Source organism: Cardiobacteriaceae bacterium TAE3-ERU3 (assembly GCA_019218315.1).
In the GTDB taxonomy this organism is placed as follows: Bacteria; Pseudomonadota; Gammaproteobacteria; order Cardiobacteriales; family Cardiobacteriaceae; genus JAHUUI01.
In genome coordinates, this window is record JAHUUI010000001.1 from 403,699 (window position 1) to 634,384 (window position 230,686).

Genomic DNA, 230,686 nt, shown 5'->3' on the forward strand with positions numbered 1-230,686 from the left:
CCACAGGGTGATTGAGTAGCGCTGTATACAGGCGAGTCAATGCACGCTTGGCCTCATTCAGCCCTGCATCGCTGTAATTGAGTGGCCCGCGGTAATGACTACCTAGCATGAAGTAGCGAATAACCTCCCCATCAAATTGCTCAAGTACGTCACGTACGGTAAAGAAGTTACCCAACGACTTGGACATTTTCTCATTATCAATCTGCACAAATCCGTTATGAATCCAATAGTTAACGGTTTCATGGCCGCAGTCGGCTTCGCTTTGTGCAATTTCGCATTCATGATGCGGAAATTTGAGATCCATGCCGCCACCGTGAATATCAAAACGCTCGCCCAAAGCATCAGAACTCATCACCGAACATTCGATATGCCAGCCTGGGCGTCCATTGCCCCAAGGTGATGGCCAACTTGGTTCATCAGGCTTAGCACTTTTCCACAGGACGAAGTCCAGCGGATCGCGCTTGTCGCTATTCACTTCGATGCGTTCGCCGGCGCGTAAATCATCGAGATTGCGATTGGACAGTTTGCCGTAGCCGTCGAAACTGCGCACGCTGTAATAGACGTCTCCATTGTCAGCTGCATAGGCATGGCCTTTTGCGATCAAGCGCTCAATCAGCGCGACCATGCCGTCAACGTATTGCGTCGCACGCGGCTCAGCGTCAGGGGATTGGCAGCCCAGTGCAGCTTCATCTTCGTGCATCGCAACGATAAAGCGCTCAGTGAGTTCGCCGATGGTTTCATTGTTTTCCAATGCGCGCTTGATGATCTTGTCGTCAATATCGGTAATATTGCGGATAAAAGTCAGTTCGTAGCCCTCACTACGCAAATGACGCGCAATGGTATCGAAAACGACCATCACCCGTGCATGACCAATATGGCAGTAGTCATATACGGTCATTCCGCAAACATACATCCCGATTTTGCCGTCTTGTAGCGGGGTGAAGGTTTCTTTTGTTCGGGTCAGACTGTTATAAAACTGCAATGCGCTCATGGTGGCTCTCTGTAATCAAGATAGATTCTGCTAGTATAGCAAGCGTCAAAGCAGCCGGCACGGCTGTATCTATCACGTTAAAGGATTAGGATATAACCATATGCGCAAAATATTGCTCACTGCCTTACTCTTCGCAGGTCAAGCAGCCATTGCTTCGCCATGGGTCACCCTGCACACCAATCAAGGCGACATCGTACTCGAGCTCGACGAGGACAACGCACCGGCAACGGTTAATAACTTCGTCACTTACGTCAAAGACGGCTTTTACGATGGCACCGTCTTTCACCGTGTGATCCCCAATTTCATGATCCAGGGCGGTGGATTTGACGCTGCATTAGAGAAAAAGCCAACTCGCGCACCAATTGCCAATGAAGCGCATAATGGCCTCGCTAATGACCGTGGTACGATTGCCATGGCGCGCACCAGCAATCCTCACTCAGCCACCGCGCAATTCTTTATCAACGTCAAGGACAACAGCTTCCTTAATAAAGGCGCGAGTGATCCGTATGGCTATGCGGTATTTGGCAAAGTCATCAAAGGGATGGACGTCGCCGATGCGATCAGCACAACGCCAACCGGTGCAAAAGGCCCATTCCGGCAAGACGTGCCACAGCAAACCGTCACCATTGAGTCAGCGGAGCTGAGCGAGACTGACCCACTCAATCCAGAACAAGATACATCCGAACAACCCACAACTTAAACTTAAAGGAAAAACCATGATCCGTTTCCACACCAATAAAGGCATCATCGACATCGAGCTGGATTTCGACAATGCACCTGTCACAGCCAAAAACTTCCAGCAGTACGCTGAAGACGGCTTTTACAACGGCACCATTTTCCACCGCGTTATTCCGGGCTTCGTCCTGCAAGGTGGCGGCATGGAACCAGGCATGAAAGAAAAGCAAACTCGCGCGCCAATTGAAAATGAAGCTGACAACGGGCTTAAAAATGATCGCGGTACATTGTCCATGGCACGCACTCAGGACCCACATTCAGCCAGCTCACAGTTCTTCATCAACCTCGTGGATAATGCTTTCTTGAACCACAGTGGCAAGAATATCCAAGGCTGGGGCTACGCCGTTTTTGGTAAAGTCGTTGACGGTATGGACGTTGTCGACAGCATCGCCAAAGTCAAAACTGGCCGTTTTGGTATGCACAGCGACGTCCCAACTGAAGACATCGTTATCGAGCGTACTGAGATCATCTAATTTCTCATCAGTGAAGAGCTGTAACGGCTCTTCCTCTTTAGAGATAGTAAAAAGGCGGCCGTGATGGTGATCATCACGGCCGCCTTTTTCATTATAGTGAGTAAACTGGCTTTTATTGATAAACGATCTCACCCTTCGGTGCATACTGATTCACGTCCAGTGGCGAGTGGCTTTCGATGTAGTCTTTCAGTACTTCAGCATCAACAAACCCGCTATTGACGTAGCCCGCATGCTGGCTGAGGTCAGGATAGCCATCACCGCCGACAGCATTAAAGCTCGGCACGCTGAAGCGATAAGTTTCGCCGTCCTGTAATGGCTTGCCGCCAATGCGTACGTTGCTTACACCATTTTTACCAACGGTCATCGCGATATTGGCAAACTGGGCATACGCTCCGGTATCAGTAGGCATCAAGGCAACCTCATTGAGGTAATCGCGTACTTCATCACCACGCATATCCACATAACCAACTGTGTTACCGAACGGCTGTACCTTGAGGACGTCTTTATAAGTCACGTCACCGGCTTCAATTGAGTCACGTACGCCGCCAGAATTCATTACCCCAAAATCGGCTTTGACGCGCTCCATTTGCGCTTTAGCAATCAAGTGAGCAAGGTTAGTCTGCTTAAAGCGTACCTGATCACGATCACCTTCGAGCTTGCCGTTGGTCTTGCCAATGACGGTGTTCAGTTCCGCCTGTCCCTTTTCCTGATACGGAGTGAGGAAAGCAAGCATTTCTTCATCAGCAGGAATTTCTTCTTCAATAAAGACGCGCTGCTTTTCACCATTTACCTCAACTTTCTTCTTGAGATTGACCGGAATCAGGCGATATTCAACCAGCGTCAGCTCACCGTCTTTAAAGGTGTAGTCCGCACGCCCAACGTATTTGCCCCATTCATGCGCTTGCACAATCCACGTCCCATTTTGCTGGTCTGGCTTGCAGTCAGCACCTGGCTTGAAGTTTGCATCGTAGCGGTGATTGTCACCCGGCTCCATACAGACCGGCTCTTGAGAGTGCCCACCAACAATCATATCGAGTTTGCCCGGCGGCAATGCGCGTGCCAACGTCACGTCACCCGGTGCATTCACACCATGCTGCCCATCTTGATAATGCCCCATGTGGGTGACGGCGAAAATCAAATCTGGCTTGACCTTGTCATCGAGCTCAACCAGCACTTTTTTCATTTCTTCGACAGGATTGCGAAACTCAACGCCGCTGATGTATTCAGGGTTACCAATTTTCTGCGTATCTTCAGTGGTCAAGCCAACCACCGCAATCTTGATGCCGTGCTTGTTGAACACATGATACGGCTCAAACATGCGCTTACCGGTCTCGCGGTCATAAATGTTGGCTGAAAGTACAGGGAAACCGGCCCAATCAATTTGCTTGGCCAGCACCGATAAAGCATTATCAAATTCATGGTTCCCAATCGCCATCGCATCGTAACCAATGCGATTCATGCCTTTGAAATCAGGCTCAGCATCTTGTAAATCAGACTCTGGTACGCCGGTATTGATGTCACCACCAGAGAACAGCAAAACTTCCCCGCCTTGCGCGGCAACTTCCTTACGGATACGGTCAATCAGTGTCTTACGCGCAGCCATCCCATATTCACCATGCTCATTGTGCCAAAAGCGGCCGTGGTGATCGTTTGTATGTAACACCGTCAGTTTATACGTCTCATCAGCTTGCCACTGCGGCGATGTCGCACAGCCTGTGCCGAGCAAAAAAGCCAATAATGCGCCACTTTGTAAAACCATAGTCTTCTTTATCGTCATACCAACCTCTGTAACTATCAATATAGTGCTGTCTCACAGCGCAGCCAGCATACGCAAAAAACATCACAAAACCCAGTCAGAAGAAGTAATTTTGCATAAAAAGTTTTGTATGAAATTACCTGCGCCTTTTCATAGTTGATGTACGAGTAATGAACGGTCTGAGATATATAGTATGAGTACACCCAAAATATACCAACCTATAACATAGATAGTATCTATATTTTTATTAAGCAACGAATAATGTTATTCTTGATAACTGGAATTATTTTCAAAATTAGAGGAGCCATCATGAAATTAAAAGCATTAGCCACCGTGGCGACAACAACCATCACCAGCATTGCCTTTGCCCACCCTGGCCACGACCACAGTGACATCTCAGCTGTGCCAATTCATCTGGCCTATTATGGCAGCATCGCTGGTATCGTTGCCTTGGCAGCCTACGGCGTTTATTACATGCGCAAGAAAAGTGCCCAAAAAACCACTCGCAAAGACAGCGAATAAGGAGACCCCATGTTATTCAACCTACTAAATAAGATCGACCAGCGCATCGGCATCACAGAAGCCAGCGCACACTGCGATGTACCTTGCGGCATTTATGACCCAATGCCGGCACAAATTGCCGCCCTTTCTGTACTGCGCTTCCTGCATCAGGCCACCGAGCTCAAAGGCGACAGCCTTGATGACCGCGCCAAGCTGGTTCGTGTCGTACAGATGAAGGAAGAACATGCCGAGAAGGTCAAGCACGAAATCCGCATCATTTGGGGTGACTATATCAAAGGCGACATCCTTGAAAACAACCCTGAATTTACCGACCTTACCCACAATATCATGCTCGCAGGCTCTGCTTGCAAGCAGAATATGGCCGTAGAAAATGGTGAAAAGCTGGTTGATTTGGTCAACAAATTCGCCGAAAAATTCTGGGCAACCAAGAAAGTCGGCACTTATCGCGCCATTTGCCCTTACGAGCCAAAAGTAGAAACTGTTTATCCAAAGCTTGACTGAACTTCGAGATGAATATGTGGCGTTTACGCTGCTATAAAATCAGGGGGCATAGTATGTCCCCTGATTTTTTGCCCGGAGACTTCGTTATTGCATATCGACATCCGTGGCAACACTTGAACATTGGCGACGATGTCGTCATTAACCATGCCATATACGGCATCACCATCAAGCGCATCTGCGCCATTCAAGAACAAGGCTACAGCCTCACCGGCCTGCACCCCGATAGCGTCACGCCGCGCGAAATCGGCATCCAACCCAAAGAAGCCATTCTTGGCAAAGTGCTTTATCACGTCCGCCAGCCACGACAAAGCTGATAAAATGCCAGCGACAATTTCATTATTCATATAGCCATGACCAAAGCCGAAAAAGTCCAGTTCATCATCGATAAGCTGGAAGAAATCTACCCGGATATGCCTATTCCGCTTGATCACAAAGATCCATATACTTTGTTAATTGCTGTGCTGCTCTCGGCGCAAAGTACTGATGTCCGCGTTAATCAGATTACCCCACTGCTGTTCGCCAAAGCCGATAATCCGTATGACATGATCAAGCTTTCTGTCGAAGAAATTCGCGAAATCATCAAGCCCGTAGGCCTATCACCGATGAAAGCCAAAGGCATTCACGGGCTTTCACATATTTTGATAGACGAACATGATGGTGAAGTCCCAGCTGATTTTGCCGCACTCGAAGCACTACCCGCGGTTGGGCATAAAACTGCCAGCGTGGTCATGAGCCAAGCATTTGGTATTCCGGCTTTCCCAGTCGATACCCATATTCACCGCTTGCTGTATCGCTGGGGATTGTCATCAGGTAAAAGCGTGGTGCAGACCGAACGCGATGCAAAGCGCCTGTTCCCGAAAGACAAATGGAACAAGCTACACCTGCAGCTGATCTGGTACGGCCGTGAATACTGCCCGGCACGTGGCTGGAAGATCGAAAAGGACGTCATCTCGCAACAAGTCGCACGCAAAAGTGTACTTAAAGAGCTGGAAAGCAGCAAAACCAAAAGTCGCAAAGTATAAAAAAAGCCCACCATTTGGTGGGCTTTTTTCAGTTCGCGTACGCTTTAGAGTGTGCGATTCTGATTTTTCAATTGATCGCGAATTTCACGCAGCAACAAAATTTCTTCTGATGGCTGTGCTGGTGCCTTATCTTCTTCTTTCTTCATGCGCTCACTGAGCTTGTTCATCGGGATCACGACAAACAGATAAATCGCAATAGAAACGAGGAGGAACTTGACCAATGCAGTGATGATCTGTCCAACTGGGAACAGTACACCGTTCAGCGTAAAGCCAATATCGTCGAAGTTTGGCTCACCGACAGATGCCGCAATCAGTGGATTGATGAAGCTATCAACCAGTCCAGTAACAACAGCGCCAAAAGCAGCACCCATGACCACACCAACCGCGAGGTCAATCGCGTTGCCACGTGCAATGAATTTTTTAAACCCTTGAAGCATAGTATTTCTTGTCCATTATTAAAAAAAAGAAATATAGCAGTATTCCATGATACTGGCAATAAGTATTACCTAATGATCTGTATCGCATATTTTTTATAGATTATTTTCCTAAAATGCTGTTATTACCCCCCAATAATGCACAGATAGATTGACTACAATATTCTGAGTATAAAATTCTTATATAATATCTATTTTTATAAATTTTATGATATGATCGAACAGAGATAGAACATTACTGATGCTTCATTCTCGATGTGTTTCAACAACACATAACCACCTTTGTTTGATAATTATTAAGGATCGCTAGATGTCACAAAAAACCCATATTGGTTTCCTTGGTCCGCAGCCCTATATGAAGGCTGCTATTGATACCATGAATGAACACTTGGTCGTACATGAACTGAATCCAAAAACTTGGTCTGATGAAGAAATGGACGCCATGGCACAAACCTGCTGCGATGAAGGTATCAGTGCTGTTGCCGGCTTCGCACAGAAAGATGCATTCCACCATATTCTGATCAATGAACGTTTGGGCAATACTGTGCCATCACGCCTTGCCTTCCTTTATTGCATGAACAAATACCTAATGCGGACGCTGGAAGCCAACCCATTCTGGTTTGACTACGTTGATCCGATGAACGAAAGCGATGAAGAAATTATTGCCAAAATTACCGAATGGCCTTTCATGCTGAAAAACACTTCGTTGTCCCTTGGTCGTGGTATTTTCAAAATCAAAAATGAAGACGACCTGCGTTCAGTACTGAAGAGCTATCGTGAGGACAAAGAACTTCAAGACCTGATTGCCTATCAAAATGCGGAATACATGAAAGGCATTCCTGAAGACAAACTACCTCCAGTGATCCCGCCTTTCATTGCCGAGCATATGGTCGATATGAATACGGCAGTTGAATACTGCTATGAAGGCTACATTACCGCTGATGGCGAAATCGTACATTATGCGCTCACTGAAGAAGTCTATTTCTCGAACCACCAAGCGCTGGGGTATGTCACTCCACCAATCAGCATTGATGCAGATACTGCGGCCAAGATTGAAGCATGGGTTGATGACTATATGGGCCGCTTTGCTGAGCTGGGCTACGTCGGGCAGTTCTTCAATCTTGAATTCTGGATCATGCCGGATGGCACTATTGCCTTGACTGAGATTAATCCTCGTGCAGCACATAGCTATCACTACAACTACCTATATTCCTTCGGCAATTCACTGTATGAAGACAACCTCAAGCTCGCAGCAACCGGCAAGCGACTTGAAGAAAAAACGCCGTGGCAAAAATGGCGTGATGGTGATGATTTCATCTATACCCTGATTATTCTGCTCACTGCGAACAAGACTGGTAAAGTCAGTGATATTCTCGACTATGACTACGTCCGTCAGCTTGAGGAAGATGAAGGCGTCCTGATTCGCCACACTCGCCAAGCCGATGATGTGCTGACTGAAAACGACATGACAGCCGCAGGCGTGATGTTGCAGCAAATGTGGGTAACCGGCAAAACCAAGCGCGATGTCATTGCCCGCGAGCATGAAGTCCGTGAAAAAATCTTCCGCGATGCCAACGTAGAAGGCCGCGATTACCCGCCGTACTGGTCACTCTAAAGAACAACGGGCCAATAGAAATATTGCCCTGCACATGACCAACCCCACCTTTGCCCGGCAAAGGTGGGGTTTTTAACTGCCCATTTTCATAGCTTATTGTTAATTGCCCATTAACGAACTATTGAGTTGCGCCGCAATATGCTGCAATGCCTCACCACAGCGCTGCAACTCGTCCTTGCTTGCTTCATGCTCCAGCATACTCACCGCAATGCCATAGTTACTTCCAGCACCTGCTGTAGACACTGCAACGCCAACACAAAACATACCGGCACGAACTTGCCCATTATCAAGTGAGTAGCCAGCTGTGCGTACCATATCGAGTTCTTTGTGCAGCGCGGCTTGATCAGCAACAGCGTGTATTGTCAGCGGTGCAGGCCATGGATGCTGCTGTAAAAATACTTCGAGAGTGGCACTATCGAAAGTGGCAAGCATTGCCTTACCGGTTGCCGTATAGATGGCTGGTAAGCTCATACCTAGGCGAAATGTAAACCCCAATGGCGCAAAGCTCTCCCGGCAAGCAAGATAGACGACTTCATCACCTTTGAGCATGGTCAGCGTTAACGTGTATTGTTCCAGCGCCTGCACGTTTTCCATGACTTCATTGAAGCAAACGACAATATCGCGTTGTAGCGGCACAGCTTGCGCCCATGCAAGTAATTTATGACCCAAACGATAGCGATTTGCCGAGTTCCGCGTCAGCCAGCCAAGCTCGGTAAGCGTCTGCAGCAATGCATGCAAGCTGCTTTTTGCCATGCCCAATGCAGCACCAATTTCACCTGCATTTGGAGGCTCCACACAGCCCGCAACATAGTCAATCACACGTTCAGCACGTTGAATTGCAGGTACTTTTATGGCATTCATGCAATTTTATATCCTTATATTTTCTTGACCATACTATCAGTCTAGCTTACTATTAGTTCTTTATAAAGAACTAAGTTCATTATTTGGAACTGGAGTGCATATGGTTGACCTTAAAGACAAGAAACTGTTTCGCGAAGCTTGCTACATCAACGGCAAATGGGTAGAGAGTAAAGAAACCATCGATGTGTTCAATCCCTTTGATGGCAAGCGTATTGGCCATATCCCAGCAATGAGCAAGCAAGATATTACACAAGCCATCGACGCTGCCGAAAAAGCACAAAAAGACTGGGCAGCGAAAACGGCTGCTGAGCGTAGCAAAGTGCTGCGTCGCTGGTTTGAGTTAGTCATGGAACATCAGGACGACCTCGCCAAGTTAATGACCATAGAGCAAGGCAAACCACTCAAGGAAGCTCAAGGCGAAATCGCCTATGCTGCAAGCTTTATGGAATGGTTTGCCGAAGAAGCCAAGCGTATTTACGGCGATACTATCCCCAACAAAGCGCCGAATACTCGCATCACGGTAATCAAACAACCCGTCGGCGTATGCGCTGCAATTACTCCATGGAACTTCCCTTCCGCGATGATTACCCGTAAAGCTGCCCCAGCACTCGCAGCAGGCTGTGCCATGATCGTCAAACCTGCAACCCAGACTCCGTTCAGCGCTTTGGCACTTGCCGAGCTTGCAGAACGCGCTGGCGTTCCAGCTGGTATTTTCAGCGTCATCACTGGTGAATCTGCACCACTGGGCGAAGCGCTGTGTGAGAGTCAAAAAGTACGCAAGCTGTCCTTCACTGGCTCGACTAAAGTCGGCAGCATTTTAATGAAGCAATGCGCGGATACGGTCAAGCGACTGTCGATGGAACTCGGCGGCAACGCCCCGTTTATCGTCTTTGACGATGCAGATCTTGACCTCGCAGTTGACGGCCTGATTGCGAGCAAATACCGCAACGCAGGGCAAACCTGTATTTGCGCCAACCGTATTTATGTTCAAGATAGCGTGTACGACGAGTTTGTTAGTAAATTTAAAGACGCTGTCGCTAAACTCAACGTTGGTAACGGCCTGGATGACGGCACAGACATCGGTCCACTGATTGACGACAATGCAGTAGAGAAAGTCTCCAGCCTGATCAAAGACGCACTTGATAAAGGCGCAAACTGCATCGCGGGCGGCAAGGCTGATGAACAAAGCAAACTCACCTTGCAAGCAACTATCTTGACGGACATCAAAGACAATATGGATATTGCCCATGAAGAAATCTTTGGTCCGGTTACCGCGATCCAGCGCTTTAGCAGCGAAGAAGAAGTCATCAAGCGCGCCAACGATACTCCATTCGGCCTTGCTTCATATTTTTATAGCGAAGGCGCGCGCCGCTCAATTCGCGTCATGGAAGGATTGGAATACGGCATGGTTGGGCACAATACCGGCTTAATTTCCAATGAAGTCGCACCGTTTGGTGGCGTCAAGCAATCCGGCTTTGGTCGCGAAGGATCAAAATACGGCATTGATGAATACATCAGCATTAAATACTGCTGTAGTGCGGTGTAATTCCCCCACATTATCCATGTATCCATTCAGTAAAAGATGCCCAAGGCAAAGCCAACAGATTATGGATGAAGAACTCGAACATTTGAAAGCCGAGCAGCGCCAAGACGCCACTCAGCCAGACTAACTCAAACTGGAGACAAACATGACAACCAATCAGGCACTACAGCAGCGCAAAGAAGCCGCCGTTCCACGCGGCCTTGGCATTGCTTTTCCGTTTTACGCCGAAAAAGCTAAAAATGCCGAGTTGTGGGATGTAGAAGGCAATCGCTACATTGATTTCATCGGTGGTATTTCCGTACTCAATACGGGTCATTCCCACCCAAAGATCACAGCCGCCGTGCATGCGCAAATCGACAAGTTTTCTCATACTGCGGCGCAAATTGCCTGCTATGAAATTTATGTCGAGCTTGCGGAGCGACTCAATGCCGCAGCCCCCGGTAGTACGCCGAAAAAAACCGTGTTTTTCAACTCCGGTGCTGAAGCCGTCGAAAACGCAGTGAAAATTGCCCGCGCATATACCGGTCGCCATGGTGTAATAGCCTTTGATGGCGGCTACCACGGTCGTACCGTGTTCACGCTCGCACTGACTGGCAAAATGACCCCGTACAAGCAAAAATTTGGGCCAATGCCGGGCGGTATTTTCCGCATTCCTTACCCTGCTGAAGTGCTGGGCGTCAGTGAAGAAGAGTCGCTCAAAGCGCTGAAAATGCGCTTCAAGACAGATATTGATCCGTCACAAGTGGCCGCAATTATTTTTGAACCAGTGCAAGGTGAAGGTGGCTTCCATGCCATGAGCCCTGAGTTTGCACAAAAACTGCGCAAAATCTGCGACGAACACGGCATTATGTTGATTTGTGACGAAGTACAATCCGGCTTCGGGCGTACCGGCACGCTGTACGCCACTGAGCAACTTGGTATCGAGCCAGACCTGCTCACCACAGCAAAAAGCCTTGCTGGTGGCTATCCACTTTCCGGTGTAATCGGCAAAGCCGAAGTCATGGATGCACCAGATCCGGGCGGCTTGGGCGGTACGTACACTGGTAGCCCGATTGCGGTTGCGGCTGCATTGGCGGTCATGGACGTATTTGAAGAAGAAAACCTGCTCGAGCGCAGCAAGCAAATCGGTGAACGGATTGCTGCATTCCTGCAAGAACAGAAAGAAAGCGGCATCAGTATTATTGGTGATATTCGCTATAAAGGTGCGATGCTCGCATTCGACATCATCAATGCTGACGGAGAAGCCGATGCAGACAAGACCAAAGCACTGATCGCACATGCTAAAGACAATGGCTTGATGCTTGCCAGCTGCGGTATGTACGGAAACACCATCCGTATCATGGTGCCCCTGACGGTCGAAAATGAAATCCTTGAAGAAGGGCTGGAAATCATCGCCAAGGCTTTGAATGCTTAAGTCTTGACGGCTTAAATACCCTTTATACCTAAAAAAAGCACCGATCTAGCCGGTGCTTTCTTTGCAAAGTAATCAAGGTGCATACGTTGGGACAACACCAAACTGTACGAGGAAATGTGCTGCAATATTGAGTAATCCGAAGAGCATAATAATGGCGACAGTGACATTGCCGCCCGGCACTCGAAAACCACCATTTCCAAAGCGCTTACGCGCAACATAAACCATCATGGCTGGAATAATTGCCACCCAAATTGTCGCCGCTAATCCGGCATAGCCAATGGCGCTGACAAATCCATATGGCTTCCATAAGCAGAATAAAAATGGTGGCAAAAATGTCACTGCAGCTGTCTTCGCCTTATCTTTTGCACCGTTATGCCAACCAAACACATCCGCAATAAAGTCAAATAGCCCCAGTGTGACGCCGAGGAAAGAAGTTGCAATAGCCAAATAACTGAATAACGACAGAAACGCCAAAGCATCTGCTGCACGCTCATCACTGGCAACGGTATGGATTAATAAAGAAAGCTGGCCATCAGCAGCGATCACTGGTGCAAATGCCGCACGTGAAACGTTACCTTGCACCGCAATCTGCCACAAAATATAGATCACCAATGCAATCAAGCTACCGGCAAGCACTGATATGGCAACCGGCTTGGCACGCCCGGCAAAGTATTTACGCAAGCTTGGGACATTGCCATGAAAGCCAAAAGAAGCCAATGCCACTGGCAATGCAGGCCAAACATACACCCAGCTACCGCCCAGATCACCAGTAGCAAACAAATTAGCACTTGAGGTCGTACCAAGCATACCGCCACACGCCATAAAGAACGTCAAAACCATACCGCCAATCAATACAGCATTAAAGCGCGTCACCCATTGCGTCGAAAACCAAACCAATCCGGCAAGAACGAGAAAGAATAACGTCTGCCCGGCCCAAAATGGCACACTATCTGTACCAAGTAGTGAGTTAAGGTTACTGCGCGTTAAATCACCGCCGCCAGCAATATAGGCGTAGGTCAAAATATAGAGCACAAAAGCTAAGGCAAAGCCATTGAGTGCATGCCAAAACGGCCCCAGCAGATCGCGCACCATCGTGGCAAAGCTTGCCTCTTGCGCATAGTGCATATTCGTCTCAAGAATCAGCAAGCCAGAGGTCATCATGCACAGCCAAGTCAGGCTTAACACAATAACTGATGGCAAAAACCATATCCCAGCCATTGCTGTAGGGATAGCAAGCATACCGGCGCCCATAATCGTACCGGTAATAATCAAAGTACCACCACCAACACGTAGTACAGATGCATTCGGAACTGCCATATAAACTCCAAACTATTAATAAAAAGATATTGTAACGTTTATATTCCTGATTGGCATGCTAATCCTCATACAATTGAGGCATAATGCCAAACACCTTAAAATTACAGCAGTAAACGTCATGCTCGAACGACACCACCTTGCCATTATCCGTGCTGTAGTCGAACACGGCACTTTAACCAAAGCCGCAGAATCGCTATTCCTTACTCAGTCAGCACTCAGCCATACAATCAAGAAAATTGAAGAGCAGTTGGGTATTGCCTTATGGCACAAAGAAGGCCGACGCTTGCGCTTAACTCAAGCTGGCTGGCGTTTACACGATGTTGCCTGTCGTTTATTGCCACAATTTGAATTTGCTGAAGATGAATTACGCGGGTTTGCAGAAGGACGCAGAGGCAGTTTACGCATCGGTATGGAGTGCCATCCTTGCTATCGCTGGCTGCTCACAGTAGTCAATCCATTTTTGCACGACTGGCCCGAGGTTGATGTTGATGTGAAGCAACAATTCCAATTCCAGGGTATTGCCGCATTGATTAACCATGAAGTCGATATTCTGATCACCCCCGATCCTGTCCAGAAAGAAGGCTTAATATTTAGCCCTGTATTCGCTTTTGAGCAAAAACTGGTCGTCAGCAAAGATCACCCACTCGCGGCGAAAAAAATGATTGAGCCTGACGACCTAACTGACGAAACGCTTTTTTCCTATCCTGTACCGACAGAGCGGCTGGATATCTTTAATCAGTTTCTGAGGCCTGCAAATGCTTCTGTCGCCAAACACAAAACCATTGAAACCAGCGAAATCATGCTGGAACTGGTTGCTGCTGGACGGGGTGTTGCCGCATTACCGGGTTGGCTCGTTGAGCAACAGGCCGCACATATAGAAGTAACCTGCTTACAGTTGGGTAAAAATGGCATTCATAAACACATCCACGTCGGCATCCGTGAGCAAGATAGCGAGATAGATTATCTATGTGGCTTCATTGAGCTTGCAGGGAAAAGCCAACGGTAAAGCGTGCTTGTGGGCAAAAATAAATTGGGGATTACTTCGATACCATAGCTGCACTACTGATAATATCTACTCGATAGAAATTCATTAATAAAAAGCCCGCAGGATAGCGGGCTTTTTGGTAGTACTAATCTGATATTTATCAGTTAGTAGTCGTAGAGCTAGGCTCAGGAGTAGTTGCAGTTACTGGTTTATCAGCACTTTTATCAACTGCACCTACCTGATCAACTGGGACAACAGGCTTCGCTGAGTTTTGTGTTCCACGCAATTTTTGGTCAGCTGCTTTGGTTACTTCGTCTAACTTATCACCTGCTGCTGCCGCAGCTGCTGCAACTTCATCCTTGGCATCTTTTGCAACTTCTTCAGCTTTATTCAAAGCAGCTTGTACTTTATCGCCTGCTGTTTCTTTGGTTTCAACAGCGCTATCAGCAGCCTCTTGCGCCTTTACTTCGGCCTCTTTCTTAGCCTCAGCTGCCGCTTCTTTAGCTTTATCTGTAGCAGCCTCAGCATCACGCTTTGCTTCTACTGCGGCTTCAGTACTTTCGGTCTTAACTTCAGCTGCTATCTCATTTGCATTGGCTTTTGCTTCCGCAGCTGCCTGAGATGCTTTTTCTGCTGCTTCGTTAGCTTCGGCTTTTACTTCGCTGGCTGCTTTTTTAGTCTCATGAGCAGCATGATCAGTAGCGTTATCGATCTTTTCTCCAGCAGCATTCAAGCCTTCTTTGATGTCTTGACCAAGTTCAGCTGTGCTTTCTTTCAGGTCTTCTGCTGCATGAGATGCTTTCTCTGCGACAACGTCAGCAGCTTCACTGATTTTCTGACCAGCTTTATCAGCGGCTTCTTTAGCATCTTGAGCCAATTCAGAAGCTTTGTCTTTAGTAGCCTGAGCAGCTTCTTTAGTTTCTGCTGCTGCTTTGTTAGTTGCAGCTTTAACGTCTTCACCCGCAGATTCTGCTGCCGCTTTACTCTTCTGCTCAGTTTCCTCTGAACATGCAGTTAACAAGCCAGCTGCGACCAATACTGCATACATTAATCCTTTCTTCATCGTGTATCTCCTTAATGGAACATGAGTTATGAAAACGAATTAATACTAGCACAGATATTGTGCAATCCAATGATGCTTAAGTTAATTTTTTGTTGGGAATGGTTTTATTTTGGCTACTTCTGAAGGCTGATTGTCAATACGAGATTCCCCAGCTCTGCTAACTTGGTCAATTCTCTGAATCTGGTGATAAGGAATAAAAGCCGTTTCTACATTGGAAAACTCATTGCGTAATTTTTCACTACGTGGATCAATTAATAATTGACTTTCCTCATTAAACACGAAATCTTCAAGGCAGATGAAGCCAGCCATATCAGCTGGGTAGACATGGCGAACATAAAGATCGTAATGACTATCCTTAGCTTGAAACTGTACCCGATAAATGACATTTTTATGACGTTCGTTGCTCATGACCTATCCATTGCTCAACGCAGCCCATGCCTGTAGGAAATATTGCAAATGCTCAGCTTCGCTGCGAGAAAGCAATTCTTGCACTTCTCCAATTGCACGCTGACATTCATGTTCAGAAATCTGGCCGCGCAGTAACTCAAAGCGCAAATAGACCAAATAGGTATTTAGTACATCTGTTTCGCAATAATGGCGAATATCACTAATATTACCCTCATCCCACATCGTTTGAACGGCGGAGCCATCTATATCCAGCTTCCCAGGAAATCCACATAATTTGGCAATATCACTCAAGCTTGCGCTTGCTCGTGCCTGAAAGCCAGATAGAACGTCCATCATGTCAATATGTCGCCAGTGGAAGCGGGAGAGATAATTGTTATAGCGGAAATCACGATCATCATCGCCAATTTCAAAATAACGCTGTGCATTAATACCGTGGAATAAGGCCCTGTATTGCAATACAGGAAGATCGAAGCCATTACCGTTCCAACTAACCAATGTTGGGCTGAATTTATCAATCCCTTGGAAAAAGCGGCTGATTAGCTCATATTCGCTGCTCTCTTCATCCCCTAACGACCAAAGCCGCACGCCATTGGCTGTTTTCATGACCAAAGAAATAGCCACTACTTTTTGCAAGTGATGGCGCATAAAGGTATTACCAGTATCAGCCAAGCGCTCACTACACATCAGTTGATAAGTATCTTGATCATCTAGCTCGGGCAAGCCACCCTTTAAGAGACGATAAGCATCGATATCCGCGACAGTTTCAATATCAAAAACGAGAATATTATTAAGCAATGGAGCACCTATTTCTGAGTCCAGCGACCACCAGATTGGTACCACCAGCCATTTTGTGCTTGAGAGATCCAGCGGCTAGCAAAAGTGTTTTGGATTTGCTTGAACCAGCCGGGCTGATTATTTGCATCCGCAATAGCCTGATACAGCGCTTTACGGTCTGCATTTTCAGCATCAACTAACTGGCTGATTTGTGCGCGTAGTGCCATCGGAGCAGCAGAGGCATCGCGTATAGCGAGATAACCATTATCTGTCAGTCCAACAGCACCGCTTTCAAATAGGGGCTTTAATTTGGCAAAGCGCCCAGCCATTCGGTCTTTAATTTGCTCGACTTGTGGCGAGCTAGCACTAAAATTAACATTTTGAGCGTGAGCGGTATTACTCAGACCATCTAACAATGCCAAGACCAAAATACGTGGGCTAAATACTGTATAGGATAGCGTTGGCTCACCCTTTACTGGTGAAGACACCGCATTATTACTTTGCTGCTCATGCCAGACATCTTGAATAATGCTGTCAGCCGCTTTTTCAGCCGCTGCAGCAGGAAAGTAAATATTCACTGTCACGCATGACATCAATACCAACAGCGTCATAAGCCATGTGCTGCGCATAAAGACTCTTTGCATACTCTTCTCCTTAAAAGCCAAATGGCTTAGATCACTGTTATACAATGCGATACGCTAAAAGTGCATATCGTATACCACCACTATTCTTTTGCACGTCCGAGATATTCACCGCTGCGCGTATCAACGCGGATTACATCATCAATGGACAAAAATAACGGCACACGCACAACTGCGCCTGTCTCCAAAGTCGCTGGCTTACCGCCACCACCTGATGTATCACCACGCAGACCCGGATCAGTCTCAACAATACGCAGGTCAACGAAATTCGGTGCTGTTACACTGATGATATTTCCATTCCACAGAATAACAGTACACATATCCTGTTCACGCATCCATTTTTCGGCATCTACGACCGCACTTGCAGGCGCTGGTAATTGCTCGAAGCTTTCTGGGTCCATGAAATACCAGTTGTCATCATCCTTATACAGATACTGCATATCTGTTTCATGAACGTCTGCTGCTTCAACGCTATCACCAGATTTAAATGTCTTTTCCAATACACGACCGGATTTCAAGTTACGCACTTTAGTACGGTTAAATGCTTGGCCTTTACCTGGCTTGACGAACTCATTCTCAACAATAGTATATGGATCGCCATCAAGCATGATCTTCAAACCACCACGAAATTCATTAGTTGAATAATTAGCCATAAATTTTCCTCAAGTTAATCAGTATCTAATTTTGTTTATACATTGAAGCGGAAGTGGATAACATCCCCTTCTTTGACGTGATAGTCTTTGCCTTCAAGACGCCATTTTCCTGCTTCCTTAGCGCCTTGCTCTCCGCGACAGGAAATAAAGTCTTCGTAAGCGATAACTTCTGCGCGAATAAAGCCCCGCTCAAAGTCAGTGTGAATGACTCCGGCAGCTTGTGGTGCAGTTGCATTCTTGGGCATCGTCCATGCACGAACTTCTTTGACTCCAGCCGTAAAATACGTACCTAAATCCAACAGCTCGTAGCCCGCACGAATAACTCTATTCAGCCCCGGCTCTTCAAGCCCGTATTCAGCGAGAAGCTCAAGCTGTTCGTCTTTCTCCAACTGGGCAAGTTCGGCCTCAATCGCAGCACATACAGTAACCACAGCAGCATTTGTTTGCGCTGCTTTTTCACGAACTGCACGGACGTGGTCAGTATCATCTGCACCATCTTCATCGACATTAGCGACATACATCATCGGCTTCATGGTCAACAAGAAAAATTCACGAGTCGCTTTGCGCTCTTCTTCATTGAGATCGCAAGTACGCGCTAACTCACCATCTTCAAGGTGGGGCAGCAATTTGGCGATGACATCCAATTTCAGCTTGGCATCTTTGTCACCACCTTTAGCCACACGGGTAAGGCGCTGCTGTGCTTTCTCGAGTGATGCCATATCGGCAAGAATCAGTTCGGATTCGATCACCTGAATATCAGATAGAGGATCAACTTTGCCGGCGACATGAATCACATCATCATTTTCAAAGCAGCGCACGACTTGTGCAATAGCATCTGTCTCGCGAATATTGGCGAGGAACTGATTACCAAGGCCTTCACCTTGAGCAGCACCAGCCACCAGACCGGCAATGTCAACAAACTCCATTGTCGCTGGTAACACGCGCTCAGGCTTGACGATTTCTGACAGCTTATCTAAGCGTGGATCAGGGACATGAACAATGCCCGTATTTGGATCAATCGTGCAGAAAGGATAATTTTGTGCATCAATACCTGCATTGGTCAATGCATTAAATAACGTAGACTTACCCACATTCGGCAAGCCGACAATGCCACAGTTAAAACCCATGGACGCTCCTGTTAAAACGGCAAATACTAGGCATTATATATCAGCGCTTTATAGAACCAAACCATAGTTGACTGAGCCAGAGATATTTATCCGTAAAGATTGAAATAAAAAGACCAAATGGTGGAGTACCTTAGTAGACAAAGTATTCCTTTGATCTCGTTGTTAATGAGGATAAAACCAGATTTTTTAAAAACGGCAAGCTTGTATGCGCCTCTACTCAAGAATGGCATGTGTGAAGCTGATTCATGGCTTTTTCGGGACCATCTTTTAGTAAAACAGGCAGGATACGCTCGGCATCAATCAAGGCATTATCGATTTGCGCCAGGCCAGCCTTCCCCGGTGCTTTAAGCACGTAGTCGACCACTTCATTACGGTCTCCTGGGTGGTCAATACCAATACGTAAACGGTAAAAGTCTTTACTTCCCAAAGCCTTGATGATATCTCGCAAGCCATTATGGCCACCATGCCCACCGCCCAATTTGAGCTTGGCGGTTCCTTCAGGCAAATCAAGCTCATCGTGTACGACCAGTATTTGCTCAGGCTCAATATCGTAGAAGTTCGCAATTGCAGATACAGATTGCCCACTGCGATTCATAAACGTTTGCGGCTTGAGCAAATGCAAAGGTTGGTTGGCAAGAAAAATTTTGCTGTATTCAGCAAAAAACTTTTTTTCTTGCCTCCACAAGCTCTGTTCATGACTATTTAGGTTATCTAATAGCCAAAAACCCGCATTATGGCGGGTTTTGGCATAGCGATCCCCGGGATTGCCGAGGCCAACTATAAGCTTAATCATTGAATCAGGCTTATTCTTTATCGCCTTCTTCAGCGTCACCTTCTTCGGCATCGCTTTCTTCACCAGCAACAGGAACGTCACCAGCATCAACAGTGTCTTCATCTTCTTCCTCTTCTTCTTTCTGAGGATAGACGACTTGTGCAACAGCTGTTTCTTCCAGTTCTTCCTCTTGAGCCAAACGTACACCTTCCGGCATGACGAGGTCACTCAAGTGAATAACAGTACCCATTTCAGCAGCACCCATATCTACCTCAATGTATTCTGGCAGATTGCGTGGGCGGCAGATAATGTCAACAGAAGTGATATAGTGCGAAATAATACCGCCTTCTTCTTTAACACCTGGGCAAGTTTCTTCATTGATGAAGTGCAATGATGCAGTCGCATTCATGTCTTGACCGCGAACGATACGCTGGAAGTCAAAGTGCATGAAAAGTGGCTTGTACAAGTGGTGCTGAACGTCGCGGATAATAACTTCCAGATCTTCCTGACCTTCGATTTTCAGGTTAATGATCTGTGAATAAAAGCTATCAAAGCGAGCATTTTTAACCAGCTCATCTTGCTTGATGGCGATAGACAAAGGCTCACCTTCGCCTCCATAAACGATAGCGGGTACCCAACCTTCACGACGCAGGCGGCGGCTCGCACCTTTCCCATTGTCCTGACGGAGTTCACCGCGCAGTTCATAACGATAGTCTTGAGACATATTTTTCTCCAGTTAATAAAAAAGAGCGCTTGCGACCAGCGCTCTATGGTTTGCCCTGCTTGTGTTAATCCACAAACAGTGACGAAATTGATTCTTCTACGTGAATACGACGGATACTTTCTGCAACCAGACCGGCGATAGAAAGTACACGGATTTTTTCACATTGCTTGGCCTCTTCGCGCAGTGGGATAGAATCAGCAACGACCAACTGATCCAGTCCGCCATTTTCAATATTTTGAACAGCTTTGCCTGACAATACAGCATGCGTGCAGTATGCAGTAACGCTACTTGCGCCGCGCTCTTTAAGCGCTAGTGCAGCATTACCCAGTGTGCCTGCTGTATCAACGATGTCGTCGACAATGATGCAATCGCAACCGCTGACGTCATCACCAATAATATTCATGATTTCAGATTCATTTGGGCGAGGGCGACGCTTATCAATAATCGCCAGCTTCGCCTCGACGCGCTTCGCTGTAGCACGGGCACGAACAACGCCACCGATATCTGGTGAAACAACAATAGGGTTCGCAAAGTTGCGCGTGAGAATGTCGTTCAGGAAGATCGGTGTTGCGTAGATATTATCTACCGGGAAGTCAAAGAAGCCTTGGATTTGGTCGGCGTGTAAGTCCAGCGTCATAACGCGGTCAATACCAACGCTTGCAATCATATTGGCAACGACTTTTGCCGAGATAGGTACGCGAGCCGAGCGTGGTCGACGATCCTGACGTGAGTATCCGTAGTAAGGCATGACCGCAGTAATGCGGTTAGCTGACGAACGACGGAGTGCATCACTAAGCACCAAAAGCTCCATGATACTGTCGTTGGTTGGATAGCAAGTCGGCTGGATGATGAAGACATCTTTGCCGCGTACATTCTCATGCAATTCGACTTGGATTTCCCCATCAGAGAATTTATTGACTGAAGCGTTACCCAAAGGTAAGCCCAGATGTTGAACGATTTGACGGGCTAATTGCGGGTTGGCGTTACCCGTAAACACGGTCATACTGCCTCGAGACACGGCATTCACCTTTAATAATCTTCCGGAAAGAATAAAGAATGGCTGGGGTGGAAGGATTCGAACCTACGCATGCCGGGATCAAAACCCGGTGCCTTAACCACTTGGCTACACCCCAATTTGATGTTTCGCTGTGCGCTAGCGCACCCTGATGTATCTCAGGAAGCGCGTATTATACAAAATCGAACTTGGAGCGCAAGCTTCAATAAAAAAATTATTCCAACAAACTGAAATTAAAATAAAAACAGAAATAAAATATACAGAAGCATTCTAGATGGAGCACAACATACAATCAGGAAACCACTCACATTGGCTATCTAACACTGGTAACGCATCAAATTGGCTTGACGTTATAAGTCACCAATCTTATGCGGTAATCACCTTGAGTCAGCGTCATTCTGCGATAAAAATGTCCTTGCCAATCGCTAACTCGAACGTGCCAGCCATGGCTATCCCACTCCTTTTCCGTGCGTTCCGTAGTTAACCATTCATCGAGTTGATCAATTGGCAATGCTACGCCTAATCTATCCGCAAGCTGATCAATTCCTATCTCTTCAACTTGACCACCTTCATGAACTTGCACTCGATCTCCAGCATAGTGCAGCGCAAGCTGCTCCTGTCCGGTAGGATCGAATAATTGCAGTTGATCTGTTGCAGGGTTATGCATCCAAACGTAGCTTGCGTTAACAGCTTGCTCGGTACAACCCCGATATTCATTGCAGCGTGGGTATTTAATTCCCAGCTTTCCGTCAGCTTGCCAATTGTTATTTGGGTCAAATGATTCATACTGTACAGCTTTCCCGGCACAACCAGCCAGAATAAGTACTGAGAGCCCAATAAAAATTAGTCGCTTAGTCATCATCACTTTCTCCTACATATTCGGCTAGCGCCTGAAGTGCTGGGTTATCCGGCTGAGCCCGGGATTCGTGTTTAAAAACCTCATTTGCCAATGCTTTTTGGCCATTAGCCAATAAAATCTCGATATAGTGTGGCACGATATCCCCACGTCGATAAGCTGCATATGCCCGGCGCGACCACAATAGTGCTTCTTCGATGTTCCCTTGCAAATAGTTTAGCCATGCGTAGCTATCTTGAATTGCGGGAGCATCAGGGTAGGCTGCCAATGCCGCACGGATCATCTCTGCACCTTCATCATGGCGCTCAGTTTCAGTGAGAAGTAGATAGCCGTAAGCATTAAGCGCGTCAATATTAGCTGGATCAAAAGCCAGTAATTCAGCAAAAGCATCGATAGCTGCCGCATTTTCGCCCTGTGCGACCAAATGCTCTGCTTTTGCATAAAGCAAGTCAACCTGTTGCGGATATAACTCAAAGGCCTGATCAAGCAGTTTATCGCCAGCTAGCCAATATTGATGTTCATCGAGCTGAGCAAGCTCAATTAAGTACATATCAAGCGCATAGTCCGGAAAAATATCCCGCAGCTCCGCAAATCTTTCCTGCCCCAGCTGGATGTCTCCATTACTAAATGCATTCAAGGCGATTTGCTGCCGCGACAGCATATACAAAACGGACTCTGAGCCAATCTGAACCAGCATCGCCAGAGCCAAGTTGTCCTCTTTGGCATTGCTGAATATACCAGCTATATTGAACAGGTATTGGTCAAAATCAATATTACCGCTATCGAGTAGTTCCTGATAGCAGGCCAGCGCCATACCAACTTGCCCCGCATTACTGGCCAACCATGCTTGTAACTGCTTAAGTTGCAAGTCATCGGGATTTATTGCCTGCCATTTTTGGACGATCGCCAACGCAGCTTCCCATTGATACTGATCAACCAATATATCGACGTACGCCGAAAGTAGATACTCATTATCAGGGTCTTCTAAGACTAGCGCATCCATCAGCTGAGAGGCATCTTGCAAACGTCCAGTACTGGCCAGTGCTTGAGCCTGCATTAAGCGCAGCTCCTGCCAACGGCCATCCAGTGCAATAGCACGATCAAATGCCTCAATTGCCAAGGAGATTCTGCCCTGCTCTTTTGCCATCAAGCCAACGTAATAATATAAAAAAGGATTATCTGAAAATTTGTCAGCGAGTCGTTTCAGTAGGATTAGACGCTTGTTACTATCTGACAAGTTGGTGAGATAGCGCGATAGCTGCGCGATTTGATGAGGTGAGGCATTGCGCTTAAGCATAATATTGAGCACGTCGTACGCAGCATTGACGCGATCAGTTGCCAGAAGAACCCGTACCAAAGCCCAGTTGGCATCTTGATCACGAGGGAATGTCGCGACCCACTCTCGGGCGATTTTCTCGGCTTGTGCATAGTTTAAGGCATCGATAGCTAAATTATAGGCAAACCGATACGCGTCATACTCACGGCTATCTCGTGCAACATTGGCCATTGTATCCATGGCGCCAACATAGTCACCGCTATGATCAAGAAACTGCGCCGTTAACGCATCGTAAAGATGGTTGGCAGTAGGCGACCACGGCGCTTCCGCATATGCCGCAGAAGAGATGCCCAAGGAAGCAAAAAAGGATATTATTGTGGTTAAGCGCAAAAACGCCCCCATAAAGCTGAAAGCCAGTACGAAATGGCTTAGAATATCACGAAGACAAAAACATGACGAACCATCTTGAGCACTGAGGCCCCCAATTCAACTATTTATGCATTCAGCGTTAGCCACCAGACGGCAGATAGCGCTGTGCGCGAACGGCTGGCGTTCTCTCCACAGGAGTGTGAAGCCATTATGCAGGACTGTTGTGATGCACTTGGTGCGGCTGAAATAAGTATATTATCAACTTGTAACCGAACAGAGTTTTATATTTTCTCCGAGCATCGCCCGGCATTGGCTGCATGGCTTGCCGAATATAAGAAAGTCGATATCAAGCAAATCAGCAAACACTTGCATTGCCACGAAGGTCGTGAGGCCATTCGCCATATATTTCGCGTTGCTTGCGGGTTGGACTCACTGATCCTTGGCGAACCTCAAATCCTCGGCCAACTTAAAGATGCGCATCGCTTGGCCAAACGTGCCGGTAGTGTAGGTTCAACTCTTGACCGCCTTTACCAACAGGCATTTGCCATTGCTAAGCAAGTGCGTAATGCTACCGCGATTGGAGAAAATCCGGTATCGGTTGCCTATGCCGGGGTTAAGCTCACGCACCAGTTTTTTGATGATCACCATCGTCGTACGGCACTCATTATTGGTGCGGGCGAAACAGGCCAACTCACAGCACGCTACCTCAAAGACACCAATATTGGCCGCCTCATTATTGCTAATAGAACCCTGATTAACGCGCAAGCACTTGCAGAGGAAACGGGGGCTTATGCGATTTCGCTCGATCAGCTGCACGATCACCTACATGAAGCAGATATGGTCTTTGGTACTGCCAGAGCTGACCATATCCTTATTACCCGCGATCAAGCCAAGCACGCGATGAAGAAACGCCGCAACAGCTTGCAAGTTTATGTCGACCTTGCCATGCCGCGTAACTTTGATCAAGACATCGAAAAACTTGGTCAGGCGTTCCGCTACGGCATTGATGACCTTGAACAAATCATTGATGACAACGTTCAAGCGCGCAAAGATGCCGCCAAAGAAGCAGAAGTTATGGTTCATTTATACAGCGATGATTTTATTGGCTGGTTGCTATCCAAACCTCAGCAGCAATTGGTACGACGAATCCGCGAAAATGCTAACCAAATCCGCATACAACTGCTCAACGAAGCTTATCGCCGCCTGTCACACGGTGAAGATCCAGCCGTTGTACTTGAGCAAATGAGCTACAAGCTTACCAACAAACTTTTGCACAATCCCAGCGAGCTAGTCCATGCTATTCCGCCTGATCACAAAGATTGGCTGGCTATTGTTGCGGACACTTTTAACATCGAACAAGACTCGAACGAGCGATAACCTATGCACCCGAATATCCTAACCAAGCTTGCTGAACTACGCGAGCGCCATGAAGAACTTAACGCTCTGTTGTCTGATCCTGAAACGGCTGCCGACCCTGATAAACTACGTCGCTACGGTCAGGAGCTGTCCCAACTTGAGCCGATTGTTGCCAACCTTGCCGAGCACGAGCGCATCACAGGTGAACTCGCAGATCTCGATGCTTTTGCCGACGATCCTGACATGGCTGAACTCGCTAAAAGCGAACGTGAAACACTAAATAAAGCACTTGAGCGCTGTGAAGCAGACCTGCAGCGGCAAATGCTCCCTAAAGATCCACTGGATGAAGCCAACGTCTATTTGGAAATTCGCGCCGGTACTGGTGGTGATGAAGCCGCTATCTTTGCTGGTGATTTATGGCGCATGTACGGTAAATACGCTGAAGGCAAGCGCTGGCAAGTTGAAGTTTTGTCTGAAAATGCTGGCGAGCACGGTGGTTATAAAGAAATTATCGCACGCATCAGTGGCAACCGAGTCTATTCCACACTCAAATTTGAATCCGGCGCACACCGCGTGCAGCGTGTCCCTGAAACAGAATCCGGCGGCCGCATCCATACCTCTGCGGCCACCGTCGCCATCCTGCCAGAAAGTGACGAAATACAAGCGATTGAAATTAACCCGGCAGATTTGCGTATCGATACCTACCGCGCATCTGGTGCAGGCGGACAGCATATTAACAAAACCGACTCGGCCATTCGCATCACGCACATCCCAACCGGCACCGTCGTCGAATGTCAGGAAGAGCGCTCGCAGCACAAAAACCGCGCCAAAGCAATGAGTTGGCTGCAAGCAAAGCTGCTCGACGCCGAACGCCAAACCGCAGAAGCAGAGCAAGCTGCTGAGCGTAAAAGCCTCGTCGGCAGTGGTGACCGCAGCGAACGTATCCGTACTTATAACTACCCACAAGGGCGCGTCACAGATCACCGTATCAACCTTACTCTTTATCAGCTCAGCGAAATCCTTGAAGGTGCGCTAGACGTCGTCATAGAACCCTTGCAGCAGGAACAGGAAACCAACGCCCTGCTCGACCTGCAAAACGGCTGATATGTATCTCAGTGAGTGGATTGCCGCACGCCAACACGACCTCGGAGGCGAGAGTCCCGAGTATGATGCGCGGCTTCTTGCTGAGTCTGTCACTGGGCTTAGCCCCACTCGTCAGCGTATCCATAACCCCAAACTTACCAGCGAGACAATAAGTACGCTTAATCAACTCGCTGCTCGCCGCTGTGGTGGTGAGCCGATTGCCTACATTCTTGGCCACCAACCTTTTTACACCCTAGACCTACTCGTCAATCAACATACACTTATCCCACGTGGTGATAGCGAATGTCTCGTTGAAGCGGCTCTTGCACGTCTGCCAGTAGAAAAACCTGCCATAGTTGCAGACCTTGGTACAGGCAGTGGCGCACTCGCCCTTGCCATTGCCAGTGAACGCCCGCAAGCACAAGTGATTGCCACTGACCGCAGTCGCAATGCCTTGACTATTGCCACCGCCAACCGTGACCGTTGTGCTATAAACAACCTCACTTTGCTTTGTGCCGACTGGCTGCAATCCTTTGCGCCAGACAGCCTTGACCTCATCATTAGTAATCCGCCGTATATCGCACCTGATGATCCGCACCTAGATGCACTCGCGTATGAGCCAACTACAGCACTGATCGCCGATGATGATGGCTTTGCTGACCTCTACCACCTCATCGCTCATGCCGCCACTTATCTCAAACCCGGCGGCTGGCTACTACTTGAACACGGCTACCAACAAGCCCTTTCCCTACGCCAATATGCAGCGACCTTTCCCCATTGGCACAATATCAGCACCCTGCAAGACTACGGCAACAACGACCGAGTCACTCTAATGCAGCGGTAATGAAAAAGTGCAATAGAAAAATTCAATACACCACCGCGAAGCCGAAACTTTCCCTGGATTTCATTAGAAGTATTTCCGGTTTTACTCGCTGATAATGAAAGATTATCTCTGGCATGAATCTCACCATTTGGAAAAATGATGGTTACCATCAAGCGGAATTTGTAGCCGAGGGTGACGCAACCATTAATATCCATGTGTCGATCAAATTGCACTATAGCTCGAACATACAATCAATTTCCTTGATGGGTCATTATCATGAGTAACCAGATAAAGCAGATGAATATAAATAAAGCCAAGCACCTTCAAAATTTATAGCGCTTTGCATTGTCGTATCGGTACTTTCTGTACCAATAAGCTTTGTGTGAAATTTAAAGTCTTCAACTATAGCTTTTGTAGCGATAACTTTATCTTTTATTATCCCCTAAGAAGATGGCAGCCATTTAAAGCATATGGATACATTTAAGTTCTAATGAGTACAGCATGCGCTACCTGTAATTTAAAATTATTTGCCTATATCGGCCATTTTTGCTTGCCAATTTGTACCTTTCTCTATTAACCACTCATCATCGATAATCTCAAAAACTCTGCCGCGAAGATATTGTCCTTCTTCTGCTTTCTTTTTCATCAAGTCCTTCCGCTCTGGATTATATAAGCTATCCTTCAGATAGTTATATCTTGCCTCGGCTAGGGTAATTCCGTTATTCGGTCCCGTTATCCAATCCGAATCTTCATTATCAGCCCCTTTATCCTCCCTCCAGCATATTCTTCGATATCTCATAGTTTTCTCTTTCAGGAATGGTTTTAACCAAGCAAGGACGGGCTTCCGCTGGCACTATGTTTAATAGTCCCTCGTGAAGTTAAGAATAAATATAGTATTTTCTTTGTTTGTGATAACAGACAAATTATTGCCTTAATAAACTTTTTAGTGGCGCTATTTATCTATTTTAGATGAATGCTACTGTATGATTTCACTAAACTTTGTTTCTAGAGTATGGGGTTATATCTGCTATATTTACTTTATCCCGTATATATATCTAAGCACAAATTCCTGAACGCGGATAGAAACCATGACCACAAGCACGCATTCTTCACTATTGTATTTATGCAACCGTACTGTACTGAGCATTACCTTGCTTGCCTGTGTATCAGCACATGCTACGCAAATTTGCCGCGTCAGTGGTGTGGCAGCCGATGACACCTTGAATATCCGCAATGGTATCGGCATGAGCAGTTCGGTCATCGGTACTTTTGCCGCAAATGAGGATGGGCTTGAACAATTCAACTGCCAATACAACGGTAATACCGAATGGTGTCTGGTTTCCGATCAGGCACGCCAGCGCACCGGATGGGTTGCCTCGCATTACCTAGACTGCCGTGAAGCTGGTGACGCACAACCAGTTGCAACATCCACACCACCAGCCTTAGCCGCACCCCGGGCGCCCCCCAATCCAACAGCCATTGGCAGCTGGTGTCAGGCGACACCTTATTGCAGCGTTAGCTTCGAAGGTCAAACCTATTACTTCCCGACAGGTTGGAAAGTCACTGCACCATATCACGATACTTACTCTGTCGGTCGCTATCGCACCAAAGCCGCAACCGTGGTCAGTACACGGCAAAGCGATGGCACCAAGGCTTATCTCAACGTCGTTCAGCTCAAGCGCCGCGATTGTAATGACCAACGCTATCCGCTTGGCTCACTGTGCTTTGAGCCGAGTCTGCAACCGGTGACGGCACGAGAGCGCCATATTTTTGGCGGGCTGCCAAATGCCGATATTGCAGACGAGCACAGCCACCCTGCTCCGCTGAGCAACGCAGTCACCGTCATTATCAAAGCCGTTGGCAATCAGGAACCCGTGCGCGAGTGGCAACTGCTCTCCGATGCAGCACTGGATGAATTTTTCAAAGACTTTGGCGAAGATTTACCGGAAGCACCGCCAGAATACCCCTACGTCGTGATGCGCCCCGATACTGACGGCACAATCCGTTTCGATACGCGCTTTAGTGGCCCGGTGTATGTACAAGGTCTCGACGGTGCCGATGAGCCGCACACCACTCAAAAAAGCGATATTGTTATCGAGGCACAACCGGCGACACAATGCTTCCTTATCCCACCACAAGAAGAGGGTAGCGACGAACAGGCACGGCAAGCCATGCTACTGCGCTACAAGCTGCCATATCACTATTCCAGTGAAGGCCACAACTACGGCTTCAATAATGGCACCCAGCCTCCGGTCGGCAGCAACGATGACGGGTACGGACACGGCCCCGACCTGACCTTTAGACTCGCCTCGATTCCTTGCGAACGCCTTACAAGCGGCACCGGCAAAATACCGCCTATGCCGGCACGTCAATAGCAAATACTGATAAACCCCATAACGGAACGACATTATGAAACGTAAAATCTCCCTGCTTATGGCGATATTTACCGCTACCACATCCATCGCTGGCACAGAATTGACCAAAGCACCGGTTATCACCAAACCATTACCCGAGCCTCCACCGCCATGTGAAGAGCCTACAGATGGAGAAGCACTTTACTGCCCGGACAATGAGTACATTCATGTCGAATACCTCAACAGTACCAACAAAACCGCAAACCGCATCGTCAATACTGCCATCAATGAATACATCAGCCCCGAACTTGCAGCGCGTACTGACAGTGCTGACGGTATTCCGAATGACAGCGACTATTATCCTGCTATCGATCAATACATCCGCGACAACAGCACTTCTTATTCCGCAGCCAATATTAATCTTGCCATTGGGCAGCAGCCCACATATTGCGGACTGGAGCAATACGACGTCAGTATCAATTTTTACTCCGGTGGCGCATCGACAGGCTCTCAAAGTTGGCTGTTTGTCTTTAATGGCGATCAACAAATCACTACGGACATGTTAATCATCCCGGAAAAGCGCAGCGAGATTGAGCGTCTGATTGAAGACGCCCTGTTTCGCTACCTGCTCGCAGAACAACCTGACAGTGATGACCCCGATTTTGGCTACCCACGTCTGGGGTGGGAAGATCTTAGCCCGTATTTCAATCTCGCATCCGATGGACTACATTTGCAATATCAGGCTTACGATATCCTGCCGGGTATCTATGGCGATCCTGAACTCGTCTTACCGTGGCAATGGCTTGACAGCATCGTCGAACCACACTTTTTACCGGAAAAATGCCAGTAAGCTAGATAGTGGGAGATGATACTTGTCAGCATAGGCGAATGGCAAAGCCATTCGCCTATGCTGATCATGCCCAAGTTCAGTGCTAAATTAATGACGTCAGCTTATCTTCTTGCCAGCCGAGTAATGCCGGTTCACCTGCAATCTCTATCACCGGCCGCTTAATCAGCGTCGGGTATTCACGCAGCACTGCAATAACAGCTTCATTACCCTGCGCCAGTGCTTCGAGTATTACCGCTTTATGCTCGCGGTAAGTTGTTGAACGCTTGTTAACCAACGCCTCACCAAATTTTGCCAACCATGAGGATAGCCGAGCTTCACTAGGCATCTCCTCACGTACATCAACAAAATCGTAAGTCACTTCATTTTGCTCTAAAAATCGGCGCACTTTACGTACAGTATCGCAATTACTGATGCCGTATAAAGTAATCATTCGCATACTTAGATTATGTAGTTTATTGTTTACACTCTTGTTGGGTCATCAAAATCCTGATTTGGGAAATAGTCCTCACAAGTGCCTTCACGGTAGACATCTGCTGTAGCGCAGTGGATACCGCCGCCGAAGGCGTACGCATCGCGGAATGGGACAGGGATAACGTTCATGCCGAGCTTATCCATTTGCTCCATTTGATGTACTTCACTCGCTTCAACAACGACTGTTTTGTGATCGAGAACAAGGCAATTCATCGACAGCCATACTGAGCTATAGCAAAGTGGTGGTGGTGTGTCATGCGCAGGCTGAGCTGCATCGACGATTTGCCAGTCATTGCGCTCGAAGATAGCGCGTTGTTCTTTAGGCAGCGGACGTACCGGATTGTTGATAATCAAGCCAGGGCGCAATGGGACAAAGGTCGCGTCGATATGAATTGGGTACGGATCGCCAGGGAAGTTGACCGCGTGGACACGCATGTTTGGATATTTACGCTTGAACCATTCCATCGCTTTGCGGTTGGTGGTCAGGCCATGCTGGATGAACAGGTCTTTACCCATGCGCATGACGTCAGCCGCATCAAAGAGGATTTCTTCTTCAGTGGTGACGAAATCCTTGTTTGCGGTGCGCACGAGGCGGTCTTCGAGCGAGATGCGCTCATCGTAGTAGTTGTGCTTGTACGAAGCGTTGGTCAAGCGAGGGCGTGGTGCTTGCGACCAGATAAACTCAGGATCTTCGTCAAAATAGCGCGACAGCAACGGACGAAACGCAAGGTATTCCCAATAACGGCAACGGAACGACATTGCCGCTTCGATGATTTCACTACCGATGGTCAGCAATGTATCGCGTGGCGGCATGCAGGTCATCATTGAATCAGTGCGGAAGTCAGGGGTAATAACCGGCTGATTCCATTGCAGTGGCTCGGGGCGATCAACTGTGATCCCGCGCTCGGTAAGGATTTTGACCAAATTGTCTAATTGGGCGTTGGCTTTTTCGACTGTTTCCAGCGGGCGTGGTCCCCACATACCGCGCATCGGGCTATCGAGCGGGACTTTTTCCGATGTTGCAGGCTCTTCTGGAGGAATACAGCTGTGGTCAGCACGACCGACGATGACGTGCTTGAGCGGGTCAAAGTCGTTCCATGAATTGACGATTTTGGTCATGATTGTTCCTTCGTATTTAGGTGTTTTAGTGGTCTTGCTTTAAAGGGCAAGCCACCATTTTTAGTTATGGAAGCCCAGCAATTCATTTGTAGATTAAAACAATGACTGAACATTCATCTCCATAGACAGGATGCTAACCCATTTTTTGACTGTACCCAAATAGAAATAACATTTAAATAACCTACTGCGTTTGTATTGTGCATAAAATGTGCTTTACCACTGATTGCCCGATCAAAATCAGATGCCATAATCATGCTTATCTACAACCTTGATTAATTCACCGGAAAAACAATGAAAGCACATAGAATCATGCTCACTGCACTCGCTCTGACATCTCTTACCGCCTGTATGAGCAATGGCTCACTGCAAAGCGATACAACTGAGTCGCTAAAGAATTATCAATGGATATTAAACAGCGCCAGCATAAACGGGCAGCGTATTAACGGATTTTTTGTGCAGTTGGATAAACCGCTGACACTATCTTTCCACGACAACAGCGTCAACATAGAAAATACCTGTAATGACATTGGTGGCCAATATAATCTGGATAAAGGCGAGCTGCTCATTGGGCAACTACACACCACAATGGTGGCATGTGCTGATCCAGTAGTGGCGCAACTCGACAAGCTGGTCACTGATTATATTCAAGGTGCACACGAAATGACTGTAGTGACTGGAGTTCAACCACTACTGACCTTGAAAAATGACAAAGCAGTGCTGGTTTTACGCGGTCAAGCAACGCCCGAATCACTGTACGGCAAAGGCGAAACACTATTTTTTGCCGTTGCCCCACAAACAGTACCCTGTACCATCGGCACAATGCAGCACGATTGCTTGCAGGTGCGTGAAGTACATTACAACGAACAAGGCGTGAAAATTAGGGAAGATGCAGATTGGACGGTATTGCACACACCAATCGAAGGCTATGAACACCACGACGGCGTGGCAGACGTGATCCGCGTCCAGCGCTATCAGCGCAATAACCCGCCAGCGGATGCCGGAAGCGTGGTTTATGTCTATGACACGACGGTAGAAAGTACGTTACCGTAGTTTATAGCCAAACGCCTTCAAAATTCATACTCGGAATATAAAATACGTTCTAATTTAGCTGATGACCATAGTAATAATAACCAAGTAACTGGCAAAATAACGATTTTCACCGAACGCAAGGTATATTTAAGTTGTCTTGGTGTGATCAAACAGTTTCAAAATACCTATCCTAATATTGAAATATGCGTGATACACAACAATGGTGGTGTTTTAAAACCAAATACAGGAGCAAATGATGTGCGAAAGAATCAAATACCAGGATATAAAAATATGGTATCTGCATAGTGCTTATGAAAATATTTTAGATCATAAGTTTGCTTATAGAGACAATCTTTCAGACCCGAAATTTAGTAGTAGAGATAATTTTATTCAAGAGTGGAAAGAAAATGAAGATGAGTGGGGTTATGCCTACTATGATTGGGAAACAAATTTTGATTGCCCAATAGAATACTTTATGTTTTATGTAATATCATTAATTACGAATTGTGCAAAAGGACAGGTCGCACATGATTTTTTCATGAAAAAGATTAAATCTTTCTTGGATGAAAATGACTTGCAGAAAATGATTTCAGATTTTACAAGTGAAGAGAGAGAAGAATTTTTATCAGATTTAAAATTGGTTTTAAACAATCAAGAAATAGAATAATTATTTAAAACTGGAAAGTAAAAATGAACCAAAGAAAGAATTTTTTATACATAAGAGATGCTTTTTTACTGGAAGGGTTTGCTTGTAGTACAAAAAGATTTCATGACGGAAAGATCCATAGATGGGTAAAAGATGGAGAAGAATGGCATGGAGCATATCAGGCATGTAAAAAAGAGTTTTCGTTACCTATTGAGCAATTAATGCTTTTACTGATTTATACAGTGTCACTAGCAGGGCGTGATCAGGAACAACATATCATTAATAAAAATAAGATTGATGAAATTATTGAACAATACGGCTTGGAAAATCTAATTAAAGACTTGAGTACAGAATTAGATGAGGATGGCCGTAATGAAAAGACAGAGTTTACGATTGCTTTGAATGCCATACTTAAATTTGAACTCCCCAAATAATAAATCATAAATTTTAATATTAAATTATACTTTCGTATATCCGCACTTATATAGCCAAACACCTTCAAACTTCATACAGTACAATAGTAAAAAGGTTCACGAAAAATACACCTCAAAAAGAAAAGCCTACAGAAATCTGCCGGCTTTTCCAAATAATGAACATGATCGCTATCGTTAATCGGCTGCATTTAACGCATGTGCGTGAAAGGCAATGTGCTGGCCGATAAAGCTGGCAATAAAGTAGTAGCTGTGATCGTAGCCTTTGCGGCGGTTCAGGGTCAACGGATGATCGTATTCGCGGCAGGTGGCTTCAAGCACTTCCGGCTTGAGCTGGCCATCGTGCAGGAAATTATCCGCTTCGCCCTGCTCGATCAGCAGTGGCAGGCGTTCTTCAGCATTGGCAATCAGCGCGTTGCTGTCGTAAGCCAACCACGCATCGCGGTCATCGCCTAAATAGGCGGTGAACGCTTTTTCACCCCATGGCACTTGTGACGGCGCAACGATCGGCGCAAATGCCGACACGCTGGCAAAGGTGTGCGGATTGTTTAGCGCAATCATCAATGCACCGTGGCCGCCCATTGAATGCCCACTGATGCTTTGCTTGCCGTTGACCGGAAAATGCTGGTCGATCAGCGCGGGCAGTTCTTCGGTGATGTAATCGTACATGCGGTAGTGTGCCGCCCACGGCGCTTGCGTGGCGTTGACGTAAAAGCCTGCGCCTTGCCCAAGGTCGTAAGCGTCATCATCGGGGACATTCTCACCGCGCGGGCTGGTATCGGGTGCAACGAGGATGATGCCGTGTTCGGCTGCATAGTGCTGCGCACCGGCTTTTTCGATGAAGTTGCGCTCGGTGCAGGTCAGGCCGGATAGCCAATAAAGCACCGGACAATCTTCACCATCAAGCGCTTGCGGCGGCAGGTAAACGGCAAAGTTCATGTCGCAATCGAGTACGTCGCTGCGGTGCTGGTAAATACGCTGTTCACCACCGAAGCAGCGCCAGTTTTCGGTTTGTTTCATGTGCTATTCCTCAATAATTCATCACGGTGCGGATAGACTCACCCTTCTCCAGCAACTCGAATGCGGTATTGATGTCCTCGAATGGCATGGTGTGGGTGATGAAATGGTCGAGTGGCAATTCACCGCGCATCACTTCTTCGACCATGCCCGGCAGTTCACTGCGCCCTTTCACACCGCCAAATGCGGTACCGCGCCACACACGACCGGTAACGAGCTGGAACGGACGGGTGCTGATTTCCTGCCCCGCACCGGCGACGCCGATAATCACACTCTCGCCCCAGCCTTTGTGGCAGCATTCCAGCGCAGCGCGCATCACGTTGACGTTACCAATACACTCAAAGCTGTAATCCACGCCGCCGTCAGTCATCTCGACAATCACTTCCTGAATCGGGCGCTCGTAGTCGTTAGGGTTAACACAATCGGTAGCACCAAGTTCTTTGGCAAGAGCAAATTTTTCCGGATTCAAATCGATGGCGATGATGCGTTTCGCACCGGCTTTCACCGCACCTTGCACCACGGCCAGCCCGATCGCACCCAAGCCAAATACCGCAACCGTATCGCCTTCGCTAACCTTAGCCGCGTTTTTCACCGCACCGAGGCCAGTAGTGACGCCGCAGCCGAGCAAGCAGACTTTTTCCGGATTGGCAGCCTCGTCGATCTTCGCCAGCGAGTATTCCGAGACTACGGTGTATTCGCTGAATGTGGATGTGCCCATATAGTGATAAAGCGGCTTGCCCTGATAGGAAAAGCGCGATGTACCATCGGGCATCACACCTTTGCCCTGCGTTTCGCGCACGGATGAGCAGAGGTTGGTTTTGCCCGAAGTACAGAATTTGCACTTGCCGCATTCGGCGGTGTAAAGCGGGATAACGTGGTCGCCGGGCTTGACGCTGGTCACGCCCTCGCCAACTTTTTCGACCACGCCTGCGCCCTCGTGCCCGAGTACGGCCGGAAATAATCCCTCAGGATCTTGCCCGGACAAGGTGTAGGCATCAGTGTGGCACAATGCAGTGTGGGTCATGCGCACCATCACCTCACCTGCTTTTGGATCTTCGACGTCGATTTCGACAACTTCCAATGGTTTTCCGGCTTCAAAAGCCACTGCAGCGCGTGATTTCATCATGTGATCCCTTATTGAAATGATACGGAAACTGTAACACAAGACCCGATATGTGTCGCCACGCCTTTCTGTCCGGCAATACAGTCTAATTCCAGAAAAACGGTCACAGAGTGACCAAAAAATAAAACAAGAACAATGCCTTGTTTTTATGTTCTGTAACCGTTTTTCTGGAGTTCTACTATAAAAAGCCGCCCATAGCCTAAGAGGCTATGGGCGGCATCATTTCAGATCTTAAAGATTGGTTTTAATCAACTCTTTGATTTCATCACCACGCCCGTTCATGATCGCTTTGAGCATGAACAGGCTGAAGCCCTTGACCTGCTCCATTTTGATTTTTGGCGGCATAATCAGCTCTTGGGTGGCGGTATGCACGTCGAGGATGACCGGCCCGTCATGAGCAAAGGCATCGTGCAATGCGCCGTCGAGTTTGTCCGAGTCGGTGACGCGAATGCCCTTGATACCGGCGGCCTCGGCGATGGCGGCGAAGTCGGGGTTTTCAAGGTCGGTGGCGCTGTCGAGCAGTCCTGCCGCTTTCATTTCCAGTGCGACAAAGCCGAGTACGCTGTTGTTGAAGATAACTACTTTAACCGGCAAGTTCATCTGGCGCAGGGTGAGTAAATCGCCCATCAGCATGGCAAAGCCGCCGTCACCAGATAACGACACGACCTGGCGCTTGCGGTCTACACTCTGTGCGCCCATTGCCTGCACCATCGCGTTGGCCATCGAGCCGTGGTTGAACGAGCCAAGCAGGCGACGCTTGCCGTTCATTTTCAGGTAACGCGCCGCCCATACCGTTGGCGTACCGACATCAGCAGTAAAAATGGCATCGTCGGCAGCCAGTTCACTGATGCGCGAGGCGACGTATTGCGGGTGCAGCGGTTCTCCGGCTTTGGTCGGCTTGGCGAGGTGATCGAGGTCTTTGCGCGCTTCCTGATAATGACGCACGGCAGACTTGAGGAAATGTTCGCGTCGGATGTCGTCAATCAAAGGCAATACCGCTTTGCAGGTCTCTTTGACGTCGCCAACGATGCCCAAGTCCAGCGCCGTACGCTTACCCAATGCACCGGGATTAATGTCGACCTGAATAGTGGTCGCTTTTTTGGGGTAGAACGCGCGATACGGGAAATCCGTGCCGAGCATCAGCAGCGTGTCGCTGTTTTCCATCGCATGGTAACCGGATGAAAAGCCAATCAAGCCAGTCATGCCAACGTCGTAAGGGTTATCCCATTCAATAAATTCTTTGCCGCGCAGGGCGTGCACAATCGGTGCTTTGAGCCTTTCCGCCAGCGCAATGACTTCATCGTGCGCACCGGCGCAGCCGCTACCGGCAAAGATGGTAACTTTAGTGCTTTTGTTGAGCAATTCTGCAAGGCTTTTGATGTCGTCCTGGTGCGCAATCAGATTGGGCTTGCGCGGCGGCGTCCAGTGGGTTGATGCGCCTTCTGGCGCTTCGAGCATCGACACGTCACCGGGGATGACCAGCACCGCGACGCCACGCTTGCCGACCGCAGTATTCAGGGCGCGGAACAGGATTTCCGGCATCTGCGCAGGATTCGAGACCAGCTCGCAGAAATCACTGCATTCGCGGAACAGTTCCTCGGGATGGGTTTCCTGAAAATAACCAAGCCCGATTTCCGACGACGGAATGTGCGAGGCAATCGCCAGTACCGGTACATTGTTGCGCTGACAATCGAACAGGCCGTTAATCAGGTGCAGGTTGCCGGGGCCGCAACTGCCCGCACATACCGCCAGTTCGCCGGTAATCGCGGCTTCCGCACCCGCAGCAAACGCACCGCCTTCTTCGTGGCGGACGTGCATAAAATCAATTTTGCCGTTACGGCGCAGGCTGTCGTTGATGCCGTTCAGGCTATCGCCAGTGATGCCCCACACGCGCTTGACACCCGCATCTGCCAGTACTTCGACCAATAAATCTGCGATGGTTTTTGCCATGTTATCTCTCCTGTTTATCGTTGAATATACATATATTCCGATACTGTGTAACAGGATACGCCTGATATTACTGACCTTGCAATATCAGGAAAAATCTTCGCGCACGATACGCGCCATATTGCGCTCGGCAAGGCCAGTGATGAACACATATGGATTAACACCCGCACTACCGGGAATCAGCGCACCGTCCTGCACATAAATATTTTCGTGACCATGCACTCGCCCTACTTCATCTGTCGCTTTGCCGAGCACGCAGCCACCGAGTGGGTGGTAGCAAAAATCATCGCCGAAACCGTTGTTGAACAGCAACCGCGCGCGCGTACCGCCGTTGCTTTCCTTGAGGCGGGCAAGCAATTCTTTCGCACCTCGCACTGAGTAATCATTCTGCTCGCGCTTCCAGCTCAGCTTGACGCTATCCGAAACTTTATCGTAGTAATAGTGCGCACGCTCGGGGTTGTCGGTAATGGCTAGGAACAGCGTTGTCCACGTTTCAATGCCGAGCGGTAACGGGGCAATTTCAGCAAAGATTTTCTGCTCGAAATCGCCATCCCACATGTTGATGCCCTTAACCGGAATCGTCGATTGGTTAGCACCGGCAGCGTGGACAAAATTGCGCCCGGTCATGATGTTGCCGTTTGGCCCCCAGTGTTGGCCGATCTCATCATTGAGCTGAGGTAAATGCCCTTTGGCCTTGCTCTTGAGCAGCAGCTCTGAAGTACCGGTACTGCCCGCGTTGAGGAACAACTTGTCGCAAGTGTAGCGTTCGCGGGTGACGACGTCTCCGTCGGTATTGAGTTCGTGCACTTCCAGCCCGATTTTGCCGTCTTCAAGCTGATGCACAGACGCAACCTGGCGCAAGGTTTTCAATTGCAAATTGCCGGTTTGTTCGGCTTTTTTCAGGTAGGTTTGATCGAGGGAAAACTTGCCCGCATTGTTGCCATAAATCACTTCCCCGCCCAATGCCGAGGCGTACACTTCGCCCTTGGCTTCGCGCTGCATGTAGTCGAAATCGTAGCTGTTGCCAAAAAACTCGGTTTTCAGCCCCGCTTTATGCGCCTGACGCTCGGCGGCACGGGTGAATTCGTAGTATTTACTGTCGTTGAAAAACGCTTCGGGAATCTGGCTAACGCGCAATTCGCGCAGCGCGAGCGGAAAGTAGGTGTCGTACATTTCTGCGGCATCAATCCACGGGAAAACCGTTTCAAAATGAGAGCGGCGCGGGGTAATGGCAATCGCGCCATTGACGATCGAGCCGCCACCGTAAGCGCGACCGGCAAAGACTTTCATCTCATCGTATTCAATCAGGTCGAGCACGCCGGGATAGCGAGAAATCGGCTTGGGAATGGTAATTGGCGCATTGGGAAAATTGCGGAACCAACTAGAGCGCTTGTCCGCGCCAATCATGCTGCAAAAGGTATCGTGATCGGGGCTGCGATCCCAGCGCATGCCCATTTCCAGCATCAGCACTTTGTGCCCCTGCTCAGTGAGGCGCAATGCGGAAACTGCCCCACCGTAGCCACTGCCGACGATGATATTCGGTACATGGCCAATATTGCTGATGTGCTCGGGTAATCTGCGCATCGTGCTGCACCCTGTAAGGCCGGTGCCAAGCCCACTACTTAGAGCGGCGGCGCCAATGCCAGCCTGCCTGATAAATGTGCGTCGTTGCATGGGTATCCCCTGTCAACCAAACGGATGTTTTACCATAATTACATCCGTTTGACATTCATTCACAGGCGGAAAATCTTCAATTTTTCTGATTTGTAAGCATCCTGAGGATATGATTAAATTTAGGTCATGGATAAATAAAGTATGCATGGCATACACGTGGGCTCACTACCCACGTCTAAGTAATAAAGCACGGCTATCACTGGTTAAATAAAATACAAGGATGCGTTGATGTCACCAAAAAAAGTTCTCACTGATCACCACATCAGTTCATTACAGCAAAATTTAAAGGTTGAAACGCTGACCGAACGCTTCGTCAACTATTGTGCTCCCCCGCAAGGGAAAGAGCGCAGTAAGTTGGCTCGCGGCGTCATTACGATGTTCGTATCACTACCTTTCTTATTCTATATTTTTGCATTATTTGATATGCCGTATATGTCGCATATTATGGCGGTATATTCTGCGCTGATCCTTTATATCTATGTGCGCTTGATCACCGAGTTCAAACGCTACATGAACTATCATGATAATTTATTCAATTTCGTTAAAATCGAGTTGATCATTTTTATAAACTTGATCATTTATTTTGGCTTTGTTTATTATTTTCTAGGGGTTACCGATAGCAGCAGCTTTAATGAGCCACTGGAGTTGTTTGACGCCATGTACTTTAGCCTGATCACCATTTCAACGGTTGGCTACGGACATTATTATCCGATGTCGATGCTCGCTAAATTACTGGTGATGTCTGAGATACTGATCGGCATGTGGATGGTCATGACGGTTTTGCCTGTCGTGATTAACGAACAGAGCAACCGGCAAGATAATAGTAACAACGCCAATTAACTACAGCTTGTGCGTCTGTGGCTCATGGCCGCGCTGGCGGTAAGCCGCAAAGCGCTTGCGTGTGGCGTTCAGGATATCGCTGTGTTGGGTCACGATTTCAAAAATGCGATTACAGCTGCGCGGGATGTCGGGGGTCGGATCAAGGCTGAGATTGATGATCACATCTGCTTCATTGACGCGCGCAGGCGGTACGGCGAGCCAGATATTGGCGTATTTTGCCATCTCATCATCAAGTAAGCTGTGTGGAATAAAGCTTTCCGGCTTAAACGACCACAGTAGCTCATCAAGGGCAGCCGCCATATCATCATCTGCGCAAAGAATCAGGGTACGCAGATTTTCCTGTGCGGCTTTTTCAACCAAGGTACAAGTCAGTTGCAGGCGCTGCTTTACGTCCGCCCCTTCGGGCAGGACGTAAAAGCGCACTGTTTTGCCTGCGCCAGCATTAATGCCAGCACTATCACTACTATTAGCGACCGCGGACACGTTCGAGATAGGCTTCGCGCAGTGCGAGGCTTTTCCGGCCAGGTTTACCACTGCCAATAGCATGACCATCAATAGCGACGACCGGCATAATCAACGCACCAGCAGAAGTCGCAAAGGCCTCATCCGCGCACAGTGCTTCTTTCGGCGTAAATGCGCGTTCAACCAAGGTCAGGCCATGGTCACCCAGAACCTCAATGAGTGTACGGCGGGTGATGCCATGCAGGATGTCGTAATCCAACGGGCGAGTGAATACACGATCACCCTTGATGATCCAGACGTTATTTGAGCTACCCTCAGTAATATAGCCTTGGTCATCAACCATCCACGCATCATCATGGCCGGCATCAAGCGCAATCATTTTTGCCAGAGATTGCGCGAGCAGTTGTGTGGTCTTGATGTCGCGGCGTTGCCAGCGGATGTCGTGCATGGTCATTACGCGTAAGCCTTTTTGTACCTTAGGATCAGCCAGTAATGTCTTCTGCTGGGTGAACATAACGACGTTCTGGCGCATATCCGGATCAAAGACAAAATCGCGATCAGCCGCACTGCCACGCGTAACTTGCAGATAAATAACACCTTCATCCAGCTTGTTATCAATGATTAGTGCTTCTTGAATGCTGACGATCTCTTCTGCTGACATCGGCATAGGCATGTTCAGCTGGCCGAGCGAACGCGCAAGGCGCTGCAAGTGCGCTTCGTTGTCGAGCATTTTTCCGCCGATCACTGCACTCACTTCGTAGACCGCGTCCCCCATCAGGAAGCCACGGTCAAAAATAGAAATTTTTGCTTCGCTTTCGGGAACAAATTCCCCATTGACGAAAACAGTACGTTCTTTGCTGTTAGCCATTATCTCGCCCCTTCGCGGCACCAATTCTCAGGCGCAATGCGTTGAGTTTGATAAAGCCTGCTGCGTCTTTATGGTCATACGCTGCTTCATCATCGAAGCTGGCGATAGCATTATCAAACAAGGTATCTTTTGAGCTGCGACCAAGCACAGTGACGTTGCCTTTATACAATGACAGGCGCACTTCACCATTGACGCTTTCCTGACTTTGGTCAATCAGGCCTTGCAGCAGCTTGCGCTCAGGCGCCCACCAATAGCCGTTATAGATCATTTCAGCGTATTTCGGCATCAATTCATCTTTAAGGTGCGCAACTTCGCGGTCAAGCGTGATTGATTCAATCGCGCGGTGTGCTTTGAGCATGATCGTGCCGCCGGGCGTTTCATAGCAGCCGCGGCTCTTCATACCCACGTAGCGGTTCTCAACGATATCGATGCGACCAATACCGTTCTCACCACCAAGGCGGTTCAGCTCGGCGAGCATCTCATGAGGTGCGAGGCGCTTGCCGTTGAGCGCGACCGGATCACCTTTTTCGTAGGTCAGGGTAATTTCAGTTACTTCATCCGGTGCTTGCTGAGGAGAAACGCTGCGCAGCCACATATCTTCACCCGGTGCGGTGTCGGTGTCTTCCAGTTCATTGCCTTCATAGGAAATGTGCAGCAAGTTAGCATCCATCGAATAAGGTGCTTTACCTTTTTTCGCGGTAATATCGATACCATGTTCAGCTGCATATTTGAGCAGCTTCTCGCGGCTGAGCAGATCCCACTCACGCCATGGTGCAATCACTTTAACTTCTGGCAGCAGCGCATAAGCACCAAGCTCAAAGCGCACTTGGTCGTTGCCTTTACCAGTCGCACCGTGAGCAATCGCGTCCGCACCGGTCTCTTTGGCGATTTCAACCAAACGCTTGGTGATCAGCGGACGGGCAATAGACGTGCCGAGTAAGTATTCACCTTCATAGATGGTATTGGCGCGGAACATTGGGAAAATATAGTCGCGAGCAAATTCTTCTGTCAGGTCTTCAATATAGATTTCCTTGACGCCAAGCGCTTGCGCTTTAGTACGCGCTTGCTCGACTTCTTCACCTTGGCCGATATCTGCGGTAAAGGTGACGACTTCGCACTGATATTTATCTTGCAACCACTTGAGGATAACCGAGGTATCCAGGCCACCAGAATAGGCGAGTACGACTTTTTTAACTGACATGTTTGCTCCTTGAACCCGAGTAAAAGGACTATTCTAACGCAGCGCTTGAAGCGGTGAAATAAAAACGCAATACCTTAAATTGATGTTTAAGGTACTCGTGGCTTTATAGCAAGCCACTACGGAAATAGCGGCTTGGAGACAATTTGAAGAACAAAGAGACTATACCAACGTTTGTTATACTGATTTTATGTTAATGTACATAATTAATTTGTTTAGGTGTACTGTCCATATTATGGATAATCTTTGGATAGAAATACAATGAAAGACTGGATTGTCGCTGCTGATTCAACAAGCTGCCTGGATTTCGTTCAGGTTGAGCACAATATCGAAACGCTACCTCTATATTTGCATATGCATGGCAAACGACTTCGTGATGTTATTGACATCAGCTCTGAAGATTTTATCCGCTGGATGATCAAATATCCTGAGGAATTACCTTATTCATCACCACCTGAAACCAAAGATATTGTTCTGCTTTATGAAGGATGGGTAAAACGTGGCATCAAAAAAGCCATCTTAATTACCTTGTCTTCCAGAATCAGTGAGACATACCAGCGTGCATTACGCATTGCACAGCAATACCGCGACCGTATTCACATTGAGGTATTTGACTCACGTACAACACTCTACGGTCAGGCGATGCTCGCACTTGAAGCAGAAAAGCAAATGAGCAAGGGTATTCCACTTGCAGCTGTTATTGCGCAGCTTGAATATCTGCGTTCGCATAGCAGAGTCTATTTCACTGTCGGCAAGCTGGACTACCTGATAAAAAACGGCCGCCTGTCGCCTACAAAAGGAATGATTGGCCGGTTATTTAATATCAAGCCAATCATGTACTTCGACAGCAGCGGCACAATCACTCCCGTAGATAAAGTCCGTAAACTGACGAGTGCACAATCACGTATTATTAATCAGGTGAAGCAATTTATTGGTCCGCGTAAAGCACAAATCTACGTCATGCGCTCTCTTGATAAAGCAGGTGAAGATTTTGAACAAACAGTAAGTGACACTTTTCCGGATCATGAGGTAATCAGCTTACCTCCTTCACCAGTAATCGCTTGCCATACAGGCCCTGCGCTTTACGGCTTTGGTACATATATACCCTATTAATTCAACATTGATATGCACATCGAACTAATCGCCATAGGGCAAAAAATGCCAAGCTGGGTTAACGAAGGCTTTGAAGAATATCGCCAGCGACTACAAGCTGACGTCACGCTCTCACTCACTGAAATTCCGTTGCAAAAACGCGGCAAAGCCAGTCAGCTTGCCAGCGCACGGGCTAAAGAAAGTGAGCAGGTGATGAAGGCGATTGATGACGATGCTTATGTCGTCACCCTCGATATTCCGGGCAAAATCCACACCAGCGAATCACTTGCTGACCGACTGCGGTTCTGGCAGGAAAATACACGCAAGATGGTGCTGATTATCGGCGGGCCGGAAGGGCTAAGCCCGGAAATGAAGGCACGCGCCAATGAAAGCTGGTCTCTCGGCAAGCTGACGTTGCCGCACCCACTGGTGCGTATCGTCGTCGCGGAAGCCCTTTACCGCGCATGGTCAATCAACAACAACTTACCTTACCATCGCGCTTAAGCACTTCTCAAAACAAGTTTTATTTTTTAAATCAAAATCTTGATGTGATTTTTGCTTTCTCATCTCGATGGCTTTTTTGATCTAGCCGTGATCAATTACGTTATTGTAAACACGTACCAATATGATAACGCTTTGCATTAAGATGTTCGCCTTAATCAATTCAATTGGAGAAGTTTATGAAAAAAACGATCCTTGCAGCCCTTTGTGCTTTAACCCTACCTGTTTCTGCATTTGCGGTTGATATTGAATCCGCACGCGGCACCATCGATGCACCGGAGAACCCACAAAAAGTGGTAACTTACGACATTGGTGTACTTGATACGCTAGACGCACTTGGCGTAGAAGTTGCCGGTGTGCCTAACAAATTGTTTGTCGATTACCTTGAGAAAGGTGATGCGGAAGAAGTCGGTACATTGTTTGAGCCAAATATTGAAGCACTTGCAGCTTTACAGCCAGACTGGGTTGTTGTTGCTGGTCGCTCAGCCAAACAATACGATGCTGTCGGACAAGTTGCGCCCACAGCTGATCTTACCATCGCCAGCGAAGACCTCTACAATCAGGCATTGACCCGCCTTGATGACCTCGGCAAAGTCTTCGGTAAGGAAGACGAAGCAGCGGCGATCAAAGAGCGCCTCAACGGCCTGCGCGATGCAGTTAAAGCCAAGACCGAAGGTACTGGTAAAGCGCTGATGCTGCTGGTGAGTGGCCCTAAAATCTCACTTTACGGCCCCGATTCTCGCGGCGGCTGGTTAGAGAAAGATCTTGGCTTTGATCTCGTTGAAGCCGAGCGCGCGCCAAATGTCCACGGTGGCTCTGAAGGTATCTCATTCGAATACATTGCCGAAGAAAATCCTGATTGGCTGATCGTGATCGACCGCGCTGCGGCAATCGGTAAGGATGACCTCGAAAACGCCAAATCGGTGCTCGACAATGAGGTCGTTGCGCAAACCAACGCATGGAAAAATGGCAATGTGATCTATCTAAACCCAGCTGATATTTATATCGCGGTAGGTGGTGTTCAAGCGATGGAAAACATCATGAAGCAGCTTGATGAAGAGCTTCCGGCCAAATAAACCATCGTTTACAAACAGGCCAAGAGACTCATACGACACATAAAGATGCGTGATCTTATTTGGATACCAGCTTTGCCCGTATGAGTTTTTTGGATCAAGCTATAGCGATCAAGGCGTAGCTATTGCTGCGCCTTTTCTTTGATCAACAAAATTATGCCCAATCGAGTTCATCCCATTGCCGCCATTGCACTACTGCTGGTGCTATTCATTATTAGCCTCTTTATTGGCGTGAGCAGTCTGACTTTGAGCAACTTACTCGAGCCCGATAAGCTGGAAATTTTCCTCGTCAGCCGTGTACCGCGTAGCTTCGCCGTTTTATTAACCGGTGTTTCAATGGCAGTTGCCGGGCTGGTGATGCAAATGGTGGTGCACAACCGCTTCGTCGAGCCGACCACAGCCGGTACTGCACAAGGTGCAGCACTGGGCTTGCTCGCAGCCATTTTACTGTTCCCGTCCGCACCGGTGATGGGCAAAATGCTGATCGGTAGTGCTGGTGCAATCATCAGTATGTTGGTCTTTTTGCGCATGGCACGCCATATTCCACCATCTGACCCATTGCTACTACCATTAGTCGGGCTGATTTATGGCGGCGTCCTCGGTGCATTGGTCACTTTTATCGCTTACGAAAAAGACTTACTGCAAGTGGTGGAAATTTGGTTTAACGGTGATTTTTCCGGCATTTTGCGCGGCCGTTACGAGCTTTTATGGGCTGGTGGCGTGGCTGCAATCATGCTTTATCTACTTGCCGACCGCCTGACTATCGTCGGCATGGGTGAGCAGATGAGTCACGCACTCGGCATTCCGTACCGGCAGCTGGTGTTGCTCTCTATGACCATGGTTGCCGTGATGACAGCACTGGTCGTCATCACCGTTGGTATGGTGCCCTTTATCGGGCTGGTTGTGCCCAATATTGTGCGCCGCTTTGTTGGTGACAATATCCGCCATGCTCTGCCGTGGGTCGCTTGGACGGGTATGGTTATGTTGCTTATTTGTGACATCCTCGCGCGCACCATTCGCTTTCCCTATGAAATACCGGTCAGCGTCATTTTTGGCGTCATTGGTGCAGTGATCTTTCTGTATTTATTGATTCGCCCCATTCGCCAAAAAAATTAATCGTTTAATATGGCGACTTACCATAATTACCCAAATACCCCACCCAGGAATCAAAAATGGCCAAACGACTACAGACTTTCTCAATAGCTATACTCAGCCTCATGGCTATTACCGCCGTTGCAGCCGACTGCGATAGCGGCAATGACTGCTTCCAAAAAGCCGATGAAGCCCTGATCACAGGCAACTATGAGCAAGGATTCGAGCTCGCCAACCAAGGCTGTGACAAAGGCAATGCCGATTCATGCGCTGCAGTTGGTACCATGTACCAGCTTGGGCGCGGTGTGGCACAAGACATCGAGCAGGCCAACCGCCATCTCGAGCAAGCCTGCGAACTCGGCAGTGGTGATGGCTGTGCAGTACTTGCCAGCGTTTACTTGAGTGGCCAAGGTGTAGCGCAAGATCTTGATAAAGCCTACAGCATGGCAGCCAATGGTTGTAATGTAGACAACGCCATTGCCTGTATGTTGCTCGGATCGATGCAACTTTCTGGTCAAGGCAGCACTCAAGACATTGAAGCAGGGCAAGCCAATCTCGATAAAGCCTGCTCCATGGAACCACTGGTATGCCCATCAATCGAGCAAATCCGTGATGCGGCCAAGCAAGCTGGCGTAATTCAATAATGTCATTCGCGCAGCATCAGGGCCATACGCCCTATACAGCCAGTCAGGACACTGAATAACCCTTTACTATAATCATGCCAACCACACGCTACACCCACCGCCTCCTCATTCTCCTTATGCTACTCGCGATCAGTACTGCTGTTTTTCTTTTTTGGCAAAGCCGTGGCAGTTGGGATTTAATCTTGCCGTTTCGTGGGCAAAAAATTATCGCTCTACTGCTTACAGGTAGCGCGATAGCCGTTGCCACCATCGTCTTCCAGACGCTCACCACCAACCGCATCCTCACTCCTTCGATTATGGGGCTGGATGCGCTGTATTTACTGCTGCAAATTGTTGCCGTCGCGGTGCTTGGTGGAAGTGGCTATGCCCAGCTCGATGCACGCTGGCAATTCCTGATCGATGTTGTCTTAATGATGGGCGTCGCCGGGCTGCTGTTCGGCGTCCTGATGCGTTATTTCAACCGTGAACTCTATCGCCTGCTGCTGATCGGCGTGATTTTTGGCGTACTGTGCCGCAGCCTGACCAGCTTTGTTTCACGCGTACTCAGCCCTGAGGACTATGCAGTATTCCAAGGTGCGGCGTTTGCCCAATTTAATCGCATCGACAGCACCCTGCTCGGCGTTGCTGCGATTTGCATGATCATTTGCTTAGCCATTATTTGGCACAATCGCCACGTTCTCGACATCATCGCGCTTGGGCGCAACCCCGCTATTGGGCTCGGCATAAACCACAAGCGCGTCATGACCGGGCTGATGATGACCGTTGCCGCACTTGTCGCCATCTCTACTGCACTTGTTGGCCCGGTATTGTTCTTCGGGTTACTGGTCAGTGCTCTCACTTATCGCTTATTCCCCGTTCCTTACCACCGTATTTTGTTGCCCGCTGCTGCGCTGCTTGCCGGCCTCGTACTCGTTGCCGGACAACTCATCTTTGAGCGCCTTCTCGGCTTTGCGGCTACCCTTAGTGTGGCAGTCGAGCTGCTTGGCGGCGTCGTATTCATCATTCTGTTACTCAAAGCAAAACGCCTATGATTACCGTCCAACACCTCAATCACGCCTACGGCAAGGCACCTATTCTTCAAGATATCAATCTCACCTTACCCAGCAAACAACTCAGCGCTATCATTGGCCCAAACGGTGCAGGTAAATCGACCCTGCTCAGCCTCATCGCACGCCTTGAGACCTTACAAAGTGGCGAAATACATATCGACGACATGAGCATCCGCGACACACCGACCGCAAAGCTCGCGCAGAAAATGGCAATCTTGCAGCAGCATACCCAGTTTCTCAGCCGCCTGACCATTAACGACCTACTGCTGTTTGCACGCTATCCGTACCACAAAGGCCGCCCGAAAAAGCATGACCACGACACCGTCGCGCAAATGCTCGATTACTTCCAGCTCAGCGACTACCGCCAGCGCTTTATCGATGAACTCTCTGGTGGTCAACGCCAGCGTGCCTTGGTCGCGATGGTCTTTGCACAAGACACCGACCTCATTCTGCTCGACGAACCACTTAACAACCTCGACATGTACCACGCGCGCCAGCTGATGCAAACCCTGCGTACCGCCGTTGATGATTGGGGAAAAACCATTGTCATCGTCCTACACGACATTAATTATGCCAGCCACTACGCTGACCACATCACCGCCATGCAAGACGGCAAAATATTTGCCAATGGAAACACCCGCGACGTCCTTACCCAAAGCACAATCAGCAATTTGTACAACATCGAAGTCGATATCATTGAGCATCACGGCAAGCCGCTGTGTGTACACTTCTAGGTAATGCCATCACGAAATACACAATCTTCGGAGCAATACGCTTTGCGGATCTCACAGTAAAGATCGCTGTATTAGAAAATTACTTCATACAATATAGCGACACAGCTTAATAGCGAATTTAAACGATTAAACCAATTGATCGAGCGTCCGTTATAATCGCGTTTCTATCTACCAATAGAAACAGACCATGAAATTACACCACCTGCTTTTGACGCTCGCCGCACTCGTCTTTTATGGCTGCGCAAGTACGCCTTTTGAGCCCGCTGCAACCATCAGCGATGTCGCGCAGAACGAAGGTTATCGCGCCAACAACCTGATCAGCGAAAAATACCGCCACGATCCATTGTTCGTCACCGTGATGTTTTCTGGTGGAGGCTCGCGCGCAGCAACCTTTGGTTACAAAGTGCTTGAAGCACTGCGTGAGCAAGATGACGGCAAAGGCGGGCATTTACTCGACCATGTCGGGCTGACATTTGGCGTCTCTGGTGGGTCTGTCATATCTATGTACTATGCCTTGCATGGCGAAGATACCTTCCCTCGCTTTGAGCAAGTATTTCTACGCCAGGACTTTCAGGGCAACGTACTGGATAAGCTGTTTTCATCAGACTATCTATTTTGGCTGTCCTCCCCAGAATATGGCCGTGGCGACCTGCTCGCACGCCAATTTGACGAACACCTTTTCCACGGTGCAACTTTTGGCGACATCCTCAAGCAGCGCAAAGGCCCCATGTCGATCATTACAGCCAGTGATTTCACCGCCGGACATCGCTTCAATTTCATTCAAGATTATTTCGACATCATCTGCCTTGATCTCGGCAAATACTCCATCGCACGCGCAGTTGCTGCATCGAGTGCTGTACCGGTTATCTTTACCCCAATCACCATCAACAACAACGCTGGCAACTGCAATTACCGGCCATCCAAGCTGATCGCAGGTGCTGAAAAAAGTGCTGAATCGGTCAGTGAACCGACTGACCTTGCCGCTGTTCGCGACGCTTTCTCCGATCGCAACAAGCGCCCGTATCTGCACCTGGTTGATGGTGGGCTGAGTGACAACCTCGGCTTGCGTACCCTGCTCGATTTATCACATCTAAGCGATCAAAGCGAAGCGCTACCCATTGCGGTTGATCACCATGAAAAGCTGGTTTTTATCAGCGTTGATGCAGCGCGAGACATCGATTACAGCGCCGATAAAACTGCGAAAATACCCTCTATTACTACAGTAATAGAAAAGGCGATCGACAATACCATCGACCGCTACTCACATGAAACCGTGCGTCAGTTCGAGCGCTATCTCGCCAGCGAAAGCAACAATCTTCCGGTCGATGTGTATTTCATTCGCTTGAACCTTGCTGACCTCAAGCCATCGCCACTGCGTGACAAAGTTCAAAGTATGTCTACCAGCTTCCGAATTGAGGCAGATGAAATAGAAGCGCTACAGGAAGCCGTGGCTGAGCTACTCGATCAATCCGAAGCCTACCAGCGCTTACTGAATAGCTTGTAAATGGGCACGCTAGATATTGCTCATGTTAATATTAAGGTGACGCATTGATAATGACACCTATTCACAATCAATACTATGCCACCAACCCCGATTACGCTGAATCATGAAGACTGGCAGCAAACCGTATCATCTGCGGTTTGCTCGATTCACACCTGCACCCGCCCCGAAGTGCAAAGCGCTATCGAGCAGCACCATTTTCGCGATGGCTTTAGCCTTATGCGCCAATCTTTCACCAGCCACGCTCCGGTATGGCATCCGCCATTTGCCGATACGGGCTACATTGGCTTGTGCTTTGCGTTCAGTAATGCCGACAGCGACAGCCTTGCCCTCAAGCACCTTTATCACCGGCAAATGAATATCACCAGTGGTTATGCCTTTGACGGCGCAATCAATTACGCCACCGGCCAGCCACAGCACTACATCGCTTTGCAATTCTCACCTGACTACCTCGACAGCCTTGCCGAACAGGCCACCTTACCTAACTGGCTACAACGCCTGCGCCGCGAACGCGGTATCATCGAGCGTATCACCGTACCGCAGCGCCTGCGCGAACGTGCATGGCACATGCTCAAGCAACCACCAGCCGTACAGCTCACCAGCCGCCTGCGCATGGAATCTGCCGCGCTGGACTGGCTTGCCGACTGTCTTGAACTACGCCTCTCAAGCAGCAAGCACGACCCGCGCATCGACGACGTCATCGACATCATCCACAATGAATACGATCAGCACCTGACCATTGCCAAGCTTGCACAACGCTGCGGCATCAACACCTGCGACCTCAAAGCTGGCTTCAAACGCCGCACCGGTCACACCATCAATACCTACCTCACCCGCACCCGCCTGCAAGCCGCTGAATTACTGCTCGGCGAGCGACCGGATTTGAGCATCAATATTGTTGCCGCCTTGTGCGGCTACCAACCCGGCCACTTCAGCGCCACCTTCAAAAAGCATCACGGCGTCACGCCACAACAGTGGCGACAAAACGCCCGATAATTGCAGCAAAAAATGCCCGATAGTCGCATGAGCGAACAATAAAAAACGCTAATCTTTCGCATTCAATTTTTATACGAAAAACGAATGTGAATATCGGGTTCAGCTTATCCCCAACATGGCTCACGCCACAGCACGATCCATACCTGCACTACGACATTGCGCTGTATATCGATGTTGCGCAACGCGCCGAAGCCGCGGGCATTGATTTTATATTCAAGCCGGACAGCCTTTATCTCAGCCCCGATTCGCACAGTCACGCCCCCAAACACGGCAGCCTCGACCCAACCTTGCTGCTCGCCGCCATCGCGACGCACACCAAACGCATCACGCTGATCACAACCATCTCGACTACGTTTGTGCCGCCTTACCTGATTGCGCGGCAAGTACAAACCCTGCAATGGCTAAGTGACGGTCGTGCCGGCTGGAACATCGTCACCTCGCTTGACGGTGCCGCTCTGTTCGGACTCGATGCCATGCCCGATAGCCAAAGCCGTTACGCGCGTGCCCACGAAGTCACCGCATTGGTCAAAGCACTGTGGGCAAGCCATGATGAAGATGGCTTGCACACCGTTGAGCATCCTGATTGCTGTGGCGTGCTCAATGTACCAATGCACCCGCACGGTCAGGCCAAGCTGTTTCAGGCGGGTGCATCAGACGACGGGCGCGATTTTGCCGCCGCCACTGCTGATGCCATCTTTGCCGCCACACCAAATCTCGACAGCGCACTCAATCTCAAGCACGACCTGCAACAACGTGCCACAGCACAAGGGCGTGATGCAGATGCCGTGCGCGTCTTACCCGGCATTTATCTGTTTCTCGGTGAAACCCGCGATGCCGCACAAGCACTTTACGAACAGGCGAACAGCCACATCAGCCGCGAGCAGCGCCTCTGCGCACTCAACACTTTACTTGGTGCTGATTTCAGCCACTGCACTGATGACACCCGCCTCACCGAGAAAGACTTGCCACCAGCGACAACTACAACGCGCAGCCGCACCCACACTAACCTACTACGCCGCCTTATTTGCCGTGAATCACCAACGCTTGGCGAGCTGCTCATCCACCCCGAAGTCATTCATTCCGCGCATTGGGTCATCGTCGGCACGGCGGCCGATGCCTGCGCCGAAATTCGCCGCTGGCAAGATGCAGGCGCAATAGACGGCTTTATTGCTCTGCCCGGCGGTGGTGATGATTCCCTACAACGCTTTTTTGACCAACTTATGCCGCTCTTGCGCGACACCAACCGGAGACAATCATGAAACAAAAGACCCTCTACTGCACCATCGCACTCTTGCTCGCCAACGCCGCACAAGCGCAAAGCATCCAACCGGTTGCACTTGACGCCATCACCGTCACCGGTGAGCGCATCGAGCGCAACCTATTCAATACTGCCAGCTCGGTCGCCATCATCAGCGACGAGAAAATTGCCAACAACCCGCACCAGCAAACGATCAAAGAAACCATTGCCAACCTGCCCAATATCGCCCAACCCATGACGGTTGGCGCACCCATCATTCGTGGCCAGGCAACACAAGGGCCAAACGAACGCGCCACCGCCTTTTTTAGTGGCACCGTACCACGTGCGACCATCAACATTGACGGTCAACCACTGAGCTTTAACGATCTCAGCTTTGGCGTCAATAACCTGTGGGATGTCGAACGCGTCGAAGCCTTCCGCGGTCCGCAAACCACCAGCCAGGGCGCAAACAGCATCGCCGGTGCCATTGTGGTCAACAGCAAAGACCCGACCTTCACCCCCGAAGCCAGCGGGCAGCTGATCTACGGCAGCCGTGACAAAAAGCGTGCCTCACTCGCCGCATCTGGTGCACTAATTGACGACAACCTTGCTGCGCGCATCGCACTCGACTACTACGACCGTGATACCTTCCGCCACTTCATCAACCCCGACTTCAACCCCGGCGACGCCAGCACTGATCTTCAGGCAAAAAATGCACGGGTCAAGTTTCTCTACCTGCCAAGCGCCATCCCAGAACTCGAAGCCAAGCTGACCTTGAACCACCGCGACTCGACCGGTCCACAGGCCGAAGTCGTCAGCGAACCCTTCAGCGCGCTGCAAGACGACCGGAATACCGAGGTCAGCTGGAAAATCAACAGCAATGCCGCGATTGCCGATCTGAGCTACGATTTCAGCCCAAACGTCACCTTGCACAACCAGCTACAGGCCAGCAAACTTAACGTTCGACGCATCACCAACCCCATGGATAACGGCGGTGCAAATATCGACCAGCATGACATTAGCAACGAAACTCGCCTGACTTTCTCAAGTGACGACAAAAGCCTCAGTGGCGTTGGTGGACTGTACCTGCGCCGCACTGATGCAGAAGAATCCCTGTCAACCTTCGGGCGGCAACCCGGCACCATCCTCAAGCATATCTTTGATGACGAAAAACGCAGCAGTGGCGTGTATGGAGAACTCACCTATCAGGTCACTGACCAACTCGCCCTGACCGGCGGTTTGCGTTGGCAACAAGACAGCTTCCAGCGTAGCGGCAGCAGCGGACTGGCTCCCGGTATGCACCTAAACTACGATGGCAGCTTCCACGCACTGCTGCCTAAATTCGTCGCCAACTACCAATTCAATGACCAATTCAACGCCGGCGTCATGGTCAACAAAGGCTACAACCCTGGCGGCGTCAGCTTCAGCTTTACCCAGCGTAAATTCATTCCGTTCAAGCCCGAGCAAGTGTGGAACTACGAGCTGTTCAGCCGTGCCAGCCTACTCGACAACCGCTTGCACCTCAATGCCAACCTGTTTTACAGCGACTACAAAGACGCACAGCGCTTTGTGCGCATCCCACTACCCAACCCTGGAAACAGCGGTTTAAACGCCGACACCTTCACCGTCAATGCCGAACGCGCCACTGCATGGGGCAGTGAATTGGCCGCTGATTATGCGGTCAACGAGCGCCTCAACCTCAATGCCAACCTCGGCGTACTCAAGACCAAAATCAACCGCTTCAGCAATACCGTTGCCGATTATCAGGGCAAATCATTCGAGCTTGCACCGAGCTACACCTTCGGCCTCGGCGCACAGTGGAAAATTAACGACCAATGGCAACTCTCAGGTAACCTGAAACGCACTGGCAGCTACTACAGCGACGACCTCAATACAGAAGGTTACAAAATCGCCCCATACACCGTGGTCAACGCCAAACTCGACTGGCAACCGCACGACAACATCAAGGTATTCACCTACGTCAATAATCTGTTCAATGACCAGTCGCCAACAGCCATTTTCGCCCCCGGCCGTGGCCAGAGCTTAAAAACAGCCGATATTGTCGCACCGCGCGAATTTGGTGTTGGCATCCGTGCGGATTTCTGAGGTGGATTTCTGAACATGAATTATTTTCGTAAACTGGCATTATTATCATCAATTGGCCTGTGCATACTCACTGCACAGGCGATGGAGATCGATACCGCACGTGGAACGGTCGATCTACCCGATGCACCACATCCATTGGTTGTCTATAATCTTGGTGCGCTGGATACATTGCTCGCGCTCGGCGTACCCATCGACGGTGTGCCGCAAAATACTTACCGCGAGCAAGATATACCCGGCAATCCTGCCCCTGTCGGCAGCATCTTTGAAGCAGATCTCGAAGCCGTCGCCACACTGCAACCGAAGCTGGTCATCGTCGGAGAACGCTCGCGTAAACAATACGACACCTTGCGCGAACTCGCACCCACCATTGATCTATCACTTGGCGCTAACGGCGGTGAACATATTTACCAAAACGGCATCACCCGCGCCCGCCAACTCGCCGCCCTATACGGCAAGCAAACCGAAGCTGAAAATCTTATCGCCAGCCTCGAAGCCAGCCGCGATGCAGCCAAAGCTGCCGCACAAAACAGCGGAAGCGGGCTAATCATACTGACCAGTGGCCGCATTATTTCGCTGCTTGGCAAAGACTCACTGATCGGCTGGCTGGTGCAGGAACTCGATCTTGACCTGATCGACGACAAACCACAAAGCCGCATCACCGACATCGAACCGATCAGTTTTGAATATCTCGCTGCCAAACAGCCCGACTGGCTGATTGTCATCGACCGAGACCAAGCCATCGGGCAGGCATCAGGCAGCAATGCCGAGACACTGTTTGATAACGAGCTGGTCGCGCAAACACCGGCGGCCAAAAATAAACGCATCATTTTCCTTGACGGCAAAGACGCCTCACTCGCCATAGGCGGCCTCAGCACAATGCAACGCACATTGGACACACTAGGTAATGCTTTGAAGCCATAAAAAAACCGCGCCAATAGTGGCGCGGTCCTTTAATTTCTGGTCAGGATAGATTAGAAATCATAGCGTAAATTAATAGCGAAATTACGTCCTGGCTGGGTGTAATTGTCAAGATTAATTGGCTTACCACTACGAGAAACACTGGGCAAGCCATTAACATCTGAACTGAGCCAGTACTTCTTGTTAGTAATATTATATACACCGGCAGTAATGGTCAGGTTATCAATAGGCTGCCACCAACCAGTTGCATCAATTACACCGAAGCCAGGCGTGCGGAATTGTGTTTCCTTGCTTGGTTTTTGTCCCTTGCCAGCCAGCGTCCAGTCAATGTTTCCACCCCATTTATTATCCTGATTGTAGCTCAGGCCAAAAATGGCTTTACTCGGGTAGGCCTGACTCAGGGTTACACCATGTGAAGCTTCGTTGCCAATGCGACCGCGCATCCATGCAACAGCGGCATGTGCATAAAGCTGCTGATTAATGGCGTAACCTGCTTCAAGTTCTGCCCCATAGGTTTTAGCTTCATTAACGTTGAATGGGCGTAATACGCTTTTTGGTACACCTTTGCTGGTCACACCAAAAGTACCATCGCGTTCAAAATCGATAAAATCACGGAATTGGCTGTAGAATCCGGTCACTTTGAATTCAAGCTGATCTGGCACTGCATAGCTGAAGCCGATTTCATAGTTGTTGGATTTTTCAGTTTTGAGATCTGGGTTAGGCAGAATAAAGCCAAAACCATGGTCAAAGCTACCGATATTACTCGCATCAGCAAGACGCGCACCACGCGAGTATGAAGCGAAAATATTACTGTTGTCATTGATCGGCATAACGACATTAATGCTAGGCGTCACAACAGTTGTGTTGCCATTTGGAATATAGCCATCTTGTGCGACTAAAGCTGGGTTAACTCGATAAGCCTGATCAACATCTGAGCTTAGGCGCTGATGTGCGATACGAATACCAGGAGAAACGCTCAAACCATTGGCAAAGGTCATCTGATCTTTAGCGTAAAGAGTGAAGGTGTCACGCTGAGTAACTGGCATATAGCGAATGCTGCCATACTTACTGTCAAGCCTATAATCAAATTCATCATTGTCATAAGCAGCACCGAATAAAAATTTATGCTGCATGCTGCCAAAATCAAGCTGCTTTACACCATCAAATTGTACGTTGAGATTATTTTGTTTGAAATGGCTGGTGCCATAAGTTTCTGTTGTTTGGCTGTAGTTATTAACAGAGGCTTGTACACTAGCTTTATCCAATCCCCAAACGTTGGTGAAATTACCTTCAGCCTTAAAACGTTTACGTTTCGTTGGATCCGTATGCGCTTTTGCTTGTGGATTATATCGTGGGATAACTTGCTGCTTGTGATCGAAATACTCACCAGTAAGGATGATGCTGCCATTTTCTACGGCTAGTTCACCTTTGGCAAGAATATTCTGCTGATCAATATCCTGCTTGTCGTGTAGTGTCTTATCTACGTCATTACCCATATTTTTAGTTTCATGGCTATGACGACGAGTATATGCAACCAGTCCACTAAGATTACCTTGAGCTGCAGCAACCATTGCTGTTGCACTTGCTCCTTTATCTTTGCTTGTGTAGCCAGTTTTTAGTGAAGCAAAAAAAGGAGCATCTGCATCAACAAGATCACTAGGATCATAGGTTTGCATATTCACTGATCCAGCAAGAGCACCACTATTTTGCTTAGGTGAATGTAGGCCTTTAACAATATCAATCTGTTTGAGAGTATCAGTCTCAACAAAATTACGACCTCCGGAGGTATAGGGTCCAAACGCAAAATATTCTGGCATTTTTTGACCATCAAGTGTCAGCTCCGTATAGTTCTCGCCAAATCCACGAATACGTAGTTGATCTGCACTACCATTACCAGAGGAATTAATTTCTACCGCTGGATTCTTCTTAACTGCGTCGCGCAAATTGTTCACACTAGGATTACGCAAAACATTCAAGTTAACCACATCTACATTTGGTAGAGTATCGTCAATATCATTAATCGTATTACCGATGATAGTAATTGGCTGAAGCTCTGCGGGTTGTTGTGCCAATCCAAAAACTGGTTGAGATTGCTCCTGTGCTTGTGCCGTAACGACCGATCCCGTCACAGCCAATATCACGCAGCGGCATAAAATATTTTTGTTCAATGTCTTTCTCCAAAATCTAAAAGAAAATCAAATATTAACGATAATACAAAGTATTAACCCGTAATTTCTTTACCAAACCAAATACCGCCTCACCTGATGCCGAGTAGTTATTTCAGTGTAAACATCAAAGATAATAAGTATCATTTATGACAAAAATTGTATCATTAATGACAATTAATATCAATTTTTATTAAAAGATAGATGACTTTCCAAACAGTAATAAAATTAGATTGCCTTACTAAATGTTACGTTATAACATTTAGTCTTCATTTTTAGGGAGATTCTTATGCTAAATCACAAACTTTTTGCAGCTGCTTTGCTTGCTATCGCCACACCACTGGCTTTTGGTCACGGCGCATGGGTTGCCGAACGCGTTGATGCACCAACTATCGTTTACGGCCATGGCGCAAGTGATGAATCCTATGACCCAGAAAAGATTACTTTCGTACAAACATTCGACGAACATGGTCAGCCGGTAGATATTAAGTTGGATAAACGGGAAAAAAATGCCGGCTTCAATGCAGATGATGCGTTTACTAGCGTAGCTGTCATTATGGACAATGGCTTTTGGACGAAAGACAGCAACGGCAAATGGCACAATCAGCCAAAAAATGAAGTAGAAGGTGCTCAGTCTGCAAGCCACTCCGTCAAGATTGCTTTTGGTATCACTGACCACGGAGACTTACCTACTATTGAAGCATTGCAAGAACTGCCGCTAGTCATCCTGCCACAAAGTGACGTGATGCACAGTAAGCTTGGCGACAATATTGATGTGATTGTTTATCATCATGGCAAACCCGTTGCTGATGCAAAAATTATTGCCGATTATGTCGGCGACAGCGAAACCGTGGTCGCAACCACTGATGCTCAAGGCAAAGCAAATCTAGCGGTACGCAATCAAGGGTTAAACGTCATTGCCGCCAGCTATAAAGTCGATCCGCCAGCTGATGAACAAGAAAAAGCGGATAAAGTCAGCTATACCACAACATTGTCATTCGTCAACGAACACCACGAGCACTGATCTTATCTCGTGACTATACTTAGGCCACCGCTTTCCTGCGGTGGCCTTTTAATAAGACACAAAATTTCCCAATATTGACTGGAAATATTTTCCCATTCTGTCATCCAATCATTGATTTAACATCAAGCTTTTCATAGCATAATATTTGAAATTAGTTCTCATTTAATATGTTTATCCCATTGGGAAATCTATGACTCAGTACACACCAATCACAGATCAGGATCAGAAGCTCGATATTATCGAACACGTCAATCAGGATCATCCCGAAGAACTGCTCACACTCACCCAATCATTTAGTGACTATCCAAATGCCACTAGCGCCACCATTGTCGATATGTACAATGAAGGCATACTTATCCGTGTACAGCCCGATAACATAGAAACCTTCATTCCCTTTCAGATTAAAGGTGAGCTCGAAGAGCAAATTCTCTACCTCGCCTATCTCGCAATGAGTAAACAGGGCAAAAGCTTCGACAATCGAAAGCAGTTCTTTACCGTTATCAGCAGCGAACACATCACCCCAAACATGCTGCGCATCCATATCGAAAGCCCCGCCCCCTTACCCGAGAACAGCCCCGGCTACGCTTACTGGTTCGCATTGAAAACCCTCGCAAAGCAGCCCGACCAACCCGTGCAGGAAACCGCAAACAACTGGACTGCTCGACTCTTTAACCGAGGCCTGCTGTGGCTGATGAAGCACCTTTCCAGCCAGCGGCGTAATCAAATCCTGCGCAGTATGAACAAAGGCGCACGCTATTACACCCTACGCAACGCATGGCGTAGCGATGACGGTGCGACTTTTGCCGACCGTGGCAGCATCGACGTTTTCCTGCACGGTGATACGCCCGGTAGTAATTGGGCACGCGGCCTTAAAGCTGGCGACATTATCCATAGCCAAGCAGAAACTGCCGATAAACATGCTCATTTACACCAAGGAAAAGCCCTGCTGATTGCTGATGAAACCGCTTATCCGGCACTTGCAGGCATCCTTGACCACTGGCAAAACGCTTCGCCACCACACATCATCATCCTGAGCACAGCCGATAGTGAGCAAGGTTACTTTACTGACGAAAGCTTCCCGGCCGGTAGTAACGCCATCCGTATCACCTGCTCGCCTGAACAACAAGGCGAGCGTACTATTGCTGCAATCAAAAGTTTGACGACTATTGATTGTGCATGGGGCGCACTGGAAAGCGAATCCGCCAAAGCTATTCGCCATCACCTGCGTAATCAACGGCTATTAAGCGGCAAGAATAATCACGTCAAAGCCTACTGGCGACTTAGATCCGACGAAGCCTGATCACTCACCCACCCAATTCGTAAAGTCATATTCTCCGTATCGTCCTACAATAAAAATCCGTCCGCAAACAGCAGGAATAATCATGAACAGCCAAGAGAAAAAGCGTTTTATAGTTGGTATTGTCATTGGTATTGTGATTAGCACAGCCATCTTCACTGTACTGCAATATTTTTTCTCTACCGGCAATAGCTCACCGCTAAAAAACATCGTCGGTAGCATTATATTTGCGCTGGTATATACAGCCAGTATGTACTGGCTATTCACCCGCAAAAAGAAAAAACAACAAACCCAGAACCATCAGGACAGTGCGCTGCATTGAGTCCTGCCATCACATCCCCATCACATGACGAAATATAAAACAGGAAATGACATGGCTAACCTTATCGACAACCTCAACTGGCGGCATGCGGTCAAAGCCTATCTGCCGAACAAGAAAGTCGCACAAGCCGACATCGACAAAATCGTTGAAGCCGCACGTCTTGCGCCCACTTCTTCGGGCCTGCAGCCGTTCAAAGTTATCGTGCTGGAAAATCAGGACATCAAGGAACAGCTCAGCAAAATCGCGCTTAACCCCGAATGTATGCGCGATTGCTCGCATGTATTAGTTTTTGCGGCATGGGACGATTACACCGCAGAGCGCATTGACACGATGTTCGACTACACCACCGACGAACGCAACCTGCCGCGTGGCCGCTTCAGCAGCTATACCGACATGATCAAAGGCATTTACCTCAACCGAACGGCAGAAGAAAACTTTGAACATGCCGCCCGGCAAACCTACATTGCGCTAGGGTTAGCATTGGCACAAGCCGCCGAACTCAAAGTCGACACCACACCCGCTGAAGGCTTTGACAACGCCAAACTCGACGACATCCTCAAGCTCGGCGAACACGGCTTAAAAAGCGTCTCGTTGCTTTACGTCGGCTACGCTGATGAGGAAAAAGACTGGATGAAGCCGATGAAAAAAGTCCGCCGCCCGACCGATGACTTTGTCATCAATATCAAATAAGAGTTAAGTAATAAAAAGGCTGCCATGTGCAGCCTTTATCGTATGGATTGCCGCTGCATCTCTACTGGCTCGCACCACGTCAAATAATCAAAGCGGTTCAGTCCGGCGCACGCTTTGTCTTTCGGCGTATAGAGATAGGTGTCAGCAGCTTGTTCGGAAAAATAATAGTAGTTGCGGTGATCCTCGCCGTAACGCCAATACCCGCCAGAACCGCTATCAATCTGAGTCGGCTCGAAAGTGAAAATACTACTGTTGCCGGGAATATAGTTTGTCGAATCGGTGAGCAGCAGCCACATATTGGAAAACACACGACTGCCAACTGCCCCTGATAACAGCAGCAAGATGCCTGTCACAGCAAGCATTTTCAAGGGCGATATTTGTTCATAGGTTCAATGATCTTGGCATCAGGATTTGGCGTAGTCTAATTTCATGCGTCATATAAATGCACCTTCAGCTCTGTGAAAAATACTTACTAATGGTCAGGCCGCCAATCCGTACAACCCTCATTGATCATACCGCCTCCGGCAAGGATTTTGGTGCATCACCAATGCAGCAAACAACCTTGGCATATCGGGCGAACTATAAGATAACAAAACAGCTTCCACGCAATGGGAGCCGTTTTGCTATGCTGTGCGCATTCATTTTCATCAGGTATAACCATGAACAACGATTCAGACAACACCAAAGCCCGCCTTGAGCAAGCCTCGCAGTTTTACCAGAAAGACGACTACGCAGCAGCATACGACCTATGGCAACCACTGGCTGAACAAGGCAATGCACAGGCGCAGTGCAATCTTGGTTCACTGTACGCACAAGGTGCGGGCGTGAAGCAAGACTTTGCTTTGGCAAAGCAGTATTGGATGCAGGCTGCCGAGCAAAACATCGCACACGCACAATACTGCCTCGCACTATTGCACGAACACGGCTGGGGCACTGCCCCCGATGCAGCCAATGCACGGCAATACTACGAACAGGCGGCACAAAATGGCCATCCTGATGCGCAATACAATCTTGCTGTTATTTACGATGAAACCGGTGACCTAAGTGAAGCACGCAAGTGGTACGAACTTGCCGCTGAACAAGGTCATCCTGATGCACAATTCAACCTTGCACTACTTTATGACAACGGTGAAAGCGTCGAGCGCGACAGCAGTAAAGCACGAGATTATTACGAACAAGCTGCGCAGCAAGGGCATGCGGACGCACAAAATAGCCTTGGCTGGCTTTATTACCACGGCGACGGTATTGAGCAGGATTACGGCAAAGCCTACGAATGGTACGGCAAAGCCGCGGCACAAAATGATGCCGATGCACTGTGTAACCTCGGCAATCTTTATCTGCACGGCGAGGGCGTTGACAAGGATGAAGCCAAGGCTTGCGAGTATTTTGAAAAAGCTGCTGAACAAGGCCATGCCGGTGCGCAATACAATCTTGGCTGCTGCTATTTGCAGGGTGTGGGCGTATCGCGCAACGATAACCGTGCGAAAAAATGGTTCAAACTCGCTGCCGCACAAGGCGATGAGGACGCGAAACATAATCTGGCCTTGATGAAAAAAGCCAAGCGCTAGAATCCGGGCTTTTAACCAAATACATTTATGTAGCCAGCCTAACCAACTTCAATAGGTTGTCGGGGTATGGGCGCTGATGATGCGGCAAATGCCATCGTGGTCGTTGATAAAGGTGTGCGGAATAGAGGTATCGATAACGTAGCTGTCGCCAGCTTCAAGGTGATAGGTGTCTGTGCCGAGGCGAATGGTGATTTTCCCACTGATGACCGTGCCTGCTTCTTCGCCTTCGTGGCTAATTTGCTCTTCTGTCTGCGTATGTGGTTGGTATTCCTCAAGCATGAAGCCGAGGCGACGGTTAGGCTGGTGGTTATGCACAAGGCGGAAGGCGACTTGTTCATCACCGATGTTAACCAGCTCATGTGGCTTGACCACAACTTGCGTTTTTTTTGGCGGATGCAGGTTTGTAAAAAAATCAGCGAGATCAGTATCCAGCTCGTTCAGGATGGCTGCAAGGGTATTGATTGACGGGCTGACTTTGCCGTGCTCAATCGAGCTGATCGCGGTATTGGTCAGTCCGGCAAGTTGTGCAAGCCTACGCTGAGAGAAGCCTTTTGCAAGGCGCAACTCGCTGATCTTGTTTCCAATAATGATATTTGATGGTTCACTCATATGCTTGCCGGGCGTGCTGAATTAATTTACGGAACAAGAATACCGATAGCGGGTTGTGAATGCTGCGGTATTCCGGGTGCCATTGCACACCGAGGATGAACGGGTGTTCGCGATGGCTAATGGCTTCAATCAACCCATCATCGGCAATTGCCTCAATGCGCAAGGGCGGGGCAAGATCACGAACAGCCTGATTATGCAGTGAATTAACGCGGAAACTGCTTTGCCCAAAATCGGCAAGGTGCCCATCGGGATTGATGTCGATGCTGTGAATGTCGTCGTAGGGATGGCCTTGCCCAATACGATCAGACTCGCTGTGTGAGGCGGTAAAAGCGGGATTGGTGCGAAAGTCAGGATACAACGTGCCGCCAAAAAAGACGTTGATTTCCTGCATGCCGCGGCAAACGCCAAACAAAGGCTTGCCATGCGTCATGCAGTGTTCGAGAAGGGCGAAGCTCAGATTGTCGCGTGATAAATCGGTCTTGGGTTCATGGTGGGTCGCGCCATAGCGGTGCGGCGCAACGTTGCTATAGCTGCCGGTGAGTAATACGCCATCAAGCAGGCCAAAAACATGCTGACAGTCCTGCGTGTCATTCAATGCCGATGGCAATAAGATCGGCAGGCCGCCTTGTGCTGTGATGCTATCGATGTACTTATTGTGTACGGCTTGCCCAGGCTGACCTTCGATATCCTTGGCACAGCAAATAATGCCGATGACGGGTTGGTGATTCATGGTTATTCAGCTTAGTTAGTTTGTGTAAAAAAAGTAACATATTGCCCTGTGCGTGTCATTTATTTTTCACCTCTGCGCAATAAGACAATCATTAAATTCCTCGCTATATCTATATGATGACCTATTAAAACAGAAATAATGTTAATGATTACTGACATATTGACATAAATAAGTGACAAATGTTAACGTGCGTCAACTATTTTAAACTGGATCAATCATGACGAGAGAGCGTAAACCTGCGGCGTTATACGTCGCGGCATGCGATTTAAACGGAGTGTGGCGCGGCAAGCGGTTAGCAATGTCGCAGTTGGAAAAGGCGCAGGGCGGTGAAGTGCGTTTGCCATTGTCAATATTGAGCGTCGATATTTGGGGCGGCGACGTAGTTGCCAATGCATTGGCAGATGGCGATGCGGATGGCCTCACCCAACCAACTGGCCGCGGCCTACTGCCAATCCTTGCGACCCAGCATCCGTCACGCTTGCTGCCGGTATGGTTGTATCGTGAGGAAGGCGGCGCGTATAGCGCAGATCCGCGCCAGGCATTGGCACGAATCGTCGAGGACTTTCACGCCGAGGGGCTTACCCCTGTGATCGCAACTGAGCTGGAATTTTATCTGGTCGAAAGCCACCCTAATCAATTACCTATTCCTCCGGTTAATCCGCACAATGGCCAACGCTTAATCAAGACGGATGTATTGTCGATTAGCGAATTATGCGCATTTGACGGCTTTCTTGATGAAGTCTATGCGCAATGCGAAGCGATGGATATTCCCGCTGATTCAGCCATTGCCGAGAATGGCTGCGGGCAATTTGAAATCAACTTGCTGCATTGCGATGATCCACTCAAAGCAGCTGATGATGCGCTGCTGTTCAAATACATCGTCAAAGCAGCGGCAAAGCGCCACGGCTTTACGGCGACCTTTATGGCCAAACCATTTGCCGAGCAGTCGGGCAGTGGCTTCCATATTCATTGCAGCGTGCTTGATAAAGACGGCAATAATATCTTTGATGATGGCAGCGATGAAGGCACTGATGCTTTGCGCCACGCAGTCGCAGGGCTGATCGACAGCATGGACGATTGCATGCTGGTGTTTGCGCCACATTTCAATTCCTATCGCCGCCTGATGCCGGGCACACATGCACCAATTGCCGCAACTTGGGGCTATGAAAACCGCACTACGGCTGTGCGCATCCCCGGTGGCAGCCCGAAAGCACGGCGTATTGAGCACCGCGTAGCTGGCGCAGATGCCAACCCGTATCTGGTCTGTGCCGCCGTGCTTGGCGGCATGCTACGTGGCTTGCGTCACAAATCTGAGCCACCACTCGCAGTTGACGGCTGCGCTTATGATGACGATGAAGTCGCCTATTTACCGACGACGTGGCAGGCCGCCGCGGATGCGTTCGAATACAGCGATGTCGCGCGCGATATTTTCTCACCGCTACTGGTAGATCTGTACGCTGCGGTCAAGCGTCAGGAAATGACCCATTTCAGCCACCAGATCAGCCAATTTGAATACGATACTTATTTGGAGGACGCCTGATGAGCGAGCCAAAGCACAACATTGAACACTATTGCCCAACTGGCCAATACCCAGGTAGTTATTATGCAGCGAGCCGCAATGCAGCGCCTGAGCGACCAAAACTACAAAGCGCGGTCGAGAGCGAAATATGCATCATTGGCGGCGGCTTTAGTGGCTTATCCGCCGGCCTGCATTTAGCCGAGCGCGGCCATCAAGTGACCTTGCTGGAAGGCGCGCGCATTGGCTGGGGCGCATCAGGGCGCAATGGCGGGCAAATCGTCAATGGACTGAATGCCAGCCTCGATGTGATCAAGAAGCGCTATGGTCAGGATACCGCCAATTTCGTCGGCGGGTTGGTCACGCGCGGCAACAAGATCATTCGCCGCTTGATTGCTGACCACAGTATCGACTGTGATCTCAAGGAAAAGAACATTTTTGCCGCGTTTAATCAGGGGCAAATGAAGGCGCTACAAGAGAAAAAAGCACTGTGGGAAAGCCACGGCATGCATGATCATGAGATGCTCGATAAGGATGCCATCCGTGAGTATGTCAAGACCGACGCATACGCAGGCGGCATGATCGACCATTCCGGCGGCCACATTCATCCGCTGAACCTTGCCCTTGGCGAAGCAGCAGCAATCGAAAAGCTTGGCGGCAAGATTTACGAAGAAACGCTGGTAGTGAAGGTTGAGCCATTTGCTGACCATGTGCTGGTGCACACCGAAGAAGGTAGCGTTAAATGTGAGCGTGTACTGATTTGCGGTAACGCTTATCTCAATAAAGTTGTTCCTGAGCTGACTGACCGCGTCATGCCGGTATCAACGCAGATTATCGCCACTGAACCACTGGGCGAACTTGGTGAAGCATTGTTGCCAAGCGATGTTTGCGTAGAGGACGTGCGCTATATTCTCGATTATTACCGCCTGTCTGCTGACAAGCGCATGCTGTTCGGTGGCGGCACGGTATACGGTGGGCAAGATCCATCCGACATCGTCGCCAAAATCCGCCCTAATATGCTCAAAATTTTCCCCGAACTGGCTGATGCCAAAATTGACTACGCGTGGAGTGGCAACTTTGCCCTGTCGTTCTCGCGTGTGCCGCAAATGGGCGCATTGCACGAACGTATGCTCTATGCCCACGGCTACAGTGGCCACGGCGTGACTGGATCACATTTATTTGGACAAATTCTAGCCGATGCCATCGACGGCAAACGCGATGAGTTTGACCGCTTTGCGGCAATACCGTGGATACCGTTCCCCGGAGGACGGGCGTTCCGTGTACCGTACTCAGTGGTCGGCTCATGGTGGTACGGCTTGCGTGACCGGCTTGGCTGGTAAGCCTGTGCCCGCACATCTTGTCGTCATTTGTATTAACCACAACAACAGCTCAATCAATACAACAGATTGAGCACTCTTTTTGATGATCTTGAGGCTAACAATACCGCCGCTTTTTGCGGCATAACACCCCCAAAGCAATACAGCTTACAGAGGAGACTACCTTATGACGACCACCATCAGCGATGCCGTAGGCGCTAAATATCAGCGGCGGCGTATGTTTGCCGGTTTACTGCTGTGTATCGGCGTATATGTCGGCTTTTCCTGGCTATCAACGCACCACGAACCGGGCAGCGACTGGGGCTGGTATTCCCTGCTGCCAACCCTGCTCGTCATCATTACCGCAATTATTTCAAGGCGGCCATTTGAATCTATGATTGCCGGTGGCGTAGCCGGATTGGTCATGCTCGATCCGGGCAACCTGATTTCACCCTTTGCAGAAAATATTTCCAGCATTGTCGGCAATGAGACCATCGTGTGGGTGGTGCTGGTATGCGGCTTGATGGGTGGCTTTATCCGCCTACTTGAAATCAGCGGCTGCCTCGATGGATTCAGCGGCTGGATGCAGAATTTGATCAAAAGCCGCCGTCAGTCAATGATTGCAACGTTCTTTATCGGCGTTGCGGTATTCATCGACGACTACCTCAACTGCCTTGCAGTATCGTCTTCCGTGAAAAAGCTCACTGACCATTACCACGTCTCGCGCGAGAAGCTTGCTTACATCGTCGATTCTACCGCTGCGCCGATGTGTATCATCGTGCCAATCTCAACATGGGCGGTGTACTTCTCTGGTCTGCTCGAAGAAAACGGCATGGCTGAAAAAGATCACGGCATGCTGCTCTACATCCAGTCGATCCCGTTTATGGCGTATGCGTGGGTGTGTTTGCTGCTGGTATTTCTGGTCATCATAGGTGTAGTCGGTGATTACGGCCCCATGAAAAAAGCCGAAGCACGTGCAAAAGCCGGTCAGCCAGTACCACCGGAAAGCATTGGTGAAGGCTTGAGTGCTGATACGCGTGCACGCCGCAAGGTCAGCTTCCGCGTCAATATGTTCAACTTCGTTTTCCCAATGGTGCTACTGGTCGCATCAACGGTGTACTACGATATTGATTTGCTGCAAGGCGTTATCCTTACTTGTGCGGTTACCGTTGTATTGTTCTACGTGCAAGGCTTGCTCGGCTTTGAAGAGCAGGTTGAGGCGATATTTGATGGTTTCAAGATCATGCTCTATCCACTCGCTGCGGTCATTGCCGGCTTCTTCATCAAGAACATCAATGACCAGCTCGGCATGACTGAGTACGTCGTCAACAGCTTGATTCCGTATATGAACAACGTCACCTTCCCTGCGATCATTTTCGCATCAATGGCGTTGATCGTATTCTCAACCGGCTCAAGCTGGGGCGTATTCGTGATTTCGATCCCGTTGGTCGTACCAATCGCGCACGAACTCGGCACGCATTTACCATTGGTTGCGGGTGCTCTACTCTCAGCCTCAGCATTCGGTAGCCATGCCTGCTTCTTCAGTGACTCATCGCTGCTCGCAGCCAAAGGCTCTGGGTGCTCGCCAATGGCGCACGCCTTCAGCCAATTTCCGTACGCGGTGATTGGTGCAGTCGTGACGATTTTGGTCTTCCTTGGCTTGGGCTATATGTACGCCTAATCCATCAATCAAAAAGCCCCACCAAGCAAACAACTTGGTGGGGCTTTTTATTTGTCAGCGTGGATGTTAGAAGTAACGCAACCACAAATAAACATGCGCAAGCGCAACGGTGATGATCATTAATGGGAATGCCCATTTGGCAAACTGCACCATGCCGATTGGCTGCTTGGCTTTTTCAGCAAAAGCAGCAACGGTCAAGTTGGCGCTGGCACCGATCAGGGTACCGTTACCACCAAGACACGCACCGAGTGCAAGCGCCCACCAGACCGGATCAAACTGGTCAGGGCCGACATGGGTTGAGGCTGTTTCAAGCAATGGGATCATGGTCGCAACAAACGGAATGTTGTCGAGGAATGACGATAGGATTGCCGATACCCACAATACGGAAAAGGCCATTTTTTGTGGATCACCATCAGTCGCAGCAATCAGCTTTTGTCCCATAACGCTGAGCAAACCAGAGTGCTCAACAGCGCCAACGATCATGAACAAACCGAGGAAAAAGAAAATGGTGATCCACTCAACCTCTGCAAAGGTGTGGTGGACGTCTTCACTTTGTTTCTCAGCTGGCTTATGACCATAGGCAATCAGCATCAGTAATGCTGCTCCCGAAAGGGCGACCGTGCCCGGCTCAATATGCAGGCTATGACCAACAAAGAAGCCAAGCAGAACGAGCGAGAAAACCACCGCACATTTTTTCAGCAGCTTAACGTCAGTTATCGCATCATTTTCATCAAAGCGCATGATACGTGCACGCGCCTTCAGGCAAGCACTCAAGCTCTTGCGGAACGACAACCAAAAAATGGCGAGTACAACGAGCATGATGATGATCGCAATCGGCGCCATATGTATGAGGAAGTCCATAAAAGTCAGGTGTGTGGCAGAGCCAATAATGATATTTGGTGGGTCACCAATCATGGTTGCCGTGCCACCAACATTCGAGGCGATGATGCTGGCAAACAGATACGGAAATGCTTTGACGCCAAGCTGCTCCGTAATCAGTAGGGTAACCGGCGTGATCAGCAAAACGGTGGTGACGTTATCGAGCAGTGCCGAAAAAATAGCCGTAATCGCGCAAAGCATGACCAATATCCCAACTGGATTAGCACGAACCGTCTTGGCTGATTTGATCGCCACATATTGGAATACACCGGTCTTGGCTGTGATATTGACCAGCATCATCATACCGATCAGGAGGAATATGGTGTTGAAGTCGATACTGTCTACAGCTTGCGTCTGGTTGAGTAGGCCGCAGTAAATCATCAAGAATGCGCCGAGCAGCGCAATGACAGCACGGTTTATCTTTTCTGTGATGAGGACAATATAAACGACAATAAGTATTGCGGCTGAGAGCCACATGGGGTTAAGGCCAAAAATGGCGCTATGAGAAAGTTCGCTGTGCATGGGGAATCTCAGGCAGTTGGTTGTGGTTGGAGGCGATCGAGTAGGGCGTTAATTGTAATAACGCCAATAAAGCGATCACTATTTTCTTCGGTAACAATGACGTGCGCATGGTGCTGATGCAGAATGTAAATAGCCTCCATGATTGAATCATCCGGTGAGCAAGTTGGAATGTCACTGGTGATCATGTGCTGACTTACCGGCTCGTGCCCAAGCGTATCAAACTTCTCTTGCAGCTCTTCAACGCTGGTTTTCATGAAGTTCAGATCCGCCATTTTACTCCCCATATTGATACTGATCGATTTGGGCAATAGGCGCTCAAGCAACTTAATTGAGGAAAAAATACCGACAAAATTACCATTGCTATCAACAACGGGCAGGTAACGCATACCGCTGTTATGAATAGCGCTTAACGCTTCATGCAAGGTTTGCTCGGGTGCCAATGTTTTGGGATTGGCGATCATGATGTCGCGGCATGTATTTTCCATTGTTGTTCCTCATAAGTCAGTAGAACTCACGAACGTGAACGTTTTGTGAGCATAACGCAACATCATACCCCAAGGGTGCCAATCACCCAAGACGTAGCGTACGCCTTGCGTGTGATGATGGGTATTACAGCGGTGTGTGTGACCATGAATTAGCACGCTAGATTGTTGCGATTGCAACGAATTATTAACCGCATCAGGATTAACATCAGTAATCTTCTGATCTTTACGTGCGCCGCGCTGCTTGCTTTCCTTGCGTAGCCGAGTGGCAATCCGGCGCTTGAGTGTAACGGGCAGGCATCGCCACAGGCTTTGCGTCAACGGATGGCGTAAAACCCGGCGCAGACGCTGATACCCAACATCATCCGTACAGAGTAGATCACCATGTTCGAGTAAAACGTGCTGATCACCCAAAAGAATCACTTGCCTTTCAGGCAGCAAAGCCATGCCAGACAACGCAGCATAATCCTCACCAATCAGAAAATCGCGATTGCCATGCTGGTAATAAACGGGGCAAACATCGGCCAGTGTATGAATGGTCTTGGCGATCTGTTCGTGAAATGCGGTAGTTAAATCATCGCCCAACCAATAATCAAATAAGTCACCAAGGATATACACAGCAGCGGGGCGTTGCGCAGCCAAATCCGCAATTGCCGCCTCAAACTCCGCGGTAATATCCGGGGTCTGTTCACTTAAATGAATATCTGCGAGAAACCAAACGGTTGCATCAGCATGATAAGCATATGGACCTTGCAGTGGTTTCATCGGCAAGCACAGATACGCCAAAATACATCAGTACAAGCATAAGTATCAAAGCAACAGATCACAGCATTTTCCTGATCAGGGTAGATCAAGGCAGTGTAAGTAATTCATGCTATAGCGGCAAGCTTTGCCGCTAGTGACACGAACTTTTAGAACATATAACTCACACCAAGCCCTGCACCTTTGCCCGTACTGTTGGCATTCACAGAACCTTTAATGATCCATTTACCATTATCACTGATACTGGAAACGCCGATGGCAATAGCTTGTTCTCCTTCATAAGTCCCCAGACCAACACCTATCGCACTTTTGCCTGGCAAATAAATTTGTGGAATATTTGCTGATGCAACAGCAGATGCTGTACCTGCTTTGGATTTTTGATCAATATTGTCGATTTTGCCGTTTACGATACTCAATGCATCGTGAAGTTGCCCACCATTGACTGCATCACTACTGTTTGGTGCTATACGCCCATCAGCCACTCCAGTGATTTTTTTATCACCGGCATAAATGCCTTGCTGGTTAATCACCGTGTCACCGACATTAACCTGCTCATAGGTGACAACTGGCTTGGTTTTAATTTCAAACTCAGTCACATTGCCGCTAGGAGTTTTAATAACTTCGATGTTATCTCCTGCTGTTATGTTGACAGGGTTTTGGTAAATGATCGTCGTATTACCACCTGATGGGCTACCAATTGCCCCAACTGCAGAGCGTAACTGCGCGACATTGACCGCATCCGTATCTTCCGAGCCGGCGGCAAGATTAGTAATTTGTCTCGTTTTACGTGTTTTAGTTGCTTCATCGTAAGAGCCCACGGAGACTGCAGCCAAATCACCTTTAACCGTATCAATGACACTCTGGATATCCGTTTTCGTCGCATTTGGTAAGACAAATACAGTATCAGGAGAGTTATTGAGCTCTATTTCCCCTGATGACGTTTTAACGCTTCTATCATTAAGTGCCTTGCGATCAGCATGAGAATATGCGCCAAGAGCAACACCCGTATTAACACTCGCCTGGCTAGAAGTACCTATACTGGTGGAGTGGTTAATTACTCCACTACTGGTGCCACTATTACTGCCAATCGAAACATTATCATTCCCTTCTATCTCTTGACCAGCTCTGAAGCCTGTAGCTATGTTTCGGTGTCCCTTAACAGTTGTTCCGGCCTGGACACCGTCAGCGATATTAGCGCTACCCAAGACTGACTGACCAGCATATAAGCCTTGAGCAATATTGTAGTTTCCATCTACGTCCTTACCACTTGCATAGCCATATGCAAGATTGTACTCTCCGTTGGTTCTTTGCCCTGCATAAAAGCCTGTTGCAATATTGTTATAACCTTGGGTAGATACACCAGCTTCACGGCCTACGGCAATATTATTACTACCCTGAGCAGACTCTCCAGAACGATACCCGATAGAAATATTATGATCCCCATGCAACTGTTGCCCACTTTGCTGGCCTAAAGAAATATTGGCTGTACCTTTTGTTGACTCACCTGCTAAATGCCCTATAAGAACATTATCGCTACCATTAGCGCCTTGCCCAGCCTGGAAGCCAACAAAGGTACCAAAATTAGTTACTCCATTACTGTGTATTCCCGCATATGCCCCTACTGCAGTGATATGAGGTCCATTTGCTTGCGCACCATGACCCAGAGCAATACTATCAGTGCCTAAACTCTGAGTAGCACTACCAATTGCTATTGAATTCTGACTATTCTTTGTAATTTCTGCACCATTACCTATAGCAATCGAATTTTTAGCCTCAATATCAATGCTGGCTTTGCCACAAATGAGACGCTGATCATACTTATCTAAAAAGCAGACCTTATCTAAAGGCACTCTTACACCAGATGCTGCGCCAGTACCATCACCGGCAAGCCCTAGCGCAGTCAAAGGTAAAAAAAATATTAATCCACCAATGGAAGCAGACTTCATCGCAAAAGAAAGGTAATTTAGTAAGTAGGGGTTGTTGGTTAAATTCATAATTTTAAGTACTTCATATGTTCAGGAATTTCCGCTACAAATTATATGTAGTTTTATGAGAAGAAACAGTTTTTAAAAACAATTGTTTGTTTTAAATTCTAGCAAAAATACTGCTTCATAGCGAAGAAATACGAAAAGGAATTTGGGCAAAAAAAAGCAGCGAGGGGACGCTGCTGAAAAATGGAGGGATTTTATTTAGTCGGCTATTACCGATTCTGTCACTTGCCAATGCGCACAGTATAAATACTCCTTTTTTACAATGCAAGCTTTATCTTTTGAAAAACTCATTAAAAACAATATAGTACGGAAAAGGTTCTGATTAAAGTCTTTTTAGGCTATGCGCTCAGGCTGATTTTTCTCAAAAAATACTTGCCCGTAAAGATTAGAAGCATTATCATTAGCGTCGATGGAGCGCGAAAGCAATCTGTCACATTGCCTCATGATGATTTACCCCGAGCATTTGCTTGGGGTTTTTTTTGCTCTATGACAAGATCATTGGATTACACCTGTTCGTGATACACTTTCAGCAAACCCGAACCGGAATTATCCTATGATGAAAAAAAATCCTTTTGCATTTATTGCCAGCCAAATTGAGGCAAATCTGCCTGAGTCTATTCGCCCAATGACCGACGAGGCCAAGCAGATGGTGCGCGGCGTGATCAGTGAAAAATTGGCGCAATTTGATTTGGTACCACGCGAAGAATTTGCCCAGCAAGAGCGCTTGTTGGCACGCGCCGAAAAGCGCGTTGCCGAACTCGAAGCTCGCGTCACTGAGCTGGAAAATCAACGCTCTGGTACGACACCTTCCAGTGCATCAATTGCTGCCATAGAGGATGATAATACGTTACCTCCTTCAAGCTCAGACAAGACGCACGGGAAATAATCCGCGCAGAGCATTACCAAGTAACACCGTATCCGCTTGCGTTAACATATCGCGGCTGATGCGGTGTTCTTGTATCTGGGGGCAGCCAAGCCAGCGTCGCGGGTTATTGAGCACTTGCTGGCGCATGATTCCGGGTAATATATCGAGCTCAAGTGCCGGGGTGTACCATTGCCCATCGACACAAATAAAAACGCTACTGCGTCCACCTTCGAGCAAATATCCTTGTTGGTTGAACACCAACGCATCAAACGCACCTTGCATTGCTGCCTGTTGCCACGCCTGATCGTAAGCAGCACGATGGCTGATTTTGTAGCGACGTAACGGGTCGTGATCGGGCAATGTTTCAGGATGAATGATGGCGGTTTGTCCGTCAGGCAACGGGGGGCAGTCATGGCTTTCGAGTTCGAATTTCCCATTTTGCCAAAGGCTGATTTTCATGCGCCGGGAATGATCCTGATATTCACTGAGATGGTGCTCTACAGCGGAACGTATTGCCGCTATATCACAAGTAAAGCCAAGGTCTTGCGCGCTGCACTCCAGGCGCTTGAGGTGCGCTTCAAGAAGGGGCGCATTACCTTTAGTGACGGCGAGCGTTTCAAATAACTGAAATGGCTGATCAATGTGCTGTAAAAAAGCTTTCTTCCAATGGCACTCTTCGTATTCACCATCAGCTGTGCTATCGATGGTGATACCACCGCCGACGCCAAGCCGCCCGTGTTGACCGTGTAAGGTCATGGTGCGGATGGTGATATTGAAGCAGCCTTTTCCGTCACGCTCGAGATAACCAATACTGCCGGTATAAAGCCCGCGTGGCTCTGTTTCCAATTGATCAATCAGCTGCATGGTGCGATATTTCGGCGCACCAGTAATCGAGCCGCAAGGGAAAGTGGCGCGAATCAAATCTGCATAAGTCGCATCTGGCCGCAATTCGGCGTGTACTTCTGTGGTCATCTGCCACACCTTGCCATGCGCTTTTACCGCAAAAGGGTTATGAACGGTAACACTGCCCAATTGCGCCATTTTACCGAGATCATTGCGCAATAAATCGACAATCATGGCATTTTCTGCGCGGTTTTTGACGTCCACTGCGAGCGCTGCCGCACGCGCTTCATCGTGACCATCACCGAGTATGGGCGCAGTGCCTTTCATCGGTTCACTGATGATTTTACGCCCATCAATGCTGTAGAAACGCTCAGGAGAGAGCGATAGCGTCCAATGATCGTCGCCATGATAAATCAACGCAGCATATGGCGCAGGTTGTACACGGCGCAATTGAGCATAGAGATACAATGGATGACCGTAAATAGTGAAATCACAATGAGTAGTGAAATTGACTTGGTAGGTCTCGCCAGCACGAATGTATTCATGAATATCGGCAATACGCTGGTCAAAATCGGTTTTGCTGATCGCGAGTTCAGGGGCAATAATACCTGCGGGTTGATCATCATCTAGCTGCTTGGAGAGCCAGTTCGCACAATCCTCAAGGTACGTCAGTTGCTTGTACCACGCGACTTCCATCGTACACCCACTATCAGCAATACCCATCAAGTCACGGCCAAAATCGTAAGGCAAAATCAAGCAGGCATGTAAGCCCTGCGACCACCCTCGCTCCAAGCAAGTATCGAGCTGATCAAGCTCAGCGGCAGTCAGCGCTGTGGTGTATTGAAAGTCCGTATAAAGCCGAGCGCGGTTTTGATCCGCGCTATCGAGTAAAGCAAAAGGTTTGATCATGAAGCGGTTTTAGGTAAGCTCAATAAAGCGATCAATCCCAGCCCTGCTGTGCCCATGAGAAACAGCAAAAAGGCGGTAAGACCGTAGTGTTGATAGACGATGCCGGGGACGAATGAACCATATACGCCACCGGAGTAATAAAAAGCAGTATAAAACGCATTGGTTAGTGCCTTAGGGTAACGACTCTGCTTGTTCACTTCGGCGATGGCAACGCTGTGCAGCAAGAACATTGATGCACAAAAAATAAACAACACCACAAAAGTCAGGATGATGCTGTTGCCAAATAAAACCGTCATCGCGCTAATAAAGAGTACTGCAGCAAAGACAAGGCTACGCCGCAAGCCAAAGCGCCGCACGATTCGCTCTGCCATGACGGCAATCCCTGCACCAGTGATATAGCCGCTGTACATCAGCCCGGCTGTAAAGGTGCTGGAGTCGGGAAATGCCTGCTTGAGGATAAATGGCAAATAGTTGAGCAAGCCGACAAAGCACGAAAAAAACGCAAATATAATTAGGTAATAAGTCAGTACGGTACGCTGGCGCAGCATATTGACCAGATCTTGTAATTGTGGGCGCTGATAGGCATCTTTTGCTTGGTTGAGCGGTGATGCAGGTAGCATGACTGCCACAGCGAATAAAATACTCGCAATTAGCCAGGGATAGAGCTGCCACGCCAGCCATGTATCAAAAATGCCGGAGAGGAATCGGCCGAGAAAGCCACCAATAATGGTAAAGGCGATATAAAGAGACAGCGTTTTTTGGACACGATCATTTTGATAAAGCAGCAGGCTGATGATCGCCGTGATCAATATCGGAATCAACGCACCTTGTATGAAGCGAATGACCAACAGCCATTCAAAGCCATGAATGGTCGCAAAAGCGACATTAGATAAGGCGAGGGCGATTAAAGCGTACCTAAGCAATGATGCAGGGTGAATATTGCCGAGTAAATAGCCATAAAAAATCGGGGCAATTGCCAGTGGCAATAATGCGACTGTGGTCAGCGTCCCACCTTCAGCAGTACTACGGCCGTATAGCTCTGCCAATTGCGGCTGTAACGGCTGCGGAATATACAGCGTAATGAACGTACAAATGGTCGCCGTTAAGAGTAAAAATAAGCGTTTATTCATGGTTTCATCAAGAGCAGAAGGAGGGATATGGTAAAAAACGACAGGGTTGTGGCAATCATCAAAACCGCTGCGCAGCGTCTCTGATGACCAAAATACTGCCCGAGTAATGGCAGCATACTGCCAACAGGGACGGCTGCCAAGAGCACACCGGCAAAACGCATTTCCTCAGGTGCACCACATATCACTAGCATCAAATACACCAGTAATGGATGGACAAAAAGCGTACCAATACTGATTTGAATAATATCAGGGATAGAGCCACGAATTCGCAGCCCGTACAAAATACCGCCGATATAAAACAAAGCAAGTGGCGCAGCAGTATCCGATAACATGCCGCTAATCGTACCAATGATTTTAGGGGGCGAAGAACCACTGATCACAAAGGCTACTCCAGCCAACATGCCAAGAATAATTGGCTTTTTAAACAACTCTACGCCAATTCTTGCCAGCTTTTCCATGAGGTTACCTTTCTGCGTGGCAGATTCGGCCATAATCAAAAATAAAGGCACCATGATCATATTCTCAATCATGACATTGTAAGCAAGATAAACCCCGGCTGTAGGGCCGATAATCATCGCGAGAATGGGGTAGCCGATAAATCCGGTATTGGAAAATGAAGAGCCAAAGCCATTTAATGCAGACGCAACGTATGTCTGCCCACGCATATAGTACGCAATCACAAAGCTGACGCCATAGGCCAACAGAGACCCAATAGCGTAAGCAAATACGTACGTCATACTATTTAATTCATCAATGGAACGGCTCGAGATCGCGTGGAAAACCAACCCCGGCAAGGCAAACTTAACGACATATACACCTAAACTCTGTATATTTTCCGGGGTTACCCAGCCCAAACGAACGGAAATATAGCCCAGCGCAATCAAAAGATATACTGGAGCGGTGACGCCAATAACGTCAAGCATAATAATTTGGCCTCGTGATGATCAAAAGCTACGCCAGCTAAGCGAGAGATGAAACATGTGTTTGTAGTAGCATAGCGCAGGCAGATATCCGATTGCAGCAATTTTGGAGAATATAATGGACAAAACGTTGTTTGAACAAAAGACCATCGTCCCAGTTGTCGTGATTCATGATGTGGCTCAAGCTGTTCCTTTAGCCGAAGCAATTGCCCGCGCCGGGGGGGAAGGCTATAGAAATAACTCTGCGTACACCCGCTGGCTTAGGTGCCATCGAAGCCATTGCCAAGAGTGATATCAATATTATCGTTGGTGCAGGCACGGTGCTGACCAAAGAAGCACTCGATGACGCAGTCGACGCAGGATCACAGTTTTTAATCTCTCCAGGGCTAAATAGCGATTTAGTCAAATACGCACAAGAAAAGAACGTCGTCATGATCCCCGGCATCATGACGCCCAGCGAAGTTCAAGCAGCAATGGCATTGGGCTTGGATACCGTTAAATTTTTCCCAGCTGAGCTGGGAGGCGGGGCAAAAATGCTCAAGACATTCGCCAGTGTTTATCCTAATATGCGCTTTATGCCCACCGGCGGTATTAGCCCCAAAAATCTTGCTGAGTACGCAGCACTGGATAATTTGGCTGCAATTGGTGGCAGTTGGATGTGCCCACAAGATGCATTAAACGCAGGGGATATGGGTAAAGTCGAAAAACTTATGCGAGAAGCATTGCAACTAATTAATGGATAAATTAATACATTAAACGGTCATCTATTTTAATAAAACAATAGCCCCATTTGGGGCTATTGTTTTATTACTCAAAAGAATTACTTATTTTCGGCGACCAAAAATAAAAGATAACACAGCAAGAATCAGAAAAACGATAAATAATATTTTACCAATACCTGCCGCACCTGCCGCAATCCCTGTAAAGCCAAAAACTGCCGCGACAAGTGCAATAATGAAAAAGATAACTGCATACTGAAGCATATTTAAATCCCCACATTTTGATGGAATGAAAAGGCTATATCCCAGCTTGACAAAACCCAAGCACAGAACACAAATCCCAGCTTGATCTTACCACTTGATGAATCTTGCGTTATAAATAAAAATTAATAATAAAGATTATTTGCATTAATAATAGAATTTAAATGAATATTAAATAATCTTAATTGAATATTTAAATAAACAAAATGTCATACCTGGTACGTATTTATTTTTTCCCTTTTTGCTATATTAACTGTGAACCATCAACCAGGAGTTAATGATGACTAAACCAAATCATATCAGCGATATTATCGAAGTTTTAAATAGTGGTATTAAATTCTATGAAAAAGGCATTGAGAAAGTATCTAATTCTGAGCTCAAAAGCGTTTTTCAGGAAATGATCAGCGAAAAGCAGAAAGCAATCTCAGCATTGCAGCCATTTGCACGTGAAGAGCAAGGTGAAGAAGAGCATGATGGCTCTGCGGCTGTTGCGATCCGTGAGAAGTTCACCCAGCTACTTAGCGTCTTTCAAGATGATGACAAAGCGTACGTGAGTCAGCTTGAAGAAGTTGAAGATAAAGTCTTGGAAGAGTTCCGCAAAGCACTTAAAGATGAGCAACCTGCAGATTGCCAATCCGCGCTACGCTCCACTATGACAGATATGCGTGCCTGCCACGACAAAATGCGTTCACTCAAATTAGGCTTGGATGCTTAATTTGTAAGTACGCTTCCTTTAGCCAGGAAACTGAAAACCCCACGCCTAGCCACGTGGGGTTTTATTTATGCCTGTATGAAAGCCAAATTTGGCCGCAACCACCTACCCAACAAGCTTTAGCGCAGATCGCATAAAAAGATTACTTTTTTGTGGGTAAAAAGTAACGAAAGTATCCAGAAAACGCTATAATTGCCATAAGCAATCATCATAAAATAATCAGGAGAAAGGCATGGCCAAGCCCCCGGTAAATAAAGCAAAGACAACTCAAGCAACCCGTCAGCGCAGTAAGAGTAATTTAGAAAAACGTGTCATAGAAGATCCTATCGAAACAATTGACCGCGTGGCTGACAGTGACGTAGAAACTCATGAGGTTGTCACTAAATCTGAGCGTGCACTCGATCGCAAAGAGGTGGCATTGCGTGATTTACTGGAGCGCGACATGAAAGCCGGGAAGCTCGATGAAGTGGTCGAGCATCTTGATGCTTTTTTTGAAGGTGCATCGCCAGATGATCTGGAAATATTGCATAAGCTATTCGTTAAGCACTCTTTGGCCAATATGGCACAAACGGGCGTCAAGTCTGATGATGAACTGGTCGATAATTGGCGCGAGGGTGTCTACCCATATAAAAACCGCATGCGCCGCAAGACCTATGAAAAGCAGAAATATCACTTGCAAGTCGAGCTACTCAAGCTACAAAAATGGGTTAAGGAGACTGGGCAACGTTTGGTCATCGTCTTTGAAGGGCGCGATGCAGCCGGTAAGGGTGGGACTATTAAGCGTTTTATGGAGCACCTGAACCCACGTGGTGCGCGGGTGGTGGCACTTGAAAAACCAACCGAACAAGAACAAGGGCAGTGGTATTTCCAACGCTACGTACAGCATTTACCGACCAAAGGCGAAATCGTATTATTTGACCGTTCTTGGTACAACCGTGCAGGTGTCGAGCGCGTCATGGGCTTTTGCAACGACAATGAATATACCGAGTTCATGCGCCAAGTGCCTGATTTCGAGCGCAATCTCATTCGCAGCGGTATTTTTGTGATCAAACTGTGGTTCTCGGTCAGCCGCGACGAACAGCGCCGCCGCTTTAAAGAACGTGAGCAGCACCCACTCAAGCAATGGAAGCTAAGCCCGATTGATAAGGCCTCACTTGATAAGTGGGACGACTACACCGAAGCCAAAGAAGCGATGTTTTTCCATACTGACACCGCTGAATCACCGTGGATCGTGGTCAAATCTGACTGCAAAAAGCGCGCCCGCCTGAACGCACTGCGCTACTTGCTACATAAATTGCCGTATGAGAGCAAAGATGAAGCGCAAATTGGCGCGATTGATCCTCTGCTGGTCGGCCGTGCCGGTGCGCTGTATGAAATCAACGAAGGCAAAATCAAAGCCGCAGTTGATCTCGACATCAAAGCAAACGGAAAGAGCAAGAAATAGGTTAATCCAAAGTAACTGACAGTACTTTGTACAGTACTGTCTTATCCAGCCACTACCATGAGTACAAAACCGCTAAGACATTAAGTTCTGTATTCATTGGTAGGGGTTACTTTGTTTGGGCTTTTTTATCATAGCTTTCCATAACCTCCGCAATAAAACATACAATACTCATCTCTACACACAGTAAGTGAGGGCTTATGGATCATTTAGAGAAGCAGGAAAGTGCTCTTTTGCAAGAAAATTGGCCAGCAGAGTTCCCTAAGCCGGAAGTCATTAAAGCCATTGTCTGCTGCGATGTTGACGAGACGTATATTCCTCGGACAAGGGACAAATCTCGCGGCGGTATCGCTGCTTTGGAAGCCTATATCAATACACACGCAGAAGATAAAGGCATTCTTTTGGGCTGGGTGACGGGCACAAATCTGAGCTCAGCTTGGCGCAAGTCCACAGATTATATTTCACGTAGCCCACACTTTATCTGTTGTAGCCTTGGCACTGAGTTTTACTGGGTAAAAGATGGCTCGCTTCACTCATCTGAAGCTTGGGCCGAGCGCATCAGGCAATCGGGGTACAACCAAGAAAAAGTAAGGGAAATTGTGGATACCCTATTAGAGAACGGTATGCCACTGGAAAAACAGCCTGAAGACTATCAAGGGCCGTATAAAGCCAGTTTCTATTATCCTGAAAATCCCAACATGGCTGAGGATTTTGCATTTATAGAAGAGCTCGCCAAAGACAAAAATATACGGGCTGTCTTCACGCGCTGTAATCCTGCTGCAGGTGATCCTGCAGATACTTATGATGTTGAATTTATCCCGATCTGCTGTGGCAAAGACCAAGCCGTTTCTTTTCTTATCGATGAAACAGCGCTCACAAGGGAAGCTGTGATTGCATTTGGTGACAGTGCCAATGATTTCGCTATGTTTGCGCAAGCCGGACAAGGGTACTTAGTCGCCAACGCCGATAAATATGCGATTGAGCAATACGGCAGTTGCCTTGAAGAGGCTTATTGTCATGGGATATTAAGTAAGCTGAAAGCGCTCATTTAATAGAAAAAGGCGCTGAATCCAGCGCCTTCTTTTTGATGATTAACGATCGTGATTACAGCCGCATCCGCAACCTTGCACGTCGTCGTCCTCTTCGCCTTCAACGTAGTGCTCAACCAGTGGCGCGGGCTTGTCGTCAGCCCAGTTTTTGACTTTGCTGGTCTTGCCGATGCCGGGGTTGAGTGAGTTGGTCGGGTCATTCTTTTTGTAGAATGCTTTGAGGTCGGCTTTGGCGAGGTAAAGGTGGCCAACGTTGTGTTCGGCCGGGTATTCCGCGCCGCGATCGTCAAAGAACTTGAGCAGGCGCTTTTTGAGATCATCAGCGTCGACGCCTTGTTTCAAGATGTAGTCCTGGTGCATGACGTGGCAGAAAAAGTGCCCGCAGTAGAGCTTGTCTTCCACGACGGCTTCGATGTCTGGCGGCAGGGTTTCAAACCATTCTTCTTCGTTGCGGCGCAGGGCAATATCGAGCGCGAGAATGGCGCCGACTTTTTTGTGCTTCATGGCATGATAACGCTTGGCCGCACCGGCAGCGGCAAAACGGTGCAGGATCGCCATATCGCCTTCTTTTTCCGTGCAGGCGTGATAGCCGCCTTCGTGGGTGGTGAAGTATTCGTCGAGATAGGCCTTGGCCTGATCGATACCATCGTCTGCCATTTTCAGGATCAGGTGATGCTCGTATTTGTCGCGATATTCCTGCATGATTTTGGGCAGGTGCGACGGCAACAGATTCATGAAAAACTGGGTGACGCGATCCGAGAGATATTTGGGCAGGAAACCAAATTTACCGGCAATGCGGTCGACGTTGTTTTTCAGGGCAAAGAATTTGGGGATGTATTTCGAGCCGAATTTGCTGATCACGAGTACGGTGTCGCGGCCATATTTCTCACTGACATTGAAGTATTCACGGTGCATGTACTCACCGGAAATGGGCAGTTCGTCGAAGTGAGTGAGGATGTGGCGGCGAATGTCGCTGAGGTGTTTGGTATTGTTGGTGCCGATGTAGAGCACTTGCTCGCGCGGTGGTTTGGTGAAGGTATCGATACGCACCGCAAAGACGATCAGGCGACCAGCCGAGCCGGATGCTTCATAGAGGCGGCGGCCATCGTTGTTAAAGCGTGCCGGGGTATCGGCATCGACTTCACGCACGCGGTCGTGGTATTCATGATCAGAGGCGAGCTTTTGCAACTGCTCGACATCGTCTTGCGTATAGTCGTTATTTTGCAGGCGGGTAAGTACGGTTTCGGGATCGTCACCGAGGTTGATGCCGAGATTGTTGTGGAAACGCAGTTGTCCGTCGGCATCGAGTTGGGCGTAGGCGGCCATTTCAGTGTAGGCAGGGCCACGACGAATCAGTGCGCCGCCGGAATTGTTACAAATCCCGCCGATGATCGATGCGCCGATACACGATGAGCCGATTACCGAATGTGGCTCACGGTCATGCGCTTCGAGGATGTCTTCAAGTTCAAACAGCGATGCACCGGGCAGGGCAACGGCCTGGGTCGCGTCGTTAATCAGGCGGATGCCTTTCAGGCGTACGGTAGAAAGTACGACGACGTCGCGGTCATAGTCGCCAAATGGCGTCGAGCCGCCGGTGAGACCGGTGTTGGCGGCCTGGGTAATGATGATGATGTCGTGCTTGACGCAAGCTTGCGCGATTTGCCACATTTCAACCAGTGTACCGGGCTTGATCACCGCAAGTGCTGTACCAATGCCGAAGCGAAACCCTTTGCAGTATTTCGCCATTTTGGCTGGTTCGGTGATGACGTGTGCATCGCCAACGATGCGTTGCGCGTCCTGAATAATCGCGTGGCTCATGACATTACCCCGGTTGTGGATCAAAGCGTTTTATTTTATACCAATCGCTTGCATGATTGAAATCAATGCGGGGCGTTGTGACGGAAGATAATGAGGTAGCGTACGGCGTAAAGAATGAATGCGGCGCTGATCGCGAGGGTTGGGTAGAGATAGAGCGTGTTCATGCCGGGTTGGATATAGGCAAGAACAGCGCGCGAGATAGCAGCGGCGATAAGCAGCGCCATGGCGAGGCGGGTATCGGGATAGAAATGTAATTTTTTACCGCTGTGGCGCAATCCGGCAATTGACATGATGGTGATAATCATCAGTAGATACACGGCAATAGCGAGGTAATGACGCACAAAGCTGAACCATTGTGGCGCGGCAAGCAGTGCATAGCCAAGTGCGCTATAGCCGAGCGCCATGCTCAAGCTCACCGCATAATGGGCGCGGACATAGGCAAAGCGCAGCAGGCGGCGGTGATGCCAGTCGTTGAGGCGTGCAGCGAAACTCATGCCGGCAGCGAGGTACAGCCAGCCCTGAATATGCTGACTGGCAAACAGGCTGCACAGCGCGGCAATGCTCAAGACAATACACGAGATGTTTTTGTAATAAGGATTGGGCATAAACTGTTCGTCGTCGCGCTGGCCGTCTTCCAACGCCTGATTGCCGATGACGCGCCCGACACGGAAATTGGCCATGGCGACCGCAACAATCATGATGTCTACACTGCTGTGTAGCCAGCGGGCCTGATGGGTGAGGGCGTAGCCGATGGCGGTAGCGAGAATCAGGGCGAGGATATAGAGGAAGGCGGATTGTCGCCATGTGTGGGTACGGATAATAAGGCGGGCAGCGAGCAGTAGCAGATAGAGCCAGAACAGACAGATAATCACCCCGCTGATATTTGCCCACGGCAAGGTGACGAGCGCGGCTGTCCACAGTCCGAACAGAGCGAGGGTGTGCGGCATAAAGTTCGGTCGCCAGCTGCACCACGAAGGCAGGGCGGTGAGCAGGAATCCGGCAAAAGCCGCACCGCCGGTAAGCTGGATAAAGGTAAAGGCGTGCCAGTGCAGGGGGAAATGTCCGGCGTATTGCGGCGCAAAGTTAAGGCTGAACCACGGCAGCAAGGCGACAAGCACCGCGAGGCAGGTCAGCGGGAAAAAGAGGCGAAACGGGTGTTGCAGGGTTTGACTCATGATGTTTTATTTTGGCGGTTCGATATGGGTGAACAGCGGGCTTTGGGTTTGCTCGCGTATCCACTCGCTGTCGCGTTCACTATAGGGGCAGTCGAGCTGGATGTGGTGCGCGGTGGTTGCGGGTTTGCCGTCAAGGCGCAGGATTTCCTTGGCCATGATCACCGCTTCGTCGCGGTCATGCGTGACCATGCACACCGCCATGCCTTGTTGCTCGATGCGGTCACAGATGAGTTGCTGTAACTGCTGGCGCAGCTGGTGGTCGAGGGCGGAAAAGGGTTCGTCCATCAGTAGTAAATCGGGCTCGGTAATCAGGGCGCGGGCGAGGGCGACGCGCTGGCGCATGCCGCCGGAAAGTTCGTGCGGGTATTTGTCGTGGTCTTCTTCGTCCAGCCCCAAGAGGGTAAACAGATTGTGTGCCGTAGCTTTGTCTGCATGCGGATTGACCAGCAGTACGTTTTCCAGCGCGGTACGCCACGGCAACAAGCGCGGTTCTTGAAACAGATAAGCGGTGCGCGTGAAGCGATTGTCGATATTGCCACTGTCTATGTCGAGTAATCCGGCGATGGAGCGCAGGATAGTGGTTTTGCCGCAGCCCGATGGGCCTATCAGGCACAGGCAGCCGCCCGCATCAAGGGTAAACGATACGTCGCAGATGATGGTGGTCATCATGATGTCGATATTGATGTGTTCGACTTTCAGCATGATCGCTCGGTGTTTCACGTGGAACGTTGCGGGATGAGTAGGCGCTTGAGTGGCTCAAGAACGCCGTATTCTATCAGCATGATGATGGCAATAATGATGACGACATACGCCATCACGTCGGTGGTGTCGAGCATCGAACGCGCATTGGCCAGTGCCGAACCAATGCCTTCGTTGCTGCCGAGTAATTCTGCCATAACGGTGATTTTCAGGCCGGTACCGGTGGCGACGATAATTGCGGGGAGCAATTGCTGAGTCAGGTGCGGTAAATAAAGATGACGGATTCGCGCGCCAAGTGGCAAGCGGTATACGTCGAGCATTTCGCGCAATGGCGTACTGACGCTCATCATACCCATCATGGCGGCAGCAAAAACCATCGGCAAGACGGTGATCGTCACCGTAAACACGGTACTCGCTGAGCCGATACCGAACCAGAACAGAGCGAGAACGATCCAGATAATCGGCGGTGTGCCGAGCAGCATGGTGATTAGCGGGCGCAGCATCAGGCTTAAAGTACGACTGCTACCAGCAATCAGTCCGCCACTGATGCCGCAGCCAAGCGCGAGCAGGATGCCTGTGCCGCCGCGCAGCATGGTGGTGGCGATGGTTTGCTGCCCGCTGTGTGCACTGATGATGCTTTGCACGCGCTCAAGTACGTTAACCGGCGACGGCATCAGCATCGCGCCGAGGCGCTCGTGGGCAAATTGCCACAGTGCGAGAAACAGGCACAAGGTTGCCAAAGCAGGAAAAATGCCCCAACAGTAATCGAGCATACGCCGTGGTAGTGGGGCATGCTGGATTTTGCCACGTTCAAATATCATGGTTATTAATTATGGTTTGCCTCAATTGCCTTTTATAGAACATGCTTTATGCGTCATTAAAAGGGACTACTCTGATCAATAAAAGGGACTACTCTGATCAATGCTAAAAGCATACGGAGCACAGTGTAAGTGTAGCGGCGTATGCTTGTTCGGGTGATTAACGACCTTTTAGCCAAAGATCTTTAATCTTCATACTGTGTTGTGCTGTCTTGCTGTACTAAAGTACTGTCTTCGCCAGCACGCCTTGTATGAAATTTAAAATCGTTCAGCTATAGTAGGACTCTAGAAAAACGGTTACAGCACATAAAAACAAGGCATTGTTCTTGTTTTTATTTTTTGGTTACCCTGTGACCGTTTTTCTGGAATTAGGCCGTATATCAGCTTGGCATGGTCCAGAACAGTTTCTCATCGGCCATTTTGCCGCCGGTAATCTTCGGGTTGAGTTGATACAGCACTTCAAAGAACGACAGAATTTCATCGCTGATATCAATCGCAGCTGTATTGCTCAGGTTCGAGTGCGGGATCGCAGCGGTGAGTACCGGTGCAGGAACTTCCAGTGCTTTGGTCGCTACTTCGGCGGCTTGTTTTGGATCAGCAGCACAAGTGCTGACGGCTTCGTCAAGCGCGCTGTTCAGCGTACTCAACAGTGCTTGCTGTTCATCATAGAATGCGCTGGTCGCGAGCAGACCAGCTTGCGGGATACGTGCCTCACCGCCCATGTAGCCTCCCCACAACTCTTGCAGACTCAGGTTACGCACCACATCGACATTCATCGACTTGCCTTTGATTTGTGCCATGCTTACCGCAGGTTCAGGTAGCAGGGCGAGGTCGGCTTTGCCACTCATGAATAGCAGCAATGCTTCCGGAGGGGTAGCGGTGTACTGAATGTCGATTTTGCTGATGTCGATATTGGCTTTTTTCAGTAGCGCTTGCAGGACGAGATCGGGCATATCCTGCTTGAATGGCATAACCAACTTTTTACCGACAAGGTCTTCGAGTGAGGTAACACTGTCGTTTTTACCGACGATATAGAGCAAGCCAAACGTCATGATATTGAGCAAACCAACGTCTTGCCCCTGATTGCGGAAGTTGGCCGCAACGTAACTCGGTACCATCGTCAGCGGCATCGACTTATTGGCAAGACCGGCGCGAAGCTGATCCGGGCTGCGCCAGGTTTGCGCGTGGATGCCGGGATAGGCTTTTTGCAATGCGGCATTTTGTGCAGCGAGCGCGAGTAACACGGTTGGCGCAACCGGTGGTCCCCACAAAACCGGTGCATTGTCAGCCGCAGCGAGCGACCATTGTGGCAAGGTGGCAAGTGCTGCACCAGCAGCCCCGAATTTGGCAAATTGACGGCGATTAAGCATGGCTTTTCTCCCTTTATGTAAACCTTCTGGCGTATCTATATGGCTAATTATCTTCGTATTCATACAAGATGTGCTCTCTTTACCAGACTTTACCGTAGTAGCGATCTACGTCAGCGCATTTCGTATGGAATGTAAAATCAATCAGCGATAGTCACGCCAACCCTCAGTTAGGAATCATTATCATAAACGAAAATCAATCTTAAAGGCTTGATTAATGTCAATCGTTGCTAACCAAAAGGCCCTAGACTCTCGGGATACCCCTAAAGCCTAGAGCCTACAAATAGCCAATATCTATAAAATTATGTGACGCACAGGAATATCATAAAATCATCTGGGATCTCGAACCATTATATAGAAAATGCCTTTATCTGGCTGTTTTACCAGGAGTAACGCAGGCCAATCTGACCACTACCACCACGACGGCTCTTGCCACCAAGTGTGTGGTAATACTGAGCACTTCCATAGAGAGTAGTATTGTCACTTAATGATACCTGCCCACCAACTCCAGCTTCTAACCAGGTGTCTTTTCCGATTTCTTCGCGAATATCTGTACCACCAATTGTTACGGTAGCGGGAGAAAGTAACTCATGCACAACACTGGCTGTCATATACAAGTCTTTACCACTCGCTTTATCTATCAAACCAGCACGTACACCCAATCGTGGTCGTAAACTATTACTGCCATATCCATCTATAGAAGATATTTCATCATTAAACGCACCGTACTTAGTCACTTGTGCAGTAAGTTGGGCTTGTGGCTCAACAAAGTAACCATCACCAAGGTCCTTATGCCAGCCTGCTTCAGCAGAAGCAGCAATACCCCAACCTTTATTTTTGGACTTGCCGCTATAAATATCTTTATATTGGTTATCCAGATAGTGCACACCACCAATCAAGTCAATATAGCTGCCCTGCTCATCAAAATGAGTGTAATACGCACCAGCAGACAAGATATTTGTATCCACATTGCCAGTGAGAATAGGGGTATCAACCTCGGCCCGTTTGCGATCGAAGAAATCTGCATCACTATTGGCATAGCCCAAGTAAATACCAGTATGACTGCGATTATTTTGATCGTCACGATTTATACCAAGATCCCAGCCAAATTGGATAAGCTGTGTATCTTGATCAAGATTAAACTGTTTTTTGCCTTCAAGTGAAAGTGATTCTGCGCGAATACGTCCCCATGCCTGATAATTATGCTCATCTAGCTTATTGATCTGCTGCTCCCCCATACGCTGATGCAAGTGATTACCAAGCATGCTGGATGTGGCCGCAATATTGGCATACTGTGCCATAACATATCCCGGAACAGCAGGGCGATAAACTTCCGGTACATACGGCTTAGGATCAGGCTTCAGGTTTGGTTTATGGTCAGGTTTAGGAGTTGGCTTAGGATCAGGCTTCTTGATATCAACAGGCGCACTTGTATCACTCCCTTTTCCACCACTGCTCTTACGTCGACTTTGCAGATAAAACCCTTCACCTTTGAGGTGTGCAAGCGTGTTGTACTCATAACTTCCTGCTTGAACAGAGCCATCTAATATAAACGCATCATCAGATATATTATTACCGCTTGTTGCATTAGCAGTTGAAACCAACTCAATCCCTTTATTAGTCAGATCACCGACACCACCCTTATTAGCAACTTTTACCTTAGTGATGCCATCAACGTTGCCTTTAAGAACCAGTTTATCTGTCGGGCTAGAATAATCACCAAGTCTAGTGTTAAACAAAACTGTACCACCACCATGATAGTCGCCATCAATAGTCAGTTCGGTAAATTCATCTTTGCCATCACGACGCAAATTGAGCACGCCATCAGCCTGATCATTGTGCAAATCGCCATTGATGGTAAATGATGATTTATCATCAGCATCAATGCTTAGTGTTGCGCCACTACCAATAAATAGACCACCAGCATTACTAGCAACACCTCCTTTGCCTACCTCAAGTTCTCTTCCTGAGAGGTTGAAGTCACTGTTAAGATTGATACGTTCCCAGTTCTTCAGATTATCACCAGAGAAGGTTGGTGCTGCACTGTAATCGGCAAAGGTAAGAATATCGAATTCATCATTAACATCAGTATTAATGCCACCGTTAATTTTGCCAATATTGCTTAAATCTGTATCTTTAAATGTTAGATTATCATTGCCGTCATTGAGGTCAAACATAGTTTCTTGTACCGAAGAAGCTATTTTTGCTCGACCAATGATGGTATCTGAATGCCCTCCATCATTATATACAGCGGTCTTTGCGGTAATCTTTGCACCATCATTAATAAGAACTCTAGACATGCCTGTATCGTTTCGATTGGCATCCACTTGAGTAAGAGTATTAATAGCACGGTCATGGGCACTAAGTGTACCTGCTATCTCAACGTTCACATCACCATGAGTCGATATAGCTGTAAGTGCATGGCTGTTACTCCCCTCCGCAACAACGCTACCTCCTGTCTGAATAATACTTGCCATTCCACCAGCTTCTGCAAATAGACCATTACTATAATCATCAGGATTTGGATTGCTACTGATGACCTTTACTGAACCAGCAGCCATATTGATACTTGCTTTACCATTCTCACCAAGATGGCTAGCATAGGCACCACTATTTTTATTTCCTATTATAGTAATCGAGAGTGCTGATGCAGTTGCTTCTGGCTCATTTAAGTTGATAATAGCAGTGCCTTTTGCAGTCGGTTTTACATTTCCAATATTACCCGTTTCATCTCCAAATGCAGCTGCTATGCCATATGATTGATCAGCGTTTATAGAAATTGACCCACCAGACATATTAGTTATTGCTTGTTGGTTCACATTCGTCTGAGTACCAGTAAGAAGAGCCAAAGCACCTGATGATTTAATTGATTCAATAGAAGAATTATCACGCTCAATAGTTATATTACCTTCTTTGATATTAATGGAAGCATCTCCAACACCATTGTTCATGGCAAACAATGGGATAGACGTATTAGCATTGTGCAATAATATCTTTCCACCACTCATTAATACCCTAGCATTCCCTTCTTTTCCTGCTCCTCTTAGCAGACTAAATGCGCCAGAAGTACTACTAACATCACTAAAGGTAACCGTACCATTGCGTATCTCAATACTAGTGTCTCCGCTACCTCGTTGTTGATCTGCAAATAGACCTACTGCTTCCTTTGAAGGTCCTGTGATCGTAACATTTGGGCTATCAAATATAATTTTGGCATTACCATCTAGATTTATAGAGGCATAAATAGGTGCAACAAAACTGCCAGATTGGCTGCCTCCTTCAATAGTTGCCGTATCATCAGTGATGATATTGATAATAGATTCGCTATTAGGGCGGCTATTTCGAACCTCCGCCCAAACTGTACCATATCCATTTTTGGTTGTTTTTATGCGCTTAAACCGATTAAGATTCAAAGTCAGACTTCTATCTTGAATATCATTGGAAGATAAGTCGGGATGCAAGATAAAACCAGATGTATCAATATCAATGCTGCTATCATCAAGATTAAAAACAACAGAAGGGGCACCTAGCGTCTTGCTAAAACCGCTCGAAGCACTTGCGGATGATATACAGGAATAAGTCTCAACACCATTGGTTGAAGTCGGTGTACACTCTATACCCGCATGAGCAGAGGGAGACAATACCGCCGCTATTGCAGCCAAGGACACTACACTAAATACTTTGATACTGGAACTACGTGTACTGTGGCTTTTACTTAGCTCACTCACTGCAACCCAAGAACCAAGAGCTTCATTCCATACAGTTTTATAAATGTGATTCATTAATTTCCCCAAAAGTTATCTAATGGAAGAAATTTTATTAAAAAAACTTAACATCCGCAAGACTGCCATATAATATTTTTATAAAAATCAATATTTTATTTTAAATACTTAGGCCTTTATTGATTTTAGACCTTAACCCAAACCTCATAGCTCATTGATTTTTATAATGATTAAAAAGCATTCAGTTGAGGAGGTAATTATATATTGTATTTCTTTATTACTAATTCATATGAAAATATAAGCCATTTACAATGAGCAACATTACTCAATTATCTCATATTGCAATATCCACCTACTATCTGTGATAGTAGAATGTTATTTTTTGAAGGTAAAGTGAAGTGAAAAAATTCTGGTTTGCTGATGCCCATGCCTGCTTGCCGCTACGCGGTGAAACCGACATCAACCAACTGCGCCGCCATTACGACAGCGGCGTGCGCTATGTGTCTATCAACGTCGGGATGGATATGAATCCGCTCGATCAGGTGATGACGACCATTGCTGGATTCCGACGTCAGATTCGCAATACAGATTGGCTCGCGCTGGCCGGGACGCATCAGGACATTCTCGACGCCGCAGCAAACAATCAACTCGCGGTCAGCTTCGATCTTGAAGGCTCACTGCCATTACTCGATACACCGGATATGGTCGAGCTTTATCACCAGCTCGGTGTACGCCAGATTCACCTTGCCTATAACCGCAATAACAGCGTTGCTGGTGGTGCGCACGACGCAGAATACGGCTTAACCAAGCTCGGTGAGCAGATGGTCGATGCCATTCATACCAACGGTATTCTGATGGACTTGAGCCATTCGCAAGAACGTACCGCACTCGATATTTGTGCTTATAGCGGTGATCGTCCTGTGCTGTTCAGCCACGCCAATCCGCGCGCGCTGGTCAGTCACGGGCGCAACATCACCGATGCAGCGATCAAGGCTTGTGCCGCAACCGGTGGCATCATCGCGCTCAACGGGGTAGGGCGCTTTATTGCAGATGAATCACTGCAACCGGAATCACTGTTGCCGCATATTGATTATGTTGTGCAGCTGGTCGGCGTTAAGCACACCGCGATTGGGCTGGACTATTGCTACGACGATGGCGTCAGTGATCGTCCTGAAGGACTTGATCCCGGCTATTGGTGGCCGAAAGATGCCGGTTATGATCCTGTACATGGTTTGACTGGTAAATACGTTGCACCGGAAGGATTGCCGCGCATTGCCGAAGGCTTGAGCAAAATGGGCTACAGTGACGCGGATATACAAGCAATCATGCGCGATAATTTGCTCGATCTCATTAAGCGAGTTTGGCATTAATGTTACATTAAATAGGAAGTGCTCGGAATGGTGGTTATAGCCAAGAAAATATCGCCAGAATGAAGCCGCTCCTCTCGGCTTGCGTCAGCAAAATGAAATTTTCAGTAATTCATAAAGTGCTTACACGACATAAATCCATTTAATCAGTTGCGTAACTATGAAAAAACCACTCATTCTCGCCATGATATTGGCATTGACCACGACATTTGCCTTTGCCGATGCTACTGCCGACCAACTGGCACAAGCACAGACTCTCTATGAGGACGGCGATTACGCTACTGCACTGGAGATTTGGTCACCGCTTGCCGAGCAAGGCAATGCTGAGGCACAAGGAAAGCTCGGCCTGCTCTATCAATATGGAGATGCTGTACCACAGGACTATAACAAAGCGATTCAGTGGTATGAAAAGGCCACCGCACAGAATAATGCCGCTGCACAATTCTATCTCGGCTTTTTGTATGACGAGGGTTTGGGTGTGACGCAGGATTACGCCAAAGCACGCGAGTGGTACGAAAAATCCGCTGCACAAGGCAACGCGCAAGCGCAAAGCAATCTCGGCTTATTTTACGATCAGGGTTGGGGCGTGGTGCAGGATTACAGCAAAGCGCATGATTGGTATGAAAAAGCCGCTATACAGGGTAATACCTATGCACAATATAATCTTGGTTTGTTGTATCAATACGGCGATGGCGTGCTGCAGGACTACGACAAAGCGCGTGAATGGTTTGAAAAAGCCGCTACACAGGGCGATGCCGATGCACAATATAATCTCGGTTTGTTGTATCAATACGGCGATGGCGTGCCGCAGGACTATGGCAAAGCGTATGAATGGTTTGAAAAAGCCGCAGCGCAGGGTGATGCCGATGCACAATACAGCCTCGCTTTGCTTTATCAATACGGAGATGGCGTACTGCAGGACTACGGCAAGGCACGGGAATGGTACGAAAAATCTGCGGCACAAGGTAATAGCGACGCACAGGAAGCCTTGCAACGGCTACCGTAATGCTACACCTACGCCTTTTGCAAACCCGTACTAATCGGCCACCAATCCTGCTTTGTGCACTGCCAGGAAGATTCTGACCCCATTCTAAAATACTGGCTATCATCGCTTTAAAATGAGGCTATGCTAACAAGCTGAAGTATCAGTGCATGTGGTGTGTTTAACTTAATGAATCAAAACTTAATTACGTAACAATAATTCAGTATGATAAGGCCATCTCTCTTTACAGGAATGGCCTTATGTATTTTGTCCTATCCCCCGCGAAAAGCCTCAACGAAAAAGACCATGCGCCCGTCAGCAAGTACACGCAACCGGCGTTACTTGAACAAGCAGAAAAGCTGATGGATGTATTACGCGAGCAAAGCCCGAACGACTTGCAGCAGTTGATGAACATTTCCGAAGACCTCGCCATGCTCAACAAACAGCGCAATGATGAATGGCATACGCCGTTTACGCCTGATAATGCCAAGCAAGCGGTGTTTCTGTTTGACGGTGACGTGTACACCGGCATTGATGCTTATAATCTTACTGAAGGTTCGCTGGAATATTTACAAGAACACGTCGGTTTGCTGTCCGGCTTATACGGTATTTTGCGTCCGCTGGATTTGATTCAGCCGTACCGTCTTGAAATGGGTACCAAACTCGCCAACCCGTCAGGTAAGGATTTATACGCTTATTGGGGTAAGCAAATCAGCAAGGAAATTAACCAGCGCATGCAGGGCGACGACGAGCCGGTATTGATTAACCTCGCATCAAACGAGTACTTCAAATCCGTGGATAAAAAGGCCTTGGTCGCCAAAGTCATTACCCCGCGCTTTGAGGATGAAAAGGGCGGCAAGTACAAAGTCATCAGTTTTTACGCGAAAAGAGCACGAGGTATGATGGTGCGCTACGCCGCAAATAACCGCATCAAACATCCGGAAAAGTTGCAAAATTTTGATATGGGTGGCTACGCATTCCATCCAGCCAGCTCGGATGACAGCACTTGGGTCTTCCGTCGCCCGGCATCCGCACAGTAATATAAGGCGCTCGTAAAACGGATACAGCAGATAAGAACAATATATTGTTCTTGTTTTTAGGTTACCCATAACCATCTTTGAAATGGAGTTGTAGTCGATGTTCCACGTGGAACACAGCTGATAATCAGAAAAGGAATTTTGATGAGCATTTTGCATTTGCATCCCAAGCTGAAAGCCGAACTCGATAAAGGCCATAAAAGTATTTTGGCTATTCTTGATGACCGCGATAGCAGCATCAAAAGAAACAGCGACTCGACTGTATTCGAGCGCAATAACCTGATTGCACAAAACGCTTACCAACGCGCGTTGGTTGCCGAGTACTTTGGCGATATTACTGCTGCTTACGCCGCTGCCGAACGGGCTTACCGCCATAACTCGAATAACTTTTACCAGCATCCTGATTTGGTGCGTATCGCACTGGCACAAGACACCGAAGAAAGTCGTGCTTTGGCATTTGAAGTTGCCGAATATTTTGCCGGTCTGGTCGAGAGCATCCCGCCGTTTTGGGCAGATTGGGACGAAGATGCGCAGCATGCTGCCGTTGTTGCACTTCCCGACAATCATTATGACCCGACTGATGCCGCCGCGGCTGCAATGGATGCGCTGATGACCGCCGCAGCTGAGAAATATCCGGACATGCGCGTGTATTTCTACCGCAAAAATGCAGTGAGGCTGATTACCCATGAACAGGATTATGACGCTGCGCAAAAAATGCTCGATGAATGGCGCGCCAGCGGCATCAAACCCGATTATTACGACCGCGACCAAAGCATGCTCTATTACGAAAGCGGACAAAATGAAGCATTGATTGCCCATTGGCAGGGGCGCGATGATGAACTGGCACGGCAGGTCTATCCCACCGCGTATTGGATGACGTGGGTAACGCGGATTCTCGCAGGGCAAACCTTACCCGATAACCTAACCCCGCCAACCTGCAACAGAGCCGATACGCTCTATACCGCTGCCACATGGGTACTCAATATCCATGATGATTTGGACGAAAATCCCGTCATCGACAAACAGCTCTTACGCCTCGGCATTACAATTGGCGAACACACCCTTAAACTCTATGAAGCCATTGAACAAGGCGCATTAAACGGCTACGCCTGTGATGCCCACGTTTATGCCATGCTGTGCCGTAACCTCGGCTGCCTGCATAACGACAATGACAACATCGAACGCTGCATCGAGCTTGCCGAACGCGGTTTTGCCTTGTCACCATTTATCGAAAACGGCTACGTTACCGTTGCTTATCCTTACGAGCTTGGGCAATACGAACGCGCTTTTGCCAATATTGGTAAAGTACGCAAAGCACTTGGTTCTTATATTGAGCCGCATGAACGCCGTAATATCGGACGCCATGAACTGTACTGCTGTGCCAAACTGAACCGTCCTAACGATGCTGTTACTGCTTACCAACAGTACCTTACCCGTGAGGCCAAGCACCTTGAATTGGTTGCGCTGTACAGCACCCATGTCATTGAAAGTATCGATGAATACCTGCCAGCTGATTTCAGCGAAGAACTCGAATCACACAACTATTTTCTTGGCTGCGTTAACGCAGCGATTGATGAATTGCGCGAAAAGCATCCCGAACATCCGGCATTGCTCACCATCAGGCTGGAAAATTGCGCCCGTGTTGGTGATGCAGATGACGTTAAATATGTTGAAGAACAGACAAAATCCATCAAAAGCGTCCTTGCCCGCCGTGATCTCGACCCGTACAACCGCTTTATGATCGCGTTCAATCAGGGGTACCTCACTGTGTGCAAAAGCCAACAACAATCTCGCCTCAACCCACTACGCAAACGCACCTTGCAACAGGGCATTACTCAAATGCAAGACGCGCTCGCTAGCGCACCAAGTGATAAAAACCCCGTTTGGCTGCAACGCTTGGGCTTCGCGCATTTCCTGTTCGCGCATGTGCTTTACCATCTGAACCAGAATCAGCAAACGGCAATTGAACAGTACGGTAAAGCCCTTGCTTTGCTGCCGGATGGTGGCATACCGCTGCTTGACCTGTTTGCCGCGTGGCAGCTCAATACTGATAGCGATGACCTCAAAACCATCCGCTACCGCTACATCAAAGGGCAAAACGACAATGCACAACTGCAAGTATCGAGTGCTACCCATCCGGATTGGGAAACCCTGAATGTCGGTAAATACCAGGAATCTGTATCCGAACTAAATGAAGACCTGCATCCCAACTACCTGCGTATGGTTGCATACTTCCATCGCGGCGTACTGCTACAAGATAGCGGCAATAGCAGTGAGGCAATAGACGACTTACGCCACGCATGGCGCATCAATCCATTTAGCGATGAAACTTCTTTTGTTATTGCCGCCACATTGAGCGCAATCGGCAGCGATGCCATACAAGCAGAATTGGATTATCACACCCGAATTCAGCATTAATGCCGCGTATCCGTAACTTTAGATATAAATTAAGTATGGAGTAATAAATGGCTGTTCTTGAAGAATTTGATATGAAAGCAATATGCAGTACATTGACTAAACTAGAAGATACAGACTCATTCTGCGCTATGGCTCTTTTGTTTACATGTGAAGCACGAAAAAGTGAGAAAAATGGGGAAATTTCACGAACAGAAGCTTATCGGGTTTTATCTAGGGCGTGTGGATATGAAGTTCGGCCAACATCTGAATCTGAATTTTCACAATGGGATTACTGTAAAAAAATTGAATTAACAACCGAGGATATTCATTATCTTGAACAACTTATTCCTGTGGTTGCAACATATTCGTTAAAAGGACGATTAGCTGATTTATTATGGTTGAGCAAAAAACCTAGGAATAAAGAAGATGCTTTAACTGCTATCGAAGCATATACATCCATAGAAATCAGTGATGAGACATGGTGCCAATACGCCGAGCAATGTTACCACCGGGCTATCACCCTTGCTAAAAGTTTTAAAGGATTAAGTGATGATCATTTAGAAACAATCCAAAATAATTTACTTATAGAGTTACAGAATGCCACAAGTGAACAGCGTTTTTATGGATATTTTTTAGCCAAGATATTATTGATTTATAAACTTGCCCAACCTAATACCGAGTGTGTGGCTGGATATTTAATTGAGCTTGGAGAAAAATTTATAAAAGAAAATGATTGGACTATAGCCGAAGATTATTTTAGGTTGGCAGCAAAATGGTATGAAAAAGATGGTCAGAAAGAAAGATGTTTTGAACTAATTACTCGTGCCGCAGATGTTTTTGTAGAGCATGGAACAAAAAGATTATCTAGTGGAGATAAACTGGCTGCTCTTATAATTTATAATCAGTCTATTGAAAAATACCGTCTAATACCTAAAGAGTTCCGTAAGCAACTGCATGTAGAAAGTAAAATTGATAGCGTTGAAAAATTGAGGAAAAACCTTCAAAATAATTTATCTATGGCAGACTTCAGTTTAATGGAAGTTGGTGACAATATTCCTAATCAATATCAAAAATATATAGAATCCATAAAAAATTTTAGTCAAGAGGAAGCTTGGGAGTTTATTATTAACCATCCAATTCCAGAAAAAGATAAGATCTACCAACAGGCTGCTAATAAACAATATAATAATCTTATCTGTCATATTGCTACTAATATGACTCTTAGTGATGATAAGAGAATAATTGGCATGTCCAACACCTCTGATATGGGTGATCTAATACATAAAGCAAGTATTGAGTATTTTTCTTTATGGAGTGATATTTTTGTAAGTTCAGAATTGTTACCTGCGTTATCAATACTAAATTCAAAACCATTTCTAACAGAATCAGATTTTATTGATATGGCCAAACAATCAAAATATTTTCCATCTGATCGTGCAAATTTAGTTGGCAAAGGAATTTATGCCGGTTATCAAGTTGATTTTGTTACAGCAATACACTTTTTAATACCTCAGATTGAACACATGGTTCGTATAAAATTACAAGAAATAGGCGTAACAACAAGCAATACAGACTCACTTGGCTTAGAGCAAGAAAATGGATTAAGCACTTTGATGAAAAATCCTGAAGTTGAGGAGATCTTTGGTAAAGATGAAACATTTTATATTCAGGCTTTATTTTGTGATGGATATGGCCCAAATCTACGCAATAACCTTGCACATGGCTTACTAGATGAAAACTCATGCCAGTCCGCAAGTGCCAAACTTGCTTGGCTATTTGCTTTGCGTTGGGCAAATACATCAGAATCTTAATGTATAGACTATTAATATTGTATGCGGTAATGGCTGGCCATTAGCCTGCTTACCTACTTGTGGTCTAAAGCGAAAGGAATTGAAATGCGCCTGAATGATCCGGCATTCAATAAAGAATGTTTAAAGGAAAATCCTGTTCAGCCAATGAGCAGAACAGAAAAAATACTGCTAAACATTAGCGGTTATGTCTTATTGACGTGGTTTGTAGTCATATTGCTTTTGCCGACAGTAATAGAATATTTTGTCAACGTGGATGAATACATTGCGCAGTCTGATGACGTGACTATAAGTCCATACCAGTTGGTTAGCACAGAGCATTTTGTCGAAACTGGTTACGGCAAAAAGAGTGTTTATCTTATCAAAGCTGGCAATACTTTTTATGCTTTGTCTTATTATCAGAAATCGAAGAAAGATGTGGGTATATGGTGGAGAAGCGATCTGCAAAAGCATCACCGCGTCATCATCAAACTCAATCCGGTTGCTTTAAATAAACATCGCGGCACGCAGCAAGACCCGATTCCGGTACTCAATTTTGCCTTTGCACCGAACGAAGATATATGGGATGAAGAAAGCTACCGCTACAACGTGTTGGCGTATCGTGTACGCGAAGATATGCTGCATATTAAATCCTATTATTGGATATTAAATGGCTTGGCGGTTATCAGCATGCTGATATTTTTTGTATTGATATTGAAAGAAAGGCATAGAGAGCATAAAGCGTTAAAGGGTAAATAATGACCCAAATGCTGTTCCACATGGAACACACTATATGCCCGTATATTGCAATGGCTGTGTACTGGCAAAATTGTGCAGGTTGCCTATATTTATGTTTCTGTTTCTGCGCTACAATCCAATTCCATAAATACGGTCACGGTGTAACTAAAAAATAAAAACAAGAATAATCCCTTGTTTTTAAATGCTGTAACCGTTTTTCTGGGGTCCTCCTATACAACCCATCGCTCTTGTTTCACGTGAAACATCACTCAAGGTACAACCATGCATTATTCTTTGGCGCTTAGCAGCGAGTTACCGGACAAATCGTTACTCGATGAGTTTAAAAATATCGCGCTGGTACGTGGTGAATACATTTGTCGCAAGCATGGTGTGTACGTGACTACCGCTACATGGCGCTTGCACGCCAAAGCCTATTTATCGACTTTGCTCGACAGGGCAGATGGCAAGGCCGTGTGGTATCGCTTTACAGAATTGGAAACCTTTGAAGCCAACGTATTGGCAGGGTGCGACAAGGAAATCGACAGTGAAGCCAATCCGGTGATTGGTTTGCGCGGGGTTCGTCGTGCGCGGGCATTACCGGCTGCGTTTCAGCAAGAAATTGAGCTGATTGTCGCACTTCGCGAAAAGTATCCCAATCTGCATGTAATTATTCCGTTCGTCACCAATCCTGATGATATCCACTTTGTGCGTGACGCGTTACTCACTGCGGGCTATGACGGTAAAATTGCCGCAATGATTGAAACGCCAGCGGCACTGTTTCAGGTCGAGGCATGTATCGCGGCCGGTTTGTCACGTGTGGTTGTTGGCCTGAATGATTTGTGTAGCACTTTACTCGCGAGTAACCGTTCCGGTCACAAAGATGATTACCTGCATCCAGTCGTTATTACGGCGCTAGAGCAAATTTGTCATGCCGCCGAACAGGCGAATATTGAAGTGGCGGTTGCCGGTTATTTGCCCGATGGGCTCATCACAAAGTTGCAAGCATTGGCGGTTGACGACGTGATTCTGCATTATGCCCTGTTGCCTAAATACAACGTGGCGTACGAGGGTAGGGTAGATAGTGATCTGCTACTCAATATCAAGCGGCAAACACGGCGCCAGATTGCTGGGCGTTTGCAGCGAGTCGCGCCGTATGCACGAAGCAGGATGCAAGGATGGGCGATACCGATGGATGATGCCACACCGGCTATTGCCTTACTGCATCAAATCGCGAGTGGTTTTTCGGTGTATGGACGCAATCCATTGTCAAAACAGGAAAAAGCAGCATTAGAGTGGACAAAGTGGCAAGCGCAAATGGCATTTATCAGGCAAAGCATGATTTGTCATGGCGAAGCAATCAGTAGTCAGGAATGCCTCGACTATGAACAGCATCGTCAGCAAATAGAGCGTGAATTTGCCGCTCGTTTTGCGGCACAGGATGCGCTGTTGTTCCATTCAGCTGCAGAGGCAATGTCAGCAACCTGTACTGCGTTGAGCAGCCAAGGCAAAAAGATAGTGATCGTTAAGGATGGTTTGCATACGACATGGGCAAACAACATTGCAGCAGATTACTGCGATAAAGCTGAATTGCTTGCCGCACTCGAACGCGATCAGCCGCACGTCGTGCTATTGCAAGATAAAGTGGAAAATATCAGCGAGCTGTGTGCGGCATTTCCCGCTACGTTGTTTATCGTGAATGGCGACGTACTACATGAAAATGTCATCGGTATAAGCGGGTTTGAAGGGTTCTTGCCTGAACAACAGGCCGGGGTGATTTATGGCAATGCAATACTACTGCAATCAATCAGGGATCATGCACGGGAAAGCGGGCAATTGATCAGTGACGCAGTATTGCCGTATTTCAGCGAACCACTCATCCGTACCGCCAAGCTGCAAGAAGAGATACAGGAAGGCAATGCTGCTGCTTTGCATGACGCCTTACAGCAGCATTTACCCAAAGTATTTCATGTTACACGCAACGGCACAATATTGACCATTTCCCATCAGAATAATGATGCGCAGGCTTTGCATGCTCTACAACTGACATGGCAATCAGCTTATCAACAAAGCAGCAGAGATTGCTCGTCGACAACCCATTATCCGTATACGTATTTATCTATTGAAAAGAACGACAACCCTGATCCAATGCTATCCCTGCATATTTTAGTTGGGCTTGAGCCAAAAAATATTTTACTTGATTTAAGTAAATCCATATCAGAGTGACATGCATCTTTAGGATTGCCTTGAAATAGACAAGTCCTTGATAATAAGGCGTAGAAGGATTGGGCAGACTGGCACCAGTTTATGGCTGAATAATTTCAAATTGATACTGAGTCGTGCTGTCTTCTGTACTAAAGTACCTTCTTCGTCCGCAACCCTCTTATTAAAATATAAATGGTTCGGCGATATGACAAAAGATATTGCTGAGGCCGCAGTAGTCTAGTGCACCCTTTATTTTATCGCCACTGTTCAGGGTTGCGTAGGGCAGCGGTAAATGTGCCGTAGGTTTCGCTGTCGAGTAGTTCGTGCAACCGTTCCTGGGTTAAAGGAGGTTGCTTGCCGAGCAGCAAAGGCCATTGCAGGATATCCAATACGATTTGTGCGGCAGTCATGCTGCTTTCATCATTGAGCCATTCAAGATAGCTTTGTTGGTATGCCTGTTCGCGCAATCGGCCCAGGATGGTTTCGACTTGTGCTTGTTCAGCAGGGCCGGCTAGAGCCAAAGCGGTAAAGTTCGGGTCTTCACTCCAGTATTCATATTCATGAATGACGAGATAATTCGAGCACACATACTGCATAACTTCGATGGGCTGATGTGCCAGAAATTCGTAGCCATTGTCAATGTTAACGGGCTGTGTCCATGCATGCGGCAATAGCGCCAGCCGTTCGGCAGGGGCAGAGTGAGAAATTCGAGTGCGGTATAGAGTGTGGGATTGTTGTCATTCATATACTTTTATTGCACGTTTCACGTGGAACGTTGCTGTCGGGTTTGGAGACTATTGATAGTCCAAATATGTGAAGTGTCTAAAATATAGACAGCACCTGCTAAATGCGTCCCCATTCTGACCAAGAACCGTCATAGAGGCTAACTTTATTGATGCCTGCTTCAAGTGCAGCAAGTAAAACGATGCAGGCGGTTACGCCAGAGCCGCAATAAAAATACACATTGTCATTTGTATTAATAGCTTGTGCTGTAAAGAGTTCGTGTAATTCAGATTTTGTTTTGTAATGACCATGCTCCAATACGCTGATAAAAGGAATGTTTATAGCCGTAGGAATATGCCCACTTTGTAGCCCTTGCCTTGGTTCAGGAATAATACCGAGAAAACGTTCATGGCTTCTGGCATCGACAATTTTGCTGCCTATCTGCTGTGATGATGCAGACAGATCACTTTTCTTGCAAACCAGCTCTGGCTGGTAAGTGGCTGTCCAGCTGGAAAGAGCTTTTGCAGATGAGGCTTGTGTTGATAATGGATATTTCTTAGCCAGCCATTCAGGCAATCCACCATCCAGAACAAACACACGTTTATGGCCAAATAGTTTACATAGAAACTACGCACGAGGTGATGAGTAAATGCCTTTGCTATCATAGATGACAATAGTTGAGTTCTGTTTGATGCCGAGCTTTCGCATACCGGCTGTAAATTGCGCTGTATTTGGTATGGTATGTGGCAAGTCAGAATCTGAATCAGAAAAGTCGTGTTCAATATCAAAGATCTGAGCTTTGGGAATGTAATACTCTGTCGCGCTATTATCGCCTTGAATACTGTCCATACTTGCGTCAAGCACAATCAGGTTGGGGTTATCCAGGTTTGCGACGAGCCAGTCACTGTTGACAAGATTACTGCTCATGAGGGATTCCTTTATCAATGTTTCACGTGGAACATTAAAAGCAGATATTATTGCTGCTATTCATGACGATGCGATAGGGTTGCTCAAGGGCGGGCAGATCGATGATGTGTCTAAGGGTGAGGCGTTGCAAGTCGTAAACGAATAGAGCATTTTGCCCACTACGTGTGAATAGGACATATTTGCTACTCCCGCTGATCCAAATATTCATAATGGGTTGATCAGTGGAAAAGTACTGCTCAGCAATAACGTCGAGCGTAGTGAAATCTCGGATTTGTAGACAACCATCACCAGCGATAACCAGATATTTATCAAGCCAACCACTGCGCAAGTAGCGTGGGATGAAGTCAAGCTGTGTACTGATGATTTGTTCAGGACTATGCGGATCAAGATAGACGCGCAGTATACCGCCAAGAGTGGCAAAAGCAGCATGACCACTGTCGCTGATGTACGGGTCAATGAACAGAGTGTCGTCATCAGACGGAAATTGATCGAGCAGAATTTCACGTTCGGTATCGTAGAGATAGGCAGTATCACGATGGTAATCGGTAAAAGCAAGGATGGTGTTGGCTGGGTTAGTCATACCATGCGCGAAGCCATGTTCGCCGCCAACGGGAAGGGTTTGCCATTGCGGTTCGCGTTGAGGAATATGGATGGTTTTGATACCGTTGCTGCGTTGTTGTAAAACGCTGATATGACCGCTAATACTATTGATGACCGTAGAAAAATGAGCAAATTTCGCTTGAAAATGGTCAGGCAATATATCGAGGTTGCCGCTTTTATAATCAAGAAGGGCAATTTGGCTTTCTAGGGCGACAATCAGCAAGCTGGTTTTGGGCAGGAAAAAGAGCCTATAGGCCGGGGTGGGTAAGTCGAAGTGGTGTAGCCGTTGGGTGGCAAGGTCATAAAGATATACGCCACTGATGATGCGATCGGTAAAAGCAAGGTAGGGTGCGTCTTTGCTGCTGGCAATCAGCTTGGGTAGGATAGGCAGGTCTAATATGCCAGTTTGTGTGCCACGCGTAATGTCGGCAATGGCAATAGTGTGGCGGATGATATCAGTAATGAAGGCGAGATTGGCGGGGCTATATTGTGCGCTATCAGCAAGGCTATATGGTGTCGCGAGTAGTGCACCGCTACCGATGGCAAACTGGAGCAGTTGGCGGCGCTGCATAGTTTATTCCACTTCGTGCAAGGCAACGAGGCAAGTGCCAAGTTGCTCACCATCGTGGATGGCTTGATTACGCGTACCGATGAGTTGGTTACCGTAGAAGACAGCATTATATGGCAACCCTTGTGCATTGACGGTTTGCAGAATGTTTTCCGGTGCCGGCGTACCGATCAATTCGTATGGTGCGTCAATTTGTTCGGCAAATTTGCTGATGATGTCGGGGCTATCCCCAAGGTTGAGCATGTCAATTGAGGCGGGGATGGTTTCGCCAAGCTCTACGAGGATGGGCAATTCTGCGCGGCACGGCGCACACCAAGTCGCCCAGACGTTGACAAAGTGCACCGGCGACATATTGCTTAGATGGCTAAGCCCGAAGTCATCAAGGGTAATGGAACTGTCTGTAAGAGGGGTGAAAGTGGCTTTGCAAGCCGGGGCGTTTGCGATGGTGTGCTGTGCTTGTACGAGTTGTTCGGCTGTGGGCTGCTCTGGCAGCTGTGAAGATTCATAAGTAGCCGGATAAAAGGCAAACAGCAAGCCGCTCAGTAATGCTGGTGCCATATTGTTGGCAGGGTTAAAGAGCGTCAATAAGGACAGTAACATAATCAATTCTCGTCAGTAATATCGAGTACGAGTTTGCCATAAGTACGGCCGCTTTCCTGTGCTTTGTGTGCTTCGCTAGCGTCGCACAAAGGATATTTTTGTGCGATGTGCAAGGTCAGGCTGCCATCAGCAAGGTGCGCGAGCAATTTATCGAGAGTGGCTGCATCGGGCTTGACGATGAAGCCGACAACATCAATGCCTTTGCTTTCGCCAGCGGCTTTGAGGGTCGGGACATGAATGCTCGGCAAGCAAATAGCACGACCACCATCACGTAAAGTAGCAAGTGCAGCAACACCAGCATCACCACCAACCAGATCAAGCAGTAAATCTGCTTCAAGTGATGGAAAGCCGTCACAATCGCGGTAGTTAATCCAATTTTCGATTGATACATACTCTTTAATCAAGTTGTATTTATCCTCTGATGCAATGACGCTGATGGTTGCGCCCGTTTTAGCGAGTAACTGCAAGGCAATATGCCCAACGCCTCCAGCCGGAGCACTGATGACTACGTGATCACCAGCCTGAATATTGGCTTTCTCGATCAGCTGCCATGCGGTCTCACCAGCACACGGCAATGCACCTGCATGCTCTAATGAGACATTCTGTGGAACATGCGCAAGTAAATCAGCTTGGACGCTCACATAACGAGCATAAGCACCACCATCAAAACTTAATGCACAAACACGATCTCCGACATTAAAACGCGGATCTTTACTCTCCACTACAATACCGGCGAGATCAAAGCCTAGAATAGCGGGCAAATCATCAGCAATTTTTTCTGCAGCCCAGCCAAGCCCAGCACGGGTTTTGCAATCAATCGGATTAACACCTGCGAAGTGATTTTCAACCAGCACTTCACCTTCAGCACAGGTTGGGCATAGATAATCTCGATGAAAATTTAACTTTTCAGCGCTGCCAAAGGCATCAATAGTGATAGTGGGGTTGACCATAGAACACTCCATTGAGGGATATCTCCTTATTATAGCGAGCTGAAAATTATTTAGTACCGATTGCCATTTGGTACTTGATACAAGATCATATACTCAGGTCAAAGATCATGACATACGGAAACACATTGGTTGATACACTATACTGCTCAAAAGCCAACCAAATTCATATTCCTTGGTTTATGTATTTCCATACTCTATACACATACATCATCACTATCCAAACTCAAAATAAGTCACTCCATGTGAATTTCTTATCTACGATATGGAAATAGGCACAAGAAATGCTATTGCTGGAATCTTGATTGTTCTCTATTATCGATCACCTTACTGATTAATCGGAGTAATACCATTGGATATACAGAAATATATAGAACGTATTGGCTTAGATCATACTCCTGACATCAGTATTCAGAGTTTAAGGCTACTACAAACTCAGCATCTCTTTTTCATTCCATTCGAGAATTTGGATATACATAGCAACACGCCGATCAATCTTGATGAATCGGTGCTGTTCGAGAAAATCGTCACGCGCAAGCGTGGCGGTTATTGCTACGAACTCAATGGATTGTTTTATAGCTTACTCGATGCATTAGGCTACGAGGTATGCCGTGTATCGGCACAAGTGCACCAACAAGGTGAGACTTTTGGTGAACCTTGTGACCACATGGCGCTACTGGTCTCACTCGACGGCTGCGACTGGCTGGTTGATGTCGGCTTTGGTTCTTTTGCGCGCTACCCATTGCAGCTTGAGAGCGAAGAAATACAAGCTGATCCACACGGCAACTACCAAATCACGCCACATCGAGGACTTTATTTAGTCAGCGAAGATGGTAATCCCACTTATTTACTCGACCCGACTCCACGAAAGCTGGCTGAGTTTGCCGCTATGAACCGATATCACCAAACCAGTCCTAAATCCTTTTTCACCAGTCAGCGCATGATCAGTCGCCCAACCGAACACGGCCGTATTACCCTGACTGACCAAGTGCTGAGGATCAGGGAAAACGGTAAGATAGAAGAAACGTCACTAAGTGATCCCATTCAGTTTGAACGAATGTACACCAAGTATTTCAATACATTGTAATGAGCAGAAAATATAGCTGACTTATCCACCACATCACACATAAGATCATTGATGTCAAAATTTTGAGATATCATATTAAGATGACGCGGCAAATTAATCTTGTGTGCAATATGTACCTTTACTTAGATACACCAGACATGAAAATCAGCTACCTATTGCTTGCTCACGCCACTCACTCATAGTCATACCATAAGTTTTGCGGAAAATCTTCCCGACCTGACTTAAATCATCAAAGCCGCAGCGAGAGATCATATGCGAAAAAGACTCCATAGGGCTTGCCTTAATCAAACGAAGTAAGTATTCGAGTCGTAGCTTGGTCGCATACTTCGCCGGGCTGGTATCATAATATGCAAATATTTTATATAGTTGGCTGGTTGAGCAGCCAACTGCTTTTGCCAGTTTATGAATCCGTAGTGGCTGAGATATATGATTCAGCATATATTGCTCAGCTGCACTAAATTGTGCGGCGTACGATTTCTCTGAGTCTGAGGTACTTTTGTGTCCACTCAAGGCTTGGTTAGCCTCAAGGAGAATATGGTGGAGCATGGTTTCAACTTGCATCAACAATGCTTTTTTACAAGTTTCATCGAGAGTTTGCCGTTGCTCAGCCAAAAACCTAATTCTTCCTTGGATAAATGGATAAAGGCTTGATTGCTTGATGAAGTTGGTCATTCTGTATGGATCAGCAAAGCATTCTGGAGTTGAGTGGGGAAAATCATGGCGACATATTGGGATACGCAGTACTGCACCGGATCCAGCCTGATTTTTTAATGCGGAAATATAGCGGCTATCGTAGAGCATGAAGTCATAATGATTTACTTTGATCGCCACTTCATCTTTAGCGCGATGGCTGCGCATAAGCTTAGCTTCCGCTTTGCTATTCAGGCTGAAATAAAAAGATAGCCAAAATAAATCCGCATCTGCATCATCAGTTTGCGTGAATGTACAATTTGCCGCATCATTAATACCCACACCAAGAATAATGCGCTTGGTAAAAGCAATTTCTACATCGACATATCCACTTTGGTTTTGCACTAAAGGCTCGACTTGTAACCCTTGGTAGACACTTGACAGATTACTTCGCCAATAATCAAAGCGTTCTTTTTTGGGTAAAGCAGATGTAGAGAGGTGATGCGTACTGAAACCATCATGCAGCAGTGCTAGCCGCTGCTGCTCACTTAATCTTTGCTGATTTTGTTCGAGGATAAGACTCAACATAATATTGCTTCTTTCAATGGAGGGCTTGCTATATTCTTCCGTACTCATAACTTTACAAAATCGCAGTCTACGTATTCATGTTGCATGATCTAATTCCCTCACACCAGAGTAGGTTCAGATAGCGCAAATAAGTGAACGCTTATATTGGCATCCGAGCTTATGGAGCAAAGGGTTGGTATCAATAATGAATAAAATCTATAAATACAAAAGTGTATGAGTATTAAAACACTTGTATCATTAGATAACCATCACTGGAAATAGGTATATTTACCTAAAAATCAATAAGCATTGTTATGGTTCTGAGGATTCATGCTGTATCTGCTTCCGGTAGCTGCTCATACTGACGCCATAATGTCTTTTAAATAGCTTTCCAGCCTGATCAATATTATTGAAACCGCACTGATAAACCAGTGTTGAGATATGCTGGTTTGCAAAACTCTTTTTGCTGAGCAACTGATGAAGCTTTTCAAGCTTAAGGCGGATAATGTGTTGGTAGGGTGTCGTATTGCAATGAGTGAAAGCACGAAACAATGTGGCTCTTGATGTACCTAGTGCATCAGAAAGGTCTTCTGGCTTCAAAGGCCGGGACATCTGATCCAAGATATATTGCTCAGCCGCAAAATAGAGGCCTCTATAGTGCGTTGCAGCCATACCCTCTAGATCATCTTTCTGCACCATAGCACTGAGAATATTTTGTAAGATCTCTTCCAGAATTTGAATGGCACACTGGAAAAGGAAAAATAACGATGCCTCATCTGCTTCCTTTATAATACGCTGTAATTCAAAAAGATGTTGCTGTAAAAGTGGAAAAAGGTTGTGTTGACGGATAAGTGCTGTAGCTAATTCAGGGTTAAGCTGTTGCCATACACGATACTTTTCATGATCAGTATTTTCTATTGAAAATTGCCAAAGAATACCTTTTCCTGCCGATGACTTAATAGCAAATTCATATCGCTCATCAAAAATATAAAAATCACCAGCGCTGTAGGATGTCTTAATCTGTTTTTGATTGATGAAGTGCGTTGTTTCGCCATGTATTGTGATTGGGAAATAAAGACATAACCAGAATGGCTTTACATCATCATGATGGGCTCCCTGAAAATGATAGACCGCATCAGCGGTATTGATCATTGCCAAAACATGCTGATCAAATCTACAGACCGATGCAGATGCCTGAAAATCAGAACAAGGCTTTGCTTGTTTAATTTGCAATCTGGGAAAGATAGTGTTGATCATCTCATGCCATACACGGAAACGCTTTGATTCAGGCACATCATGCGTATCCATATATTGATATTGTAACGATTTACTATCTGAATTTATGTTGCTGAACATAAAGTGCTTTTCCTTTATCTCGATACTTACCAAAGAACAAGGCGATTTGTATAGCGTATCGCTTATATATCGCTAGGAAACTTTGCATTTCAATAAGAGCAATGCTTGAAATGTTAAGTTCTACATACAGTATGGCATGGGGATGAGACGCAATATGAACATTTGAGAATTTTGGCCACATCCACTCCAATATGGGCTATTTCGATAAAAAATTAAGGTTCTTACCAAGAAATCATATAAACATCCACCAACAGAGATGTTTGCGTCTGCTAAATAGAAAAAGGGAAGAGCATGGCTCTTCCCTTTTTTGTCGGGATTAATTTCCGCTGCGAATAACGCTGCTGATTGAAGCAGCGTTGCCAACAGCCGAAGCCATAGCACTGTTGCCGTACAAAGTAGCACTAGCTACACCATTTGATCCTGATGCATCACGGATAATTTGGCTGCTGTCGTTGCGGGCAATAACATCGCCTGCATTAACTTGAGTATTAGTGATCTTTGTATTGATGCTATTGCCATCAACGCCGGCATTGACAACCATATTATTCACTACATTGTTACCAGCAGCGTAGACGTTACTGCGGTTATTAAGGATACGGCTATCAGAACCATTCAATCCTGTATTGGTACTGTTAATACTGGTTGCAGCATTGAGCGTTGCGCTAATTGCAGCATCATTCTCTTGATTATTATCAATAATGAATAAGTTATTGTTCCCAGTATTAAGCGCTGTGCCACTACGTACTGCCAAAATATTCTCACCATAGTTACCGCTGGCTTTACTGTTCAGAACATTATTGGCAACGGTGAATGAATTTGAACCTGCTGCATTCTGTGAATTGACTGAAATACCATACTTGCCGATTTCCAGTGTTGACGAGACGCTGCCAATCCCGGTTGATTGCTGGTTGGTGATGCCTGAATTAGACTGTGCATTTAACACTGTGCCTGAGCTTAACTCGCTACGGTTAATAGCATAGTTCGCACGAGCATCAGAGCTCACTGCATTACCTTCCAGCGTCAGAGTATTGTTACCAGTAACTCCGTCGGTAATATCGGCTAATAGTTCGCCAATACGAACATTGGCTTTAGCTTCAAATCCATCAGATGTGCTCTGGCTATTGAACAAACTCACTGGTGCAGAAACCGCCAGGTTAGTTGCGCCAGAGACTGCTTGTTTATTCATCGCCAGATTGTTAATAGCCAAGCTACTCACATTGTTCTTGAGAATATTTTGAGTCACACCATTACCACGCTGCATAATGACACCAATTCGCTCGATATCATTATTGGCGCTAACTTTGCTGTTGTGCCCCTCTTGGGTGCTACTCAATAGGGCTTCGGTAGCAATTTCAGCCTGACCAGCATTGGCTACTAGTGACATATCATTGTTAGCTCTATTGCCTTTAGCATCAGCGAACAGCTCGTTATTATTAACATTCTGCTCATCTTGTGCTCTCAGTACCGCAATACCGATACGGTCTGAAACAAGGTTGCTGGCATTGGTCTGGCGATTCATGCCAACTGTCTGTTTATTCGTCAAAGTAGCCCGGTTTCCTGATAATTCAGTACCTTTAGCAGAGAGTACGTTAGATGATTGGTTTTGAAGCGCATTACTACTGACGGTATTGTATTGAACAGTATTTTTATGAGAGTCATTTGTTAATTTACTCTCATTAAAGACCATAATGCCCTTGATCGTATTCGTCGCTGATGTAAGGCTGTTAGCGTTACTCTGCTCGCTCATCTGATCATTGCTAATGCTAAGTGTATTATTGCGAAGCGCACCTGCTGAAGAGGCGGTCACTGCATTTGCACTATCGTTACCCAGACTATTAGCGCTGACAAGGTTTTTGGTTACTACATTATTAGAGCCAATATTTTGGGGAGCTACGATCCCAACATATTTAACAGTATTACTGCTGGTTGTAACACCTTCTGCAGCTATAAGCTGATCATTTTCACTTCTGATATTACTACCAGCAATACTTCCAGCAAGGCTTGTTACAATAGTGCGGTTGTTTGCACTGTTGGTTTTGGCCAATGCTTCCAGGCTATTGTTGCCAATAACGTTACCATCATTGTTAACTTGACCTGCTTTGATGCCCAGTAATCCAACTGTATTTTGAGCTTCACTCTTGTCGCCACGGTATTCCTGAACATTCTTATGAGTTGCTTCAAGTTGCTCAATACTATTTGCTGTGCTGGCAAGCTCGTTGCCTGCACTATTGTGCATGACCCGCGCTGAAATTTGGTTACCTGAAACAGTACCAGCAGCACCGCCAAGATTATCAGCTTGAATACCGAGAACATTCGCAATTGTGTTATGAGCATCGGTATCGACTGAGTCACTCTTCTGCTTATTTTCCAGGCCAATTTTGCCAGCAGTCAGGCTGGTGGTGGCATTTAATGTCGTGGCATTGCTTGCTAGGTTATTACTGGCCGCTGACTCAAATACGTTGCCATTGATATTTAGCGTCCGAACGCTAGTGATGTTGTTAGCTGAAATACCCAGATTATCTACATGTGAGCTAGCTTTGGTAGCATGATTGCTGCTCTCTTGTTGGCTTAGTAAAGCCAAGTTTGATCCTGCAGCACTGGTGCCAGCTTTGACAAAAAGGCTGTTACTGGCTGTGTTGTCAGTCGCATTGATTCTGACCTTGTTGTTATTGATATTTAGCTCAGCGCCTGTGCTGTTCGCAAGCTCGGCACCAAGTGTGGTGATCCTGCTATCAGACGTATTCTCAGCCTTGCTATTTTGATTATTGCTCAGTTTCGCCTCAGCATTTTTCTGTTCTGAAACAGTGTTCACTTTTGTATCATTTACAGCACTATTGGCATACGTTGTTGCACTATGCTTGTTATCCGAAACATTGGCAACGAGTGCGTCAATTGCATTACTAGACTTGATGCCAGTCATATCTGATTTGGATTGCGCACGAATAGCCGCTGTATTATCGGTAGTTTGATGATTGCTAATTTTCGAAGCCGGAGTGCCTGTTTGAGCATTAATACTCAGAGCATGAACAATCGAAGCATTATCAGCGCTATTGCCTGTTGAAATAGCTTCGCGCTGGTTATCATTGACATCGGCTGTAACAGAGTTATGCTCAACTTTAGTGACCGTTAAGCCCTGACTAAAAGCAGTAGTATTACCTAAGCTTCTCTGTATGTTTGTAATTGCGCTATTATTTTCTAAGGCGATAGCCGGAGTATTTACTTCGGATGTTGCGTTAATCTCGTTCGCCCGCGCATTTGCGCTGGCAGTATTCTTATACTGTGTCAGTTTTGCATTAAATTGACTATTTTCGTTTTTAAAACTACTCAGCTGATTAGCTTCTTCAAGCTTGGAGCTGATTTGATCATTTCTGATCTCGGAACCGATTTTAGTTTCGGCTGAAGCATGGCTGATGCTCAGTGCAGCAATTGCACCAACTATCAGACGGACGCAAACTTTTTGCTTTGTGTTAAGCTGTTTCATGAGGATTCTCCTTACTGGGTTCATTAAGTCATCCGTATGGATGGGGTATGGGATTCAGGTGAATCCCGGGTGGGTTATTGGAGCGGGTTCAGCGCTCCGGACGTGGGAACTGTTTCATTCGATCTATACACCATCATTTTTGCTGCGAAGCTCTATCAAGCTGTAAAGATGGAATGGCATTTAAGATCATTTGATTACTCTGTAGTCTTTTGTTGTGCTGGTATAAAGGCATTCTGAATACAGCTGTAACTGCTGATGCCGGTCACACCGGACAGTAATTCAAGTACAGATGTTTCAATCGTGGTCCGCACACCAAGCTGAATAGGCTCAATATTGCGCTCACCAACATTGATATCAAAAAGATTACTGCCAAAGAAGCGGAAGATGCCAAGGCCCGTCTCGTAGCCAGTGATCTGCTTCTGCAAGCTACTGGTTTTGACTACTGCAAGTGTTTTTGTATCGACCAAGCGCAGGTCAACGCCAATATTCATCGTAAATATTCTTGCTTTTGGCCCTATTCCCGAAACCGAGACTTGGCCACCGCCGGACTGGATGTTGTAGTTCAGCTCTGTAATACCGCCGACTATATAGTAGTCCGACTTTAAGATACTGCCACCGTGATAAGGCAGCCAATTAACGCCTTCAGAGCGGCCTTCTGCTGTAGTTAGATTATGCTGGTTACCATCACCGAGCTGGCGCTTATCGATGTAACCTAATTCACGCTCTGCTATATCAGGATCAAAGCGTTCGCGAATCTGAATTGGATAGCCAATTTTACCCAGTGCAGAGTAAACCATCAGTGATCCACCCTGAGTAATGGCGTGGCCTTCATCCTGGTTATACTTGCCGGTATAGTCTTTTACATTCCCAACAGCAACGGAGACAACTGGCGTATGATTTGCCCGTAATGCATTGGCATAACAACTAAAAGCACTTTCAACTGGCGTGATATTATTGCGTGGCTTTGTGCCAATTAGCACAGGTGCTTCACCTTTTTCATAAATGATCCCTTTAGGTGCTGTAGCACAGCCACTAAGCAGCACAGTTGCTGTGACCATCGACATAATCAAGGTACGTTTTTTGCGAATCGATACAAATTTCATGGAGATTGCCTTCAAATTAGTTTAGTGCGCCGCGAAATTCACAAGCCTGACCACCATTCGTCGTTACACTTTGATGACCACTGTTGCTTTGTGTGCTATGTCCGCTCTGTGAAGTTTGACCATTGCCTGCATTAATGACTCCACCATTTGCACTGGAAGGTGAGTGATCTACACTGGCGGAAACACTGCCCGTATTGTTTTGCCTGTTCGTATCTGTAGATGAATTTTGTTCATCACCCGCTTTACTGTAGCTATTGCCGGCACTGTCTGAATTACTATTGGCGCTAACCGGAGCTTGAGGAGAAGAAGTCTGTGCTGTTTGTGCAATCTGGCTCTCATTCGCTTTAGCCGTAGGCTGGAATTGGCAGTTGATTTGCTTATCGATGTTATTCGTGATGTTGGTGACAGTCTTGAAACCATCGTAATAACCGCCTTTTTTCTTTTCCATCACATCCAAAACGAGCATTTTGTTCGCTTTGTCAGCATTACTTTCAAACTGCCACGGGGTGTTTTCATTCGACCACCCACCAGCAGCATAAGCAGGTACAGAAAGAGAAAAAGTAATTATTCCGATAATAGCAATATGTTTTACCTTAATTGCTGACGGATAAAAATCATAGTTTGTCATTACCAACTACTCCGAATTGAATGTCGCGCTACTTTAACGAGATATCATAATTGGCAGTTAGTAAAAAATTCTATGCTTGTCGCATATCCGTTTCAAACGGCTATTAATTGGTTATTAATCAGATGCAGTGAGAGTATCGTATAAGACTATATATTTCATGCTATCACAATGAAATAAATAATATTAATCTGCGCATATTGTATGTTTTAACAGTACGTGATGGAGAGTGGATCAGAGAAATATAGCCGAATATAGGTATATTTTATTATTAATCAAAAATTAATAAATGAATTGATCAAGCTATACGTAAATCACTGTATTCAGGTATGGCATATTATTTATTCATACCTATATACTATTAGGTTTATTTGTACAAACTGAACCAATAGAATATTCAATAATAATAAACAATAGGACTAATTAAAGGGGAAGTGCTCTTAATGACAGCGTACAGATGGTGGTCGCATTGCAACCATCAGTGATGGTGGAGAGTTGCTATGAAGCAAATTCGGTAGCTGGTAGCGGCTTGTTCAATATCTAAAGAAGCTGCTTATTTTGCACGTGCGTGGTTAGGGCTGTAATACTGGCGATAAGCTGCAATAGCTGCACCTTATCGCCAGATTGCCCCACTGACAGGGCCGTAACGGCGGCTTAACTAGCCCTATGTTATTTGAATAAAGGTGGAATATCGTCGATAGGCTTGATATGCCAAATATTTTCAGCGTAGTCACTGATCGAGCGATCTGATGAGAAGTAACCCATCTGTGCAATATTGGCGATCATAGCTTGGCGCCATGCTGCTTTGTTACGGTAGCGCTGATCCACTTGATGTTGCGCATCGACGTAGCTACGGAAGTCAGCCAGTGCCTGATAATAGTCGCCATGGCCTTGAATCGTGTTGGCATAGCGAGTTGGCTCATCAGGGCTGAACGTACCACGGCTGATCGCTTTGATAACATTGCGCAGCTCGCTATCACCATCCATATAATCCATCGGGAAATAACCATTAGCACGAATAGATTCAACTTGGTCCACAGTATTACCGAAGATGAAAATATTGTCGTCGCCAACGGCATCTTTAATTTCCACGTTAGCGCCGTCGAGCGTGCCGATGGTGAGCGCACCATTCAAAGCAAACTTCATATTACTGGTGCCTGATGCTTCAGTGCCGGCAAGAGAAATTTGCTCGGACAAGTCAGCTGCTGGGATGATGATTTGCGCAAGGCTGACGCTATAGTTTGGCAAGAACACCACTTTGATCAAATTACGAATACGCTCGTCATTATTGATGACGTTAGCGACGTCGTTGATTAAATGAATAGTCTGCTTGGCGGCATAGTAAGCAGATGCTGCTTTACCAGCGATGATGAACACACGCGGTAACCAATCAGCCTCAGGATTGGCGAGAATTTGCTGATAGCGATGCACAATGTGCAATACATTCATGGTCTGGCGCTTGTATTCATGGATACGCTTGATTTGGACGTCAAACAGCGCATCCGGGTTGACCGTAATATCCATCGTTTCCTGAATATAGTCCGCTAGGCGCTGCTTGTTGGCACGCTTGACGTCTGCCATCTGCTGCTGAAACTCGCTGTCGTTCTGCCACTCAAGTAATCCCTTGAGTTCAGGCAAGTTGTTACGCCAGCCATCACCAATCTTGTCATCAATCAATGCAGAGAGTCGTGGATTTGCGAGTGCAATCCAGCGCCGAGGGGTCACGCCATTAGTGACGTTGGTAAACCGCTCAGGGAAAATACGCGCAAAGTCAGCAAAGATTGACTGGCGCATTAGCTCCGAGTGTATTTTTGCTACACCATTTATTTTATGCGAACCCACAACGGCAAGCCATGCCATGCGTACGTTACGGCTACCATTTTCATCAATCAATGAGACACGGCGAATCAGATCAATATCACCGGGATATTGATCATTGACCATTTCCAGAAATACTTTGTTGATCTGGAAAATAAGGCTTAGGTGGCGGGGCAGCAAGCGGCCAAGCATATCTACTGGCCATGTTTCCAACGCTTCGCTCATGAGGGTATGGTTGGTGTAAGAAAAGATACTTTGCGCCATTTCCCACGCACGCTCAAAGTCATAGCCGTGCTCATCAATCAGTAGGCGCAGCAATTCAGGAATAGCAAGTGCCGGATGGGTATCATTTAAGTGGATAGCCACTTTATCAGCAAGATTATCGAGGCTCTCATTCATCCGTAAATGGCGCTCAACGATGTCCTGCAGGGATGCTGAACACAGAAAATATTCCTGCTTAAGGCGTAGCTCGCGGCCAATCGCAGTCGAGTCATCCGGATAGAGTACGCGCGACAGGTTTTCCGAGCTATTTTGCTTTTCTATCGCTGCAAAATAATCGCCGCGGTTAAACGACTCGAGGTTAAAAATATCACTGGCGTGGGTTGACCACAGGCGCAAGGTATTGGCATAGCCATTGTCATAGCCGGGAATAATTTCATCAAAACCCAGCGCAATGATATCTTCGGCCTCATACCATTTCTGCTTGCCTTGCTCTTCCTGAACGTAGCCGCCAAAACGGATGCGATACCGCTTACTCGGGCGCACGAAATCCCAAGGTGAACCTTGCTCAAGCCAAGTATCAGGTTGTTCAACTTGTTGCCCATCGACGATTTCCTGACGGAACATACCGTATTCATAGCGAATGCCGTAACCCATCGCAGGGATTTTCAGGGTCGCCAATGAATCAAGGAAACAGGCTGCCAAACGACCTAGACCACCATTGCCAAGGCCGGGATCGCGTTCTTCAGTGATGACCTGATCAAAATTGATGCCTAACTCGTCGAAGGCATCACGCATCAAGGTGTAAACGTCTGATGCGATCAATGCATTGGACAACGTACGCCCCATCAGGTATTCCATCGACAGGTAATAGACGTAACGATGCTTTTCATCAATCTGTACGCGGCGTGAGCGAATCCAGTTTTCGGCAAGAAGATCACGCACAACATATTGAGCAGCAGTCATCCAATTGCTCGGCTTGGCATTGCGCGGATCGCAGCCAAGGGTAAAAATCATTTTATAGACCAGCGCATTTTTTATTGACGCCACATCAGCAGTTGGCTGACGATATGAATAAACAGCATTCATTTAATTGTGTTCCTGTATTTGTCCCTGACAAAAAAGCGTGCTTATCGTAACACGGCATTTTGTTACATATCGATATAAAAAAGCCAGCCACTAAAGTGGCTGGCTGAGGGTGCAAAATAAAAACTTATTTTGCCTGATCATCTGCAAGAGCATGATCGCCCAAGTCTTTTATATCTTCTTCCATGGCTGCCCATTCACGGCGCTCCTCATCGCTCGCCTTGGGCGAGAACAAGCCGGTAAAGCCGTAAAAGATACCGATAACAGGTGCAAGCCAGCAAGCAAAAGCAAGTGGAATATAGAGTAGATTTTCCATATTTGAGCCATCGATAATGCCAAGGCCCAGTGCGGTAATACAGAAAGCACCACCTGCATTCCAAGGGATCAGCGGGCTCATCAGCGTACCGCCTTCTTCAAGGCCACGAGACAAGTTCAGGGTCGAATAACCGATACCGCGATACAGTGGCGCAAACATACGCCCTGGCAATGCAATCGAGATGTACGGATCACCAGCAATCATGTTGGTCAGGAATGCAGTGCTGATTGCAGATGACTGCACTGCACCAAAGCTGCGCAACTTGGTGATGATCGCGTTGATCACTGCTTCAAGGCAGCCAGTACGCTCCAATGCGCCACCAAAGCCAAGGGCAAGCAGCATCAGTGAAATCGTCCACATCATCGACTGAATACCACCCTTATTAAGCAGCGTATCTATATTCTCAACGCCGGTATCAATTGAGTAGCCATTTTGTGCATAGACGAACAAGTTATTAACTGTCACGTTGTCCTGCATCACCATGCCGACCAATCCACCGACGACGACACCGGCAAAGAGTGACGGCAATGGCGGCTGCTTGAGCAAGGCAAGCACCAAAACAACGACTGGCGGGATCAGCAACCAAACCGAAATATTAAAATTCGCTTCAAGTGTCGCAACAATTTCATTGATGGATTCAAGTGAGACTTTGCCACTGCCAACCAATTGGAAACCGACCACAAGGTATATGATCAGTGCAATGAGCATTGCCGGAATTGTGGTTGGCAACATATTGCGAATATGATCAAATACGTTGGTACCGGTTACTGCAGGTGCAAGGTTAGTGGTATCGGAAAGTGGTGAAATCTTATCGCCAAAAAATGCACCAGATACGACAGCACCAGCCGTCCAATACATCGGAATATCAAAGCCGCTACCAATACCCATCAACGCGAGGCCTACTGTACCAACCGTACCCCAGCTGGTGCCAAGAGAAACGGAGATAACAGCGCAAACCAGCATTGCTGCTGCGAGGAAGTATTGTGGGCTAATCAATTCGAGGCCGTAATAGATTAGAGCCGGCACCGTACCGGAAGAAATCCATACACCAATGATCATCCCCACCACGATTAATACCGCGAGTGACGGCATCGAAACGTGAATAACGTGGAAGACACCTTCGCGCGTTTCCGCCCAAGAAGTGCCGTTATAGAGCCCCATTAAAGCAGTAAAAGCAATACCGAAAGCAAGTGGAATATGTGGCGCAAAATGGCCAAAATAAAAAAGCTGAAGCATCAGCACGCCGAGCGTCAGAACAATCGGCAATAACGCCATCCATAACGGTGGCAAAGAAGAAACTGCCGGCTTATCGCCTAGCGAAACTTCTTCTTGTAGTTCATGTGGACTGGGTTTTCCTTGAGGCATAATTTTCCCTTTTTTCGAAGTAAAATCAGCGCGTAATCCTAACATAGCAGGATTAACTGAAATTCATACTGTGCCGAAAATCAAGGAAAGGAAGGGATTTTAAAAATTTGATTAATAATTATTTGGAAAATAATTATATGAAATTTATAGGAATTTAAGATGCGGAAAATATGTACTATTTGTCATATTCCATCCATGTTTTCTGCGTTAATCACGATAAAAGATGAGCAAAAAGCGTGAAAATAATGAATTGAATGATGTTGTTTCAACACACAAACACTTATTTCTCATACAAGGCGAGATATTGCTGTGCTGCTTTGTGCCAGCCAAAATCCTCACCCATTGCACGGCGCTGCATCGTCTGCCATTTACGCGGCTGCAGCCAAATATCCACTGCACGCTGATAAGCGTCCACTAAATCGCTCGAAGTTGCTTGATCAAAAACAAACCCTGTACGACCATCAAGCACACTGTCACCCAACCCACCAATACGACGTACTAACGGCAATGTGCCATAAGCCATTCCGTAAAGCTGGGTCAATCCACATGGTTCAAAACGACTCGGGACAGCAATCAAATCACCACCAGCCATCATGCGGTGAGACAGTGCTTCGTCATATCCAATATACACACCAATACGACCCGGATGAGCCGCTGCCGCGCCTTCAAATGCTTCACTCAATGCAGGCTCGCCGCTGCCGAGTATGGCAAACTGGGTATTGCCCATATCCAGCATCGTCGGCAAAGCCGCCAATAGCAAATCAATACCTTTTTGCTCGGTTAAACGTGAAACAAGGATCATAAGCAGTGCATTTTTATCTTCTTCAAGACCAAAAAAGCGCTGCAACTCCAGTTTATTCGCACGTTTATTGGCAACGAGCTGGCGAGCATTGTAGTGATGGGTTATGGCAGGATCATGCTCAGGAGACCATATGCCCGGATCAATACCATTTAAAATGCCGTGCAAGCGGTGCTGTCCGGCACGCTCAGCAAGTAGGCCATGCAAGCCACAACCGCCTTCAATATGGGTAATTTCCTGCGCATAAGAAGGGCTGACTGTAGTGATCTCATCAGCGTAGTAGAGCCCTGCTTTGAGCATCGATAGCTGACCATTAAATTCCAGCCCGTGAACATCAAACATTCGCCATGGCAGGGCAAGCTCTGGAACATGTGCGGCATCGAAAAGCCCCTGATAAGCCAAGTTGTGAATCGTAAAGATCCGCTTGACCGGGCTTTGCCAATGCGCGAGATAGGCGCAGGCAAGCCCGGCTTGCCAATCATGCGCATGCAGAACGTCCGCACAGCCCCACCATTCATCCATACCCGCTGCGAGTGCTGCGCCAAACCAGCCTAACAGGGCAAAGCGATACACATTATCTGCATAATCATGATAGTTCGCATCGTGATAAGGGTTACCTTTACGCGCAAAAAGGTGGTGGGCATCAATCAAATATAATCTCACGCCATGATAGTCCACACTGCGCAGTGCAACGCCGCCTGCAAAAGTAGACAGCTCACGGATAATCGGCGCATCGGGAAGTTGTTCGGCTACACTTGGATAGTACGGCAAAACCAGGCGTACATCATGGCCGGCTTGAGCCTGAGCCCAAGGCAAAGCACCGACCACATCAGCTAAACCACCAGTCTTAATCAGCGGATAACATTCCGATGCAACATGCAAAATATTCATGATTGAGATAATGCCTCCAGCATTGATGTCGTTACCAATGTAACGCCGCCCTCACTAACGCGGAAGCGCTGGCGGTCGAGCCGATGATCAACGCCAATTTCCATGCCATCTGGAATGACGCACTCATGATCAATAATGCAGCGCTTGAGTGTGCAGCCTTTACCAATTTTGACCTGTGGCAAAATAATACTTTCTTCAATACGACAACCATCTGCCACTTCAATACCATTAAACAGAATTGAGCTGCGAATATCACTATTATGTACGATATTCCCACCAGGAATCAGCGCATTAGTGATAGAAGCCTGACTGTTTTTATTGAAAAAATAGCGTGTTGGCGTATTTTGAGGGAATGTCGCACGGATTGGCCATTTACTGTCAAACAAATCCAGTGGCGATTCCTCACTGATCAGGTCCATATTCGCTTGCCAATAGCTATCAATAGTACCAACATCACGCCAATAAACTGGTTCATTATCACCATGCACGCAAGAACGCTCAAAAGGATGGGCGTACAGGCCACCATCTGCCAATGCATGTGGAATAATATTTTTACCGAAGTCGTGCTGGCTCTTATCGTCCTTCACATTCTCAATCAGCAACTGATAGAGATAATCTTCATCGAAGACGTAAATACCCATAGAGGCTAAAGATTGCTGGTCATTGCCCGGAATCGTTGGTGGGTTATCCGGCTTTTCCATGAAGTCGGTCACCTTGTAGTCTTCATCAATAGCCATAACGCCGAACTGATGCGCTTCATGCCGCGGCACTTCAATGCAGCCTACCGTACATTTCGCACCTGTATCGATATGATCAAGCAGCATACTCATGTAGTTCATCTTATAGATGTGATCGCCAGCGAGAATAACCACATATTTAGGCTGGTAATGTGAGCGCATTACTTTGGCATTCTGATAGACCGCATCTGCAGTACCACGATACCAAGTATGATCATCAAGCTGCTGGCGGGCGGGAAGCATGTCGATAAATTGGCCGCGCTCATGTGGCAAAAAGGACCACCCACGCTGAAGATGACGCAGCAGTGAGTGCGCAGCGTACTGCGTAATTACGCCAATTTTCAATAAGTTGGAGTTTAGGCAATTGGATAATGGAAAATCGATAATGCGCCAGCTGCCGCCAAAATAAACAGCGGGCTTAGCGCGCTTATCGGTAAACTCATGCAAGCGCGAACCGCGTCCGCCCGCCAAAATCAAAACCAGTGTGTCATCAGCAATCTGTTGGATTTCTCGGGCGCTACGCATAGTTATATCCTCATGTACTTATTGACTATATATATTATACCATTTTAGGCATTTCATATTTAAAAACAGTCCTTAATAATATTAATACATTGTTTAAAATATTATTTTTTTAGTACTGTTATGCCAATCCCATCAGTGCTGTAGGTAGAGTCGTTGTAAACGGCACAACCGTATTCAAGTTTTGGCTGCCAATTACCTTCGGGTAACTGGAATGTTTGGGGCGCTTTTTTGCCATTAATCAGTAGCAGCCACTGCTGATCCAGTAACAATTGCAATGCTTTAGTATCAGCGCTTTGCCAATCTTCATCTTTCATCGCCTCACCGTTGCAATTCAGCCACTCGGCATTCTCCGCATGCCACCAATCATCATGACCACTAAATGCAGCAATTTCACGGCGCACGGCCAATAGTTCGCGTACGTACTGGCTACGCTCAAGATTGGCTTCATTCCAGTTCAGCCACGTCAGCTCGCTGTCCTGACAATAAGTATTATTGTTGCCTTGCTGGGTATGCCCGATTTCATCACCGGCCAGCAACATCGGCGTGCCATTACTCAAGCACAGTGCCGCAAGTAACGCCCGTGCACTGGCTTCTCGGGCATCATTAATAGCCGGATCATCGCTAAAACCTTCCACACCATGGTTAAAGCTGATGTTCTCATTATGGCCGTCGCGGTTGTCTTCGCCATTGGCTTCATTGTGTTTTTCGTTATAACTGACGAGATCTTGCAGGCAAAAGCCATCGTGTGCGGTAATGAAGTTGATGCTGGCATGTGCTGGGCGGTCATTGTGGTTAAAGATATCTGATGAACCGGCAATGCGCGTCGATAGGGCGCCAAGGTTGCCACTTTCATGCAGCCAGAACTGGCGCATATCATTGCGATAGCGGTCATTCCACTCACCAAAGCGGCCGGGAAATGCGCCAAGCTGATAACCACCTAGGCCAATATCCCACGGTTCGGCAATCATTTTGCATTCGCTTAAGATCGGATCTTGATAAATCGCTTGGAAAAATGCCGCTTCTTGGCTGAATGCAGGTGTACGACCAAGCACACTGCCAAGATCGAAGCGGAAGCCATCCACATGGCACTCTTCAGCCCAATAGCGCAGGCTGTCAGTAATCCAGCGCGTGGTGTGCACTTTGGCGGCATTGACGGTATTACCGCAGCCAGACCAATTCTCGTAATAACCTTCCGGTGTCAGCCAGTAATAATTGGCGTTGTCGATGCCTTTTTGGCAGAACATCGGGTCATCAATACCTTGCTCGGCGGTGTGGTTATAAACCACGTCCATAATCACTTCGATACCGGCGGCGTGTAGCGCTTTAACCGCTGCTTTGAATTCATTGATTGCCGTAACACTGTTGCCATCAGTAGCGTAGCGTGGGTCGGTCGCAAAATGCCCGAGTACGTTATAGCCCCAATAGTTCGTCAGGCCATGGGCTTGTAAATGCGCTTCATCGAGGTGGTGGGTAACGGGCAACAACTCAACCGCAGTAATGCCCAAATCTTTCAGGTATGCAATCACACTTGGGTGCGCAAGCCCGGCAAAGGTGCCGCGCTCATGCTCCGGCACGTCCGGATGGCGTGCGGTCATGCCCTTGACGCTCATCTCGTAGATAACCGTCTTGGGCCAAGGTGTACGCAAGCGCTGATCGCCTTCCCAATCAAAATCATCATTAGCGACGACGATGGATTTAACCGCTTTATCAGCGTTGTCGCGAGGATCTGCGTGGTGATACCACAGGCGCTCTTCATCGCTGCCGTAGCTTGGATGACCCACCAGCGCTTTAGCATAAGGATCACACAGCAGCTTTTGCGGATTAAAATAATGACCCTGTTCAGGATTGGTCTCACCGTGAACACGGAAGCCATAAAGCTGACCAGCTTGAACATTGGGCACGAAGCCACGCCAGATATGGTTGGCGCGCTCGGTGATTGGCAACCGGGTTTCGTTGCCATCGGCATCGAACAGGCATAGCTCAACGCCGCTGGCGTGTTCGCTGTACAGTGCGACGTTGATGCCGTCCTGCCCGTGCTGATGATCAAGGGTTACGCCAAGCGGTGCGGATAGGCCGCTGAGTACGGTGTATTCGGTCATTTATTTACCTTGAAGAAGGGTTAAATTTAGGATGGTGCTGAATGCCGCAAATTTCGCCGGCAAGAATGCGTACTTGCTTGGCAACATCCTGCTGATTGGTCTTGCTCACGTCTTGGTTATTAATGTCTGCGTCGTAATTGTGGCGCAGGATATCTTGCTTGGTGATGCGGTAGTCGTTGCGGTCAATCTTGCTTTCGATCACCGTCGCAAGTAATGCTTTGTCGCTCTCGTAGTAATTAGTGACGCTTCTCACAGAAATCACATCACCTTGCTCAAAAGCAGTGCAGATAGGAGTTTGAGATTGATAACGGATGGTTTCAAGAATGCCCTCACCCTGAGTATAGACGGTGATATTGTGCGCCTGCCTTAGCTGAGCCATGGCCGCGTCATCTTCGTACATGCTAACCGGCTGCTGCGTATCGCCATTAAGCATAATGGTACTGATGACGACATCATTGGGCTTAATACCTGAAGCATAGACAGGCCCGATAAGCTCTTGTGTATATAAATCCCCCTCTAAGGGCACTTTACGCCGTGCTTCACCGATATGCTGACCACGCCTGACCGCTGCTTGAGCAGATTGACCGGGCTGAACAATTTCAACATAGCTAATTTCCTGCAAGCTGCCGTCATTCTCAAAATACGGGCGCCAAAAGATACCGGCTTCATCAAGGCGATGATCAGATACGGCGCAGCCAGCCAAAATGAGCAGAGACAAGAGTGTGTAACTTTGTTTTTTCATAACTTATACGGACTCGTGTAAGAAATACAATGCGCCAAGTGCGGGAATATTGAGCTCAAGTGATTGTCCTGCATGGTGTGCTGGTACTGCGTCAGTATGGACGATACCACCATTACCGACTTGCCCACTGCCAGCATAAATATCGGCATCTGAATTGAGAATTTCGCGGTAAGCACCCGCTGCGCCAACGCCAATGCGGTAGCCATTGCGTACCACCGGCGTCATGTTCACCACGATCAATAGGCGTTGGTTACCGTGGATGCGCTCAAATGCGAACACTGATTGCGCATTGTCATCAACTACGCGCCACTGGAAGCCACTTGGGTCATCATCACCGGCAAATAACGCACTATGGTTTTGATACACAGCATTGAGATCAGCCACCCAACGCTGCATACCGCGATGCCACGGGCCATGCTCTTCGCTGAGCAAGAACCAATCAAGGCTGTCGTCTTCATTCCACTCACGGCCTTGGGCAAATTCATCACCCATAAACAGCAGCTTTTTACCCGGGTGCCCCCACATGAAGCCGTAATACGCACGTAGATTGGCAAATTGCTGCCAGCAGTCGCCGGGCATACGCCCAATCAGCGAGCGCTTACCGTGCACGACTTCATCATGCGACAGCGGCAAAACAAACGATTCGCTGTATTGATAGGCCATGGCAAAGGTCATCAAATGGTGCTCATGCTGGCGATAAATCGGGTCGAGCTGCATGTAGCGCAAGCTATCGTTCATCCAGCCCATGTTCCATTTAAAAGTAAAGCCGAGGCCGCCATCCTGGCTCGAATGGGTCACGCCGGGAAATGACGTCGATTCTTCAGCGATGACCATGGCCTGTGGGCATTGCTCATGCAAGACGGCATTGGTGCGGCGCAGGAAGTCAATCGCTTCAAGGTTCTCGCGCCCGCCGTATTGATTAGGTATCCACTCACCATCTTTGCGGCTGTAGTCACGATAGATCATCGAAGCTACAGCATCGACGCGCAGGCCGTCGAAGCCAAAGCGCTCAATCCAATACAGCGCACTACCGACAAGGAAATTGCGCACTTCATTGCGCCCAAAGTTGTAAATCAGCGTATTCCAATCCTGATGATAGCCTTCGCGCGGGTCAGCATGTTCATAGAGGTGTGTGCCGTCAAACAAGGCAAGGCCGTAGTCATCAGTCGGGAAGTGCCCGACGACCCAATCGAGTAACACGCCAATACCGGCATCGTGCGCGCGTGCGATCAGGCGGCGTAATCCTTCGGGGTCGCCAAACCGTGCCGTTGGTGCATAAAGCCCGGTTGCCTGATAGCCCCACGAGCCATCAAACGGAAACTCACTGATCGGCAGCAGCTCGATGTGGGTAAAGCCCATTTCCTGCACGTATGGAATCAGTTCATCGGCAATTTGGTCGTAATTGAGCCAGTAATGATTTTCGGTATTGCGTCGCCACGAGCCTAGATGCACTTCATAAGTGCTCATTGCCGCGTCGCGCTGGTTGGCGTGCTCACGCTCCGCACGCACTTCAACTTTCGGCGGCAAGCCGCGGACAATCGAGGCGGTATCAGGGCGCAATTCGGCGGCAAATGCGTACGGATCAGCCTTGAGGCGGATCGCACCATTGGCGTCCAGTAGCTCAAATTTATATTTCGCACCAAGCTCAACGTCGGGAATAAAAATATCCCACACACCACTGCCGCTGTGCTTACGCATGCTGTGAATGCGACCGTCCCAGCCGTTGAAATCACCGACAACCGAAATGCGTTGCGCATTTGGCGCCCAGACGGCAAAGCGCACGCCTGCGGTTTCTTGGTGCGCCATCGGGTGCGCGCCAAGCTGCTCATAAGGGCGCAAATGCTGGCCTTCACCAAGCAACCACAAATCGTATTCACTCAAAGCACTGGTGAAACGGTAGGGATCATCAACGCTGATGCTTTCGCCATTGCGCGTAATGTGCAAGCGGTAGGTATTCGTCCAATGTGGCAAGCAGCCAATAAAGAAACCGCGATCATCAACTTGCTTTAACGCATAGGCATGATCATCTGTCAGTATGTGCACCCGTTCAGCGCCGGGGGCAAGAATGCGTGCGATCGCACCATCATTACTATGGTGAACGCCGAGCCATGAAAAAGGATCTTGCAAGCGCGCGAAGAACGCATTGTCAATCTGATGACGGTCGTAGTCTGATATTGCATGAGCCATCGTTACCTCCTCGGCAGTGCGGCGGGCAGCGCTGATAGTGTGCCACAAATTGCCGTCTTGCAGGGAAGAGACCGCCGCCGGCATTTTTAATCGCCAGTTACGGTAGCCCTCGACGACGCCTGGAATATTGCTTGAGGCACTGATGCCAAACAAGTTCTCCAGCTGCACGCTGACCAGCTGTGCACCACCAATTGCCAACGCCTGCATCAGGCGGATATGTAGCCCCTGATTATCTTCCTCATCGCTACTTTCAGCGATACGCAGCAAGTGCTGTAGCTCTTGCTTACGTGCAGTGGTCAGTTCACGGTAGCCTTCATCATCAATCATCATCAGTTGATGTAATACATCGAGATCGGTGTGGCGCAGATAACCGGCAAGCGGCGGCAAATCGTGCGTCCCAAGGGTCGCGAGTGAGCGCGATGGATACTCATCCGGCATGCTGTCCTGCTCAAAATAGGCCACTTTATAGGTATAGACGCCGTATTCATCGAGCAGGGTACGTACTTCCGGCGGCACAATACCCAAGTCTTCGCCAATCACCACGCACTTCGCGCGCTGGCTTTCCAAAGCGAGAATCGCCATCATCTGCTCAATCGGATAATGCACATACGCACCGTGCGCAGCGCTCTCACCAAACGCAACCCACCACAGCCGATACAGTGCCATGACGTGATCAATACGCAGCACCCCATAATGGCGCATATTTTCGTGCAGCAAGCGCTGCCAGGCAGCGCAGCCATCTTCGAGCATGATGCGCGGGTTGAGCGGTGGCAATTGCCAGTTTTGCCCCAGCGGAGTGAATGCATCGGGCGGTGCACCAATTGAGGCGTCCAATGCGTATTGCTCACGCCCGAACCACACATCCGCACTGCCGCGTGCCGCACCAACGGCGACGTCCCCGTAAAGGCCAAGGCTCATGCCTTGCTTTAATGCCGTGCGCTGAATGGTGCCGAGGCGCTGATGCAGTAGCCATTGCAGCCAGCAGCGGTAATCAATCGCGTCCTGATGTTCCTTAATAAAAGCAGCAACCGCATCGCTATTCACATCACGATATTCCTCCGGCCAGCCAAGCCAGCCACTGGTCGATGCAAAATGGTTATCGAGTGCTTGGAACAGCGCAAAATGCTGTAGTGAGCGACCATGTGCGGTACAAAAAGCAGCGAATGTGTCCCGCTCATCATTAAAGCGATCATCACTGCAAAACGTTTCCCACGCCAACGATAGCGCCTCATTTTTCAGCGTCCAAACGGCAGTGTAATCCACCCAGTCGCCATCACGCGCCTGCTTGAGTAAGCGCTGCGTCTCTGTGCCTTGCCACCATTTTTGCGCCACTTCACTGGCGCGAAAAGCCGCGACGTTATCTACATCGAGATAAACCGGATTGAGCCAATAACGCGACGCAGGGCTGTATGGGCTAGCACCTTCAGGATCGGCACCAAACAAAGCGTGCAGTGGATTAATGCCGATAAAATCAACGCCTTTGGCGGCAAAATTCTCTACCACCTCATCCAAATCTGCAAAATCACCAATTCCCCAGTTACGCTCACTGCGTAAGCTATAAAGCTGTAGCGTCACGCCGCTGAGGCGCTTGCCTTCAGCCAAAACCGGATGCTCAAACGTGCGGCGTGGTGCGGCAATCAAGCATACTTGCCCAGCATCACTGCGCAGGGTGTAGTAACCCATCGCCAAAGGCGGTAACTTCCAGCAGCCATCTTCGGCTTGAGGCAGTGTAGTTAATAAATGCCCTTGCTCATCATAGACCGACACATTTTCCGAAGCAGCAAATGGAAACGTGAGATTGGCCTGAGTATTGGCCGTCACTGACAGCGTGGTCAAAAAAGCCCCGGCAGGTGGCTCGCTAAGCATCGCGCTCAATGCCGCATATACTTCCGGTTCAGTCTCCAACCAAGCGCCATCAAGGGCATGGTAGCCATCGGCGATAAGATTCTCAGGCGTATTGGTCATATTGTATTCTCGTTAGATGGGTACTGGCAGTTGCCTATCATATACGAACATATCCAAAGTGGCGCACTATTGCGCTGTGGCTTGCTGCCACTCTGCGTAAGGGAAAGGCGTTCCCGTACTAATGCGCTGCCAAAGCTGCTCAAAGCGCATACCGTAATCGCCGCCGCCCATTACTTTTGGCAGCATTTCAGTCGGAATGCGTTGCCACTCGCCATCTCCGTCGCGCTCAGCAAGGGCAAAGCGGAAGTAGGACTTGCCGTTGGTATCCATGCGTTCATCCTGGACGATTAAGCGGCCATCTTCTTCGACCACATCAATCCAGTTATCGGTAAACCACTTGAGGCGCTGCACATCAGGATCGTCAGCCATCATCGCCAGCAATTCGGGATGATGCGGCATCTTGCGATATTCAGCCGGGCGATCATCAAGCAAGCCAGTCATGACCTCATAGCGATTACCCGCGTCATCATCGACAAGCACCTGCCACAGCACGGTATTGATCGGCATCGGCATCGATTTCATACGTGTGATGTTAATGCCTGCATGTGCCATTGCATCGCGGGCATTGCTCTCAGCGATGTTTTTTGCGACCACGCTGAACGCGAGATAGGCGCAAGAAAACGCCAATGCCGCTACCGATAACACATGCGTCCAGCGGCGATAACCAAACAACAGCCCGGCAACAGTAGCGAGCAGCATCGGCACGGTATAGACGGGGTCAACAATGAAAATGGTCGCCCAGCTTTCCGGCACCCAATCAAACGGCCAAAATAGCTGCGTCCCGTACACGGTGAAGCTGTCGAGAATCGGATGGGTAATCAGCACCAGCCACAATACGATAAACAGCCGCCTGCCAGAATAACCGCGCTCTGGCTTGGGTTTGTACTTGCAAATCAGCCACGCGAGGAGTGCTGCAAAAGCGGTGATGACAAAAACCGAATGAGAAAATCCACGGTGCGTGGTCATTGCGGTGATCGGGTTGTCGTAGCGGATGAGCACGTCCAAATCAGGCAGAGTCGCCAGCGCTGCACCATATAAATAGGCTTTTCGTCCCTGATACTTGCCCAGCCCTGCACCCTGAATCGTCGCACCAAGCACCGCTTGGGTAACTGAATCCATTTACTTAATCCATTGAGATATGAGCGGATATATTAATGAAAACAGTTGCCAACTTCCTGCTTGGACGCTTACCATCTCTTAGGAAACACCGATTAACTACTTGCTCACGCCACACTACCTGATGTGTTACTCGCTCAGCTGACTATACAACTGGGCAATTTTAAAATTTATAACAAGGTGTGAGAGCCTACATTGGCGCAGACGGTGCAATAAGAATGATGCATGAATTTTAAAGGCGAATTAAGTTAATGATAGAGCAACAAGTCAAGATCCTGAACGACATAGTTCATGAAATTCACCGTCAAAGTGAAGCCGAGTACGACTCGTTTAGATTTGAATACAAATTTAATCCGGATGAAGAATGGTCACAGTATGGTGTTTACTTCATAAGAAATGGTCTGGAAGCGTTATCACAAAACATGGATTACGATGAAATAACAAGAAATTGTGAAAAACTGCATGCTGAAATACAAGCACATGCAGGGGGTGATTGGCGTAAATTTGTCTTAACGCTTGATGAAAACATGGAAGTTAAAACAAAATTTATTTATGAAGTTCAGTCGTGTATGGATGATTTTGCAGAGTAAAATATACTAGACATACCCTTAGATAAACAAAAACAATCACTGCGCAAATGTACCATGCGCTGGTTTGGGAAATAGCCAGATGACATCTGAGAAAATTAAAGCAGCAATTGATGTTGCTTTGATACCTCCGTCTTCTCAGGTTGAGGATTTAGCCAAAGCCATAAATAATAAGCGCAATAGTTTTGCATAAAACATCCGTTATTCCAGTTAGATACAATACGATTTCACTTTGTTCGTGCGAGGGGTATTCATGACTTTCTCTATTCACAGCGAACCGCATTTCAGCAATCGCAATAATTGGCTGCGCGCGGCAGTACTCGGCGCGAATGATGGCCTGATTTCAACCTCTAGCCTGTTGGTCGGCGTTGCTTCGGCGGCAACCGATAGCCAGACGCTGCTACTCACCGGCCTGGCTGCATTGACTGCGGGGGCACTATCGATGGCAGCAGGGGAATATATATCCGTATCATCGCAAGCCGATACGGAAAAAGCCGACCTCACAAAAGAAGTACACGAGCTGACCCACAATGCAGAGCAAGAACTGATCGAGCTGACCACAATTTACGAGCTGCGCGGGTTGGATCACGATTTGGCGCGGCAAGTCGCGGTGGCATTGACCGAGCACGACGCATTAGGCACACATGCCCGCGATGAAATTGGGCTTACCGAAGTCAGTGAAGCCAAGCCGTTACAAGCAGCATTTGCCTCGGCATGTGCTTTTATTGCGGGTGCAATTTTGCCCATTTTGGCTATCGTGCTGTTGCCGTTGCAGGGCATGGTGTGGTCTTTGGCGATATTAACCGTAATTGGCCTCGCTATACTTGGCTTTGTGTCCGCACGTTTGGGCGGCGCACCAGCCATACCTGCTGTGCGGCGTATCGTCACGTGGGGCGTGTTGGCGATGCTCGCAACTTCTGCTATTGGGTATTTTTTTGATGCGATGCTATAGCTGATTGATTTTAAATTTCATACAAGGCGTACCGGCGCAGACAGTACAACGCGGGATGAACGTTAAAGGTGATGAGCTATATAGAAAAAAGCCCCGTGGTTTGGCCACAGGGCTTGTGCCGTCATCAGGAAACGTATTTGCCCATAATACGGCGCATGGTGCCGTCTTTATCGACAAAGTGGTGCTTGTACGCGCCTGCAATGTGCAGCGCTATTGCCACAACCATCACCGGCAGAAGTGCGCCGTGAATATTGTTCGCAATACCGGCAAATTGTGCATTGATTGGTGCAGGCTTGCCATCTGCGCCAATATTGGCGGCAATGATTTGCAGGTCGAATAGATCTAATCTACGTCCGCCGAAGTAAGACATCAGCATACCGCTAATCGGGAACAACAATGTGCCGATAATCAGTACCCAAAAGATTACTTTGGAAAGAGTCATTTCCCACTTTTTGTACTCATTAACATGCGGCGGTATGCCTTGTATGGCACGCCAGATGACACGCACCAAAATGATGGCAAAAAGAATAATGCCGATGGATTTGTGAATAGGGTAAAGATAAGCGGTTTCTCTGCTCATGTACGCGCCGACGCACATCATGGCGATGATGCCGATGGCGACGACCCAATGCAGGACGACGGTTATCAAGGACAGTTTATTACGGGTATCTGCTGACATGTGACCTCATGAATGTAAATAATATTGTTTATCATAAACAACAGGTTATCCTGATGCCGCATTATTATAGCCACGCGCCCAACCCGCCATCCTATTCTGTTATGTAATACACCATGACGCCGATCGACATATTCCTGAAACAGAGCTGGACTAGAGTGACGCTCTTTTGAAGTAACAGGTCAGAGGATCTTATGCGCTTTTTATCTTGTGTGATTGCGGCGGTGTGCGCCAATACAGTATGGGCAGCAGATTTGGTGCTTTATACCAGCCAGCCAAATGAGGACGCCCAGCAAACAGTCGATGCGTTTAACAAAGCACATCCAGATATTGAAGTTGAATGGGTACGTGATGGCACTACTAAGCTGATGGCGAAGTTGCAAGCCGAGCTGCAAAGTGGCGTAGTTAATCCAGACGTCCTGCTGATTGCCGATGCGGTCACAATGGAAGCATTGAAGCAAGACGACCGCTTGGCACCTTATCAAAGCGCCGAAGCAGAAGCTTATGACGAATCGCTTTACGATGCTGAAGGCTATTACTACGGTACCAAGTTGATCACTACCGGCCTGGTGTACAACAACCGTGCGGCCGAGCAGCCAGCCGCTTGGCAAGATTTGACCAAGCCTGAGTACGACAACCTGATTGCGATGCCATCGCCTCTCTACTCCGGTGCAGCGTTGATTACCCTATCAACTCTGACCAGCAACCCTAAATTGGGCTGGGACTACTACCAAGCGTTGGCCGATAACCACGCAGCGGCACAAGGCGGCAATGGTGGGGTACTCAAGGACGTCAGCGCCGGTAGCAAAGCCTACGGCGTGATCGTTGATTATCTCGCGATTCGTGAAGCGCAAAAGGGCGCGCCAATTACCTTCGTTTTCCCGCAAGAAGGCGGTACAGCCGTGACTGAACCGGTTGCGATCATGAAAGACGCCAAGCACCGTGGAGCGGCTGAGAAGTTTGTCGACTTCCTCTTGTCACAAGACGGGCAAGCACTGGTGTTATCGCAAGGTTATTTGCCCGCACGTGAAGACCTCGGCGTACCCGAAGGCTTCCCGGCACGTGACCAGATCAAGCTGATGCCATTCGACGCAGCAGCGGCACTGGAAAACAGCGAAGCCGACAAGCAGCGCTTTGGCGAAATTTTCTCCACACAATAGTCAAGATCAATATAGGCGCGGCATGTCATGGGCATGGCCGCGCCTATTTTTTGGAACGCATCAATATGATCAATAGCATAGCCCTGGAGTCTGGTACACGCCGCCGGTGGTCACCATCAACATCACGGCTGCCTGTATTGCTGCTGTGGTTGGCCGTTCTCACCCTGACGTTATCGCCAACCTTGATGCTGCTATGGACAGTGATCAAGCAATTTCCGGTGCTGCAAAATGTCTTGCAGGACGGCGCGACCTGGCGCGCCACTTGGCACAGCCTTTATACCTCAGCCTTGGCAACCTTGATTTCGCTGGTTTTGGGTAGCGCGGTGGCGTATATCGTCGTCCTGACCGATATTCGTGCCAAAGCGCTATGGGTATTTGGGCTGATGCTGCCGATGATGATTCCGCCGCAAGTGACGGCATTGGCTTGGCTACAACTGTTCGGCCCGGCCAGCCCGTTGCTCAATACGATCGGTATCGCACCGCCTTTGGGTAGTCCACAGCCGCTTTACAGCGCCGGCGGCATTGCTTTACTGATGGGCATTCAACATGCGCCACTGGTGTTCATGGCGCTACGCAGTACGCTGGTGCATTTACCACACGCACAAATCGAAGCCGCGCGCATTTCCGATGCGTCACCACGGCGGGTATGGCTGGAGACAATTTTCCCGCTCAGCCGTGCGGCACTGATTACCGGTGCGGCACTGGCATTCGTTTCCGCGCTGGGCAATTTCGGCATTCCTGCCATGCTTGGTATTCCGGTTTCCTATTACGTCTTACCGACCTTGATTTATCAGAAAATGGCTGGATACGGCACAACGGTTCTGGCGCAAGTCGCGTCGCTGTCGATGCTGATTGGTGTGATTGCACTGCTCGGTGTGGCATTGCAACAATACTGGCTGAACCGCAGTAGCTATCAGCTGCTCGGCCACAGCGGGCGCAGTCATTCGCTGAAGCTGGGGCGTTGGCACTGGCCGGTGATGCTGGGCTTGGCGCTGTTGCTGACTTTGATTTTGCTCGTGCCACTAACCGCATTGGTGGTCAGTTCGCTGGTCAAGGCGTTGGGCATGCCGCTCAATGCACAGACCCTGAGTTTCACAGCCTATCTGGAAATGTTCACCCGCCAAGGCGCGACCATACGCGCTTTTGGCAACAGCCTGTTTCTGGCAACCGCTGCTGCGGTCATTCTGATGCTGCTGTCGGTGCCGATTGCTCTGTGCCTGCGTAACTGGCGCGGCTTGCAACGCAACGTATTCACCGCTGTGGTCGATCTGCCTTATGCACTGCCCGGCATCGTACTCGCCATCGCCTGCATTTTGTTATTCGTGCGTCCATTGCCACTCATCAACATCAGTCTTTACGGCACCTTGAGCATCATCCTTATTGCGTATGTGATGCGCTTTCTCGCCGTAGCACTCAAGCCGGTGCTCAGCGCCGTCGAGCAGCTCGACCCGACTCTTGAGCGCGCAGCGCGGCTGGCCGGCGCAAACCGCTGGCAACGCTTGCGCGATGTGGTGTTGCCATTGATTGCGCCATCGGTATGCGCGGGCGGATTACTGGTGTTCCTGATTGCGGTCAATGAGCTGACTGTCTCGGCGCTGCTGTGGAGCGTTGGCAACGAAACCATCGGCGTGATGATCTTTAACCTTGATGAAAGCGGCAACAGCGTTTTGGCTGCGGCGGTATCGGTCGTGGTCGTGGCGATGGTCATTGCGCTGATGCTGCTGTTATCACTGCTGTCGCGCTGGCTGCCGGCCGGCGTGATTCCGTGGCAAACCAGTGAGGAGAAATAATTATGGCAGGATTGACCGTCACCAACTTGAGCAAGATTTATGGCGACAGCAAAGCGGTTGATAACGTCTCGCTGGAAATTGCCGATGGCGAGTTCCTCGCCCTGATCGGACCATCCGGTTGCGGCAAAACCACGCTTCTACGCCTACTCGCCGGATTTGAAGTGCCTGATGGCGGGCAAATCCACATGGATGGCGAGGTTATCAGCGATCCGGCAAATAACCGCTTTACCCCGCCTGAAGCGCGGCAAATGGGCATGGTGTTTCAGGCATATGCCCTGTGGCCGCACATGAGCGTGGCGGAAAATATCGCCTATCCGCTGAAAATACGCGGCTTGAACCGCGCAGAGCGTGAGGCAAAAGTCGTGCAAGCATTGGCACAAACCGGGCTCGAAGGGCTCGGTGATCGTCAGCCAAAAGACCTGTCCGGCGGTCAGCAGCAGCGTGTGGCACTCGCACGCTGTCTGGTGGCAGAACCGCACGTCATCCTGCTCGACGAACCGTTGGCCAACCTCGACAAACACTTGCGCGCGAGCATGGAGGAAGCCTTCCGCCGCATCCATCAGGAAAGCGGGGTGACGTTCGTCTATGTCACCCACGATCAGCAGGAAGCGATGGCACTGGCTGACCGCATTGCTGTCTTGCATCAGGGCAGCGTGCAGCAATGCGCGCGCCCCGAAGCGCTTTACCGCGAACCGGCCAACGCGTGGGTCGCGCAGTTTATTGGTGAAGGCAAGGTCATCCATATTCCCGCCACCAGCGCCGGGCAGCATATTGAAAGTAACGACCCGAATGGCTTGATGCTGAGCCAGCCAGCACAAGCATCAACGCTGGCGCACGTCCGCCCGACCCACGTCACCCTCGGCGAAGGCAGCATGATGGGCAAAGTTATCTCTTGCGTTTATCGCGGTGAACGCTACGCAGTAGAACTTGACCTCGACAACGGCGATACCTTGCTCGCCTACGACCAACAGGCAAGAACCCGCGGCGATGTGGTGCCATTTCGTATTGATAAAGTTTGGACGCTGAGCCAATAAGTTATAGCTGATTGATTGTAAATGTCGCAAGACAGCATAAAGCGATATGAAGTGATAGAGTGAAGTAACCTCATAAAAATAAATGATAAGATTGGTAGCTATCCAGAATACCAAAATTAAAAATGAGACATTTAAAAGAGTTAACGGCAGCCAGTGAAAAATTAAAAATAAATGCATCTTGCATTATAGGTGATGATGCAAAGAGATATATTGATGAAGTTTTTTCTAAATTTAATCCCGAGAAAATAAGAGGACATTTGAGCATTGGTAAAGATTCGATGTCTATTGATGCTGAAATTTACGATTTGAATTTTTCAAAAGTTTTGCCAAAAACCAAGGGTTATATATTTTTTGAGCAAGATCTTTATAATAAAAATAGTGTTTATGTAATCGATGACTTGTCACTACTATACGACGTAATGCAAGAATGCTATGGAATGGAATACTTCGTTTCTAATGAGAGTTTAGACTTTCTAATATCTGTCAATTGGTATGTCATACAATGCTTGGGTAAAGCACAGCAATATTTGCGTTTGCTCAATTAATTATTTGTCCCTGAGCATAATAACTTCCAGGTATATGTTGCCCGCCTGGTTGGGGTATGGTGTTTTACCACCAATCTATTGATAGATTTGATAGTGGTTATAACAATACTTAAATTGGTTTTAATACCTGCAAACTGTATAAAGTTTAGAGGTGGTTAGCTATCAATAAAATGGCTGTCGCTCGACGCTGAGATTCAGCGGGCGATAATGAGTTACGATTTCCGAGCCAAAGCAGGCGTGCAGCAGTACGCCCGGTGGCTCAAGGCGGTAGTGTGGCGGTGCATCAGCACTGAAATTCAAATCGACTTGATGCGCGCAGCCCGGCGCGGTCATCACCAGTGTATTGGCCCACTGTGCCACGCAGTAGCGATGCACATGCCCACACAGCACGCGCTTGACGTGCGCGTGACGGCTGACGATCGCCTCAAATTGCGCCAATCCGCCGCGTAGTGCAGCGCTGTCCATGTGGTCGATACCGATTTCGATAGGCGGCTGGTGTACGGCTATGACGGTTGGCTTTCCGGTGAGTTGTTGTAGCTGTTGCTCAAGCCAGTCGAGCTGGGCTGGATCAAGATAGCCCGCACCTTCGCCTTCGCGCAGTGCATCTAGCCCAATGATCGCCAATGGATAATCATTGACGCACCAATCAAGCTTGCCATCAGCGGGCAGGTAAGTATGTGAGGGCAACGCCTGACGCAGCAATTCGCGCCGGTCGTGGTTGCCAGTAATGACGTACACTGGCAAATCCAGCGCATCGAGCATCCCGCCGAGTTCGGCATAAACCGCCTCATTACCGCGCTGCACCAAATCACCTGAAATCAGCAGTGCATCAATGCTCGGCGTGTGATTGCGCACGCTTTGCAGCGCCGCATACCACGGCGCCCGCGTATCAATGCGCCCGTACGCCAGTTTCTCAGGCACGGTTAAGTGTAAATCGCTGATTTGGGCGAGCAAGAAGTCCGGTGTCATGATCAACTCATATTAAAAAGTACTCATGATAGCTACGTAGTGTTTCCGCAATATAGCGTAAAGCGGATATATTTCTGCAACAGATCGCGATTACATTACGAATAAAAGCAGCATGCTCATAATTTGGTTACGCCATGCTTTGCCTGCTGTTGATACCTGTGATCTTGTGATTGTCCCCATAAACCGGAGCAAAAGATGAAAAAACATGTTGTATTAATGTTGGCGGGCTTGGCTAGTGCAGCCTATGCGGCAGATTATGCCCCAATCAAAGCCTATACTTATGGCCCGCGGCCGTTTTATCTGATTGATGATTTACAGGACGGGAAATTAAAAAATGAATTGATGGCATGCAGCGGACAAACGCCTGAGCGCAGTATGTTCTCGATTGCCCATCGCGGCGCTCCGTTACAATTTCCCGAGCACACGCGCGAATCCTACCTTGCCGCAGCACGTATGGGTGCGGGCATCATCGAGTGTGATGTGGCATTTACCAAGGATAAAGAGCTGGTTTGCCGTCATGCACAAAATGACCTGCACACCACAACCAATATTCTCGCCACACCACTGGCAGAAAAGTGCAGCACACCATTCCAGCCGGCTGAATACGGCAGCGATGGTGAACTGGTCAAGGAAGCCACAGCCGAATGCCGCACATCCGATATTACGCTGGCAGAGTTTAAAACCCTGAAAGGCAAAATGGATGCCGGTAACAAAGAGGCACGTACGGTCGAAGAATACATGGACGCAACGCCAAACTGGCGCACTGATCTTTACAGCCAAACCGGTACGCTAATGACGCATAAAGAGGCCATCGAACTGTTCAAAGCGCTTGGCGTGGCCATGACACCAGAACTGAAAGCACCAGTAGTGGATATGCCGTTTGACGGCTGGACGCAGCAAGATTATGCCCAAAAGCTGATTGGTGACTACAAGGAAGCCGGCGTTCCCCCTGAGCAGGTATTCCCGCAGTCATTTGATCTGGAAGATGTGCGCTACTGGATTGCCAATGAGGCGGCGTTCGGCAAGCAGGCGGTCTTTCTTGACGAAGAACTCGACACTGCGGCGCGAATTGAGCAAATGCCGGCGCTACGTGAAGAAGGCGTGAACTACCTCGCACCAGCCATGCCGCTGCTGGTCAGAAATGAGGACGGAAAAATTGTGCCTTCAGACTACGCAAAAGCCGCCAAGAATAATGACTTCAAGCTGATCTCATGGTCCATCGAGCGCTCCGGTCCATTGGCAAATGGCGGTGGCTGGTATTACACCAACATCAACGACATCACCAAAAAAGATGCCGACCTGCTCAAATTGCTCGACGTACTGGCGAAAGATGTTGGCATTGTCGGCCTGTTCTCGGACTGGCCTGCAACCGTCACGTACTACGCCAATTGCAAGCATCTATAGTATTGTTTGGGAGCGTTATACGGGCATGACTGCTTATATAACGTTATACCTTTGATGATGCCCATGATCTTTAATAGATCGTGGGCATTTTTTTGCAAGCAACGTAAAGTTAGAACAAAAGCATAGTTATAATGATATATTCGCTATTTCATTAACAATTATAAAGGATGACGCTATGAATACAGCAAAGCGGGCCGGTACCATGATTGCCGGTACGTTTATCGTCACCGGTACGGCTGTTGGTGCGGGCATGCTAGCGATTCCAACTTCAACTGCTGGGCTGTGGTTCTGGCGTTCGCTGCTTGTGCTTGGTGCGACGTGGTTGGTGATGATGACGACCAGCTTGATGATTCTTGAAGCGAGCCACGGCTTTGCGCGAGATGCGCACTTCCCGACCATGGTTAAGCAGATTCTCGGCAAAGGATGGGCAGCGTTGAACAGCTTGTCGCTGGCGTTTGTGCTCTATATTTTGGTTTATGCCTACATCGCGGTTGGCGGCGACCTGACCGCGAGTAACCTCAGCGCAATAACCGCTATGGATACGCCGCTATGGATCGGGCAATTGCTGTTTTTTGCCGTGCTGGGGTTGGTGGTGTGGCTGTCGCATCGCTGGGTAGCGCGTTTTAATACGCTGATTATCGGCGGTCTGTTGCTGACGTTTTTTATGGCGGCAGGTGGTTTGTTGCCGAGTATTCGCCATGACGTACTTTTACCCACGCAAAACAGCGGTGAATGGCGCTACGTTTGGCTGGCGTTGCCGGTGGCGCTGACGTCGTTCGGCTACCACATTAACGTACCGACCTTGCGCATTTATTTACAAGACAACACCAAGCAAATTGCCTGGGCGCTGATCCTTGGCAGTTTTAGTGCGCTGGTGCTATACGTCATTTGGCAGACGGCAGTACTCGGCAATTTACCACGTGCGGATTTTGCGCCTGTGATTGCCACCGGCGGCCAAGCATCGGCATTGATTGATGCCGTCGCCCCGTATGCCAAATCAGCTTTGGTCACGCAATTGCTCGGCTTATTTACCTACTTTGCGATCGCGACTTCTTTCCTCGGAGTGGCGCTGGGTTTATTCGAATTTATTAGCGACTTCTTCAGCTTTGGCAACAGTACCAGTGAGCGCCTGAAAACAGCATTGATTGCCTTGATTGCGCCACTTTTGGTCTGCTTGTGGCAACCGTATGGTTTCGTCAAGGCAATCGGCTTTGCCGGTATGGCGCTGACGATTTGGGGCGCGATTATTCCGGCCATGATGGTCTATAAGACACGCAAAAATGGCACCACCGGCTGCTTGCGCGTACCGGGTGGTAATGTGGTTATCGGATTGGTGATTGCCTTTGCCGTGCTCAATATCGTGGCGATGTTGCTTGCCCAGTTTGGCTGGGCACCAGTCTTTACAGGCTAAGAGTAAGGCTAGAAATAAAACTAGGGATGGTGGTGGTTGTCGTTTAGATAGGCATAGAACAAGCCGATAATCAGGCCACCGCCGACGTAATTACCCCAGAACGAGAAAAAGACGTTCTTCAACATCGCCAGTGCATTCACAGCCTCCGGCGCGTAGAGCAGCGACGCGATAAAGTATGCTCCATTGGCGACAACGTGCTCGTAGCCCATAAAGGCGAAGATCATGATGCCAAACATCATGATGAAAGTTTTCGCCATCGTGTCGCGCGTCTGCATCGCGATGACGACTGCATTATTAATAAAGAAATTGGCAAAGATGCCTTTGGAGAAAATCGACCACGCAGTGGAATCAACGCTTTTGGCGTTGCTGATATCGACCAACATTTGCACTTCCTCCGGCCGTACGATGTGCGCACCGGTCATGAGCAGAAATACAACCAGCATACCGAGGTAGTTCCCGGCCAGACACAGCAGCCATATTTTCATCGACTTGGCGATGGTGATTTTGCGGTAATAAATGCCGACGGTGAAGTACATAAAGTTACTGGTCAGCAGCTCGGAGTTGGTGAACATAATCATCACCAGCGCAAAGCTAAAGCCATAAGAAGCGACCAGCATGGTGACACCAAGATTCACCTCAGGCAGCATTTCAGACTTGATACGCAAGGTAAACACAGTAATCACCGCAACGATAAAGCCCGCCATCATGGCGCGGCAAAGATAGCGGTAGCGGTAACTGTCCTTGAGGATATTTTTGGTCTCAATGGTATAGAGAATTTGCTGCATCAGCTCGCGTCCGTAAAAAACGCGCTCCCATTGAACGTTTTTTTGTTCAACCTTTTGCTCTGGCCCAGATGGCTTGGTATCCATGCAGCTATCCCTTGTTTTATTTATAGATATAGGGTTATCCACCACTTGTCCACAGGATCAAAGTGATGATCTGCGGACTCATGATGCGCAAGAACATCACCAGTGGATAGACGGTTACATACGACAATACCGCCGCACCGCTTTCTTCGTGCATGGCATTGGCAAAGGCAAGTGCAGGAGGGTCAGTTGCCGAGCCTGCAAGCAGGCCGCAGATGGTCAAGTAGTTCATGTGTGCATAACGCCACGCAACAATCCCCACAATCATCAATGGTAACAAGGTGATAAACATCGCATATACCATCCATTGCAGACCATCGCCATGCAACAGGGTATGGACAAACTCACCACCAGATTTAAGCCCGACCACGGCAAGGAACAGCACGATACCCAGCTCACGCAAAGCGAGGTTGGCAGATGGTGGCATGAACCAATACAGGCTGCCGATACTGCCAATCCGCCCAAGTAATAGGGCAACAATCAGCGGCCCACCAGCGAGCCCAAGCTTGAGCGCAACCGGGAAGCCGGGAACGTTAAGCGGCAATGAGCCGAGCAAAACCCCCAAGCCAATACCGATAAAAATGGGCAGCATTTGTACCTGCTGGAGCTTTTGCTGCACGTTGCCGATAATGGCAATTACGGCATTAATGGCATCTTCCTTACCGACGAGGTTAAGTACGTCACCAAATTGCAGCGTCGTCTGCGCGCCGGGTACCAACTCGACACCAGTACGGTTCAGGCGCGAAATCACCACATCGTATTTTTCCGTAATCCGCAGTTCCTGAATTTTCTTGCCAAGTACTTTTTCATTGGTCACCACCACACGCACAGAGCGAAATTCTGTGCCGCGTGTACTCAGCGACACGTTAACCTCCTCACCGACCACCAGCATCGCCTTGCGTAAGTCCTCAGGATCACCGACGACGTGTAGCAAATCACCGAGTTCAAGTACGGTGTTGTCCTTAGGTACGATAAACGTCTCACCACGGCGCAAGCGCGAACAGACGACGTTGTGGTGATCAAAGATCGGCAGTTCATCGACACGGTGACCATGCAAATTGGGATTGGTCACCTTCATATTCATTGAGGTGAGCTTGGCATTATCACGCCGGTTACTGCGTGAAAAAAGCGCCGCTTGCTGAGAAATTGAGATTTGGAAAATTGCCCGAATGAGCCACATCGAGAGGATGATGCCAAAAATACCGAATGGATAGGCCATCGCATACGCCGCCCCCATCGTCGCTGTACTGTCCGCCACGCCGAGTTCGCTGAGCATTTGCTGCCCAGCCCCAAGCGCTGGAGTATTGGTCACCGCACCTGCGTAAATGCCGAGAATTTCCGGTAAGGAAATATCAAAGAAATAGTGAAATCCGATGACCAGCAGTGTACTGATCAATACTATCGACGCAGCAAAAAGATTAAGCTTGAGCCCAGACTGGCGCAGCGATGAGAAAAACCCCGGCCCGACCTGTATACCGATGGTATAGACAAACAAAATCAGCCCAAATTCCTGCAAAAACGTCAGAATTTCATGGTCAAGCTCAATATTGAATTCCTGCAAAAAATGAGCGACAAAAATACCGCCAAACAACACCCCGCCAACGCCAATACTGACGCGGCGAAACTTAATATTACCCAACCACAGCCCCAATACCGCTACCAGCGACAAAATGGCAAATGTCAGTGCGATTTTACTCATAGCAGCCTGCCTCTATATGTTCTTATTTCGCTGTCTTTATTCAGCCTACATATAATGACAGAAAAACAGTAAAAATGGTAATTTATCAGTATATGTCTATTGGTGTTTTTTTATCTCTTTTTAAGCCATTTCAGCTGTTTTACCAGAGACTAACCATACACACGCAGCACTGTTCAAAAATGCCAATCCTAAGCAGCCATTTATTAAGAAATATGCATATAGGATGCTGTTCTTTCTCTCGGCACTGTCGCAATATATTTTTCTAAATCATAATCTTGATTTTAATAGTCCTGAGCGACGTATATCCTCATCGCGGCAAGCCTCTACTGCGGGAGGCAAGCCAAATATGTTAGGATACGCGCACTTTTTATAAATAATATTCAGGAAAACAACGATGATTAGTTCATGGATTAATGGGCAATATGTGCCTACTGGTACGGCAGATGGCAAAGTAATCAACCCCGCCGACGGTAGTGTGATTACTGAAATGACTTTTGCCACTGAAGCGCAAGTTAATGAGGCCGTTGCCTCCGCTGCGAAAGCGCAAAAAGAATGGGCGGCAAAAAGCGCCGCTGAGCGTGGCCGCATTTTGAACCGTGCAGTCGCTATTCTGCATGAGCGCAACGACGAGCTGGCGAAGCTTGAAACCGAAAACACTGGTAAAGCACTGAGTGAAACGCTGGCGGTAGACATCATCACCGGTGCGGAAGTGCTTGAATACTACGCAGGCCTTGCGCCGATGATCGAGGGCAAGCAGATTCCTTTATCAGAAGACAGCTTCGTCTATACTCGCCGCGAACCGCTTGGCGTGGTTGGCTCAATTGGCGCGTGGAACTACCCGATCCAGATCGCATTATGGAAGTCTGCTCCAGCATTGGCTGCAGGTAACGCGGTTGTATTCAAGCCCAGCGAAGTCACACCAATCACCACATTGAAATTGGCCGAAATTTATAAGGAAGCCGGTTTACCTGATGGCGTGTTTAACGTCCTGCTCGGCGACGGCAAAGTCGGTGCAGCGATCAGTAACCACGCTGACATTGAAAAAGTATCCTTCACCGGCGGCGTGCCAACTGGCAAAAAGGTCATGGCCAGCGCGGCAGAAAGCTCGCTTAAAGACGTGACCATGGAACTCGGCGGCAAGTCACCACTGATCATCACCGAAGATGCGGATGTCGGCATGGCGGCTGATATTGCGGTGATGGCGAACTTCTTTAGCTCCGGTCAGGTTTGCACCAACGGTACGCGCGTATTCGTACCCAAGTCGATGCAGAAAGCGTTTGAAGACGCTGTGGTTGAGCGTGTTAAGCGCATCCGCGTCGGTGACCCAATGGACGAGCAAACCAACTTCGGCCCGTTGGTCAGCCAGATGCAGCTCGACAAGACGCTCGAATACATCGAAAAAGGTAAAGCAGATGGCGCACGTTTGCTGACTGGCGGCGAGCGCGTTGGCGATAAAGGCTTTTTTGTCGCACCAACCGTATTCAGCGATTGCACAGACGACATGGCAATCGTCAAAGACGAAATCTTTGGTCCGGTGATGAGCATTCTGTCGTACGACAGTGAAGCAGAAGTGATTGAGCGCGCCAATGACACTATTTATGGCCTTGCAGCCGGTGTGGTTTGCCCGGACATCAGCCGCGCACACAAAATCATCCATCAAATCGAAGCCGGTATCTGCTGGATCAATACGTGGGGCGACTCACCTGCGGTGATGCCGGTTGGCGGTTACAAGCAATCAGGTGTTGGCCGCGAAAACGGCACGGAAACCTTGCTTGCCTACACGCGTAATAAGTCGATTCAAGTCGCGCTCGTGCCATTCCAAGCAGCATTTTAAATTTTTAGCCGTTCTTTTCCGCCGACGACAGTGCGGTATTGCTTCTCGATATGAAGCAATACCGCACGTTAAAGACGTCCAGGCGATAAACAATAAATAAAAGAGGAAAGCATGAAGACCAGTTACGATTACATTATTATCGGTGCCGGCTCAGCCGGTAACGTTTTGGCCTCGCGTTTGTCCGAAGACGCAGGCGTATCGGTGTTGCTGCTCGAAGCAGGCGGCCCTGATTACCGTTTTGATTTCCGCACCCAAATGCCGGCGGCACTTGCCTATCCATTGCAAGGCACGCGCTACAACTGGGCGTTCAAAACCGATCCCGAGCCGAACATGAATAACCGCCAGATGGACTGCGGCCGCGGTAAAGGCCTTGGCGGTTCATCGCTGATTAACGGCATGTGCTACATCCGTGGCAACGCGCTTGATTTCGACAACTGGGCGAAGCGCGACGGCCTTGAAGACTGGACGTATCATGACGTCCTACCCTATTACCGTAAGTCCGAATCACGCGATATTGGCGCCAACGATTACCACGGCGGCGATGGGCCGGTCAGCGTGACGACCTCAAAAGACGGCAACAATGAGCTGTTCCAGGCGATGATTGATGCCGGTGTTCAAGCTGGCTATCCACGCACCGAAGACCTGAATGGCTACCAGCAGGAAGGCTTCGGCCCGATGGACCGCTTTGTCACCCCGAAAGGCCGCCGCTCTTCAACTGCACGCGGCTACCTTGATCGCGTCAAGCACCGCGATCATCTGACGATCAAAACCCACGCGCTGGTTGACCGCATTTTGTTCGACGGCAAAAAAGCAATCGGCGTGGATGTATTCGTCAAAGGCAACAAAGAGCGTATTCATGCTGACCGTGAAGTGATTTTGTGCGCCGGTGCAATCCAATCACCACAGATTTTGCAGCGCAGCGGTATCGGCCCCGGCGAATGGTTGCGCGAGTCAGGCATCGACATCGTGCAGGATATGTGGGGCGTGGGTAACAACCTGCAAGATCACCTTGAGCTCTACATTCAATACGAATGCAAAAAGCCGGTCTCGATCGCGCCTGCATTGAAGTGGTGGAATCAGCCGAAAATCGGCGCAGAATGGCTGTTCTTCGGCAAAGGCATCGGCGCAAGTAACCAATTTGAGGCGGGCGGCTTTATCCGCTCCAGCGAGCAATTCGAGTGGCCGAATATCCAGTATCACTGTTTGCCGATTGCGGTTAGCTACGACGGTCGTAATGCCGTCGATGCGCATGGCTTCCAGATGCACATGGGCTCGATGCGTTCTCCGAGCCGTGGGCGAGTCAAGCTCAATAGCCGCGACGCCAATACCGCACCAAGCATCCTGTTTAACTACATGAGCCACGAGCAGGATTGGCAGGAATTCCGCGCCGGTATCCGCATTACCCGCGAAATCTTCGCGCAACCGGCATTGGCACCATATGCAGGCAAGGAAATCTCGCCAAGCGCTGGCGTCCAGAGCGATGCCGAGCTCGACGAGTTCGTGCGTAACCACGGCGAAACGGCTTACCATCCTTGCGGTACTTGCCGCATGGGCGAGGGCGACGACACGGTGGTTGATGGTCAGGGTCGTGTACACGGCATTGAATCACTGCGCGTCGTCGATGCGTCGCTGATGCCACGCATCATCACCGGCAACCTCAATGCAACCGTGATCGCGATGGCTGAGAAAATTGCCGACAAGATCCGTGGCCGTGATCCATTACCAAAATCGACTGCAGATTACTACGTCGCCGGAGACAAACCGGCACGCCGTGAACAAAGCAATACTGACGCCAACGTCAGCAACGTATAAGTGCAGATTCTCTACGTCCGAGCCACTCTCGGGCGTAGAGCTTGATCCCTGGACATAGCACAAAAGTCCGTGATACTTATCTTCGATCATAGAGCCAGATTAGGCTTCTATGATTTGCTGTCTTGCAGCTGAGTATTATAAATTTTTATATATTTTGATAATAAAAACAAAATTTTATTATCACGTGGCTAAATGACATTTTTGATAGCCTCGCTATAATACGCTCGCGCTGCCACACATCATTGGCATCGTGGGCGTAGTATGTTGCCCACTCATCTTGGCAGCTTCGATGCAGCAAAATGTTTGCTGCCCTCCAGAGAAACTCCTTGGCAATGGTGGCAATCCTGCCATCACTGTTAAGTGGTTTTGTTTCTAACAACACAAAGGAGACTCAACCATTGGATAATATTCATGTGGACGAAACTTTGAGCCGTAAAATGTCGCTCAATAAAGTCGTCTTTCTCACCGCGGCGGCATTGGCTGCCATAACGGTTCTCTTCACCATGCTCTTCCCCGAGCAAGTCGGTAACTGGCTGTGGGGATTTTCTGGCTGGATTTCCGATACACTTGGCTGGTATTACATGCTGGTGGTCGCGGCATACCTGATTTGTATGCTGATTATCGGCCTGTCGCGCTATGGCGACATCAAGCTCGGCCCAGACCACGCCAAACCGGATTTTCCGCTGATTACATGGGCATCCATGTTGTTTGCTGCCGGTATCGGTATTGATCTGCTGTTCTTCGGCGCATCTGAGCCGCTGACGCACTTCCTCGTTTCCCCAGGCGCACGCCCTGCAGAAATCGAAGCCGCACGCCTCGCAATCACCACCACATTCCTCGACTGGGGTATTCACGGCTGGGGCATTTATGCACTGATTGGGATGGCGCTTGCTTATTTCTCTTACCGCCAGCGTCAGCCACTCGCGCTGCGTAGCGCATTGGTGCCACTGATCGGCGTTAAGCGCGCAGCTGGCTGGATGGGACACACGGTTGATACGTTTGGTATCGTCTGTACCATCTTCGGTATCGCGACCAGCCTCGGCATTGGTGTCTTGCAAGCCAACGCGGGCATGACCCACATTTTCGGGCTGGAATCGAGCAAAATCATCCAGACCATCATCATCGTCTGCGTGATTGCAGTAGCAAGTATCTCCGCGATGACTGGTGTTGAGCGCGGTGTGCGTCGTCTCTCTGAAATCAACATGGGTATGGCAGCATTACTGCTGGTTGCCTTGCTGTTTATGGGCCCAACTGTATTCCTGCTCAATGCCTTTGTGCAGAACGTTGGTGACTATTTCCAAACCTTGGTCGGTAAAACCTTCGACCTCTATGCCTATCAGGGTGAAGACTCCAATGGCTGGAAAGCGAGCTGGACGATCTTCTTCTGGGCATGGTGGATCGCATGGGCGCCATTTGTCGGCATGTTTATTGCGCGTATTTCGCGTGGTCGTACATTGCGTGAATTCGTCTTTGGCGTATTGTTCATCCCGCTTGGTTTCATCTTTGCGTGGTTCTCGATCTTCGGCAACAGCGCAATTGACCTTTATACCCATGGCGCAACGCAAATCGGTGAAATCGCGGTCAATGATCCGGCGATGGGACTGTTTGCCCTGCTTGATCAGTATCCGTGGGCGACCTTCTGGTCCAGCATTGCAGTTATCGTCGGGTTAATCTTCTTCATTACCTCAGCCGACTCCGGCGCACTGGTACTCGCTAACCTCTCGACCAAAGGCCTCGAGCCGGAAGAAGACGCGCCAATCTGGTTGCGCTTATTCTGGGCAGCTGCAATCGGCCTGATTACCCTCGGCCTGCTCTTTGCCGGCGGCTTTAGCTCATTGCAAGCTGTGGTGGTTATCTCCGGTCTGCCATTCTCGTTCGTCCTGCTGCTCTATATGTGGGCACTGATGCGCAGTCTGCGCCTCGAAGGCAAGAAGCGCGATGCTGGTGGTATCGACTTCACCCACTCAATCGGTGAAGGCATCAACTGGCGTGAGCGCTTGTCTCGCATCATCAGCTACCCAACGCGCAAGCAAGTGGATAAATTCATCCATGGCCGCATTGCTGCAGCAATGGAAGCAGTTAAAGCAGAGCTGGCAAGCAATGGTGTTAAGTCGCACTTCGAGCTTAACGAAGAGCAGGGCAGCATCACACTGCGCACCGAGCATGAAGAGGCGATGGACTTTGTCTACCAGGTCGTACCGGGCAAAGCACTCAAGCCAACCTTTATCTTCGCTCAAGGTGGCACTGCTTATGAGAAAAAGCGTGGTGATGACGTCTATTGGCGTGCCGAAGTCTACCTGCGCGAAGGCGGGCAAGACTACGACATCATGGGCTACAGTCAGGGACAGATTATCAACGATATTCTCAACCAGTACGAACGCCACATGCACTTCATTCACACCGGTCACTAAACCGACCACAAACCAAAAACCGGGGCTTGCCCCGGTTTTTTTGTGCTTATCTTTTGGATCTGAATGGCGAACTAACGAGCAAGTTTGTTCAGTAACTCAATCGTCTGTTGATGAGATTTCCCCTCAAAAAATGCGTCCAGCACTTGCTGGCAAATCGTCTCTTCTCCCGCCAATTGAAACAGTGTCATACAGGCATGCAGCTTTTGCGCGTCAATGCTGCCAAAAATTACCGTTGCAGATTCATCGCGATGTTGTAAAACAGCAGCGCTGATTTCGCGTAGCCGAGTAACCAATGTCTCATCATCAAGATACGCGCGTGCTTCATCCAAATCACGGATTGCATACTCGCGACTGGTCGCAGATTGCCCCAATCCGGCAATCTGCGGAAAGATAAACCACATCCAATGCGATTGCTTACGCCCGGCACGGATTTCAGCCAGTGCGGTTGGGTAGTGGCGCTGCTGTGCAGTGTGAAAACGGCTTAAATCACTCATAGAACACCTGCAATATTTTTAGTGGCAATAAAGATAATCTTGTAAAGCACAGTGTTTGAATACGACAAAAAATATTGCCGAGACTGTATCTAGCGTACCTTGCGTAGTTCAATCGGAATGGGCTTGCCTGTAACCAGCGCAAACATCAGATAGATTTTGTCGTCTCCATTTTTGCCGTCCAAACGGCAGATTGCCTGCGCAATATTCTGGATACAGGTAATGTCGTATTCTTTGCACATATCGTCCGGTGCTTTAGCAAATAATGTCGCAATATCAGCGCTGCTTGAATCACGCAAGCGACAGTTGCCCTCCGCACGGCAAACCGGCTGCCAACCCTCGTCACCTCTTTTGCCATCAAGCATCCATTGCTCACCTTCGAGAAACAGGCGCATAAATGTTGTCGTGGGTTTCTGGGTCTTGCTGTGTAATAGTACATAATCACCGGTATCATCTGGCGACAAACCTTGTGCCAACACACTACTACACAGCAAACTCAATAATGCCGCCAAAATAGCGTGTCGTTTATTTTTTGCCATCGTGATTATTCCTTTGGGCATATTCCGCATTTGTCACTTTTTATAGACAAATTCCCGGTGATGGATCAAGAATTTAATATGGGATGCCTCTATACGGGTCAGCCCCATACCATGATGCAAACCCAATGCATGCTTATCAGCTTCACTCAGCGCTGTTGAAATCAACATACGACCTTCGTCGTCAAAGCTGATGTAGCCCCGGTCAAAACAAATATCCAAATTTGGGGATAACAGTAGCCCGTTATAAGTGTCCAGTCACTCTGTATTATCAGACGCGCACCACGGTTTTATATGCGAAGCACGCAGTAAATCCACTGCCTGGCAGCCAGTAACAGCGCAGGCATTAGACCAATACTTCTTGAGTTCATCACGAAACTTTCCTTGCCCTTTACGTGCCTTGATGAGAGATTCTCTTTCTGTTTCGCCATATACCTCGACATCGGTTGTTTGTGCTGGCTCTACTGTCACCTGAGTGTTGAGCATCCATGCGAAGCTGTGTGCATCCAATAATGTAACCGAACAAGATAATTTATCGGACAGCAGTAGCCTCAACTCATCCATAACCTCAAGGTAACGGCTGTAGTTTTCCCATGAACATCGACCGCTTAACTTCAAATCTACACCAAGCGAAGAAAAAGCTTGTTCAAAAAAAGTAGGCTTGACCGGCAAATACAAAGAGCAATCTTTAAGAAAGAACAGATAGGCAAGAAATGGGTATTTTTGACCAAATATACTGATAGCGTGGTCAAATGATGCGCCTTCATTCGTGCCGTAATAGATATTGAATAAGCAACGTTCTATTTCCGCTACATCTTCCTGTGTTTCTTGGGCAAGATAGAGCTTGTGATGCAAGCGACTTTCCGGTCCATATTTACCATGCAAATCAAAGAAATTATTATTTTTGAGTTCTATGGCAGCGATAGTACAAGCAACTATTTTGCCACTACCGATATCTTGCTCATGCCATTTTTCTAATGCCAGCTTTTCCCGCGCAGTTTGATAAATCTCGTATTTATAGCCTTCGTGATGGTTAATAAAAGGATTTGAGATGAAAGACGTGAAGCGCATGCGTGATTCGTACTCAACAAATACCTTGAAAGCGCTGAACTGTTCGTCAAACAAATAAGGGTCAATAGCAAGAGATTCTGTCATGATGATTTATGCATTTAAAAACATCATCATAACATGAAATAAATAAGAAAAAGCCCGCCGAAGCGGGCTTTTTGGGGTTGGTTTGATTAGCTAAAGGTGAAGCCTTTTTCGTCATCGTAGCCGATGTGGACGGTGCTGCCGGGGATGAATTTTCCAGCGAGGATGTCCTGCGCAAGCGGGTTTTCCAGATATTGCTGGATGGCGCGCTTGAGCGGGCGGGCACCGAACAGCGGATCGTAGCCGACTTCGACGAGGTGCGCGAGTGCGGCTTCGCTGATGTCGAGTTGCAGATCGCGGTCAGCGAGGCGTTTTTCCAGTCGTCCAAGCTGGATTTTCGCAATACCGGCCATGTGTTCTTTACCCAAGCCGTGGAAGACCACTGCTTCATCAATACGGTTGATGAATTCAGGGCGGAAGTTGGTCGCAACTACTTCCATGACCGCCTCTTTCATCGCGTCGTAGCCTTGATCGCTCATCGCCTGAATCAGATCCGAACCAAGGTTCGAGGTCATGATGATGACGGTGTTGCGGAAGTCCACGGTGCGGCCTTGTCCATCGGTCAGGCGGCCGTCATCGAGTACTTGCAGCAGAATGTTGAATACATCACCGTGTGCTTTTTCGATTTCGTCAAACAGAATGACGGAATATGGCTTGCGACGCACCGCTTCGGTGAGGTAGCCGCCTTGATCGTAGCCAACGTAGCCGGGAGGCGCACCAATCAGGCGGGCAACGCTGTGCTTTTCCATGAACTCACTCATGTCAATACGCACCATCGCGTCTTCGCTATCGAACAGGAATTGCGCAAGGGTACGCGACAATTCTGTTTTACCGACACCGGTTGGGCCGAGGAACAGGAACGATCCAATCGGACGGTTCGGGTCAGACAATCCGGCACGGCTACGGCGGATGGCGTTGGCAACCGCTTCAACCGCAGTTTGCTGCCCGATGACGCGCTCATTCAATACGCTTTCGAGTTGCAGCAGTTTGTCGCGTTCGCTTTCCATCATTTTGCTGACAGGGATGCCTGTCCAACGTGACACGATGTGGGCGATTTCTTCGTCGGTCACTTTACTGCGCACAAGGTGGTTTTCCGGTGCGTTTTCGGTCTGTTCACTTTCTGCCAATTGCTTTTCCAGCGCGGGCAATTTGCCGTACTGGATTTCACTCATGCGCTCGAAGTTACCTTGACGCTTGGCGGCTTCCAGTTCGGTACGCAGTTTGTCGATTTCCTCTTTGATACTGGCGCTGCCCTGAATGGTGGCTTTTTCTGCCTGCCAGACTTCTTCGAGGTCGGCGTATTCCTGTTCCAGCGTGTCGATGTCCGCTTCGATGTCAGCGAGGCGCTTTTTCGACGCATCGTCTTTTTCTTTTTCCAGCGCGAGGCGCTCCATTTTCAGCTGGATTAAACGGCGGTCGATACGGTCCATGCTTTCCGGCTTGGAATCGAGTTCCATGCGGATTTGTGCGGCCGCTTCGTCGATGAGGTCAATCGCTTTGTCCGGCAGTTTGCGGTCAGTGATGTAGCGGTGTGACAGCACAGCAGCAGCGACCAGCGCAGGGTCGGTAATCTTGATACCGTGATGCACTTCGTAGCGCTCTTGCAGACCGCGCAGGATGGCAATAGTGTCTTCCACGCTTGGCTCATCAACCACGACTTTCTGGAAACGGCGTTCCAGTGCCGCGTCTTTTTCCATGTGCTGGCGGTATTCATTGAGCGTGGTCGCGCCGATGCAGTGCAGCTCACCACGCGCCAGGGCTGGCTTGAGCATATTGCCCGCGTCCATCGAGCCTTCAGTTTTGCCCGCACCGACCATCATGTGGATTTCATCGATAAACAGGATGATTTGGCCGTCGGCTTTTTCAATGTCGGTCAGTACCGCTTTGAGGCGCTCCTCGAATTCACCACGGTATTTGGTACCGGCGAGCAGGGCGGCAAGGTCGAGCGAGAGCAGGCGCTTGCCCTTGAGGCTTTCCGGCACTTCGTTATTGACGATACGCTGTGCCAAGCCTTCGACAATCGCGGTTTTACCGACACCCGGCTCACCAATCAATACGGGGTTATTCTTGCTGCGGCGTTGCAGGATTTGCATTGCACGGCGAATTTCCTCGTCACGACCGATAACAGGGTCAATCTTGCCGTCTTCGGCGCGTGCGGTCACGTCGATGGTATATTTTTTCAGTGCTTCGCGCTTGTCCTCGGCGTTCTCGTCGGTGACGGGTTCGCCGCCGCGCAGATCGTCAATCACTTTTTCCAGCTTGTTTTTATTTGCGCCGTTGTCTTTCAGTGCCTTTCCGAGGTCACCTTTCGCGTCCAGCGCGGCGAGCAGGAAGGTTTCTGATGAAATGTAGCTGTCGCCGTGCTGCTGCGCAAATTTGTCGCACAGGTTGAGCAGGCGCACAGTTTCCGGCGACACTTGAACTTGCCCGTTGGCTTGGCTGACAACCGGTAAATTCTCGATGATGTCGTCTACCTTGTGGCGCAGCGCATTTACATTCACACCTGCTTGACGCAGGATCGACGCACTCGCGCCGCCTTCCTGATTGAGCAGGGCGTGCAGAATATGCACCGGTTCGATGTAGTTGTGATCTTTGCCGACCGCGAGCGATTGCGCTGCGGCAATGGCTTCTTGGAAGCGTGCAGTCATTTTTTGTTGCATGACAATATCCTTAAAGTTTTTGATTAAAACTGATATTGGGTTGCATGAGACAATTACAAGATATATTACATTATCTTTTATTAACAATCGGTTTTTTCAATCAAAGGAGACCGTGCGACACCCTCTATCATCCTGCCGGCAAATAAAATACCCAAACACTGATTTGCGTTATAGTATTTCTTCATTTGCTCAAGGATGATTATATGACTTTTATCAGGAAATTGCCGCTTGCGATGGCGTGTGCATTGGGTTTGGCGGCTGCGCCCGTGTGTGCCGAGACAACTTTGTATGGAACACTTGATGGCTCAGAGAATCTCGAGCGACTCAATCAAGCAGAACAGCAGAAATGGCTAATGGATCATTTACCCGACAGCACCGATGCGTATGTGCGCATTCCAGCGTTGCCATCGCTACTACTAACCGATCCAAAGGATCAACCCGAAGCGCTGGATAAGGCGTGGGCGCAGGTGTATCCGGCGTTAATTGACTGGTGGCTGCAAGGGATGCCGGAAGAAGCACGGCCGTTGTTGCGGGTGATGGCAGAACAAGCCGCATCACCGCTGGAAGTGGCGCTGATTGACGTAATGTCGGGGCAGCCGCAGATACGTGCTTCTGTGCTGCTGAACGGGCAAAATGCGGCAGATGTCGATGCGATGCTTGCCGCCGTATTCAAGGGTAGCCCGTTTGAAGTGCGTAGTGATCAAGCCGGTACGGGTACACTGTTTGAACGTGGCAAGCAGGTGGCTGCTTACCGCTTTGACGCAGAGAGTGGTCGCTTGCTGTTTATGCTGGATAAAAAGAACGCACCGGATTGGCAATGGACGCAGCAGACAACCAATGCACAACTTCAGGCGCAACTCTACGCGCTGCAAGGCGATACGGGAAATCTATTTGTGTGGGTGAAAAACCAGCCGCAGGCGGCCATGATAGCGGCGGTAGAGCAGCCTATGCTCGCGGCATTGCTGTTGAAGGATTTGCAAAGCCTGTCGCTGGCAAGTAGCAGTGATAGTGATGGTTACGCGGCATGGCTGGCGCTGGATATGCCGCAAAGGACAGGGCTACGTTTGCTGTTGCCGAGCCATGATGGCAGCGATTTATCGCTAATGACGCACGGTCAGCCGCAGTGGGCGATGCTGTGGTCGCCGCCGCCAGCAGAGGACATGACGCAGTTTATGCAGACCATTGGCAAAGGCAACGATTATCAGTCGTTCAAGCAGGTGCTCGCGGACAAACACAATATTGATGTGGACGTGCTGCTCAATGCAGCGGCGACGCAATGGCTGATGTTTGCTGATGATAACGGACAAGTCACAGCCATCGACGCGGCAACTGAACCGATGCTCAATGACGCGATCGAGATGCTGAAAAAAGCCGGTTGGATTACTGCAGATGAAGACGTTGGGCACGGTATCCGCCATTTGACGGTCAGCAACAAACTGTTTGCTGACATGGAAGAAGAAAGCAAACCTGTGCCGCGTTTGCTACAGGCATTGCTCAGCGCACCCAATGATTTTTATCTCAAAAACGAGGGCGACTATTTGCTGGTTTCAAGCTTGCCGCAGCCGTTGATGGCGCGCGAACAAAGCACTGCGGATACGTCGATGCAGGATTGGCTGAGCGAGGCCGGTGTCGATGTGCAAAAAAGCAGCTTTGCCTATGTGATGCCGGTGCAGGATTTATCCCAGCAGCATTACTATGGCACTTTGCATTATTTGCAGCAGATGGGGCACGTGGCTGGTAAGCCGGTCAATCTCACTGAGATGCCAACAGCGCAGGAATTGGCATTGCCGTCGTCCGGTCTACTCACTTTTGATGTGGTCAACGAGGATAATGCGCTGGCGTTTACCCTGCACTCACCACACGACCTCACTGATTGGCTCTACACCGGTAGCGGCAATATGACCACAGTTGCCACCGCCGGCATTCTGGCGGCGATTGCGATTCCGGCGTATCAGGATTACGTGATGCGCAGCGAGGCGATGAGTGCTTATGTCGCGGCATATAACGCATTGCAAACGGCTGGAACGGACAAGCCTGTTTCACAACTATCAGCAGCAGAAAAGCAGCAGATTGTGCAGGTGATACAACATGTCCGCATCGTCAAGGATGTAGTCTTTGAAGATGATGACATTGCGTTGCTCCTCGGCGGGTCATTTAACGATACGTGGATGACGGTGACACGCCGCAAGCAAGGTGGCGATAAACAATACCGTTGTTCATTCGACACTGTGCAATACGAGCGCTTTTTGCCGTCTGCTTGCGATTAATGAGAAAAAATCCATAAAGCCGCACAACCACTTGCATTATGCGGCTTTATGGTTAAAAATAATGCGCCTTCGGGCGCGCTTTCTGCTTTTATAATTACTCCAATTATTTTCAATCATCCGTGTTTTAGCTGATCGGTTTAACCGTGCAGTCACGTTTTAACGTCATTGCCAATCAATCATCCAAAGAACACCACAAAATCGCGCCTGCAACCACAGCCGACTTTCCTCCCGTTTTATAACGATGGACACTTTGCTAGCGCAAAGCATAAATCAGGTCGGGCTTTATTTTCAGACACTCTGGACGCTGAATACTGGCAATGCTCTGCATTCGCCGGCCACACTGCGCGAGAGACCAACAGCAAGGAACGGATATGACCGAACTCGAACACAATCATCATGACGACGATCAGGAAGAAGCGTTAAGCCCATTGGCGCAGGTGCGTGAAGCACTTTCTGAAGACAATATCGCCGAGGTCGAGCAGGTCATTAACGAGATGGCGCCTGCCGAAATCGCGCGTATCCTCGAATCTCTGCCGCCTGCTGAACGTGAACAAGTCTGGGATGCGGTTGACGAAGAATACAATGGTGACGTCCTCGCGCACCTCGGTGAAAGTGCGCTGGAAGACATCGTCGAGGATATGTCGCCGGAAGAACTACGCCAGACCGCCGAAAGCATGGACGACGATGACCTCGTTGACTTCCTGCAAGACATCCCTGAAGACACCGCCCTGCAACTACTCAGCTCATTCGACATCGCACAGCGCGAACGCCTCGCCGAGATGCTCGAATACGACGACGAAAGTGCCGGCGGTATGATGAATACCGACGCGATCAGCGTACGCAGCGACGTACGTATCGAAACCGTAGTGCGCTACCTGCGCCGCATGGACGACCTGCCGGATGTGACCAGCAAAGTATTTGTCGTCGATCGCGATGGACATCTTCAAGGTGAGCTGATCCTCACCCGCCTGCTCACCGCCAATAACGACGCGTTGATTGCCGAAGTCATGAACAGCGACTTCGTCTCGTTCAACGTCCATGACGACGCGCACACCGTCGCGCAGCAATTCCGTGAGCACGACCTCATTTCCGCAGCGGTTCTCAATGATGCCGAACAGCTGGTCGGCCGTATCACCGTTGATGACGTCATCGACTACATGCAGGAAGAAGCAGAGCGTATCCTCATGCAAACCGCGGGTATGGACGAAGAGGTCGATACCTTCGCACCAATTCGCAAAGCAGCGGTCAGCCGTGGCATCTGGCTCGGTATCAACCTCGTTACCGCGCTGCTCGCCGCCTCGGTCATCAACGCATTTGGCGCGACGATTGAAAAAGTCGTCGCGCTTGCCGCGCTCAGCCCATTGGTCGCAAGTATGGGTGGCATCGCCGGTTCGCAATCACTGACCATCATCATCCGCGGTATTGCCCTCGGGCAAATCGAAGGCTCGAACGCCTGGTCACTGCTGTGGCGCGAGCTGATTATCGGCCTGATTAATGGCGCCGTGTGGGGGCTGGTCACCGCGACCATTGCGCTGGTGTGGTTCGGGCAAGCCAACCTCGCCGTGATAGTTGTCTGCGCCATCTTTATCAACCTGATTTGCGCGGCACTATCGGGTGTTGGCATCCCGCTGCTGCTGAAAAAACTCAACATCGACCCGGCGCTTGCTGGCTCGGTCATCCTCACCACGGTAACGGATGTGGTCGGCTTCCTCGTCCTGCTCGGACTGGCAACCATGTTCTTATAATGAATGACCATAAACACAAAAAAGCCGCCCATCAAGGCGGCTTTTTTGTGACTATCGCTCAGTAATTATTAGATATTGTATGAGGTGCATTCGCGCAAGTAGTTCAACCAGGATGGTAAGACAACGCTTTATAAAGTGGCTATAGCGTTTAAAGATAAAAAAGCCGGTAAATCCCTTTACCGGCTTGCTGTTTGCCTCTGATTACTCGCCTGAGTTCCAGCCGCCACCAAAGCGACCAAACCCGCCGAATCCACCAAAGCCTTTACCGCCTCTGCCCCACATGCCGCCTTTTTCGCGCATTTCCTGCAATTTGCTGCGCTGCTCTGCGGTCAGTACCTGATTAATGTCATGGCGGATGGTCACGAACTGGGTAAAGCCTTGCTGTGCGCGCTCACCGACGCTTTGTGCAAGTTGGTCAAGTGCTTGTGTATCCAGCGTATCGGCTTCGACCAGCTTTTCCACTTCGGCCTGCGTGGCGGCAAAGTCGTCTTTTTTCTGCTCAAAGTCGATGTTCTCACGAGCGTTATCCATGATGGCTTGAATTTCGGCTTGTTGCGCATCACTGAGGTCGAGCTTTTTAGCAAAAAACTGCATCATTCTATTGTTGCCGTCTGCACCAAAAGGACCACCCATGCCTTGTGCGTAGCCGAAGCCACTGAACAATACCGAAGCCGAAATAGCTGAAACCACAAGACCTGAACCCAATAAAAACTTTTTCATTTTTCTATCCTTTTAATTAACTGTAAAACAGCGAGATCAGCACCGTTTGCTCATCTCACAGGAGCTATCTTAGGTAAAACGCCGGTTACAAACATTCAGGAAAAGTAAAGAAAAGTAACGGCTATGATTGGCGCTTGTCGCGTATGGATGCGTGGTTGATAATGCCCGTACACGATAACAGATTAGGACAATGATGCTGCATATCTTACTGGGTGACGACGACGAAGAACTGACCGCGCTGCTGTGCGAATACCTGCGCGGCCACGGGGTCAACTGCGACGCCGTACACGACGGCGAAGCGGTTTTGGCGCAGCTCAAGCAGCACGCTTACGACCTGCTGGTACTCGACATCATGATGCCGAAGCTCGACGGCCTCGGCGTCCTCAGACAACTGGCGCAATCCGGCGAGATACCCGTGATTATGCTCACCGCCAAAGGTGACGAAATCGACCGCATCGTCGGTCTCGAACTCGGTGCAGACGACTACATCGCCAAGCCCTGCAACCCGCGCGAACTACTGGCGCGGATTCACGCTGTCATCAAGCGCAGCCAGCGCAGCAATGACAGCGGCGATACTTTGCCCGAAAGCCGCCTAACCATGAACCCGCAACAACGCAGTTGCCTGATTGACGGCGAAGCACTCGCCCTGACCGGCACCGAATTTGACCTGCTGCTGGCATTGCTCAAGCACAAAGGCGAAATTGTGAGCAAAGACTGGCTCAGCGAAACCGTGCTGCAACGCGAATTACAACCTTTTGACCGCAGCATCGACGTACACATTTCGCGCCTGCGCAAAAAATTACAACCCTATGATGACGAGCCAATCAAAGCCGTTCGTGCCAAAGGCTACCAACTGGTGATCTAATGAAACTGACTCTGTTCTGGCAATTTTTTATCACCACGCTGGCCACCGTCGTGTTTACCGTCATCATCTCGCTGTTTGCCGAGCGTTGGCTGACGGAACGTGCTGTCACCACCCACATGGAAGCGCGCATCGAACAACTTACGCGCATACAAAACAGCATCATGGCCGACCTGCAAGATGGCAACCCTCAGGCCATTGAACGCCTCTACCAGCAACAACCCGACCTCGTAGGGCAAATCAGCATCATCGACGCACAAGGGCAAATCCGCTACCCCGACCAAGCCCAATTGCGCACGCAACGCAAGAACGAACTGACCGCTTTTCCGGTCGGTGATGACGACCCGCGCCGCCACTGGCTGGACATGATTGGCAGCTGGCAGGACAGTTTTGCACCGCCAGCTACCGCCATCACCACCGCCGACGGCGACAAACTGTTTGTCCAAATCACGCCGCGCCTATCCATACAAGAACTGTTGCAAGCGCGCCGTGGCACATTTGGCGTCCGGTTTGTATTGTTGCTGCTGCTCAGTGCCGCCATTTGTTATGCCCCCAGCCGCTCACTGAGCAACCGTATTCGTCGCTTGCAACGTAACGTCCATCAAATTGGCAGCGGACAATACCAAGCAGCAACTACAACCCCGCAGCGCAAACACGACGAACTCGCCGCTCTCGACCACGACATTGCCGCCCTCGGACAACGCTTGCAGGACAGCGAAAACGCACGCAACCAGATGCTGAGCGACATCTCGCACGAACTGCGCTCGCCACTAGCACGCATGCAGGTCGCGACCGAACTCACTCGTGATCAGGCACCGCAAGCAACCGCTTACCTTGACCGTATCCAGCACGACATCCAGCGCATGAACACCTTGATTGCCGACATCATCACCATCCAGTCCCTGCAACACAACAGCAGCACCATCCTCGACAGCGAAAACTGCGACATTGACGCCCTGATTGACAGCATCGGCGTAGATGTTTGCTTTGAATTCCAGCACAAGCACATCAATTGGACGCACCAGCGCGCCGGACAAGCCACGCTCATTGGCGACAAACCGCGCCTGCACAGCGCACTGGAAAACATCATCCGCAATGCCTTTATGCACACCGCAGCAGGCGGCGCGGTCAGCGCCGTCGTCACCAACCACGGCGATAATCTGCATATCGACATCAGCGACAGCGGCAACGGCATCACCAGTGCCGCCGATTGCGAGCGCATCTTTCAACCCTTTGTGCGCCTCGATAACACGCGCCAGCGCAAAACCGGCGGTCACGGCCTCGGACTCGCCATCGCCAAAGCCATCATCGAAGCCCATCAAGGCAGCATCAGCGCGCAAAACCGCAGCGACGGCATGCGCGGCCTGCACATCGCCATCGTATTACCATTGCAACCCGTTTCTTCCTTTGAATAGAAACGGTGAATACAGGCGCGTAAACGATACCTTGATTTCTCGTCTGTTTTGAAAGATTTTGCTGGTTAATGTGCAGTCTAATTCCAGAAAATAGCCACAGATTAACCAAAAAAATAAAAACCCCGTGCCATAAATATGGTGCGGGGTTTTTAGCGATCAAGTTCAATCACTTAGTCGGCTTGATTCAGACTCGGTGCAGAAAAAATGGTTTGCAGCATGGTGGTCATTTGCGCCAGGGCGTTGTAGGAAATGGCGTAGGCTTCATCGCGCGGGATGCGGTAGTAGCGTCCGTTTTTGCACGCTTCAAGTACGTCGCAATAATTTTCCAATACTTCGCGCATACGCTGATCGGCATCCTGCGGGGTTTCGTTGCGGTCGCCGCGGAAAGTGTCAAAAATCACGTCCGCATCAAGCTGCGGCAGGTATTCGGCGCTGACTTTCTGTGCGCTGCCCGGTGCAAGATTGTTGACCATTTCCGGCAGGACAAATCCGGCATCACGCAACACGCGCCCCAAACTACCATAAGTGTGCTGAATGGAAATTTCACCATCCGAGCCTTCGATGATTGATACGCGAATGTCACTACTGTTAACCAGCCGCTTGAGTTGCGCGAGCTGCGCTGCGTAGCGGTTTTCGAGTTGGTCAAGGCGTGCCTGCGTACCAGTCAAATCAGCAAGTGCCTGATAAATGGCAAAGCGGTCGGTATTGTCTTCATCAAAGACGACCACAGGTGCGATTTCTTCCAGTTTGGCCACGGGGACGTTACGGCTCACCAATGTGATGATTAAATCAGGGTTGGCTTGAGCAATGGCTTCGAGGTCGATCGGATCGTTGCCGAGAAATGCCAGTCCGCTGTTGGCAAAGGTCGCACCAGTCAGGTTTTCAGCGGCGCGGATGTACTGGCTGCCATCGACTTTACTGATACGCCCGTGAGAAGCAATCAGTGGTGCGTTGAGTTCGATCAACGGCAGGCTGAGGCGTAGGTCATCAAGTGCAGCAATACGCTGCGGATGCTCGGGTATGCAAGTTTCACCAGCAGCGTGCTGATAGGCGCGCATCCCTTCGCTGCAATCTAACGCTTGTGCCGGTGTCATCGCGGCAAGCAGTGTTGCCGCGATGGTGACATGCCATGATGTCATCAGGTGTTTCATCAATATACCTTACTGGTTTTGTGATTGTTCTTTGGGAGTGTAACCACGGCCTGCAATATTCGAGAGCAGGATAGCCATGGTGTCTTCAACAGCACGGAACGACAGGGCGCGCATCGGCTCACGATCAATAAAGATGTACTGATTACTGCGTGTCGGGTGCAATTGCTGCTGCCAGCCGGGGATAAGGCTTTCCCAGTCTGCTTCGATGGTTGATGGCTTTTGATTCAAGGCAAGGCTGTATGTACCAACCATAAAATCTGCATCAATTTCCGGCAGTTTTTCCGGGCTGACCGGCAAATAGCCTTCTTCGATATTGGCAATCAATTCAGGCGTAGAGAAGCCAAGGTCCTCAACTGCTTTCGACAATGCTGCATAGATACGGTACACATGGATTTTGTCCTTGCGTGCCTGCGCCAATGAAACACTGACTTTAGACGGATCTTCAAAGCGATCAGCAACGACCACTTTTGCGCGTTCGAGCTTGTGGTCATAACGGCGCTTGAGTTTGTTGAACTCATCTTTCTTACCTGCAGCATCAGCGATGATTTCATAGCGATCTAACATTGGGTTGCCCCAAATATCGACAATCACAGTTGGGGCTATTTGTGAAAGCTGTTCGTAGAGGTCGCTTTGCCAGTCGGGAGCAAAAATGAGGTCAGGATGAAGGCTGGCGATTTTCTCCAGATCGGGCTGGTTAGGGTGGCCAATGTATTCAATGTCACTGTCTTCAAAAGTGAGATCGAAGAGGTCGTATGCTCCGCGTGGATAGGGTTTGCCGTCATTGATGTTGTCGTTTTGCAGACCGCTGGAGCCAATAATTGGTGCGCCAAGCTCGTATAGTGGTGCAGTAAACTGCTCACCACGCATCGACACAATGCGTTGCGGGTGTTCGGGGATGCAAGTTTCACCGGCAAAGTGGGTGAACGGACGCATGCCTTCTTCACAGTCAAGTGCGGCTGCAGTTAGGCTGGTGGTTATCGTCAACGCGGCGCATGCAGTAGCGGTTAAGGTTTTTTTTAAGTTCATCATTTATCCTTATTTTGGTGTGGCAGTAAAAAATGGTGTGCAGGTTGCCACATTCCTGCAAACCACTGAAAAATTTATATTTATAAAAGTAATGATCTGCCCCTCATGAAAGCGAGGGGCAGATACCAATTCAGCAATGTGATTACTGTAGACCACCTTATTGGCTTTGAGGTGCGCTACGGCCTGCAGTTTGCCCAATGATGGTGTACGCCATCATGCCCAGTGAGTCGTAGGTTGCAGCGGTGGTTTCAGAACGTGGCAGGTAAACGATATTGCCGTTTTTGCACGCAGTAAGGGCGTCGCACCACGATGGCAGAATCTTTGCCATTTCGTCGGCAGCACTTTGTGGGGTTTCACCACGCTGCGGGCGATAGGTGATGAAGATAATGTCGGCATCAAATTGCGGCAGGTATTCGCCACTGAATGACTGGCGCTCGCCGCCGCTGATGTTGTTCACAATTTCAGGAAATTCAAAGCCGGCATCACGCAAGACTTTTCCCAGCGAACCATAGGTGTTCCACACCAGTAATTCACCTTTGTAGCCCTGAATAATCGCAACTTTAGTGTTCTCGACATCAACGGTATCGCGGATTTGCTGTAATTGGCTTTGATAGCGTGCATCGAGATATTTCAGTACATCTTCTTTACCAATCAATTCAGCAATTTTGGCATAGATTTCAAAGTCATCACTTTTGCCAAGATCAAATACATAGGTCGGCGCGATAGCCGCGAGCTGATCAACATCAGCATTCTGCCATGTCGTGGTTAGAATTAAATCGGGTTTAACAGCAGCAACTTTTTCAATATCTGCCGGTGAATTACCGAGAAAAGCGATATCTGAATTGTCAAAATCCATACCCGACATCAGCTTGCCGGAACGGATATGTGCATCGCCCTCATTTGTGGTACGGCCATGGCTGCCGACTGGAATCACCCCCAGTTCAAGTAAGGCCACAGTGATAGATGTATCGTGCAGGCTGGCAACACGTTCAGGGTGAAGCGGTACGTCAACAGTACGACCAAGATCATCAGTAACTTGGCGAGTTTCTTGTGCACACAGTGGTTGCAGAGCAGCCACAAGCAGCATCGCTGCGCTAGTCATGAGTTTTTTCAACATCAAAAGCTCCTTTAGTGGTTAAAATTACAATTCACTCTTGGCTTGACCGCGCAAAATCAGCGCGATAAAGATGGGAACGCCGATCATGGCAGTAACCAGACCGGCGGGAATTTGTACTGGTGCAAAGGCAATACGACCGATTAAATCCGCACCACTGACCAGTAATGCGCCAACCGCAGCGCTCAAAGCAAGATGCAAACCGACGCCTGCATGAGCAATCCGGCGTGCGACGTGTGGCGCAACCAATCCGACAAAGCCCAGTGGCCCAACAGCGGCGACTGCCACTGCAGCGAGTGCCACGGAAAGGGTGATTAAGACCACGCGGATTAAGCGCACACGGACACCAAAGCTGACCGCCAATTCATCGCCCATACGCAGTGCCATCATCGGGCGGCTCGCCCAAAATAGAACGGGCAACAGTAACATCGTGCATATACTGAGGTAGGCAACTTCGTCCCAGCCAGCAGAATGGACGCTGCCCGCCAGCCATGCCAATGCAGAAAGGGCCCGATCAAGATCACCATAGGTAAGCATTGCAGAAGTTAGCGCCGAGATGAAAGCAGCCACGCCAATGCCGGTGAGAATAAAGCGCATGGTATCCCCACCGCGCTTGTGTATGCTCATCCATTGAATCAGTGCTGCGACGACCAATGCGCCACCAAATGCAGCCAGTGGCCGATAATACGAGCTGATATCAGGGAAGATGACGATCATGCTTACAACTGCCAAACCAGCTCCCTGACTGACCCCGACCAGCGACGGGTCAGCAAGCGGATTACGGGTGACATTTTGCAGCGTAGCACCCGACAGTGCGAGCAGCATGCCAACCAGTATTGCGACCAGCGCACGCGGAAAGCGGAACGACCATACTACGGTTTCCGCACTACCTGACACCGGCTCGCCAAACAAGGTTTGCAATACTTCACGCACTGCCAGCGGATAGCTACCACTCATCAGGCTGGTAACCAGCACAGCGACAATAGCGGCAATCAGCAGCACCAGAATCCACAAAGCCAGAACCGGCACACTGAATGCAATGCGCCCGTCAAAGGCAGAAAAAATATGCTGTTTGGTTGCGGTTGTATTCATAGCTTCACCCTCACCAACCACACAAACAACGGTGCACCGACAATTGAAGTAACAATGCCGGTAGAAATCTCAACTGGGCTGAGCGCCACACGCGCGACAATATCAACCAATAGCAAATATATGCCACCAACAATCATCGAATACGGCACAATGCGGCGATAATCATGGCCGACAAACAAGCGCACGACATGCGGGATAACCAACCCAACAAAGCCCATCGGCCCAACCAGCGCAACGCTCGATGCTGTCAGGGCGATCACTGCAAACAGCACCATCACCTTGAGGCGGCCAACTTTGACGCCGAGGCCAGTTGCAGTTTCTTCGCCCATGGCAAAAGTTGTCACTTGTCGTGCAACCAGCAGTGCAACTGCCATACCGGCAATCAACCACGGACTACACCACCACAGTACATTCAAATCACGACCCGCCAATGAGCCGGTCAGCCACACGCGCAGGTTTTCAAAAGTATCTTGGTCAATCAGCTTGATGACTGCGATAAACGAGGCCAAAAATGACGTCACCGCCGCACCGGAAAGAATCAGAGTCAAGGGCGTTGCACCACCAGGCGCCGATACTGCAATCCCCCATACCAGCAGCGCCGCACCAAGTGCACCAATCGCCGCAAACAGTGGTAACCAGCCTGCGTCTTGCACACCAAAAAAGCTCACCAGTACCACGACCGAAAACGATGCACCGTGTAGCAGCCCAAGAATGCTCGGTTCGGCGAGCGGGTTACGCGTCACACCCTGCATCAGCGCCCCGGCAACTGAAAGGCTCGCACCGACCACTAGCGCAATCACCGCACGCGGCAGGCGCAACTGCCAGATCACAATATGGTCAAATTTCTTCTCGTCAAAATCGAGCAAGGCATTAAATACCTCACCAAGTGGGATCGATTTCGCACCGACGGCAATATGCAGGGCAAAAGCCAACAACAATGCGAATATACACCACAACCACGGCAGCGGAATCAGCTTACGCCCAACTGCTGGCGACATCACATCCGCCTCACCACTCATGATGCATTCCCGGCTGCGTATAGGCGCGGCAGGCACACTGGATGCCCATGGGTCGGATCAGTCATGACCGCCGCATCGAGATCAAATACCTTGGCAAGATTTTCTTCAGTAAACACCTCACGCGGTGCACCGCTGGTGATGATTTGCCCATCACGCATCATCACCATGTGGTCAGCAAATGCCGCCGCCATGTTCAGCTCATGCAGCACTATGACCAACGTACGCCCGACATCGCGGGTCGCCCTCGCAAGTAGCGACAGTACATCAATCTGCACCTTCATATCGAGGAATGTGGTCGGCTCATCAAGCAGTAAAAAATCGGTCTGTTGTGCAAGGATCATTGCAATCCATACCCGTTGGCGCTGACCACCCGACATCGCACTGACCGGGCGATCGGCAAACTGGGTAATATCAGCATCCAGCATCGCCTGCTCAATCGCCTCATGATCAGCTTTTGACCACTGGCGCACCAGGGATTGATGCGGAAAGCGCCCCTGCGCAACCAACTCTCGCACGGTCAAGCCTTCTGGCGCAATAGGCCCTTGTGGCAACAGCGCCATTTTTTTTGCGATCAGCTTGCTATTGGCCTTGTGTACATCTTCGCCATCAAGCATCACTGTGCCAGCTGTAGGCTTAAGTACCCGTGCCATTGCCTTGACCAAAGTTGATTTACCACAGCCATTTGGCCCAACCAGTGCCGTAATGCCACCGTTGGCAACGGTAAGATTAACGCCGTCAATAATCACTTTATCGCCATAACCGACGACCAGATCGTGCACCGCCAGACGTGGCTGTTCCTGCGCAGCAGAGTCACTCATTCGATGTACCCGTGATTTACAAAAAATTATTCGAAGCTTTGCTGAACTGGCTTTTGCATACTGGCAATAACATGCTGATTATGCGCTGATGTGATGATCTGGTTTCCAAGCAATAACTATAGTTTGCTCATAGCCAAATGCCTCTCACAAAACATGCGGAAAGCGATAACCAGCGATATGCAACAAATACGCTTGCGCTCTCTACAGACAAAGTAAGCGCAGAACTATACTGATTTTTGATACCACCTTCAATAGCAATCTAAATGATATTATTTATTATTACTTGATTATTTAACTAACGCACTGATGGTTTTAAATTGCGCATGGGTACTGCTGCGCAATAGCTCAAACAAAATTGACTCAACCGTTGCCATGCGTACACCTGCAGCAACCATCCGTGCTATAGCAATTTCATGGTCATGGGGGTTACGTGATGAGCAAGCATCGGTAATCAATACAGGCTGGTAGCCTTTATCAAGCAAATCTAAAGCCGTTTGCATCACGCAAACGTGGCTTTCTACGCCAAAGAGTAAACAAATTTTGCGCTTCTGCGCGGTGATATGCGCCATTGCGGCTTCGTTGTCACACACGCTGAAGCTGCGCTTTTCAAATATCGGCACATCATCGAGTAGTGGTAGCAAATCCGCTGCAGTCTCCCCGAGTCCTTTTTTGTACTGCTGATTGTGCATCAAAGGAACTCCCAGCGCTTGTAGACCTTGCAAAAGTATCTTTGTTCGTTCAATAACCCGCTGCGGCTCATGAATGTGTGGCAGCAGCTTTTCCTGCATGTCTATCAGTAGCGCTGTACTATCTTCTATCGTGATTCTGTGCATTCTTCCTCCGTCAATATCGCCACGCACCTATTCATGCCATCGGGCATATAAGAGTATCTATGTATATAATGACGCGATTTTCAATCAACGCCTGCTTATGTCACCACACTACATTATCTGCATGAAATGGGGCAACAAATACCCCGCTGAATACGTCAATCGCTTGTATCACATGGTACAACGTAATCTGACCATACCTTTTGAAATGGTCTGCCTGACAGATGACAGCTCAGGTATTGATGAAGCTGTGCGTTGTCTGCCAATCCCTTCATTGGACTTACCCAGTGGCTTACCCGAACGTGGCTGGCTCAAGCTGACAACGTTCAGTAGCAATTTGCACGGGCTAAGCGGTACTGCATTATTCCTCGATCTCGACGTGGTGATTTTCCGTAATATTGATCATTTTTTCACCCACCAAGCAGAGCAAGATGGCGTCTTTATCATCAAAGACTGGAAACGCCCTTGGCGCATTACCGGTAACAGCTCGGTATATCGCTTCAAGATTGGTGCGTATCCCGACATGCTTGACGATTTCCGCAAGCGCTTCGTAGAGATTCGTCAACAATTCCGCAATGAGCAAGCTTATCTGTCGTGGTACGTCGATCAGCGCAATGAGCTGCACTACTGGCCAAAATCGTGGTGCAAAAGCTACAAATACCACGCTTTACACACATTCCCACTGTCATTCATCTTGCCTCCCAAACAGCCTGACTGCGATATTCTGATTTTCCACGGTGAGGTCAACCCGCATGACGCAATTAAAGGTGGCGGCGGTAAATGGTATCGCCATATCCTACCCGCACCATGGCTCAAAAATTACTGGTGAATGCATGAAACTCAGCGTTGTAATGATCGTCAAAAATGAAGCTGACAACCTCAAGCTCAGCCTACCTGCACTCAAAGGACTCGCAGATGAAATCATCATTCTCGACTCCGGCAGTAGTGACGACAGCAAACAAATCGCAGTAGCCCATGGCGCGCAGTGGCATGAAAATAGCGATTGGCAAGGTTTTGGTGTGCAACGCCAGCGCGCACAAGCATTTGCCCAAGGTAAGTGGATTCTCGCGCTCGATGCCGATGAAGTAGTCACAGCTGAACTTGCTGACAGTATTCGCACCATCCTCGCCCAGCCACCCGCTAAGACTGTTTACGGCATCAAACGTCTTGACTACGTCTTTGGCAAACGCATCGACCACCCAAAATGGCGGATCAAAGCACATTGGCGACTGTATCCGGCGAATTTCCACTACAACGACAATCCAGTTCATGAATCCGTCAACCTCGACGGCGCACAAACCGCCGTTCTCGATGGGTATCTAGAGCACCACACCGCACCAGATCCGGCATTTTGGCTACACAAGCGACTTGAATACGCACTGACTTGGGCAAAAGACCGCCACCAACGTGGCAAACACGTATCGCCACCAGGTGTGTGGTTGCGCTCTGTATGGGCATTTTTCAAGCAATATCTCGCTGATGGACGCTTCCTGCAAGGAAAATATGGCTTTATTTACGCGACACTATTTGCGGAATATACCTTCAACAAATACGCGCTGCTCTACGACCTTAACCACCGCGCACAAAGCTACGAAAATGACTTCCAGCCACACAACATCACCGTAGAAAATATGCCCTCACCACAAAAAGCAGCTGATACACGTAAAGCAACGTTAAGTGTGGTGATGATCGTTAAAAATGAACAAAAGCATCTACCTGCATGCCTTGCAAGCCTGGCCGATCTTGCTGACGAAATAATCTTGCTTGATTCCGGCAGTAGCGATGCAACCAAACGCATAGCTGAACATTACGGTGCAAAATGGCACATCAATACTGACTGGCCAGGCTTTGGCCGCCAGCGACAAATAGCGCAACAATACGCCAGTAGCGATTACGTCCTCGCCCTTGATGCCGATGAGCAACCCAACGAAGCGTTAATTGCCGCAATTAAGGATCTACTCGCCAAACCAGTCGTAACCGATAAAGTTTTTGCCCTGCGTCGGCAAAATATCTTCTGCGGCACTGCTGTACACGGTAATGCCTGGTATTACGACCAAATTGTGCGTCTTTACGCTCGTGAGCACTTCAGCTATCACCCATTTGACGTCCACGAATCAGTTGATGAGCAGGGTGCAGAAGTGATCACGCTTAATGGCTACTTGCGCCATTACACTAACGACAACCTCTATCATTTTCTGCTTAAAAATATTCGCTACAGCCAAATCTGGGCGCAAGAAAAATACAGTGCCGGAAAGAAATCGCCCAATCTCGCAAGCGTTCCTTTCCGTACGTGCTTTTCCTTTATTCGTGAATACATCTTACGCGGCGCATTCCTTGGAGGGGCATACGGACTGTTCCTCTCAGCCGCAGCGAGCTTTTACAATCTCAATAAATACATCATCCTCTATCATCTAAAGCAGAGTGACTAAAGCACCATGCACATAAAAACCGCTCATGAACGCCTGTTCCAGCAAGCCAGTAACCTTTGCGTTTTCCTTTTTTTTGCTCTTTCTCTAATCATCAAAAGTGGTTATAGCTATGGCAGCGGACTATTACTGCTTGTGGCCTTATTTGGCTTACCATGGTGGAAAAAACATATCCAACTCAATCGTATACATTACTGGCTTTTGGCATTATTGGCACTTAATGCCATTGTAGGTATTTTGTATGCTTGGAGAATGTCCGCAGACGCTGGCGACTATAATCGTCCTATCCGCTATCTTGCCTGTATGCTGCTTTTGGTTTACCTCAGCGTTTACCCACCACGAAGAAATTGGCTATGGTGGGGTATTGCTGTTGGTGCAATAGGTGCAGGTCTTAGTGCGCTGTATTATACCTACGGTGGTAATCCAGCATTAACATTCCCCCGTGCATCGCGTTATCTTAATGCAATTCAATTTGGTAATGCATCAGCACTACTGGGCGTATTGTGTTTGTGCGGCATAAGCTACGCTCGCCATCAACGCCAATCCTGGTTACTTATTGCATTACCGATTGGTTTTTTCCTCGGTCTGACCGCTTCATTACTCTCACAAAGCCGGGGGGGATGGGTAGCTTTACTTATTGCCGCAATTATTTTTGTCATGCAAAATCGCCAGCATCTTCGTAGGCAACAATGGTATTGGCTAATACTCAGTAGCATATTGGGTATAGCAATACTTGGTATACTCGGTAAAAATACAATCCAATCACGTTTAATTAAAGCAAATAATGAAATTACTGCTTATATTGAACACGGCACAGAAAATACATCTGTAGGTGCTCGCTTATCTATGTGGCGCTTTGCTATCCATGAAGGCATGAACTATCCCTTGTTTGGACCAAGTAAAGATGAGATGGAAGCTGACAAAAAGGCATGGGTAGCCGATGGACGAGGTCATGCCATTGAATATTATGGTCATTTTCATAATGAATATTTAGATCTTTTTGCAAAGCAAGGTTTACTTGGTCTAGGTGCTTTTCTTGCCCTGCTGCTTATGCCACTGACCCTTTTTCATCGCTATTTAAATGGAAAAGTTTCCTTGGCAGATAGGGCTGATGATGCTATTGCAAAAGCAGGTTACTATCTCATTATTCTGCACATGGGCTTTGGTTTAACCCAAGTTTCTATTCATGCACATAATAGTGGTTTTATGCTTTTTGTTATTCCTCTGTGCATTTTCTTATCTTGCCTAATGCCAGTAAATAGCGCTAACAACAAATATCTTTCATATAAAAATCACCCTTAAATTTATGTTAAATACAGAAGACCGCGTACGTTATATAAGGCTTCTCCGCTACGTCAAGCCACACTGGAAAATAGCAGTTCTTACTGTTTTGGCTACCATTGTTTATGGATTGACAGAACCGCTTGTGCCATTTGTATTGAAGCCACTGATTGATGGTGGCTTTGCCGAGCGCGATATGACGACCGTCTATGCCATGGTTGCGCTACTGATTGGAGGGTTTTTAATCCGTGGTGTTGCCAACTTTACCAGTGCCTATGCATCAACTTGGCTTGCTCAGCGCGTCGTCTATACTTTGCGCAAACAGATGTTTGCACACCTACTGCGCTTGCCTATGGCTTATCATAATCGTCATAGCAATGGCGAAATCGTTTCACGTTTTACATATGACGTTTTACAGCTGATGAGCGCATCGACAGATGCAGTGATGATTTTGGTGCGCGAAATCATCACTATCATTGCCTTGCTCAGCTATCTTTTCTACCTCAATTGGAAAATGACGCTGATGATATTGAGTATTTCGCCTTTACTCGCCTTTATCATTACCTTCATTTCACGCCGCCTGCGCAATCTCGCGCGGGCCATGCAGGAAGACATGAGCGGCATGAATCACGTTGTTGATGAAAGTCTGCGCGGTCGGGAGATTGTGCGTATTTATCACGGTGAAAAATTTGAAAAATCTCGCTTCGACAAGCAAGCTTACTCCGTCCTTAAGCATGCCTTGCTGTCAAAGAAAAACCTTGAAATTGCCTCTCCGATCATTGAAATGATCATCATTGGCTCTCTTGCTGTTGTGATCATCATCGCAGCCAATCTTGCACAAACTCAGCCTGAACAAATGACCGCTGGGACATTTGTCGCCTTCCTCGGTACCATGGCACTGCTATTTCCACCAATTAAGCGTCTTGGCAAAGTCGTTGAACCCATCCAAAAAGGCATGGCAGCCACGCAAAGCATTTTTGATTTTCTCGATACCCCAACAGAACCACAGAAAGCTTTACCACACAAGCAAATCAAGCACGGTAGCCTGACGTTTGAAAACGTCTCATTCAGCTACGGCGAACATCAGGTGCTAAATGATTTCTCACTACATATAGACGCTGGCGAAACCGTCGCACTGGTCGGCGAATCCGGCAGTGGTAAATCAACTATTGCCGCATTGATTGCCGGTTTTTATCAGCCAGACAATGGCCGCATTCTATTTGATGGTATAGATACTGCAGAAATGACCATGCAAGATCGCCGCCGCGCCTTGGCCTTGGTCACTCAGCAAACAGTGGTTTTTTCATCCGGTATTATCGATAACATTGCCTATGGCGATCCTGAGCCTGACCGTGAGCGCGTCATTGCCGCAGCAAAAAGAGCTAATGCTGATGGTTTCATTCAGCGCCTGCCGGAAAAATACGATAGTCATCTCGGCGAGCAGGGCGGTCGTCTGTCCGGTGGACAAAAACAGCGCATAGCGATCGCACGTGCATTGTATAAAAATGCACCAATACTGATACTCGACGAAGCCACTTCCGCACTCGATAATGAATCCGAACACAAAGTTCAGACTGCCATCGACGAGCTACGCCATGGCCGCACTGCAATCGTCATTGCCCACCGCCTCTCAACTGTACGCCATGCAGACCGCATCATTGTGCTCAATCAAGGGCGTATTGTAGAGTCTGGGTCACACGATGAATTGCTGGGTGAAAACGGTGTTTATGCTAAACTGCTCGCCCAAAATATTCACTAATTCCTGAGTTTCACAATATGACAGAACACCTTGGCTTGATGATATCAAGCCTGCTTGCATTGGGTATTGGTGCCCAGTGGCTCGGCTGGTTCAGCAAAAAACCGGCTATTATTTACCTGCTTGCAATCGGCATTCTGCTGGGTCCAACCTTACATTGGTTCAATCCCGACGAAGTGCTCGGCGATTTGCTGTTTCCGTTTGTCTCGCTCGGCGTTGCTATCATCCTGTTTGAAGGTGCATTGACCCTGAAATTTCAGGAAATCAAAAGCCACGGACGGGTAGTCACCAACCTCGTCACCATCGGCGTTCTTATTACCATCGCTGTAGCAATGACCGCTGCATGGTTGTTTATGGATATGAGTATTGAGCTGGCGCTACTGTTTGGTGCGCTGGTTTCAGTTACCGGCCCCACCGTTATTGTGCCGCTGTTGCGTAGTGTGCGCCCGAATAAAACCATCAGCAATATTCTGCGCTGGGAAGGCGTAGTCATTGACCCAATCGGCGCATTGCTTGTCGTACTCGTCTATGAATATATCATTGCCGGGCATTCTCCGCTGATTTTTGCCAAAACCATCATTGAAGGTTTTTCTTTAGGCACTATTTCCGCATTGTTCCTCGCGACGCTACTCAAGCGCCACTGGATACCGGAATACCTGCACAATGTCTTTACCCTTGCGCTGGTGCTGATCGTCTTTTCTGTATCCAACTACTTTATCGAAGAATCTGGTCTGCTGTCTGTCACGGTAATGGGTATGGTACTCGCCAATATTCGCAACCTACAGACCGATGACATCCTTGATTTCAAAGAAAGTTTGTCACTGATCATCATTTCGATGCTATTTATCGTACTTTCAGCACGCATCAGTTTCGATGGCTTTGCCCGCATGGGTTTCCAAGGCATTCTCGTCCTACTCGCCATCATGTTTATTGCACGCCCATTATCGGTATGGGTTTCAGCACTCGGCTCCAAGCTCACTCGCAACGAAAAGCTGCTGATCAGCTGGATTGCTCCACGCGGTATCGTCGCAGCTGCAGTCTCTTCATTATTTGTACTTAAGCTTGAAGATTCGGCTGGCAGTGATGTACTTGTACCACTGGTCTTTACCATAATCATTGGCACAGTCATCATCCAAAGCCTAACCGCCAAACCTCTTGCCAATTTCCTCGGCGTCGCTGATCCTAATCCGAATGGCGTATTGATCTCCGGTATTAATCCATTCACGATCAAACTCGGCAAAGCCATCAAAGAAAACGGCTTTGACGTCATCCTTGCAAGCACCAGCTATGACCGCACTGCTAAAGCACGAATGGAAGGGCTCAACGTCTATTACGGCAACCTCGTATCCGAACATGCAGACCGCCATCTGAGCCTGGTCGGTATCGGCCATTTGATCGCATTGCACCCGCGCAACGAGCAAAATATGCTTACCATTTTGCGCTACAAATCAGAATTTGGTAGCCGCAATGTGTATCGCATTAAAACCAATGACCGTGTCAACAGTAGCGAACGCGAAAAAGACTACTCAGAATGGCACAGTGGTTGGCTGTTTGATGACGGTATGACCTACAACAAACTGATGGCCAGCGACAGCGATAAAGCGCAAATTCGCACCACCAACATCAGCGATAACTACACCTTTGAACAGTACCAACAGGACAATCCGGACAGCATTCCTCTATTTGCCTTAAACAGCGCAAATAAATTGTTCATGTTTTCTTCCAAAGCAAACTTTACACCTGTAAAAGGCTGGAAAATCGTCGCCTTACAGCCGTATTCTGAAGAAAAACATGCTGAAAAAATGACTAAGCGCCAACAAGAGCGCAATAATGAGAAAACCGATGAAAACAGCGGAGAATTACCATGAATATCCTGATGGTATGTATGGGCAATATCTGCCGTTCGCCGATGGCGGAAGGCATTGCTCGCCATATTGCAGCCCAAAGCGGGCGTGATGATCTAAATTTTGATTCAGCCGGGACACACGCCTATCATATCGGTGAAGCACCCGACGAACGTGCCCAAGCCGAAATGAAGCGTCACGGGCTTGATATCAGTGATCTACGCGCACGGGCTTTTCGTCAGGAAGATTTCCATGAATTTGATGTCATCATGGTTGCAGACGAGCACAATGCTGAAAATGTCCGCGCTATGGCTGGCGACAACGAACAACGTAGTAAAATCATCAAAATGCTCGATAGTGGCTGCGGTAGTGACGAAAACGTCGCAGATCCATATTACGGCGGGGAAGAAGGCTTTGCCCGCGTCTATCAGCAACTCCATTCAGCCCTGACAACCTACCTTGATCGCTCATGAACCAAAACGGCCAATCCATCTGGGAAAATGTCATCGACAACCTTTCCTCCATCCTCGATCAGGAAGCGTTGACCATGCTCGGCGCGCTCGAATTGCAAGAACAGAACGGACGCTGGTTCCTGATTGCAGCCAATAAATTTATCCTTGAACCCGTTGAACGCGACTATCTCGGGCCAATCAAGCTCGCACTGAAAAAGCATGGCATCAACGACGTCAAGCTGAAAATAGAAGAGCCAGACTTATTCACTCACCGAAAAAAGAAAAGCCAGAAAAAGCCTTTTGAAAGTAATCTCAATGCAGACTACCAATTCCATAATTTCGTTCCTGGCCCCTCTAACGATCAGGCTTATGCCGCAGCACAACACGTCGGCGAAGGCTTTCTCGACTATAACCCGCTGCTGATCTACGGTGGCACCGGCCTCGGCAAATCACACCTAATGCACGCTGCAGGTAATGCCCTGCGCGCGCGCGGCAATACTCGGGTGATGTATCTCACCGCTGAAACCTTTGTCAACGACTACATCCGCACCATTAACGATAAAAATAAAACCATGCGCGATTTTGCCGAGCAATACCGCAGTGTTGATGCGCTATTGATCGACGACATCCAGTTCCTCGGCGGTAAAGACCGTTCACAAGCAGAATTTTTCCATACCTTTAACAGCTTATTTGATAACAAGCGGCAAATTATCCTCACTTGCGACCGCTATCCAAAAGAAATTGAAGGGCTCGAAGATCGCCTCAAATCGCGCTTTGGCTCCGGATTAAACGTCTCAGTGATTCCACCAGAGCTTGAAACTCGCGTCGCTATCTTGCAATCAAAAGCCAGCCGACTTGATTTTAAGCTACCTGACGACGTCGCCTTTTTCATCGCCAATAAAGTCATATCAAACGTTCGTGAACTCGAAGGTGCATTGCGTAAAGTCTATGCATTTTGCCAGTTCAAGCAATTACCGGCATCCGTCGAGCTTGCGCAAAATGCCCTCAGCGACCTGATCAACGCACAAAACAAACAAGTCACGCTTGATAACATACAAAAAGTTGTCGCTCAGTTCTATCACGTCAGCGTTGCTGATCTGCACTCAAAAAGCCGTAAAGCATCGATCACCCGCCCACGACAAATTGCCATGTCTTTGGCTAAAGAACTCACTCGCCATTCTTACCCGGAAATTGGCCATGCCTTTGGCGGGCGCGACCATACAACAGTGATTCACGCGTGTCGTAAGATTGAATCACTGCGTAAGGAAGATCGTGATTTTCTTGAAGAATACAAAGGGTTACGGATGGCTCTAACTGGATAATCAGCTGAGCGTTGCATGCATGTATAAGCGGTTGAAACCTCCTGTATATCCTGTGAATAACCCATGAATAACTTAAAGCCATTATTTATCCACATTAACCCCACAGCTTTTGAACAGACCTATCAAAGTTTGTTTTAACCATTTCAGTTGACCTATCATGTGCTTGCAGAGTTTTACACTTAGTCACAGCCCTGATGACGACGAAGTATAGATAAAGAGGTATATATGAAATTCAGTCTTGTGAAAGAATCACTACTAGACACCCTGACCGACATCAACGCTATCGTTGATCGAAAAACAACATCGCCAATCATCAGCCATGCTCATATTACGGCTAAAAACGGACAACTATTACTCAGAGGCACTGATACTGAAGTAACCCTTGCCGCCAGTGTTCCAGCAAGTATCGAAGAAGAAGGTGAAATTACCGTACCAGCTGGTAAATTTCTCGATGTCGTCAAGCACATGCCAAGCGGCATGTTCGTTAATTGCCATCTCGATGGTGAGCAATTCTGCATTCAATCCGGCAATAGCCGCTTCAAGTTGACCACTTTGCCTGCAGAAGATTTCCCAGTGCTCGAAGAAATTGACGCCAACGATGCAATTCAGATCAACAGCGTCCGTTTGAATCAAACCATGCAAAAGGTCAAATTCTCGATGGCTGTGCAAGATGTACGCTATTTCCTCAATGGCATGTACTTGCGTACCCTTGGTGAAGGCAATGGCCTGCACGCTGTCTCTACAGATGGCCACAGGCTCTCTTGTGCGCTTACTCAGATGGATAACGTCAGCGAGGAAAGCCGAGGTATCATTCTGCCGAAAAAAGCCGTTAACGAGCTAATCAAGCTTACTGGGCGCTTTGATCAATCACTCACGCTGCACTTGAGTGACCGCCACCTCAATTTGCAACTCGCTAACTACAATTTCACCACCAACCTCATTGATGGCCAATTTCCTAACTACGAGCAAGTCATTCCTGATTATCAGCAACATCCTGTCATCATTGCTCGCCAAGCATTTCTTGAGGCACTACAACGTGCAAAAGTATTGCTTATTGACCGCCACGACGGTATCCGCCTGACATTTGACAGCCACCAGCTTTCACTTGCAGCACGTAATCAGGACAATGAAACCGCTAACGAAACACTTGAAATCATCAATAGCCGTGATGATGTGATTGAAGCAGGATTTAACATCAATTACCTGATTGATGCCGTCAGTAATCTTGAAGGTGAAAATATCCAAATGCACTTTGAAGATGGCGAAAGCCCTTGCTTGGTGACCAGCAAGGAAGACAACAACATCCGCTACGTCATCATGCCAATGCGCTTGTAAACAAACCATTGCTTCACAAGTAAGTAAACTACCAGCAGGAATTTACCATGTTGTTATTTAAACGCCGTTTTTTACCGTTTTTCATTACTCAATTTCTCGGCGCATTTAACGACAACTTATTCAAAAATGCCTTGCTGGTTTACCTTACTTTTACACTTGCTGATAGCCAAACCCTCAGTCTTTATACCAATTTATCAGCAGCCTTGTTCATTGCACCGATGTTCCTGTTTTCTGCATGGTCAGGGCTGCTTGCTGATCGCTTTGAAAAGCACGGTCTGATCGTCAAAATCAAGTTGTTTGAAGTCATTATTATGGTGCTCGGTGTGGCGTCATTCATGACGGGGCAAGTATGGCTGATGTTGATCGTACTGTGCTTACTTGGCTTGCAATCAACTTTTTTTGGCCCAGTGAAATACGGCATCTTGCCAGAGCGGTTACACGAAAATGAATTGATGCTTGGTAACGGGCTTGTTGAAGCGGGTACATTTCTGGCCATACTGATTGGCACATTGCTTGGCGCTTACTTAGTTGGCTTGCAAACCATGCAATGGATTTTGCTTGGAACCATGATGGCTGCTGCAGTGATTGGCTTGATCAGCGCCTGGTTTATTCCCCGTGATGAGCATCAAAGCAGTCATACAACGCTGCCGCCGTTTAAGCCGTGGCAACAAACCGTCGATTTGCTTCGCTATACCGCAAAAAATAAAATTATTTTCCAATGTATTTTATCTATTTCGTGGTTTTGGCTACTTGGTGGCGCATTATTGACCCAAATTCCACAGTTCAGCCGTGATGTACTCGGTGGTGATAGTACTGTAGTTACTTATTTGCTGGTTCTGTTTTCGGCCGGAGTTGGGCTGGGCTCACTTGCTGCGCATTGGTTGTCGCGTGGGCGTATCGAACCTGGGCTCGTTCCTTTTGGTGGTTTTTTGCTCGCTATTGGCCTGATTGGAATCATCACTGTTGACCAGCAGCCTCATAGTGATTTGATCAACTTTGCAGCATTTTTTGATCAAGGCCCATTCTGGCACACTACCTTTGCCTTCTTTGGTCTTGCCTTTGCTGGCGGTATTTACGTTGTACCGCTTTATGCGCTGATTCAGTCTCGTGCAGAAAAAGGGCATAAATCGCAAGTTATTGCTGCAAACAACATTATCAATTCACTGTTTCTCGTCATTGTCAGTTTACTCGCTTTGACTTTGCTCAGTTTCTTCGGCTGGACATTCAAAATGTTCTTTATTTTGCTGTTGATTCTGCACGTCATCATCAGCTTTTACATCTTTATCACGGTTCCGGAATTTGTGTTCCGAGTCATCATTATTGCGATTACCGGCCTCAATTACCGTATGCGCGTTACTGGTCGTGAGCATATTCCCGAACAAGGCGCGGCATTTATCATTTGCAACCACGTCAGCTATATGGATCCACTAATGATCACAGCTATCTGTCGTCGCCCGATTCGCTTCGTGATGTATCACAAAATCTACAATGTTAAAGCGCTGAACTGGTTTTTCCGCATGGCTGGCGCTATTCCTATTGCACCACGCCACGAATGTAATGAGACCTATGAGCGCGCCATGCAAGCGGTCAATGAAGCGCTGAAAAATGGTGAGCTGGTTGGAATTTTCCCCGAAGGAAAAATTACCTTGGATGGCACTTTGCAGACTTTCCGCGAAGGCATTGTGCGGATGCTTGAACAAAATCCTGTCCCAATTGTGCCAATGGCACTCGGTAACATGTGGGGCAGCTTTTTCAGCCATAAAAATGGTATTTGCAAAGGTAAGCCTGGGCGCTGGTTATCGATTATTCCACTGACGATTGGCAAGCCACTACCGGCTGAAACCAGTGCCGCACAGATGCAAGAAACCATTGCAGGTATGCTCAAGGAACAATTGGAAGAATATCCGAGTCTGAAAAAACCAGTAAAAGAATGATTTCTTGTTGATATGACAGAAAATTATCCTTACTCGTAGAGGTGTTTGTTTTAGAATAGCGCGCTTTTTTAATGGACCGGAGTATCATGTGATTCCCCAATTCAGCTCTGCCGAACGCAAAGCCATCGCCAATTATAATGCTGATGAATTACTGCTTGCTCTGGTTAAGGCAGAGGATTTTGTGCATGGGCTGGCGATGCTGGTACAGTGGTTTCGCGCCGGGGAAGGGGGATCAGCCTCGCAGCATATGAGCGATTTGATTGAGGCTTTGGAGTGTCGTCCTAATGTCAGCACCGTTTTTGCCGGTTATTTTCATCAATGGCTCAATGACCAGCATTTATTTTACAGCTTTGCGCACGTCGGCATGTTTGCTCGCGATGGCTTTATCAATCAAAGTGCACGCTTGCTTTATGACCGTCTTAATCCACCGCCGCGTTCGAGTAAATACTTGCATGATGTGCTCGCTGGCGTGTTTGATTTGCGCAAGGATAAATCATGGTTGCGTGCTGTACGTCCAACCCAGTGGCTTAAACTCTACAGCTTATTGACTCCAGACCCTGACAAGCGTCAGCAAAGTTTGGTGATTATTGATGAAGAAATCCGCTACAGCGTGGAAATGCTTGCTATTTGGCTTGCCAGTGAGGATGTTGACCCTGATTTGGTTCGCCTCGACAGTCGCCTGCTTGATATTGATTCACCTTTTGTTGGTTTGCAGCGCGCCATTCAGCACTATTTGACCCATAGTGAAGACGATGGCGATATTGATGTCATGATCAGTCAGTGCGATGCGCAGATAAAGCGATTGCGTCGCCGTGCCTTGAGTAGTGGCAGCTCATTGGCAACCACCCATTTACTCGTACGCCTTGAAAAAATTCTCCTGCGTATCAGTGCATTATTGGCCTTATTGCGCAGCCGCGACAGTGAGCAATACGGGCGAAATATGCTCGCTTTGCTCAACCAAATGATCGAGCAAGGCGCTTTGCAAAGCAGCCTTAGTGGGGTGTTTAAGCGCAGCGTCAATACCTTGAGCCAAAGCATTGCTCAGCACAAAAGTGAGCACGGTGAGCACTACGTCACAACCGGCGTAGGTGATTATTTTAAAATGTATTTCGCAGCCGCAGGTGCAGGTATCTTTATTGCCATCATGGCGTTGATTAAAATCAAATTGGCCGGCCTTGATCTGTCATCATTCGGTTATGCTGTACTCTCAAGCCTTAACTACGGCATCGGATTTGTAATCGTACATATGTTCGGATGTACGATTGCCACCAAACAGTCTGCGATGACCGCTGCTTATATGGCACAAACCATTCAAACTCATGGTCAAGGGCGTGGCATAGCTCGGCGTATTGCACGTCTGTTGCTCGATGTGAACCGCTCTCAAACCATTGCCGTGATCGGTAACGTCAGTATCGCAATGGGCTTGGCATGGCTGATTTCATATGGCTTTAGCTATTGGCAAGGTGGATTTTTGATTGAACCATCTAAGGCAAGTTATGAACTCAATAACATCCATCCGATCAGTGGTCTTTCCTTGTGGTATGCCGCTATTGCTGCACTGTGGCTGTTCTGCTCTGGCCTGATTGCCGGGTATTACGACAACCGCGCGGAATATCTGCGCCTGCGTGATCGCCTTTATCAGCACCCATGGCTGCGGCGCAGGCTCTCTGACCGCAAGCGTAGAGCCTTTGCTGATTACGTACACGACCACTATGGCGCATTGCACGGGAATTTCTATTTTGGGGTTCTACTTGGCATGACGCCGTTTGTCGGTGAGCTGCTGCATTTACCGCTCGATATTCGCCACGTTGCATTTTCTGCAGCAAATCTTGGTTATGCTGCAAGCAGTATCTCAATGACGTGGCCGGTATTTTGGCAATACCTGCTGTTTGTCCTGATGATTGGAATGGTGAATTTATGGGTGAGCTTTACCCTGGCCATTCGCGTTGCACTCAGAGCGCACGATGCCAAATTCCCCAAACCTATGCGCTTTTTGCAAGCCTTATGGCGTGAGTTTGCCAGTAATCCGTTGCGCTTTTTGTTGCCAATTGGCCTAAAAAAAAGTGAACGCATTCACCACAAAGAGCAAGATCAATAATAGAACGCTGAACACACAATGGGTTTACATAACAATATGATATTTATTGATTTTATATTATAGTTGTTACGCTACCTGTTGTGTAGAAATATCAGAAATACTTAAAGCCGTATTGTTCTAACCATTTTTTACTGACAGTTATTGCTTCGTCACAGCGCGCTTCATTGCCCTCAAAACCCAGCTCTAACTCATGGTGCATTTGCGGTAAACACGATACCGACACGTCAGGAAAATCGCCTTCGAGCTTTTCCAGTAATGCAATTGCCTGGCTTTCAGCAAGAAATGCCTGAATACTGCGGTATATCAATGGTTGTTTCATCGTTGCGCCGTACTCATCAAGTACCCATTCAATCATTGGCTTAGCCATTTGCGGGAAACCGGGTACGCAGTAAATTTGTCCGATAGAAAAGCCCGGTACGTTATTAACTGGATTGGGAATCAGCGTTGCACCTTCAGGAAACAGCACCAAATTACGGCGCATATCGTTAAAATCTTTGCCGAATTTTTCCTCGAGCAAGAGTGTCCCTTGCGGATGATAAGCAAGCGGTACGCCCATTGCTTCAGCAACAGTTGCACGGGTTTTATCGTCCGGCGTTGCGCCGATACCGCCAAAGCTGAGTACCGTTTGGTTGGTAGCAATGGCTTGCTGGAATGCTGTAAGCAGCGTATCTGCGTCGTCACGCAAAAAATGCACGCCATTAATGCGAATACTGCGTGCCTGACATGCGGCCAACGTATTGGCAAAATGCACGTCTTGTCGTCGTCCAGCCAAAATCTCATTGCCAATAATGAATAATGTGACGCCCTGAGTCATTGGTTTTCCTTGTAAGAATACTGCTGGAAACTATAGCAAACTCTGATCCTGAATTTATGCCTTAGTTCTGTACAATAGCTTGATCATTGCCAACATCATGGAATTCATGAACGCATTATTCGAATGGATTACTTTACCGTGGCCACCATTACTGAAGTGGGCGGCGTTGTTCGCTTTTCCGTTAGCACTGCTGGGTATCTTTGAGCTATTTGCCAATATCGGGCTGCGTCGGCGCCTGAATGAAGCTGAAACCCTGCATAAACAGCACAATAAGGAATTCGAACAAGCGCGGCTGATGGTTGCACGAGTAGAAGAGCGTGATAAAGGTTGGCAACGCCTGTACAATCGCCAACAGGAAGAGTACCGCCAGTTACTTGAAGAACACCACAACTTACAAGCCACGCACCAGCATGTGCAAACCCTGCTAGCCACAACGCGTGAAGCCGCTGAGCTGAACCGTCAGCATCTTGAAGAAAAGCTGCTGCTGTTGGAAGAAAATAAGCGTCAATTGCTCGAGGAATTCAGCCAGCTGTCTGAACGTATCTTTACCAGCAAAGCTGAGCAGAATCGCCGTGGTCTGGGTGAAGTGCTTTCACCATTTAAAGAGCAATTGCACCATTTGCAGCATAAAGTAGAGCAGCTGCACATTGCTGACAGCAAGGACAGAGCAGGGCTGAAAGCGCAGATCGGTGAACTGCACAAGCTCAATCGTGAAATGACCAACGAAGCGCATGCGTTGGCCACCGCTTTGCGTGGTGAGCACAAGACGCAAGGTAATTGGGGTGAGCTGATCCTTGAGCGCGTACTTGAGCGCAGCGGATTGCGCGCCGGTGAAGAATATCAGCGCGAAGCCGTGTACAGTGATGGCAATCAGCGCTTGCGGCCTGATGTGGTCGTTAACTTGCCCGAAGGCCGCCACTTGATTATCGACAGCAAAGTCTCGCTTAATGCCTACAGTGATTATGTCAATGCCAATAATGACGCCGCGCGCGAGCGCGCACTCAAAGCACACATCGCTGCGCTTCGCCAGCATATAACAACCCTTGGCAACAAAGCTTACCAGCAGCTTGATGGCCTACATTCACCTGATTTTGTACTGATGTTCGTGCCTGTTGAACCTGCTTTTATGGCGGCCTTTGCTGCGGATGAACGCTTGTTTGACGATGCCTTTGCCAAAAAAATTGCCGTCGTCACCCCGACCACATTACTCGCCACTTTACGCACCGTTGCCAGCATTTGGGCACTGGAACGGCGTAATAAGAGCACTGAACAGTTAGCCGATGAAGCGGGCAAAGTCTATGACAAACTCGCTTTGCTGATCGAGCGTATGGAAAAACTCGGCAAGCAGCTCGACAGCGCCAAGAATACCTATGAAGAAACATGGCACGGCCTGACCAGCGGTAACGGCAATCTCGTCAGTACAGTCGAGCGTTTTCGCGACGTTGGTATCCGCAGTAAAAAAGTCATTCCCAAAGCGATCAGCGATCAGGCACGCTCATCGGATTTCGAATAAATATCAGAGTGGCAATTGCAATCCTTTAGCAGTAGCAATAATCTATCCTGCTTAATTCATTGATGCAGGCAAACCATGGACAACCTCTTCTCAGATCGAATCAAAAAAACCAAACCGTCTTTTATCCGTGAAATTCTTAAAGTCACTGCCAACCCTGATTTCATCAGCTTTGCCGGTGGCTTACCACAGCCTGCATTATTTCCTTATGATGACATTGCACGTGCCGCTGAAGCCTTGTTTGCCGAGCAAGACCGCAGCATCCTGCAATACAGCACCACTGAAGGCAGCCCCGTACTGCGGCAATACATAGCGAACCGCTATAAAAAGCAATTCAATATCGACGTTGATCCAAGCAACATCATCATCACGACCGGTTCACAGCAGGCGCTCGACCTGCTTGGTAAAGTGTTTATCAATACCGGCGATAAAATCGTCATGGAAGACCCGGGCTATCTCGGCGCGATTCAGGCTTTTTCCATGTACGAACCGGAAATTAGAGGCGTGCCATTCAAGGATAACCGGCTGGATTTGGCGGTATTGGAAAACGTCTGCAAAGGCGCCAAATTCTTCTATTCCGTACCGACCTATCAAAACCCGACCGGCTTCGTCATTGATGACGCACAAAAGCAGGATATTGCTGCGATCATCAAAAACAGCGGCACGTATATCGTTGAAGACGACCCTTACGGCAACCTGACTTTTGAAGGTACGCACGACAGCAACTACTACGCTCTGATACCGGACAACACCATCCTACTCGGCTCATTCTCGAAAATTGTCGCACCAAGCTTGCGTATCGGCTGGATTGCTGCACCAACACCTGTCATTCAAGCAATAGCCGTTGCTAAACAAGCTGCTGACCTGCACAGCAGTTATTTGAGCCAGGCATTATTGGTCAAATACTTGCAAAACAACGACCTTGATGCGCATATCCGCACCATCTCGCAGCACTATAAAAACCAGCGTGACATCCTCATGGCTGCATTGCAGAGCAGCGAAACACTCAAAGCGATCAAATTCAATACACCAGCAGGCGGCATGTTCCTATGGGCAGAAATGCCGCACGGCCAATCAAGCAAGGATTTCCTCGAATATGCATTTGCGGAGAACGTTATCTTTGTACCGGGTGAAGTCTTTGCCATTGAAGCGGATGCGAGTAACACCCTGCGTATCAATTTCTCGTATCTCAATGAAGCACAGATTAGAGAAGGTGTTGCACGGTTGGAAAGAGCTTATAAAAATTTACTTAAAGTAACTTGAATTAATTAGATCTGATAATAGATTATTTTTTTAATTTTCTTTCGATGTGTATATATATACTTTTTCCTGTTCTATTTTTTTCTCCAATATGCTTGATAAGAATATTATCAATACGTTCAATATCATATTGGTCGCTAAATTCATAAGAGTAGATTAAATATTCTAAAATTGCAGTATATTTATTTAATATGGAAGAAATTCTATTCAATCTGCTTTCGTACATATAATCATTGTTAATATAAACTTCTCTGTCAGTAATAATGCTTTTAAGAGCATTGTTTAGATTGCCCGGTATTTCTATTATTATTTCAATAGGAATAACGTGTATTTTTTTAAACAGATTTTTAACTTTATTTCCTAATTCAATTTTATTTATTTTGTTTTCAAGTTCTTTAATAATTTTTTCCTTTTTGTTATCTTCTGCAAATATTAGTGTTTCATATGTTGTCCGGATAGTATTTATTAGTTCGTTAAATTCTTCTGTATTTGACAAATGATTTCTGTAATTTCTAGCTATATTATATTTTTCTAGAGCTTCATCGTAAAAATACAAAAAATCTTTCGAGGATATTTTTTCTCTATTTTTATTTGAAAAATAGATAAAATTATCTTCCTCGTTAAAGATAATATTTTTGTCATTACTGCCAATAATAGAAAAAAAACTAGTAATTTCATTAGTGCAGCTATCAATATATTCTATTTGGTTATTGTGCTCAAAGATTAATTCTTTAATATGTAAAATATTATTTTCTATTTCTTGCGAAATTAATTCAATTATATTATAATCAATGGAGAAATCCCCTAATTTAGATTGAGGGAATATCTCAATGTGTAGTTTTGTTATGTTTACTTCATGTTTATAGTCGGATTTTTCAATATATTTTTCAAATTCTTCTAGATGTTTAAAATAATTTGTAAAATTGTTTTGTGAATTTGCAACTTCTATCTGTTTTTTTGTTTGTTCTGAGCGGTGATTTGCAGCAAGTAAAGCTACAAGAGGTATTAATAGCGCCAATATTCCTAAAGAGAATCTATATATTTCTATAAAACTATTGAATCCATTGTAACTAAAATCAATGTATATTTTTTTACTATTTATAGTAATAATAAATGATGATATTAAAGATATAAGTATTATTGTTAGTCCAGTATTTATAACGATAGGCAGTTCGAAAAAACTTTTTTCAGGATTAAAAAAAATATTCTTATCTTTAAAACAAATATCGCTTTTTAAACTAGATATTATTTTTAATAATAAATAAGGTATAAATAGGTAAAAAATTCCTGTTAATATTATTTCTAAATTATTTAGATTGCTATTTTTTATAGTCATATATGCATAAATGCAAAATAATATACCGCAAACAATAAATATAAAAATTAAATATGATATTTTCTTTAACATAAATTTTCTCTAGCTAGGTATATTGAATATTACGTACCACAAAAGGTATTTTTGATTTGCTCATGTGGCTGTGGTGGTGCGCTATAGGGTTGTTTGTCGGGGCTGTCCTGATATGGGGTTGCGAGTGCGTGGTGTAGGTCGTGGAAGGGTTGCAGATCGCCGTTTTCCGCTGCTTCCAACGCGCGTGCGACTTGGTGATTGCGCGGGATGATGACGGGGTTGGCGTGGCGCATTGCCGCAAGGCTTGCTTGTTGGTCGGGTTCATCGTTCAAGCGTGTGCGCCAGCACTGTTGCCAGTGTCTCAGGGCATCATTATCACCGGTTATTTCGTGGTCGCTGTTGGCGATTCTGGTCAGGTCGGCAAAGGTGTTGGTGTAGTCGGCGTGCTGGTTATTCATTAATGCCAGCAAATCGTTAATCAGAATTTCGTCGTCTTTTTGTGCGTTAAGCAGACCGAGTTTGCGGCGCATCATGTTCAGCCATGTGTCTTGGTAGTAGTCGCCCATGTCGTGAATGGCTTGTTCGGCGTGGCTGATGGCACGTTTGCTGTCGCTGTTGATGAGCGGTAGCAGGGTTTCGGCGAGGCGGGCAATGTTCCACTGCGCTATGTGTGGCTGGTTGGCGTAGGCGTAGCGGCCGTGGCGGTCGATGTAGCTGAATACGGTGGCGGGGTCGTAGTTGTCCATAAATGCGCATGGTCCATAATCAAGGGTGTCGCCACTGATCGCACAGTTATCGGTATTCATCACGCCGTGAATAAAGCCGACGCGCATCCATTCACTGACCAGTTCGGCCTGTGCGTTGCCAACGCAGTGCAGAAAGGCGAGTGTGGGGTTATCGGCTTGTACGCAGTCGGGATAGTGGCGGGCAATGGCGTAGTCAAGCAGGGTTTGCACCAGTTCGCTGCCGCCTTTGGCCGCGGCGTATTCAAAGGTACCAACGCGCAGATGCGAGCGCGCGACGCGAGTGAGAATTGCCCCTTTTTCTGCCTGTTCGCGGTATACGGCTTCACCAGTACTGACGGCGGCAAGGGCGCGGCTGGTCGGGATGTTCAGTGCGTGCATGGCTTCACTGACGAGGTATTCACGCAGCACGGGCGCCAGTGCTGCGCGACCATCTCCGTGGCGTGAGTACGGGGTGCGGCCAGCACCTTTGAGGACGATGTCGTGGTGGTTGCCGTTGTTGACGTGTTCGCCGAGCAGGATAGCGCGGCCATCACCGAGAATGGTGAAGTTGCCAAACTGGTGTCCGGCGTACGCTTGGGCGATGGGCTGTGCATCGTCGGGCAAGGTGTTACCGGCAAAGAGATTGGCGAGGGTAGTTGTATCAGGTGTATTGCCGAGATTGAGTGTTTGCGCAAGCTCGTCGTTCCACATCAGGAGTTGCGGATTATTGACCGGCGTCGGTTTCTGCTCACTGTAAAGTGCGCTTGGCAGGTTACGGTAGCTGTTATCGAAGTGGAATATTTGGATCATTAGAGAAGCCAGTCTGTTTCGAGTACGCCGTCTTCAAGCGTGTATTGCCGTTCGCGCAGGGTGTTGAGGATGCGTTGGCTGAATCCAGCAAAAGAAGTAGCAATAATGGTGTCGTCGTTTGCGAGGTCTGTAGCGGGTGAAAGCCGGAAGATTTGCCCGTGTGTGCCGTTTTTGCCGGGGTCAAGGTCAAGAATCAGGCGGGTACTGGCTTCGTAGTCGGAAAAGGGTATCCAGCGCGGACTCCAGTACAGCGGTTTTATTTTGTTTTCGATTAGGTGGTCGATGGGTTCTTCATTGGCAAAAAGCTCGTTCATCATTTGCCAGTTTGCAATGATGTCGTCTATCGGAAGCAGTGCGTTGTAGCCGATGGCGAGGTGTTCGTAGTGGTTGTGTTGCTGGCCGTTGCAGGTAGCAAGATAGGCTTTGAAGTCGTCGGGTAAGGATACATCAAGGGTATTTTCGAGGTAGGCGATCTCAGCTGTACTGGCAGCGGGATTGATACTTTGGTGAATAGCAGGCGCGATATGTTGCAGTTCGTCGAGGATGCGTTGCCAGATACTCTTCATTAGCGTTCTTCCTCGGGAATGCCGTAAGCAATCAAGGCGGCCAGAGGAATAACCTCTAGTGCACGTTCGTCGCAGGCATCGAGTAATACTGGCGGTGCAACGCCGACTTGGTAAGCTTCGTACCAGCGTTCAGCGCATAAGCACCAGCGATCGCCAGGTTGCAGGCCGGGGAAGCCCCACTCCGGGCGTGGCGTCATGAGGTCGTTGCCTTGGCGCTTACTGAAGCGTAAAAATTCGGCAGTCATTTGCGCGCAGACGCTGTGGTTGCCGGGGTCGCTACCTGCGGTGTGGCAATAGCCATCGCGGTAGAATCCGGTGACAGGCGCGAAGCAGCAGGGGATAAGTGTTTTTCCAAAGATGTTTCTTGCGGTCATGGTCGAGGCGGGATTTGCATATAAGCGTACTGTACACGGTTTGCGTTTAAAATTGGACTTTCATTATTTATATCGGCGCAAGGTTATAATGCGCGTTCGTTTTTAATGTGTAGCGCGATGTTTTTTGATTTGGTCGATCATTATTTCTCTGCTGAACGCGATGAAATTATCGCGCAGTTGCGCAAGCTTGCGTACAGGGATGATAGTGCATCAGTAGTAGCGCTGAATGATGTGATGACGGTACCGCGCTACAGCAGCGAATGGCTGATGGCAGAAATGCGCACATTGGGCACAAATCGGCGCATGATTGCCGCGTCGTTGATGCACAAAAAGCTGATGAAAGCGACCCTGACTACATGGCTGGCGGCGTATTTGCTCGGTGAGCAGCCCGCAAGTAATGGATTGGCGCTTGAGGTCGCTGCACCGCACCGGCTGCACTGGTCGAAAGACACCAATCAAAACGTTGATCCTTATGATTTTCTCTCGGAACTGGCAACACAGTTTGTACGCCATATGTACGATATTCATCGCTTGTCGCCGGATATTGCTTTTGGTAATGCAGCGATGACGCTGGCGGTGCCGTGGTCAAAACTGGCAGGTTTTCGCCATGACGGTGAGGCAGTGATGGCTTCGGCAGAGCAATTTTTTGCGCGTTTATGCCCGGAGCTTGGAGCGATGCTTGAATGGCATGTATTGCATCAAAATGGGCAAAATGCAGCGTATGCACGGCGGCGCAGTTGTTGCCTGAAATATCGCGTTGAAGGCAAGACGTACTGCACGACGTGCAATAAAGTTGTGATTGAAGAACAACACGCCGCTTTACTCGCAAAATGGTGAGGCCATGAATTATCGTATTTTTTACGATGCTGAATGCCCTATTTGCCGCTGCGGGATGGCGCATATCCGCGCGTGTAATATCAAAGGCAATTTGCATTCGTTAGCACTACAGGATCACCCTGATTTATTGGCTGAATACGGTATTGATACGGATGAAGCAATGATGATTTTGCATCTCGTCGATGACGACGGCAAAATTTATGCGGGCATAGCGGCTTTCCGTATTATTTACCGTGAAAATGGCTGGCGATGGTTGGCAACATTTTTGGGTTTACCAATCGTGCACCAAGTTAGTGGGTAGTTGTATCTGCTTATTGCTCGTCACCGTTACAAAATACCAGCGTGGCTGTTGCCCAAGGTCAAAGCAAGAGGGAATTGTCAGCAGGGCAAGTATTCGCATGAGTCGGTTATAAAATAACACCATGATTTTTTTGTGTAAAAATCCATTTTTGGTATGTATTTGCATATAAATCATTAATATTATGCCTTGCATAGCATTTGACTTTGTGAATAATAACTACCCCCTATTGTCAATAATGGATGGTTATTATGAAATTACTCGCTCTTGCTGTTGCACTCGCTACAGGTAGCGCTGCTGCCGCCACTTCATGGAACATGGCGACCCCTTATGCGGACGGGGAATTCCATACCCAAAACATCAAGCAGTTTATTGATGATGTGAACAAGGCGACCGATGGTGAAATCGACATCACCCTGCATTCTGGTGCGTCTTTATACAAAGCGCCGGAAATTTTCAAAGCAGTACGCTCGAATCAGGTGCAGCTCGGTGAATTGCTGGTATCCAGCCTCGGCAATGATGATCCGGTTTTTCAGGTTGATACCCTGCCGTTCCTCGCCACCAATTACGACGATGCGAAAAAGCTGTGGGCTGCATCAAAGCCTTATATTACGGAAGCACTGAAAGAAAAAGGCGCGATTTTGCTCTACACCACGCCGTGGCCGGGGCAGAACTTCTACACTAAAGAGCCACTCAATAGCGCCGACGACCTAAAAGGCAAGAAGATGCGCGCTTATAACGCGATGACTTCCGGCATTGCTGCGCAGCTCGACGCTGCACCGACCACGATCGAAGTTTCAGATATTCCACAGGCATTCTCGACCGGACAAATCGACGCGATGATTACCTCAAGCGCGACTGGCGCATCTTCACAGGCGTGGGATTTCGTCAATAACTACACCCGCGTCAATGCGTGGTTGCCGAAAAACATGATTTTTATCAACGAGCGCACCTGGCGTCGCCTTGATGAAGCGACACAGCAGGCAATTCTTGACGCCGCGGCTGCTGCCGAAGCGCGTGGCTGGGAAATGTCTGCCGAGAAAAACGCCGCCAGCGAGCAGATTTTGGCTGAAAATGGGATGAACGTTGCTGATGCCAATGAAGCGCTGACCGAAGCCTTGACCGAAGTTGGCCACAATATGGCTGATGAATGGACGCAGGCTGCGGGTGAAGATGGCGCAGCGATTCTCGAAGCCTACCGCAGCAGTAAATAATGCGCCTGTGTATGCTGAAACGTGCGCTACACGGCGTATATTCGGCAGCGGGCATTGCAGCAGCATTAAGCATGCTGCTGATTCTCGGCCTGATTGTCGCGCAAATCGTTGCGCGACAATTTGATACCCACATTCCCTCGTCTGGCGATGTGATGGGTTATGCCGTGGTATGGGCAACTTTCCTCGGCCTGCCTTACACCATGCAGGCGCGCGGACATATTCGCGTTGAGCTGGTTACCAGCCGCCTGCCGCGCCAGTACCGTCGCCCATTGGCATTGCTCATCGGCCTGTTTGCGACGGTGATGCTTGCGGTGCTGTCGTACTTCGTCATTATGCTGATTTACGAGTCGTGGGAGTATCAGGATGTCACCGACGGCGAAATCCCGCTGCCACTGTGGCTGGTGCAATTGCCGATGGCAATTGGCTGCGTATTGTTCACCCTGTCGATGCTGACAACCACGGTAGAAGACTGGCTGGCAAAGCCGCACCCCGTGGATATTTCATAATGGATTGCTAATGGATCAACTCACCATCGCTCTGATTTTACTCGCTGTGTTGTTTGGCTCTCTGGCGCTGGGTTTGTGGGTTTCGTTGTCTTTGCTGATGGTCGCAGTAAGCGGCTATTGGCTGATAGACAACAGCCAGTGGGGCAATATCACCGCAACCATTGCCTGGGGTTCGATTGCTGACTGGAAGCTTGCGCCGCTGCCGATGTTCATCTGGATGGGGGAAATACTGTTCCGCTCGGGCCTGTCGAAAAACCTGTTTGATGGCCTGTCGGTATGGCTGAACCGTCTGCCCGGCAAATTGTTTCACGTCAATACTTTGAGCTGCGGCATTTTTGCTGCGGTGTCAGGTTCGTCGGCGGCGACGGTCGCTACAGTCGGCAACATCACTTTGCCGCAACTCAAGCGCCTCGGGTACCGCGAATCGTACGCCATCGGCGGATTGGGCGGCTCGGGTACGCTTGGCTTGCTGATTCCGCCGTCGATCATGATGATTATTTACGGCGTGGCAGCCGAAGTCTCGGTATCGCGCCTGTTTATGGCGGGGGTATTGCCGGGCATTTTGCTGATAGTGCTGTTCATGGGCTACACCATGATTTATTGCTGGTTGAACCCCGATGCCGTGCCGGATAACCCGCCCGAAGCTGCGCAGAACAACAAATTGCGCGCCACATTCAAATTACTGCCGGTTGTTTTGCTGATTGTCGCGGTACTTGGCTCGATTTACGCCGGTATTGCGTCGCCGATCGAGGCATCCGGTCTGGGTGTGGTCGGCGCACTGATACTGACCCTGCTCGAAGGCAGCCTGACGTGGCGGACGTTTTGCGATGGCCTGATGGCGGCAGTGAAGACCACGGCAATGTTGCTGTTTATCATCGTCGCGGCGACCGTACTCACCAATGCAATGGGCTTCATCGGCCTGCCGCGCGAGCTGGCACAAGCCGTAGCGGCAATGGATTTATCGGTCGGATTGCTGATTGTCATGCTGACTCTGCTGTTCATTCTGCTCGGCTGCTTCCTCGACGGTATTTCGGTCATCCTGCTCACCACGGCGACCATCCTGCCAATGGTACAGGCCGCGGGCATCGATCCGCTGTGGTTCGGCATTTATCTGGTGATCGTCGTGGAAATGTCGCAAATCACACCGCCGGTCGGCTTTAACCTGTTCGTCCTGCAAAGCCTCACCGGTAAAGACCTGATGCTGATTGCGCGCTACACCATGCCGTTTTTCTTCCTGATGATGCTGGCAATCGTCCTCATCTGGCTATTCCCTGAAATCGTAACGTGGCTACCGACGACCATGACGGAGGCAAGATAATGAAAAAGTGGTTACTCAATGCAGACGTTGGCGAAGGCTGCGACGACAGCCTCGTCATGCCGTTTATCGACTGCGCCAATATCGCTTGCGGCGCACACGCTGGCGACAGCGATACCATGCTTCGCACCCTGGAACTGGCGAAGCAGCATCAAGTCACGCCCGGTGCGCATCCGGGCTATCCTGATCCGGCCAATTTCGGACGCTTGTCACTCGATATGGACGCAGACAGCGTTGAAGCGACGGTCAGTGCACAAATTGCCGCATTGAGCGAGATGGCGCTGTCGCTTGCTTATCCGCTTTACTACGTGAAGCCACACGGCGCACTCAACCACGACATGTTGCAAAAAGACGATGTTTTTCGCGCCATTTGTCGTGCCGTGGTTGCGGACAGCCCCGACCTCGCGCTGATGGTACCGACCAATGCTCGCCACGACGTACAGCAAGCCATTGCCGACGAGTACGGCTTGAGCATTTGGTGGGAAGTCTTTGCCGACCGCGGCTACGAGCCAAGCGGGTTGCTGCGCAGCCGCAAGTACGACGATGCGCTGCATGGCAGTGCGGAACGCATCATCGCACAACTCGATGAAATCACCCGCCACGCACGTATTACCGCCATCGATGGCGCTGCACTCGACGTCAGCAATGCCCGCACCATCTGTATCCACGGCGATCACGCTGCCTCGGTTGCCGCGATACGCCAGTGGAAAACCGCAGCAGAGCGTGAATCGTAGTGAGTAGCGCAAAGACCACATTAAGCTGGACGGCCGCAGGCGAGCGCGCCGTGATGCTGTATCTGCCCGAACCGCCGCAGGACGACTACCCGTTGCTTTTGCGCGCGTTGATGGGGCATTATCGTGCGCAGTTTGCGACCATCATTGATATGGTACCCGCTTACCGTAGCCTGCTGCTGGTCTTTGCCGATAGTGACATCCCCGCGCAAGCCATTTGCGACAGCGGCAACGATTTCCTCACCGCCTACAATCCCGTGCAGGCACAGCAAGGCGTCACGACCCACACCATTCCCGTGTGCTACGCCGCTGAATACGCACCTGACCTCGCCGACCTCGCTGCCAGCCACGGCCTGAGCGTGGATGAGGTCATCGCGCAGCACACCGCCGACAGTTATAGCGTCTGCTGCCTCGGCTTCATCCCCGGCTTTGCGTTTCTCGGCTATGTGGATGAACGCATTGCCACGCCGCGCCATCACAACCCGCGCAGTAAAGTCGCCAAAGGCAGCGTTGGCATTGCCGGCCGCCAGACCGGTATTTACCCTGCTGACTCACCCGGCGGCTGGCAGATTATCGGCCGTACACCGGTAACGCTATACGCACCTGAACGTGGCCTGTATTCACGCTTTAATATTGGCGACAAAGTCCGCTTTAGTGCCATTAGCGCCGACGAATTTGCCAACTGGACAGACGAATGAGCAAAGCACTATTCCGCGTGATTCGCACCGCACCACTGACCCAACTGCAAGATGCCGGACGATTCGGCCATCTGCACCTTGGCTTTAGCCACAGCGGGCCGATGGATGAAAGCGCTTTTGCCATCAACCAGCAATTACTCGGTGACGACGGCAGCAGCGCGCAACTCGAATTTGCCCCCGGTGGCCTGATGCTCGAAGTGCTTGCCGACGTCACCATTGCGCTCAGTGGTGCATACATGCAGCCGATGTTGAACGGCAAACCGCTGGTTAACTTCTGCGCACACCAGCTCAAGCAGGGCGACCGCCTTGATTTCGGCTTTGCCAAGCGTGGCATTTATGCCTATCTTGCGGTCAAAGGCGGCTTTGCTGCTGCGCCAATCCTCGGCAGCCGCAGCAGCACCGCACGCCTCAATTTACACGCACAACAAGTGCAGTCCGGCACTGTTTTGCGCGGCAGTGGTGAAGTGCTGGCCGAAGCGCAAGGCTGGCCGCGAAAAGACATCCCCGATTACCAATGCGATACGCTTGAGGTGATTCCCGCTTGCCAATATGAGCAATTTAGCGCGGAAATGCGTGAGCTGTTCAGCACACAAACCTATCGCGTCAGCACTGGCGACCGCATGGGCACACGCCTGCAAGGCGACAGCGCGATTAGCTATGACCACGGTGAATTACTCTCCGAAGGGTTGGTACCTGGCGCAATCCAGATTACCCGCGAAGGCCAGCCTATTGTGCTGCAAAAAGATGCCCAATCCATTGGCGGCTACCCGAAAATCGGCGTACTCACCGAAGCGAGCCGTAGCCTGCTCGCACAGATGAACAATGGCAGGGAATTGCAGTTCCGCTTTGTGTAAGTGTGATTTGAGGTGTATTTTCGCGAGCTTGTGATGATGAGTAATAAGATGAGTTAGAGTGTGTTGATGTAGCCTTGCAGGCAGGCAACTTCTAATAGAAGTAGAGAATGTATTTTATGTTATGGTATAACGTTTCGAAAATAATATAAAATATGGGAAACTTACTGAATGAAACTCAATAAACTGTCTGTTTTTATTGTACTTTACTGCTCAACACCATGTGGCTACGCACAAGACATCCAACTTGATACGATTGATGTTTTTGGTACGAGATCAGATGATAATGAAAAAATAACCACGCAAGATATTGAATCTAGTGTTGGTGCTGATCGTAATATTACTGATTTGTTGAAAGAAAATAATGCTATACGCTATTCAAGTAATGGTAAAAATAGCCAGATGCTGGGGGAAATTGCACCTGCTAATGTGTCCTTTTATGGTGAGCGATATTACAACAACAATTTGATGCTTAATGGCGTAAGTATTAATAACAACATCAATCCCGTTGGTATGGGTGAGAATGGCAGGCTGCCTTTCGATCATACAGCGACAATTTTACCCTCTGAGTTACCGCGTGGGCATGCCCAATCCTTTTGGGTGAGTCCTTCTCTGTTGGAAGAGGTAGATGTGCATGCGAGTAATGTGTCGAGTGAATTTGGTGGGTTTACAGGTGGTGCTGTTAATGCCAAATTGAAAAAACCGACTGCTGACAAAGCTTACGGCTCACTTTCCTACCGTACCACGCGTGCTGCCTGGACGAAGTTCCATTTAGACGGAGATTATCAAGAAGCTTTCGAACAGGCGTATTTACCGCTTGCCCAGCCCGAATTTATCAAGCACGAATATAATCTGACCTTAAACCAGCCGATTAATGACCATTCTGCGTTGCTATTTTCCTATGACCGGCAGCAATCCGATATTCCATTGCAACAACGCTATTTAGATAGATGGGTAACGCAAGAGAGGAAATCGAAAAATATTTTATTGAGCTATGAAAATGTAATAAATGACGCCAATATTGTTTCCGCCAACCTTCTCTATGCACCGCATGCTGGCTCGTATTTTTTGGATAATGCCAAAGATGGACGCTTTGTCGAAAGTGGCGGTGGTTTGCTGGGTGAATTGACGTGGGAGTCTTTTACGCCATGGGGCGACAGTACGACAACTTTGCACTATCGCAATGATAAAAACCAGACCAAATATGATGCAGATACTCTTTATCGCTATACCAAAACACCAAGTATTGACTGGGTTTCAGACCCCGGTACAGATGAAGCAACCAAAGGTGGAATCGGTAAACGTACCACGGAGCAGAAAAGCATTGGTATTCGGCAAAATATCGAGTTTGAACCCCGCACTTTTGCTAGCTCAGCGCATACCTTTAAAGTTGGATGGTCTTTTGAGCGTAATACCTCGAAAGTAAAGCAGGGAAAGCTTGCTCAGCAATACTCAGGGGCGAAAACTGGTTCTTATTATGAAGACCCTTCTAGCCCATATGGTTATTCCTTTAAACCATTTGATTTGAGAGATTGTGAAGACTGCATACCCGGAGAGCAGTTTTTTACTTCAAAGTCCCTTTATTATCCTGTTAATGCCCAAGTTTCGCACAATCGTACAGCGTTGTACCTTGAGGATAATATTAAATGGCATGGTTTTACTTTCCGCCCGGGTGTACGTCTTGATTATGCGCAGTTCACCAAAGAAGTGAATATCGCACCAAGATTTTATATGGATTACGATTTGCAAGCTAAAGACCGTACCCATTTTAGCTTGGGATTAAACCGCTATTATGCAAGTGGTCTCATTGATTATAAATTGCGCTCTGCCTACACATTTCATGATAATTTTTCTCGCTGGGAATATGCAGATGGCTGGAGTTTAGGTACCCCAACACAATATGTTGCTTACAAAAATAAAGGCCTAACCACGCCTTATAGCGATGAAATTGCACTCGGGCTATCACATGAAATGGCAAATACCCTGTGGCGTTTTGAATGGATAAACAGGCATAGCAAAAAACAGCTGATGAGTAAAATAGACTATCAGGCGAACCCACAAGAACGCTGGTTGGTGAATGAAGGTGAGCATCGCTCTAATAATTTTAGTTTGAAGCTCAATAATATTGAGCCAATAAAGATGAAATGGGTGGATTTAAATTGGTCTATTGGTGCAAGCTATCAGAAAACCACTACTAATCAGACCGGCAGTGATTATACCCAGCGCACTTGGGGCGATTACGACGTTCAAAAAGTCATCGTCAAGGATGAACTGAAACCGATTGAAGAAACGCCGGCAACCCGATTCAATCAACCGTGGTTGGCTTATGCACGTTTGGATACGCATTTCCCAAGCATCGGATTAAATTGGTCACAGCGACTGAATTACCAATCCGGTTATCGCGAGACCTCTCTCTCGGGTATACGTTGCTCGGCAAAAATTGCGGCATGCGGCGGATATAACGGCATAGTTGCCAAATATGAGGAAGTGAAATACCCCAACCACTTTACCGTTGATTGGCTGTTTGAATGGAAGAAAAAGTTTACCAACGAACATGAGTTATCCGTGAACTTGACTGCACTGAATGTATTTAACACAGTCATCAAAGTACAAAAAGAAAGCTACGACTATGGCAATACCTATTACCAAACCTATTTGCCCGGGCGGCAATTCTGGTTAGGCGCCAAATATCGTTGGTAGCTTTATGACATACTTTGGGGAATACAGCGCCATTTTTATGGCGCTGTATTTTTTTGATAGTTCCACGCCTGCATTAATAGTAGCACGGCATCGTGTAATTCCTCGCTGGTGAGATGACCGAAGCCGAGCGAGAACAGCGGCAGGCCGCGGTGGTTTTTGACCGGATAGAGCTTGATTGATGCTTGAGCGGCAAGGGCTTCGAGTTCGTGGGTGCTGCGTGATTCGTTGCGCAGTTCGATGAGCAGGTAAAAGCCCGAGGCTTCGCCGTGGTAGCGCAGGTGCTCGCTGTATGGCTGCAAAAGCAGGCACAGTTGTTCCATTTTTTTGCGGTAGGCGGCGCGCATACGGTAGATGTGTTTTTCAAATTCGCCGCTGTGCATGAAGTCGGCGATGAGATGCTGGTCGATGCGCGAGACGTTGCAGTTAAACACGCTGCACACACGTTGGTAGGTGGGCAACAACGCGGGTGGCAAGACCATAAAGGTGATGCGCAGCGACGGCATCAGCAGTTTGGAAAACGAGCCGAGGTAGATTACGTGGCCGTGCTGGTCGAGATGTTGCAGGGATGGTACCGGCTTGCCCTGATAGCGGAATTCACTGTCGTAGTCGTCCTCGATAATGTAACGTCCGGCTTTGGCGTGCGCCCAGTCGAGCAATTGGTGACGCTCTTTGATTGGCAGCACGGTGGCGTAAGGGTATTGGTGCGACGGGGTAACGTAAAGGATGTCAGCGTTGCTTTGCCCGAGCAGAGAAAAGTCGATTTTCTGGTGCGCGTCGAGCAGCGGCAGTTTGACCACGCTTTTGCCCGAGGCGCTAAGCAAGTGTTCGACGACGGGGTAGCCGTGTTCTTCCATCGCGTAAGTGAGTTGCGCATGTGGATGATGGTGGGCAAAGAGTAGGATGAGCTGGCTCATGCCGCTTTCGACACCGGCAGTGATGATGATTTGTTCGGCGCTGCAATGAACACCGCGCGAGGTGTGCAGGTATTGGCGGATTTGCTCGCGCAATACCGCTTCGCCTTGTTTGTCGCCAAGGCAGAGCAGGTCGCGGTGGCGTTGGTTGAGCAGGTTTTTCAGTCCTTTTTTCCATGCACTGAACGGAAACAGGCTGGTGTCGATCAGGTTGGGATTGAGGTCGTAGCGGTATGCGGGTTTTGTGTTGGCCGCTGGCTGTGGTGCGGGTATGGGTTGGCTTTGCGCGAAGACTTGTTCGCCGTCAAAGCAGACGAAAAAGCCGCTGCGCGGTTTGGCTTCAATGTAGCCTTCGGCGAGTAGCTGAGCGTAGGCGGATTCGACCGTGTTGCGGCTGATGGCGAGGTAATCCGCCATATAGCGCTTGGACGGCAAGCGTTGCCCGACGCGCAATGTACCGGCATAAATTTCCTGCTTTATTTGCTGGTAAAGCTGCAAATAAAGCGGTGTGGCTTGAGTCTTGTCGAGCTTGAGAATGAGGTGTTTCACGGTTGGTTAGTGGTGGCGGCAATCTGACCCCATCAAGTTTAGCAAAATTGGTGCTTTTAATGATACCTGTTTAGCGGACAATGCCGCTTCTCAAAACAAACAACCCCAAAGGATATTTAAATGGAAAAGCAAACCGGTAACGATACGGTCAAGCGCGGTATGGCGCAGATGCAAAAGGGCGGCGTGATTATGGACGTGGTCAATGCCGAGCAGGCGCGGATTGCCGAAGCGGCAGGCGCCGTGGCAGTAATGGCGCTGGAACGCGTGCCGTCGGACATTCGTGCTGCCGGTGGCGTGGCGCGGATGGCGAACCCGAATATCGTTAAAGAAGTGATGGACGCGGTATCGATTCCGGTGATGGCAAAAGCGCGTATCGGCCATATTACCGAGGCACGCGTGCTGGAAGCGATGGGCGTGGACTACATCGACGAAAGCGAAGTACTGACCCCGGCTGATGAAGAATTTCACCTGCTTAAAAGCGAGTTTACCGTGCCGTTTGTTTGCGGTTGTCGTGATTTGGGCGAGGCGCTGCGCCGCATCGGTGAAGGTGCGGCGATGTTGCGTACCAAGGGTGAGCCGGGCACAGGCAACATCGTTGAAGCCGTACGCCACATCCGTAAGGTTAACGCACAAATCCGCAAAGTGGTCGGGATGCTCGACGACGAACTGATGACCGAAGCCAAGAACCTCGGCGCACCGTTCGAACTGCTGCGTGAAATCAAACGACTGGGCAAGCTGCCAGTGGTCAATTTTGCCGCCGGCGGTGTTGCAACGCCAGCTGATGCAGCGCTGATGATGGAACTGGGCGCAGATGGCGTGTTTGTCGGTTCGGGCGTGTTCAAATCCGATACACCGGAAAAATTTGCGCGTGCGATTGTCGAAGCAACCACGCATTATCAGGACTACGACTTGATTGGTCGCCTCTCTGCCGACCTCGGTGAACCGATGCGCGGTATTGATATTGCCACGTTGCGCACGGAAGAACGTATGCAAGAGCGCGGTTGGTAATGTCTGATTACGCACAATACCGCATTGGTGTTCTTGCGCTGCAAGGTGCGGTTAGCGAGCACATGGCGCAGATCACTGCGCTCGGTGCGCAGGCGGTAGCGGTCAAGCAGGTTGCACAACTCGCCGACCTTGACGCGCTGGTGCTGCCGGGCGGTGAAAGCACCGCCATCGGCAAGCTGATGGTTGAATACGGCTTTATCGACGCGATTCGCACTTTTGCTGCCAGTGGCAAAGCGCTATTCGGCACTTGCGCGGGCATGATTTTGCTTGCCTCGGAAATCGAGGGGCAAAGCCAACCGCACCTTGATTTAATCGCTATTCGCGTACGCCGCAATGCATCGGGTCGGCAAGTGAGTAGCTATCAGGCGGACTTGGCAATCAAGGATATGGATGCACCATTTCCTGCGGTGTTTATTCGTGCGCCGTATGTCAGTGAGTTGCTCGCTGATGATGTGGAGGTGCTCGCCGAAGTGGAAAAAAACAATCCGGTACTGGTACGCCAAGGCAATATCCTCGCCTGCTCATTTCACCCTGAATTGAGCGATGATGGTCGGGTGATGCGCCTGTTTTTGGATATGATTGGCTGATTTAACTACGTTGGATTTAGCCAAGAAAAAGCCGCCAGTTTGAACAGAGCTGGCGGCTTTTTCTGTCAATGAATTTTTGAGCGATATGGTCGCATCAATTTAACCGCATTAATTTCATGAGTTCTGCGCATTCGGCATTGGCTTTCTGGTGTTCTTCTGTGCTCATGTTGTTCCATTCTTCTCTGAAACCGTCAATATCAACTTCATCTGCAGCATCTTGGTCACCTGAGGCAGCAGCATATTCTTTCATTTTTTCCAATAGGGTGAAGCAGTTATTCTCTTCGGCTTGTGCAGTGCTCATCGCTGTAAGGATAAGCATCAGGCTGATGGTGATTTTTTTTATGTCGGCTCTCCAAATTATATAAATAGAAATATTAATGAACGATTGTAGCTGAAAAATGATCCGCTTTATATCAGCAGCCACAATATCAATGTGCAGAGTAATAAATAAGTCGTAAGCAGCGCGATACACGGGATCAGGCGGCTTTGCGGATTGTTGATGATAAATGGTTTGGCATTATCGGCTTGTTGTAGCCATGCGTTGAGACGGGCGGCGAGTTGTTCGGTGTGGTTGGGGCTGCCGGGTGTGCCTTCGTGGTTGCTTTGTACGCGGGTGATGTTGCCGTTGTGCTGGTGCAAGTAGAGGTGGGTGGTGATAGTTTCGCTGTCTTGAATGTCGGATGTGCTGTTGATGGTGGTGTGTGTACTCGCTTTGCTTATGTCGCTTAGTTGCCAATGGTCAAGCGTAGTATTGAAAAGTGCCGTGGTGAGGATGTGCGCGTCAGCGCGTTGTGCTGTATGGCGCTTGAGGATAATTATGCGACGAGTAGTGCAGTTATAAATGATAAATGCGACCGTCATCAGAATAAGCGGCACAGCGAGATAGGTACCAAGGCTGTATTTGATTGCGGCGAAGTGGAATTGGCTGAGCGCCGCGAGCAGCGCACTGCTAATAACCAATGCGGCGACAGCGGGCAGGATGTTGTCGTTGGGCAGGTTGAGGCGTAAGGTGAGATTGCTGCGGTTATCCAATGTGCGTCGTAAAAGGTTGGCAATACGACGAAATTCCTCATTATTTTCTGCTGGAATATCCTGTTCCTGCGTATGCCCATTTTGCCGGGTAATGGCCAAGCTGTGCTCGCCGGTATTGCTGGTGAGCGCGGTAATATTATCGATATGAACGGGTGTGCCAAGTGGTTTGCGGTAGAGCCAGGTTTGTAGGGTGAATGTTGCTGTTGGATTGCGGGCATCAAGGGTAAGTAGTTGATGCGTTTGTGGCTCGATCAGGTAAATACGCACCAGCAGTTGTGTGGCAAATATTAGTGCGATGAGCAAAACGGCTTTTAGTACAGAAACAACGATGTTGCCAGTTAAAAATTGGAGCAGCGTGGTTGGCTGGTAGATAGCGAGTAGAACGGCACTGAGAGAGGCAACCGCAATAACAGCTGAAAGTAGGAATCGTAATAGCGATGGACGATAGATATGTAAGACGCGACGGCCGTGTGGTTCAGCAATGAACTGGCGAATGGTTGCAGCGGTATGCTGGCTGCTCTCGATAGCGTAAGCGGCATCGGCAAGCGGGTATGGATGACCACTGCCATCATTCAAAATCAGTAAAGAGGTCGGATTGCTTGGCCGTGGCAAGACGAGGGTTTGCGCGCCAGTAACACCATCTATTTGCCAACGGCGTAGGGGAATAAAGCCGAAGATGACGTCTTGGATGGTGGCGTGCACTTTGCCATTGGGTTGGCGCTTGAGGGTCAGGCGTGTCCAGCGTGTAGCAATGGAGAGCATGGCAAAGGTAGCGAAGCAGGCCACTGTGGTGGTGAGCACGTGTGCAAGCTGCTGTTGTGTCTCGTCGAGTGGCGGCAGGCTGATTGCTGTACCCAGTGCGATGGCAGTGACTATTGCAGCAATAAACAGGCGCATAACGGTGTGACCCGGATTATTGAGCGCTACGGTAACGGGCTGATTACTGCCGAGGGCGCTATTAAGCCGGTTTACCACATGGTGTAAATCTTGTTCAGAAGGTAGGTTATGGTGGATTTTGTGCGGTTTTTTATTTGTGCGCTGGCAGAGTATTGTGCCGTAAGCGTAGTTGCCGCCAATCTGTGTTGATTGACTGCGAAAACCGCTGACATTACGAATACGCTTGGCAAAGGGCAGGCGTATACCGCAAACATGATGGCTAATAACGAGATTTTGCTGCACAACTTGCAAGCGGCGATGGTGCAACGGCGCGAGGGTACCGCGGTAAAGATAAGCCAGCGCAGCGAGATTAACGCAGAGGAAAACAAGGATTTCGACAATCATGTGTTTTGTTCAAGTGACAATCTTGCCGCATGATAAATGGATTGTGTTGCATGGATATTTCTTTTTTCGCGTGGAAATGACAGTCTCATTCCAAAACGATTACAGGGTAACCAAAAAATAAAAACAACGCCGTGTTTTTATATGCTGTAACCGTTTTCCGGTCGCCTCTTACAGCAGTTATGTTTAAATGTGATTGATGTATTTACAGGGACTTGAAATGACAAAGTATCAGGCAGTATTACTCGATTTCGACGGCACGCTTGCCGATACCAGTGCGCCGTTTGCTTATGCAGTGGCACAGGCTTTTGCCGAGAGTGGCTATGGCGTACCAAGCGAGCAAACCATGCGTACGGTAATGGGAAAAGGATTGCCACTTGAAGGAACGTTACATGCGTTGATGGCTGCGTTGGGGCTTAAGCCAAATGACGATGATATTGCTGAGATGGTTGTGCTGTACCGCAAGATTTATTTCAGTGAGGAGGCGATCAGCCGTACGCAGTTTTACGAAGGGGCGCAGGCTTTGCTTGAGTATTGCCGTGATAACGGGGTTTTAGCGTTCATTTTTAGCAATAAAAGTACTGTTGCAATTAGTAAAACATTGGATCATTTCAACTTAACTGCATTGATAGAGGGTATTGTCGCTGATGATGGTATGACGCCGCGCAAGCCTAACCCAAGCGGTTTTGAGCAATTTTTTAGCACTAATTACCCCGAGATTGCTCGCGAGCAAGTACTGATGGTTGGCGATACCATGACCGATGTGGCTTTTGCTGAAAACTGCGCGATTGATTGCTGCTGGATGCGCTATGGCTACGGTGATAATGCGGCTTTGCCAGATGGCGCGGTCAGCTATGTTGCTGACCGCTTGATTGATGTTGTTGAGATTCTGAAGGGTTAAAGCACCATTGCCGCAATCCATCCAAACGCCAACAGCGGAATATTGAAATGCAGGAAGGTGGGCACGACTGAGTCCCAAATATGGTCGTGTTTGCCGTCCATGTTAAGACCGGACGTCGGGCCGAGGGTTGAGTCTGATGCCGGTGAACCTGCGTCACCAAGTGCTGCGGATACGCCGACGATAGCTGCGGTTGCCAATGGTGAGAAGCCAAAGGTCAGGCACAGTGGTACGTAAATTGAGGCGATGATTGGTACGGTTGAGAATGATGAGCCGATGCCCATGGTGATGAACAGCCCGATCAACAGCATGAGAAACGCAGCCAGCCCTTTGTTGTCGGTACCGACGGTGGTGCTGAAGGTTTGCACCAGTTCAGTGACGCCACCAGTAGCGTTAATCACTTTGGCAAAGCCGGAGGCGGCAATCAGTACAAAGCCGATCATTGCCATCAGGCGCAGGCCTTGCTGGAAAATATCGTTGCTTTCCTTGATGTGGAAAATACCGCCCAAGGCGAAGATAACCAGGCCGACCAATCCACCGATGATGGTGGATTCGGTGAATAGCTGCACGGCAAAGGCGGCAACAATCGCGATGATACTGATTGCAATGTGGTGCGGTTTGATCGCCGCAACACGTTCGGCAAGGTCGTTGGTTGTGGGTTCATCACTGGCTGCAACGTAAATGCGTGGCTTGCGGTAGGTAAAAAATACCGCAGTTAGTAAACCAAGGATCATGCCACTGACAGGAATCAGCATCGCCAGTGAGATTTCAGCGACTGATGTTTGCAGGTTTAATGCGGCACCAGCTTCGTTAATGTTCTTGACCAAAATACTCTCGATAAAGATTTTCCCGAAGCCAACTGGCAGTAGCATATAGGTAGCGGTGAGACCAAAGGTCAGTGCGCAAGCTGCTGCACGGCGGTCGAGCTGGAGCTGGTTAAAAATTCCGAGCAGTGGCGGCACGACAATTGGAATAAAGGCGATGTGTACCGGCAGGATGTTCTGCGATGACATGGCAAACAGCAGCAAAATAGCGAGGAGCAGATACTTAAACCAAAAGACTGCTTTGACGCTTGGCGTCGCACCGAGCCGGCTAATAACTTTGTACGCAAGCAAATCTGTGATGCCGGATTTTGAAATTGCGACGGCAAATGCACCGAGGATGGCGTAGTTCATCGCTACGGCTGCACCGCCACCGAGGCCGTCAGTAAAGGTGGATATGGTGTTATCAAGGCTCAATCCACCAACTAAGCCGGCGGTGAGAGCGGCAAAAATCAGTGCGATAACGACGTTGATGCGCAGCAAGCTGAGCGCAAGCAGTACGATGATAGAAATAATGACTTCATTCGTCCACAGCATGGCTTTTCCTACAATAAAATTACATATTATTTATGAAAAAATGTACTTTTGTCGAGGCAAATAACTATTTTAAAATAGTGAATAAATAAAAAAGCCCGCGTGATGCGGGCTTTTTTATTTCGCGTTTATAGTCTGATTAGACGTTGTTACGCGACAGCATGATCATGGTAATACCGTTGGAAATCAGCTCAACAGCAAGCAGAACGCCAAGAATAACGGTTGCTGATTCTGGATAATCAGAGAAGATCATTACTGCAAGGATGACAGAAATCAGCCCTGAAAGCAGTACTGGCCAGAAAGCAATGGTGTTGCGTAAGCTAAATGACGTAACGATTTTGACGATACCGGTCGCCATAAACAGGATAGCGATAACCATGGTCAAGGCAAGAACGCCTTTGAGAGGCTGCTGCAACAGCTCAAAGCCAACCAATACGCCGATTACGCCACCAATCGCGCCAAAAATCTTGCCGCCCGTAGTCGGTGCGCGGAACATGGCAATAAATTGCAGAATACCAACCAGTAAGAACATCCAACCGGCAAGCATCTCAGCGGCAAGCGTCGCTTGAAGTGGATTCCACAAGGCGAAAATACCGCCAAGCACACTGATGATACCAACAACTAGCCATAATGTACGATTCATATACCCTCCGTGTTTTATGAAATAAAGAATCTTTCTCAATTATACGCATCATTCTAATTAAATTGTCACTTTTATTTAAATTTTGAGGTTATGCTGTGCAGCTGTGGGTATATACTGAATTTTCATTATAAATAATGGAGTTGTCATGAAATTCTCAACCCTTGCTATTCACGCTGGCTATCGCCCGGAAGAGACGACTAAATCAGCAGCAGTGCCGATCTACCAGACTACTTCTTATACCTTTGACAATACGCAGCATGGTGCGGATTTGTTCGACCTTAAGGTCGAAGGCAATATTTACACGCGCATCATGAACCCGACCAATGCCGTGCTCGAAGCACGGGTCAATGCACTTGAAGGTGGCGTTGGAGCGCTGGCAGTTGCTTCCGGTATGGCCGCAATTAGCTATGCGATTCAAGCGATTGCATCGCAGGGCTGCAATATTGTTTCGACCAGTCAGCTATACGGCGGCACTTATAATCTGTTCGCGCATACCTTTCCCAATCAAGGGATTGAGACGCGCATGGTGGCGCACGATGATTACGACAAACTCGAAGCATCCATTGACGACAATACCCGTGCGCTGTATTGCGAGTCGATTGGTAATCCGGCAGGTAATGTGGTTGATATTGCGCGCTGGGCAGCGATTGCCGACAAATATGGTGTGCCGCTGATTGTCGATAATACCGTCGCGTCGCCGTATTTGTGTCGCCCATTTGAGCACGGTGCACATATCGTGGTGCATTCACTGACCAAATACATTGGTGGTCATGGTACGACGATTGGCGGCATGATTGTCGATTCGGGCAAGTTTGACTGGAAAAAGCACGCCAAGCGCTTTCCGATGCTCAATGAGCCTGATCCTTCTTATCACGGTGTGGTTTATACCGAGGCGCTGGGTGAGGCGGCATATATTGGGCGTTGCCGGGTGATTCCGTTGCGCAATACCGGTGCAGCGTTGTCGCCGTTTAACGCTTTCCAATTGATGCAGGGCTTGGAAACTTTATCACTGCGCATGGAGCGCCATTGCGCAAATGCGGAAAAGATTGCGGCATGGCTTGAGCAACACGATAAAGTCAGCAAGGTTAATTACGCAACGTTGGCGAGCAGCCCTTACCGTGAAACAGCGCAGAAAATTTGTGGCGGTAAAGCGTCGGGCATTTTGAGCTTTGAGCTAAAAGGTGGTCGCGAAGCCGGTGGCCGCTTTATTGACGCACTGCAACTGATTTTCCGCCTCGTCAATATCGGTGATACTAAAACCCTCGCATGCCATCCAGTCTCAACCACGCACCGTCAGCTTAATGGTGAAGAATTGGCAAGTGCGGGCGTCAGTGAAGGCTTAGTGCGGATCTCAGTCGGCATTGAAGACGTTGACGACATCATTGCTGATATCGCGCAGGCCTTGGATAAGGTGTGATTGACCAAAATTAAGCGATATGGATGACAAAAAGGCCAACGCAGGACGTTGGCCTTTTTTATTACAAATGATAGCTAGGGGCTTAGTGTGGCTTAAAGCCCAATGTACCGGTCAATTGCAAGGTTTGCGCCTGAGTGTTTTCTAGCTGGTACGGCAGCTTAACTGAGGCGCCGATGATTTCATAACCATCTTGAGGAGTGCGCAGGGTGATCTCGGCAATGCCATCTTTATCAGTGGTGAGGCCATCAATATCGCCGACCTGATCTTCAAATTCCGCACCGGCGTATGGTTTACCATCAAGTGTAACCAAGACTTTCAGTTTGTCACCTTCTTTCAGTTTCAGAGGGTTATGCAGTGGAGTGACCTCAATTTTCATACCAACTGGCTTACTGTATGCTTCGTCCCACTGGAAGATGCCTTTGCCAAGTTTGTAAATATGGCGGGTATCAAAAATAACCCCTTCAACTTCGGTGCGTGGCTTGTGGAAATGCTTGTCAGCAGTAAAAGTGAAGTAGCCAAAATCATATTCGGCCGTCATGAGGCCGACACTACCATCTTCAGCAATAACCGTGCCGGAAGTGTAGTCATAACCAACTTTGACGCGCTTATCGACATCATACGCAGTGAGACCAATAACATTCTGTGGGTCGGGTTCTTCCCAGTGGTCATCCGCCCAGAAGCGAATCGTATAGCCATTGTCTGTTTGCGCAGGGAAAAGATTGTGTGCTGAGGCTGTTGCGGCCATCAGAGAGCACACCAGTAGTCCATATAACTTTTTCATAATCGTTCCATTTAAGTGAACAGCACACGCTGCGAGTAGCATTCTACCTCATAAATGATAATGATTATTAGTTTATGTAATTTGATGTGGCAGAAAAAAGCACGCTGTTGCCAGCGTGCCAAAACCTCATGATGATTTTTTTATTTATATCTGATCCGCTTTCAGTACCAAAGCGGATGGCTGATGTTATTTCAGGTCGTAGCGGTCTGCATTCATGACCTTGACCCATGCCTTGACGAAATCGCGCACGAACTTCTCTTTATTGTCGTCCTGTGCGTAGACTTCTGCGTATGAGCGCAGAATTGAGTTCGAGCCGAACACGAGGTCAACGCGCGTCGCCGTCCATTTGCTTTCGCCACTTTGGCGGTCGCGGATTTCGTACAGGTTATCGCCAACCGGATTCCATGTGTTGTTCATGTCGGTGAGGTTAACGAAGAAGTCGTTACTGAGTACGCCTTCGCGGTCAGTAAAGACGCCGTGCTTGGTGCCACCGTGGTTGGTTCCAAGTACACGCATACCACCAATCAATACAGTCATTTCCGGTGCAGTCAGCCCCATCAATTGGGTGCGGTCGAGCAGCAGCTCTTCCGGAGCAACAGCGTATGCCTGCTTTTGCCAGTTGCGGTAGCCGTCGTGGATTGGCTCAAGATCAGCAAATGAATCGACGTCAGTTTGCTCATCGGTTGCATCGCCACGGCCTGGGGCAAATGGTACTTCAATATCGACACCGGCAGCCTTGGCTGCTTGTTCGACCGCGGCACTACCACCAAGGACAATCAGGTCGGCAATGCTGACTTTTTTGTCCAGTCCAGCCTGAATTTCTTCCAGCTTGGCGAGTACGCGCTGCAGGCGCTCAGGTTCATTGCCAGCCCAGTCTTTTTGTGGTGCAAGGCGAATGCGTGCGCCATTTGCGCCACCGCGGTAATCTGAGCCACGGTAAGTACGCGCGCTATCCCATGCAGTGTTGATCAGGTCAGTAGCCGAAAGCCCGCTGTTCAGCAGCTTATCTTTAAGTTCAGCAATTTCTGCGTCACTCAGGGTGTAATCAACCGCAGGAATCGGGTCTTGCCAGATGAGGTCTTCTGCAGGGACGTCAGGGCCAAGGTAGCGACTCTTCGGGCCAAGGTCACGGTGGGTGAGCTTAAACCATGCACGGGCAAAGACTTCACTGAAATAGTCAAAGTCCTCATAGAAGCGCTTCGAAATTTCACGATAGATAGGGTCCTTGATCATTGCCATGTCGGCATCGGTCATGATTGGGTTGCGGCGGACACCGGGAACGTGCGCATCGAATGGCTTGTCTTCTTCCTTGATGTCGATAGGCTCCCATTGCCACGCACCGGCCGGGCTCTTTTTTAGTTCCCAGTCGTAGTTGAACAGCAGGTAGAAGTAGCCGTTATCCCACTTGGTTGGCTCAGTCGTCCATGCGCCTTCAAGCCCGCTACTAACAGTATTTGCACCATTCCCTTTAGGGTTTTTCCAGCCAAATCCCTGGTCGGCAATATCAGCCGCTTCAGGTTCTGCGCCAAGCAGTTCTGCTTTGCCATTGCCGTGGCATTTACCAACGGTGTGGCCACCTGCAGCAAGCGCGACTGTTTCTTCGTCGTTCATTGCCATGCGCCCAAATGTGGTGCGGATGTCTTGAGCTGTTCTAAGCGGATCAGGATTGCCGTCAACGCCTTCCGGGTTGACGTAGATCAGACCCATTTGTACTGCAGCAAGTGGGTTTTCTAACGATTCACGGTTGTCATCATCGCTATAGCGGTTTTCAGTTGGCGCTAACCATTCTTTTTCTGAACCCCAGTAGACGTCTTTTTCCGGATGCCAAATATCTTCACGGCCACCAGCAAAACCAAACGTCTTCAGCCCCATGCTTTCGTAAGCAATGTTGCCGGCAAGAATCATCAGGTCAGCCCATGACAGTTTGTTGCCGTATTTCTTTTTGATTGGCCACAGCAAGCGACGTGCTTTATCGAGGCTGACGTTGTCTGGCCAGCTGTTGAGTGGTGCAAAGCGCTGGTTGCCAGTGTTGGCGCCACCACGGCCATCATCTTTGCGGTAGGTGCCAGCTGAGTGCCAAGCCATACGGATCATAAAGCCACCGTAGTGCCCCCAGTCTGCCGGCCACCATTCCTGGCTGTCGGTCATTAGCGCATGGAGATCTTGCTTGACGGCTTCGAGGTCGAGTTCGTTGAATGCCTTCTTGTAGTCGAAGTCCTCATCCATCGGATCAGTTTTGTGGTCATGCTGAGCGAGGATGTCGAGGTTAAGCGCATTTGGCCACCATTCCATCACTGAATTGCCTGCTTCGGTATTGGCACCGTGCATGACCGGGCAACCGCCTGCGCGCGGTTGGGTGTTGTCTGTATTGTGTTCGCCGTGTGATACCGGACATTTGCCTGATTGACTCATGATTGCCTCCAAGGACTGTATCGTTATATGAGCGCCATCAAACCTGCATAGTGCGGTTACCCCTGCATTGCTGCAATGGGTAGCCCGGTTTTGCGATACCACTTTAAAGACCACTGCAAAACGGAGTCATTTAAATATTTAATACGGACGACCGTTTTAAAAATGGTAGGTTATGGTTCATTGACGCTTGCCAAAACGGGAAAACATTGCCTCAATAGTTTGCCTCATGATGCAGAGTGTCTCCCGTTGCGCAATAAGATACAAAACCTTTTTGTATTTTGCAATACAAATTGAAAAACAGATTTTGTTGAGTTTTATAAATCAAAGAAGCGTATTTTGAACAAAATGGTTTAAGTACTCAATATTTAAGTAAATTTTTTATAAAACAAACAGTGAAGGATTGCTGTCAATACGAAAAAACTGCATGAATACACTATGGTAATGGTATTTTTTTGATATGATTCGCGCCAATTTCATTATTGGCAGTTCTTTATGAGTCAACAACACCGCCCTTTGCTGGGCGCATTATGGATGGTCGCCGCCGGCGTCACATTCGCGATCATCAACACCACACTGCAATATCTCGGCATACATTATTCAATCAACTCTGGTTCATCGGTGCTATTTCAATACGGTATTGCACTGTTGATCTTCTTGCCGCTGATGAAAACCGGCTCGATTCGGCGCGCCGTTCGTTCTGATTTTCGCTTATTACACATTGTGCGCGTTGGCGTATCAGTAATTGGTATTCAGCTGTGGACGTGGGCACTGGCCTATCCGGTGCCAATTTGGCAGGGCATTGCCTTGCTGATGACTTCTCCACTGTTTGCGACAGTTGGCTCCGGGCTGATTTTGCGCGAGTCTGTGAGCTTGGCGCGCTGGATTGCGACATTAGTTGGCTTTGCTGGTGCAATGTTGATTTTGCAGCCGTGGTCAGATGCATTTATGTGGGCGAGCCTATTGCCACTTGGTGCGGCATTTTTCTGGGCAAGTGCTTCACTTTTGACCAAATTCACCGTCAGCAAAGACAGCCCGACGACCATTGTGTTTTATCTGCTGGTATTGATGTTGCCATTTGATTTGATGTTTGGCTTGCCAAATCTGGTCATGCCACAGGGTTGGGAGCCATGGCTGATGTTGGTAGTGATTGGTGCGTTGACTGCGCTGGCGCAGTGGGCAATTGCCAAAGCCTATGCGACGGCAGATGCGTCATTTGTGCAGCCGTTTGACCACGTTAAACTGCCGCTCAATGTACTGGCCGGTTATCTCGTCTTTGGCTGGGTGCCGCCTGGCGCACTGTGGGTTGGCTCTGCGATGATTATTGCATCAGTGGCATTCGTCACCCATTACGAACACCGCCGCAATCCGGTTGAGGTGATTTGGGAAGAAACGCATCCTGACCGTAAAACAGCGAAGCACTAGTTATAGAGTTCCCAGTGTGATCGCGATGGGCTGGGCTATTAGCCACACTTAGCCGTTGCAAAAAAATGCCACCGTGAGGTGGCATTTTTATATCAAGCGAGATAGCGCTCGAACAAAGTACTATTCTTCTGATTCCACTTTGGCTTTTTCTGGCAAGCTTGGCTGCTGCTCACTCCATACATGCAGCGGTATATCAAGCTGTGCTTCGAGCCTCTCCTCGAGTACTTGGAATTGGCCGACATCAAGCGTAATGGTATCTTTGGGCATTGCTAATGCCTGATAGATTTCAAGCAGGGTATAGTACTTACGCGCTTTACTTGGCAAGTAGCGCGCTGGTACGTCATCAGCAATGACGATTAACTCAGCCTGATGAAGGCGGTTTAAGATAAAGCCAATTTTGGCAGGTGAGCTGTGTAGTGCGCTGCTCAGCTCTATGATTGATGGAGCAGTTTCGGCATTGGCAAATGCTTGGTCAATATGGGTCATGACGCCGATGCCTAGCAGCATTTGCTCATCCGCATACCACTCGTTTTCATCGTGCGGCGAAAGGCCATACGGCATTTGTAGCAGGCTTGCCACTTTTGCACCCATCAGAAACAGCAACCACAAGAAATACAGCCAGAACAGCATGATGATGACACTGGCAAAACTAGAGTAAATGACAGAGTATTTTGCTGATCCGGCAATGAAGCGGCTGAATATCCACGATACTGGGTACCACAGTAACAAGAAGAATGCTGCACCACCTAGGGCTGCTTTCCAATGTACTTTACGGTTAGGTATCCATGCATAAGTGCAAGCAATGAGTAGAAATACGATGCCCAATGGCAGTAGGCTCGTTAGAAGGTTAAATAAAATGCCGATGCCGGGATAGTGTAAAAAGGGTTGTAACCATGCTGCGTCCTTCATGCCCAGCATCATTGACATAATGGCACCGATAAGCAGCGGGGCAAGGATGATTGCGCTAATGTAGCCGCTGATGCGTGATTTTAATGAGCGTTCGGTTTCAACTCTCCAAATGCGGTTTAAAGTCAGTTCAATTTTTTGCGCCATATTGATGACGGAGACGAACAGCACGACAACCCCGACAATACCAAGACCACTGGCATTGGTTTGGCTGACAAACTGCACCAAATAATTGACGACTTCATCACCAGCTTTCCCCATTGGTGCAAAAATATCGTGCAGCCAAGGCTCAATAACGCCCTGAACACCAAAGCCCCGCAATAAGGAGAAGGCAACGGCTAAAAGAGGAACCAAAGTCAGGATCGTGACATAAACCAGCGCTTGCGCATCTTCGGGCAGTCGTTCTTTCATATATGCGCGGAAGAGTGCAAATGGATAAAATTTTGCCCACCGCCACGATTGTGGGCCGCGTGCCTTCCACCATTTTTGCCATGTATTGTCGATACCGGACATGTGTACTCACTTTATATATTTGTGTTAGAAAAACACTGCAGTACCACCTAATACAGGTAGTAAAAGGTGATTATTCATCTTTTTTACGGATTTTGACGATCTACGCAGTGCACAAAACAGGGGGTATAATAAGGGAAAGCTTTTCAGATAGAAAGGCACACGGCCAAGCAAAATGGAGGCGAGTAATGAGTAAATATCAGCATGTTCTATTGGTTACGGATTTGCGGGAAGATTGTGATCGGGTCGCAGAGCGTGCTAAAGCGGTTATCCGTGCAGCAGATAGCGCTAAAATCAGTGTTTTGCATATCGTGGAAGAAACCGTATTGACTGCGGGTTATGAAATTGTACCGATTGTGCCGGTCAGTAATGAAGTCGAGATGGTTCGCGAAGCACGCGAGCAAGTCAAAGCACTACTTGATCGCCATGGTATCGAGTCAGCTGACATCAACATCGAGACGGCATTGTCAACTCGTCGCGGTATTCTTGATTATGTAGAAAACAATGCGCCAGATTTGGTCGTGATTGGGCGTCACAAGCGCACCGGGCTTGCATCATTGCTCGGTGCAACCGCAGATGACATCTTGCCCGGCGTGAATTGCGATGTTTTGGTGGTTTATTTGGGTGATGCTGCTTGAGTGTACAGACAGTCAATGAGATAGAGCGTGCTCGCCTTGCACAATTGCTTGGCGAGTATGGGCTTAGCGTCAGCTACGTTGCAGAAGGTGAGGCTATTCCGGGCACTTTTTGGGGTGAACCGGAAGCGGGGCTGATCGGTAATACGCTTTATCTACGCCCAGATACACCTGTTCACTCAGCATTACATGAAGCGGGGCACTGGATTTGTATGGATGAGCAGCGCCGTGCACGGCTGCATACAGATGCGGGTGGCACGGTAGAGGAAGAGTGTGCAGTGAACTACTTGCAGATCCTGCTTGCTGATGCACTGCCTGATGTTGGGCGGGAACGTATGCTCGATGATATGACCGAATGGGGTTACTCTTATCGTGAAGGTAATGTTCGTGCATGGCTCTCAGGCGACGCCATTGACGCTTTGGCGTGGTTGGTTGAGCATGGATTGGCCAATAAGTATGGCCAGCGCATTAAGCAACCTTAAAAACCCGTATTTGTATGCTATGGCATACTGCGCCACAGAAGTAACAACATTAACTTTAATAATCGACTTCACAAGGAGTATTTATGAAAATGATGACATGTACAGCACTGGCTGCGGCAATGGCCGCCCTGTTTGCTCAGGCAAATGCTGCTGATCTTGGCAGTGATGAGCAGAAAGTCAGCTATACAATCGGTGTTGATATGGGGCAGTCGATTGCTCAGATCGATCAGAATAAGAGCCTCGACCTTGATGCATTGATTGAAGGCCTCAAGCAGGCTTATGCTGGTGACGATTTGGAATTGAGCCAGGAAGAGATGGAAGCCGCAATGAAATCATTTGCCGAATCTCGCATGAAAGAAATGCAGGCTGAAATGGAAAAAGTGGCTAATGAGAATGCTGAAAAAGGTAAGACTTTCCTCGAAGAGAATAAGAGCAAAGATGGTGTAAAAACCACGGATTCTGGCCTGCAGTATCTCGTCTTGGAAGAAGGTGAGGGTACACAGCCACAAGAAGGTGACAGCGTGACCGTCAATTACGAAGGCCGCTTGCTCGATGGTACCGTCTTTGACAGCTCTTATGATCGCGGTGAGCCAATCACCTTCAAACTCAATGAAGTGATCCCGGGTTGGACAGAAGGTTTACAGCTGATGAAAGAAGGCGGCAAGTCTACTTTCTTCATCCCTGCTGAGCTGGCTTATGGCGAGCAAGGCGCGGGCCCTGCAATTGGTCCCAACTCAACTTTGGTATTTGATGTAGAGCTACTCGGCGTCAATGATGATGGCGCAGAGGCAGCGCCGGCAGATGGTGAAGCTACTGCTGAACAGAAATAATCAATTCAATTTATTCAATTGATGAAAAAGCCTGCATTTTGTGCGGGCTTTTTTGTATCTGGTTGGGCTTTAGTCTTCTCGACCGTAGAATTTAACCCCGATTTTGATGCGCTCGCGCCCGTTGGATAGGCGGTGTTCATTGGTGTCGCGTAATGAGTAAACGCAGCCGCAGTACTCCTGCATATAGAATTCTTCGCGTTTGCTGATTTCGATCATACGCTGTGAGCCACCTTTTTTACGCCAGTTATACGTCCAGTATTGGACATCTGGATATGGCGCTGCTGCACGTTCACCGCAGTCATTGATCTGCTTCATGTTCTTCCAGCGAGAAATGCCAAGCGAGCTGGTAATGATTGGAAAGCCGTTTTCATGAGCGTACAGTGCGGTGCGCTCAAAGCGCATATCAAAGCACATAGTGCAGCGGATACCGCGCTCTGGCTCCATTTCCATACCTTTGGCACGGGCGAACCAGTTATCTGTATCGTAGTCGCAATCGACAAAAGGCACGTTGTACTTTTCGGCGAAAGCGATGTTTTCATCTTTGCGCAGCAGGTATTCCTTGCGCGGATGAATATTGGGATTGTAGAAAAATATGGTGTAGTCGATGCCCGAGGCGAGCATGGCTTCCATGACTTCACCTGAGCAGGGCGCACAGCAAGAGTGCAAGAGGACTTTTTTCTGCCCATCTGGTGGGACGAGCTTATCGCGTTCTGAGAGTTCAATCATGATGTTGGTTGGCTGTAATATTCTGGGTTTGCTTCGATAGGCTTACGTGCTTCGAAGATTTCTTCTAGAATGGGGCATGGTTCTTGATCGTTGAACACATAAGTGCTGCCCTTATAAACAATAGCGCCAGAGCATGGTGAACGTTCTGATTCAGCGGGATTATTTGTGATAACTTGTTCGTAGTAGGGCGCGCGGATTTGCGTACATTGGCGGTATTTCACGCGATTTTCTTCATCGACAAATACCGAGCGGTTACCGTCTTGGCATTGATAAATACCGCGCGTGACCAGCCTCATTTCGACGTTGTTAGCATCACTTTCTGAGAGCTCCCCGCTTGTGGCGCGTATATCATCGTTTGGATCGTTGAGCAGTGCGGGGGATATGCCCATATCATCACCGGATAGAGTGGCTGCTTCTGGAGCCGGTGGCATGATCTCAGCTTGTACACCGGCTGAGAGAGCATTTTGTTGATCCACTGATTCAACGTTGCTTATATGTTGCGCCGCAGCACTGCCAACTACGCTATATACAAAAAACAGCACAGAAGCAGATGTTGCGGCGTAACGAAGCACCAGCTTATACTCGGCTGAAGATCAGCGTTGCATTGGTGCCACCAAAGCCAAAGCTGTTGGACATAATGGCATTGAGGCGCTTTTTAACGTTCTCGCGCACGATTGGCAGCTCTAGCTCTTGTGCTTTTTCATCAAGATTATCGATATTGGCTGAGGCACAGACGAAATCATTTTGCATCATCAGCAATGCGTAAATGGCTTCGTTAGAGCCAGCTGCGCCAAGTGCATGGCCAGAAAGCGATTTGGTTGAGCTGATCAGTGGCACATCTTTGCCTTCAAAGGTCTTTTTGATTGCTTCGAGCTCACGGGTATCACCAATTGGCGTCGAGGTGCCGTGTGCATTGATATAATCAATGTCACCCTGATGGGTTTCCATGGCCATTTGCATGCAGCGAACAGCACCTTCACCAGATGGCTGCACCATATCGTAGCCGTCTGATGTTGCTCCATAGCCGGTGACTTCAGCAATAATTTCAGCACCACGCGCTTTGGCATGCTCATACTCTTCGAGCACAAGAATACTTCCACCACCTGAAATTACGAAGCCGTCGCGATCCGCGTCATAAGCGCGAGAAGCTTTTTCTGGGGTGTCGTTGTATTGAGTGGAGAGTGCGCCCATGGCATCAAAGAGCATGGTCATGGTCCAGTGGACTTCTTCACCGCCACCAGCAAAGACGATATCTTGTTTACCCATTTGAATCAGTTCAGCCGCGTTGCCGATGCAGTGCGCACTGGTCGAGCAGGCAGAACTCATCGAGTAGTTGACGCCTTTGATGCCAAATGGTGTGGCGAGGCACGCGGATGTGGTGGATGCCATTGTTTTGGTCACGCCATAAGGACCGATACGTCTGACGCCTTTTTCGCGCAGGATATCGGCGGCTTCGACTTGTGCCGATGGTGTAGCACCGCCACTACCAACGACGAGTCCGGTACGGGGATTCGAGATGAGTTCTTTGCTGAGTTTTGCCTGTTCGATGGCTTGTTGCATGGCAATATAGCAGTAGGCTGCGGTATTACCCATGAAACGCAAGGCTTTACGGTCAATGAGTGGCTTCAAGTCGATGTTGATATCGCCGTGTACGTGCGAGCGTAAGCCAAGTTCTTTGTATTCGGGTGAAAAGCGGATGCCAGATTTGAGGTTTTGTAGTGCGTGCAATACTTCTTTGGCGTTATTGCCTAGGCTGGACACGATGCCCATCCCGGTAATTACGACTCTTCTCATAATGATTTCCTCGTGCAATTAAAAGTCGCTGGTACTGGTGAACAGGCCGACGCGCAGATCTTTGCCATGGTAAATTTCTTTACCGTCAACGGACATGGTTGCATCGGCAATACCGAGGACAAGCTTACGCATGATGACCCGTTTAATATGAATGTGGTAGGTGATTTTTTTGTGTGTTGGTAGTACTTGTCCGCTGAACTTGACTTCGCCACAACCTAGTGCACGTCCGCGGCCTTTGCCGCCGCTCCAGCCGAGGTAAAAGCCAACCAGCTGCCACATGGCATCAAGGCCGAGACAGCCCGGCATGACGGGGTCGCCTTCAAAATGGCAATCAAAAAACCACAGGTCAGGATTGATATCAAGCTCGGCAATGATTTCGCCTTTGCCGTTGGCACCGCCGTGATCATTGATTTCGATGATGCGATCAATCATCAGCATGTTTGGCAGTGGTAATTGCGCATTGCCAGGGCCGAACAAGCGTGCGTGGCCGCACTCTAGTAATTCTTCTTTGGTGTAGGCGTTTTGTGCTTTGGCGTTCTCAGTCATTCTCGTCTCTTATGGATTGGTCAAAGCGTTATTGTATTGCCTGAGCAGCTTTTTATCCAAATTATAGATATCTGGTGCTTGGAGGATATTGCCATCAGGGGTTGCCCACATCGTCCAATAGACGAGATAGATTGGTGTTTCTTGTGGTGGATCTACCCAGCGTTCACGCGATTGATGTGTGGCACTGCGGATACTCTCCGGCGTCCATTGTGTTCCTTGGAGCAGAACGTTGGCGAAGTCTAGAGGGTCTTGCAGGCGTACGCAGCCAGAGCTGTATGCGCGGTTTGGGCGATTGAACAAATTCTTGCTCGGGGTATCGTGCAGGTAGATCGCGTGCTTGTTCGGGAACAGGAATTTCACTCGGCCGAGTGCGTTGTGCGCGCCGGGCTTTTGGCGCAGCGTATAGCCATTTCCACCATTGGCCCAGTTTACAGAGCTGGGTGCGACAACTTTGCCACTAGGAGTAATGACTTCATAAACGCCATCAAATGCACCGGGGTTACTGCGTAGGCGTGGTAGCTTGTCTTTACGCATAATGGTTGGTGGTACCGTCCAAGTTGGGCTCATGACTATATGGCGCAGGCGATCGATAAATGCCGGTGTTGGGCGGTCTGGGCGGCCAACAACAGATTTTGTTTCGTAAATTGGGCCATTTTCACCGTACATAATGACGCGGAAGCTGGGAATATTGACCAAGACATAAGGCATACCCAATGATTGTGGTAGCCAGCGTAGGCGCTCCATATTGATCATGATTTTGTCGAGCTTGTCTTGTTGTGACTGGTTGAGTAGCTCACGTGTGCTAGGGCCAACCACGCCATCTGCGGCAAGGCCGAAGCTGCTTTGGTAATCGATCACAGCTTGCTTGAGTTCAGCATCGTAGAAATGGCTGTCTCCAGCCAGCCCAAGCTTATTGCGCAGCACGGCAACTTCCGAGCTGGTCATGCCCGGCTTAAGGGTAGTGTGTAGCGTTTGGGCGCTGTTATTGATCCCCGGAGCTGATTGGCGGAGGCGGTTGTAAGTTCTCTTCAATGTTTGATAACGAACATCTTTAGCATTTAAGCGTTGGATGGGCTGGGTCAGATCGTCATCGAGGACGCCTTGAGCAAAGAGCTCGCTAAGCAGCTGGTCATCAAGTGGTGGTGCATTCCACTCTCGATGAGTGACGGTTGGATCAACAAGGCCGTTTGCCAAATCACCAAGCAAGGATAGGTAGGCATCACTGGCGAGTAACTCATAAGCAATGATGTCATTGTAATCTGTATTTGGTAGTAGGCTGATGAGTTGCTGGGCGTGGTAGTGCTGAGGGTTTAGGGCATCTTCTTCGGCACTGGTCACAAGCTGCTGAAGTACTTGCAGGCGCTCATTGAAATGATGCTCAAGCGTCCAAATAGTAGGATATTGCTGCTCGCGGTAAAAATGCGCGACCCGCTCAGGGTGGTTTAGTGCGATCTGCCGCCCCCCGATAGTGACGATATTAGGGGTTTCTTGTAGTGCTTGAATCAGCTTGATACGCATACTGTTGAAAGGCTGCATGGTCGAGCTGATGGTACGCCCGGCCTGAGCCATGAGTGCTGCTTTATCTTGAAGCTCGAATGTGTGGCTGGTGTCTTCAATACTGTCAGCGGTGGCACCAGGAGGGAGGTTATCTTCTAAGGTTGGCGCTGCATCATCAAAAACAGTATTTTCGAATGGGGTTTGTTGTTCTTGCGCAACAGCCGAGCTGCCAGCCCAAGTGGCTAGTGTTGTAATGGCGCAACGCACCCAAAATTGAAGCATGACCAAAGTCCTCAAAATTAAAGCATATACGGCATTTTACGTCTAAAATACACAAGATACCAGTATCTAACCTCAAACCTTAATGTTGCTTGTTTGCAACAACTAAACTTTAGCCGTATTAAAAGGGGCACATTGAATTTGTATCATGTTATACAATTCGTCCTCTAGTTTGCCTTTACACAAAAATCAGGTGTCTTTACGTTATGACTCTTTCCGATTCTTCCACCTCAGCCACACCTCCAGCTATATGGCGCATTCTTTGCGCGATGCTTTACGATGCACTTTTGGTTATTGCGTGCATTATGGTGTTTGGTTTCATCATGTTTGCTTTTAATCGTGGTGAGGTTATTGAGCGTGGCAGCGCGATGGGCTATGCGTTGCAAATTGGCATGGTGTGTATCTGGGCAGGGTTCTTCGCTTATTTTTGGTCTCGGCAAAGCCAAACGTTGGGTATGCGCGCATGGCGGCTGGTAGTGACGGACAATAACGGCCATTCGCCTACCTTTGCTCGTGCACTACTGCGCTGGCTGATGGCGCTATTGACGTTATTGCCCGCTGGAATTGGCTTGTGGTGGCGATGGCTGGACGCTGACCGGCGTAGCCTATATGATCGCTTATCCGGCACCCGAATGTTCGTGCTTGCCCGTAATCCCTACCGTTAGTTGAGGAGTCGCCATGTTTAGCAAAATAGAACCTATTGCCAATGATCCAATTCTCAATTTGTCGCGCTTGTATAACGAAGATATCCGCGTAGACAAAATTGATGTCGGGGTTGGTGTTTATCAGAATGCACAAGGTGAAACGCCAGTCATGCGTGCTGTAAAGGAAGCAGAACAGCGAGTATGGTTGAGCCAAAACAGTAAAAAATATTTTGGTTTGGCGGGTAACGTAGCTTTCAATGAAGCCATGGGCAAATTGGTACTGGATGGCGCAGTGCCATCTTCGCGTTACCGGGTTAATCAAAGTATTGCCGGCACTGGCGCTTTACGCTTGATTGCCGAGACATTGGCATCGGTTAAGCCACAAGCGTGCGTATGGGTACCTGACCCAACTTGGGGCAACCATATTCCCATTTTTGAGGCAGCTGGCTTTGAGGTTAAGACCTATCCTTATTATGACTATGAAGCTGCTGCTTTGCGTCGTAGTGATTTCTTTGAGGCAATGCGGGCGCTGGGCCCGGATGATGTCGTTGTGCTGCACGGCTGTTGCCATAATCCCTCTGGTGAAGACCTTAATCGCGAAGACTGGCAGACTTTGGCTGATATTGCATTGGAGCGTGGCTTTTTGCCAGTTATTGATCTTGCCTACCTCGGCTTTGGTGACGGCATAGAAGAGGATGCGTATGGGTTGCGTCTGTTGGCAAAGCAGGTTGAAACCATGTTTATTGGCGTCTCGTGCTCGAAAAATTTTGGTCTTTATCGTGATCGTGCCGGCGTCGCGATTACGATTGCGGCGAATGACCGTATCGCTGGCGCATTGCAATCCCATCTTGAAGCAGCCAGCCGTACAATGGTGTCTATGCCGGCTGACCATGGTGCAGTGGTCGTTGCAGAAATATTGAATGATGCTGAGCTGTATCAGCAATGGCAGGAAGAGCTCTCGGAAATGGTTGCAAATATTAAGCGCTATCGACGTGAACTTGCAGATGCACTATTTGATGTGACTGGTGACGAATGGTCATTCATTACTCGCCAACGTGGCATGTTTTCCCTGCTGCCGTTAGGGCATGAACGGGTGGAGCGGTTGCGGGAGCAGTACGGCATTTACGTCGTCGGCGCTGGTCGTATTAATTTGGCCGGGCTACATCGTGAATCTTCAAGCATGGCCTTTGCTCAAGCAATAGACGCTGTTTTACGTGAGCCAGCAAAAGGATGATGCTCAAGCTGACAAAATAGTAAGCTAAAGATAATGCTGCTTGTTGTTATGGTTTAAGTGTGAGATTCTGGCTAATACACGTTTGAAAGTATTCGTCTTTGAATCATTTGGGCTTGAATCGTTTGGTTATTCAGCCTAAAACATGGAGGCTATATGAGAAAACAACTTTTATTAACTTTGGTGTTAGTGATGGGCAGTGCTTATGCAGATAACGAAGCACAAGAACGTGCGAAAGATCATGTTCAGCCGACACCTAATGCGAGTGTGACAACGCAAGCGGTAACTGAGCAAACAACGGTAGTAGAAAGTGAACAGGGTACCGAAATCAACTCGACTAGAGCAGTATCGATTGATAACAGTGAAGCTGGTCAGTTGGCCGTGGCTGAAGAGTCTGCTTCCGAGTTGATTTTGCCTGAAGGTCAGATCATCAATAATCAGATGGACTTACAGCAAACCATCGACAAAATGCAATCGGCCTTCAAAGCGCTACAAGGTGCTTCTTCCACTTCTGCGATGCAGGCTCAAGCAAATACGCTGACGGAATATGCTGGTCAGGCGCAAGCCTTGCTTGCACAAGATCAAGATCAGATGCAATTGAGTGACCCCGAGCAGATTATGGCTGATATTAAGCAATTGCGTGGTCTGTTGGTTGAATTGAATGCAGCGTTAGATACTGGTGATGTTGCTTTGGCCAAGACCAAGGTTGATGTTATTGCTCAGGCACAGGATGGCTTTTATCGTCATTTTACGCCTCAGTAAATAACGGATGAATGATAGGTAAAAAGAACTAAATAAAAAGCCGGAATCTCCGGCTTTTTATTTTTATAGTTTGAGTGTATTCAATGATCACTATTCGTAGGATTCTTCTTCTGGAGGGCTGACCGTACGAACGCTTAAGGTTAAGATACGACGCTGATTTGCTTTGGAAACCGTGATCTGCAGGTTATCTACATGAATGGCATCGCCACTTACCGGCATACGCCCGAGTGCGGCCAAAACGTAGCCACCAATGGTATCTGCGTCTTCTTCATTGAGTGCTGAACCAAATGCTTCGTTGAAATCTTCGATTGGCGTCAGAGCTTTGACCAGGAAGCTACCATCCTGAAGGGTGATGATGTCTGCATCTTCAATTTCATCGTGCTCATCGTCGATCTCGCCAACAATCTCTTCAATGACATCTTCAATGGTCACAAGGCCGGATAGATTGCCGTATTCATCCATGACAAGTGCCATATGTGTGCGCTGGGTGCGGAAATCGTGCAGCATGGTATCGAGAGGCTTACTTTCTGGCACTACAGTTGCTTCGCGCAAGAGGTGCATAAAGCCTTCTTGGGTATCGGCTGATGTCAGTAGTGGCAGTAGGTCTTTGCTTAGCAGTAGACCAAGCAGTTTCTCATGCTCTTCATCCACGACAGGATAGCGTGAATGGCCTGAATCAAGAATCACAGAAAGAACTTTGTCCATAGACCAGTTTTCTTGCAGGACAACCATCTGCCCCCGTGGAATCATGATGTCACGAACTTGGGTTTCATGGATGGTTAGGAGAGATTCCATCATATTGGCAGTATCTGCGCTGATGGTTTGTGCTTCTTGAGCAGATTGAACGGCGATACGGACGGCATCGCGGCTATCGGAGGATTCGCTGGATTCGCCCCATAAAGAGCTTAGGCGATCCAGCCAACTCGACTTCGATTCTGGAGGGTCTTCGTTCATGAAATAAATTGTATTGTGGAAACAGAGATATTGTAGCGATTTTCTACCGTGGCGCAATAAAGTTAATACAATAAATAAGCTACGTCACTGTCGGCTAAGTGCTACCAGCAGCTTAATCTCCCAGTTCTTTTTGCCGCATGGCTAAATAACGTTGCTCAAACATATCGCTTTTATCTTGATCGACGGTACGTCGTACGGATGTGTAGCCTGTGATTTTACCTTTCTCGAATTCAGGCTCGACGGTGGCGTAAACCCAATAAAACTTGCCGTCCTTACGTAGATTCTTAACGAAACCATGCCATTCTTTGCCTTTGGTGATTGTTTGCCACATATCGCGATATACGCGTGCGGGCATGTCTGGATGGCGCATGATACAGTGCGGCATACCGACAAGCTCATCCTCACTGTAGCCACTAATATCAATGAATGAATGGTTAGCGTAGGTAATGACGCCTTCCAGATCGGTTTGGCTCACCAAAATAACGCCACTGCGGATGTTGTAGCGTTCTCCGGTAATATAGACCGTGCGTTTTTGCTTGTGGTAATAGTGCAATTCTTTACAGACGGCCTGCGGGTCTGTCGATGGCATATCGGCAATGATTTTATGATCGTCGGGTAGGCTCTTGCCAGCGGCTTGGCGGCGCAGGCCAGCATAGGCTTTTTCGCAGCGATTGATTGCATCAGTATCCATGGTTCTTCGTACTGATGTATAGCCGATGATTTTGCTGTCACGGATGATTGGAACTACTGTGGCATAGACCCAATAGTGATCGCCATTTTTGCGTAAATTTTTTACATAGCCATGCCATTCTTCACCAGCTTGAATAGTCTGCCACATATCTTTGAAAATAGAGCTGGGCAAATCCGGGTGGCGAACAATATGGTGCGGCGCACCAACCAACTCTTCCTTACTGTAGCCACTAACTTCGATGAAGGCGCGATTGGCGTGAGTAATCACGCCTTTGGCGTCTGTCCGTGAGACGAGAATGACTCCAGGTCGGAAGTTGTGCAATTTTTGGGTTGGATAGACGGTTTTTTGTGCGCCGTCAAAATAGCGCATATCTACAGCAGAGACTCCCTGTCCGCCATATATGCCTAGAACGTCATCCATAACGTCTCCTTACAATATATGTAATTATCTTTTTGTTTTATAAAATAAAACAAAAACTGTACCAAAGATAATACCCCAGAATGCAGAGCCAATTCCACATAAATTCACACCGGATGCTGTGACGAGGAAAGTGATCATGGCCGCTTCGCGATATTCTGCGTCCTTGCTTGCGAACCACAAACTGTTGGCAATGGTCGGAATCAGTGCCAATCCGGCAAGAACAGCGACGAAAATGCTAGGAAAAGCGGCAAAAAGTGCGGTAACCGTTGCGCCAAACAATGCGACCAGCAAATAGAAAATGCCCGTCCAAATACCGGCTGTGTAGCGCTTGTTTTTGTCTGGGTGGACGTCTTCACTCATAGCTAGTGCTGCGGTGATTGCTGCGAGGTTAATGGCAAACCCACCAAAAGGTGCGAGCAATATGCCCAGTCCGCCCGTGGTTGATAATGCGGCAGAAGTTGGCGGTGGATAACCCGCGGCACGCATGACCGTCACGCCGGGTAAGTTTTGCGAGGTCATGGTGACGATATAAAGCGGCAATGCCGCGCTGATGATTGCTTGCCAGCTAAACTCAGGCATAACCGCAATCGGTATGGCAATGGTGGTGCTGATATCGTCGAGAGGCAGGCCTTGTTGCCATGCGACCCAGCCTAGACCGGCAAGCATCACCAATAAAATGCTGTATTTGGGCACAAGACGGCGTGTGACTAGCCATACAGCACAAAGCAGTAGCGGTAATCCGTCCAGCGCCAATGGGGTTCGAAATACATCCATGCCAAAGCCGATCAGAATACCGGCGAGCATTGCCGAGCTGAGCGCCTGCGGAATTTTATCCATAAACCGCGCGAATAAACCGGTAATGCCACTGAGGAAAATCAAAAGAGAGCTGATGATAAATGCGCCAATTGCCTCGTTCAGTGTGAATGGTGTTAGGGCAGTAATCAGCAGTGCCGCACCAGGCGTTGACCACGCAGTGATTACCGGCATTTTGTAATACCAAGACAGGCCAAGTGAGCTCAACCCTGTGCCGATGGTCAGCGCAGTGATCCAACTAGCGATTTGTGCCTGATCTGCGCCAGCAGCCTGTGCGGCTTGAAAAATCAGCGCAACACTGCTGGTAAAGCCGACCAGCACTACAATCCAGCCTGCAACCACGCATGAGAGGCGAGTATCTTTAATCCACTGCGGCATATATTTTTCCGTGTAAAAGTTTTGTGCAAAAGCACGATGATAGACAAAGCTGGTAAATATGTCATGCCTTACTTATTTTCTGCTAAGGTGATTGTGAACGTCTGCGAGGATAAAGAAATGATGCGCTTGTATTTATTGTGTTTGTCTCTCTTTAGCAGTTGGGCCGTTAGTGCAGAGTGCGCGGATGACGCAACCCGTATTGCCCTCGGTCGTCAGCTTGCAGAGTGGAATCAAACCTACCGCTTGACCGGCGCTTCATCAGTCGATGATGCCAGTTACGACGCACTCAAAGCGCAGTGGCAGCGCTGGCAAATTTGTGCCGGAGAGTTGGTGCAGGCTGATGCTTTACCGCTCCCGGATCACCGCCCATTACTCACTCATCCTTACCCACACCGTCGCTTGCCCAAAGGTGATGCCGATAGTGTCGGGCAGTGGTTTTCCCGCCAACAAGGGCAGGTATATGCTCAGCCAAAAGTAGATGGTATTGCGGCGACGCTGATTTATCGCAACGGCAAACTCGCCGCCGCGATCAGTCGAGGCGATGGGATACAAGGGCAGGATTGGACGCAGGCCGTACAAGAGATGCCTAATGTGCCACAAACATGGCCAAGTGATGCGGAAACCGTATTGCAAGGTGAACTGTATTGGCGTGCACCGTTTACCTATAACGATGGTGATCGTGCACAACGCTCGGCGGTGATGGCAGCATTACAAAGTGAAGCCCCGGACAGTGATGATCTTAATCATATCGGCTTCTTTCCATGGGACTATCCGCAAGGTGCTACGACCATGCAGGCGCGCTTGGCGGCACTAACAGCAGCCGGATTTGATGTTGCAGATTGGAGCATTACCGTTAACAGCCGCGCAGAAATTGCGCAGTTGCGTAAGCGTTGGGCTGCGGCTGAATTGCCATTTGCTGCTGATGGTATTGTCCTTAAAAGCGATATTCAGCAGGAAAGCAATTTCCGTTACAACGGTGAGCGCCACGATGCCATCGCGTGGAAATTCACCCCGCGTAGTGCAGTAACTGCGGTGGATTGGGTCGATTTTACGGTTGGCAGACGTGGCGAAATAACGCCACTACTGCATCTGCATCCGGTTACCATCAATGGTCGCAAAATCAGCCGCGTCAGTATGGGCAGCGTGGCGAATTGGCAGCGTCAGGATGTGCGCCCTAATGATCAAGTCAATATTGCTTTGAATGGCAGCGTTATCCCTTATCTTAAAGATGTTGTGTGGCGTGCACCGCAACGTGTAGATGTGGACGTACCCGATAGCAAGCAATATAACGCTTGGACGTGCCTCAACTACAGCCCGGATTGTGCCGACCAATTCACCGCGCGACTGGTGTGGCTATCCGGCAAAGACGGACTGGATTTGCACGGCATCGGCACTGCTCGCTGGCAAGACTTGGCGCATCAAGGTGCAATTCACCATATCCTCGACTGGCTGGACTGGACAGCCGCTGACATACAGCAATTTGACGGCTTCGGCAGAAAGCGTGCGGGCAAATGGGCCTCGCAATTTACCGTTGCCAAAGCTCGCTCGCAAACAGATTGGCTAATCGCGC

At 48.6% G+C, this 230,686-nt stretch carries 202 protein-coding genes, 1 tRNA gene and 1 pseudogene (2 of these 204 running past the window's edge); 101 read left to right on the forward strand and 103 right to left on the reverse strand.

The genetic code is table 11. From position 1 onward, the window contains the following. Positions 1–991: the 5' portion of a cysteine--tRNA ligase gene (cysS, locus tag KRX19_01835; GenBank protein MBV7433752.1), read on the reverse strand. Its footprint begins 395 nt before the window's first position; only the first 991 of its 1,386 coding nucleotides appear in the window; its start codon is at positions 989–991; its stop codon lies off the left edge, out of view. Between the two features lie 100 nt (positions 992–1,091). Between cysS and KRX19_01840 the strand changes: the two genes are divergently transcribed. Next, entirely contained in the window at positions 1,092–1,691 is a 600-nt protein-coding gene (locus KRX19_01840; GenBank protein MBV7433753.1) for a peptidyl-prolyl cis-trans isomerase, read from the forward strand. A 16-nt stretch (positions 1,692–1,707) separates the two neighbouring features. After that, positions 1,708–2,199, forward strand: coding sequence for a peptidyl-prolyl cis-trans isomerase (locus KRX19_01845; GenBank protein MBV7433754.1), 492 nt, complete (start codon positions 1,708–1,710; stop codon positions 2,197–2,199). Positions 2,200–2,311: 112 nt separating this feature from the next. Here the strand turns inward: KRX19_01845 and ushA are convergent, their stop codons facing one another. Continuing rightward, positions 2,312–3,958, reverse strand: coding sequence for a bifunctional UDP-sugar hydrolase/5'-nucleotidase UshA (gene ushA / locus KRX19_01850; protein MBV7433755.1), 1,647 nt, complete (start codon positions 3,956–3,958; stop codon positions 2,312–2,314). Between the two features lie 306 nt (positions 3,959–4,264). On the opposite strand from ushA, the gene KRX19_01855 reads away from it, so the two are divergent. The 4 genes from KRX19_01855 to nth are packed head-to-tail and all read left to right on the forward strand — an operon-like array spanning position 4,265 to position 6,000. Beyond that, positions 4,265–4,477 (forward strand): hypothetical protein, encoded by a 213-nt coding sequence (locus tag KRX19_01855; protein ID MBV7433756.1) that lies wholly within the window; start codon positions 4,265–4,267, stop codon positions 4,475–4,477. A gap of 9 nt (positions 4,478–4,486) precedes the next feature. Further along, the gene (gene sodN, locus KRX19_01860; GenBank protein MBV7433757.1) at positions 4,487–4,978 is read left to right on the forward strand and encodes a superoxide dismutase, Ni; all 492 of its coding nucleotides are present in this window, start codon (positions 4,487–4,489) and stop codon (positions 4,976–4,978) included. A 53-nt stretch (positions 4,979–5,031) separates the two neighbouring features. Further along, entirely contained in the window at positions 5,032–5,292 is a 261-nt protein-coding gene (locus tag KRX19_01865) for a S24/S26 family peptidase (protein ID MBV7433758.1), read from the forward strand. 36 nt (positions 5,293–5,328) lie between these two features. Further along, complete coding sequence (gene nth, locus KRX19_01870) at positions 5,329–6,000, forward strand: endonuclease III (GenBank protein ID MBV7433759.1); 672 nt, start codon at positions 5,329–5,331, stop codon at positions 5,998–6,000. Between the two features lie 44 nt (positions 6,001–6,044). On the opposite strand, the gene mscL is transcribed toward nth, so the two are convergent. Beyond that, positions 6,045–6,437: a large conductance mechanosensitive channel protein MscL gene (gene mscL, locus KRX19_01875; protein MBV7433760.1), complete on the reverse strand. Its 393-nt coding sequence runs from the start codon at positions 6,435–6,437 to the stop codon at positions 6,045–6,047. A gap of 307 nt (positions 6,438–6,744) precedes the next feature. Here mscL and KRX19_01880 point away from each other — a divergent pair, with 307 nt between their 5' ends. After that, positions 6,745–8,049: an ATP-grasp domain-containing protein gene (locus KRX19_01880; protein MBV7433761.1), complete on the forward strand. Its 1,305-nt coding sequence runs from the start codon at positions 6,745–6,747 to the stop codon at positions 8,047–8,049. Positions 8,050–8,148: 99 nt separating this feature from the next. Here KRX19_01880 and KRX19_01885 read toward each other — a convergent pair whose 3' ends face one another. Then, on the reverse strand, positions 8,149–8,910 hold the full coding sequence (locus tag KRX19_01885) for an IclR family transcriptional regulator (GenBank protein ID MBV7433762.1): 762 nt from the start codon (positions 8,908–8,910) through the stop codon (positions 8,149–8,151). A gap of 100 nt (positions 8,911–9,010) precedes the next feature. Here KRX19_01885 and KRX19_01890 point away from each other — a divergent pair, with 100 nt between their 5' ends. Further along, positions 9,011–10,456, forward strand: a complete 1,446-nt coding sequence (locus KRX19_01890) for an NAD-dependent succinate-semialdehyde dehydrogenase (protein ID MBV7433763.1) — start codon at positions 9,011–9,013, stop codon at positions 10,454–10,456. Positions 10,457–10,598: 142 nt separating this feature from the next. Then, positions 10,599–11,867 carry a 4-aminobutyrate--2-oxoglutarate transaminase gene (gene gabT, locus KRX19_01895; protein MBV7433764.1) on the forward strand — a complete coding sequence of 423 codons (1,269 nt, stop codon included), beginning with the start codon at positions 10,599–10,601 and terminating at the stop codon, positions 11,865–11,867. A gap of 72 nt (positions 11,868–11,939) precedes the next feature. Here gabT and KRX19_01900 read toward each other — a convergent pair whose 3' ends face one another. Further along, on the reverse strand, positions 11,940–13,184 hold the full coding sequence (locus KRX19_01900; protein ID MBV7433765.1) for an aromatic amino acid transporter: 1,245 nt from the start codon (positions 13,182–13,184) through the stop codon (positions 11,940–11,942). A 118-nt stretch (positions 13,185–13,302) separates the two neighbouring features. Here KRX19_01900 and KRX19_01905 point away from each other — a divergent pair, with 118 nt between their 5' ends. After that, positions 13,303–14,190 (forward strand): LysR family transcriptional regulator, encoded by an 888-nt coding sequence (locus KRX19_01905; protein ID MBV7433766.1) that lies wholly within the window; start codon positions 13,303–13,305, stop codon positions 14,188–14,190. A gap of 139 nt (positions 14,191–14,329) precedes the next feature. On the opposite strand, the gene KRX19_01910 is transcribed toward KRX19_01905, so the two are convergent. The 12 genes from KRX19_01910 to KRX19_01965 form a co-directional block, all read right to left on the reverse strand. Next, the gene (locus tag KRX19_01910; protein ID MBV7433767.1) at positions 14,330–15,232 is read right to left on the reverse strand and encodes a hypothetical protein; all 903 of its coding nucleotides are present in this window, start codon (positions 15,230–15,232) and stop codon (positions 14,330–14,332) included. 81 nt (positions 15,233–15,313) lie between these two features. Beyond that, positions 15,314–15,640: a DUF1820 family protein gene (locus KRX19_01915; GenBank protein MBV7433768.1), complete on the reverse strand. Its 327-nt coding sequence runs from the start codon at positions 15,638–15,640 to the stop codon at positions 15,314–15,316. A gap of 3 nt (positions 15,641–15,643) precedes the next feature. Further along, positions 15,644–16,459, reverse strand: coding sequence for a 3'-5' exonuclease (locus KRX19_01920; protein MBV7433769.1), 816 nt, complete (start codon positions 16,457–16,459; stop codon positions 15,644–15,646). Further along, positions 16,444–17,058 carry a YdbL family protein gene (locus tag KRX19_01925; protein MBV7433770.1) on the reverse strand — a complete coding sequence of 205 codons (615 nt, stop codon included), beginning with the start codon at positions 17,056–17,058 and terminating at the stop codon, positions 16,444–16,446. The genes KRX19_01920 and KRX19_01925 overlap by 16 nt, the downstream gene beginning before the upstream one ends. Positions 17,059–17,138: 80 nt before the next feature. Beyond that, complete coding sequence (gene efp / locus KRX19_01930) at positions 17,139–17,708, reverse strand: elongation factor P (protein MBV7433771.1); 570 nt, start codon at positions 17,706–17,708, stop codon at positions 17,139–17,141. A gap of 35 nt (positions 17,709–17,743) precedes the next feature. Further along, the gene (ychF, locus tag KRX19_01935) at positions 17,744–18,835 is read right to left on the reverse strand and encodes a redox-regulated ATPase YchF (protein ID MBV7433772.1); all 1,092 of its coding nucleotides are present in this window, start codon (positions 18,833–18,835) and stop codon (positions 17,744–17,746) included. Positions 18,836–19,052: 217 nt separating this feature from the next. Continuing rightward, positions 19,053–19,628, reverse strand: a complete 576-nt coding sequence (pth, locus tag KRX19_01940) for an aminoacyl-tRNA hydrolase (protein MBV7433773.1) — start codon at positions 19,626–19,628, stop codon at positions 19,053–19,055. A gap of 10 nt (positions 19,629–19,638) precedes the next feature. Continuing rightward, the gene (locus KRX19_01945) at positions 19,639–20,331 is read right to left on the reverse strand and encodes a 50S ribosomal protein L25/general stress protein Ctc (GenBank protein MBV7433774.1); all 693 of its coding nucleotides are present in this window, start codon (positions 20,329–20,331) and stop codon (positions 19,639–19,641) included. 64 nt (positions 20,332–20,395) lie between these two features. After that, entirely contained in the window at positions 20,396–21,334 is a 939-nt protein-coding gene (locus KRX19_01950; protein ID MBV7433775.1) for a ribose-phosphate pyrophosphokinase, read from the reverse strand. Positions 21,335–21,388: 54 nt separating this feature from the next. After that, positions 21,389–21,464, reverse strand: a tRNA-Gln gene (locus tag KRX19_01955). Between the two features lie 216 nt (positions 21,465–21,680). Continuing rightward, positions 21,681–22,208 (reverse strand): outer membrane lipoprotein LolB, encoded by a 528-nt coding sequence (locus tag KRX19_01960; GenBank protein ID MBV7433776.1) that lies wholly within the window; start codon positions 22,206–22,208, stop codon positions 21,681–21,683. After that, positions 22,198–23,868, reverse strand: coding sequence for a tetratricopeptide repeat protein (locus KRX19_01965; GenBank protein ID MBV7433777.1), 1,671 nt, complete (start codon positions 23,866–23,868; stop codon positions 22,198–22,200). Before KRX19_01965 ends, KRX19_01960 begins: the two co-directional genes overlap by 11 nt. 75 nt (positions 23,869–23,943) lie before the next feature. Here KRX19_01965 and hemA point away from each other — a divergent pair, with 75 nt between their 5' ends. From hemA to prmC, 3 genes are read left to right on the forward strand one after another with little or no spacing between them, the layout of a single operon-like run. Further along, positions 23,944–25,224 carry a glutamyl-tRNA reductase gene (gene hemA, locus KRX19_01970; protein MBV7433778.1) on the forward strand — a complete coding sequence of 427 codons (1,281 nt, stop codon included), beginning with the start codon at positions 23,944–23,946 and terminating at the stop codon, positions 25,222–25,224. A gap of 3 nt (positions 25,225–25,227) precedes the next feature. Beyond that, positions 25,228–26,307, forward strand: a complete 1,080-nt coding sequence (gene prfA, locus KRX19_01975) for a peptide chain release factor 1 (GenBank protein ID MBV7433779.1) — start codon at positions 25,228–25,230, stop codon at positions 26,305–26,307. A 1-nt stretch (position 26,308) separates the two neighbouring features. Continuing rightward, a complete protein-coding gene (gene prmC, locus KRX19_01980) occupies positions 26,309–27,130 on the forward strand; it encodes a peptide chain release factor N(5)-glutamine methyltransferase (GenBank protein ID MBV7433780.1) in 822 nt (273 codons plus the stop codon). A gap of 502 nt (positions 27,131–27,632) precedes the next feature. Here prmC and KRX19_01985 read toward each other — a convergent pair. After that, positions 27,633–27,908, reverse strand: coding sequence for a hypothetical protein (locus KRX19_01985; protein MBV7433781.1), 276 nt, complete (start codon positions 27,906–27,908; stop codon positions 27,633–27,635). 289 nt (positions 27,909–28,197) lie between these two features. On the opposite strand from KRX19_01985, the gene KRX19_01990 reads away from it, so the two are divergent. Both KRX19_01990 and KRX19_01995 read left to right on the forward strand, forming a co-directional pair. Beyond that, positions 28,198–29,484: an SH3 domain-containing protein gene (locus KRX19_01990; GenBank protein MBV7433782.1), complete on the forward strand. Its 1,287-nt coding sequence runs from the start codon at positions 28,198–28,200 to the stop codon at positions 29,482–29,484. Positions 29,485–29,518: 34 nt separating this feature from the next. Then, positions 29,519–30,313 (forward strand): RsiV family protein, encoded by a 795-nt coding sequence (locus KRX19_01995; protein ID MBV7433783.1) that lies wholly within the window; start codon positions 29,519–29,521, stop codon positions 30,311–30,313. 82 nt (positions 30,314–30,395) lie between these two features. Here the strand turns inward: KRX19_01995 and KRX19_02000 are convergent, their stop codons facing one another. Both KRX19_02000 and KRX19_02005 read right to left on the reverse strand, forming a co-directional pair. Beyond that, on the reverse strand, positions 30,396–30,743 hold the full coding sequence (locus KRX19_02000; protein MBV7433784.1) for a Spx/MgsR family RNA polymerase-binding regulatory protein: 348 nt from the start codon (positions 30,741–30,743) through the stop codon (positions 30,396–30,398). A 29-nt stretch (positions 30,744–30,772) separates the two neighbouring features. Further along, positions 30,773–31,906 carry a serine/threonine protein kinase gene (locus KRX19_02005; protein MBV7433785.1) on the reverse strand — a complete coding sequence of 378 codons (1,134 nt, stop codon included), beginning with the start codon at positions 31,904–31,906 and terminating at the stop codon, positions 30,773–30,775. 288 nt (positions 31,907–32,194) lie between these two features. Between KRX19_02005 and KRX19_02010 the strand changes: the two genes are divergently transcribed. From KRX19_02010 to KRX19_02025, 4 genes are read left to right on the forward strand one after another with little or no spacing between them, the layout of a single operon-like run. Continuing rightward, complete coding sequence (locus KRX19_02010) at positions 32,195–32,953, forward strand: META and DUF4377 domain-containing protein (GenBank protein MBV7433786.1); 759 nt, start codon at positions 32,195–32,197, stop codon at positions 32,951–32,953. Between the two features lie 3 nt (positions 32,954–32,956). Continuing rightward, positions 32,957–33,238, forward strand: coding sequence for a hypothetical protein (locus tag KRX19_02015; GenBank protein ID MBV7433787.1), 282 nt, complete (start codon positions 32,957–32,959; stop codon positions 33,236–33,238). Continuing rightward, positions 33,186–33,599 (forward strand): hypothetical protein, encoded by a 414-nt coding sequence (locus KRX19_02020; protein ID MBV7433788.1) that lies wholly within the window; start codon positions 33,186–33,188, stop codon positions 33,597–33,599. Before KRX19_02015 ends, KRX19_02020 begins: the two co-directional genes overlap by 53 nt. A gap of 23 nt (positions 33,600–33,622) precedes the next feature. Beyond that, positions 33,623–34,012, forward strand: a complete 390-nt coding sequence (locus tag KRX19_02025) for a hypothetical protein (GenBank protein ID MBV7433789.1) — start codon at positions 33,623–33,625, stop codon at positions 34,010–34,012. A gap of 174 nt (positions 34,013–34,186) precedes the next feature. Here KRX19_02025 and fghA read toward each other — a convergent pair whose 3' ends face one another. From fghA to KRX19_02045, 4 genes are all read right to left on the reverse strand, one after another. Further along, a complete protein-coding gene (fghA, locus tag KRX19_02030) occupies positions 34,187–35,029 on the reverse strand; it encodes an S-formylglutathione hydrolase (GenBank protein ID MBV7433790.1) in 843 nt (280 codons plus the stop codon). A gap of 10 nt (positions 35,030–35,039) precedes the next feature. Then, entirely contained in the window at positions 35,040–36,149 is a 1,110-nt protein-coding gene (locus KRX19_02035) for an S-(hydroxymethyl)glutathione dehydrogenase/class III alcohol dehydrogenase (GenBank protein MBV7433791.1), read from the reverse strand. A 231-nt stretch (positions 36,150–36,380) separates the two neighbouring features. Beyond that, positions 36,381–38,099 carry a ubiquinone-dependent pyruvate dehydrogenase gene (gene poxB, locus KRX19_02040; protein MBV7433792.1) on the reverse strand — a complete coding sequence of 573 codons (1,719 nt, stop codon included), beginning with the start codon at positions 38,097–38,099 and terminating at the stop codon, positions 36,381–36,383. A gap of 84 nt (positions 38,100–38,183) precedes the next feature. Continuing rightward, a complete protein-coding gene (locus KRX19_02045; protein MBV7433793.1) occupies positions 38,184–39,770 on the reverse strand; it encodes a GMC family oxidoreductase N-terminal domain-containing protein in 1,587 nt (528 codons plus the stop codon). A gap of 228 nt (positions 39,771–39,998) precedes the next feature. Between KRX19_02045 and KRX19_02050 the strand changes: the two genes are divergently transcribed. After that, entirely contained in the window at positions 39,999–40,610 is a 612-nt protein-coding gene (locus KRX19_02050; GenBank protein ID MBV7433794.1) for a potassium channel family protein, read from the forward strand. Here KRX19_02050 and KRX19_02055 read toward each other — a convergent pair whose 3' ends face one another. From KRX19_02055 to KRX19_02065, 3 genes are read right to left on the reverse strand one after another with little or no spacing between them, the layout of a single operon-like run. Beyond that, positions 40,611–41,156 carry a DNA polymerase III subunit chi gene (locus KRX19_02055; GenBank protein MBV7433795.1) on the reverse strand — a complete coding sequence of 182 codons (546 nt, stop codon included), beginning with the start codon at positions 41,154–41,156 and terminating at the stop codon, positions 40,611–40,613. Then, the gene (locus KRX19_02060) at positions 41,077–41,940 is read right to left on the reverse strand and encodes a D-amino-acid transaminase (GenBank protein ID MBV7433796.1); all 864 of its coding nucleotides are present in this window, start codon (positions 41,938–41,940) and stop codon (positions 41,077–41,079) included. The genes KRX19_02055 and KRX19_02060 overlap by 80 nt, the downstream gene beginning before the upstream one ends. Next, on the reverse strand, positions 41,933–43,141 hold the full coding sequence (locus KRX19_02065; GenBank protein ID MBV7433797.1) for an argininosuccinate synthase: 1,209 nt from the start codon (positions 43,139–43,141) through the stop codon (positions 41,933–41,935). Before KRX19_02065 ends, KRX19_02060 begins: the two co-directional genes overlap by 8 nt. Before the next feature lie 258 nt (positions 43,142–43,399). Between KRX19_02065 and KRX19_02070 the strand changes: the two genes are divergently transcribed. From KRX19_02070 to KRX19_02125, 12 genes are all read left to right on the forward strand, one after another. After that, positions 43,400–44,251 (forward strand): DegV family protein, encoded by an 852-nt coding sequence (locus KRX19_02070; GenBank protein ID MBV7433798.1) that lies wholly within the window; start codon positions 43,400–43,402, stop codon positions 44,249–44,251. A 12-nt stretch (positions 44,252–44,263) separates the two neighbouring features. After that, entirely contained in the window at positions 44,264–44,734 is a 471-nt protein-coding gene (gene rlmH, locus KRX19_02075; protein ID MBV7433799.1) for a 23S rRNA (pseudouridine(1915)-N(3))-methyltransferase RlmH, read from the forward strand. Between the two features lie 176 nt (positions 44,735–44,910). Then, positions 44,911–45,807, forward strand: coding sequence for a siderophore ABC transporter substrate-binding protein (locus tag KRX19_02080; protein MBV7433800.1), 897 nt, complete (start codon positions 44,911–44,913; stop codon positions 45,805–45,807). A gap of 153 nt (positions 45,808–45,960) precedes the next feature. After that, positions 45,961–46,920, forward strand: coding sequence for an iron chelate uptake ABC transporter family permease subunit (locus KRX19_02085; GenBank protein MBV7433801.1), 960 nt, complete (start codon positions 45,961–45,963; stop codon positions 46,918–46,920). Positions 46,921–46,976: 56 nt separating this feature from the next. Next, positions 46,977–47,540: a sel1 repeat family protein gene (locus KRX19_02090; GenBank protein ID MBV7433802.1), complete on the forward strand. Its 564-nt coding sequence runs from the start codon at positions 46,977–46,979 to the stop codon at positions 47,538–47,540. Positions 47,541–47,614: 74 nt separating this feature from the next. Further along, the gene (locus KRX19_02095) at positions 47,615–48,571 is read left to right on the forward strand and encodes an iron chelate uptake ABC transporter family permease subunit (GenBank protein ID MBV7433803.1); all 957 of its coding nucleotides are present in this window, start codon (positions 47,615–47,617) and stop codon (positions 48,569–48,571) included. Next, positions 48,568–49,323, forward strand: a complete 756-nt coding sequence (locus KRX19_02100) for an ATP-binding cassette domain-containing protein (GenBank protein ID MBV7433804.1) — start codon at positions 48,568–48,570, stop codon at positions 49,321–49,323. The genes KRX19_02095 and KRX19_02100 overlap by 4 nt, the downstream gene beginning before the upstream one ends. A 187-nt stretch (positions 49,324–49,510) precedes the next feature. Then, positions 49,511–50,827, forward strand: coding sequence for a patatin-like phospholipase family protein (locus tag KRX19_02105; protein ID MBV7433805.1), 1,317 nt, complete (start codon positions 49,511–49,513; stop codon positions 50,825–50,827). A gap of 75 nt (positions 50,828–50,902) precedes the next feature. Beyond that, a complete protein-coding gene (locus tag KRX19_02110; protein MBV7433806.1) occupies positions 50,903–51,820 on the forward strand; it encodes an AraC family transcriptional regulator in 918 nt (305 codons plus the stop codon). An 86-nt stretch (positions 51,821–51,906) separates the two neighbouring features. After that, positions 51,907–53,079 carry an LLM class flavin-dependent oxidoreductase gene (locus tag KRX19_02115; GenBank protein MBV7433807.1) on the forward strand — a complete coding sequence of 391 codons (1,173 nt, stop codon included), beginning with the start codon at positions 51,907–51,909 and terminating at the stop codon, positions 53,077–53,079. Continuing rightward, a complete protein-coding gene (locus KRX19_02120) occupies positions 53,076–55,163 on the forward strand; it encodes a TonB-dependent receptor (protein ID MBV7433808.1) in 2,088 nt (695 codons plus the stop codon). Before KRX19_02115 ends, KRX19_02120 begins: the two co-directional genes overlap by 4 nt. Positions 55,164–55,178: 15 nt before the next feature. Continuing rightward, positions 55,179–56,084, forward strand: coding sequence for an ABC transporter substrate-binding protein (locus KRX19_02125; protein ID MBV7433809.1), 906 nt, complete (start codon positions 55,179–55,181; stop codon positions 56,082–56,084). A gap of 50 nt (positions 56,085–56,134) precedes the next feature. Here KRX19_02125 and KRX19_02130 read toward each other — a convergent pair whose 3' ends face one another. Then, a complete protein-coding gene (locus KRX19_02130) occupies positions 56,135–58,249 on the reverse strand; it encodes a TonB-dependent receptor (GenBank protein MBV7433810.1) in 2,115 nt (704 codons plus the stop codon). A gap of 286 nt (positions 58,250–58,535) precedes the next feature. Here KRX19_02130 and KRX19_02135 point away from each other — a divergent pair, with 286 nt between their 5' ends. The 4 genes from KRX19_02135 to KRX19_02150 all read left to right on the forward strand — a co-directional run bounded on the left by KRX19_02135 (position 58,536) and on the right by KRX19_02150 (position 61,579). Continuing rightward, positions 58,536–59,270, forward strand: a complete 735-nt coding sequence (locus KRX19_02135) for a DUF4198 domain-containing protein (protein ID MBV7433811.1) — start codon at positions 58,536–58,538, stop codon at positions 59,268–59,270. A 190-nt stretch (positions 59,271–59,460) separates the two neighbouring features. Beyond that, a complete protein-coding gene (locus tag KRX19_02140; protein ID MBV7433812.1) occupies positions 59,461–60,570 on the forward strand; it encodes an SIP domain-containing protein in 1,110 nt (369 codons plus the stop codon). 82 nt (positions 60,571–60,652) lie between these two features. Then, the gene (locus KRX19_02145) at positions 60,653–60,889 is read left to right on the forward strand and encodes a hypothetical protein (protein MBV7433813.1); all 237 of its coding nucleotides are present in this window, start codon (positions 60,653–60,655) and stop codon (positions 60,887–60,889) included. 51 nt (positions 60,890–60,940) lie between these two features. After that, positions 60,941–61,579, forward strand: a complete 639-nt coding sequence (locus tag KRX19_02150) for a nitroreductase family protein (GenBank protein MBV7433814.1) — start codon at positions 60,941–60,943, stop codon at positions 61,577–61,579. A gap of 35 nt (positions 61,580–61,614) precedes the next feature. On the opposite strand, the gene KRX19_02155 is transcribed toward KRX19_02150, so the two are convergent. Continuing rightward, the gene (locus tag KRX19_02155) at positions 61,615–61,941 is read right to left on the reverse strand and encodes a hypothetical protein (GenBank protein MBV7433815.1); all 327 of its coding nucleotides are present in this window, start codon (positions 61,939–61,941) and stop codon (positions 61,615–61,617) included. Between the two features lie 297 nt (positions 61,942–62,238). Between KRX19_02155 and KRX19_02160 the strand changes: the two genes are divergently transcribed. Continuing rightward, on the forward strand, positions 62,239–63,147 hold the full coding sequence (locus KRX19_02160; GenBank protein ID MBV7433816.1) for an SEL1-like repeat protein: 909 nt from the start codon (positions 62,239–62,241) through the stop codon (positions 63,145–63,147). A gap of 48 nt (positions 63,148–63,195) precedes the next feature. Here KRX19_02160 and puuR read toward each other — a convergent pair whose 3' ends face one another. Beyond that, complete coding sequence (puuR, locus tag KRX19_02165) at positions 63,196–63,756, reverse strand: HTH-type transcriptional regulator PuuR (protein ID MBV7433817.1); 561 nt, start codon at positions 63,754–63,756, stop codon at positions 63,196–63,198. After that, positions 63,749–64,486, reverse strand: coding sequence for a gamma-glutamyl-gamma-aminobutyrate hydrolase family protein (locus KRX19_02170; GenBank protein ID MBV7433818.1), 738 nt, complete (start codon positions 64,484–64,486; stop codon positions 63,749–63,751). Before KRX19_02170 ends, puuR begins: the two co-directional genes overlap by 8 nt. Before the next feature lie 217 nt (positions 64,487–64,703). Here KRX19_02170 and KRX19_02175 point away from each other — a divergent pair, with 217 nt between their 5' ends. From KRX19_02175 to KRX19_02185, 3 genes are all read left to right on the forward strand, one after another. After that, entirely contained in the window at positions 64,704–66,026 is a 1,323-nt protein-coding gene (locus KRX19_02175) for a glutamine synthetase family protein (GenBank protein MBV7433819.1), read from the forward strand. Next, complete coding sequence (locus KRX19_02180) at positions 66,026–67,342, forward strand: FAD-binding oxidoreductase (GenBank protein MBV7433820.1); 1,317 nt, start codon at positions 66,026–66,028, stop codon at positions 67,340–67,342. Before KRX19_02175 ends, KRX19_02180 begins: the two co-directional genes overlap by 1 nt. Before the next feature lie 163 nt (positions 67,343–67,505). Beyond that, positions 67,506–68,999 (forward strand): sodium:proton antiporter, encoded by a 1,494-nt coding sequence (locus KRX19_02185; protein ID MBV7433821.1) that lies wholly within the window; start codon positions 67,506–67,508, stop codon positions 68,997–68,999. Between the two features lie 66 nt (positions 69,000–69,065). On the opposite strand, the gene KRX19_02190 is transcribed toward KRX19_02185, so the two are convergent. From KRX19_02190 to KRX19_02205, 4 genes are all read right to left on the reverse strand, one after another. After that, positions 69,066–70,400, reverse strand: a complete 1,335-nt coding sequence (locus KRX19_02190; GenBank protein MBV7433822.1) for an ArsB/NhaD family transporter — start codon at positions 70,398–70,400, stop codon at positions 69,066–69,068. An 8-nt stretch (positions 70,401–70,408) separates the two neighbouring features. Beyond that, entirely contained in the window at positions 70,409–70,885 is a 477-nt protein-coding gene (locus KRX19_02195; protein ID MBV7433823.1) for a CBS domain-containing protein, read from the reverse strand. A gap of 9 nt (positions 70,886–70,894) precedes the next feature. Beyond that, on the reverse strand, positions 70,895–71,647 hold the full coding sequence (locus KRX19_02200) for a UDP-2,3-diacylglucosamine diphosphatase (protein MBV7433824.1): 753 nt from the start codon (positions 71,645–71,647) through the stop codon (positions 70,895–70,897). A 146-nt stretch (positions 71,648–71,793) separates the two neighbouring features. After that, positions 71,794–73,638: a YadA-like family protein gene (locus KRX19_02205; protein ID MBV7433825.1), complete on the reverse strand. Its 1,845-nt coding sequence runs from the start codon at positions 73,636–73,638 to the stop codon at positions 71,794–71,796. 553 nt (positions 73,639–74,191) lie between these two features. Between KRX19_02205 and KRX19_02210 the strand changes: the two genes are divergently transcribed. Continuing rightward, the gene (locus KRX19_02210; GenBank protein MBV7433826.1) at positions 74,192–74,521 is read left to right on the forward strand and encodes an accessory factor UbiK family protein; all 330 of its coding nucleotides are present in this window, start codon (positions 74,192–74,194) and stop codon (positions 74,519–74,521) included. Here KRX19_02210 and pabB read toward each other — a convergent pair. Genes pabB through KRX19_02225 form a run of 3 tightly spaced genes read right to left on the reverse strand, consistent with a single transcriptional unit; the run spans position 74,498 to position 78,305 of the window. Beyond that, on the reverse strand, positions 74,498–76,252 hold the full coding sequence (gene pabB / locus KRX19_02215; GenBank protein ID MBV7433827.1) for an aminodeoxychorismate synthase component I: 1,755 nt from the start codon (positions 76,250–76,252) through the stop codon (positions 74,498–74,500). The genes KRX19_02210 and pabB overlap by 24 nt on opposite strands. Then, a complete protein-coding gene (locus KRX19_02220; GenBank protein MBV7433828.1) occupies positions 76,249–77,382 on the reverse strand; it encodes an MFS transporter in 1,134 nt (377 codons plus the stop codon). The genes pabB and KRX19_02220 overlap by 4 nt, the downstream gene beginning before the upstream one ends. Continuing rightward, entirely contained in the window at positions 77,379–78,305 is a 927-nt protein-coding gene (locus KRX19_02225) for an AEC family transporter (GenBank protein ID MBV7433829.1), read from the reverse strand. Before KRX19_02225 ends, KRX19_02220 begins: the two co-directional genes overlap by 4 nt. Positions 78,306–78,508: 203 nt before the next feature. Here KRX19_02225 and eda point away from each other — a divergent pair, with 203 nt between their 5' ends. Beyond that, positions 78,509–79,045, forward strand: a complete 537-nt coding sequence (eda, locus tag KRX19_02230) for a bifunctional 4-hydroxy-2-oxoglutarate aldolase/2-dehydro-3-deoxy-phosphogluconate aldolase (GenBank protein MBV7433830.1) — start codon at positions 78,509–78,511, stop codon at positions 79,043–79,045. Positions 79,046–79,126: 81 nt separating this feature from the next. Here the strand turns inward: eda and KRX19_02235 are convergent, their stop codons facing one another. Then, the gene (locus tag KRX19_02235; GenBank protein ID MBV7433831.1) at positions 79,127–79,285 is read right to left on the reverse strand and encodes a DUF1328 domain-containing protein; all 159 of its coding nucleotides are present in this window, start codon (positions 79,283–79,285) and stop codon (positions 79,127–79,129) included. Between the two features lie 277 nt (positions 79,286–79,562). On the opposite strand from KRX19_02235, the gene KRX19_02240 reads away from it, so the two are divergent. From KRX19_02240 to KRX19_02250, 3 genes are all read left to right on the forward strand, one after another. Then, positions 79,563–79,997 carry a PA2169 family four-helix-bundle protein gene (locus tag KRX19_02240; GenBank protein MBV7433832.1) on the forward strand — a complete coding sequence of 145 codons (435 nt, stop codon included), beginning with the start codon at positions 79,563–79,565 and terminating at the stop codon, positions 79,995–79,997. A gap of 229 nt (positions 79,998–80,226) precedes the next feature. After that, on the forward strand, positions 80,227–81,438 hold the full coding sequence (gene ppk2 / locus KRX19_02245) for a polyphosphate kinase 2 (protein ID MBV7433833.1): 1,212 nt from the start codon (positions 80,227–80,229) through the stop codon (positions 81,436–81,438). 197 nt (positions 81,439–81,635) lie between these two features. Continuing rightward, positions 81,636–82,487, forward strand: a complete 852-nt coding sequence (locus KRX19_02250; protein MBV7433834.1) for an HAD-IIB family hydrolase — start codon at positions 81,636–81,638, stop codon at positions 82,485–82,487. Positions 82,488–82,526: 39 nt separating this feature from the next. On the opposite strand, the gene dld is transcribed toward KRX19_02250, so the two are convergent. The 6 genes from dld to KRX19_02280 form a co-directional block, all read right to left on the reverse strand. Continuing rightward, positions 82,527–84,302: a D-lactate dehydrogenase gene (gene dld, locus KRX19_02255; protein ID MBV7433835.1), complete on the reverse strand. Its 1,776-nt coding sequence runs from the start codon at positions 84,300–84,302 to the stop codon at positions 82,527–82,529. Positions 84,303–84,364: 62 nt separating this feature from the next. After that, complete coding sequence (locus KRX19_02260) at positions 84,365–85,477, reverse strand: NnrS family protein (protein MBV7433836.1); 1,113 nt, start codon at positions 85,475–85,477, stop codon at positions 84,365–84,367. Between the two features lie 6 nt (positions 85,478–85,483). After that, complete coding sequence (locus KRX19_02265) at positions 85,484–86,179, reverse strand: ABC transporter ATP-binding protein (GenBank protein ID MBV7433837.1); 696 nt, start codon at positions 86,177–86,179, stop codon at positions 85,484–85,486. A 14-nt stretch (positions 86,180–86,193) separates the two neighbouring features. Then, entirely contained in the window at positions 86,194–86,997 is an 804-nt protein-coding gene (locus tag KRX19_02270) for an ABC transporter permease subunit (GenBank protein MBV7433838.1), read from the reverse strand. 377 nt (positions 86,998–87,374) lie between these two features. Continuing rightward, positions 87,375–88,427 (reverse strand): ABC transporter substrate-binding protein, encoded by a 1,053-nt coding sequence (locus KRX19_02275; protein MBV7433839.1) that lies wholly within the window; start codon positions 88,425–88,427, stop codon positions 87,375–87,377. A 314-nt stretch (positions 88,428–88,741) separates the two neighbouring features. Then, positions 88,742–92,143, reverse strand: coding sequence for an autotransporter outer membrane beta-barrel domain-containing protein (locus tag KRX19_02280; GenBank protein ID MBV7433840.1), 3,402 nt, complete (start codon positions 92,141–92,143; stop codon positions 88,742–88,744). Positions 92,144–92,481: 338 nt separating this feature from the next. Between KRX19_02280 and KRX19_02285 the strand changes: the two genes are divergently transcribed. The 7 genes from KRX19_02285 (at position 92,482) to KRX19_02315 (ending at position 102,614) form a co-directional block, all read left to right on the forward strand. Beyond that, a complete protein-coding gene (locus tag KRX19_02285; GenBank protein MBV7433841.1) occupies positions 92,482–93,453 on the forward strand; it encodes a dipeptidase in 972 nt (323 codons plus the stop codon). 157 nt (positions 93,454–93,610) lie between these two features. Further along, positions 93,611–94,456 (forward strand): sel1 repeat family protein, encoded by an 846-nt coding sequence (locus KRX19_02290; protein MBV7433842.1) that lies wholly within the window; start codon positions 93,611–93,613, stop codon positions 94,454–94,456. Between the two features lie 236 nt (positions 94,457–94,692). Beyond that, entirely contained in the window at positions 94,693–95,472 is a 780-nt protein-coding gene (yaaA, locus tag KRX19_02295) for a peroxide stress protein YaaA (GenBank protein MBV7433843.1), read from the forward strand. 141 nt (positions 95,473–95,613) lie between these two features. Then, positions 95,614–97,887: a hypothetical protein gene (locus KRX19_02300; protein MBV7433844.1), complete on the forward strand. Its 2,274-nt coding sequence runs from the start codon at positions 95,614–95,616 to the stop codon at positions 97,885–97,887. Between the two features lie 47 nt (positions 97,888–97,934). Next, the gene (locus tag KRX19_02305) at positions 97,935–99,677 is read left to right on the forward strand and encodes a DUF4209 domain-containing protein (protein MBV7433845.1); all 1,743 of its coding nucleotides are present in this window, start codon (positions 97,935–97,937) and stop codon (positions 99,675–99,677) included. Positions 99,678–99,761: 84 nt separating this feature from the next. After that, positions 99,762–100,412, forward strand: a complete 651-nt coding sequence (locus tag KRX19_02310) for a hypothetical protein (protein MBV7433846.1) — start codon at positions 99,762–99,764, stop codon at positions 100,410–100,412. A 261-nt stretch (positions 100,413–100,673) separates the two neighbouring features. After that, on the forward strand, positions 100,674–102,614 hold the full coding sequence (locus KRX19_02315; GenBank protein ID MBV7433847.1) for a hypothetical protein: 1,941 nt from the start codon (positions 100,674–100,676) through the stop codon (positions 102,612–102,614). Positions 102,615–102,847: 233 nt separating this feature from the next. Here KRX19_02315 and KRX19_02320 read toward each other — a convergent pair whose 3' ends face one another. The 6 genes from KRX19_02320 to KRX19_02345 all read right to left on the reverse strand — a co-directional run bounded on the left by KRX19_02320 (position 102,848) and on the right by KRX19_02345 (position 106,961). Next, on the reverse strand, positions 102,848–103,264 hold the full coding sequence (locus KRX19_02320) for a hypothetical protein (GenBank protein MBV7433848.1): 417 nt from the start codon (positions 103,262–103,264) through the stop codon (positions 102,848–102,850). Between the two features lie 172 nt (positions 103,265–103,436). Beyond that, positions 103,437–103,892 (reverse strand): hypothetical protein, encoded by a 456-nt coding sequence (locus tag KRX19_02325; protein ID MBV7433849.1) that lies wholly within the window; start codon positions 103,890–103,892, stop codon positions 103,437–103,439. A gap of 51 nt (positions 103,893–103,943) precedes the next feature. After that, a complete protein-coding gene (locus tag KRX19_02330; protein ID MBV7433850.1) occupies positions 103,944–104,243 on the reverse strand; it encodes a hypothetical protein in 300 nt (99 codons plus the stop codon). A gap of 34 nt (positions 104,244–104,277) precedes the next feature. Beyond that, positions 104,278–105,414: a hypothetical protein gene (locus KRX19_02335; GenBank protein MBV7433851.1), complete on the reverse strand. Its 1,137-nt coding sequence runs from the start codon at positions 105,412–105,414 to the stop codon at positions 104,278–104,280. A 3-nt stretch (positions 105,415–105,417) separates the two neighbouring features. Further along, positions 105,418–106,011: a hypothetical protein gene (locus tag KRX19_02340; protein MBV7433852.1), complete on the reverse strand. Its 594-nt coding sequence runs from the start codon at positions 106,009–106,011 to the stop codon at positions 105,418–105,420. A gap of 2 nt (positions 106,012–106,013) precedes the next feature. Continuing rightward, a complete protein-coding gene (locus KRX19_02345; GenBank protein MBV7433853.1) occupies positions 106,014–106,961 on the reverse strand; it encodes an NADP-dependent oxidoreductase in 948 nt (315 codons plus the stop codon). A gap of 349 nt (positions 106,962–107,310) precedes the next feature. Here KRX19_02345 and KRX19_02350 point away from each other — a divergent pair, with 349 nt between their 5' ends. Then, positions 107,311–108,045 carry an arylamine N-acetyltransferase gene (locus KRX19_02350; GenBank protein ID MBV7433854.1) on the forward strand — a complete coding sequence of 245 codons (735 nt, stop codon included), beginning with the start codon at positions 107,311–107,313 and terminating at the stop codon, positions 108,043–108,045. 144 nt (positions 108,046–108,189) lie between these two features. Here KRX19_02350 and KRX19_02355 read toward each other — a convergent pair whose 3' ends face one another. The 13 genes from KRX19_02355 to KRX19_02415 all read right to left on the reverse strand — a co-directional run bounded on the left by KRX19_02355 (position 108,190) and on the right by KRX19_02415 (position 131,675). Next, a complete protein-coding gene (locus tag KRX19_02355) occupies positions 108,190–109,311 on the reverse strand; it encodes a helix-turn-helix transcriptional regulator (protein ID MBV7433855.1) in 1,122 nt (373 codons plus the stop codon). Between the two features lie 243 nt (positions 109,312–109,554). Beyond that, positions 109,555–110,598: a helix-turn-helix domain-containing protein gene (locus tag KRX19_02360; protein MBV7433856.1), complete on the reverse strand. Its 1,044-nt coding sequence runs from the start codon at positions 110,596–110,598 to the stop codon at positions 109,555–109,557. Positions 110,599–110,914: 316 nt separating this feature from the next. Beyond that, positions 110,915–114,079 carry a hypothetical protein gene (locus tag KRX19_02365; protein MBV7433857.1) on the reverse strand — a complete coding sequence of 1,055 codons (3,165 nt, stop codon included), beginning with the start codon at positions 114,077–114,079 and terminating at the stop codon, positions 110,915–110,917. A gap of 194 nt (positions 114,080–114,273) precedes the next feature. Continuing rightward, entirely contained in the window at positions 114,274–115,182 is a 909-nt protein-coding gene (locus KRX19_02370; GenBank protein ID MBV7433858.1) for a hypothetical protein, read from the reverse strand. A gap of 16 nt (positions 115,183–115,198) precedes the next feature. Further along, a complete protein-coding gene (locus KRX19_02375; GenBank protein ID MBV7433859.1) occupies positions 115,199–115,810 on the reverse strand; it encodes a hypothetical protein in 612 nt (203 codons plus the stop codon). Between the two features lie 666 nt (positions 115,811–116,476). Beyond that, on the reverse strand, positions 116,477–118,933 hold the full coding sequence (locus tag KRX19_02380; GenBank protein MBV7433860.1) for a glycogen/starch/alpha-glucan phosphorylase: 2,457 nt from the start codon (positions 118,931–118,933) through the stop codon (positions 116,477–116,479). Positions 118,934–119,057: 124 nt separating this feature from the next. Further along, positions 119,058–120,611: a Na+/H+ antiporter NhaC gene (gene nhaC, locus KRX19_02385; protein ID MBV7433861.1), complete on the reverse strand. Its 1,554-nt coding sequence runs from the start codon at positions 120,609–120,611 to the stop codon at positions 119,058–119,060. A gap of 280 nt (positions 120,612–120,891) precedes the next feature. Then, positions 120,892–122,301, reverse strand: coding sequence for a glycogen synthase GlgA (gene glgA, locus KRX19_02390; protein MBV7433862.1), 1,410 nt, complete (start codon positions 122,299–122,301; stop codon positions 120,892–120,894). After that, a complete protein-coding gene (gene glgC, locus KRX19_02395; GenBank protein MBV7433863.1) occupies positions 122,298–123,563 on the reverse strand; it encodes a glucose-1-phosphate adenylyltransferase in 1,266 nt (421 codons plus the stop codon). Before glgC ends, glgA begins: the two co-directional genes overlap by 4 nt. Before the next feature lie 101 nt (positions 123,564–123,664). Continuing rightward, positions 123,665–125,662 (reverse strand): glycogen debranching protein GlgX, encoded by a 1,998-nt coding sequence (glgX, locus tag KRX19_02400; protein ID MBV7433864.1) that lies wholly within the window; start codon positions 125,660–125,662, stop codon positions 123,665–123,667. Between the two features lie 4 nt (positions 125,663–125,666). Continuing rightward, the gene (locus KRX19_02405; protein ID MBV7433865.1) at positions 125,667–126,404 is read right to left on the reverse strand and encodes a hypothetical protein; all 738 of its coding nucleotides are present in this window, start codon (positions 126,402–126,404) and stop codon (positions 125,667–125,669) included. A 3-nt stretch (positions 126,405–126,407) separates the two neighbouring features. Beyond that, positions 126,408–130,556 (reverse strand): 1,4-alpha-glucan branching protein GlgB, encoded by a 4,149-nt coding sequence (gene glgB, locus KRX19_02410; protein MBV7433866.1) that lies wholly within the window; start codon positions 130,554–130,556, stop codon positions 126,408–126,410. A gap of 66 nt (positions 130,557–130,622) precedes the next feature. Beyond that, entirely contained in the window at positions 130,623–131,675 is a 1,053-nt protein-coding gene (locus tag KRX19_02415; GenBank protein MBV7433867.1) for a metal-dependent hydrolase, read from the reverse strand. A gap of 248 nt (positions 131,676–131,923) precedes the next feature. On the opposite strand from KRX19_02415, the gene KRX19_02420 reads away from it, so the two are divergent. Further along, a complete protein-coding gene (locus KRX19_02420; GenBank protein ID MBV7433868.1) occupies positions 131,924–132,262 on the forward strand; it encodes a hypothetical protein in 339 nt (112 codons plus the stop codon). A 250-nt stretch (positions 132,263–132,512) separates the two neighbouring features. After that, a complete protein-coding gene (locus tag KRX19_02425) occupies positions 132,513–133,211 on the forward strand; it encodes a VIT family protein (protein MBV7433869.1) in 699 nt (232 codons plus the stop codon). A 124-nt stretch (positions 133,212–133,335) separates the two neighbouring features. On the opposite strand, the gene KRX19_02430 is transcribed toward KRX19_02425, so the two are convergent. Further along, positions 133,336–133,890 carry a cytochrome b gene (locus tag KRX19_02430; GenBank protein ID MBV7433870.1) on the reverse strand — a complete coding sequence of 185 codons (555 nt, stop codon included), beginning with the start codon at positions 133,888–133,890 and terminating at the stop codon, positions 133,336–133,338. Positions 133,891–134,081: 191 nt separating this feature from the next. Between KRX19_02430 and KRX19_02435 the strand changes: the two genes are divergently transcribed. The 4 genes from KRX19_02435 (at position 134,082) to KRX19_02450 (ending at position 138,416) form a co-directional block, all read left to right on the forward strand. Next, positions 134,082–135,047, forward strand: a complete 966-nt coding sequence (locus KRX19_02435; GenBank protein ID MBV7433871.1) for an ABC transporter substrate-binding protein — start codon at positions 134,082–134,084, stop codon at positions 135,045–135,047. A 65-nt stretch (positions 135,048–135,112) separates the two neighbouring features. After that, positions 135,113–136,837, forward strand: coding sequence for an iron ABC transporter permease (locus KRX19_02440; protein ID MBV7433872.1), 1,725 nt, complete (start codon positions 135,113–135,115; stop codon positions 136,835–136,837). Between the two features lie 2 nt (positions 136,838–136,839). Further along, positions 136,840–137,871 carry an ABC transporter ATP-binding protein gene (locus KRX19_02445; protein MBV7433873.1) on the forward strand — a complete coding sequence of 344 codons (1,032 nt, stop codon included), beginning with the start codon at positions 136,840–136,842 and terminating at the stop codon, positions 137,869–137,871. Positions 137,872–137,993: 122 nt separating this feature from the next. Further along, on the forward strand, positions 137,994–138,416 hold the full coding sequence (locus KRX19_02450) for a hypothetical protein (GenBank protein MBV7433874.1): 423 nt from the start codon (positions 137,994–137,996) through the stop codon (positions 138,414–138,416). A 162-nt stretch (positions 138,417–138,578) separates the two neighbouring features. Here the strand turns inward: KRX19_02450 and KRX19_02455 are convergent, their stop codons facing one another. Further along, positions 138,579–139,385: a phosphodiesterase gene (locus KRX19_02455; protein MBV7433875.1), complete on the reverse strand. Its 807-nt coding sequence runs from the start codon at positions 139,383–139,385 to the stop codon at positions 138,579–138,581. 195 nt (positions 139,386–139,580) lie between these two features. On the opposite strand from KRX19_02455, the gene KRX19_02460 reads away from it, so the two are divergent. Next, the gene (locus tag KRX19_02460) at positions 139,581–140,789 is read left to right on the forward strand and encodes a glycerophosphodiester phosphodiesterase (protein MBV7433876.1); all 1,209 of its coding nucleotides are present in this window, start codon (positions 139,581–139,583) and stop codon (positions 140,787–140,789) included. A 175-nt stretch (positions 140,790–140,964) separates the two neighbouring features. Then, a complete protein-coding gene (locus KRX19_02465) occupies positions 140,965–142,200 on the forward strand; it encodes an aromatic amino acid transporter (GenBank protein MBV7433877.1) in 1,236 nt (411 codons plus the stop codon). Between the two features lie 20 nt (positions 142,201–142,220). Here the strand turns inward: KRX19_02465 and KRX19_02470 are convergent, their stop codons facing one another. Both KRX19_02470 and KRX19_02475 read right to left on the reverse strand, forming a co-directional pair. Next, a complete protein-coding gene (locus KRX19_02470; GenBank protein ID MBV7433878.1) occupies positions 142,221–143,069 on the reverse strand; it encodes a formate/nitrite transporter family protein in 849 nt (282 codons plus the stop codon). A gap of 34 nt (positions 143,070–143,103) precedes the next feature. Further along, positions 143,104–144,765, reverse strand: coding sequence for a putative transporter (locus KRX19_02475; protein ID MBV7433879.1), 1,662 nt, complete (start codon positions 144,763–144,765; stop codon positions 143,104–143,106). A 394-nt stretch (positions 144,766–145,159) separates the two neighbouring features. On the opposite strand from KRX19_02475, the gene betB reads away from it, so the two are divergent. The 3 genes from betB (at position 145,160) to betT (ending at position 150,822) form a co-directional block, all read left to right on the forward strand. After that, positions 145,160–146,599 (forward strand): betaine-aldehyde dehydrogenase, encoded by a 1,440-nt coding sequence (gene betB / locus KRX19_02480; GenBank protein MBV7433880.1) that lies wholly within the window; start codon positions 145,160–145,162, stop codon positions 146,597–146,599. A 111-nt stretch (positions 146,600–146,710) separates the two neighbouring features. After that, positions 146,711–148,411, forward strand: coding sequence for a choline dehydrogenase (gene betA / locus KRX19_02485; GenBank protein MBV7433881.1), 1,701 nt, complete (start codon positions 146,711–146,713; stop codon positions 148,409–148,411). Positions 148,412–148,809: 398 nt separating this feature from the next. Next, positions 148,810–150,822 carry a choline BCCT transporter BetT gene (gene betT / locus KRX19_02490; GenBank protein ID MBV7433882.1) on the forward strand — a complete coding sequence of 671 codons (2,013 nt, stop codon included), beginning with the start codon at positions 148,810–148,812 and terminating at the stop codon, positions 150,820–150,822. Positions 150,823–150,893: 71 nt separating this feature from the next. Here the strand turns inward: betT and KRX19_02495 are convergent, their stop codons facing one another. From KRX19_02495 to clpB, 5 genes are all read right to left on the reverse strand, one after another. Continuing rightward, positions 150,894–151,316 carry a DUF1810 domain-containing protein gene (locus KRX19_02495; protein MBV7433883.1) on the reverse strand — a complete coding sequence of 141 codons (423 nt, stop codon included), beginning with the start codon at positions 151,314–151,316 and terminating at the stop codon, positions 150,894–150,896. An 89-nt stretch (positions 151,317–151,405) separates the two neighbouring features. Next, positions 151,406–151,852, reverse strand: a complete 447-nt coding sequence (locus KRX19_02500; protein ID MBV7433884.1) for a hypothetical protein — start codon at positions 151,850–151,852, stop codon at positions 151,406–151,408. Between the two features lie 33 nt (positions 151,853–151,885). After that, positions 151,886–152,071 (reverse strand): hypothetical protein, encoded by a 186-nt coding sequence (locus tag KRX19_02505; protein ID MBV7433885.1) that lies wholly within the window; start codon positions 152,069–152,071, stop codon positions 151,886–151,888. 36 nt (positions 152,072–152,107) lie between these two features. After that, positions 152,108–153,004 carry an HNH endonuclease gene (locus tag KRX19_02510; GenBank protein MBV7433886.1) on the reverse strand — a complete coding sequence of 299 codons (897 nt, stop codon included), beginning with the start codon at positions 153,002–153,004 and terminating at the stop codon, positions 152,108–152,110. An 86-nt stretch (positions 153,005–153,090) separates the two neighbouring features. Beyond that, a complete protein-coding gene (clpB, locus tag KRX19_02515; GenBank protein ID MBV7433887.1) occupies positions 153,091–155,661 on the reverse strand; it encodes an ATP-dependent chaperone ClpB in 2,571 nt (856 codons plus the stop codon). A 203-nt stretch (positions 155,662–155,864) separates the two neighbouring features. On the opposite strand from clpB, the gene KRX19_02520 reads away from it, so the two are divergent. Both KRX19_02520 and mgtE read left to right on the forward strand, forming a co-directional pair. After that, positions 155,865–157,928, forward strand: coding sequence for a hypothetical protein (locus KRX19_02520; protein ID MBV7433888.1), 2,064 nt, complete (start codon positions 155,865–155,867; stop codon positions 157,926–157,928). Positions 157,929–158,299: 371 nt separating this feature from the next. Then, the gene (gene mgtE, locus KRX19_02525; protein ID MBV7433889.1) at positions 158,300–159,673 is read left to right on the forward strand and encodes a magnesium transporter; all 1,374 of its coding nucleotides are present in this window, start codon (positions 158,300–158,302) and stop codon (positions 159,671–159,673) included. A gap of 201 nt (positions 159,674–159,874) precedes the next feature. Here the strand turns inward: mgtE and KRX19_02530 are convergent, their stop codons facing one another. Continuing rightward, entirely contained in the window at positions 159,875–160,393 is a 519-nt protein-coding gene (locus KRX19_02530; GenBank protein ID MBV7433890.1) for a Spy/CpxP family protein refolding chaperone, read from the reverse strand. Positions 160,394–160,583: 190 nt separating this feature from the next. Between KRX19_02530 and KRX19_02535 the strand changes: the two genes are divergently transcribed. Together KRX19_02535 and KRX19_02540 are read left to right on the forward strand one after the other, a co-directional pair. Then, positions 160,584–161,258 carry a response regulator gene (locus KRX19_02535; protein MBV7433891.1) on the forward strand — a complete coding sequence of 225 codons (675 nt, stop codon included), beginning with the start codon at positions 160,584–160,586 and terminating at the stop codon, positions 161,256–161,258. Next, positions 161,258–162,670 (forward strand): hypothetical protein, encoded by a 1,413-nt coding sequence (locus KRX19_02540; protein MBV7433892.1) that lies wholly within the window; start codon positions 161,258–161,260, stop codon positions 162,668–162,670. The genes KRX19_02535 and KRX19_02540 overlap by 1 nt, the downstream gene beginning before the upstream one ends. 170 nt (positions 162,671–162,840) lie before the next feature. Here KRX19_02540 and KRX19_02545 read toward each other — a convergent pair whose 3' ends face one another. The 7 genes from KRX19_02545 to KRX19_02575 form a co-directional block, all read right to left on the reverse strand. Next, positions 162,841–163,821: an ABC transporter substrate-binding protein gene (locus KRX19_02545; GenBank protein MBV7433893.1), complete on the reverse strand. Its 981-nt coding sequence runs from the start codon at positions 163,819–163,821 to the stop codon at positions 162,841–162,843. Between the two features lie 9 nt (positions 163,822–163,830). Continuing rightward, positions 163,831–164,847: an ABC transporter substrate-binding protein gene (locus KRX19_02550; protein MBV7433894.1), complete on the reverse strand. Its 1,017-nt coding sequence runs from the start codon at positions 164,845–164,847 to the stop codon at positions 163,831–163,833. 157 nt (positions 164,848–165,004) lie between these two features. Further along, positions 165,005–165,964, reverse strand: coding sequence for an ABC transporter substrate-binding protein (locus tag KRX19_02555; GenBank protein MBV7433895.1), 960 nt, complete (start codon positions 165,962–165,964; stop codon positions 165,005–165,007). A 24-nt stretch (positions 165,965–165,988) separates the two neighbouring features. Beyond that, the gene (locus KRX19_02560; protein ID MBV7433896.1) at positions 165,989–167,053 is read right to left on the reverse strand and encodes an iron ABC transporter permease; all 1,065 of its coding nucleotides are present in this window, start codon (positions 167,051–167,053) and stop codon (positions 165,989–165,991) included. After that, entirely contained in the window at positions 167,050–168,072 is a 1,023-nt protein-coding gene (locus tag KRX19_02565) for an iron ABC transporter permease (GenBank protein ID MBV7433897.1), read from the reverse strand. Before KRX19_02565 ends, KRX19_02560 begins: the two co-directional genes overlap by 4 nt. Continuing rightward, positions 168,069–168,890 (reverse strand): ABC transporter ATP-binding protein, encoded by an 822-nt coding sequence (locus KRX19_02570; protein ID MBV7433898.1) that lies wholly within the window; start codon positions 168,888–168,890, stop codon positions 168,069–168,071. Before KRX19_02570 ends, KRX19_02565 begins: the two co-directional genes overlap by 4 nt. Positions 168,891–169,177: 287 nt before the next feature. Further along, positions 169,178–169,723 carry a hydrolase gene (locus tag KRX19_02575; protein ID MBV7433899.1) on the reverse strand — a complete coding sequence of 182 codons (546 nt, stop codon included), beginning with the start codon at positions 169,721–169,723 and terminating at the stop codon, positions 169,178–169,180. Positions 169,724–169,820: 97 nt separating this feature from the next. Here KRX19_02575 and KRX19_02580 point away from each other — a divergent pair, with 97 nt between their 5' ends. The 10 genes from KRX19_02580 (at position 169,821) to KRX19_02625 (ending at position 184,168) form a co-directional block, all read left to right on the forward strand. Further along, positions 169,821–170,549 (forward strand): glycosyltransferase, encoded by a 729-nt coding sequence (locus KRX19_02580; GenBank protein ID MBV7433900.1) that lies wholly within the window; start codon positions 169,821–169,823, stop codon positions 170,547–170,549. 4 nt (positions 170,550–170,553) lie between these two features. Further along, on the forward strand, positions 170,554–172,149 hold the full coding sequence (locus tag KRX19_02585) for a glycosyltransferase family 2 protein (protein ID MBV7433901.1): 1,596 nt from the start codon (positions 170,554–170,556) through the stop codon (positions 172,147–172,149). A 6-nt stretch (positions 172,150–172,155) separates the two neighbouring features. Next, complete coding sequence (locus KRX19_02590; protein ID MBV7433902.1) at positions 172,156–173,448, forward strand: O-antigen ligase family protein; 1,293 nt, start codon at positions 172,156–172,158, stop codon at positions 173,446–173,448. A gap of 4 nt (positions 173,449–173,452) precedes the next feature. Next, positions 173,453–175,186, forward strand: a complete 1,734-nt coding sequence (gene msbA, locus KRX19_02595) for a lipid A export permease/ATP-binding protein MsbA (protein MBV7433903.1) — start codon at positions 173,453–173,455, stop codon at positions 175,184–175,186. Between the two features lie 17 nt (positions 175,187–175,203). Continuing rightward, entirely contained in the window at positions 175,204–177,051 is a 1,848-nt protein-coding gene (locus KRX19_02600; GenBank protein ID MBV7433904.1) for a sodium:proton antiporter, read from the forward strand. Beyond that, positions 177,048–177,500, forward strand: coding sequence for a low molecular weight phosphotyrosine protein phosphatase (locus tag KRX19_02605; GenBank protein ID MBV7433905.1), 453 nt, complete (start codon positions 177,048–177,050; stop codon positions 177,498–177,500). Before KRX19_02600 ends, KRX19_02605 begins: the two co-directional genes overlap by 4 nt. Next, positions 177,497–178,801: a chromosomal replication initiator protein DnaA gene (dnaA, locus tag KRX19_02610; GenBank protein ID MBV7433906.1), complete on the forward strand. Its 1,305-nt coding sequence runs from the start codon at positions 177,497–177,499 to the stop codon at positions 178,799–178,801. The genes KRX19_02605 and dnaA overlap by 4 nt, the downstream gene beginning before the upstream one ends. 225 nt (positions 178,802–179,026) lie before the next feature. Next, positions 179,027–180,136, forward strand: a complete 1,110-nt coding sequence (gene dnaN, locus KRX19_02615; GenBank protein ID MBV7433907.1) for a DNA polymerase III subunit beta — start codon at positions 179,027–179,029, stop codon at positions 180,134–180,136. Between the two features lie 47 nt (positions 180,137–180,183). Beyond that, complete coding sequence (locus KRX19_02620) at positions 180,184–182,070, forward strand: MFS transporter (protein MBV7433908.1); 1,887 nt, start codon at positions 180,184–180,186, stop codon at positions 182,068–182,070. 88 nt (positions 182,071–182,158) lie between these two features. Beyond that, positions 182,159–184,168, forward strand: a complete 2,010-nt coding sequence (locus KRX19_02625) for a site-specific recombinase (GenBank protein MBV7433909.1) — start codon at positions 182,159–182,161, stop codon at positions 184,166–184,168. Positions 184,169–184,259: 91 nt separating this feature from the next. Here KRX19_02625 and KRX19_02630 read toward each other — a convergent pair whose 3' ends face one another. Then, positions 184,260–184,982: a competence/damage-inducible protein A gene (locus tag KRX19_02630; GenBank protein ID MBV7433910.1), complete on the reverse strand. Its 723-nt coding sequence runs from the start codon at positions 184,980–184,982 to the stop codon at positions 184,260–184,262. A 106-nt stretch (positions 184,983–185,088) separates the two neighbouring features. Between KRX19_02630 and rmuC the strand changes: the two genes are divergently transcribed. Both rmuC and KRX19_02640 read left to right on the forward strand, forming a co-directional pair. Then, entirely contained in the window at positions 185,089–186,495 is a 1,407-nt protein-coding gene (rmuC, locus tag KRX19_02635; GenBank protein ID MBV7433911.1) for a DNA recombination protein RmuC, read from the forward strand. Between the two features lie 75 nt (positions 186,496–186,570). Further along, positions 186,571–187,755: a PLP-dependent aminotransferase family protein gene (locus KRX19_02640; GenBank protein MBV7433912.1), complete on the forward strand. Its 1,185-nt coding sequence runs from the start codon at positions 186,571–186,573 to the stop codon at positions 187,753–187,755. 22 nt (positions 187,756–187,777) lie between these two features. On the opposite strand, the gene KRX19_02645 is transcribed toward KRX19_02640, so the two are convergent. Genes KRX19_02645 through KRX19_02660 form a run of 4 tightly spaced genes read right to left on the reverse strand, consistent with a single transcriptional unit; the run spans position 187,778 to position 191,575 of the window. Further along, positions 187,778–189,160 carry a hypothetical protein gene (locus KRX19_02645; GenBank protein MBV7433913.1) on the reverse strand — a complete coding sequence of 461 codons (1,383 nt, stop codon included), beginning with the start codon at positions 189,158–189,160 and terminating at the stop codon, positions 187,778–187,780. A 29-nt stretch (positions 189,161–189,189) separates the two neighbouring features. Beyond that, on the reverse strand, positions 189,190–190,635 hold the full coding sequence (locus tag KRX19_02650) for a YdiU family protein (protein ID MBV7433914.1): 1,446 nt from the start codon (positions 190,633–190,635) through the stop codon (positions 189,190–189,192). Next, entirely contained in the window at positions 190,635–191,201 is a 567-nt protein-coding gene (locus KRX19_02655) for an SMI1/KNR4 family protein (protein ID MBV7433915.1), read from the reverse strand. The genes KRX19_02650 and KRX19_02655 overlap by 1 nt, the downstream gene beginning before the upstream one ends. Continuing rightward, the gene (locus KRX19_02660) at positions 191,201–191,575 is read right to left on the reverse strand and encodes a DUF2237 domain-containing protein (GenBank protein ID MBV7433916.1); all 375 of its coding nucleotides are present in this window, start codon (positions 191,573–191,575) and stop codon (positions 191,201–191,203) included. The genes KRX19_02655 and KRX19_02660 overlap by 1 nt, the downstream gene beginning before the upstream one ends. A 117-nt stretch (positions 191,576–191,692) precedes the next feature. On the opposite strand from KRX19_02660, the gene KRX19_02665 reads away from it, so the two are divergent. The 9 genes from KRX19_02665 to KRX19_02705 all read left to right on the forward strand — a co-directional run bounded on the left by KRX19_02665 (position 191,693) and on the right by KRX19_02705 (position 200,725). Further along, a complete protein-coding gene (locus KRX19_02665; GenBank protein ID MBV7433917.1) occupies positions 191,693–192,412 on the forward strand; it encodes a (2Fe-2S)-binding protein in 720 nt (239 codons plus the stop codon). Between the two features lie 4 nt (positions 192,413–192,416). Continuing rightward, positions 192,417–192,713, forward strand: coding sequence for a DUF393 domain-containing protein (locus tag KRX19_02670; protein MBV7433918.1), 297 nt, complete (start codon positions 192,417–192,419; stop codon positions 192,711–192,713). A 248-nt stretch (positions 192,714–192,961) separates the two neighbouring features. Beyond that, entirely contained in the window at positions 192,962–193,924 is a 963-nt protein-coding gene (locus KRX19_02675; GenBank protein ID MBV7433919.1) for a TRAP transporter substrate-binding protein, read from the forward strand. Continuing rightward, positions 193,924–194,430 carry a TRAP transporter small permease gene (locus KRX19_02680; GenBank protein ID MBV7433920.1) on the forward strand — a complete coding sequence of 169 codons (507 nt, stop codon included), beginning with the start codon at positions 193,924–193,926 and terminating at the stop codon, positions 194,428–194,430. Before KRX19_02675 ends, KRX19_02680 begins: the two co-directional genes overlap by 1 nt. 10 nt (positions 194,431–194,440) lie before the next feature. Then, complete coding sequence (locus KRX19_02685) at positions 194,441–195,748, forward strand: TRAP transporter large permease subunit (GenBank protein MBV7433921.1); 1,308 nt, start codon at positions 194,441–194,443, stop codon at positions 195,746–195,748. After that, the gene (locus KRX19_02690) at positions 195,748–196,479 is read left to right on the forward strand and encodes a LamB/YcsF family protein (GenBank protein MBV7433922.1); all 732 of its coding nucleotides are present in this window, start codon (positions 195,748–195,750) and stop codon (positions 196,477–196,479) included. Before KRX19_02685 ends, KRX19_02690 begins: the two co-directional genes overlap by 1 nt. Continuing rightward, a complete protein-coding gene (gene pxpB / locus KRX19_02695; protein MBV7433923.1) occupies positions 196,479–197,174 on the forward strand; it encodes a 5-oxoprolinase subunit PxpB in 696 nt (231 codons plus the stop codon). The genes KRX19_02690 and pxpB overlap by 1 nt, the downstream gene beginning before the upstream one ends. After that, entirely contained in the window at positions 197,171–198,028 is an 858-nt protein-coding gene (locus KRX19_02700; GenBank protein ID MBV7433924.1) for a biotin-dependent carboxyltransferase family protein, read from the forward strand. Before pxpB ends, KRX19_02700 begins: the two co-directional genes overlap by 4 nt. Before the next feature lie 168 nt (positions 198,029–198,196). After that, positions 198,197–200,725, forward strand: coding sequence for a TonB-dependent receptor plug domain-containing protein (locus tag KRX19_02705; GenBank protein MBV7433925.1), 2,529 nt, complete (start codon positions 198,197–198,199; stop codon positions 200,723–200,725). Between the two features lie 35 nt (positions 200,726–200,760). Here KRX19_02705 and KRX19_02710 read toward each other — a convergent pair whose 3' ends face one another. Then, complete coding sequence (locus KRX19_02710; protein MBV7433926.1) at positions 200,761–202,185, reverse strand: PLP-dependent aminotransferase family protein; 1,425 nt, start codon at positions 202,183–202,185, stop codon at positions 200,761–200,763. Between the two features lie 120 nt (positions 202,186–202,305). Between KRX19_02710 and pdxS the strand changes: the two genes are divergently transcribed. Further along, the gene (pdxS, locus tag KRX19_02715; protein MBV7433927.1) at positions 202,306–203,193 is read left to right on the forward strand and encodes a pyridoxal 5'-phosphate synthase lyase subunit PdxS; all 888 of its coding nucleotides are present in this window, start codon (positions 202,306–202,308) and stop codon (positions 203,191–203,193) included. After that, a complete protein-coding gene (gene pdxT / locus KRX19_02720; protein MBV7433928.1) occupies positions 203,193–203,780 on the forward strand; it encodes a pyridoxal 5'-phosphate synthase glutaminase subunit PdxT in 588 nt (195 codons plus the stop codon). The genes pdxS and pdxT overlap by 1 nt, the downstream gene beginning before the upstream one ends. A gap of 94 nt (positions 203,781–203,874) precedes the next feature. Here pdxT and KRX19_02725 read toward each other — a convergent pair whose 3' ends face one another. Next, positions 203,875–204,204, reverse strand: a complete 330-nt coding sequence (locus KRX19_02725) for a hypothetical protein (protein MBV7433929.1) — start codon at positions 204,202–204,204, stop codon at positions 203,875–203,877. Further along, entirely contained in the window at positions 204,189–206,093 is a 1,905-nt protein-coding gene (locus tag KRX19_02730; protein ID MBV7433930.1) for a hypothetical protein, read from the reverse strand. The genes KRX19_02725 and KRX19_02730 overlap by 16 nt, the downstream gene beginning before the upstream one ends. 217 nt (positions 206,094–206,310) lie before the next feature. On the opposite strand from KRX19_02730, the gene KRX19_02735 reads away from it, so the two are divergent. Further along, positions 206,311–206,991 (forward strand): HAD family hydrolase, encoded by a 681-nt coding sequence (locus KRX19_02735; GenBank protein MBV7433931.1) that lies wholly within the window; start codon positions 206,311–206,313, stop codon positions 206,989–206,991. Here KRX19_02735 and KRX19_02740 read toward each other — a convergent pair. Next, positions 206,988–208,346 (reverse strand): Na+/H+ antiporter family protein, encoded by a 1,359-nt coding sequence (locus KRX19_02740; GenBank protein MBV7433932.1) that lies wholly within the window; start codon positions 208,344–208,346, stop codon positions 206,988–206,990. The genes KRX19_02735 and KRX19_02740 overlap by 4 nt on opposite strands. A gap of 136 nt (positions 208,347–208,482) precedes the next feature. Beyond that, positions 208,483–208,986: a DUF308 domain-containing protein gene (locus KRX19_02745; GenBank protein ID MBV7433933.1), complete on the reverse strand. Its 504-nt coding sequence runs from the start codon at positions 208,984–208,986 to the stop codon at positions 208,483–208,485. 145 nt (positions 208,987–209,131) lie between these two features. Between KRX19_02745 and KRX19_02750 the strand changes: the two genes are divergently transcribed. Beyond that, a complete protein-coding gene (locus tag KRX19_02750) occupies positions 209,132–210,403 on the forward strand; it encodes an aminotransferase class I/II-fold pyridoxal phosphate-dependent enzyme (GenBank protein ID MBV7433934.1) in 1,272 nt (423 codons plus the stop codon). 82 nt (positions 210,404–210,485) lie between these two features. Here the strand turns inward: KRX19_02750 and KRX19_02755 are convergent, their stop codons facing one another. Both KRX19_02755 and katG read right to left on the reverse strand, forming a co-directional pair. Further along, positions 210,486–211,184 carry a DUF4198 domain-containing protein gene (locus tag KRX19_02755; GenBank protein ID MBV7433935.1) on the reverse strand — a complete coding sequence of 233 codons (699 nt, stop codon included), beginning with the start codon at positions 211,182–211,184 and terminating at the stop codon, positions 210,486–210,488. A gap of 186 nt (positions 211,185–211,370) precedes the next feature. Beyond that, a complete protein-coding gene (katG, locus tag KRX19_02760) occupies positions 211,371–213,596 on the reverse strand; it encodes a catalase/peroxidase HPI (GenBank protein MBV7433936.1) in 2,226 nt (741 codons plus the stop codon). Between the two features lie 492 nt (positions 213,597–214,088). On the opposite strand from katG, the gene KRX19_02765 reads away from it, so the two are divergent. Continuing rightward, on the forward strand, positions 214,089–215,018 hold the full coding sequence (locus KRX19_02765) for a DMT family transporter (protein MBV7433937.1): 930 nt from the start codon (positions 214,089–214,091) through the stop codon (positions 215,016–215,018). A gap of 120 nt (positions 215,019–215,138) precedes the next feature. On the opposite strand, the gene KRX19_02770 is transcribed toward KRX19_02765, so the two are convergent. Continuing rightward, positions 215,139–216,437, reverse strand: coding sequence for a YihY/virulence factor BrkB family protein (locus KRX19_02770; protein ID MBV7433938.1), 1,299 nt, complete (start codon positions 216,435–216,437; stop codon positions 215,139–215,141). A 185-nt stretch (positions 216,438–216,622) separates the two neighbouring features. Here KRX19_02770 and KRX19_02775 point away from each other — a divergent pair, with 185 nt between their 5' ends. From KRX19_02775 to fkpA, 3 genes are all read left to right on the forward strand, one after another. After that, complete coding sequence (locus KRX19_02775) at positions 216,623–217,072, forward strand: universal stress protein (GenBank protein ID MBV7433939.1); 450 nt, start codon at positions 216,623–216,625, stop codon at positions 217,070–217,072. Beyond that, positions 217,069–217,551, forward strand: coding sequence for a hypothetical protein (locus KRX19_02780; protein ID MBV7433940.1), 483 nt, complete (start codon positions 217,069–217,071; stop codon positions 217,549–217,551). Before KRX19_02775 ends, KRX19_02780 begins: the two co-directional genes overlap by 4 nt. Positions 217,552–217,640: 89 nt before the next feature. Beyond that, positions 217,641–218,381, forward strand: a complete 741-nt coding sequence (gene fkpA, locus KRX19_02785; protein MBV7433941.1) for an FKBP-type peptidyl-prolyl cis-trans isomerase — start codon at positions 217,641–217,643, stop codon at positions 218,379–218,381. A gap of 69 nt (positions 218,382–218,450) precedes the next feature. Here the strand turns inward: fkpA and KRX19_02790 are convergent, their stop codons facing one another. The 5 genes from KRX19_02790 to KRX19_02810 all read right to left on the reverse strand — a co-directional run bounded on the left by KRX19_02790 (position 218,451) and on the right by KRX19_02810 (position 223,226). Further along, positions 218,451–219,107 (reverse strand): epoxyqueuosine reductase QueH, encoded by a 657-nt coding sequence (locus KRX19_02790; protein MBV7433942.1) that lies wholly within the window; start codon positions 219,105–219,107, stop codon positions 218,451–218,453. After that, on the reverse strand, positions 219,104–219,583 hold the full coding sequence (locus KRX19_02795; protein ID MBV7433943.1) for a hypothetical protein: 480 nt from the start codon (positions 219,581–219,583) through the stop codon (positions 219,104–219,106). Before KRX19_02795 ends, KRX19_02790 begins: the two co-directional genes overlap by 4 nt. Before the next feature lie 100 nt (positions 219,584–219,683). Continuing rightward, positions 219,684–220,901, reverse strand: a complete 1,218-nt coding sequence (fabB, locus tag KRX19_02800) for a beta-ketoacyl-ACP synthase I (GenBank protein ID MBV7433944.1) — start codon at positions 220,899–220,901, stop codon at positions 219,684–219,686. Positions 220,902–220,919: 18 nt separating this feature from the next. Continuing rightward, positions 220,920–221,447 (reverse strand): 3-hydroxyacyl-[acyl-carrier-protein] dehydratase FabA, encoded by a 528-nt coding sequence (fabA, locus tag KRX19_02805; protein MBV7433945.1) that lies wholly within the window; start codon positions 221,445–221,447, stop codon positions 220,920–220,922. Between the two features lie 9 nt (positions 221,448–221,456). After that, positions 221,457–223,226 (reverse strand): L,D-transpeptidase family protein, encoded by a 1,770-nt coding sequence (locus KRX19_02810; GenBank protein ID MBV7433946.1) that lies wholly within the window; start codon positions 223,224–223,226, stop codon positions 221,457–221,459. A gap of 203 nt (positions 223,227–223,429) precedes the next feature. Between KRX19_02810 and KRX19_02815 the strand changes: the two genes are divergently transcribed. From KRX19_02815 to KRX19_02825, 3 genes are all read left to right on the forward strand, one after another. Next, positions 223,430–223,888 carry an RDD family protein gene (locus KRX19_02815; GenBank protein MBV7433947.1) on the forward strand — a complete coding sequence of 153 codons (459 nt, stop codon included), beginning with the start codon at positions 223,430–223,432 and terminating at the stop codon, positions 223,886–223,888. A gap of 13 nt (positions 223,889–223,901) precedes the next feature. Continuing rightward, positions 223,902–225,101 carry an aspartate/tyrosine/aromatic aminotransferase gene (locus tag KRX19_02820; GenBank protein MBV7433948.1) on the forward strand — a complete coding sequence of 400 codons (1,200 nt, stop codon included), beginning with the start codon at positions 223,902–223,904 and terminating at the stop codon, positions 225,099–225,101. A 153-nt stretch (positions 225,102–225,254) separates the two neighbouring features. Then, positions 225,255–225,860, forward strand: coding sequence for a hypothetical protein (locus KRX19_02825; GenBank protein ID MBV7433949.1), 606 nt, complete (start codon positions 225,255–225,257; stop codon positions 225,858–225,860). 90 nt (positions 225,861–225,950) lie between these two features. Here the strand turns inward: KRX19_02825 and KRX19_02830 are convergent, their stop codons facing one another. From KRX19_02830 to KRX19_02845, 4 genes and pseudogenes are all read right to left on the reverse strand, one after another. Continuing rightward, entirely contained in the window at positions 225,951–226,814 is an 864-nt protein-coding gene (locus KRX19_02830) for a CBS domain-containing protein (GenBank protein MBV7433950.1), read from the reverse strand. Positions 226,815–226,926: 112 nt separating this feature from the next. Beyond that, positions 226,927–227,403 carry a PAS domain S-box protein gene (locus tag KRX19_02835; GenBank protein MBV7433951.1) on the reverse strand — a complete coding sequence of 159 codons (477 nt, stop codon included), beginning with the start codon at positions 227,401–227,403 and terminating at the stop codon, positions 226,927–226,929. 96 nt (positions 227,404–227,499) lie between these two features. Beyond that, a pseudogene (locus tag KRX19_02840) lies at positions 227,500–227,925 on the reverse strand (PAS domain S-box protein). Positions 227,926–227,949: 24 nt separating this feature from the next. Continuing rightward, positions 227,950–229,116, reverse strand: a complete 1,167-nt coding sequence (locus KRX19_02845) for a benzoate/H(+) symporter BenE family transporter (GenBank protein MBV7433952.1) — start codon at positions 229,114–229,116, stop codon at positions 227,950–227,952. Between the two features lie 63 nt (positions 229,117–229,179). Here KRX19_02845 and ligB point away from each other — a divergent pair, with 63 nt between their 5' ends. Beyond that, positions 229,180–230,686: the 5' portion of an NAD-dependent DNA ligase LigB gene (gene ligB / locus KRX19_02850; protein MBV7433953.1), read on the forward strand. 215 nt of this gene lie beyond the right edge of the window; 1,507 of the gene's 1,722 nt are visible here — the first part of the coding sequence; it begins with the start codon at positions 229,180–229,182; its stop codon lies off the right edge, out of view.

Bases quoted from the DNA above. Each gene is read 5' to 3' on its own strand.
- KRX19_01840 (MBV7433753.1), top strand. From the start codon at position 1,092: ATGCGCAAAATATTGCTCACTGCCTTACTCTTCGCAGGTCAAGCAGCC.
- KRX19_02645 (MBV7433913.1), bottom strand. From the start codon at position 189,160: ATGTTAAAGAAAATATCATATTTAATTTTTATATTTATTGTTTGCGGT.
- KRX19_02160 (MBV7433816.1), top strand. From the start codon at position 62,239: ATGAACAACGATTCAGACAACACCAAAGCCCGCCTTGAGCAAGCCTCG.
- KRX19_02125 (MBV7433809.1), top strand. From the start codon at position 55,179: ATGAATTATTTTCGTAAACTGGCATTATTATCATCAATTGGCCTGTGC.
- KRX19_02830 (MBV7433950.1), bottom strand. From the start codon at position 226,814: ATGAACGAAGACCCTCCAGAATCGAAGTCGAGTTGGCTGGATCGCCTA.
- KRX19_02450 (MBV7433874.1), top strand. From the start codon at position 137,994: ATGAGACATTTAAAAGAGTTAACGGCAGCCAGTGAAAAATTAAAAATA.
- glgC (MBV7433863.1), bottom strand. From the start codon at position 123,563: ATGCGTAGCGCCCGAGAAATCCAACAGATTGCTGATGACACACTGGTT.
- KRX19_02275 (MBV7433839.1), bottom strand. From the start codon at position 88,427: ATGAATACGAAGATAATTAGCCATATAGATACGCCAGAAGGTTTACAT.
- KRX19_01865 (MBV7433758.1), top strand. From the start codon at position 5,032: ATGTCCCCTGATTTTTTGCCCGGAGACTTCGTTATTGCATATCGACAT.
- KRX19_02220 (MBV7433828.1), bottom strand. From the start codon at position 77,382: ATGAATAAACGCTTATTTTTACTCTTAACGGCGACCATTTGTACGTTC.
- KRX19_02445 (MBV7433873.1), top strand. From the start codon at position 136,840: ATGGCAGGATTGACCGTCACCAACTTGAGCAAGATTTATGGCGACAGC.
- KRX19_02090 (MBV7433802.1), top strand. From the start codon at position 46,977: ATGGCCAAACGACTACAGACTTTCTCAATAGCTATACTCAGCCTCATG.
- KRX19_02605 (MBV7433905.1), top strand. From the start codon at position 177,048: ATGAATATCCTGATGGTATGTATGGGCAATATCTGCCGTTCGCCGATG.
- rmuC (MBV7433911.1), top strand. From the start codon at position 185,089: ATGAACGCATTATTCGAATGGATTACTTTACCGTGGCCACCATTACTG.
- KRX19_02240 (MBV7433832.1), top strand. From the start codon at position 79,563: ATGACTAAACCAAATCATATCAGCGATATTATCGAAGTTTTAAATAGT.
- KRX19_02750 (MBV7433934.1), top strand. From the start codon at position 209,132: ATGAAATTCTCAACCCTTGCTATTCACGCTGGCTATCGCCCGGAAGAG.
- KRX19_02415 (MBV7433867.1), bottom strand. From the start codon at position 131,675: ATGGATTCAGTTACCCAAGCGGTGCTTGGTGCGACGATTCAGGGTGCA.
- efp (MBV7433771.1), bottom strand. From the start codon at position 17,708: ATGGCTAATTATTCAACTAATGAATTTCGTGGTGGTTTGAAGATCATG.
- KRX19_02540 (MBV7433892.1), top strand. From the start codon at position 161,258: ATGAAACTGACTCTGTTCTGGCAATTTTTTATCACCACGCTGGCCACC.
- KRX19_02355 (MBV7433855.1), bottom strand. From the start codon at position 109,311: ATGAGTACGGAAGAATATAGCAAGCCCTCCATTGAAAGAAGCAATATT.
- KRX19_02195 (MBV7433823.1), bottom strand. From the start codon at position 70,885: ATGGAAAATACATGCCGCGACATCATGATCGCCAATCCCAAAACATTG.
- KRX19_01855 (MBV7433756.1), top strand. From the start codon at position 4,265: ATGAAATTAAAAGCATTAGCCACCGTGGCGACAACAACCATCACCAGC.
- KRX19_02370 (MBV7433858.1), bottom strand. From the start codon at position 115,182: ATGAAATTTGTATCGATTCGCAAAAAACGTACCTTGATTATGTCGATG.
- glgA (MBV7433862.1), bottom strand. From the start codon at position 122,301: ATGAATATTTTGCATGTTGCATCGGAATGTTATCCGCTGATTAAGACT.
- KRX19_02315 (MBV7433847.1), top strand. From the start codon at position 100,674: ATGCATTATTCTTTGGCGCTTAGCAGCGAGTTACCGGACAAATCGTTA.
- dnaA (MBV7433906.1), top strand. From the start codon at position 177,497: ATGAACCAAAACGGCCAATCCATCTGGGAAAATGTCATCGACAACCTT.
- KRX19_02470 (MBV7433878.1), bottom strand. From the start codon at position 143,069: ATGGATACCAAGCCATCTGGGCCAGAGCAAAAGGTTGAACAAAAAAAC.
- KRX19_02440 (MBV7433872.1), top strand. From the start codon at position 135,113: ATGATCAATAGCATAGCCCTGGAGTCTGGTACACGCCGCCGGTGGTCA.
- KRX19_02365 (MBV7433857.1), bottom strand. From the start codon at position 114,079: ATGAAACAGCTTAACACAAAGCAAAAAGTTTGCGTCCGTCTGATAGTT.
- KRX19_01880 (MBV7433761.1), top strand. From the start codon at position 6,745: ATGTCACAAAAAACCCATATTGGTTTCCTTGGTCCGCAGCCCTATATG.
- pth (MBV7433773.1), bottom strand. From the start codon at position 19,628: ATGATTAAGCTTATAGTTGGCCTCGGCAATCCCGGGGATCGCTATGCC.
- KRX19_02105 (MBV7433805.1), top strand. From the start codon at position 49,511: ATGAAATTACACCACCTGCTTTTGACGCTCGCCGCACTCGTCTTTTAT.
- KRX19_02375 (MBV7433859.1), bottom strand. From the start codon at position 115,810: ATGACAAACTATGATTTTTATCCGTCAGCAATTAAGGTAAAACATATT.
- KRX19_01890 (MBV7433763.1), top strand. From the start codon at position 9,011: ATGGTTGACCTTAAAGACAAGAAACTGTTTCGCGAAGCTTGCTACATC.
- KRX19_02765 (MBV7433937.1), top strand. From the start codon at position 214,089: ATGAGTCAACAACACCGCCCTTTGCTGGGCGCATTATGGATGGTCGCC.
- KRX19_02265 (MBV7433837.1), bottom strand. From the start codon at position 86,179: ATGCTGAAAGTCGAACACATCAATATCGACATCATGATGACCACCATC.
- prmC (MBV7433780.1), top strand. From the start codon at position 26,309: ATGTATCTCAGTGAGTGGATTGCCGCACGCCAACACGACCTCGGAGGC.
- KRX19_02755 (MBV7433935.1), bottom strand. From the start codon at position 211,184: ATGAAAAAGTTATATGGACTACTGGTGTGCTCTCTGATGGCCGCAACA.
- glgB (MBV7433866.1), bottom strand. From the start codon at position 130,556: ATGACCAATACGCCTGAGAATCTTATCGCCGATGGCTACCATGCCCTT.
- glgX (MBV7433864.1), bottom strand. From the start codon at position 125,662: ATGACCGAATACACCGTACTCAGCGGCCTATCCGCACCGCTTGGCGTA.
- ychF (MBV7433772.1), bottom strand. From the start codon at position 18,835: ATGGGTTTTAACTGTGGCATTGTCGGCTTGCCGAATGTGGGTAAGTCT.
- KRX19_02810 (MBV7433946.1), bottom strand. From the start codon at position 223,226: ATGCTTCAATTTTGGGTGCGTTGCGCCATTACAACACTAGCCACTTGG.
- KRX19_02180 (MBV7433820.1), top strand. From the start codon at position 66,026: ATGAGCGAGCCAAAGCACAACATTGAACACTATTGCCCAACTGGCCAA.
- KRX19_02155 (MBV7433815.1), bottom strand. From the start codon at position 61,941: ATGCTTGCTGTGACAGGCATCTTGCTGCTGTTATCAGGGGCAGTTGGC.
- KRX19_02550 (MBV7433894.1), bottom strand. From the start codon at position 164,847: ATGAACTTAAAAAAAACCTTAACCGCTACTGCATGCGCCGCGTTGACG.
- nth (MBV7433759.1), top strand. From the start codon at position 5,329: ATGACCAAAGCCGAAAAAGTCCAGTTCATCATCGATAAGCTGGAAGAA.
- KRX19_02535 (MBV7433891.1), top strand. From the start codon at position 160,584: ATGATGCTGCATATCTTACTGGGTGACGACGACGAAGAACTGACCGCG.
- KRX19_01960 (MBV7433776.1), bottom strand. From the start codon at position 22,208: ATGATGACTAAGCGACTAATTTTTATTGGGCTCTCAGTACTTATTCTG.
- KRX19_01945 (MBV7433774.1), bottom strand. From the start codon at position 20,331: ATGTCTCAAGACTATCGTTATGAACTGCGCGGTGAACTCCGTCAGGAC.
- prfA (MBV7433779.1), top strand. From the start codon at position 25,228: ATGCACCCGAATATCCTAACCAAGCTTGCTGAACTACGCGAGCGCCAT.
- KRX19_01925 (MBV7433770.1), bottom strand. From the start codon at position 17,058: ATGCAAAGAGTCTTTATGCGCAGCACATGGCTTATGACGCTGTTGGTA.
- dnaN (MBV7433907.1), top strand. From the start codon at position 179,027: ATGAAATTCAGTCTTGTGAAAGAATCACTACTAGACACCCTGACCGAC.
- KRX19_02360 (MBV7433856.1), bottom strand. From the start codon at position 110,598: ATGTTCAGCAACATAAATTCAGATAGTAAATCGTTACAATATCAATAT.
- KRX19_02775 (MBV7433939.1), top strand. From the start codon at position 216,623: ATGAGTAAATATCAGCATGTTCTATTGGTTACGGATTTGCGGGAAGAT.
- clpB (MBV7433887.1), bottom strand. From the start codon at position 155,661: ATGCAACAAAAAATGACTGCACGCTTCCAAGAAGCCATTGCCGCAGCG.
- KRX19_01995 (MBV7433783.1), top strand. From the start codon at position 29,519: ATGAAACGTAAAATCTCCCTGCTTATGGCGATATTTACCGCTACCACA.
- KRX19_02135 (MBV7433811.1), top strand. From the start codon at position 58,536: ATGCTAAATCACAAACTTTTTGCAGCTGCTTTGCTTGCTATCGCCACA.
- KRX19_02210 (MBV7433826.1), top strand. From the start codon at position 74,192: ATGAAAAAAAATCCTTTTGCATTTATTGCCAGCCAAATTGAGGCAAAT.
- KRX19_02630 (MBV7433910.1), bottom strand. From the start codon at position 184,982: ATGACTCAGGGCGTCACATTATTCATTATTGGCAATGAGATTTTGGCT.
- KRX19_02475 (MBV7433879.1), bottom strand. From the start codon at position 144,765: ATGAGTAAAATCGCACTGACATTTGCCATTTTGTCGCTGGTAGCGGTA.
- KRX19_02340 (MBV7433852.1), bottom strand. From the start codon at position 106,011: ATGTTACTGTCCTTATTGACGCTCTTTAACCCTGCCAACAATATGGCA.
- KRX19_02380 (MBV7433860.1), bottom strand. From the start codon at position 118,933: ATGAATGCTGTTTATTCATATCGTCAGCCAACTGCTGATGTGGCGTCA.
- KRX19_02590 (MBV7433902.1), top strand. From the start codon at position 172,156: ATGCACATAAAAACCGCTCATGAACGCCTGTTCCAGCAAGCCAGTAAC.
- KRX19_02530 (MBV7433890.1), bottom strand. From the start codon at position 160,393: ATGAAAAAGTTTTTATTGGGTTCAGGTCTTGTGGTTTCAGCTATTTCG.
- KRX19_02260 (MBV7433836.1), bottom strand. From the start codon at position 85,477: ATGAGTCAAACCCTGCAACACCCGTTTCGCCTCTTTTTCCCGCTGACC.
- KRX19_02545 (MBV7433893.1), bottom strand. From the start codon at position 163,821: ATGAAACACCTGATGACATCATGGCATGTCACCATCGCGGCAACACTG.
- KRX19_02150 (MBV7433814.1), top strand. From the start codon at position 60,941: ATGGCTAACCTTATCGACAACCTCAACTGGCGGCATGCGGTCAAAGCC.
- msbA (MBV7433903.1), top strand. From the start codon at position 173,453: ATGTTAAATACAGAAGACCGCGTACGTTATATAAGGCTTCTCCGCTAC.
- katG (MBV7433936.1), bottom strand. From the start codon at position 213,596: ATGAGTCAATCAGGCAAATGTCCGGTATCACACGGCGAACACAATACA.
- KRX19_02190 (MBV7433822.1), bottom strand. From the start codon at position 70,400: ATGCACAGCGAACTTTCTCATAGCGCCATTTTTGGCCTTAACCCCATG.
- KRX19_02815 (MBV7433947.1), top strand. From the start codon at position 223,430: ATGACTCTTTCCGATTCTTCCACCTCAGCCACACCTCCAGCTATATGG.
- KRX19_02250 (MBV7433834.1), top strand. From the start codon at position 81,636: ATGGATCATTTAGAGAAGCAGGAAAGTGCTCTTTTGCAAGAAAATTGG.
- KRX19_02735 (MBV7433931.1), top strand. From the start codon at position 206,311: ATGACAAAGTATCAGGCAGTATTACTCGATTTCGACGGCACGCTTGCC.
- KRX19_02345 (MBV7433853.1), bottom strand. From the start codon at position 106,961: ATGGTCAACCCCACTATCACTATTGATGCCTTTGGCAGCGCTGAAAAG.
- KRX19_02790 (MBV7433942.1), bottom strand. From the start codon at position 219,107: ATGATTGAACTCTCAGAACGCGATAAGCTCGTCCCACCAGATGGGCAG.
- KRX19_02555 (MBV7433895.1), bottom strand. From the start codon at position 165,964: ATGTTGAAAAAACTCATGACTAGCGCAGCGATGCTGCTTGTGGCTGCT.
- KRX19_02655 (MBV7433915.1), bottom strand. From the start codon at position 191,201: ATGAAGAGTATCTGGCAACGCATCCTCGACGAACTGCAACATATCGCG.
- KRX19_02650 (MBV7433914.1), bottom strand. From the start codon at position 190,635: ATGATCCAAATATTCCACTTCGATAACAGCTACCGTAACCTGCCAAGC.
- KRX19_02055 (MBV7433795.1), bottom strand. From the start codon at position 41,156: ATGCTATTGGCAGTGGTAAACCTGGCCGGAAAAGCCTCGCACTGCGCG.
- KRX19_02660 (MBV7433916.1), bottom strand. From the start codon at position 191,575: ATGACCGCAAGAAACATCTTTGGAAAAACACTTATCCCCTGCTGCTTC.
- KRX19_01900 (MBV7433765.1), bottom strand. From the start codon at position 13,184: ATGGCAGTTCCGAATGCATCTGTACTACGTGTTGGTGGTGGTACTTTG.
- KRX19_02185 (MBV7433821.1), top strand. From the start codon at position 67,506: ATGACGACCACCATCAGCGATGCCGTAGGCGCTAAATATCAGCGGCGG.
- KRX19_02290 (MBV7433842.1), top strand. From the start codon at position 93,611: ATGAAAAAACCACTCATTCTCGCCATGATATTGGCATTGACCACGACA.
- mscL (MBV7433760.1), bottom strand. From the start codon at position 6,437: ATGCTTCAAGGGTTTAAAAAATTCATTGCACGTGGCAACGCGATTGAC.
- puuR (MBV7433817.1), bottom strand. From the start codon at position 63,756: ATGAGTGAACCATCAAATATCATTATTGGAAACAAGATCAGCGAGTTG.
- KRX19_02335 (MBV7433851.1), bottom strand. From the start codon at position 105,414: ATGCAGCGCCGCCAACTGCTCCAGTTTGCCATCGGTAGCGGTGCACTA.
- KRX19_02500 (MBV7433884.1), bottom strand. From the start codon at position 151,852: ATGGCAAAAAATAAACGACACGCTATTTTGGCGGCATTATTGAGTTTG.
- KRX19_02095 (MBV7433803.1), top strand. From the start codon at position 47,615: ATGCCAACCACACGCTACACCCACCGCCTCCTCATTCTCCTTATGCTA.
- KRX19_02705 (MBV7433925.1), top strand. From the start codon at position 198,197: ATGAAACTCAATAAACTGTCTGTTTTTATTGTACTTTACTGCTCAACA.
- KRX19_02175 (MBV7433819.1), top strand. From the start codon at position 64,704: ATGACGAGAGAGCGTAAACCTGCGGCGTTATACGTCGCGGCATGCGAT.
- KRX19_02455 (MBV7433875.1), bottom strand. From the start codon at position 139,385: ATGACACCGGACTTCTTGCTCGCCCAAATCAGCGATTTACACTTAACC.
- KRX19_02140 (MBV7433812.1), top strand. From the start codon at position 59,461: ATGACTCAGTACACACCAATCACAGATCAGGATCAGAAGCTCGATATT.
- KRX19_02000 (MBV7433784.1), bottom strand. From the start codon at position 30,743: ATGATTACTTTATACGGCATCAGTAATTGCGATACTGTACGTAAAGTG.
- KRX19_02495 (MBV7433883.1), bottom strand. From the start codon at position 151,316: ATGAGTGATTTAAGCCGTTTTCACACTGCACAGCAGCGCCACTACCCA.
- poxB (MBV7433792.1), bottom strand. From the start codon at position 38,099: ATGGCAAAAACCATCGCAGATTTATTGGTCGAAGTACTGGCAGATGCG.
- KRX19_02425 (MBV7433869.1), top strand. From the start codon at position 132,513: ATGACTTTCTCTATTCACAGCGAACCGCATTTCAGCAATCGCAATAAT.
- KRX19_02035 (MBV7433791.1), bottom strand. From the start codon at position 36,149: ATGAAATCACGCGCTGCAGTGGCTTTTGAAGCCGGAAAACCATTGGAA.
- KRX19_02510 (MBV7433886.1), bottom strand. From the start codon at position 153,004: ATGACAGAATCTCTTGCTATTGACCCTTATTTGTTTGACGAACAGTTC.
- mgtE (MBV7433889.1), top strand. From the start codon at position 158,300: ATGACCGAACTCGAACACAATCATCATGACGACGATCAGGAAGAAGCG.
- KRX19_02670 (MBV7433918.1), top strand. From the start codon at position 192,417: ATGAATTATCGTATTTTTTACGATGCTGAATGCCCTATTTGCCGCTGC.
- KRX19_02665 (MBV7433917.1), top strand. From the start codon at position 191,693: ATGTTTTTTGATTTGGTCGATCATTATTTCTCTGCTGAACGCGATGAA.
- KRX19_02120 (MBV7433808.1), top strand. From the start codon at position 53,076: ATGAAACAAAAGACCCTCTACTGCACCATCGCACTCTTGCTCGCCAAC.
- KRX19_02730 (MBV7433930.1), bottom strand. From the start codon at position 206,093: ATGATTGTCGAAATCCTTGTTTTCCTCTGCGTTAATCTCGCTGCGCTG.
- KRX19_02310 (MBV7433846.1), top strand. From the start codon at position 99,762: ATGCGCCTGAATGATCCGGCATTCAATAAAGAATGTTTAAAGGAAAAT.
- KRX19_02060 (MBV7433796.1), bottom strand. From the start codon at position 41,940: ATGGCTAACAGCAAAGAACGTACTGTTTTCGTCAATGGGGAATTTGTT.
- KRX19_02235 (MBV7433831.1), bottom strand. From the start codon at position 79,285: ATGCTTCAGTATGCAGTTATCTTTTTCATTATTGCACTTGTCGCGGCA.
- KRX19_01915 (MBV7433768.1), bottom strand. From the start codon at position 15,640: ATGAGCAACGAACGTCATAAAAATGTCATTTATCGGGTACAGTTTCAA.
- KRX19_02620 (MBV7433908.1), top strand. From the start codon at position 180,184: ATGTTGTTATTTAAACGCCGTTTTTTACCGTTTTTCATTACTCAATTT.
- KRX19_02280 (MBV7433840.1), bottom strand. From the start codon at position 92,143: ATGAATCACATTTATAAAACTGTATGGAATGAAGCTCTTGGTTCTTGG.
- KRX19_02065 (MBV7433797.1), bottom strand. From the start codon at position 43,141: ATGTCAGTTAAAAAAGTCGTACTCGCCTATTCTGGTGGCCTGGATACC.
- KRX19_01905 (MBV7433766.1), top strand. From the start codon at position 13,303: ATGCTCGAACGACACCACCTTGCCATTATCCGTGCTGTAGTCGAACAC.
- KRX19_02825 (MBV7433949.1), top strand. From the start codon at position 225,255: ATGAGAAAACAACTTTTATTAACTTTGGTGTTAGTGATGGGCAGTGCT.
- KRX19_02430 (MBV7433870.1), bottom strand. From the start codon at position 133,890: ATGTCAGCAGATACCCGTAATAAACTGTCCTTGATAACCGTCGTCCTG.
- KRX19_02270 (MBV7433838.1), bottom strand. From the start codon at position 86,997: ATGATATTTGAACGTGGCAAAATCCAGCATGCCCCACTACCACGGCGT.
- KRX19_01845 (MBV7433754.1), top strand. From the start codon at position 1,708: ATGATCCGTTTCCACACCAATAAAGGCATCATCGACATCGAGCTGGAT.
- KRX19_01950 (MBV7433775.1), bottom strand. From the start codon at position 21,334: ATGACCGTGTTTACGGGTAACGCCAACCCGCAATTAGCCCGTCAAATC.
- KRX19_02575 (MBV7433899.1), bottom strand. From the start codon at position 169,723: ATGCACAGAATCACGATAGAAGATAGTACAGCGCTACTGATAGACATG.
- KRX19_02330 (MBV7433850.1), bottom strand. From the start codon at position 104,243: ATGAGCAGTAATCTTGTCAACAGTGACTGGCTCGTCGCAAACCTGGAT.
- sodN (MBV7433757.1), top strand. From the start codon at position 4,487: ATGTTATTCAACCTACTAAATAAGATCGACCAGCGCATCGGCATCACA.
- KRX19_02640 (MBV7433912.1), top strand. From the start codon at position 186,571: ATGGACAACCTCTTCTCAGATCGAATCAAAAAAACCAAACCGTCTTTT.
- pabB (MBV7433827.1), bottom strand. From the start codon at position 76,252: ATGATCAAACCTTTTGCTTTACTCGATAGCGCGGATCAAAACCGCGCT.
- KRX19_02845 (MBV7433952.1), bottom strand. From the start codon at position 229,116: ATGCCGCAGTGGATTAAAGATACTCGCCTCTCATGCGTGGTTGCAGGC.
- KRX19_02020 (MBV7433788.1), top strand. From the start codon at position 33,186: ATGATGTGCGAAAGAATCAAATACCAGGATATAAAAATATGGTATCTG.
- KRX19_02600 (MBV7433904.1), top strand. From the start codon at position 175,204: ATGACAGAACACCTTGGCTTGATGATATCAAGCCTGCTTGCATTGGGT.
- dld (MBV7433835.1), bottom strand. From the start codon at position 84,302: ATGAGCCACGCGATTATTCAGGACGCGCAACGCATCGTTGGCGATGCA.
- KRX19_02560 (MBV7433896.1), bottom strand. From the start codon at position 167,053: ATGAATACAACCGCAACCAAACAGCATATTTTTTCTGCCTTTGACGGG.
- KRX19_02835 (MBV7433951.1), bottom strand. From the start codon at position 227,403: ATGCCATCGACAGACCCGCAGGCCGTCTGTAAAGAATTGCACTATTAC.
- KRX19_02025 (MBV7433789.1), top strand. From the start codon at position 33,623: ATGAACCAAAGAAAGAATTTTTTATACATAAGAGATGCTTTTTTACTG.
- nhaC (MBV7433861.1), bottom strand. From the start codon at position 120,611: ATGCCTCAAGGAAAACCCAGTCCACATGAACTACAAGAAGAAGTTTCG.
- betA (MBV7433881.1), top strand. From the start codon at position 146,711: ATGAAGACCAGTTACGATTACATTATTATCGGTGCCGGCTCAGCCGGT.
- KRX19_02460 (MBV7433876.1), top strand. From the start codon at position 139,581: ATGAAAAAACATGTTGTATTAATGTTGGCGGGCTTGGCTAGTGCAGCC.
- KRX19_02170 (MBV7433818.1), bottom strand. From the start codon at position 64,486: ATGAATCACCAACCCGTCATCGGCATTATTTGCTGTGCCAAGGATATC.
- KRX19_02745 (MBV7433933.1), bottom strand. From the start codon at position 208,986: ATGAATCGTACATTATGGCTAGTTGTTGGTATCATCAGTGTGCTTGGC.
- KRX19_02700 (MBV7433924.1), top strand. From the start codon at position 197,171: ATGAGCAAAGCACTATTCCGCGTGATTCGCACCGCACCACTGACCCAA.
- KRX19_02680 (MBV7433920.1), top strand. From the start codon at position 193,924: ATGCGCCTGTGTATGCTGAAACGTGCGCTACACGGCGTATATTCGGCA.
- KRX19_02205 (MBV7433825.1), bottom strand. From the start codon at position 73,638: ATGAATTTAACCAACAACCCCTACTTACTAAATTACCTTTCTTTTGCG.
- KRX19_01990 (MBV7433782.1), top strand. From the start codon at position 28,198: ATGACCACAAGCACGCATTCTTCACTATTGTATTTATGCAACCGTACT.
- rlmH (MBV7433799.1), top strand. From the start codon at position 44,264: ATGCACATCGAACTAATCGCCATAGGGCAAAAAATGCCAAGCTGGGTT.
- KRX19_02110 (MBV7433806.1), top strand. From the start codon at position 50,903: ATGCCACCAACCCCGATTACGCTGAATCATGAAGACTGGCAGCAAACC.
- fabA (MBV7433945.1), bottom strand. From the start codon at position 221,447: ATGACTGAGAACGCCAAAGCACAAAACGCCTACACCAAAGAAGAATTA.
- KRX19_02200 (MBV7433824.1), bottom strand. From the start codon at position 71,647: ATGAAACCACTGCAAGGTCCATATGCTTATCATGCTGATGCAACCGTT.
- pdxT (MBV7433928.1), top strand. From the start codon at position 203,193: ATGTCTGATTACGCACAATACCGCATTGGTGTTCTTGCGCTGCAAGGT.
- KRX19_02565 (MBV7433897.1), bottom strand. From the start codon at position 168,072: ATGAGTGGTGAGGCGGATGTGATGTCGCCAGCAGTTGGGCGTAAGCTG.
- KRX19_02225 (MBV7433829.1), bottom strand. From the start codon at position 78,305: ATGCTTGACGTTATTGGCGTCACCGCTCCAGTATATCTTTTGATTGCG.
- KRX19_02045 (MBV7433793.1), bottom strand. From the start codon at position 39,770: ATGCAACGACGCACATTTATCAGGCAGGCTGGCATTGGCGCCGCCGCT.
- KRX19_02740 (MBV7433932.1), bottom strand. From the start codon at position 208,346: ATGCTGTGGACGAATGAAGTCATTATTTCTATCATCGTACTGCTTGCG.
- gabT (MBV7433764.1), top strand. From the start codon at position 10,599: ATGACAACCAATCAGGCACTACAGCAGCGCAAAGAAGCCGCCGTTCCA.
- KRX19_02580 (MBV7433900.1), top strand. From the start codon at position 169,821: ATGTCACCACACTACATTATCTGCATGAAATGGGGCAACAAATACCCC.
- KRX19_02675 (MBV7433919.1), top strand. From the start codon at position 192,962: ATGAAATTACTCGCTCTTGCTGTTGCACTCGCTACAGGTAGCGCTGCT.
- KRX19_02435 (MBV7433871.1), top strand. From the start codon at position 134,082: ATGCGCTTTTTATCTTGTGTGATTGCGGCGGTGTGCGCCAATACAGTA.
- KRX19_02050 (MBV7433794.1), top strand. From the start codon at position 39,999: ATGTCACCAAAAAAAGTTCTCACTGATCACCACATCAGTTCATTACAG.
- ushA (MBV7433755.1), bottom strand. From the start codon at position 3,958: ATGGTTTTACAAAGTGGCGCATTATTGGCTTTTTTGCTCGGCACAGGC.
- KRX19_02405 (MBV7433865.1), bottom strand. From the start codon at position 126,404: ATGAAAAAACAAAGTTACACACTCTTGTCTCTGCTCATTTTGGCTGGC.
- KRX19_02100 (MBV7433804.1), top strand. From the start codon at position 48,568: ATGATTACCGTCCAACACCTCAATCACGCCTACGGCAAGGCACCTATT.
- KRX19_02585 (MBV7433901.1), top strand. From the start codon at position 170,554: ATGAAACTCAGCGTTGTAATGATCGTCAAAAATGAAGCTGACAACCTC.
- betB (MBV7433880.1), top strand. From the start codon at position 145,160: ATGATTAGTTCATGGATTAATGGGCAATATGTGCCTACTGGTACGGCA.
- KRX19_02465 (MBV7433877.1), top strand. From the start codon at position 140,965: ATGAATACAGCAAAGCGGGCCGGTACCATGATTGCCGGTACGTTTATC.
- KRX19_02145 (MBV7433813.1), top strand. From the start codon at position 60,653: ATGAACAGCCAAGAGAAAAAGCGTTTTATAGTTGGTATTGTCATTGGT.
- KRX19_02420 (MBV7433868.1), top strand. From the start codon at position 131,924: ATGATAGAGCAACAAGTCAAGATCCTGAACGACATAGTTCATGAAATT.
- fabB (MBV7433944.1), bottom strand. From the start codon at position 220,901: ATGAGAAGAGTCGTAATTACCGGGATGGGCATCGTGTCCAGCCTAGGC.
- KRX19_02300 (MBV7433844.1), top strand. From the start codon at position 95,614: ATGAGCATTTTGCATTTGCATCCCAAGCTGAAAGCCGAACTCGATAAA.
- KRX19_01910 (MBV7433767.1), bottom strand. From the start codon at position 15,232: ATGAAGAAAGGATTAATGTATGCAGTATTGGTCGCAGCTGGCTTGTTA.
- KRX19_02570 (MBV7433898.1), bottom strand. From the start codon at position 168,890: ATGAGTGACTCTGCTGCGCAGGAACAGCCACGTCTGGCGGTGCACGAT.
- fghA (MBV7433790.1), bottom strand. From the start codon at position 35,029: ATGAAACAAACCGAAAACTGGCGCTGCTTCGGTGGTGAACAGCGTATT.
- KRX19_02080 (MBV7433800.1), top strand. From the start codon at position 44,911: ATGAAAAAAACGATCCTTGCAGCCCTTTGTGCTTTAACCCTACCTGTT.
- KRX19_02070 (MBV7433798.1), top strand. From the start codon at position 43,400: ATGAAAGACTGGATTGTCGCTGCTGATTCAACAAGCTGCCTGGATTTC.
- KRX19_02820 (MBV7433948.1), top strand. From the start codon at position 223,902: ATGTTTAGCAAAATAGAACCTATTGCCAATGATCCAATTCTCAATTTG.
- KRX19_02685 (MBV7433921.1), top strand. From the start codon at position 194,441: ATGGATCAACTCACCATCGCTCTGATTTTACTCGCTGTGTTGTTTGGC.
- KRX19_02520 (MBV7433888.1), top strand. From the start codon at position 155,865: ATGACTTTTATCAGGAAATTGCCGCTTGCGATGGCGTGTGCATTGGGT.
- KRX19_02770 (MBV7433938.1), bottom strand. From the start codon at position 216,437: ATGTCCGGTATCGACAATACATGGCAAAAATGGTGGAAGGCACGCGGC.
- pdxS (MBV7433927.1), top strand. From the start codon at position 202,306: ATGGAAAAGCAAACCGGTAACGATACGGTCAAGCGCGGTATGGCGCAG.
- KRX19_02690 (MBV7433922.1), top strand. From the start codon at position 195,748: ATGAAAAAGTGGTTACTCAATGCAGACGTTGGCGAAGGCTGCGACGAC.
- ppk2 (MBV7433833.1), top strand. From the start codon at position 80,227: ATGGCCAAGCCCCCGGTAAATAAAGCAAAGACAACTCAAGCAACCCGT.
- KRX19_02305 (MBV7433845.1), top strand. From the start codon at position 97,935: ATGGCTGTTCTTGAAGAATTTGATATGAAAGCAATATGCAGTACATTG.
- KRX19_01885 (MBV7433762.1), bottom strand. From the start codon at position 8,910: ATGAATGCCATAAAAGTACCTGCAATTCAACGTGCTGAACGTGTGATT.
- KRX19_02010 (MBV7433786.1), top strand. From the start codon at position 32,195: ATGAAAGCACATAGAATCATGCTCACTGCACTCGCTCTGACATCTCTT.
- yaaA (MBV7433843.1), top strand. From the start codon at position 94,693: ATGTATTTTGTCCTATCCCCCGCGAAAAGCCTCAACGAAAAAGACCAT.
- KRX19_01985 (MBV7433781.1), bottom strand. From the start codon at position 27,908: ATGAGATATCGAAGAATATGCTGGAGGGAGGATAAAGGGGCTGATAAT.
- KRX19_02085 (MBV7433801.1), top strand. From the start codon at position 45,961: ATGCCCAATCGAGTTCATCCCATTGCCGCCATTGCACTACTGCTGGTG.
- fkpA (MBV7433941.1), top strand. From the start codon at position 217,641: ATGATGACATGTACAGCACTGGCTGCGGCAATGGCCGCCCTGTTTGCT.